Source organism: Rhizobium sp. PP-F2F-G48, from assembly GCF_004342335.1.
Taxonomy (GTDB): domain Bacteria; phylum Pseudomonadota; class Alphaproteobacteria; order Rhizobiales; family Rhizobiaceae; genus Ferranicluibacter.
Window position 1 is genome coordinate 112,595 of sequence record NZ_SLVH01000003.1, and the last position, 223,136, is coordinate 335,730.

At 65.2% G+C, this 223,136-nt stretch carries 214 protein-coding genes, 1 tRNA gene, 1 pseudogene and 1 riboswitch (1 of these 217 cut by a window edge); of the genes and pseudogenes, 104 read left to right on the forward strand and 112 right to left on the reverse strand.

Features of this window, described 5'->3' with window-relative positions; genetic code table 11:
* On the reverse strand, positions 1 to 31 hold the start of the coding sequence (locus tag C8J36_RS08445; RefSeq protein WP_062594652.1) for a DUF721 domain-containing protein. The gene continues 479 nt to the left of window position 1, outside the view; only the first 31 of its 510 coding nucleotides appear in the window; the start codon lies at positions 29 to 31; the stop codon falls past the left edge of the window.
* Between the two features lie 213 nt (positions 32 to 244).
* On the opposite strand from C8J36_RS08445, the gene mutY reads away from it, so the two are divergent.
* The 3 genes from mutY to C8J36_RS08460 all read left to right on the forward strand — a co-directional run bounded on the left by mutY (position 245) and on the right by C8J36_RS08460 (position 3,154).
* Positions 245 to 1,348 (forward strand): A/G-specific adenine glycosylase, encoded by a 1,104-nt coding sequence (mutY, locus tag C8J36_RS08450; protein WP_132534908.1) that lies wholly within the window; start codon positions 245 to 247, stop codon positions 1,346 to 1,348.
* Positions 1,345 to 1,968 (forward strand): HAD family phosphatase, encoded by a 624-nt coding sequence (locus tag C8J36_RS08455; protein WP_062594651.1) that lies wholly within the window; start codon positions 1,345 to 1,347, stop codon positions 1,966 to 1,968. The genes mutY and C8J36_RS08455 overlap by 4 nt, the downstream gene beginning before the upstream one ends.
* A gap of 154 nt (positions 1,969 to 2,122) precedes the next feature.
* Positions 2,123 to 3,154 carry a calcium-binding protein gene (locus tag C8J36_RS08460; protein ID WP_132534127.1) on the forward strand — a complete coding sequence of 344 codons (1,032 nt, stop codon included), beginning with the start codon at positions 2,123 to 2,125 and terminating at the stop codon, positions 3,152 to 3,154.
* Positions 3,155 to 3,732: 578 nt separating this feature from the next.
* Here the strand turns inward: C8J36_RS08460 and C8J36_RS08465 are convergent.
* Positions 3,733 to 4,884, reverse strand: coding sequence for a site-specific DNA-methyltransferase (locus C8J36_RS08465; RefSeq protein ID WP_062594647.1), 1,152 nt, complete (start codon positions 4,882 to 4,884; stop codon positions 3,733 to 3,735).
* A 145-nt stretch (positions 4,885 to 5,029) separates the two neighbouring features.
* Here C8J36_RS08465 and C8J36_RS08470 point away from each other — a divergent pair, with 145 nt between their 5' ends.
* On the forward strand, positions 5,030 to 5,374 hold the full coding sequence (locus tag C8J36_RS08470; RefSeq protein ID WP_132534129.1) for a nucleotidyltransferase domain-containing protein: 345 nt from the start codon (positions 5,030 to 5,032) through the stop codon (positions 5,372 to 5,374).
* Between the two features lie 300 nt (positions 5,375 to 5,674).
* Complete coding sequence (locus C8J36_RS08475) at positions 5,675 to 6,370, forward strand: HAD family hydrolase (RefSeq protein WP_132534131.1); 696 nt, start codon at positions 5,675 to 5,677, stop codon at positions 6,368 to 6,370.
* A 93-nt stretch (positions 6,371 to 6,463) separates the two neighbouring features.
* Here C8J36_RS08475 and C8J36_RS08480 read toward each other — a convergent pair whose 3' ends face one another.
* Together C8J36_RS08480 and C8J36_RS08485 are read right to left on the reverse strand one after the other, a co-directional pair.
* Positions 6,464 to 7,750 carry a calcium-binding protein gene (locus C8J36_RS08480; RefSeq protein ID WP_132534133.1) on the reverse strand — a complete coding sequence of 429 codons (1,287 nt, stop codon included), beginning with the start codon at positions 7,748 to 7,750 and terminating at the stop codon, positions 6,464 to 6,466.
* Positions 7,751 to 7,916: 166 nt separating this feature from the next.
* The gene (locus C8J36_RS08485) at positions 7,917 to 8,474 is read right to left on the reverse strand and encodes a hypothetical protein (RefSeq protein WP_062594643.1); all 558 of its coding nucleotides are present in this window, start codon (positions 8,472 to 8,474) and stop codon (positions 7,917 to 7,919) included.
* A 255-nt stretch (positions 8,475 to 8,729) separates the two neighbouring features.
* On the opposite strand from C8J36_RS08485, the gene thrC reads away from it, so the two are divergent.
* From thrC to C8J36_RS08505, 4 genes are all read left to right on the forward strand, one after another.
* Positions 8,730 to 10,136 carry a threonine synthase gene (gene thrC, locus C8J36_RS08490; protein ID WP_132534135.1) on the forward strand — a complete coding sequence of 469 codons (1,407 nt, stop codon included), beginning with the start codon at positions 8,730 to 8,732 and terminating at the stop codon, positions 10,134 to 10,136.
* A gap of 15 nt (positions 10,137 to 10,151) precedes the next feature.
* Positions 10,152 to 11,453 carry a pitrilysin family protein gene (locus C8J36_RS08495; protein WP_132534137.1) on the forward strand — a complete coding sequence of 434 codons (1,302 nt, stop codon included), beginning with the start codon at positions 10,152 to 10,154 and terminating at the stop codon, positions 11,451 to 11,453.
* Between the two features lie 137 nt (positions 11,454 to 11,590).
* On the forward strand, positions 11,591 to 12,202 hold the full coding sequence (locus C8J36_RS08500) for a GNAT family protein (protein ID WP_062594641.1): 612 nt from the start codon (positions 11,591 to 11,593) through the stop codon (positions 12,200 to 12,202).
* Positions 12,203 to 12,255: 53 nt separating this feature from the next.
* On the forward strand, positions 12,256 to 15,117 hold the full coding sequence (locus C8J36_RS08505) for an EAL domain-containing protein (protein WP_062594924.1): 2,862 nt from the start codon (positions 12,256 to 12,258) through the stop codon (positions 15,115 to 15,117).
* Positions 15,118 to 15,326: 209 nt separating this feature from the next.
* Here C8J36_RS08505 and C8J36_RS08510 read toward each other — a convergent pair whose 3' ends face one another.
* The 3 genes from C8J36_RS08510 to C8J36_RS08520 form a co-directional block, all read right to left on the reverse strand.
* Entirely contained in the window at positions 15,327 to 16,442 is a 1,116-nt protein-coding gene (locus C8J36_RS08510) for a putative zinc-binding metallopeptidase (protein WP_132534139.1), read from the reverse strand.
* A 296-nt stretch (positions 16,443 to 16,738) separates the two neighbouring features.
* A complete protein-coding gene (locus C8J36_RS08515) occupies positions 16,739 to 16,930 on the reverse strand; it encodes a CsbD family protein (RefSeq protein WP_062594923.1) in 192 nt (63 codons plus the stop codon).
* Between the two features lie 176 nt (positions 16,931 to 17,106).
* On the reverse strand, positions 17,107 to 17,706 hold the full coding sequence (locus C8J36_RS08520) for a YqgE/AlgH family protein (protein ID WP_132534910.1): 600 nt from the start codon (positions 17,704 to 17,706) through the stop codon (positions 17,107 to 17,109).
* Between the two features lie 220 nt (positions 17,707 to 17,926).
* Here C8J36_RS08520 and C8J36_RS08525 point away from each other — a divergent pair, with 220 nt between their 5' ends.
* Positions 17,927 to 18,886: a protein-disulfide reductase DsbD domain-containing protein gene (locus C8J36_RS08525; protein ID WP_132534141.1), complete on the forward strand. Its 960-nt coding sequence runs from the start codon at positions 17,927 to 17,929 to the stop codon at positions 18,884 to 18,886.
* Between the two features lie 112 nt (positions 18,887 to 18,998).
* The gene (locus C8J36_RS08530; RefSeq protein ID WP_062594638.1) at positions 18,999 to 19,484 is read left to right on the forward strand and encodes a peroxiredoxin; all 486 of its coding nucleotides are present in this window, start codon (positions 18,999 to 19,001) and stop codon (positions 19,482 to 19,484) included.
* Positions 19,485 to 19,721: 237 nt separating this feature from the next.
* Here C8J36_RS08530 and rnhA read toward each other — a convergent pair whose 3' ends face one another.
* The 11 genes from rnhA to coxB all read right to left on the reverse strand — a co-directional run bounded on the left by rnhA (position 19,722) and on the right by coxB (position 29,689).
* The gene (gene rnhA / locus C8J36_RS08535; protein WP_062594637.1) at positions 19,722 to 20,180 is read right to left on the reverse strand and encodes a ribonuclease HI; all 459 of its coding nucleotides are present in this window, start codon (positions 20,178 to 20,180) and stop codon (positions 19,722 to 19,724) included.
* Complete coding sequence (locus C8J36_RS08540; protein WP_062594636.1) at positions 20,177 to 21,157, reverse strand: homoserine kinase; 981 nt, start codon at positions 21,155 to 21,157, stop codon at positions 20,177 to 20,179. Before C8J36_RS08540 ends, rnhA begins: the two co-directional genes overlap by 4 nt.
* A gap of 99 nt (positions 21,158 to 21,256) precedes the next feature.
* Positions 21,257 to 22,297 (reverse strand): 4-hydroxy-3-methylbut-2-enyl diphosphate reductase, encoded by a 1,041-nt coding sequence (gene ispH / locus C8J36_RS08545; RefSeq protein WP_132534143.1) that lies wholly within the window; start codon positions 22,295 to 22,297, stop codon positions 21,257 to 21,259.
* Between the two features lie 136 nt (positions 22,298 to 22,433).
* Positions 22,434 to 23,279, reverse strand: a complete 846-nt coding sequence (locus C8J36_RS08550; RefSeq protein ID WP_132534144.1) for an SURF1 family protein — start codon at positions 23,277 to 23,279, stop codon at positions 22,434 to 22,436.
* Positions 23,248 to 23,646, reverse strand: coding sequence for a DUF983 domain-containing protein (locus C8J36_RS08555; protein ID WP_062594633.1), 399 nt, complete (start codon positions 23,644 to 23,646; stop codon positions 23,248 to 23,250). The genes C8J36_RS08550 and C8J36_RS08555 overlap by 32 nt, the downstream gene beginning before the upstream one ends.
* Before the next feature lie 357 nt (positions 23,647 to 24,003).
* Positions 24,004 to 24,879: a cytochrome c oxidase subunit 3 gene (locus C8J36_RS08560; RefSeq protein WP_062594632.1), complete on the reverse strand. Its 876-nt coding sequence runs from the start codon at positions 24,877 to 24,879 to the stop codon at positions 24,004 to 24,006.
* Positions 24,880 to 25,064: 185 nt separating this feature from the next.
* Complete coding sequence (locus C8J36_RS08565) at positions 25,065 to 25,688, reverse strand: cytochrome c oxidase assembly protein (protein WP_245506503.1); 624 nt, start codon at positions 25,686 to 25,688, stop codon at positions 25,065 to 25,067.
* 12 nt (positions 25,689 to 25,700) lie between these two features.
* Entirely contained in the window at positions 25,701 to 25,841 is a 141-nt protein-coding gene (locus C8J36_RS24845; RefSeq protein ID WP_062594630.1) for a hypothetical protein, read from the reverse strand.
* A complete protein-coding gene (locus tag C8J36_RS08570) occupies positions 25,841 to 26,794 on the reverse strand; it encodes a heme o synthase (protein WP_132534145.1) in 954 nt (317 codons plus the stop codon). The genes C8J36_RS24845 and C8J36_RS08570 overlap by 1 nt, the downstream gene beginning before the upstream one ends.
* A 291-nt stretch (positions 26,795 to 27,085) precedes the next feature.
* Positions 27,086 to 28,777 carry a cytochrome c oxidase subunit I gene (ctaD, locus tag C8J36_RS08575; protein WP_062594628.1) on the reverse strand — a complete coding sequence of 564 codons (1,692 nt, stop codon included), beginning with the start codon at positions 28,775 to 28,777 and terminating at the stop codon, positions 27,086 to 27,088.
* 18 nt (positions 28,778 to 28,795) lie between these two features.
* Positions 28,796 to 29,689 carry a cytochrome c oxidase subunit II gene (gene coxB, locus C8J36_RS08580; protein ID WP_132534912.1) on the reverse strand — a complete coding sequence of 298 codons (894 nt, stop codon included), beginning with the start codon at positions 29,687 to 29,689 and terminating at the stop codon, positions 28,796 to 28,798.
* A 598-nt stretch (positions 29,690 to 30,287) separates the two neighbouring features.
* Between coxB and C8J36_RS08585 the strand changes: the two genes are divergently transcribed.
* From C8J36_RS08585 to C8J36_RS08605, 4 genes are all read left to right on the forward strand, one after another.
* Positions 30,288 to 30,827: an invasion associated locus B family protein gene (locus C8J36_RS08585; protein ID WP_062594626.1), complete on the forward strand. Its 540-nt coding sequence runs from the start codon at positions 30,288 to 30,290 to the stop codon at positions 30,825 to 30,827.
* Positions 30,828 to 30,966: 139 nt separating this feature from the next.
* Positions 30,967 to 32,382, forward strand: a complete 1,416-nt coding sequence (gene tldD, locus C8J36_RS08590; protein ID WP_132534146.1) for a metalloprotease TldD — start codon at positions 30,967 to 30,969, stop codon at positions 32,380 to 32,382.
* 282 nt (positions 32,383 to 32,664) lie between these two features.
* Positions 32,665 to 33,576 (forward strand): hypothetical protein, encoded by a 912-nt coding sequence (locus C8J36_RS08600; RefSeq protein ID WP_132534149.1) that lies wholly within the window; start codon positions 32,665 to 32,667, stop codon positions 33,574 to 33,576.
* Between the two features lie 129 nt (positions 33,577 to 33,705).
* Positions 33,706 to 34,743, forward strand: a complete 1,038-nt coding sequence (locus C8J36_RS08605) for a polysaccharide deacetylase family protein (protein ID WP_165915006.1) — start codon at positions 33,706 to 33,708, stop codon at positions 34,741 to 34,743.
* A 4-nt stretch (positions 34,744 to 34,747) separates the two neighbouring features.
* Here the strand turns inward: C8J36_RS08605 and pdxH are convergent, their stop codons facing one another.
* Positions 34,748 to 35,368: a pyridoxamine 5'-phosphate oxidase gene (gene pdxH, locus C8J36_RS08610; protein WP_132534151.1), complete on the reverse strand. Its 621-nt coding sequence runs from the start codon at positions 35,366 to 35,368 to the stop codon at positions 34,748 to 34,750.
* A gap of 103 nt (positions 35,369 to 35,471) precedes the next feature.
* On the opposite strand from pdxH, the gene C8J36_RS24850 reads away from it, so the two are divergent.
* From C8J36_RS24850 to C8J36_RS08630, 4 genes are all read left to right on the forward strand, one after another.
* Positions 35,472 to 35,942: an RT0821/Lpp0805 family surface protein gene (locus C8J36_RS24850; protein ID WP_245506504.1), complete on the forward strand. Its 471-nt coding sequence runs from the start codon at positions 35,472 to 35,474 to the stop codon at positions 35,940 to 35,942.
* A gap of 149 nt (positions 35,943 to 36,091) precedes the next feature.
* Positions 36,092 to 37,246: a DnaJ C-terminal domain-containing protein gene (locus C8J36_RS08620; RefSeq protein ID WP_165915030.1), complete on the forward strand. Its 1,155-nt coding sequence runs from the start codon at positions 36,092 to 36,094 to the stop codon at positions 37,244 to 37,246.
* A 320-nt stretch (positions 37,247 to 37,566) separates the two neighbouring features.
* Positions 37,567 to 38,385, forward strand: a complete 819-nt coding sequence (gene fabI / locus C8J36_RS08625) for an enoyl-ACP reductase FabI (RefSeq protein ID WP_062469489.1) — start codon at positions 37,567 to 37,569, stop codon at positions 38,383 to 38,385.
* A gap of 94 nt (positions 38,386 to 38,479) precedes the next feature.
* Positions 38,480 to 39,064, forward strand: coding sequence for a histidine phosphatase family protein (locus C8J36_RS08630; protein ID WP_132534155.1), 585 nt, complete (start codon positions 38,480 to 38,482; stop codon positions 39,062 to 39,064).
* Positions 39,065 to 39,073: 9 nt separating this feature from the next.
* On the opposite strand, the gene C8J36_RS08635 is transcribed toward C8J36_RS08630, so the two are convergent.
* A complete protein-coding gene (locus tag C8J36_RS08635) occupies positions 39,074 to 39,334 on the reverse strand; it encodes a DUF1344 domain-containing protein (RefSeq protein WP_062594618.1) in 261 nt (86 codons plus the stop codon).
* A 259-nt stretch (positions 39,335 to 39,593) separates the two neighbouring features.
* Between C8J36_RS08635 and C8J36_RS08640 the strand changes: the two genes are divergently transcribed.
* The 3 genes from C8J36_RS08640 (at position 39,594) to ribB (ending at position 44,666) form a co-directional block, all read left to right on the forward strand.
* Complete coding sequence (locus tag C8J36_RS08640) at positions 39,594 to 42,323, forward strand: EAL domain-containing protein (RefSeq protein ID WP_132534157.1); 2,730 nt, start codon at positions 39,594 to 39,596, stop codon at positions 42,321 to 42,323.
* Positions 42,324 to 42,454: 131 nt separating this feature from the next.
* Positions 42,455 to 43,552 carry a chorismate synthase gene (aroC, locus tag C8J36_RS08645; RefSeq protein WP_132534159.1) on the forward strand — a complete coding sequence of 366 codons (1,098 nt, stop codon included), beginning with the start codon at positions 42,455 to 42,457 and terminating at the stop codon, positions 43,550 to 43,552.
* 13 nt (positions 43,553 to 43,565) lie between these two features.
* Positions 43,566 to 44,666: a 3,4-dihydroxy-2-butanone-4-phosphate synthase gene (ribB, locus tag C8J36_RS08650; protein ID WP_132534161.1), complete on the forward strand. Its 1,101-nt coding sequence runs from the start codon at positions 43,566 to 43,568 to the stop codon at positions 44,664 to 44,666.
* Between the two features lie 30 nt (positions 44,667 to 44,696).
* On the opposite strand, the gene C8J36_RS08655 is transcribed toward ribB, so the two are convergent.
* The 3 genes from C8J36_RS08655 to C8J36_RS08665 all read right to left on the reverse strand — a co-directional run bounded on the left by C8J36_RS08655 (position 44,697) and on the right by C8J36_RS08665 (position 46,621).
* Positions 44,697 to 45,068 (reverse strand): HepT-like ribonuclease domain-containing protein, encoded by a 372-nt coding sequence (locus C8J36_RS08655; RefSeq protein WP_132534163.1) that lies wholly within the window; start codon positions 45,066 to 45,068, stop codon positions 44,697 to 44,699.
* Positions 45,065 to 45,355: a nucleotidyltransferase gene (locus C8J36_RS08660; protein ID WP_132534165.1), complete on the reverse strand. Its 291-nt coding sequence runs from the start codon at positions 45,353 to 45,355 to the stop codon at positions 45,065 to 45,067. The genes C8J36_RS08655 and C8J36_RS08660 overlap by 4 nt, the downstream gene beginning before the upstream one ends.
* Positions 45,356 to 45,430: 75 nt before the next feature.
* Complete coding sequence (locus tag C8J36_RS08665; RefSeq protein WP_132534167.1) at positions 45,431 to 46,621, reverse strand: winged helix-turn-helix domain-containing protein; 1,191 nt, start codon at positions 46,619 to 46,621, stop codon at positions 45,431 to 45,433.
* Between the two features lie 161 nt (positions 46,622 to 46,782).
* Between C8J36_RS08665 and C8J36_RS08670 the strand changes: the two genes are divergently transcribed.
* From C8J36_RS08670 to C8J36_RS08690, 5 genes are all read left to right on the forward strand, one after another.
* Complete coding sequence (locus C8J36_RS08670) at positions 46,783 to 47,463, forward strand: ABC transporter ATP-binding protein (protein WP_132534169.1); 681 nt, start codon at positions 46,783 to 46,785, stop codon at positions 47,461 to 47,463.
* Positions 47,457 to 48,062 (forward strand): energy-coupling factor transporter transmembrane protein EcfT, encoded by a 606-nt coding sequence (locus C8J36_RS08675; protein ID WP_132534171.1) that lies wholly within the window; start codon positions 47,457 to 47,459, stop codon positions 48,060 to 48,062. The genes C8J36_RS08670 and C8J36_RS08675 overlap by 7 nt, the downstream gene beginning before the upstream one ends.
* A gap of 35 nt (positions 48,063 to 48,097) precedes the next feature.
* The gene (locus C8J36_RS08680; RefSeq protein WP_132534173.1) at positions 48,098 to 48,661 is read left to right on the forward strand and encodes a biotin transporter BioY; all 564 of its coding nucleotides are present in this window, start codon (positions 48,098 to 48,100) and stop codon (positions 48,659 to 48,661) included.
* A 139-nt stretch (positions 48,662 to 48,800) separates the two neighbouring features.
* Positions 48,801 to 49,730, forward strand: a complete 930-nt coding sequence (locus C8J36_RS08685; RefSeq protein WP_132534175.1) for a histone deacetylase family protein — start codon at positions 48,801 to 48,803, stop codon at positions 49,728 to 49,730.
* A 5-nt stretch (positions 49,731 to 49,735) separates the two neighbouring features.
* Positions 49,736 to 50,038 (forward strand): exodeoxyribonuclease VII small subunit, encoded by a 303-nt coding sequence (locus tag C8J36_RS08690; protein ID WP_062594918.1) that lies wholly within the window; start codon positions 49,736 to 49,738, stop codon positions 50,036 to 50,038.
* A 6-nt stretch (positions 50,039 to 50,044) separates the two neighbouring features.
* Here the strand turns inward: C8J36_RS08690 and C8J36_RS08695 are convergent, their stop codons facing one another.
* Entirely contained in the window at positions 50,045 to 51,217 is a 1,173-nt protein-coding gene (locus C8J36_RS08695) for a thioesterase domain-containing protein (protein ID WP_132534177.1), read from the reverse strand.
* A 267-nt stretch (positions 51,218 to 51,484) separates the two neighbouring features.
* On the opposite strand from C8J36_RS08695, the gene C8J36_RS08700 reads away from it, so the two are divergent.
* The 4 genes from C8J36_RS08700 to C8J36_RS08715 all read left to right on the forward strand — a co-directional run bounded on the left by C8J36_RS08700 (position 51,485) and on the right by C8J36_RS08715 (position 57,212).
* Positions 51,485 to 52,843 (forward strand): amino acid permease, encoded by a 1,359-nt coding sequence (locus C8J36_RS08700; RefSeq protein ID WP_132534179.1) that lies wholly within the window; start codon positions 51,485 to 51,487, stop codon positions 52,841 to 52,843.
* A 293-nt stretch (positions 52,844 to 53,136) separates the two neighbouring features.
* Entirely contained in the window at positions 53,137 to 55,065 is a 1,929-nt protein-coding gene (dxs, locus tag C8J36_RS08705; protein WP_062594609.1) for a 1-deoxy-D-xylulose-5-phosphate synthase, read from the forward strand.
* 78 nt (positions 55,066 to 55,143) lie between these two features.
* Positions 55,144 to 55,965, forward strand: a complete 822-nt coding sequence (locus tag C8J36_RS08710; protein WP_132534181.1) for a TlyA family RNA methyltransferase — start codon at positions 55,144 to 55,146, stop codon at positions 55,963 to 55,965.
* Positions 55,962 to 57,212, forward strand: coding sequence for a class I SAM-dependent RNA methyltransferase (locus C8J36_RS08715; RefSeq protein ID WP_132534183.1), 1,251 nt, complete (start codon positions 55,962 to 55,964; stop codon positions 57,210 to 57,212). Before C8J36_RS08710 ends, C8J36_RS08715 begins: the two co-directional genes overlap by 4 nt.
* Positions 57,213 to 58,304: 1,092 nt before the next feature.
* On the opposite strand, the gene C8J36_RS08720 is transcribed toward C8J36_RS08715, so the two are convergent.
* Together C8J36_RS08720 and C8J36_RS08725 are read right to left on the reverse strand one after the other, a co-directional pair.
* A complete protein-coding gene (locus C8J36_RS08720) occupies positions 58,305 to 59,057 on the reverse strand; it encodes a crotonase/enoyl-CoA hydratase family protein (RefSeq protein ID WP_132534185.1) in 753 nt (250 codons plus the stop codon).
* 9 nt (positions 59,058 to 59,066) lie between these two features.
* The gene (locus C8J36_RS08725; RefSeq protein WP_132534187.1) at positions 59,067 to 60,836 is read right to left on the reverse strand and encodes an acyl-CoA dehydrogenase; all 1,770 of its coding nucleotides are present in this window, start codon (positions 60,834 to 60,836) and stop codon (positions 59,067 to 59,069) included.
* A gap of 235 nt (positions 60,837 to 61,071) precedes the next feature.
* On the opposite strand from C8J36_RS08725, the gene C8J36_RS08730 reads away from it, so the two are divergent.
* Positions 61,072 to 62,064, forward strand: a complete 993-nt coding sequence (locus C8J36_RS08730) for a transporter (RefSeq protein WP_132534189.1) — start codon at positions 61,072 to 61,074, stop codon at positions 62,062 to 62,064.
* Between the two features lie 110 nt (positions 62,065 to 62,174).
* Here C8J36_RS08730 and C8J36_RS08735 read toward each other — a convergent pair whose 3' ends face one another.
* Positions 62,175 to 62,630 carry a BA14K family protein gene (locus C8J36_RS08735; RefSeq protein WP_132534191.1) on the reverse strand — a complete coding sequence of 152 codons (456 nt, stop codon included), beginning with the start codon at positions 62,628 to 62,630 and terminating at the stop codon, positions 62,175 to 62,177.
* A 293-nt stretch (positions 62,631 to 62,923) separates the two neighbouring features.
* Between C8J36_RS08735 and C8J36_RS08740 the strand changes: the two genes are divergently transcribed.
* Complete coding sequence (locus tag C8J36_RS08740; RefSeq protein WP_245506527.1) at positions 62,924 to 63,946, forward strand: GH25 family lysozyme; 1,023 nt, start codon at positions 62,924 to 62,926, stop codon at positions 63,944 to 63,946.
* Positions 63,947 to 64,014: 68 nt separating this feature from the next.
* On the opposite strand, the gene C8J36_RS08745 is transcribed toward C8J36_RS08740, so the two are convergent.
* Positions 64,015 to 65,145, reverse strand: a complete 1,131-nt coding sequence (locus tag C8J36_RS08745) for a hybrid-cluster NAD(P)-dependent oxidoreductase (protein WP_132534195.1) — start codon at positions 65,143 to 65,145, stop codon at positions 64,015 to 64,017.
* A gap of 37 nt (positions 65,146 to 65,182) precedes the next feature.
* Positions 65,183 to 66,427 (reverse strand): aromatic ring-hydroxylating dioxygenase subunit alpha, encoded by a 1,245-nt coding sequence (locus C8J36_RS08750; protein WP_062594601.1) that lies wholly within the window; start codon positions 66,425 to 66,427, stop codon positions 65,183 to 65,185.
* Positions 66,428 to 66,593: 166 nt separating this feature from the next.
* Positions 66,594 to 66,786, reverse strand: a riboswitch (cobalamin riboswitch).
* A 323-nt stretch (positions 66,787 to 67,109) separates the two neighbouring features.
* On the opposite strand from C8J36_RS08750, the gene C8J36_RS08755 reads away from it, so the two are divergent.
* The 3 genes from C8J36_RS08755 (at position 67,110) to C8J36_RS08765 (ending at position 70,329) form a co-directional block, all read left to right on the forward strand.
* Complete coding sequence (locus tag C8J36_RS08755; protein ID WP_132534918.1) at positions 67,110 to 67,706, forward strand: DUF6656 family protein; 597 nt, start codon at positions 67,110 to 67,112, stop codon at positions 67,704 to 67,706.
* Between the two features lie 141 nt (positions 67,707 to 67,847).
* Positions 67,848 to 68,840, forward strand: a complete 993-nt coding sequence (locus tag C8J36_RS08760; RefSeq protein ID WP_062594600.1) for an L-threonylcarbamoyladenylate synthase — start codon at positions 67,848 to 67,850, stop codon at positions 68,838 to 68,840.
* Between the two features lie 43 nt (positions 68,841 to 68,883).
* Positions 68,884 to 70,329, forward strand: coding sequence for an FAD-binding oxidoreductase (locus C8J36_RS08765; RefSeq protein ID WP_207897481.1), 1,446 nt, complete (start codon positions 68,884 to 68,886; stop codon positions 70,327 to 70,329).
* Positions 70,330 to 70,362: 33 nt separating this feature from the next.
* Here C8J36_RS08765 and C8J36_RS08770 read toward each other — a convergent pair whose 3' ends face one another.
* Positions 70,363 to 72,822: a DUF1217 domain-containing protein gene (locus C8J36_RS08770; protein ID WP_132534197.1), complete on the reverse strand. Its 2,460-nt coding sequence runs from the start codon at positions 72,820 to 72,822 to the stop codon at positions 70,363 to 70,365.
* A gap of 323 nt (positions 72,823 to 73,145) precedes the next feature.
* Between C8J36_RS08770 and C8J36_RS08775 the strand changes: the two genes are divergently transcribed.
* Both C8J36_RS08775 and C8J36_RS24855 read left to right on the forward strand, forming a co-directional pair.
* Positions 73,146 to 73,712, forward strand: a complete 567-nt coding sequence (locus C8J36_RS08775) for a DUF6101 family protein (protein ID WP_082477128.1) — start codon at positions 73,146 to 73,148, stop codon at positions 73,710 to 73,712.
* Positions 73,713 to 73,873: 161 nt separating this feature from the next.
* The gene (locus C8J36_RS24855; protein ID WP_165915008.1) at positions 73,874 to 74,035 is read left to right on the forward strand and encodes a hypothetical protein; all 162 of its coding nucleotides are present in this window, start codon (positions 73,874 to 73,876) and stop codon (positions 74,033 to 74,035) included.
* A 67-nt stretch (positions 74,036 to 74,102) separates the two neighbouring features.
* Here C8J36_RS24855 and ubiA read toward each other — a convergent pair whose 3' ends face one another.
* Together ubiA and C8J36_RS08785 are read right to left on the reverse strand one after the other, a co-directional pair.
* Positions 74,103 to 75,062, reverse strand: a complete 960-nt coding sequence (gene ubiA / locus C8J36_RS08780; protein WP_132534199.1) for a 4-hydroxybenzoate octaprenyltransferase — start codon at positions 75,060 to 75,062, stop codon at positions 74,103 to 74,105.
* A 99-nt stretch (positions 75,063 to 75,161) separates the two neighbouring features.
* Entirely contained in the window at positions 75,162 to 75,590 is a 429-nt protein-coding gene (locus tag C8J36_RS08785; RefSeq protein WP_132534201.1) for a CopD family protein, read from the reverse strand.
* 341 nt (positions 75,591 to 75,931) lie between these two features.
* Between C8J36_RS08785 and C8J36_RS08790 the strand changes: the two genes are divergently transcribed.
* The 4 genes from C8J36_RS08790 to C8J36_RS08805 all read left to right on the forward strand — a co-directional run bounded on the left by C8J36_RS08790 (position 75,932) and on the right by C8J36_RS08805 (position 81,510).
* Positions 75,932 to 76,975 carry a spermidine/putrescine ABC transporter substrate-binding protein gene (locus C8J36_RS08790; protein WP_132534203.1) on the forward strand — a complete coding sequence of 348 codons (1,044 nt, stop codon included), beginning with the start codon at positions 75,932 to 75,934 and terminating at the stop codon, positions 76,973 to 76,975.
* Positions 76,972 to 79,374, forward strand: a complete 2,403-nt coding sequence (locus tag C8J36_RS08795; RefSeq protein WP_132534205.1) for a bifunctional diguanylate cyclase/phosphodiesterase — start codon at positions 76,972 to 76,974, stop codon at positions 79,372 to 79,374. The genes C8J36_RS08790 and C8J36_RS08795 overlap by 4 nt, the downstream gene beginning before the upstream one ends.
* 136 nt (positions 79,375 to 79,510) lie before the next feature.
* Positions 79,511 to 80,779, forward strand: a complete 1,269-nt coding sequence (gene purD, locus C8J36_RS08800) for a phosphoribosylamine--glycine ligase (protein ID WP_062594594.1) — start codon at positions 79,511 to 79,513, stop codon at positions 80,777 to 80,779.
* Positions 80,780 to 80,895: 116 nt separating this feature from the next.
* Entirely contained in the window at positions 80,896 to 81,510 is a 615-nt protein-coding gene (locus C8J36_RS08805; protein ID WP_132534207.1) for a plant virulence effector HPE1-like domain-containing protein, read from the forward strand.
* A 172-nt stretch (positions 81,511 to 81,682) separates the two neighbouring features.
* Here the strand turns inward: C8J36_RS08805 and C8J36_RS08810 are convergent, their stop codons facing one another.
* The 5 genes from C8J36_RS08810 to C8J36_RS08830 form a co-directional block, all read right to left on the reverse strand.
* Positions 81,683 to 82,186, reverse strand: coding sequence for a DUF523 domain-containing protein (locus C8J36_RS08810; protein WP_281029230.1), 504 nt, complete (start codon positions 82,184 to 82,186; stop codon positions 81,683 to 81,685).
* 8 nt (positions 82,187 to 82,194) lie between these two features.
* On the reverse strand, positions 82,195 to 84,513 hold the full coding sequence (glyS, locus tag C8J36_RS08815; protein WP_132534209.1) for a glycine--tRNA ligase subunit beta: 2,319 nt from the start codon (positions 84,511 to 84,513) through the stop codon (positions 82,195 to 82,197).
* Positions 84,514 to 84,642: 129 nt separating this feature from the next.
* Positions 84,643 to 86,637 carry a DUF2207 domain-containing protein gene (locus C8J36_RS08820; RefSeq protein WP_132534924.1) on the reverse strand — a complete coding sequence of 665 codons (1,995 nt, stop codon included), beginning with the start codon at positions 86,635 to 86,637 and terminating at the stop codon, positions 84,643 to 84,645.
* Between the two features lie 49 nt (positions 86,638 to 86,686).
* Positions 86,687 to 87,964, reverse strand: a complete 1,278-nt coding sequence (gene aroA, locus C8J36_RS08825; protein ID WP_132534926.1) for a 3-phosphoshikimate 1-carboxyvinyltransferase — start codon at positions 87,962 to 87,964, stop codon at positions 86,687 to 86,689.
* A gap of 151 nt (positions 87,965 to 88,115) precedes the next feature.
* Complete coding sequence (locus tag C8J36_RS08830; RefSeq protein ID WP_062594591.1) at positions 88,116 to 88,667, reverse strand: LemA family protein; 552 nt, start codon at positions 88,665 to 88,667, stop codon at positions 88,116 to 88,118.
* A gap of 426 nt (positions 88,668 to 89,093) precedes the next feature.
* Here C8J36_RS08830 and C8J36_RS24860 point away from each other — a divergent pair, with 426 nt between their 5' ends.
* A complete protein-coding gene (locus C8J36_RS24860; RefSeq protein WP_156468077.1) occupies positions 89,094 to 89,252 on the forward strand; it encodes a hypothetical protein in 159 nt (52 codons plus the stop codon).
* A gap of 84 nt (positions 89,253 to 89,336) precedes the next feature.
* On the opposite strand, the gene C8J36_RS08835 is transcribed toward C8J36_RS24860, so the two are convergent.
* Positions 89,337 to 90,323, reverse strand: a complete 987-nt coding sequence (locus tag C8J36_RS08835; protein WP_132534211.1) for a glycine--tRNA ligase subunit alpha — start codon at positions 90,321 to 90,323, stop codon at positions 89,337 to 89,339.
* 109 nt (positions 90,324 to 90,432) lie between these two features.
* Between C8J36_RS08835 and C8J36_RS08840 the strand changes: the two genes are divergently transcribed.
* Together C8J36_RS08840 and C8J36_RS08845 are read left to right on the forward strand one after the other, a co-directional pair.
* Complete coding sequence (locus tag C8J36_RS08840) at positions 90,433 to 90,714, forward strand: hypothetical protein (protein WP_132534213.1); 282 nt, start codon at positions 90,433 to 90,435, stop codon at positions 90,712 to 90,714.
* On the forward strand, positions 90,711 to 91,034 hold the full coding sequence (locus tag C8J36_RS08845; RefSeq protein WP_132534215.1) for a type II toxin-antitoxin system RelE/ParE family toxin: 324 nt from the start codon (positions 90,711 to 90,713) through the stop codon (positions 91,032 to 91,034). Before C8J36_RS08840 ends, C8J36_RS08845 begins: the two co-directional genes overlap by 4 nt.
* A gap of 25 nt (positions 91,035 to 91,059) precedes the next feature.
* On the opposite strand, the gene C8J36_RS08850 is transcribed toward C8J36_RS08845, so the two are convergent.
* The 4 genes from C8J36_RS08850 to C8J36_RS08865 form a co-directional block, all read right to left on the reverse strand.
* Positions 91,060 to 91,245: a hypothetical protein gene (locus C8J36_RS08850; RefSeq protein ID WP_062594588.1), complete on the reverse strand. Its 186-nt coding sequence runs from the start codon at positions 91,243 to 91,245 to the stop codon at positions 91,060 to 91,062.
* Between the two features lie 36 nt (positions 91,246 to 91,281).
* Complete coding sequence (locus C8J36_RS08855) at positions 91,282 to 92,157, reverse strand: S49 family peptidase (protein ID WP_132534217.1); 876 nt, start codon at positions 92,155 to 92,157, stop codon at positions 91,282 to 91,284.
* An 89-nt stretch (positions 92,158 to 92,246) separates the two neighbouring features.
* Positions 92,247 to 93,095 carry a methyltransferase gene (locus C8J36_RS08860; protein ID WP_132534219.1) on the reverse strand — a complete coding sequence of 283 codons (849 nt, stop codon included), beginning with the start codon at positions 93,093 to 93,095 and terminating at the stop codon, positions 92,247 to 92,249.
* A gap of 15 nt (positions 93,096 to 93,110) precedes the next feature.
* A complete protein-coding gene (locus tag C8J36_RS08865) occupies positions 93,111 to 93,335 on the reverse strand; it encodes a DUF2007 domain-containing protein (RefSeq protein WP_132534221.1) in 225 nt (74 codons plus the stop codon).
* 109 nt (positions 93,336 to 93,444) lie between these two features.
* On the opposite strand from C8J36_RS08865, the gene C8J36_RS08870 reads away from it, so the two are divergent.
* The 4 genes from C8J36_RS08870 (at position 93,445) to moaB (ending at position 98,113) form a co-directional block, all read left to right on the forward strand.
* On the forward strand, positions 93,445 to 94,461 hold the full coding sequence (locus C8J36_RS08870) for a polyprenyl synthetase family protein (protein WP_062594585.1): 1,017 nt from the start codon (positions 93,445 to 93,447) through the stop codon (positions 94,459 to 94,461).
* 239 nt (positions 94,462 to 94,700) lie between these two features.
* A complete protein-coding gene (locus C8J36_RS08875) occupies positions 94,701 to 96,530 on the forward strand; it encodes a tetratricopeptide repeat protein (RefSeq protein WP_062594584.1) in 1,830 nt (609 codons plus the stop codon).
* A gap of 9 nt (positions 96,531 to 96,539) precedes the next feature.
* Positions 96,540 to 97,580, forward strand: a complete 1,041-nt coding sequence (locus C8J36_RS08880; protein WP_245506505.1) for a 4-(cytidine 5'-diphospho)-2-C-methyl-D-erythritol kinase — start codon at positions 96,540 to 96,542, stop codon at positions 97,578 to 97,580.
* Positions 97,577 to 98,113: a molybdenum cofactor biosynthesis protein B gene (moaB, locus tag C8J36_RS08885; protein WP_132534223.1), complete on the forward strand. Its 537-nt coding sequence runs from the start codon at positions 97,577 to 97,579 to the stop codon at positions 98,111 to 98,113. Before C8J36_RS08880 ends, moaB begins: the two co-directional genes overlap by 4 nt.
* A 16-nt stretch (positions 98,114 to 98,129) precedes the next feature.
* Here the strand turns inward: moaB and C8J36_RS08890 are convergent, their stop codons facing one another.
* On the reverse strand, positions 98,130 to 98,642 hold the full coding sequence (locus C8J36_RS08890; protein ID WP_132534225.1) for a glycosyl transferase: 513 nt from the start codon (positions 98,640 to 98,642) through the stop codon (positions 98,130 to 98,132).
* Between the two features lie 233 nt (positions 98,643 to 98,875).
* Here C8J36_RS08890 and C8J36_RS08895 point away from each other — a divergent pair, with 233 nt between their 5' ends.
* From C8J36_RS08895 to C8J36_RS08905, 3 genes are all read left to right on the forward strand, one after another.
* On the forward strand, positions 98,876 to 100,033 hold the full coding sequence (locus C8J36_RS08895) for a PA0069 family radical SAM protein (protein ID WP_132534227.1): 1,158 nt from the start codon (positions 98,876 to 98,878) through the stop codon (positions 100,031 to 100,033).
* Between the two features lie 177 nt (positions 100,034 to 100,210).
* A complete protein-coding gene (locus C8J36_RS08900) occupies positions 100,211 to 100,900 on the forward strand; it encodes a ribonuclease HII (RefSeq protein ID WP_062594907.1) in 690 nt (229 codons plus the stop codon).
* 264 nt (positions 100,901 to 101,164) lie between these two features.
* Complete coding sequence (locus tag C8J36_RS08905) at positions 101,165 to 101,779, forward strand: LysE family translocator (RefSeq protein WP_132534229.1); 615 nt, start codon at positions 101,165 to 101,167, stop codon at positions 101,777 to 101,779.
* Positions 101,780 to 102,195: 416 nt separating this feature from the next.
* Here the strand turns inward: C8J36_RS08905 and C8J36_RS08910 are convergent, their stop codons facing one another.
* The 12 genes from C8J36_RS08910 to C8J36_RS08965 all read right to left on the reverse strand — a co-directional run bounded on the left by C8J36_RS08910 (position 102,196) and on the right by C8J36_RS08965 (position 114,627).
* Positions 102,196 to 102,681, reverse strand: coding sequence for a F0F1 ATP synthase subunit B (locus tag C8J36_RS08910; RefSeq protein ID WP_207897492.1), 486 nt, complete (start codon positions 102,679 to 102,681; stop codon positions 102,196 to 102,198).
* A gap of 18 nt (positions 102,682 to 102,699) precedes the next feature.
* Positions 102,700 to 103,308 carry a F0F1 ATP synthase subunit B gene (locus tag C8J36_RS08915; protein WP_062594578.1) on the reverse strand — a complete coding sequence of 203 codons (609 nt, stop codon included), beginning with the start codon at positions 103,306 to 103,308 and terminating at the stop codon, positions 102,700 to 102,702.
* A 161-nt stretch (positions 103,309 to 103,469) separates the two neighbouring features.
* A complete protein-coding gene (locus tag C8J36_RS08920) occupies positions 103,470 to 103,697 on the reverse strand; it encodes a F0F1 ATP synthase subunit C (RefSeq protein ID WP_056332699.1) in 228 nt (75 codons plus the stop codon).
* Between the two features lie 79 nt (positions 103,698 to 103,776).
* On the reverse strand, positions 103,777 to 104,538 hold the full coding sequence (locus tag C8J36_RS08925; RefSeq protein WP_277995960.1) for a F0F1 ATP synthase subunit A: 762 nt from the start codon (positions 104,536 to 104,538) through the stop codon (positions 103,777 to 103,779).
* Positions 104,539 to 104,593: 55 nt separating this feature from the next.
* Positions 104,594 to 104,977, reverse strand: coding sequence for an AtpZ/AtpI family protein (locus C8J36_RS08930; RefSeq protein WP_132534233.1), 384 nt, complete (start codon positions 104,975 to 104,977; stop codon positions 104,594 to 104,596).
* Positions 104,978 to 105,337: 360 nt separating this feature from the next.
* Positions 105,338 to 106,534 carry a cell wall hydrolase gene (locus C8J36_RS08935; RefSeq protein WP_132534930.1) on the reverse strand — a complete coding sequence of 399 codons (1,197 nt, stop codon included), beginning with the start codon at positions 106,532 to 106,534 and terminating at the stop codon, positions 105,338 to 105,340.
* Positions 106,535 to 106,816: 282 nt separating this feature from the next.
* Positions 106,817 to 108,817 (reverse strand): potassium transporter Kup, encoded by a 2,001-nt coding sequence (locus C8J36_RS08940; RefSeq protein ID WP_132534235.1) that lies wholly within the window; start codon positions 108,815 to 108,817, stop codon positions 106,817 to 106,819.
* An 18-nt stretch (positions 108,818 to 108,835) separates the two neighbouring features.
* Positions 108,836 to 109,813, reverse strand: coding sequence for a magnesium transporter CorA family protein (locus C8J36_RS08945; protein WP_132534237.1), 978 nt, complete (start codon positions 109,811 to 109,813; stop codon positions 108,836 to 108,838).
* A gap of 379 nt (positions 109,814 to 110,192) precedes the next feature.
* Positions 110,193 to 111,419: an Mrp/NBP35 family ATP-binding protein gene (locus tag C8J36_RS08950; RefSeq protein ID WP_132534239.1), complete on the reverse strand. Its 1,227-nt coding sequence runs from the start codon at positions 111,417 to 111,419 to the stop codon at positions 110,193 to 110,195.
* 415 nt (positions 111,420 to 111,834) lie between these two features.
* The gene (locus tag C8J36_RS08955; protein WP_132534241.1) at positions 111,835 to 112,608 is read right to left on the reverse strand and encodes a LuxR family transcriptional regulator; all 774 of its coding nucleotides are present in this window, start codon (positions 112,606 to 112,608) and stop codon (positions 111,835 to 111,837) included.
* Between the two features lie 183 nt (positions 112,609 to 112,791).
* Complete coding sequence (locus C8J36_RS08960; protein ID WP_062594572.1) at positions 112,792 to 113,526, reverse strand: autoinducer binding domain-containing protein; 735 nt, start codon at positions 113,524 to 113,526, stop codon at positions 112,792 to 112,794.
* 198 nt (positions 113,527 to 113,724) lie between these two features.
* Positions 113,725 to 114,627, reverse strand: a complete 903-nt coding sequence (locus C8J36_RS08965) for an IclR family transcriptional regulator (protein WP_132534243.1) — start codon at positions 114,625 to 114,627, stop codon at positions 113,725 to 113,727.
* 193 nt (positions 114,628 to 114,820) lie between these two features.
* Here C8J36_RS08965 and C8J36_RS08970 point away from each other — a divergent pair, with 193 nt between their 5' ends.
* The 6 genes from C8J36_RS08970 (at position 114,821) to C8J36_RS08995 (ending at position 120,783) form a co-directional block, all read left to right on the forward strand.
* Positions 114,821 to 115,591: an SDR family oxidoreductase gene (locus C8J36_RS08970; protein WP_132534932.1), complete on the forward strand. Its 771-nt coding sequence runs from the start codon at positions 114,821 to 114,823 to the stop codon at positions 115,589 to 115,591.
* Positions 115,588 to 116,520 (forward strand): 2-dehydro-3-deoxygalactonokinase, encoded by a 933-nt coding sequence (locus C8J36_RS08975; RefSeq protein WP_132534245.1) that lies wholly within the window; start codon positions 115,588 to 115,590, stop codon positions 116,518 to 116,520. Before C8J36_RS08970 ends, C8J36_RS08975 begins: the two co-directional genes overlap by 4 nt.
* A gap of 58 nt (positions 116,521 to 116,578) precedes the next feature.
* The gene (locus tag C8J36_RS08980; RefSeq protein ID WP_132534247.1) at positions 116,579 to 117,232 is read left to right on the forward strand and encodes a 2-dehydro-3-deoxy-6-phosphogalactonate aldolase; all 654 of its coding nucleotides are present in this window, start codon (positions 116,579 to 116,581) and stop codon (positions 117,230 to 117,232) included.
* Positions 117,229 to 118,101: an SMP-30/gluconolactonase/LRE family protein gene (locus C8J36_RS08985; protein ID WP_132534249.1), complete on the forward strand. Its 873-nt coding sequence runs from the start codon at positions 117,229 to 117,231 to the stop codon at positions 118,099 to 118,101. The genes C8J36_RS08980 and C8J36_RS08985 overlap by 4 nt, the downstream gene beginning before the upstream one ends.
* A gap of 118 nt (positions 118,102 to 118,219) precedes the next feature.
* Positions 118,220 to 119,947 (forward strand): IlvD/Edd family dehydratase, encoded by a 1,728-nt coding sequence (locus C8J36_RS08990; RefSeq protein ID WP_062594568.1) that lies wholly within the window; start codon positions 118,220 to 118,222, stop codon positions 119,945 to 119,947.
* Positions 119,948 to 120,162: 215 nt separating this feature from the next.
* Positions 120,163 to 120,783, forward strand: a complete 621-nt coding sequence (locus tag C8J36_RS08995) for a PRC-barrel domain-containing protein (protein WP_082477071.1) — start codon at positions 120,163 to 120,165, stop codon at positions 120,781 to 120,783.
* Positions 120,784 to 120,861: 78 nt separating this feature from the next.
* Here C8J36_RS08995 and C8J36_RS09000 read toward each other — a convergent pair whose 3' ends face one another.
* Both C8J36_RS09000 and C8J36_RS09005 read right to left on the reverse strand, forming a co-directional pair.
* The gene (locus tag C8J36_RS09000) at positions 120,862 to 122,217 is read right to left on the reverse strand and encodes an EAL domain-containing protein (protein ID WP_062594902.1); all 1,356 of its coding nucleotides are present in this window, start codon (positions 122,215 to 122,217) and stop codon (positions 120,862 to 120,864) included.
* Between the two features lie 306 nt (positions 122,218 to 122,523).
* Complete coding sequence (locus C8J36_RS09005; protein WP_132534251.1) at positions 122,524 to 124,332, reverse strand: response regulator; 1,809 nt, start codon at positions 124,330 to 124,332, stop codon at positions 122,524 to 122,526.
* 408 nt (positions 124,333 to 124,740) lie between these two features.
* Here C8J36_RS09005 and mutL point away from each other — a divergent pair, with 408 nt between their 5' ends.
* Both mutL and C8J36_RS09015 read left to right on the forward strand, forming a co-directional pair.
* Positions 124,741 to 126,612, forward strand: a complete 1,872-nt coding sequence (gene mutL, locus C8J36_RS09010) for a DNA mismatch repair endonuclease MutL (protein WP_132534253.1) — start codon at positions 124,741 to 124,743, stop codon at positions 126,610 to 126,612.
* Between the two features lie 118 nt (positions 126,613 to 126,730).
* The gene (locus C8J36_RS09015) at positions 126,731 to 126,985 is read left to right on the forward strand and encodes a DUF2093 domain-containing protein (RefSeq protein WP_062594565.1); all 255 of its coding nucleotides are present in this window, start codon (positions 126,731 to 126,733) and stop codon (positions 126,983 to 126,985) included.
* 28 nt (positions 126,986 to 127,013) lie between these two features.
* Here C8J36_RS09015 and lpxK read toward each other — a convergent pair whose 3' ends face one another.
* From lpxK to C8J36_RS09045, 6 genes are all read right to left on the reverse strand, one after another.
* Complete coding sequence (gene lpxK, locus C8J36_RS09020; protein WP_132534255.1) at positions 127,014 to 128,084, reverse strand: tetraacyldisaccharide 4'-kinase; 1,071 nt, start codon at positions 128,082 to 128,084, stop codon at positions 127,014 to 127,016.
* Positions 128,084 to 128,854, reverse strand: a complete 771-nt coding sequence (locus C8J36_RS09025; RefSeq protein ID WP_132534257.1) for an HAD family hydrolase — start codon at positions 128,852 to 128,854, stop codon at positions 128,084 to 128,086. The genes lpxK and C8J36_RS09025 overlap by 1 nt, the downstream gene beginning before the upstream one ends.
* A gap of 66 nt (positions 128,855 to 128,920) precedes the next feature.
* A complete protein-coding gene (gene waaA / locus C8J36_RS09030; protein WP_132534259.1) occupies positions 128,921 to 130,234 on the reverse strand; it encodes a lipid IV(A) 3-deoxy-D-manno-octulosonic acid transferase in 1,314 nt (437 codons plus the stop codon).
* Between the two features lie 154 nt (positions 130,235 to 130,388).
* The gene (locus tag C8J36_RS09035) at positions 130,389 to 130,616 is read right to left on the reverse strand and encodes a DUF4170 domain-containing protein (protein WP_062594561.1); all 228 of its coding nucleotides are present in this window, start codon (positions 130,614 to 130,616) and stop codon (positions 130,389 to 130,391) included.
* A 77-nt stretch (positions 130,617 to 130,693) separates the two neighbouring features.
* Entirely contained in the window at positions 130,694 to 131,509 is an 816-nt protein-coding gene (locus C8J36_RS09040) for a 3'(2'),5'-bisphosphate nucleotidase CysQ (RefSeq protein ID WP_132534261.1), read from the reverse strand.
* 133 nt (positions 131,510 to 131,642) lie between these two features.
* The gene (locus C8J36_RS09045; protein ID WP_062594559.1) at positions 131,643 to 132,989 is read right to left on the reverse strand and encodes a TldD/PmbA family protein; all 1,347 of its coding nucleotides are present in this window, start codon (positions 132,987 to 132,989) and stop codon (positions 131,643 to 131,645) included.
* 200 nt (positions 132,990 to 133,189) lie between these two features.
* Between C8J36_RS09045 and C8J36_RS09050 the strand changes: the two genes are divergently transcribed.
* Positions 133,190 to 135,022, forward strand: coding sequence for a monovalent cation:proton antiporter-2 (CPA2) family protein (locus C8J36_RS09050; protein WP_132534263.1), 1,833 nt, complete (start codon positions 133,190 to 133,192; stop codon positions 135,020 to 135,022).
* Positions 135,023 to 135,037: 15 nt separating this feature from the next.
* Here C8J36_RS09050 and C8J36_RS09055 read toward each other — a convergent pair whose 3' ends face one another.
* From C8J36_RS09055 to C8J36_RS09065, 3 genes are read right to left on the reverse strand one after another with little or no spacing between them, the layout of a single operon-like run.
* A complete protein-coding gene (locus C8J36_RS09055) occupies positions 135,038 to 135,892 on the reverse strand; it encodes a patatin-like phospholipase family protein (protein WP_132534265.1) in 855 nt (284 codons plus the stop codon).
* A 7-nt stretch (positions 135,893 to 135,899) separates the two neighbouring features.
* Complete coding sequence (gene rsmD, locus C8J36_RS09060) at positions 135,900 to 136,463, reverse strand: 16S rRNA (guanine(966)-N(2))-methyltransferase RsmD (protein ID WP_132534267.1); 564 nt, start codon at positions 136,461 to 136,463, stop codon at positions 135,900 to 135,902.
* Between the two features lie 6 nt (positions 136,464 to 136,469).
* Positions 136,470 to 138,668 carry a pseudouridine synthase gene (locus C8J36_RS09065; RefSeq protein WP_165915009.1) on the reverse strand — a complete coding sequence of 733 codons (2,199 nt, stop codon included), beginning with the start codon at positions 138,666 to 138,668 and terminating at the stop codon, positions 136,470 to 136,472.
* Between the two features lie 70 nt (positions 138,669 to 138,738).
* On the opposite strand from C8J36_RS09065, the gene C8J36_RS09070 reads away from it, so the two are divergent.
* Entirely contained in the window at positions 138,739 to 139,188 is a 450-nt protein-coding gene (locus C8J36_RS09070) for a nucleoside deaminase (protein WP_132534936.1), read from the forward strand.
* 195 nt (positions 139,189 to 139,383) lie between these two features.
* On the opposite strand, the gene C8J36_RS09075 is transcribed toward C8J36_RS09070, so the two are convergent.
* The 3 genes from C8J36_RS09075 to ileS all read right to left on the reverse strand — a co-directional run bounded on the left by C8J36_RS09075 (position 139,384) and on the right by ileS (position 143,665).
* Positions 139,384 to 139,863 (reverse strand): GNAT family N-acetyltransferase, encoded by a 480-nt coding sequence (locus C8J36_RS09075; protein WP_132534269.1) that lies wholly within the window; start codon positions 139,861 to 139,863, stop codon positions 139,384 to 139,386.
* Between the two features lie 7 nt (positions 139,864 to 139,870).
* Complete coding sequence (locus C8J36_RS09080) at positions 139,871 to 140,488, reverse strand: hypothetical protein (protein ID WP_062594553.1); 618 nt, start codon at positions 140,486 to 140,488, stop codon at positions 139,871 to 139,873.
* Between the two features lie 189 nt (positions 140,489 to 140,677).
* Positions 140,678 to 143,665, reverse strand: a complete 2,988-nt coding sequence (gene ileS / locus C8J36_RS09085) for an isoleucine--tRNA ligase (protein ID WP_132534271.1) — start codon at positions 143,663 to 143,665, stop codon at positions 140,678 to 140,680.
* 295 nt (positions 143,666 to 143,960) lie between these two features.
* Between ileS and C8J36_RS09090 the strand changes: the two genes are divergently transcribed.
* The 3 genes from C8J36_RS09090 to C8J36_RS09100 all read left to right on the forward strand — a co-directional run bounded on the left by C8J36_RS09090 (position 143,961) and on the right by C8J36_RS09100 (position 145,064).
* Positions 143,961 to 144,236: a type II toxin-antitoxin system Phd/YefM family antitoxin gene (locus C8J36_RS09090; RefSeq protein ID WP_132534273.1), complete on the forward strand. Its 276-nt coding sequence runs from the start codon at positions 143,961 to 143,963 to the stop codon at positions 144,234 to 144,236.
* On the forward strand, positions 144,233 to 144,691 hold the full coding sequence (locus tag C8J36_RS09095) for a type II toxin-antitoxin system VapC family toxin (RefSeq protein WP_132534275.1): 459 nt from the start codon (positions 144,233 to 144,235) through the stop codon (positions 144,689 to 144,691). Before C8J36_RS09090 ends, C8J36_RS09095 begins: the two co-directional genes overlap by 4 nt.
* A 124-nt stretch (positions 144,692 to 144,815) precedes the next feature.
* Entirely contained in the window at positions 144,816 to 145,064 is a 249-nt protein-coding gene (locus C8J36_RS09100; protein WP_245506506.1) for a DUF1902 domain-containing protein, read from the forward strand.
* Between the two features lie 48 nt (positions 145,065 to 145,112).
* On the opposite strand, the gene C8J36_RS09105 is transcribed toward C8J36_RS09100, so the two are convergent.
* The 3 genes from C8J36_RS09105 to chrA all read right to left on the reverse strand — a co-directional run bounded on the left by C8J36_RS09105 (position 145,113) and on the right by chrA (position 148,360).
* The gene (locus C8J36_RS09105; protein ID WP_132534277.1) at positions 145,113 to 146,093 is read right to left on the reverse strand and encodes a bifunctional riboflavin kinase/FAD synthetase; all 981 of its coding nucleotides are present in this window, start codon (positions 146,091 to 146,093) and stop codon (positions 145,113 to 145,115) included.
* Between the two features lies 1 nt (position 146,094).
* A complete protein-coding gene (locus C8J36_RS09110) occupies positions 146,095 to 146,943 on the reverse strand; it encodes a TIGR01459 family HAD-type hydrolase (protein ID WP_062594547.1) in 849 nt (282 codons plus the stop codon).
* A gap of 124 nt (positions 146,944 to 147,067) precedes the next feature.
* A complete protein-coding gene (gene chrA, locus C8J36_RS09115; RefSeq protein WP_245506507.1) occupies positions 147,068 to 148,360 on the reverse strand; it encodes a chromate efflux transporter in 1,293 nt (430 codons plus the stop codon).
* Between the two features lie 327 nt (positions 148,361 to 148,687).
* Between chrA and groES the strand changes: the two genes are divergently transcribed.
* The 4 genes from groES to C8J36_RS09135 all read left to right on the forward strand — a co-directional run bounded on the left by groES (position 148,688) and on the right by C8J36_RS09135 (position 151,712).
* Positions 148,688 to 148,984 carry a co-chaperone GroES gene (groES, locus tag C8J36_RS09120; protein ID WP_062469756.1) on the forward strand — a complete coding sequence of 99 codons (297 nt, stop codon included), beginning with the start codon at positions 148,688 to 148,690 and terminating at the stop codon, positions 148,982 to 148,984.
* Positions 148,985 to 149,063: 79 nt separating this feature from the next.
* On the forward strand, positions 149,064 to 150,701 hold the full coding sequence (gene groL / locus C8J36_RS09125) for a chaperonin GroEL (protein ID WP_062594545.1): 1,638 nt from the start codon (positions 149,064 to 149,066) through the stop codon (positions 150,699 to 150,701).
* 137 nt (positions 150,702 to 150,838) lie between these two features.
* A complete protein-coding gene (locus tag C8J36_RS09130) occupies positions 150,839 to 151,423 on the forward strand; it encodes a hypothetical protein (RefSeq protein WP_132534281.1) in 585 nt (194 codons plus the stop codon).
* 67 nt (positions 151,424 to 151,490) lie between these two features.
* Positions 151,491 to 151,712: a DUF3072 domain-containing protein gene (locus tag C8J36_RS09135; protein ID WP_132534283.1), complete on the forward strand. Its 222-nt coding sequence runs from the start codon at positions 151,491 to 151,493 to the stop codon at positions 151,710 to 151,712.
* A 7-nt stretch (positions 151,713 to 151,719) separates the two neighbouring features.
* Here C8J36_RS09135 and C8J36_RS09140 read toward each other — a convergent pair whose 3' ends face one another.
* The 6 genes from C8J36_RS09140 to hisS all read right to left on the reverse strand — a co-directional run bounded on the left by C8J36_RS09140 (position 151,720) and on the right by hisS (position 158,211).
* Entirely contained in the window at positions 151,720 to 152,970 is a 1,251-nt protein-coding gene (locus C8J36_RS09140) for an FAD-dependent oxidoreductase (protein ID WP_245506508.1), read from the reverse strand.
* An 83-nt stretch (positions 152,971 to 153,053) separates the two neighbouring features.
* A complete protein-coding gene (locus C8J36_RS09145; RefSeq protein WP_132534286.1) occupies positions 153,054 to 153,761 on the reverse strand; it encodes a glutathione binding-like protein in 708 nt (235 codons plus the stop codon).
* 133 nt (positions 153,762 to 153,894) lie between these two features.
* Positions 153,895 to 154,410: a deaminase gene (locus C8J36_RS09150; RefSeq protein WP_132534288.1), complete on the reverse strand. Its 516-nt coding sequence runs from the start codon at positions 154,408 to 154,410 to the stop codon at positions 153,895 to 153,897.
* A 21-nt stretch (positions 154,411 to 154,431) separates the two neighbouring features.
* Positions 154,432 to 155,133, reverse strand: a complete 702-nt coding sequence (gene hisG / locus C8J36_RS09155; protein WP_132534290.1) for an ATP phosphoribosyltransferase — start codon at positions 155,131 to 155,133, stop codon at positions 154,432 to 154,434.
* Entirely contained in the window at positions 155,130 to 156,263 is a 1,134-nt protein-coding gene (locus tag C8J36_RS09160; RefSeq protein ID WP_132534292.1) for an ATP phosphoribosyltransferase regulatory subunit, read from the reverse strand. The genes hisG and C8J36_RS09160 overlap by 4 nt, the downstream gene beginning before the upstream one ends.
* 313 nt (positions 156,264 to 156,576) lie before the next feature.
* A complete protein-coding gene (hisS, locus tag C8J36_RS09165; RefSeq protein WP_132534294.1) occupies positions 156,577 to 158,211 on the reverse strand; it encodes a histidine--tRNA ligase in 1,635 nt (544 codons plus the stop codon).
* A gap of 165 nt (positions 158,212 to 158,376) precedes the next feature.
* On the opposite strand from hisS, the gene C8J36_RS09170 reads away from it, so the two are divergent.
* From C8J36_RS09170 to C8J36_RS09180, 3 genes are all read left to right on the forward strand, one after another.
* The gene (locus C8J36_RS09170) at positions 158,377 to 158,733 is read left to right on the forward strand and encodes a hypothetical protein (protein ID WP_132534296.1); all 357 of its coding nucleotides are present in this window, start codon (positions 158,377 to 158,379) and stop codon (positions 158,731 to 158,733) included.
* A gap of 122 nt (positions 158,734 to 158,855) precedes the next feature.
* Positions 158,856 to 159,176 (forward strand): DUF305 domain-containing protein, encoded by a 321-nt coding sequence (locus C8J36_RS09175; RefSeq protein ID WP_245506528.1) that lies wholly within the window; start codon positions 158,856 to 158,858, stop codon positions 159,174 to 159,176.
* Between the two features lie 90 nt (positions 159,177 to 159,266).
* Positions 159,267 to 159,455: a hypothetical protein gene (locus C8J36_RS09180; RefSeq protein ID WP_062594535.1), complete on the forward strand. Its 189-nt coding sequence runs from the start codon at positions 159,267 to 159,269 to the stop codon at positions 159,453 to 159,455.
* A 6-nt stretch (positions 159,456 to 159,461) separates the two neighbouring features.
* Here the strand turns inward: C8J36_RS09180 and C8J36_RS09185 are convergent, their stop codons facing one another.
* A complete protein-coding gene (locus C8J36_RS09185; protein WP_132534300.1) occupies positions 159,462 to 160,103 on the reverse strand; it encodes a DNA-3-methyladenine glycosylase I in 642 nt (213 codons plus the stop codon).
* Positions 160,104 to 160,322: 219 nt separating this feature from the next.
* Here C8J36_RS09185 and C8J36_RS09190 point away from each other — a divergent pair, with 219 nt between their 5' ends.
* From C8J36_RS09190 to C8J36_RS09225, 8 genes are all read left to right on the forward strand, one after another.
* The gene (locus tag C8J36_RS09190) at positions 160,323 to 161,141 is read left to right on the forward strand and encodes a L,D-transpeptidase (protein ID WP_132534302.1); all 819 of its coding nucleotides are present in this window, start codon (positions 160,323 to 160,325) and stop codon (positions 161,139 to 161,141) included.
* 237 nt (positions 161,142 to 161,378) lie between these two features.
* Entirely contained in the window at positions 161,379 to 162,077 is a 699-nt protein-coding gene (locus tag C8J36_RS09195; protein WP_132534304.1) for a L,D-transpeptidase, read from the forward strand.
* 128 nt (positions 162,078 to 162,205) lie between these two features.
* Entirely contained in the window at positions 162,206 to 162,991 is a 786-nt protein-coding gene (locus C8J36_RS09200) for a FadR/GntR family transcriptional regulator (RefSeq protein ID WP_245506509.1), read from the forward strand.
* A 335-nt stretch (positions 162,992 to 163,326) separates the two neighbouring features.
* Positions 163,327 to 163,803 (forward strand): NUDIX hydrolase, encoded by a 477-nt coding sequence (locus tag C8J36_RS09205; protein WP_062594899.1) that lies wholly within the window; start codon positions 163,327 to 163,329, stop codon positions 163,801 to 163,803.
* Between the two features lie 224 nt (positions 163,804 to 164,027).
* Positions 164,028 to 165,533 carry an inorganic phosphate transporter gene (locus C8J36_RS09210; RefSeq protein WP_132534940.1) on the forward strand — a complete coding sequence of 502 codons (1,506 nt, stop codon included), beginning with the start codon at positions 164,028 to 164,030 and terminating at the stop codon, positions 165,531 to 165,533.
* A gap of 9 nt (positions 165,534 to 165,542) precedes the next feature.
* Complete coding sequence (locus C8J36_RS09215; RefSeq protein WP_132534308.1) at positions 165,543 to 166,280, forward strand: 16S rRNA (uracil(1498)-N(3))-methyltransferase; 738 nt, start codon at positions 165,543 to 165,545, stop codon at positions 166,278 to 166,280.
* 145 nt (positions 166,281 to 166,425) lie between these two features.
* Positions 166,426 to 167,799, forward strand: a complete 1,374-nt coding sequence (locus tag C8J36_RS09220; protein WP_132534309.1) for a glutamate--cysteine ligase — start codon at positions 166,426 to 166,428, stop codon at positions 167,797 to 167,799.
* A 115-nt stretch (positions 167,800 to 167,914) separates the two neighbouring features.
* Entirely contained in the window at positions 167,915 to 168,736 is an 822-nt protein-coding gene (locus C8J36_RS09225) for a DUF937 domain-containing protein (protein WP_062594527.1), read from the forward strand.
* A 217-nt stretch (positions 168,737 to 168,953) separates the two neighbouring features.
* On the opposite strand, the gene C8J36_RS09230 is transcribed toward C8J36_RS09225, so the two are convergent.
* Positions 168,954 to 169,244 (reverse strand): DUF1127 domain-containing protein, encoded by a 291-nt coding sequence (locus C8J36_RS09230; RefSeq protein ID WP_062594526.1) that lies wholly within the window; start codon positions 169,242 to 169,244, stop codon positions 168,954 to 168,956.
* 194 nt (positions 169,245 to 169,438) lie between these two features.
* On the opposite strand from C8J36_RS09230, the gene C8J36_RS09235 reads away from it, so the two are divergent.
* Positions 169,439 to 170,389 (forward strand): LysR substrate-binding domain-containing protein, encoded by a 951-nt coding sequence (locus tag C8J36_RS09235; RefSeq protein ID WP_062594525.1) that lies wholly within the window; start codon positions 169,439 to 169,441, stop codon positions 170,387 to 170,389.
* Positions 170,390 to 170,584: 195 nt separating this feature from the next.
* Here C8J36_RS09235 and katA read toward each other — a convergent pair whose 3' ends face one another.
* Entirely contained in the window at positions 170,585 to 172,081 is a 1,497-nt protein-coding gene (gene katA / locus C8J36_RS09240) for a catalase KatA (protein WP_132534311.1), read from the reverse strand.
* Positions 172,082 to 172,380: 299 nt separating this feature from the next.
* On the opposite strand from katA, the gene C8J36_RS09245 reads away from it, so the two are divergent.
* Positions 172,381 to 173,319, forward strand: coding sequence for a hydrogen peroxide-inducible genes activator (locus C8J36_RS09245; protein WP_132534313.1), 939 nt, complete (start codon positions 172,381 to 172,383; stop codon positions 173,317 to 173,319).
* On the opposite strand, the gene C8J36_RS09250 is transcribed toward C8J36_RS09245, so the two are convergent.
* From C8J36_RS09250 to guaB, 3 genes are all read right to left on the reverse strand, one after another.
* Positions 173,294 to 174,076 carry a 3-hydroxybutyrate dehydrogenase gene (locus tag C8J36_RS09250; RefSeq protein WP_132534314.1) on the reverse strand — a complete coding sequence of 261 codons (783 nt, stop codon included), beginning with the start codon at positions 174,074 to 174,076 and terminating at the stop codon, positions 173,294 to 173,296. The two genes, C8J36_RS09245 and C8J36_RS09250, sit on opposite strands and share 26 nt — an antisense overlap.
* A gap of 145 nt (positions 174,077 to 174,221) precedes the next feature.
* The gene (locus C8J36_RS09255; RefSeq protein ID WP_132534316.1) at positions 174,222 to 174,632 is read right to left on the reverse strand and encodes an MAPEG family protein; all 411 of its coding nucleotides are present in this window, start codon (positions 174,630 to 174,632) and stop codon (positions 174,222 to 174,224) included.
* A gap of 88 nt (positions 174,633 to 174,720) precedes the next feature.
* Positions 174,721 to 176,217, reverse strand: a complete 1,497-nt coding sequence (gene guaB, locus C8J36_RS09260; protein WP_062594521.1) for an IMP dehydrogenase — start codon at positions 176,215 to 176,217, stop codon at positions 174,721 to 174,723.
* Positions 176,218 to 176,549: 332 nt separating this feature from the next.
* Between guaB and C8J36_RS09265 the strand changes: the two genes are divergently transcribed.
* On the forward strand, positions 176,550 to 176,858 hold the full coding sequence (locus C8J36_RS09265) for an ATPase inhibitor subunit zeta (RefSeq protein ID WP_132534318.1): 309 nt from the start codon (positions 176,550 to 176,552) through the stop codon (positions 176,856 to 176,858).
* 40 nt (positions 176,859 to 176,898) lie between these two features.
* On the opposite strand, the gene C8J36_RS09270 is transcribed toward C8J36_RS09265, so the two are convergent.
* Positions 176,899 to 177,900 (reverse strand): MBL fold metallo-hydrolase, encoded by a 1,002-nt coding sequence (locus C8J36_RS09270; RefSeq protein ID WP_132534320.1) that lies wholly within the window; start codon positions 177,898 to 177,900, stop codon positions 176,899 to 176,901.
* 335 nt (positions 177,901 to 178,235) lie between these two features.
* Here C8J36_RS09270 and C8J36_RS09275 point away from each other — a divergent pair, with 335 nt between their 5' ends.
* Positions 178,236 to 179,660 (forward strand): MFS transporter, encoded by a 1,425-nt coding sequence (locus tag C8J36_RS09275; RefSeq protein WP_062594518.1) that lies wholly within the window; start codon positions 178,236 to 178,238, stop codon positions 179,658 to 179,660.
* Between the two features lie 333 nt (positions 179,661 to 179,993).
* Here the strand turns inward: C8J36_RS09275 and C8J36_RS09280 are convergent, their stop codons facing one another.
* The 3 genes from C8J36_RS09280 to C8J36_RS25305 are packed head-to-tail and all read right to left on the reverse strand — an operon-like array spanning position 179,994 to position 183,299.
* Positions 179,994 to 180,374: a VOC family protein gene (locus C8J36_RS09280; protein ID WP_132534322.1), complete on the reverse strand. Its 381-nt coding sequence runs from the start codon at positions 180,372 to 180,374 to the stop codon at positions 179,994 to 179,996.
* A 4-nt stretch (positions 180,375 to 180,378) separates the two neighbouring features.
* Positions 180,379 to 181,161, reverse strand: coding sequence for an RlmE family RNA methyltransferase (locus tag C8J36_RS09285; RefSeq protein ID WP_062594516.1), 783 nt, complete (start codon positions 181,159 to 181,161; stop codon positions 180,379 to 180,381).
* Positions 181,158 to 183,299, reverse strand: coding sequence for a Ppx/GppA phosphatase family protein (locus C8J36_RS25305; protein ID WP_245506510.1), 2,142 nt, complete (start codon positions 183,297 to 183,299; stop codon positions 181,158 to 181,160). The genes C8J36_RS09285 and C8J36_RS25305 overlap by 4 nt, the downstream gene beginning before the upstream one ends.
* Before the next feature lie 538 nt (positions 183,300 to 183,837).
* Here C8J36_RS25305 and C8J36_RS09295 point away from each other — a divergent pair.
* Positions 183,838 to 183,911: transfer RNA gene (locus tag C8J36_RS09295), tRNA-Gln, on the forward strand.
* Between the two features lie 359 nt (positions 183,912 to 184,270).
* Here the strand turns inward: C8J36_RS09295 and C8J36_RS09305 are convergent.
* From C8J36_RS09305 to C8J36_RS09315, 3 genes are all read right to left on the reverse strand, one after another.
* Positions 184,271 to 184,690 (reverse strand): hypothetical protein, encoded by a 420-nt coding sequence (locus tag C8J36_RS09305; protein ID WP_132534326.1) that lies wholly within the window; start codon positions 184,688 to 184,690, stop codon positions 184,271 to 184,273.
* A 622-nt stretch (positions 184,691 to 185,312) separates the two neighbouring features.
* Positions 185,313 to 185,858, reverse strand: a complete 546-nt coding sequence (locus C8J36_RS09310) for a hypothetical protein (RefSeq protein ID WP_132534328.1) — start codon at positions 185,856 to 185,858, stop codon at positions 185,313 to 185,315.
* Positions 185,859 to 186,296: 438 nt separating this feature from the next.
* A complete protein-coding gene (locus tag C8J36_RS09315) occupies positions 186,297 to 187,046 on the reverse strand; it encodes a hypothetical protein (protein ID WP_132534330.1) in 750 nt (249 codons plus the stop codon).
* Between the two features lie 197 nt (positions 187,047 to 187,243).
* On the opposite strand from C8J36_RS09315, the gene C8J36_RS09320 reads away from it, so the two are divergent.
* From C8J36_RS09320 to C8J36_RS09340, 5 genes are all read left to right on the forward strand, one after another.
* Entirely contained in the window at positions 187,244 to 187,501 is a 258-nt protein-coding gene (locus C8J36_RS09320; RefSeq protein WP_132534332.1) for a hypothetical protein, read from the forward strand.
* A gap of 196 nt (positions 187,502 to 187,697) precedes the next feature.
* Positions 187,698 to 188,219, forward strand: coding sequence for a hypothetical protein (locus C8J36_RS25135; RefSeq protein WP_132534333.1), 522 nt, complete (start codon positions 187,698 to 187,700; stop codon positions 188,217 to 188,219).
* A 202-nt stretch (positions 188,220 to 188,421) separates the two neighbouring features.
* Positions 188,422 to 188,907 (forward strand): BON domain-containing protein, encoded by a 486-nt coding sequence (locus C8J36_RS09330; RefSeq protein WP_132534335.1) that lies wholly within the window; start codon positions 188,422 to 188,424, stop codon positions 188,905 to 188,907.
* 184 nt (positions 188,908 to 189,091) lie between these two features.
* Entirely contained in the window at positions 189,092 to 189,943 is an 852-nt protein-coding gene (locus C8J36_RS09335; RefSeq protein ID WP_132534336.1) for a TIGR02587 family membrane protein, read from the forward strand.
* Between the two features lie 8 nt (positions 189,944 to 189,951).
* Positions 189,952 to 190,359 (forward strand): TIGR02588 family protein, encoded by a 408-nt coding sequence (locus C8J36_RS09340; protein WP_132534338.1) that lies wholly within the window; start codon positions 189,952 to 189,954, stop codon positions 190,357 to 190,359.
* Positions 190,360 to 190,389: 30 nt separating this feature from the next.
* Here the strand turns inward: C8J36_RS09340 and C8J36_RS09345 are convergent, their stop codons facing one another.
* From C8J36_RS09345 to C8J36_RS09355, 3 genes are all read right to left on the reverse strand, one after another.
* On the reverse strand, positions 190,390 to 190,590 hold the full coding sequence (locus C8J36_RS09345) for a hypothetical protein (RefSeq protein WP_062595019.1): 201 nt from the start codon (positions 190,588 to 190,590) through the stop codon (positions 190,390 to 190,392).
* A 175-nt stretch (positions 190,591 to 190,765) separates the two neighbouring features.
* Positions 190,766 to 192,022: an FAD-binding oxidoreductase gene (locus tag C8J36_RS09350; protein ID WP_132534340.1), complete on the reverse strand. Its 1,257-nt coding sequence runs from the start codon at positions 192,020 to 192,022 to the stop codon at positions 190,766 to 190,768.
* Positions 192,023 to 192,204: 182 nt separating this feature from the next.
* Positions 192,205 to 192,372 carry a DUF1328 domain-containing protein gene (locus C8J36_RS09355; protein WP_082477167.1) on the reverse strand — a complete coding sequence of 56 codons (168 nt, stop codon included), beginning with the start codon at positions 192,370 to 192,372 and terminating at the stop codon, positions 192,205 to 192,207.
* A gap of 250 nt (positions 192,373 to 192,622) precedes the next feature.
* On the opposite strand from C8J36_RS09355, the gene C8J36_RS09360 reads away from it, so the two are divergent.
* Positions 192,623 to 192,823, forward strand: a complete 201-nt coding sequence (locus C8J36_RS09360) for a hypothetical protein (RefSeq protein WP_062595020.1) — start codon at positions 192,623 to 192,625, stop codon at positions 192,821 to 192,823.
* A gap of 115 nt (positions 192,824 to 192,938) precedes the next feature.
* On the opposite strand, the gene C8J36_RS09365 is transcribed toward C8J36_RS09360, so the two are convergent.
* On the reverse strand, positions 192,939 to 193,949 hold the full coding sequence (locus C8J36_RS09365) for a PRC-barrel domain-containing protein (protein WP_132534342.1): 1,011 nt from the start codon (positions 193,947 to 193,949) through the stop codon (positions 192,939 to 192,941).
* Positions 193,950 to 194,506: 557 nt separating this feature from the next.
* Here C8J36_RS09365 and C8J36_RS09370 point away from each other — a divergent pair.
* Both C8J36_RS09370 and C8J36_RS09375 read left to right on the forward strand, forming a co-directional pair.
* Positions 194,507 to 194,662: a DUF3309 family protein gene (locus C8J36_RS09370; protein WP_082477169.1), complete on the forward strand. Its 156-nt coding sequence runs from the start codon at positions 194,507 to 194,509 to the stop codon at positions 194,660 to 194,662.
* A 59-nt stretch (positions 194,663 to 194,721) separates the two neighbouring features.
* Complete coding sequence (locus C8J36_RS09375) at positions 194,722 to 194,970, forward strand: glycine zipper domain-containing protein (protein ID WP_062595022.1); 249 nt, start codon at positions 194,722 to 194,724, stop codon at positions 194,968 to 194,970.
* Between the two features lie 73 nt (positions 194,971 to 195,043).
* Here C8J36_RS09375 and C8J36_RS09380 read toward each other — a convergent pair whose 3' ends face one another.
* The gene (locus tag C8J36_RS09380; protein ID WP_245506511.1) at positions 195,044 to 195,244 is read right to left on the reverse strand and encodes a NepR family anti-sigma factor; all 201 of its coding nucleotides are present in this window, start codon (positions 195,242 to 195,244) and stop codon (positions 195,044 to 195,046) included.
* A gap of 213 nt (positions 195,245 to 195,457) precedes the next feature.
* Between C8J36_RS09380 and C8J36_RS09385 the strand changes: the two genes are divergently transcribed.
* On the forward strand, positions 195,458 to 196,261 hold the full coding sequence (locus C8J36_RS09385) for a response regulator (RefSeq protein WP_062595023.1): 804 nt from the start codon (positions 195,458 to 195,460) through the stop codon (positions 196,259 to 196,261).
* Positions 196,262 to 196,283: 22 nt separating this feature from the next.
* Here C8J36_RS09385 and C8J36_RS09390 read toward each other — a convergent pair whose 3' ends face one another.
* Both C8J36_RS09390 and C8J36_RS24870 read right to left on the reverse strand, forming a co-directional pair.
* Positions 196,284 to 197,411, reverse strand: a complete 1,128-nt coding sequence (locus C8J36_RS09390; RefSeq protein ID WP_132534344.1) for an AI-2E family transporter — start codon at positions 197,409 to 197,411, stop codon at positions 196,284 to 196,286.
* Positions 197,412 to 197,631: 220 nt separating this feature from the next.
* Positions 197,632 to 197,802, reverse strand: coding sequence for a hypothetical protein (locus tag C8J36_RS24870; RefSeq protein ID WP_092932282.1), 171 nt, complete (start codon positions 197,800 to 197,802; stop codon positions 197,632 to 197,634).
* Positions 197,803 to 197,970: 168 nt separating this feature from the next.
* Here C8J36_RS24870 and C8J36_RS09395 point away from each other — a divergent pair, with 168 nt between their 5' ends.
* Positions 197,971 to 198,372 carry a hypothetical protein gene (locus C8J36_RS09395; RefSeq protein WP_132534346.1) on the forward strand — a complete coding sequence of 134 codons (402 nt, stop codon included), beginning with the start codon at positions 197,971 to 197,973 and terminating at the stop codon, positions 198,370 to 198,372.
* A gap of 86 nt (positions 198,373 to 198,458) precedes the next feature.
* Here the strand turns inward: C8J36_RS09395 and C8J36_RS09400 are convergent, their stop codons facing one another.
* From C8J36_RS09400 to C8J36_RS09440, 9 genes are all read right to left on the reverse strand, one after another.
* A complete protein-coding gene (locus C8J36_RS09400; protein ID WP_132534348.1) occupies positions 198,459 to 198,803 on the reverse strand; it encodes a RidA family protein in 345 nt (114 codons plus the stop codon).
* A gap of 127 nt (positions 198,804 to 198,930) precedes the next feature.
* Complete coding sequence (locus C8J36_RS09405) at positions 198,931 to 200,298, reverse strand: HAMP domain-containing sensor histidine kinase (RefSeq protein ID WP_062595026.1); 1,368 nt, start codon at positions 200,296 to 200,298, stop codon at positions 198,931 to 198,933.
* The gene (locus C8J36_RS09410) at positions 200,295 to 200,969 is read right to left on the reverse strand and encodes a response regulator transcription factor (RefSeq protein ID WP_062595027.1); all 675 of its coding nucleotides are present in this window, start codon (positions 200,967 to 200,969) and stop codon (positions 200,295 to 200,297) included. Before C8J36_RS09410 ends, C8J36_RS09405 begins: the two co-directional genes overlap by 4 nt.
* 81 nt (positions 200,970 to 201,050) lie before the next feature.
* Entirely contained in the window at positions 201,051 to 201,350 is a 300-nt protein-coding gene (locus C8J36_RS09415) for a PepSY domain-containing protein (protein ID WP_207897484.1), read from the reverse strand.
* A gap of 102 nt (positions 201,351 to 201,452) precedes the next feature.
* On the reverse strand, positions 201,453 to 202,481 hold the full coding sequence (locus C8J36_RS09420) for a peptide ABC transporter ATP-binding protein (protein WP_132534352.1): 1,029 nt from the start codon (positions 202,479 to 202,481) through the stop codon (positions 201,453 to 201,455).
* The gene (locus C8J36_RS09425) at positions 202,478 to 203,494 is read right to left on the reverse strand and encodes an ABC transporter ATP-binding protein (RefSeq protein WP_132534354.1); all 1,017 of its coding nucleotides are present in this window, start codon (positions 203,492 to 203,494) and stop codon (positions 202,478 to 202,480) included. Before C8J36_RS09425 ends, C8J36_RS09420 begins: the two co-directional genes overlap by 4 nt.
* Positions 203,494 to 204,417 carry an ABC transporter permease subunit gene (locus C8J36_RS09430; RefSeq protein ID WP_132534356.1) on the reverse strand — a complete coding sequence of 308 codons (924 nt, stop codon included), beginning with the start codon at positions 204,415 to 204,417 and terminating at the stop codon, positions 203,494 to 203,496. The genes C8J36_RS09425 and C8J36_RS09430 overlap by 1 nt, the downstream gene beginning before the upstream one ends.
* Positions 204,418 to 204,429: 12 nt before the next feature.
* Entirely contained in the window at positions 204,430 to 205,434 is a 1,005-nt protein-coding gene (locus C8J36_RS09435; RefSeq protein ID WP_062470068.1) for an ABC transporter permease subunit, read from the reverse strand.
* A gap of 83 nt (positions 205,435 to 205,517) precedes the next feature.
* The gene (locus C8J36_RS09440) at positions 205,518 to 207,113 is read right to left on the reverse strand and encodes an ABC transporter substrate-binding protein (RefSeq protein WP_132534358.1); all 1,596 of its coding nucleotides are present in this window, start codon (positions 207,111 to 207,113) and stop codon (positions 205,518 to 205,520) included.
* A gap of 432 nt (positions 207,114 to 207,545) precedes the next feature.
* On the opposite strand from C8J36_RS09440, the gene C8J36_RS09445 reads away from it, so the two are divergent.
* Both C8J36_RS09445 and C8J36_RS09450 read left to right on the forward strand, forming a co-directional pair.
* Positions 207,546 to 208,256, forward strand: a complete 711-nt coding sequence (locus tag C8J36_RS09445; RefSeq protein WP_062595033.1) for a helix-turn-helix transcriptional regulator — start codon at positions 207,546 to 207,548, stop codon at positions 208,254 to 208,256.
* A 146-nt stretch (positions 208,257 to 208,402) separates the two neighbouring features.
* Positions 208,403 to 208,723 (forward strand): response regulator, encoded by a 321-nt coding sequence (locus C8J36_RS09450; RefSeq protein WP_132534360.1) that lies wholly within the window; start codon positions 208,403 to 208,405, stop codon positions 208,721 to 208,723.
* Positions 208,724 to 208,793: 70 nt separating this feature from the next.
* Here C8J36_RS09450 and rirA read toward each other — a convergent pair whose 3' ends face one another.
* Together rirA and C8J36_RS09460 are read right to left on the reverse strand one after the other, a co-directional pair.
* On the reverse strand, positions 208,794 to 209,273 hold the full coding sequence (gene rirA, locus C8J36_RS09455) for an iron-responsive transcriptional regulator RirA (RefSeq protein WP_062595035.1): 480 nt from the start codon (positions 209,271 to 209,273) through the stop codon (positions 208,794 to 208,796).
* Positions 209,274 to 209,556: 283 nt separating this feature from the next.
* Complete coding sequence (locus C8J36_RS09460; protein ID WP_062595036.1) at positions 209,557 to 211,053, reverse strand: CoA-acylating methylmalonate-semialdehyde dehydrogenase; 1,497 nt, start codon at positions 211,051 to 211,053, stop codon at positions 209,557 to 209,559.
* A gap of 119 nt (positions 211,054 to 211,172) precedes the next feature.
* Between C8J36_RS09460 and C8J36_RS09465 the strand changes: the two genes are divergently transcribed.
* Positions 211,173 to 212,054: a LysR family transcriptional regulator gene (locus C8J36_RS09465; RefSeq protein WP_132534362.1), complete on the forward strand. Its 882-nt coding sequence runs from the start codon at positions 211,173 to 211,175 to the stop codon at positions 212,052 to 212,054.
* 258 nt (positions 212,055 to 212,312) lie between these two features.
* Here C8J36_RS09465 and C8J36_RS09470 read toward each other — a convergent pair whose 3' ends face one another.
* Positions 212,313 to 213,755, reverse strand: coding sequence for a formimidoylglutamate deiminase (locus tag C8J36_RS09470; RefSeq protein ID WP_132534944.1), 1,443 nt, complete (start codon positions 213,753 to 213,755; stop codon positions 212,313 to 212,315).
* A gap of 129 nt (positions 213,756 to 213,884) precedes the next feature.
* Here C8J36_RS09470 and hutI point away from each other — a divergent pair, with 129 nt between their 5' ends.
* The 5 genes and pseudogenes from hutI (at position 213,885) to C8J36_RS09495 (ending at position 219,539) form a co-directional block, all read left to right on the forward strand.
* Positions 213,885 to 215,126 (forward strand): imidazolonepropionase, encoded by a 1,242-nt coding sequence (hutI, locus tag C8J36_RS09475; RefSeq protein WP_132534364.1) that lies wholly within the window; start codon positions 213,885 to 213,887, stop codon positions 215,124 to 215,126.
* 40 nt (positions 215,127 to 215,166) lie between these two features.
* A pseudogene (gene hutH, locus C8J36_RS09480) lies at positions 215,167 to 216,464 on the forward strand (histidine ammonia-lyase).
* A gap of 1 nt (position 216,465) precedes the next feature.
* The gene (gene hutG, locus C8J36_RS09485; protein WP_132534366.1) at positions 216,466 to 217,269 is read left to right on the forward strand and encodes an N-formylglutamate deformylase; all 804 of its coding nucleotides are present in this window, start codon (positions 216,466 to 216,468) and stop codon (positions 217,267 to 217,269) included.
* 13 nt (positions 217,270 to 217,282) lie between these two features.
* The gene (gene hutU, locus C8J36_RS09490; RefSeq protein ID WP_132534368.1) at positions 217,283 to 218,956 is read left to right on the forward strand and encodes a urocanate hydratase; all 1,674 of its coding nucleotides are present in this window, start codon (positions 217,283 to 217,285) and stop codon (positions 218,954 to 218,956) included.
* Between the two features lie 19 nt (positions 218,957 to 218,975).
* A complete protein-coding gene (locus C8J36_RS09495; protein WP_132534370.1) occupies positions 218,976 to 219,539 on the forward strand; it encodes a HutD family protein in 564 nt (187 codons plus the stop codon).
* Positions 219,540 to 219,691: 152 nt separating this feature from the next.
* Here the strand turns inward: C8J36_RS09495 and solA are convergent, their stop codons facing one another.
* Together solA and C8J36_RS09505 are read right to left on the reverse strand one after the other, a co-directional pair.
* Positions 219,692 to 220,876 (reverse strand): N-methyl-L-tryptophan oxidase, encoded by a 1,185-nt coding sequence (solA, locus tag C8J36_RS09500; protein ID WP_132534372.1) that lies wholly within the window; start codon positions 220,874 to 220,876, stop codon positions 219,692 to 219,694.
* 154 nt (positions 220,877 to 221,030) lie between these two features.
* A complete protein-coding gene (locus C8J36_RS09505) occupies positions 221,031 to 222,275 on the reverse strand; it encodes a hypothetical protein (RefSeq protein ID WP_132534374.1) in 1,245 nt (414 codons plus the stop codon).
* Positions 222,276 to 222,666: 391 nt separating this feature from the next.
* On the opposite strand from C8J36_RS09505, the gene C8J36_RS24875 reads away from it, so the two are divergent.
* Entirely contained in the window at positions 222,667 to 223,059 is a 393-nt protein-coding gene (locus tag C8J36_RS24875) for a hypothetical protein (RefSeq protein WP_165915012.1), read from the forward strand.
* Positions 223,060 to 223,136: the final 77 nt, after the last annotated feature.

A 223,136-nucleotide genomic window follows, 5' to 3' on the forward strand; every position in this document is an offset into this window, starting at 1 on the left:
CTTTGGGGGTATAGGGCTTGGAAGGCGCCATGCGGTGGTTCCCGTCGGTGGTGAATGCTGTCGCAGCCCTTACCCGCCGATGCCGTTTCGGCTATGACGCTCGGGGCGGCATGGCGCGCGGCAAGACGGCCCGGCTCGGCTGCTTGGCGATGATCTATAGGGCAAGTCGGCCGCAAGGACCATGATGCAACGTTTTCCGTCCACCGCAGAGGCCCTGCCCTTCGACACCTCCCGGCCGGCGCCGATGCCGCAGGCGGGCTCCCCCACCGCGCTGCTGCTCGACTGGTACGACCGCAGCCACCGCGTGCTGCCCTGGCGCATCACGCCGGCGATGGCGGCGGACGGGCTGCGGCCCGACCCCTATCATATCTGGCTGTCGGAAGTGATGCTGCAGCAGACGACGGTGCAGGCGGTCAAAGCCTATTTCGAGAAGTTCCGGGCGCTGTGGCCGACGGTGACCGATCTTGCCGCGGCCGACACCGAGGACGTGATGAAGGCCTGGGCGGGGCTTGGCTACTACGCCCGCGCGCGCAACCTCAAGGCCTGCGCCGAACAGGTCGCAAGCCGGCATGGCGGGCGCTTTCCCGATACCGAAGAGGGTTTGAAGGCGCTTCCGGGCATCGGCGACTATACCGCCGCCGCGATTGCCGCCATCGCCTTCGGCCGGCAGAGCGCGGTGCTCGACGGCAATGTCGAGCGGGTGATCTCGCGGCTCTACCGCGTGGAAACACCGGTGCCGGCGGCGCGGCCCGACATGCGCCGGCTGGTCGCGGCCATGACGCCCGCCGGGCGGCCGGGCGATTTCGCGCAGGCCATGATGGATCTCGGCGCGACCCTCTGCACGCCGCGCCGGCCGGTCTGCGCGCTCTGTCCGATCAACGCGGATTGCCGCGCCTTCAAGGCCGGCGACCCCGAGCGCTTTCCGGTGAAGCTGGCGAAGAAGGCAAAGCCGGTGCGCTATGGCACGGCCTATGTCGCGACCGACGCGACCGGCGCCGTCTATCTCAGCAAGCGCGGCGACAAAGGCCTGCTGGGCGGCATGACCGAGGTTCCCGGCACCGACTGGACGACCGACGGGACGGCCGCGCCGGCGCCGCCTTTTGCTGCCGCCCGCGAAATCGCCTGGCGCGACTGCGGCAGCATCGTGCATGTCTTCACCCATTTCGAGTTGCGGCTCGGCGTTCTCAAGGCCGAGGTCGAGCGGGCGGCGATTGCGGCCAATGGCTGGTGGGAACCGCGCGCCTCGCTCGCCGAGCAGGCCCTGCCGACGGTGATGAAGAAGGCGATCGAAAAAGCCCTGCCCGGAAGTTTTAAACCCAAGGATCTCAAGAAGGAGAAACGCCCATGACCGACGCGACGACGCCCATCCGCCATATCGTTTTCGACATCGGCAAGGTGCTGATCCATTACGATCCGAATATTCCGTTCAGCCGCCTCATTCCCGACGAGGCCGAGCGCACCGCTTTCTTTGCGACCGTGTGCACGCATGAATGGAACCTGGAACAGGACCGCGGCCGCAGCTGGAGCGATGCGGAGGCGCATCTGATCGCGCAGTTTCCCGAGCAGGAGGCGCATATCCGCGCCTTCCGCCTGCATTGGGGCGAGATGGTGCCGCATGCCTATGAGGAAAGCGTCGCAATCCTCGAAAGCCTTGTCGAGAAGGGCTACGACGTGACGATGCTGACCAATTTCGCGGCCGACACCTTTGCCGAGGCACGGGCCCGCTTCGCCTTTCTCAACCTGCCGCGCGGCGTGACGGTTTCCGGCGAAAAGCGCCAGATCAAGCCCGACCGCGAGATCTACGAGACGCACCAGGCGGCCTTCGACCTCGAGCCCGCAGCCACCCTGTTCATCGACGACAGCCTCGCCAATGTCGAGGGCGCACGGGCAGCCGGCTGGCAGGCGGTGCAGTTCATCGACGGGCCCCGGCTGAAGGCCGATCTCGCACGGCTCGGGCTGCCCGTGTAGCATCTCGATCGTTCGGCGGGCCCGGCGCGCGAGACCATGACCGGGCCTGCCTTTTTCATATCACTGAAAAGCCATGTTTGGTTCAGCCGACGTTCACTTGATCGGTGTAGTCTCGGCCCGTCATCTTGACCGATCATTCTGCGAGGACGCTTTCATGGCGAAATATTACGGCACCAACGGCAACGACATCCTGACCCAGAACAACCTGTCCGAAGTGTCGATCTACGGTTACGGCGGGAACGACACGATCTATCTCAACCGCACCGACAGCCGGGGCGGCTTCAACTTTGTGGATGCGGGCTCCGGCAGCGACCGGGTCGTCAACTATTACGAAGGCGGCAACGACATTTTCCTCGGCACCGGCAACGACCTCTACGTCGCCGACATTCGCGCCGGCGATTCGAAGGCCTATGACATCGTCTCGGGCGGCGACGGCAACGACCGCTTCGAGGTCAATTCCGAATCCAGCGTCTACAAGGGCGATGCCGGCAACGACACCTTCGTGTCGGTCGGCTACAACAACAGCTTCAATGGCGGCTCGGGCGTCGACACGATCAGCTACGCCATGCAGGACAACTACGCCTCGCAGCGCGGCAAGGGCGTCGATATCGATCTCGGCAAGGGCACGGCGATCATCGACAACGATCAGGCCGAAGATCTCATCAGCATCGAAAACGCCATCGGCACGAATGCGGCCGACGACATCACCGGTTCCTCGGTTCGCAACGTGATCAAGGGCCAGGGCGGTGCCGACGACATTTACGGCCTCGGCGGCAATGACAGCCTCTATGGCGGCAGCGGCAACGACTACCTCTATGGCGGCGCGGGCGCAGACGACATCACCGGCGGCACCGGCACCGACTATCTGAACGGCGGCTCGGGCGCGGATATCTTCTTCTTCGACAGCGTCAGCGAGAGCCGGGTCGGCAGCGGCCGCGACCTCATCGCCGATTTCCGCCCGGGTGAAGGCGACCTCATCGACCTCGGCACGATCGATGCGAATTCGCGCTCCGGCGGCAATCAGTCGTTCGACTATATCGGCAGCCACGGCTTCACCCAGCATGCCGGCGAACTGCGCTTCTCGAACGGCATCCTGTCGGGCGACGTCAACGGCGACGGCCGCGCCGACTTCGAAATCCGCGTCAACGGCGTCACCAAGATGTATGCCGACGATTTCATTCTCTAAAGGGCTTTTCAGGCTCTAAAGGGCTTTTCAGGCTTCAGGAGCGCCGTGCTTCGATCGTGACGTGCGGCGCTTGCTTGAAAAACGCTCCCTGAAAAACGCTGCATGAAAAACAGCAACGCCCGGCGGCTTTTTCAAGCGGCCGGGCGTTTCTGATTCCTCCGGGACTGAAGGTACGAAACCGGAGGAAAGACGACTGTCGGCGGGCTTTCCCGTCGATAGATCGCACTCCCGCTTCGTCTTGGGACGGAGCCCCGGCAATCGCCGGAACCCTGTCCGCATCGCGGTCTGCCGGTGGTTGATCAACGGCGGTATCGCAGATGCGAGACTAGCGGCGGAGAGGTTAAATTCTCTTAAACAATGCGGAGAGAATCTGGCGGAGATGGCGAGATTTGGACGTGAGGGATCATCGACCGCGCGGCGTGCGGCTGTTCCCGATCCCTCGACTCTGCGAATGCCCTCACCGTTTCGATGCGTGGCCTCCCTCACCCTGGCCCTCTCCCCGCCTGTGGGGCGAGGGGAAATGGTGGCGGTGGCCGGATGAAGGGCTGACGCGGGCGATGACCCCTTGGCCTACAGCATCACCCCAGCCGTGCCATATCGGCCCGGATGACGCTGCGCAGGTCGTCGATCGGCTTCAGCACGCCGCCATCCTCGTAGTGCCAGAAGGTCCAGCCGTTGCAGGCGTCGAAGCCCTGCACCTTGGCGCCGAGGCGGTGGATGGAGCCGGCCTCGCCGCCGCTGGCGAGCGTGCCGTCGGCGCGCACGATGGCGCTGTGACGGCGGCGCGCGTCGGTGAGGATGGCGCCGGGCTTGATGAGGCCGCTTTCCACCAGCACGTTGAAGGCGACGCGGGGTTCGGCGCGCTTGCCGGTCATCACCGACAATGTGGCACCGCCGAGCGGCTCGACCGCTTCGATGCGGGCACGGGCCGCGTCGATATAGGTCTGTTCGCGCTCGACGCCGACATAATGCCGGCCGAGGCGCTTGGCGACGGCGCCGGTGGTGCCCGAGCCGAAGAACGGATCCAGCACGACATCGCCCGGCCGGGTGGAGGCCATCATGACGCGGGCGAGCAGGGCTTCCGGCTTCTGGGTCGGGTGGACCTTGTCGCCGTTCTCGTCCTTCAGGCGCTCTCCGCCCGAGCAGATCGGGAAGACCCAGTCGGACCGCATCTGCACGTCGTCGTTTGCCGCCTTCAGGGCGTCGTAGTTGAAGGTGTAGCCCTTGCCCTTGGCGCTCGGGCTCGCCCAGATCAGCGTTTCATGCGCGTTCTGGAACCGGCGTCCCTTGAAATTGGGCATCGGATTGGTCTTGCGCCAGACGATGTCGTTGAGGATCCAGAAATTCAGGTCCTGCAGGATGGCGCCGACGCGAAAGATGTTGTGGTAGGAGCCGATGACCCAGAGCGTGCCGGTGGGCTTCAGCACGCGGCGGCAGGCCAGAAGCCAGGCGCGGGTGAAGGCATCATAGGCTTCGAACGAGGCGAACTGGTCCCAAGCGTCGTCGACAGCATCGACCAGCGACTGGTCCGGCCGGTGCAGGGCGCCGCCGAGCTGCAGGTTGTAGGGCGGATCGGCGAAGACGACATCGACCGAATTGTCGGGCAGCTTCTCGAGGGCGGAGACGCAATCGCCCTTGATGATGGTGTCGAGCCACCCGGATTCCCGGGCGGAACCGGCGGCGGGGGAGGTTTCAGCAGACAAAACGACGGAAGACTTCAGGGACACCATGACTACTCGCTGATACACTGACTCTGGGACACATATTCTGCTGCTATGGTTACCGAGTTTGGTTACCAAAGGCTGAAGAGCCGCAAAACTTGCGCGAAAAACCGACGAATGGATCGATTGCGTGTTTTGCGCTAAGCTCGATCGCATGACAGCGCCCCTCGATCGAAGCCAGGTCATCGAGCGTCTCCGTGGCCAGGCGGAGGCGGTGCGCTCCTGTGGCGCGACATCGCTCTCCGTCTACGGTTCGGTGGCGCGCGACGAAGCCGGGGTAACGAGCGACATCGACCTCTTCATCGACGACGATCCTGCCAGCCGCTTCAATGCTTTCGATCTCATCGGCATCAAGCTGATGCTGGAAGAGCGCCTGGAGTCGACCGTCGATATCACAACCCGGGATGGGCTCCACCCCATGCTGACGGCGGATATCGAAGCCTCGGCCCTGCAGGTTTTCTCGTGGCACGCGATTTCCGACATGCGCTTTCAGACATGAACGACGCGGCCCGAGGTCCCATGGCAACGCGTGCGAACGATCGGAACATCATCCGGCACGCATATCACGGGCTCTCCGACACGATCCTCCGGGGCGTCATCGTCGACGAAATCCCCGCTCTCGAACGCGCGGTTGCCGGGCTGCCGGCGCAGCATCCCCCAGCATAGGCATGGGCGCGTCCCTGCCGTCGTCCTGACATGGAAATTCGCTTTCCGTCGTTCGCGCATTGTCCCGCGCCCTCCCCTCGTGTAAAGCGCGGGGCATCCCCCATTCCTCCCCCATGCATCAGAGATTTTTCCCATGTCCGGTATCGACCTCATCATCTTCGATTGCGACGGCGTGCTCGTCGATAGCGAGATCATCGCCTCCGAAGTCGAGGCGGCGCTCTTGACGGAGGCGGGCTATCCGATCTCCACCGAGGAGATGGCCGAGCGCTATGCCGGCATGACCTGGCAGAACACGCTGCTGGCCGTCGAACGCGAGGCGACCATCCCCCTCTCGGCGCGCCTGTTGTCGCGCCACAGCGAGATCCTCGAACAGCGGCTGAAGGACGATGTGCAGATCATCGACGGGGTCAAGGCGGCGCTGTCGCAGATCCGACTGAAGACGTGCGTCTGCTCCAACTCCACCTCCGAGCGGCTGGCGATGATGCTCGGCAAGGTCGGGCTGAAGGACCTGTTCGGCCGCAACATCTTTTCCGCCCGCGACCTCGGGGAGGACCGCGTGAAGCCGAAGCCCGACATCTTCCTGCATGGCGCGGCGCAGATGGGCATCGACCCGTCGCGGGTGATCGTGGTGGAGGACTCGGTGCACGGCGTCCACGGCGCCCGCTCGGCCGGCATGCGCGTCATCGGCTTCACCGGGGCCTCGCACAGCTACCCCTCGCATGCCGACGCCCTGACCGAAGCCGGCGCCGAAACCGTCATCTCCCGTATGACCGCCCTGCCCGCCACCATCGAGGCGCTGGCCGAATGGTCGGAGGAGCTGGGAGCCTGATCGGACCGTCGGAGGAGACGACACGAAAAACGCGGCGACCGTTGGAACAGCCGCCGCGCGAATTCGGTCTGACGATGGCGAGACGATCGGGCCTTACACGATCAGGAAATCGGCCGCCGTCATCTTGAGATTGGCCGAGACCGTGGCAAACAGCACCGCAGCGGTGCCGTTCGCGCCGTCGGCATCGTAATAGATGTTGCCGGAGCTTGCCTGGTAGATGATGTGATCGTTGCTGTCGACGGCCTTGCCGGACGCGTTGATGACGAATTCTCCCGCGGCGAGAACCCCCGTCTTGGTGAACACCTTGAAGACGGCGTTTTCAAGCCGGATCGTATCGTCGGCGACGATGAAATCCTGGATGACATCGCGATTGGAGCCGCCGTTCGGTGCGACATCGAACAGGAAGCTGTCCCTGCCGGCGCCGCCGAGCAACGTGTCGTTGCCGCCGCGTCCGGAGAGGAGATCGTTGCCCTCGTCGCCGCGCAGGAAATTGTCGCCCGCGCTGCCCAGAAGCGTGTCCGCCAATTCGGAGCCGCGCGCGCCTTCGATGCTGGTCAGCTTGTCGGTCTTGCCGAAGCCGTCGATCGCCGTGCCCTTGGTCAGGTCCACGGTCACGCCGCTTTCAGCACCACGGCGCACGTCGCGGTGATAGGTCACCATGTCGAAGCCGCCCTTGCCGTCGATCGTGTCCTTGCCGCCGAGCCCCATGAAGGTCTCGTCCCGCGAGGAGCCTGTCATCACGTCGGCGAAAATGGTGCCTCGGAACCCCTCGATGTTCTTGAAGGTTTCCTTGTTGCCGTACTGGTCGGTCACGGTGCCGGCGGCCGCGTCGAGCACGATACCGCGGAGACTGTCGCGATTGTAGTAGCTGTCCTGGAAGCTGATCGTGTCCCAGCCGGTGCCGCCGTCATAGCTGTCCTTGCCGCTCCCGCCTTCCATGTAGTCGTCGCCGGCGCCGCCCTGCATGACGTCGTTGCCGTTGAAGCCGTACATGTCATCGCCGCCGGCCGAACCGGTGATCGTGTCGTTGCCCTTCGTCAACCATTCCTGGAAGCCCCAGCTGTCATAGGCCTGCGTCGCATCGCTCAGGTCGGCAAACGACAGGTTGAGGCCCGAAATCGTCTGGAAAACCGTGCCGCTCTTGGTTTGCAGCTGAAGGCTCGTGACCGTGCCGGAGATCGGATCCTTCTGGCTGTCGAAGGAGAAGCCAGAGCCCAGAACCTTCACTTGAAGGCCGTTGTCGAGATCGTAGATCGCCTGTTTCGTCGTGCTCGAATTGTAAGTCACGCCGGTTTCGCCGATGTAGTCGGCCAAGGAAAGATTGTAGTCGCCATTGAGCGGCGACTGATTTTTCGGAAAGAAATACGTCCAGACTGCCATGGTTGAAGCCCCCTTAACCCTTGCTTAAGGAAGTCTTAACATGCCTTGAAAAAAGGAAAAGCCCTATGATGAAAGCTTGGTTACCGGCCCCGAGAAAAAGCGAGTCACCCGCGCGTTCGCAGACGCGCCGGCAGCCGGGCTGCCGGCGAACGCCATGGTCCGAACCCTACTTTTTTCTCTTGGCGGCAGGCTTGGCCGGGGCCGTGTCGAAGCCGACATAGACCTTGGCGAAGTCGCCGGCGCCGCCGTTGATGGGGGCGGATTTGGTGAAGATGAACTGCTGGGCGCCGGCGCCGGCTGCCACCGTGACCGGAAGCTGCGTCACCTCGGAGAACAGCGTGTTGTCGGCGTCGCTGGCGGTGACGCGGATGGGCAGGTTGATCGTGCCGGGGCCGCCGGCGGGACCGGTGGTAACGCGGCCCTGCACCACGACGGTGACGGTGAGCGTCGTATCGCTCTGCACGCACTGGCGGGTCGAATCGGCGAGCGAGGCCTGGTAGACGATCTGCGTCGGATCGTCCTTGGCGCCCTTGGCATAGGTGCGGTAGACCGAGGTCGCATCGCGCATCACGATCTGCGGGCACTTGGCCTGAATGACGGCGGGCGTGGCCGATGCCGCGCTGCCGCCGGCCTCGATCGCGCCGCCCGTATCCGGCGTGTTGCAACCACCGAGCGCCAAGAGACCGACACATGCCGCGATGCGGCTGACTGTTTGACCCACCATTCGAACTCGACCCCCTGTCGCTGCCCGCGCTCTCACGGCGCGTGTCTGTCGCTGTCCGCAGAGCCGGTCCCGTCTGCCGAAAGGCAGGCTTTCCAGTGCTGCGGCGATGGTCTATAGCAGCGGCGCGCCGGAAAATCGATTGGACAAGCGCGCCTTCCGGTCGATTTTTGCAAGGCCTGCCTCCGCCCCCGGCGTCCCGTCTTGGGGCTGGCGCCCGGGTTCTTCGGCAGCGTCGCCGGCCGGCACGAGACGAGGATGACGACCGTGAAGTATGTTTCGACCCGGGGCGAGGCCCCTGCGCTCGGTTTCAGCGATGCCCTGATGGCGGGCCTTGCCCGCGACGGCGGGCTCTATGTTCCGGAGACGTGGCCGACCCTGTCGAAGCGCGAGATCCGGGCGTTGCGCGGTCTCTCCTATCAGGACGTCGCCTTCCGCATCCTGCAGCTGTTCGTGGATGGCGAGATCGAGGATGCGACGCTGCGCGGCATGATCGACGAGGCCTATGCGACGTTTCGGCATCCGGCCGTGGTGCCGATCGTGCAGACCGGGCCGAACGCCTTCGTCATGGAGCTCTTCCACGGCTCGACACTCGCCTTCAAGGACGTGGCGATGCAGCTGCTCGCGCGGCTGATGGACCATGTTCTGGCCACCCGCAACACGCGGGCCACCATCGTCGGCGCGACCTCGGGCGATACGGGCGGTGCCGCGATCGACGCCTTTGCCGGGCGCGACCGCACCGATATCTTCATCCTGTTTCCGCACGGCAAGGTCTCGCCGGTGCAGCAGCACCAGATGACGACGTCGAAGGCGTCAAACGTCCATGCGATCGCGATCCGCGGCAATTTCGACGATTGCCAGACGCTGGTCAAAGACATGTTCAACGACACGGCGTTCCGCGACCGCGTGCACCTGTCGGGCGTCAATTCGATCAACTGGGCGCGCATCATGTCCCAGATCGTCTATTACTTCACGACGGCGGTGGCGCTGGGCGGGCCCGATCGCAAGATCGCCTTCACCGTTCCCACCGGCAATTTCGGCGACATCTTCGCGGGTTACGTGGCGATGAAGATGGGGCTGCCGATCGCGCGCCTCGTGGTCGCGACCAACGAGAACGACATTCTCGCCCGCACGCTGAAGACCGGGCGCTACGAGATGCGCGACGTGCGCGCGACCACCTCGCCCTCGATGGACATCCAGATCTCCTCCAATTTCGAACGGCTGCTGTTCGAGGCCTTCGACCGGGACGCGGGCAAGGTGCGCGCGGCCATGGGCGGGTTGAAGCAGTCGGGCGCCTTCGAGATCGAGGAGAAGGCGCTGAAGCGGATCCGCGGCCTGTTCCGCGCCGGGCGGGCGACCGAGAAACAGGTCGCCGACACCATCGCGAAGACGCTCGAAGAGACCGGCTATCTGTTCGATCCGCACAGCGCCATCGGCGCCTTCGTTGCCGCCAAGCATATGAAACCCAACGCACCTATGGTGACGCTGGCCACCGCGCATCCGGCCAAATTCCCCGCCGCAGTAAAATCGGCCAGCGGTATTGACCCGGCGCTTCCGACGTGGCTTGCTGACCTGATGGACAGGGAGGAGCGCTTCGACATTCTGGATCCCGAGCTGAAAGCCGTCGAGGCCTATATCGGCGAGCACGCGCGTATCCGGAATTAGTGCGCAGAAAGACCGATGATGAAAGTTGAGTGCACCCGGCTTGCCTCCGGGCTGACGGTCGTTACCGAAACCATGCCGCACCTGGAAAGCGTCGCGCTCGGCACGTGGATCAAGTCCGGCTCCCGCGACGAGACCATGTCGGAGCATGGCATCGCCCATCTGCTGGAGCACATGGCCTTCAAGGGAACGGCCTCGCGCTCGGCGCGCGACATCGCCGAGCAGATCGAGAATGTCGGCGGCGAGGTGAACGCGGCGACCTCGACCGAGACGACCTCCTATTACGCCCGGGTGCTGAAGGACGACACGACGCTCGCCATCGACATCCTCGCCGACATCCTGACCGAGTCGTCCTTCGACGAGGACGAGCTGGAACGCGAGAAGAACGTCATCCTGCAGGAAATCGGCGCGGCGAACGACATGCCCGACGACGTGGTGTTCGACCGTTTCGCCGAAACCGCCTTTGCCGACCAGATCGTCGGCCGGCCGATCCTCGGCACGCCGGATACGGTGATGTCGTTTTCCTCCGACCAGATCCGCAGCTATCTCGGCCGCAACTACACGACCGACCGCATGTTCGTGGTGGGCGCCGGCGCCGTCGATCACGATGCCTTCGTGGCGCAGGTCGAGGCGCGCTTCGCCGCCCTGCCGCAGCAGCCGGCGGAGGCGCCGATCCTCGAAAAGGCCCGCTATACCGGCGGCGACACGCGCGAGGATCGCGACCTGATGGACGCGCAGGTGCTGCTCGGCTTCGAGGGCAAGGCCTATCATGCGCGCGACTTCTACTGTTCGCAGATCCTCGCCAATATTCTCGGCGGCGGCATGTCCTCACGGCTCTTCCAGGAAGTGCGCGAGCATCGCGGCCTCTGCTATTCGGTCTATGCGTTCCACTGGGGCTTTTCCGACACCGGCATCTTCGGCGTCCACGCCGCGACCGGCGGCGAGAACCTGCCGGAACTGATGCCGGTCATCATCGAGGAGCTGCGCAAGTCGGCCGACCGCATCGAGCAGCAGGAGATCGACCGCGCCCGCGCGCAGATCCGCGCCCAGCTGCTGATGGGCCAGGAGAGCCCGGCCGCCCGCGCCGGCCAGATCGCCCGGCAGATGATGCTCTATGGCCGGCCCATTCCCAACGAGGAACTGATGGAGCGGCTGTCCGGCATCACCGTTGAGCGGCTGACCGACCTTGCCGGCCGGCTGTTCTTCGAGACCGTGCCGACGCTGTCGGCCATCGGCCCCGTCGACAAGCTGGCGCCCATGGCGGACATTCTCGGCGGACTGACCAAGGCCCCGGCCCTGCCGCGCGCGGCCAACGGCTGAACCTGGTCCGGCGCCCGGCGCCGGCCCCTTCGCTTTCCCCATCCCGGCGCACCCGCGCCGGGCCCTTCGCCTTCACCATCCCGGCGCGCCCGCGCCGGCCCCTTCCCTTTCCTCATTCCGGCCGTGCGGAGGCGTTCATGACACGATCGGTGTTTCGGTTCCTGTCACGACAGCCGGACCCGGTCAGGATCGAGAGCGACGCCCATCTGTTGCGCCTGCCGCGCGGCTCCGACTATCGACAATGGTTCGCGCTGCGCCGGGAGAGCCGGCCGTTTCTGGAGCCCTGGGAGCCGACCTGGCGGGCGGAGGAGATGACCGAGAGCGCCTTTCGCGCCCGGGCCGTGCGCAGCGAGCAGGAATTCCAGTCCGGCCAGGCCGTGCCCCTGTTCGTCTTCGCGCGCGAGACCGACACGCTGCTCGGCGGCCTCACGATCGGCTATATAAGGCGCGGCGCGGCGCAGTGCTGCATGATCGGCTACTGGATGGGCGAGCGTTTCGCCGGCCAGGGACATATGTCCGCGGCGGTCAGGCTCTCCATCCCCTACATCTTTTCGACCCTTCAGTTGCACCGTATCGAGGCAGCCTGTATTCCGGAAAACGACAGGAGCATCCGGCTCCTTGAAAAGGCCGGCTTTCATCGCGAAGGCTATCTGCGTGAGTATCTCAAGATCAATGGGCAGTGGCGCGACCACCTGATCTTCTCCCTTCTTTCGCGTGACATCGCGCCCAACAGGACTGCTAGCGAGTGACCTACCCCTTCCGTCCGACGCGTCTGCCGTCGATCCGCAGGCTGCCCGGGCTGATGCTGGCCCTGGTGCTGGCGATGACGTGGCTCGGTGCGGGTCTGGCCCATGCCATCGAGCCCGTGAAGATCTCGCGCGAGGACACAGCGCTCGATCTTACCGCGACCACCGAGATCTATACCGGCCGCGGCGAGGCCTTTCAGGTATCGACCGCGCCCGGCACGGACGGCATCGTGCGGCGCATCGAGGTGCGCTCCAGCGCCGAGAACCACCAGGGCGACTGGGCGGTGTTCGCGCTTGCCAACGTGTCCGAAGAGCAGCTCGACCGGGTGATCGTCGCGCCGCATTTCCGGCTGGTGAACTCGAAGATCTTCTGGCCGGACCTCGGCTCGAAGCGCATCCTCTCCATCACCCCGTCGGAAGGCTTCGCGCTCGACCGGCAGCCGAGCGAGGAAGCCGACGTCTTCCGCATCACGCTCAATCCGGGCTCGGTCATCACCTTCGTCGCGGAACTGGCGACGCCCGACCTGCCGCAGATGTATCTCTGGGAGCCGGACGCCTACAAGGACACGGTCAACGCCTTCACGCTCTATCGCGGCATCGTGCTCGGCATTGCCGGCCTGCTCGCCGTGTTCCTGACCATTCTCTTCGTCGTCAAGGGCACCTCCATGCTGCCAGCGACGGCCGCGCTGGCCTGGGCGGTGCTCGCCTATATCTGCGTCGATTTCGGCTTCCTGTCGAAGCTGATCGCGATCACGGCCGGGGACGAGCGCATCTGGCGGGCGGGCACCGAAGTGTTTCTCGCCGCGGGGCTCGTGATCTTCCTCTTCACCTATCTGAACCTCAACCGCTGGCACCAGCATCTGTCCTATGCGACGCTCGCCTGGGTCCTCGGTCTCGGCCTGCTCTTCGGCGTGGCGATCTACGATCCGGCGATCGCGGCGGGCATCGCGCGCATCTCTTTTGCGCTGACCGGCACGGCCGGCATCTTCCTCATCGCCTATCTCGGGCTCAACCGCTACGACCGCGCCATCCTGCTCGTCCCCGCCTGGCTGCTGACGCTGGTCTGGCTGTTCGGCGCATGGCTGACGGTCACCGGGCGGCTTTCCAACGACATCGTCCAGCCGGCGCTCGGCGGCGGGCTCGTGCTGATCGTGCTGCTCATCGGCTTCACCGTCATGCAGCACGCCTTTGCCGGCGGCGCCTACAGCCAGGGGCTGTTCTCGGACCTCGAACGCCAGTCGCTGGCCCTGACGGGCTCGGGCGATACCGTGTGGGACTGGGACGTGGCGCGCGACCGGGTGGTGACCATTCCCGACGTGTCGCAGCAGCTCGGCCTGACCCCCGGCGCCATGCACGGCCCTGCCCGCAACTGGCTGCCGCGGCTGCACCCCGACGATCGCGACCGCTTCCGCGCCACGCTCGACATCCTGCTCGAGCACCGCCGCGGCCGCCTCAACCACGATTTCCGCATTCGCGCCGAAGACGGGCATTACCACTGGCTGTCGATCCGCGCGCGGCCGGTGCTGGGCGCCAACGGCGAGATCATCCGCTGCGTCGGCACACTGGTGGATATCACCGAGCAGCGCAATTCGCTCGACCGCCTGCTGCACGATGCGCTGCACGACAACCTGACCGGCCTGCCCAACCGCCAGATCTTCCTCGACCGGCTGCAATCGATTCTGGCGCTGGCGCCGGGCTCCAACGGCGTGCGCCCGACTGTGATCGCCATCGACATCGACCGCTACAAGCAGAACGTCAACGACGTGCTGGGGATCGCCGCCGGCGACAACATCCTGATCGCGCTGACGCGGCGGCTGCGGCGGCTTTTGAAGCCGCAGGACACGCTGGCGCGGCTCGGCGGCGACCAGTTCGGCCTGATCCTCATTTCGGAGCGCGACCCGGCCAAGGTGGCGGATTTCGCCGAGGCGATCAGTCGCGCGATCATGGTGCCGATCAGCTTCGGCAATCGCGAGATCAGCCTGACCGCCTCCGTCGGCCTCGTCTCCTGGGTGGATCAGAGCCAGAGCGCCGCCGGCCTGCTGGACGATGCGGAGCTGGCCATGTTCCGCGCCAAGAAGGCGGGCGGCAATCGCGTCGAGCCCTATCGGCCGGCCTTCCGCACCTCGGGCACGGACCGGCTGCAGCTCGAAACCGACCTGCGCCGCGCCATCGAGCGCAACGAGCTTTCCCTCGTCTACCAGCCGATCGTGCGGCTGAACGATGCGGAGATCGCCGGCTTCGAGGCGCTGATGCGCTGGGACCACCCGAAGCGCGGCAGCATTCCGCCGTCCGAATTCATTCCGATCGCCGAGAGTTCCGAGGTCATCAACCAGCTCGGCCTTTTCGCCTTCGAGCGGGCGACGAGCGATCTCGGCGAATGGCAGATCCAGACGGGGCAACTGCCGATCTTCGTCTCGGTCAACCTGTCGAGCGGCCAGCTGCTCAACAACGACCTGCACGACGACATCCGCGCGATCCTGCACAAGAACCGCTGCGATCCCGCGCAGATTATGGTCGAGCTGACCGAATCGCTGATGATGGAAAACCCGGAACAGGCGCGCCTCGTGCTGCAGAAGCTGCGCGACAGCGGGCTGAAGCTGGCGCTGGACGATTTCGGCACGGGCCACTCGTCGCTCGCCTATCTCACGCGCTTCCCGTTCGACACGATCAAGATGGACAAGGCGCTGGTGAAGGACGAGAGCGACAAGCGCACCATCCTGCTGCGCTCGGTCATCAACATGGCGCGCGAGCTGGACATGCAGGTGGTGGCCGAAGGCATCGAATCCGAGGAGGACGCGATCCAGCTCGGACAGATGGGCTGCCACTTCGGCCAAAGCTTCCTCTTCGGCCCGCCGATCGCCTCGGACCTGATCCAGCGGTTGCTGAAGGAGCGGTTTCCGTTGATGAAAAGGGCATGAGGGGTGAGTAGTGAGTAGTAAGTAGTGAGTAGTGAGTAGTGAGTAGTGAGTAGTGAGTAGTGAGTAGTGAGTAGTGAGGCAGCATCGCAGATGACAACTCACAATATGATATTTACGACTTACCGATCACTGCTCACTACTTACTAATTCTGCTCACTACTCACCAATTCTGATCACGGCTTACTACTCACTGATCACCGATCACCACCTTACGCTGCTTCCGGCGCCTGCACCGGCGGGGCGGACATGGCGATGTTTCCCTGGCCGGCCTTGTGGATCAGGCGGTTGAGGAATTCGAGTTTCTGGACGACCGGGATCGAGAGGACGAAGGGGTAGCTGTCGGTCTGGCCCATCGAGCGCTGGATGCTGTTGAGCGCGACGCTCAAGGGGACCCAGGCATCGACCAGCGTCTGCGCGTCGCGGACGTTGTAAGGGTCGAAATCGACTTCGGCCGCCATTTCCTCGTGGCGGCGCGGGTCGGTGGAGAGACCGAAAGCGCGGGCGGTTTCGAGCGTGTCCACGATATGGAAGAAGTGCGCCCAGCACTCGGCGAAATCTTCCGACGGGTGGCAGCTGGCATAGGTGGAGATGAAGCGGTTCTGCCAGTCGATCGGCGGTCCCTGTTCGTAATTGCGCTGAAGCGCTGCGGCGTAGTCCTCGCGTTCATCGCCGAACAGGGCGCGGGCTTCGGCCAGCGTTTCTTCGTCGCGGCAGAGCTGGGCGAAATAGAAATGGCCGATCTCGTGGCGGAAATGGCCGAGCAGCGTGCGATAGGGCTCGCCCATGGAGACGCGGATGCTTTCGCGCGTGGCATCGTCGGCTTCCGCGGCGCGCAGGCTGATCAGGCCATCCTCATGGCCGGTCATCGCGGCCTGGATGATGTTGCCGTTGGCATCGACCTCGTCGGCGAGGAAATCGAACACCAGTCCGCCCTGCGGATCGGCATCGCGGCCGGGACGCGGCAGGTTCCAGCGCAGGATCGAATAGAACAGGTGCCGCTGCGCCTGGCCGATCTTCTGCCAGCGCTGCACGCCTTCCGGATTGTCGGTGACGGGAACGATGTGGTTGTAGCTGCAGGCGACGCAATAGGTGTTCTGGCTACCGGCGGGGACGAGCCAGTTGCAGATGTCGTTCATGGCATTGGCGCAGAAGCGTACGGCCGTGTCGGTGTTGCCGATGACGCTCCACTGGTCGCCGCCGGCCGGGGCCAGCGCCCGCATGCTCAGCGTCCCGCTGTCGAAGCCGAGGCGCGATCCGCAATTCACACAGGTTCGATTGTCGAAATGGACGGAATTTCCGCAATTGCTGCACGTAAAGAGCTTCATGGTGGTTTCGTCCCTGCGCCGTCCCTCAAAGGATGGCCCTTGTTTGATGTGGCTTAGCAGCGCGGCCTTTTGCATGCCCCGTCTTCGCTGCTCTCTCTATAGTGTCTGCTGAAATAATGTCGGTGGATGCCGTGGCGAAAGAGCCATCGGCTGATGAAGACGACCGCCTGACGAGGAAATGCCCGCCGGCGCGAAGCACAGCGGGCATTCGGCGCACGTCGCCATCCAGTTGAACCCGTCAGGACGGCGACGGTTGCGCACCTCGGTGCTACGGGATCGACCGTAGCGAAACTTTGTTACAGGCGATCGACGGCACCCTTGACGGTGTCCTTGGCCTTGCCGGATGCCTGCTGGACTTCGCCCTTGACTTCCTGTGCCTTGCCTTCGGCCTGCAGACGCTCATTGTCGGTCATCTTGCCGACGCCCTGCTTGATGTTGCCTGCTGCCTCGTTGGCGAGACCGGATACCTTGTCGGACATGCTACCCATGTGCGTAACTCCCTGTCTTGGCGGCGCCGCTTGATTGCTGTGCCGCTTGCCCTGAAAACGGGGCGTCGGACAAAATGTTCCGCGATTAGTTCATGAGGAAGTCGGAAAGTCTTCGCTTTCACAGAGAGGTGATGGGCATGTGACGAGACCGCGCCCACGCGCGTCCCGACACGCCGTCAGGCGTGGCCGGCGGTCATGGAGAGCATGGCGGGGGCGACGCCCATGGCGGCGAGCGTGCGGTCGTATTTGTCGCCGAGGTCGCGATCGAAGATCAGGTCCTCATTGGCCGGGCACGTCAGCCAGCCATTGTTGGCGATCTCGGCTTCCAGCTGCCCCGCGCCCCAGCCGGCATAGCCGAGCATCATCATGGCGCGGGCGGGGCCGGCGCCGCGGGAGATCGCGCGCACGATGTCGAGCGTCGCCGTCAGGCAGATGTCGTCATTGACCGGGATGCTCGATTCGCTGAGATAATCGTCGGAGTGGAGGACGAAGCCGCGGCCGGTCTCGACCGGGCCGCCGGTCTGGATCTGGAAGTCGCGCGTGCGTTCCGGCAGGCGGATCGCCTGCAGGCGATCGACGATTTCGAGATGCAGGAGCACGTCGGGGAAGGTCAGTTGCTGCGGGCGGTTGAGAATGAAGCCCATCGCGCCATCGTCGGAATGCGCGCAGACGAAGATCACCGTGCGCGCGAAATTGGTGTCGGCCATGCCGGGCATGGCAATCAGGAATTGCCCATCCAACATGCCCCGTTCGCGGTTCTTCTGGAATGTCGCCATCATGGTTCCCGTACCCTTGTTCCCGGTTGAGATCTGTCCCGCCTTCTCGCTGCCGACTGTTACCTGTTTCCTGCTTCTCTGTTCGCCGTCCCGCCCATGCCCCGGCGGCGGACCGTCCTCGCCTTTGACGAATCCGGTTTCCCGACCTTCGTTCCGCGTCTCTTTTCCCGAAAGCGAGAAAAAGCAGTGATGCCGCCCTCGCGTCTTCAAGAAAAAGTGCGTGACTTTGCCGTGGTCCCGCACGCTGCCGATCTTCTCCGAACCCGGCAAAAGCGCTATGGCTCTGTCGATGATCGCACGCCGTATCGCGCAGAGTTTGACGGATTCAGCCCGTGTGGCAACCCTTTCCGCCGTCTTTTTTTTCACCTGTGCGGCCTTCGCCGGCACGGCCTTTGCAGCGCGCAGCGCCTGGGTGGAAACGGTCGGCGGCGGCATCCGGCTGGTGACCGGCGCCCGCCTTGACGACGGCACGCTGCCGGCCATGCTGGAGATCCGGCTGGAGCCGGGCTGGCGCACCTATTGGAGCGATCCGGGTTCGAGCGGCATTCCCCCGGAGGTGACGATCACGGCGACGGGACCGGGCTCTAAAAGCTTCGTCTCGTCCGGCCTGCGGCTTCCCGCGCCCAAGCGCTTTGCGGAAGGCGATCTCGACTATGCCGGCTACGACCAGCCGGTCGCCTTTCCGCTGCTCCTGAAGACCGCGCCTGGCGCGCCCGAGGCGCTGACGCTGGAGGCGTCTGTGTTCCTCGGCATCTGCAAGAGCATCTGCATTCCCGTGCAGGCGACGCTCGATGTGCGCCTTTCAGGCGATGCGTCCGACAATCCGCTCGACACAGCGCGCGTGCGCTCGGCCTTCGCCGCCCTGCCCGCCGCGCCGAGGCCGGATTTCAACGTGGCCGAGGCGCGGTTCGATGCAGCGGGCGGCGAGATCGCGCTGGCGCTGACGCTGCCGCACGGGGCGACGCTGTCGGATGTTTTCCTGGCCGCGCCGTCGGGCTATGTCTTCAGGCAGGCGACGAGCCGGGTCGATGCGGCGGGGCTGACGCAGGTGCGGATCGCCGCCAAGCGGCCGGCCAAGGCCTCGGGCCTCCCGGCCGAAGGCGCGATCCGCGCGACGATCAGCGTGAAGGGGCCGAGCGGGATGAGCGCCATCGAAACGCCGCTTGTCTTCAAGCCCTGACAATCTATATCCTCGCTCGGCGCCCGTCCGGCGCACGGATTTTCCACGGAGCCCGACCGCGCTCCGCGCCGTCATTCGAGCCCCTTCCCCAGACACAAGCGAGGACCTGCCTTTGACCATTTCGATCGGCGACAAGATTCCATCCGCGACCTTCAAGGAAAAGACCGTCGACGGCCCGGTGGAGGTGACCACCGATGCGCTGTTTTCCGGCAAACGCGTCGTGATCTTCGGCGTCCCCGGCGCCTTCACGCCGACCTGCTCGCTCAACCATCTGCCCGGCTATCTTGAAAACCGCGACGCGATCCTCGCCCGCGGGATCGACGACATCGCCGTCGTCGCCGTCAACGACATCCACGTGATGGGCGCCTGGGCCACCGCTTCGGGCGGCATGGACAAGATCCACTTCCTCTCCGACTGGGACGCAGGCTTCACCAAGGCGCTCGGCCTCGACATCGACCTGTCGGCCGGCACGCTCGGCCTGCGCTCCAAGCGCTATTCGATGCTGGTGGACGATGGCGTGGTGAAGACGCTGAACATCGAGGAGAGCCCGGGACAGGCGACCGTATCCTCGGCAGCGACCATGCTGGAGCAGATCTGAGGGTTTGCGACAATCGGCAGCGGCAGCCCCTCATCCGGCTGCCGCCACCTTCTCCCCGCTTGGCGGGGAGAAGGGACGTGTGGCGAGCGATCGGCTCTATCTTGAAGGCCGACTGTTGACGCCGATGAGAGAGCCGGAGACGGCGCTCCGGATCCCTTCTCCCCGCATGCGGGGAGAAGGTCGCGGCAGCGGGATGAGGGGCGGGCCGCGCGTTCGACGGCCGCCACACCCGACATTTTACCCCAGCTTGACCGCCCGCTTCGTCTTGAACGGCTCCATGCCCTTGCGGGCCAGTTCGTCGGCGCGTTCGTTTTCCGGGTGGCCGGCGTGGCCCTTGACCCAGTGCCAGGTGACTTTGTGGGTGCGGTTGGCGGCGTCGAGCGCCTGCCAGAGTTCGCCGTTCTTCACCGGCTTGCGGTCGGCGGTCTTCCAGCCGTTCTTCTTCCAGCCGTGGATCCATTTCATGATCCCGTCCATGACATATTTGCTGTCGGTGTGCAGGTCCACCTCGCAGGGCTCCTTCAGCGAGGTGAGCGCGGTGATGGCGGCCAGCAGTTCCATGCGGTTGTTGGTGGTTTCCGCCTCGCCGCCGCACAGGTCCTTTTCGGTCTCGCCATAGCGCAGCACGGCGCCCCAGCCGCCCGGACCCGGATTGCCCGAGCAGGCGCCGTCGGTGAAGATGTCGATGTGTTTCATGCGTCGGGTTCCGAAATCGTCAGGCCATATTCGAGCGCCGAGGTCACCGAGCGGTGAAACTGCAGCTTGCGGAGATATTCGAGCGGATCCTTCTTGACCACCAGCGCGCCGGCCGGCGTCGTCAGCCAGTCGTAGAGCCGCGTCAGGAAGAAGCGCAGGGCCGAGCCGCGGGCCAGCAGCGGCAAGGCCGCGATCTCGCCGGGCGTCAGCGGGCGCACCGACTGGTAGCCGGACAGCAGCGCCATGCCCTTGGTCATGTTGAAGGACCCGTCCTTTTCGAAGCACCAGGCATTGAGGCAGATCGAGACGTCGTAGGCGAGAAGATCGTTGCAGGCGAAGTAGAAGTCGATCAGGCCCGAGAGGTTCTCGCCGAGGAAGAAGACGTTGTCGGGGAAGAGGTCCGCATGGATGACGCCGGCCGGCAGATCGGACGGCCAGTTCGCTTCGAGATGGTCGAGTTCGGCAGCGATCTCGGTGGCGATGCCGGTCTGCACCGCGTCGGCGCGGTCCCGGGCCTTGTCCCAGAGCGGCCGCCATCCCGAGACGGACAACGCATTTTTTCGCGACAGGGCAAAGCCCTCGCCCGCGACATGCATCTCGGCCAGCGCCCGGCCGACCTCGCGGCAATGGGCCGCTTCCGGCTTGCGCAGCCACATGCCCTCGAGGAAGGTGATCATGGCGGCGGGGCGGCCCGACAGCGTGCCGAGCAGGGCGCCGTCGCCACGCGCCAGCGGCAGCGGGCAGTTCAGCCCGCGATCGGCAAGGTGCTGCATCAGGCCGAGGAAGAAGGGGAGATCGCCGGCATCGACGCGCTTCTCGTAGAGCGTGAGAATATAGGCGCCGGTGGTGGTGTGCAGCAGGAAGTTGCTGTTCTCGACGCCCTCGGCGATACCCTTGTAGGAGGTGAGTTCGCCCACCGCATAGGGTCCGAGAAACTGCTTGAGGTCGTCCTCGGAGATATCGGTATAGACGGCCATGTCGGGGAGCCTTCAGGAATGGAGGGTGGGACGGAAGGCCCTCTCTGCCCTGCCGGGAGAGGACGCGCGGAGCGACCGCCGGATTTCAGTCGCCGGATTTTAGTCGCCGTTGACGAAGGCCATGTCGGCCTGGGTCAGCGGCACATGACGCAGCTCGCGGTTGACGAGAAAATTCTCGGTTTCCTCGACCGTATCGGCCAGCTCCACCACCGCATCGTAGCGCGCGCGAAAGGCCTCGATGATCTCGTTGACGATGACCTCCGGCGCGGAGGCCCCGGCCGAAAGCCCGACCGTGCGGATGTCGCCGAGCGTGTCCCAGTCGATCTCCGCCGCGCGCTGCACCAGCACCGACTGGCGGGCGCCGGAGCGCAGCGCGACCTCGACCAGCCGCTTGGAATTGGAAGAATTGGGCGCGCCGACGATGAGGAACAGGTCGCAGCCGGGGGCCGCCTGCTTGACGGCCTCCTGCCGGTTGGTGGTGGCGTAGCAGATGCTGTCGGCGGCGGGTGCTGTGAGATGGGGGAAGCGCTCGTGCAGGCGCTTGATGACGCCGGCGGTGTCGTCGACGGACAGCGTCGTCTGGGTGACGAAGCCGAGATTGTCGGGATCGGGCGGCGTGTAGGTATCGACGTCGTCGATGGTTTCGACCAGCGAAACGCTGCCCTCGGGCAGCTGCCCCATGGTGCCGATGACCTCCGGGTGGCCGGCATGGCCGATGAGCACGACATGGCGGCCCATGCGGTTGTGGCGCATGGCCTGCTTGTGCACCTTGGAAACCAGCGGGCAGGTCGCATCGAGATAGAAGAGATTGCGCTGGTCGGCATCGGCGGGCACGGATTTGGGCACCCCGTGCGCCGAGAAGACCACCGGCTGCTTGCGGTGCTCCGGCGGGATCTCGTCCAGCTCTTCCACGAAGATCGCGCCCTTGGCCTCGAGCCCTTCCACGACATAGCGATTGTGGACGATCTCGTGCCGGACATAGACCGGGGCGCCGAATTCCTTGAGCGCCAGCACGACGATCTGGATGGCGCGATCGACCCCGGCGCAGAAGCCGCGCGGGCCGCAGAGACGGATGGTCAGCGCGGACTTTGGAGGTGCGGGCGCCTGCGAAGCGGGCGTTTCAGCGGGACGAAATTCCATGGGATCAGGCGCCAAGGCTGTGAACGGGAGTGCGAGCGTCGCCGGACCGCCCGGCACCCGACAGGATGCGCGCATGGACCGGCCACGGTTCTATATAGCGGCGATGACAGCGCACACAAGAAAGAACAGCCGGAGATCAGCGGATGTCGGGCGGCACCCCTGCCCGGGCCTTCCGCTCCTCGGCGCGCCTGCGGACGACGAACAGGCCGCTGACGACCACCAGCGCTGCGGCAAGGCCATACCAGGTCAGGGCATATTGGAGGTGGCTGTTCGGCAGGTCGAACTGCGTGACGCCGCCGATCGGCAACCGGGGTGCATTCGCGCCGCCGGGATGGGGCGTCGCATCGGCATCGATGAAGAAGGGCAGCGTGCGCTCCGGAGACAGGCCCGACGCCGCCACCATGGCGCTCCAGTCCTTCCAGTAGAAAATATTCTTGGCGAGATCATTGTCCGGCACGACCCAGGAGGGTTTCGCATCCAGCCGGGCGCGGGCAAGGCCGGTGATGGTGACGGGACCCTCGGGCTGGCTCTCCGGCCGGGTGGCGGGCTCCTTCTGGTCATAGGGCACGAAGCCGCGATTGACGAGGACGGCGCGACCATCCCCGAGCATCAGCGGCGTGTAGACGTAAAAGCCGGTCTGCCCGTCATAGGTCGCGAAGAAATGGCGTTCGCCGTCCTTGTCGAAAATGCCGGAGACGCGGACCGTGCGATATTCGATATCGGTGCCGGATGCGGCCATCGCGGCGATGGCATCGATCTCGACCGGCGGGGCATGGCGGCGCTCAGCGATGGCCGCGAGCAGGCCCTCCTTCCACTGGAGGCGGTGCATCTGCCAGGTGCCGAGCGAAACCAGCGCCGCAAACAGACCGAGCAGAAGCACGGCCGAGAGGACGCGGGCGACGGGCCCGCCCCGGCGACGGCTGGTGCCCCGCGATGCCAGGGGCAAGGGCTCAGCCACGGTCGATTTCGCCGGGCCGGGCATTGTTGCGATACTGCAGATCGATCAGCACGCCCTTCAGCATGCGCGTCAGCGCCAGCGAGAGCACGATGGCAAGCGGGATCCAGAGCAGGAAATGCAGCCAGAGGGGCGGGCTGTAATTGACCTCGGCCCAGAGCGCGGCGCCGACCGTGATGAAGCCGATGATGAGAATGACGAAGACCACGGGACCATCGCCCGCATCGGCGAAATCGTAGTCCAGCCCGCAGGCCGCACAGCGGGGGCGTAGCGCCAGATAACCGGCAAACAGCTTGCCCTCGCCGCAGCGCGGGCACCGGCCGCGCAGGCCCGCCTTGATCGGATCGACCGGCGGATAATGGGCGGTGTCGTGACGGTCCGGTTCTACGCTCATGCCTCGCCCCTCTCGGCTTTTCGTGTGAAAGCCGGTTTACAACGGCCGGCCGGCCGGGGATATCCCCTCGAGCGATGGACGGGTCGAAGACATGCGCGATCGTTTAGAAAAGCGTTGATCAGGGCTGTCACGGGATCAGTCCGCCCGCGATTGCGGACGCCATTATCGCAATCGGGACGTCAGCGTCTCGCGATCGTCAAGACACAAGGCGCTTTGCGGGTCTTCTCGATGACCCATGCGGCACGGGTTCCGCGCCAAGCGCATTCCGGGTTCCACCCTGCATCGGCGGCATCGCCGCGCTTTCGCCGGGTCGCGTCGATGGTTCGGCGCGCCGTTTCCGACGCGCCGACGTGGTGCTTAACCGGCGAGCGGCGCGCCCCAGCCACCCCAGATGTAGATGGAGAAGAACAGGAAGAGCCAGACGACGTCCACGAAGTGCCAGTACCAGGCGGCGGCCTCGAAACCGAAATGCTGCTGGGGCGTGAAGTCGCCCTTCAGCGCCCGGATGAGGCAGACCGCGAGGAAGATGGTGCCGACGAGAACGTGGAAGCCGTGGAAGCCGGTCGCCATGAAGAATGTGGCGCCGTAGATCGAGTCCTTGAAGGCGAAGGGGGCGTGGGCGTACTCGTAGCCCTGCACGAAGGAGAACAGCACGCCGAGGACGACGGTGAGCGTCAGGCCGCTGATGAGGCCCTTGCGGTCGCCGTGCAGCAGCGCATGGTGCGCCCAGGTGACGGTGGTGCCCGACAGCAGCAGGATGACCGTGTTGTAGAGCGGCAGGTGCCAGGGATCGAGAACCTCGATGCCCTTCGGCGGCCACTGGCCACCGGTGAAGGCCGTGCGGGTCGCCTGGATGGCCTCGCCCGGAAACAGGCTGGCATCGAAATAGGCCCAGAACCAGGCGACGAAGAACATCACTTCCGACGCGATGAACATGATCATGCCGTAGCGCAGATGCAGCGAGACGACGCGGGTGTGGTGGCCTTCATGGGCCTCCTTCACCGTATCCGCCCACCAGGCATACATGGTGTAGAGCACGATCGCGAGACCGATGAAGAGGATCCAGGGATTGGCCCATTCGAGCCCGAACATCTTGAACGAGCCGCCGGAGAGATAGCGCATATAGGCGACGCCGCCGAAGGCCATGACGAAAGCGCCGATGGAGGCGAGCAGCGGCCAGGGGCTGGGATCAATGATGTGATAGTCGTGGTTCTTCTGATGCGTGTCGGCCATGTCGTTCTCCCCGTCGTCCCCTCGCCTGAAGCGGTGCGGTCTTGCCGCACCACTCTTCCCGAACGCCCGCAAGATTACAAGTCTGCGTCCGGTCTCATGATCTGTTGCCGACCCGCCGTCGGCGGGTCTTTCGGTTTCCTGCCAGCGGCAGGTTCGGCCTGGCACCCGTCTGGGGCGCCGGCCGCTTAAAGCTTCCGGTCCGCCGTCGCGCCGTCCTGCGGCTTCAAGGCTGCGACCGGCTTTGACGGCTGGCGCGCATAGAAGGTGTAGGACAGGGTCAGCGTTCCGATGTCTTTCGTTTCCGCCGCCTTGACGATCTCGGGATCGACGAAGAAGACGACGGGCATTTCCAGTTCCTCGCCCGGCTGCAGCGTCGTCTCGGTGAAGCAGAAGCACTGGACCTTGTTGAAATAGGCGCCGCCCTGCATGGGCGTGACATTGAAGACGGCCTGTCCGGTCGTGGGGACATCGGCGATGTTCTTCGCCTTGAACTCGACCTGCACCGTCTCGCCGATCTTCGGCGAGATCTCGCGCACGACCGGCGTGAACCGCCAGGGCAGATCGCCCGAGACATTGGCATCGAAGGTGACGCGGATGGTCTTGTCGAGAATGGTGTCGGAGGCCTGATCGACGCGCTTCGTCGTGCCGTTATAGCCGGTGACCTTGCAGAACATGTCGTAGAGCGGCACCGCGGCATAGGCCATGCCGACCATGCCCACCACGAAAGCGACGCAGGCGCCGACGATCACGCCGTTGCGACGTTCGGGCTGGCCTGTCTTTGCCATCGGTGCTGCCGGTTGCCGTGTCATGGGCACCCTCTCCTACTGCGCGAGGCCGTTGGAAAATTTCACGAGCGTGACGACGTAGAACAGCGCCACCAGGCCGAAAAGCACGAGGCCGAGCGCGATGTTGCGGCCGCGGCGGGCGCGCTTCTGGGCGGGCGTGAGCGTGACGAGATCCATCAGAAGCCCTTTCCGAAGGCGGCGAGCAGCGCGACAACCGCGCGGTCGGCGAGCAGCGCCGAGAAGATCGCAAAAAGATAGACGAGCGAGAAGGCAAACAGCTTCTTGGCCGGCAGCATCTTCTCGTCCGTCTCGGGCATGGACTGCACCTTGATCGCATACCAGACGAAGCCGAGGCCGAGCGCCAGCGCGACGGCGCCATAGCCGAGGCTCGCAAAGCCGAGCAGGGTCGGACAGATTCCGGCAACCGCGGTCAGCACGGCATAGACGAGGATGTGCACCTTGGTGGTGGGGATGCCGCGGACGTTCGGCAGCATCGGCACGCCGACCGCGCCGTATTCGCCCATCTTGAACAGCGCCAGCGCCCAGAAATGCGCCGGCGTCCAGAGGAAGATGATGAGGAACAGGACGACGCTCTCGATGGAAACGCCGCCGGTGACGCAGGCCCAGCCGATCATCGGCGGAAAGGCGCCGGCCGCACCGCCGATGACGATGTTCTGCGGCGTCGCCCGCTTCAGCCACATCGTATAGACGACGGCATAGAAGAAGATGGTGAAGGCCAGAAAGCCGGCGGCGAACCAGCCGACGACGAGGCCGAGGATGCAGACCGAAAAGGCCGAGAGCGTGAGGCCGAAGCCGAGCGCTTCCTGGCCGGTGATGCGGCCCGACGGAATGGGGCGCGTCGCCGTGCGCTTCATCACGGCATCGATATCGGCATCGTACCACATGTTGAGCGCACCGGAGGCGCCGGCACCGACCGCGATGCAGAGGATGGCGACGAAGCCGATGAACGGATTGATCGCGCCCGGCGCGAGCACCATGCCGGCAAAGGCCGTAAACACCACGAGCGACATCACGCGGGGTTTCAGGAGCGCCCAGAAATCGCGCGCCGAGGCCTCCGACAGGCTGAGATCGCCGTGGTCGAGGTTTCCGGTGGTGTCGATGACGGTCATTCCGGTTTCTTTCTTCCAGCGTTTTCGGGTGGGGCTTTTGGCCCCTGCCCCGGTGAGGAATGCGGCCTGTGACGGCCCCTCACCTTACGTCCGGTGAGGTTTCGCGTTGTGGCCGCCCCTCACCTTAAGCCCTCTCCCCGCTTGCGGGGCGAGGGGACGTGCCTCAAGCGGACGACCCCATGCTGAGGTAAGACCCGAGCGGTTGCCGCATGCCCCTTCGCCCCGCGCGCGGGGAGAAGGTGCCGGCTAAGCGGATGAGGGGCAAGCCACAACCGCCCCTCCCCCAAAACCCTACCGAATGCGGGGCAGCTGCTCCCACTGGTGGAACGGCGGCGGCGAGGAGAGCTGCCATTCGAGTGTGTTGGCGCCCTCGCCCCACGGATTGTCGCCGGCGAGGCGCTTCTTGGCGAAGGCTTCCCAGACGCCGTAGAGGAAGATCAGCACGCCGAAGGCCGAGATGTAGGAGCCGATCGACGAGACGTAGTTCCAGCCCGCGAACGCATCGGGATAGTCGATATAGCGGCGCGGCATGCCGGCGAGGCCGAGGAAATGCTGCGGGAAGAACACAAGGTTCACCCCGATGAACATGACCCAGAAGTGCAGCTTGCCGATGAACTCGTTGTACATGTAGCCGCTCATCTTCGGGAACCAGTAGTACCAGCCGGCGAAGATGGCGAAGACGGCGCCCAGCGAGAGGACGTAGTGGAAGTGGGCGACGACGTAATAGGTGTCGTGCAGGGCGCGGTCGAGACCGGCATTCGCCAGCTGGACGCCGGTGACGCCGCCGACCGTGAACAGGAAGATGAAGCCGATCGCCCAGACCATCGGCGTCGCGAAGCGGATGGACCCGCCCCACATCGTCGCGATCCAGGAGAAGATCTTCACGCCCGTGGGAATGGCGATGACCATGGTGGCGAACACGAAGTAGCGCTGCGTGTCGAGCGACATGCCGACCGTGTACATGTGGTGCGCCCAGACGATGAAGCCGACGGCGCCGATCGCCACCATCGCATAGGCCATGCCGAGATAGCCGAAGATCGGCTTGCGCGAGAAGGTCGAGACGATGTGGCTGACGATGCCGAAGCCGGGCAGGATCAGAATATAGACTTCCGGGTGACCGAAGAACCAGAACAGGTGCTGGAACAGGATCGGATCGCCGCCGCCTTCGGGTGCGAAGAAGGACGTGCCGAAATTGCGGTCGGTGAGCAGCATGGTGATGCCGCCGGCGAGAACGGGCAGCGACAGGAGCAGCAGGAAGGCGGTGATCAGCACCGACCAGGCAAACAGCGGCATCTTGTGCAGCGTCATGCCCGGTGCGCGCATGTTGAGGATGGTGGTGATGAAGTTGATCGCGCCGAGGATCGACGAGGCGCCGGCGATGTGCAGGCCGAGGATCACGAGATCCATGGCGGGCCCCGGTTGTCCCGATGTCGAGAACGGCGGATAGATCGTCCAGCCCCCGCCCGCGCCATAGCCGCCGGCCGGACCTTCCACGAACATGGAGAGAAGGACGAGCAGGAAGGCCGGGATGATCAGCCAGAAGGAGATGTTGTTCATGCGCGGGAAGGCCATGTCCGGCGCGCCGATCATGATCGGCACCATCCAGTTGGCGAAACCGCCGATCATCGCCGGCATGACCATGAAGAAGATCATGATCAGCGCGTGCGCGGTCGTGAACACGTTGTACATGTGCTTGCCGCCGTCGATGGCGGCATCGCCTTCGAAGCCGTAGACCATGGAGGCCAGACCGTGGAAGATCTGGATGCCCGGCTCCTGCAGCTCGGCGCGCATGAACACCGACAGCGTGCCGCCGATGATGCCCGCGAAGATCGCGAAGATCAGGTAGAGCGTGCCGATGTCCTTGTGGTTGGTGGACAGGAACCAGCGCTGGAAGAAGGTCAGCGGCTTGTGGGCGTGGTCATCATGCGCGTGGTCGAGCGAATGATCGTGAAGGTGATCGGTATGCGCGGTTGTTCCGGCCATTGTTTCCAGCTCCCCGAATTACTGTGCTGCGGCGGCGGCGACGTCGGTCGTCTTCACCGCATCGACGGAGGCCATCAGGGCCTTGTTGGCGTCGCCGATATTGGCGGCAGCGGCGGTCAGCCAGGTGTCGTATTGCTGCTGGCTGACGACGCGGATGGCGATCGGCATGAAGGCGTGGTCCTTGCCGCAGAGCTCGGAACACTGGCCGTAATAGAGACCCTCGCGATCGGCCTTGAACCAGGTCTCGTTGAGACGGCCGGGCACGGCATCGATCTTGACGCCGAAGGCCGGCATGGCGAAGGCGTGGATGACGTCGGCGGCGGTCACGAGCACGCGCACCGTCTTGCCGACGGGCACGACGACCTCGTTGTCGACGGCCAGCAGACGCGGATAGGCGTCCTTGTCTTCCTTGCCGAGCGCCGCGCGGTCCTCTTCCTTCATCAGCAGGCTGTCGAAGGAGAGCGGGGTTTGCCCGACTTCATATTCGTAGGACCAGTACCACTGGTTGCCCGTCGCCTTGAGCGTCAGGTCCGGATTGGCCGGCGGAGTCAGCTGCGCGGTCAGGAGCTGGAAGGAGGGAATGGCCAGGAACAGCAGGACCACGACGGGGCCGACGGTCCAGGCGATCTCGATCGCCGTGTTGTGGCTGGTGCGCGAGGGAACCGGGTTCACCTTCTCGCGGAACTTCACGACCACGACGACCAGCAGCGCCAGCACGAACAGCGTGATCGGGATGATGAACCACAGCGTGTAATGCTCGAACCAGGTGACCTCTTCCATGATGCCGGTCGCGGCCGCCTGGAAGTTGGTCTGCCATGCAACCGGCTTGTCCGCGAGCGCCGTGCCCGCGGAAAGCAGACAGCTTGCCGCCGTCACACATGCCGCGAGACCCGCAAAAGCCTTGTTTCTCACCATTCGTAATTCCCCTCTCCATCCCGCTTTCGCCGGATCGAACGATCTCCGCCCTTTACAGCGCTTCAAACCACAGTTTGACCAGAGCCGCAACATCTGTCCATGCACCGCGGGCAACGGTCTCGTCCTCGTGCGCAGAATGCCACAGAACGACCGCTGCCGCCACCGGGAGACGCGGCTTGTCCATGCGGCATTTTGCGCAGGGCTCCGGGCTGGCACGCGATCCGGGCCGGGGACCCTCGAGCGATTCGGGCCGGCACGGCGGCAGAGGTGGACAGGGCGTGCCCCTGCGGGATAGAAGACGGGAGAGATAGCGGAACAGAGGATGCCGGAGACGTGATGTGGGGGCGGGTGCCTCGTGAAAACGCGGGTCGTATTTCCGCCACACCGCCCTCTGATAGAACGTCGCCTGGAACGTCATTTGAACCTATCGGACCACCGACGCCTTTTCTCGTGTCTTCGACGGGACAGGGAAGACGTCGGACGGCACGAGACGCGCCTCGCCCCCACAGGGGTTTCATTCGGCCCCTCCGGGGGTTTTCATTTCCGGGCCGGCCCTTCAAGAATAGCCGGACTGATTCGGTATTTTGAGGTTTTCATGGGCCTGTCCCCGCTTTTTCGCCCGTCGATCATCGGAGCTGCCCTCGCTCTGGCGTTGCCTCTGGTCTTCCTGCCCGTGAGCGCCATGGCGCAGCAGACGCCGGCCGCCCCCGGCACGGTCAAGTCGAACCACGGCGCCTGGTCGATCGTCTGCGACCAGCCGGCCGGCGCGTCTGCCGAACAATGCGCGCTGATGCAGAACGTGATCGCCGAGGACCGGCCGGAAGTCGGCCTGTCGGTGGTGGTGCTGAAGACGGCCGACCGCAAGGCGAAGATCCTGCGCGTGCTCGCGCCGCTCGGCGTGCTGCTGCCGAACGGTCTCGGTCTGAACGTCGACGGCAAGGATATCGGCCGCGCCTATTTCGTCCGTTGCTTCTCCGATGGCTGCTATGCCGAGGTGGTGCTGGAGGAAGAGCTGCTGAAGACCTTCCGGTCCGGCGCGACCGCGACCTTCATCGTCTTCCAGTCGCCCGAGGAAGGCATCGGCATTCCCGTCGATCTCAAGGGCTTCGGCGAAGGCTACGACGCGCTGCCGTAAGAGGCGCGCCCTGCCCGCTCCACTTGGGCCCCTCCGCTCGCCCCCCTCCGCTTGGCCCCCTCCGCTCGGCGCCTCCGCCTTGCCTCTCCCCCGGCGCGTGCCTACATAGCGGCTTCACACTGTCTGACGGAGATGCTCCATGAACACCGATCTCATCACCCTGTTCGATGGCGACGAGGCGGCGGTGCGGCGCATTCTGGCCGAGACGCTGCAGGGCGCCGACGACGGCGAACTGTTTCTGGAGCACATCCAGTCCGAATCGCTTTCCTTCGACAATGGCCGCCTGAAGGGCGGCAGCTTCAACACCGACCAGGGTTTTGGCCTGCGCGCGGTGGCGGGCGAGGCGGTCGGATATGCGCATTCCGGCGATCTCTCCGTGGCGGCGCTGAAGCGCGCCTCGGATGCCGTCTCCGCCGTCACGCGCGGCTATAGCGGCACCTATGCCGCCGCACCGCAGAAGACCAACCGCAAGCTTTATGGCGACGAGAACCCGATCGGCGAGCCGAGCTTCGAGGCGAAGGTCGCGCTTCTCTCGGAGATCGACGCCTATGTCAGGGCGAAAGACCCGAAGGTGCGGCAGGTCACCGCCTCGATCGCCGCCAGCTGGCAGGTGGTCGATATCCTGCGCGCCGATGGCGAGCATGTTCAGGACATCCGGCCAATGACGCGGGTCAACGTCTCCGTCGTCGTCGGCGACGGCGACAAGCAGGAGGCCGGCTCCTACGGCTTTGGCGGGCGGCGTGGTTTCGGCGATCTGATCGCCGGCGAGACCTGGCGCTATGGGGCCGACGAGGCGCTGCGGCAGGCGCTGGTCAATCTCGAGGCGATCGACACGCCGGCCGGCACCATGGACGTGGTGCTGTCGTCGGGCTGGCCGGGCGTCATGCTGCACGAGGCGGTCGGCCATGGGCTCGAAGGCGATTTCAACCGCAAGAAGACCTCCGCCTTTGCCGGCCTGATCGGCGAGCAGGTGGCGGCCAAGGGCGTGACCGTGGTGGACGACGGCACCATCGAATCCCGCCGGGGATCCCTCACCGTGGACGACGAAGGCACGCCTTCCGCCTACAACGTGCTGATCGACGACGGAAAACTGGTCGGCTACATGCAGGACCGGCAGAATGCCCGCCTGATGGGCATGCAGGCCACCGGCAACGGCCGGCGCGAATCCTATTCCCACGTGCCGATGCCGCGCATGACCAACACCTATATGCTGGCCGGCGACAAGACGCCGGAAGAGATCATCGCCTCGGTGAAGAAGGGCATCTATGCCGTGTCCTTCGGCGGCGGTCAGGTGGACATCACCTCCGGCAAGTTCGTGTTCGGCTGCACCGAGGCCTATCTGATCGAGAACGGCAAGGTCGGCGCGCCGGTCAAGGGCGCCATGCTGATCGGCAACGGGCCGGATGCGATGAAGCGCATCACCATGATCGGCAACGACATGCAGCTCGACACCGGCATGGGCAATTGCGGCAAGGGCGGACAATGGGTGCCCGTCGGCGTCGGCCAGCCGCATCTGCGCATGAACGACATGACCGTCGGTGGCACGCAGGCCTGATCGGCTTCGCGCTTCCGGCGTCAGTCCTCTGGCCTCTGGCCTCTGGCATGCTCCCGCTAAAAAAGCGTTTTATTTCAGGCGGAAGGCATGACGCTTCCGCCTGATGTCTCTCCTCCGCCACGGAACTTTCCCGCGTCCTTTCAGTTGACGATGGTCAAATCCGGACAGTGCGTCCGGACAGCAAGGAGAGACATCATGGGACGCGGCATTCTGCTCTGGCTTCTGGGGATTCCGATCCCGATCATCATCCTGATCATGCTGTTCGTGCGCTAGGAGGCGGAGATGGCAAAGCCTCTCACCGCCGTCCTTCCCGCGGCGGCCGCTTCCGTGTCGTCGGCGGAATCCGCCAAGTCCGCCGTCAGCTGGGGCGCTATCTTCGCAGGCGCCGTCGCGGCGTCGGCCCTGACCCTGCTTCTCACTCTGCTCGGCTCCGGCCTCGGCCTCAGCGTCGCCTCCCCGTTCGGCAATGACGGCCCGTCGGTCACGACCTTCGCCGTCTCCGCCGCCGTCTGGATCGTCATCGTGCAATGGCTGTCCTCGGCCTTCGGCGGCTACATGACCGGACGCCTGCGCACCAAATGGAGCGGCATCCACAATGACGAGGCGTTCTTCCGCGACACCGCGCATGGCATTCTCGCCTGGGCGATCGCGACGCTGGTCGCCGCCGGCCTGCTCGGCTCGGTCGTGTCCTCCACCATCGGCACCGGCGTTCAGGCTGCGGCCTCGCTGACGGGCACCGCGGCCGCGACCACGGTGGGTGCTGCGGCAACCTCCGACAGCGCCGGCAATGCGACGTCCTATTTCGTGGACACGCTGCTGCGCCCGGCCGATCCGCGCACGGTCCAGGGTGGCCCGAACGGAACCGACGCGACGTCCGAAGTCTCCCGCATCCTGATGAACGGCGCGACGACCGGCACGATCCCGGAAGGTGACCGCACCTATCTGGCGCAGCTGATCGCCGCACGCACCGGCCTTTCGGAAGCCGATGCCAATAGCCGCGTCGACAGCGTGCTGAAGAGCATCGAGGATGCAAAGACGGCGGCGGCGGACGCGGCGGAAACCGCCCGCAAGGCCAGCGCCACCACCGCCCTCATCGGCGCCGTGTCGCTCTTGATCGGCGCCATCTGCGCCGGCATCGGGGCTGCTCTCGGCGGTCGCCAGCGCGATGATGACAATCTCTATATCCGTCGTTAACCCTCTGGAGTAAAACGACGACCAGGCGGGCCGCGACAGCGGCCCGTTTGCGTATCCGGCATTCGCCGCCCCGCCGTTCAGGGAGCCTTTACCCCATCGGCCCTACACTCGCCGGCGTCACCAGCGGGAGTGTCGGCGGTCGTGAAGCGGTTGATCAAAAGAGGCGTCATTGCCGGCGGGCTGGCGGTTGCGCGCGGGCTTTCGGCAGGGGGGCTGATGCGCGGTGCGCGCGGGCGGGGGGCGATCTTTACGCTGCATCATGTGCGGCCGTTCGTTCCCGCGGTGTTTTCACCCAATGCGCATCTCGAGATCACGCCGCAATCGCTCGACGCGGCCCTCTCGCGGCTGAAACGGGACGGCTACAGGTTCATCGCGCTCGCCGATCTTCCCGCGCATCTCGCGAGCGACGACCGGAGGCCGGTTGCCGTCTTCACGCTCGACGATGCCTATCGCGACAATCTGGAACATGCCGCCCCGGTCTTCGTCCATCATGGCGTGCCCTTTACGGTGTTTGCGACGGAGGGCTTCGTCAAACGCACGCACAGCCTCTGGTGGGAGACGCTGGCGGCATTGCTGCAGGAAAAGCCCTGGCTGATCTTCGAATTCGAGGACTGGCCGGAGCGCATCCATCTCCAGACGCCGCAGCAGATGCAGGCGGCGTTCGCGCGCTTTGCCGATTTCGTGCAGTCCGGCGACGAGGCGGCGGCCGTTGCCGAGATCGACCGCGTCGCCCGCGCGGAAGGGCTCGATCCGCTGGCGCTGACCGACCGGCTGACGCTGGATGCGGCGGGGCTGGCGACGCTCGCCCGCCTGCCGGGCGCCTCCATCGGGGCGCATACGGTCAGCCACACGGCGCTGGCGCGCCTGTCCGACGCGGATGCCGAGGCCGAGATCGCGCGGTCGGTCGAGGCTGTCGCGGCCATCACGGGCGTTCGCCCATCGAGCTTCGCCTATCCCTATGGCGACAGGCGGGCGGTGTCGGCGCGCGACATGCGGCTGGCCGGCGGCCATGGGCTCGTCGCGGTCACGACCCGGCCCGGCACGCTTGCGACCGATGCCGACCTGGCCGCCCTCCCCCGCATCTCGATCAACGGCCATTTCCAGGCGCCGGGCGATGTCGCGGCGCTTGCCTCGGGCATTCCGTTTCGCCTGATGAAAGGTCGCTGACGCCTCAAGGGTACATGCGCACCTTGGACCAGTCGCCGGCCGTCTCGGGGCGGCGGAATTCGATGCGGTCGTGGAGGCGGAAGGCGCCGTCCTTCCAGAACTCTATGGAGACCGGGCGGATGCGGAACCCGGACCAGTAGGCCGGGCGCTCGATCTCGCCGATCGGGTGGCGCGCGGTGAACTCGGCAACCGCCTTTTCCAGCGCGAACCGGCTTTCGAGCGGGCGCGACTGTTTCGACGCCCAGGCGCCGATGCGGCTGCCGCGGGCGCGCGACTGAAAGTAAGCGTCCGCTTCCTCATCACCGACGATCTCGACCGTGCCGCGCAGGCGCACCTGCCGGCGCAGGCTCTTCCAGTGAAAACACATGGCGGCCTTGCGGGTCGCCAGGATCTCGCGGCCCTTCTGGCTTTCGAAATTGGTGTAGAAGACGAAGCCGTCGGCGTCGAAATCCTTCAAAAGCACCATGCGCACGTTGGGAAGACCGTCCGGATCGACGGTGGCGAGCGCGACCGCGTTGGGATCGTTCACCTCGCTCTTCTTCGCCTCCTCCAGCCAGCTGCCAAAGAGCGTAAATGGTTCATTTTCCTCGGTGAAGTCACCAGTTGTTAACCGGGTTTCCGTCATAATTCAGTTTCCAATGCAGGCTGCCGATGCTGACTTCGAACGTAAGCCCCGGACATGCCGTTTCGAGCGACACCGCATTCATTTCGAGTTCGACAGGGTGACCGTGAAAGACATAGCAAAACGCGTCTGCGACACCAAGCTCTTCTCCCGATCCGCCGGCGCGCTTTTTGGCCGCATCGCCGGGGCGGCAACGCTTGGCGTCTGCGTCGTCGGGCTTTCCGGCTGCATGGGCAACGGCATCGGGCTCGGTGACGCGGCGGGCGTCGACAGTGTGCGCACGGGCTCCGTCCCCGCACCGGCCAGCCCGGCCATGGTCGATGCGGCCGCCGTGCAGACGGCGGTCTCGACCGCCGACGTGACCGAGGTCACCCAGAACCCCATTCCCTGGGCCAATGCGCAATCCGGCAGCGCCGGCGTGATTTCCAGCATCGAGGAACAGACCGTCGGGGCGATGGTGTGCCGCCGCTTCACGACGACGCGCCACTCCTATCAGGGCATCGCCAAGTTCGACGGCAATACCTGCCGGACGGGCGACGGCGACTGGACGCTGACCAGCTTCGGGCCGCGGAGCTGAATCACCGAACTTCGCTTCCTCCGCAAACGCTTTCTTAACCCTGTGCGGATGTAACCGCCCGCGTTTCCAAGGGATAAACCTGTCCTTAAGGGCCTTCTTTTCATGATCGCTGCCGGCAATGGCGAACCCGCCGTCGCTGGAGGATCATGATGAAAATGTCGATGCAGGACCCCTATACCGTCCTCGGCGTCCGCCGCAATGCAGGCCCCGACGAGATCAAGGCCGCCTGGCGCGCCGTGGCCAAGGCCGTTCATCCCGACCAGAATCGCGAAGATCCGCACGCCACCGCCCGCTTTGCCGAGGCCGGCCGTGCCTATGAGGTCCTGAAGGACCCGCAGATGCGCAATCGCTACGACCAGGCGCGCCGCGACGCCGATCTGCGCCGCATGGAAGACATGAAGCGCCGCGCCGACCGTTCGCGCGCGCCCGAACAGCCCGTGGGTCCGGAGACGGCCGAAGAGGCCGTCTCGCGCATCTTCGGCACCGAGGACGGCAAGCCCGAGGCGGCCCGCGCCCAGCCACCGCGGCCGGCCGCCCCCCGCCCGGCCGCGCCGCCGCGCAGCGACGCCCCGGCAACCGAGGCGAAGGCTGCGGACGAGGCGGCGACGCCCGCCGAGACGACGGCGGATGCCGCTGCACCCGCCGCGCCCGCCGGTCCCGGCATTCTCGCCCGCGCGGCGGCGCCGGCCGCCGAGATCGTCTCCAGCCTCTTCCGCCGGATTCTGCCGCTCACCGGCGAAACCGTCGAGAAGGCCGGGGAAAGAACAAGCGAAAAGAGCGCCGAAAAGCCGGCCGCCGATCGCGTGCCCGATCTCGTCTGCGAGGCCGTCGCGACCATCGAGGACATTCTGCACCGCAAGCGCGTGACCGCCACGCTGCCCGACGGGCAGGTGCTGAAGGTGGCGCTGCCGCCCGGCACCACCGATGGCAGCCTGATCCGCCTGCGCGAACAGGGCTACCGCCAGGGCGCGGCCCGCGGCGACGCGCTGGTCGGCATCCGCATCGCGCGGCACGAGCGGTTCCGCGTCGAGGGCACGGACCTGCGCACCACGCTGTTCCTGTCGCTGCACGATGCCGTGCTCGGCTGCACCGCGACGGTGGCGACCGCGACGGGACAGGCGCCTGTCGTCGTTCCCCCCTGGTCCGGCCCCGACAGCCCCATCCGCATCGCCGGCCAGGGCCTTCCGACCGCCGACGGCCGACGCGGCGACCTGATCGTCGAGCTCAGCCTGACGCTCGGCAAGCGTCCCGACCGGCAACTGATGGACCTGATGCGCAGCCAGCGCGACGGGCTGGTGCTCTGATCCGGTTTCTTCCCGATCAGACCGGATCCCGTCGGACATCCGCCCAACGGCACTGTCGGAGGCGTTCGGCGGAGATCTCGCGCGCTGTGTGACAGATGTGTGAGATTCGCGGTGGACACTGACCGTTTGTTACCGCTCCTAACAGTTCCTGATCCTCCCCAAGCTTGAACGCCTTGTAAGCCTATGCCATAGCGAGGCCTCGCAAACCGGACCGACCCTCGCTTACGAGCGGGTGCGGACGCGTTCCGGCACTGTATTTTCAAGCAAGATTTCGACTGGCGCCTGCCGGTCCGATCCAGAGGCATTCGGGGGCAGACACGATGGCGCAGACATCCGGTTTGATGAGTGGAAAGCGCGGCGTGATCATGGGCGTCGCCAACAACAGGTCGATCGCCTGGGGCATCGCCAAGGCGATCCATGCGCAGGGTGCCGAGATCGCCTTCACCTATCAGGGCGATGCGCTGAAGAAGCGCGTCGAGCCGCTCGCGGCCGAACTCGGCGGCATTCTCGCCGGCCATTGCGACGTGTCGGACGAATCGACCATCGACGCCGTGTTCGACCATATCGAGAAGACCTGGGGCAAGATCGACTTCGTCGTCCACGCCATCGGCTTTTCCGACAAGGACGAGCTGACCGGCCGTTACGTCGATACCTCGGCCGACAATTTCGCCAAGACCATGCAGATCTCCGTCTATTCCTTCACCTCGGTCGCGCGCCGCGCGGAAAAGCTGATGACGGACGGCGGCTCGATGCTGACCATGACCTATTACGGCGCCGAGAAGGTCATGCCGAACTACAACGTCATGGGCGTCGCCAAGGCAGCGCTGGAAGCCAGCGTGAAGTATCTCGCGGTCGATCTCGGCCCGAAGAACATCCGCGTCAACGCCATCTCGGCCGGCCCGATCAAGACGCTGGCCGCATCCGGCATCGGCGACTTCCGCTACATCCTCAAGTGGAACGAATACAATGCGCCGCTGCGCCGCACCGTGACGATCGAAGAGGTCGGCGATGTCGGCCTCTACATGCTGTCCGACCTGTCGCGCTCGGTGACCGGCGAAGTGCATCACGCCGATAGCGGCTATCATGTCGTCGGCATGAAGGCGGTGGACGCGCCGGATATCGCCGTCGTCAAGGACTGACGTTTTCTCCCGATCGGGCAGATCCTGAAGGGCGCCGGCAGGTCCGGCCCTTTCTTACGCCCGATCCGCCCTCCCCTGCAGCAGGCATTTCCCGATGTTGATCTACATGATCCGCCACGGCCAGACGGATTGGAACGCGGAAATCCGCCTCCAGGGCCAGAAGGACATTCCGCTGAACGAGACCGGCCGCGCGCAGGCGCGCGGCAATGGCCGGGCGCTGGCCGCGATCCTCGGCACCGAGGCGACCGCCTTCGACTATGTGGCAAGCCCGCTCGGGCGGACGCGCGAGACGATGGAACTGCTGCGCGGCGCGATGGGCCTCGACCCGCGTACCTACCGGACCGACGAGCGCCTGAAGGAGGTTTCCTTCGGCGACTGGGAGGGGTTTACGCTGGAGGAGCTGGAAGCGAGCGTGCCGGAGAAGGTCGCCGAGCGCGAGGCCTCGAAATGGGACTTCATCCCGCCGGGCAGCGATGCCGAGAGCTACGAGATCCTGTCCTGGCGCATCGCCTCCTGGATGAAGGACGTTGCGGTGCCCACCGTCTGCGTCAGCCATGGCGGCGTCATCCGCAGCGTGTTCAAGCTTCTGGGCGCGCTGGCGCCGGAAGAGGCCTCGATGGGCGCGATCCCGCAGGACCGTATCTTAAAGATCGAGAACGGGACGGTCGGGTGGGTCTAGACGGCGGTCCTACTGGACGACTTCGAGATCGTTGATCACGCGCTTGCCATCGACTTCCGTGTAGAACACCACCACCTTGACGCCGGCCTTCAGGCCTTCGAAGTTGAATTCTTCCGGCGCCTGATAGCTCTTTCCGTCATCCAGCGAGAGGCTCAGCCGATCCGTATCGATGCTCGTGATCGTGGCCTCGATATCGGCGCTGTCGGCAAAAGCTGCCAGAGGGGCGAAGAAACTGGCGGTCGCCATCAATGTCGCAACGACGAAACGCATCTGTGTCTCCCTCTTGGCGGTGTGATTCACTGTTCGAATATGATGCAGTTTTTGGGCGTCGATTGTGGCAAAAATTCACCAACCTTGTGACAATCCGATGAGCATGTGACGGCGGAGCCGGTTCTCGAAAACATGGTTAACGAAGGGTTGACGCGATCCGCCCGCCGAACCGGCGCCCGCTTGTGGACATCCTGCTTTCATAAGAAGTTTTTAATCTTCGAGCACTACCCTTGGGCGAGTTCAAAGGGAAGCTGTCTGCATGACGTGGTTTGGGGACAGTGTTCGCGCCAAGGCGGCGATCGCAGGGCGTTTCACGCGCTCCTCGATCGTCCCGTCTCTGTTCGCGATCTTCGCCCTGCTCGCCATCGGCTATGTCTACCAGACGCAGAACAGCGCCAATTTTCGCCAAGCCCTGAAGAGCGACGTGGAAAGCACGCTGAGCCTCGTCGCGGCCCAGATCCAGGCGAACATCGAAAGCAATACCGCCGCCCTCTCCGGTCTCGCCAACGACGTTTCCCTCGACGGCAGCATCTCGCCGGCGCGGTTCGAGGCGATCGCCACGCGGATCATGCGGCGCAATCCCGGCATCCGGCGGATCGGCCTGGCGCCGGGCGGGGTGCTCACCCGGGTCATGCCGGCCCGGGAACAGGCGCGGATCGTCGGCACGCGGCTCGACACGTTCTACTCGCAGCGCACGGCATCGCGCAGGGCGCAGACCCATGGCCGCGCCGCGCTCGGCAGCCGGATCATTCTTCCCGACGGCACCGCCGGCTTCGATGTCTATCTCCCCGTCTTCTCGGGTCGCGGCGGCTCGTCCGGCCTCTGGGGGTTCGTCGAGGCGGTGATCGACGAGGAGGCCATCCAGCTCGGCACGACGCTGACGGCGCTGAGCCAGCGCGGTAACGCCGCCAGCCCCGTTTCTGCCGGCCCCGTTTCTGCCGGCCGCAACACGCCGATCATGCTCGCGATCCGCGACATTTCCGACCCCGACAATATCGGCGACGCCTTTATCGGGCAGAATGCGACGTTCCAGGCCGAACCGGTGCTGCAGGACGTCGCCCTGCCCGGCGGCACGTGGCAGATCGCCGGCGTGCCCGTCGGCGGCTTCGACCAGACGCCCGACAACGCGCACCGGATCGGCCTGATCCTTCTTCTCTGCGGCATCGTCGTGATCGTGCCGATCGTGCTGACCTTCGGCCTGATGGGGGAGCGCCGGCGGGCGGTCGCCGCGCTCGACCGCCGCAACCGCGAATTCGTCGCCATGTCGCAACGGCTCAATCTGGCGCTGGAATGCTCCCGCTTCGGCGTGTGGGAAATCGATCTCGCGACGCGGCAGCGGAGCTGGGACGACCGGATGTACCATCTTCACGGCCTTGCCACGGGCGGTGGCGCGCCCGGCGCCGACGGCTGGAAGATCCATGTCCATCCCGACGACCTCGACGAGGCCGAAGACGCGCTGACCGAGACGGTGATGTTTCTCGGCCGCTACCAGAGCGACTATCGCGTCGTGCTGCCAACGGGCATCCGTCATATCCGCCATATCGGCGCCGTCAATCTCGGGCCGGATCACCGCAAGACCGTGACGGGCATCAGCTGGGACATCACCGAGGACGTGCACCTGACGGCGGCGCTGCGGGAGGCGAAGGCGCTTGCCGAGGCGCGGACGGCGGAGCTTGCCGCGGCCAAGGACCGGATCGAGCACAATGCGCTGCACGACCCGCTGACCGGGCTCGGCAACCGGCGCATGCTCGACGCTGCCCTCGCCGCCCTGTCCGAGCGCGACACCAACGCGGCGACCGACGTGGCGCTGCTGCATCTCGATCTCGACCGCTTCAAGCAGATCAACGACACGCTCGGCCATGCCGCGGGCGACGCCATGCTGGTGCATGCCTCGCAGGTGCTGCAGAGCGAGGCCGGCGAAGGCGATCTGGTCGCCCGCATCGGCGGCGACGAGTTCATCGTGCTGGTCGAAAATCCCGCATCCGGGGAGCTCGAGGCCCTGTCCGAGCGGATCATCGCGCGGATGCGGCAGCCGGTCGATTTCGAGGGCTTTGCCTGCCGCTTCGGCGTCAGCATCGGCATCGCCGTCAGCGACGGGGCGGACGCCGATCTCCGCCGCCTGCTCGTCAATGCCGATATCGCGCTCTACCGCGCCAAGGAAAAGGGCCGCAACCGCTTCGAATTCTTCAGCGAGGCGCTGCAATGCGAGATCGTCAACAACAAGCGCATCGCCGACGAGATTCTCGAGGGCATCGAGAACGACGAGTTCACCGCCTGGTACCAGCCGCAGTTCGATGCGGAAACGCTGACGCTCTGCGGGGTCGAGGCGCTGATCCGCTGGAACCACCCGCGCGAGGGCGTCCTGACGCCGGACAGGTTCCTGTCGATCGCGGAGGACCTGAACGTGGTGGCGACGCTCGACAGGATCGTCATGGAGCGCGCCCTGATCGACCTGATGACGTGGACCGCCGCCGGCATTTCCATGCCCCGGATCTCGGTCAACGTCTCGGCGCGACGGCTGAGCGACGAAACGCTGCTCGCCACCCTTGCCGGCCTCTCGTTCCGGCCGGGGCAGCTCTGCTTCGAGCTGGTGGAGGCGATTTTCCTCGATGGCGACGACGAGATGATCACGGCGAACATCGCCGGCATCCTCGCCCTCGGCATCGATATCGAACTGGACGATTTCGGCACCGGCCACACCTCGATCGTCAGCCTGCTGAAGATCAAGCCGAAGCGCCTGAAGATCGACCGGCAGCTCGTCTCGCCCATCATCGGCTCGCCGCGCGAACAGGCGCTGGTGCGCGCCATCATCGATATCGGCCGGTCGCTCGGCATCGGCATCGTGGCGGAGGGCGTGGAGACGCTGGCGCATGCGGAAATGCTGGCCGTGCTCGGCTGCGATATCCTGCAGGGCTATGCCTTCTCCAAGCCCGTGACGGCCGAGGACCTGAAGCGCGCCGCGGTCCTGCAATGGGAGCTTGCCTCGTGAAAAGCCGGCCTGGGCGGCCGTGTTTTTCTGCGCAAAGCGTTTCCGCCCGGCAACTTATGCAGTAAGAGTGTCGGCCGAAGAACGGGTGCCGCCAGTTTCGGCCGCCCGCAGCAGACAATGGTTGCCGCAGCATGTCGCATAATACGTTCGGTCATCTCTTTCGCGTCACCACCTGGGGCGAAAGCCACGGCATGGCGCTCGGCTGCGTCGTGGACGGCTGCCCTCCGGGCATCCGCTTCACGCTGCCCGAACTGCAGGCCTGGATGGACAAGCGCAAGCCCGGCCAGTCGCGCTTCGTGACCCAGCGGCGCGAGGACGATCTGGTGCGCGTGCTCTCCGGCGTGATGCCGGATGCCGACGGCGAAACGCTGATCACCACGGGCACGCCGATCTCCATGCTGATCGAGAACACCGACCAGCGCTCCAAGGACTATGGCGAGATCGCGCGGCGCTACCGCCCGGGCCATGCGGACTACACCTACGACGTGAAATACGGCATTCGCGACTATCGCGGCGGCGGGCGCTCGTCCGCCCGCGAAACGGCGGCGCGCGTGGCGGCCGGCGGGCTCGCACGGCGCGTGGTGCCGGGCCTCACCGTGCGCGCGGCGCTCGTGCAGATCGGCCGGCACAAGATCGACCGGGCGAACTGGGACTGGTCGGAGGTCGGCAACAACCCGTTCTTTGCGCCGGACCCGGCCATCGTCCCGGTCTGGGAAGAATATCTCGACGGCATCCGCAAGGCGGGCTCCTCGGTCGGCGCGATCATCGAGGTCGTGGCCGAGGGCGTGCCCGCCGGCATCGGCGCGCCGATCTATGCCAAGCTCGACCAGGACATCGCCTCCAACCTGATGTCGATCAACGCCGTGAAGGGCGTCGAGATCGGCAACGGCTTCGAGGCGGCCGGCATCACCGGCGAGGAAAACGCCGACGAGATGCGGATCGGGCCGGACGGCCAGCCGGTGTTCCTCTCCAATCACGCCGGCGGCATTCTCGGCGGCATTTCCACGGGACAGCCGGTCGTCGCCCGTTTCGCCATCAAACCGACCTCCTCCATTCTCACCGAGCGCCGCTCGATCGATGCGGACGGCCAGGAGGTGGACGTGCGCACCAAGGGCCGCCACGACCCCTGCGTCGGCATCCGTGCCGTGCCGATCGGCGAGGCCATGGTCGCCTGCGCGATCGCCGATCACTATTTGCGGGACCGCGGCCAGACCGGCCGCCTGAAGTAAGAGGATCTCACTCATGTCCTTCGACCAGAAGCGCGTCGTCGATGCGATCCGGGCCTTCGAGGCCGGCGAAATCGTCGTCGTCACCGACGATGACGGCCGCGAGAACGAGGGCGACCTGATCGTTGCCGCCGTCCACTGCACGGCCGAGAAGATGGCCTTCATCGTGCGCCACACCTCCGGCATCGTCTGCGCCCCCATGCCCAAGGAAGAGGCCAAGCGGCTGAACCTCAACGCGATGGTGGCCGACAATGACAGCGCCCACACCACGGCCTTCACCGTCAGCGTCGATTTCAAGCACGGCACGACGACCGGCATCTCGGCCGACGACCGGACGCTGACCGTGCGCAACCTCGCCAACCCCAATGCGGGCGCGACCGATTTTCTCCGGCCGGGCCATATCTTCCCGCTGGTCTCGCGCGAGGGCGGCGTGCTGATGCGCTCCGGCCATACGGAGGCGGCCGTCGATCTTTGCCGGCTCGCCAGCCTGCCGCTGATCGGCGTCATCTCCGAACTCGTCAACGACAACGGCACCGTGATGCGCGGTCCCGAGGTCTCGGCCTTTGCCGAGGTTCATGGCCTGAAGCAGCTGTCCGTCGCCGATCTCATCGCCTATCGCCAGCGCAAGGAAACGCTGATCCACCGCGGCGACGTCTTCGACATCGAGACGGGCTTCGGCATGGCCAAGGGCCACGCCTTCTCGCTGCCCTGGGATCCGATGCAGCACCTCGCGGTCGTCTTCGGCGATATCCGCGACGGCGTCGATATTCCGGTGCGGCTGCATCTGGAAAATGTCGGGGCGGACGTCTTCGGCCAGGCGCGCCAGCTCGACCGCATCCTGCAGCGCATGTCGGACTATGGCCGCGGCGTCGTCGTCTACCTGCGCGAAGGCTCCGTCGGCGTCGGCGCGTCGCAGACCGCGCGCAAGGGCATGCAGGACCGCGAAGGCCACAGCGAAGCCCAGGCCCGCGACAGCGAATGGCTCGAAATCGGCCTCGGCGCCCAGATTTTGAAGGACCTCGGCATCTCCTCGATCAAACTCCTTTCCACCCGCGAGCGACATTATGTCGGACTGGAAGGGTTCGGGATCGAGATTTCGGAGACGGTGATTTTGTGAGTGAGTGATGGGGCGGGGTGAGGCAGGGTTTCAGCCCTTAGCCTCTTCCTGCCGGGCGGCATCGAGAAGGGTCGGGAGCGTCTCGATCAGTGTCGGAATGCTCTGTTCGAGGGTCGCCCAGATGGTCGCGAGGTTCAGCGTCGTATGGGCATGCGCGATGCGATTGCGCATCCCCATCATGTTGCGCCAGGGAATGTCGGGAAAGCGGCTTGTGAAGGAAGGGCTGCTTTTCAGAATGCGCGACGAGGATTCGCCGACGATCATCAGGTTGAAGAGCACGGCCTGATGGGTCTTCTTGTCGGCGAGGAAGGCGGCATGGTCGATGCCGATACAACATTCCAGCGCCTGCAGGCCGGCCTCCTGCATGGCAAGAAGATGGCCGACGGCACTGAATGCTCTCATACCGGGCGCGCCTCGGTGAGGACCTTCTCTCTGCGATACTCGGGCACATCGCCGGGCGTCAGTACATAGACCTGCGTCCCGAACAATTCCTCCAGTTCGACTTGCAGGCCGCCCAAATCGAGGAGAGTCGTACCAGGGCGGTCATCGACCAGGAATTCGAGCTCGTCGCTCTCGGCCTCGCTGTTCTCTCCCGCAGCGCCGACAAGACGAGGATTGGACAGGTGGAAGCGGCGCACGAGCGCGTGAATGGCTTCGCGGTGTTTCTCGACGGCGGCGGACGGCTTCATCTTCGATCCTCGGCTTGGAACCATCATACGCGCTCCTCGATATCGGACAACAGAGGCCGCTAACAGAAAGCGGCCCTACCCTCTCGCCCCCTCCAGCCACACGACCTGCTCCACGCCGGCGAAGCGGGCGATGCGGATGAGCTCGGCGTCGAGGCGCGCGTCGCGGCCGGACGAGGCGCGGATGCCCGGTTCCCACCACAGGCGCTTGACCTCCAGCAGGCCCGCCTTGCGGTTGGCCTTCATGTCGATGCGGCCGACGAGGCGGTCGCCTTCGAGCAGCGGAAAAACGTAGTAGCCGTATTGGCGCTTCGGCTCCGGCACGAAGATCTCGATGCGATAGGAAAAGCCGAACAGGCGCTCGGTGCGGGCGCGATCCCGCAGCAGCGGATCGAACGGGCTGAGGACGCGCAGGCGCGCCGGCGGGTCTTCCAGTTCGCCGAGCGTGCCGGGAAAGCCGGCCAGCGCATGGGCGGCGCGCGGGCGGCTGCCGTCGGCGGGCTCGATGACCACGGATTGCAGGTCGTGCGCATGGGCGAGCACCCATTGCCGCGCGTCTTCCGGCGAGATCAGCGCGAAGAAGGCGGCGAGCTCGCCATGGGTGGCAAAGCCGAGACGCTCGAGCGCTGCCCGGCAGCACCAGTCGATGAAGGCCTCGCGGTCCACCTCGGCCGCGCGATAGGCCTCGGGGATGACGCGTTCGGTGAGGTCGTAGATCTTCTGGAAACTGTCGCGGCCGGCGATCGCCAGCGTGCCGGTGCGCCAGAGATATTCGAGCGCGGTCTTGGAGGGATGCCAGTTCCACCAGCCGCCGGAGGTGCGGTCCTCGTATTTGAAGTCACGCGCGAGCACGCGCCCGGTCTCGGTGATCTGCCGCAGCGTCTCGTCGAAGACATCCTCGAACCCCGCCTCCCGCCATTTGCGCCAGCGCTCGACCAGCGTCTCCCGTTCGCGGGCGAAGCGGTGCTTCCAGTAGACGAAGAAAGCGCTCGGGATGATCGAGGCGTCGTGGGTCCAGTGCTCGAACAGCGCGCCGTCCGTTTCCAGAAGCGCGGTCAGATGCTCCGGCCTGTAGGTCTGGTTGCGGGCGTGGAGGATCATGTGGTGGGCGCGCTCCACCGTGGAGATGCTGTCGACCTGCACGAAGCCGATCCTGGTGACGAGATCGAGCAGGCCGGCCTTGGTCAGCGCCCGGTTCGGCGCCGAGGCCAAGCCCTGGCGGTTGAGAAAGATGCGGCGGGCATCGCGGTTGGATACGAGAATCGTCATGGGTTTGATCATGCTTTGTTCTGACAAATAATCAACTGCCGGCTGCGACGATGCGTCGTTTCCGCACACGCCGTCTTGCCGTGCTGCCGCGTCGCACGCTTGCCTTTCCCCCGGGTTCGCCTATGAACCGGCCATCCGCTGTCAGATCCGAGGAGACGGGATTGGAGATCCGCTTTGCCGATTGCAGTGTCCGCTATGGCGAGACCGTCGCGCTGCAGCCGCTCGACCTGACGCTGACCGAGCGGCGGATCGGGGTGATCGGGCTCAACGGGTCGGGCAAGACGAGCTTTGCGCGGGCGATCAACGGGCTGGTGAAGCCGAGCCAGGGCCGCGTCACCGTGAACGGGCTCGACACCGTCGCGGATGGCCCGGCCGTGCTCGGCACCGTCGGCTTCATCTTCCAGAACCCGCAGAACCAGCTGATCCTGCCGATCGTCGCCGACGATATCGCGCTCGGGCTGAAGAGCCGCGGCGTCGGAAAGGCCGAGGTGGCCGACCGGGTCGCGGCCATTCTCGCGCGCTTCGGCATCGCGCATCTGGCGCGGCGGCGGGTGCATGCGCTGTCGGGCGGCGAGACCCAGCTGGTCGCGATGGCCAGCGTGCTCGTGAGCGCACCCGACATCCTGATCCTCGACGAGCCGACCAACCAGCTGGACCTGAAGAACCGCAAGCGGGTGATCGACACGCTGGAAGGTCTTGAGGAAGCCGCCATCGTCGTCAGCCACGACCTGTCGCTGATCGAGCGTTTCGGCCGCGTGCTCCTCTTCCACGAGGGTCGCTTGATCGCCGACGGGGCGCCGGGCGATGTGGTCAAGACCTATGAGGCGGTGGCGCTGTGCTGAGGAGCCTGCATATCGACGGCGCGACGCCGCTTCACCGGCTGTCCGTGCGCATCAAGCTCGCCGGCCTGTTTCTCGCGAGCCTTGCGATCTTCCTGACCGGCAGTCCGCTGCTTCTCGGCGGCGCCACCGTGCTGTCGGCGCTGGTCCTTGCCAGCGTCGGGATGTCGTTCTCCGAGGCGGGGTCGCGGCTTTTCTGGCCGCTCGTCTCTATCGCGATCGTGGCCGTCGCCACGGGCGTCTTCGAAACGCCGCTTCAGGGCCTCGTCGTGCTCCTGCGCTTCGCCACGCTCATTCTGCTCGCCGCGGCCGTCACCGCCTCGACGGAGGTGGGGGATTTCATGGAGGAGATCACCGTCCTGATGCTGCCGTTCGAGCGGCTGGGCCTCGTGAATGCCGCCGATATCGGGCTGGCGCTCGGCCTCGTGCTGCGCTTCGTGCCGGAGATCGCGACGCGCTACGAGAGCCTGCGGGACGCGCATGCGGCGCGCGGCCTGCCCGTGCGGCCCTTGAAGATGCTGGCGCCCTTGATCATCCTGACGCTGAAAGATGCGGACATGATCGCCATGGCCATTGACGCGCGCGGCCTGCGCCGTCAGTAATTCGCGTCCATCAGCAATTCGTGAAAGGAGGGACGATGTCCACACGCGATCTGGTTCTCACTGCCCTGTTTACCGCCATCGTCATCGTCCTCGGCGTCATTCCGCCGATCACGCTCGGCTTCATCCCGGTGCCGATCACCGCGCAGTCGATGGGCGTCATGCTGGCCGGCTGCATCATCGGCGCCAAGCGCGGCGCGCTCGCCTATCTCCTCCTCATCCTCATGGTCGCGGTCGGCCTGCCGGTCCTTTCGGGCGGACGCGGCGGTCTTGCCATTCTCGCCGGCCCGACGGCCGGCTACATCGCGGGCTGGGTCGTCGGCACGTTCGTCACCGGCCTCATCGCCGAGCGAATGGTTCGCGAAAGCCAGAGCGGCGGGCGGCAGATCGCCGGCTTCCTGCTTGCCTCGGTCGTGGGCGGCATCGGCGTCGTCTATCTCATGGGCACGATCTGGCTTTCCATCAACACCGGCATGGGCTTCTTCGCCGCGCTGACGGGCAATGCGGTCTTCCTTCCCGGCGACGCCCTGAAGGCGGGCATCGCGGCACTTGCCGCCCGCGCCGTGCTGGTCGGCTACCCGCTGCTGCCGCAGCGGACGTGAAGGCGCAAGGCGGAACAGGCGGCGGGCGCGCACCGCTGCCGCCTGCCCGCCGGACGTCATGCTAACCCGCTCAATACGCTTGTCTATTTTATCCTGAAACCGGTTCCGGTTCGCAGCGTTTTGCGGTAGCTTGCCGCGCATGACAACGATCCTCTTCGAACATCCCATCTTCCTCGAGCATCAGGTGCCCGAGGGTCATCCCGAGCGGCCGGACCGGCTGCGGGCGCTCAATCTGGCGCTGGAGCACGATCGCTTCTCCGACCTCGTCCGCAGACAAGCACCGCAGGGCAACGAGGATCTCGTCCTGCTCGCCCATCCGGAGGAGCATCTGCGCGCCGTGATGTCGGTGATCCCCGAAGAGGGCATCAACAGCTTCGAGGCCGATACGCATGCAAGCCCCGCCAGCCTGCAGGCGGCCCTGACCGGGATCGGCGGCGCGGTGGCGGCGGTGGATGCCGTCTTCACCGGCAAGGCCGACAATGTCTTCGTCGCCTCGCGGCCGCCCGGCCACCATGCCGAGACGAAGAAGGCCATGGGCTTCTGCTTCTTCAACAATGCCGCCATCGCCGCGCGCCACGCCCAGCGCGTGCACGGCGCCGAGCGCGTGGCGATCGTCGATTGGGACGTGCACCACGGCAACGGCACGCAGGACATCTTCTATGACGATGCCTCCGTGCTCTTCTGCTCGACCCACCAGATGCCGCTCTATCCCGGCACCGGGGCGAAGGACGAGACGGGCACGCACAACACGATCGTCAACGCGCCGCTGTCGCCCGATACGGGCAGCGATCATTTCCGCGAGGCGTTCAAGTCGCGCGTGCTGCCGGCGCTCGAGCGTTTCCGGCCGGATCTCGTCATCATCTCGGCCGGCTTCGACGCCCATCACCGCGATCCGCTGGCGCAGATCAATCTGGTCGGCGACGATTTCGACTGGGCGACCGGGCGGCTGCTCGATATCGCCGGCAAGCATGCCGGCAACCGCATCGTCAGCCTGCTCGAAGGCGGCTATGACCTCGTGGGGCTCGCCGAATCGGCCGGCCTGCATATCCAGCGCCTGATGAGGGGATGACCGACATGGCAAACGACGCACGCACGCAATCGCCGGCCGGCGGATCGGCCAATCCCGCCGCTGCCGCCGCGCCTGCCGATGTGGCCGCCCTCTCTTTCGAGCGGGCGGTGGAGGAGCTGGAATCGATCGTCTCGGCGCTGGAGCGCGGCGATGTCGCGCTCGACCGGTCGATCGAATTCTACGAGCGCGGGGAAGCGTTGAAGAAGCATTGCGAGGCCCTGCTCAACGCGGCGGAAAACCGCATCGAGAAGATCCGTCTCGACCGCACCGGCAAGCCGCAGGGCGTGGAACCGCTCGACGGCGACTGACGCCGGTCAGGCGGCGGCACTTTCCTCACCCGAAGACGGCCGACGGTCGGGCTGAACCTGCGTCGGGGCAGCCGCATCGCGCAGAGACCGGTCCATCAGGGCGGCGAGGTTTTTTCCGTTCCTGGCGACGATCATGCTGAGGTGATTGCCCGAGACGGTGATCCATTCGGCCTGCGGCAGATAGGGCTTCCAGATGCGCGGGGCATCGCAATCGATCGGCGAGCCGGATGTCGAGCCGAAGAAGACGAGCGGCCCGTCATAGAGGCTCGGACGATAGAGACCCTTCATCTGCAGCAGCTGGCGCGCGCGGGCATCGTAGGCGGGCGTGTAGCCGCCTGCCCATTGCGGCGCCTTCAGCGGATAGTCTGGCCGGCGTGGGCTCAGGAAGCGGAAGACGAGCTGATGGCCCCGCCGTGGCGGACTGTGACGGAAGGCGGTCGCCGCAAGATCGTCGCGCAGGGACTGGCCGTCGTTTTCGCCCGGGGCACGCCCCGACCGTCTGTCGCGACGGCGTGTCCGGCCCGCCAGCTTGCCCAGCACCGATTTCGCCTGGCGGGTCACGGTCCTGCGCATCAGCCGGGCCCAGAGGGGCAGTGGCCAGCTGTGATCGTTCTGCGGCGGATCGAGCAGCATCAGCGCCGCGATCGCATCCCCCTCCGCCCTTGCCCGCCGCGCAAGCTCCAGCGCCAGCAGGCCTCCGAAGGAGTAGCCCGCGATCCGGTACGGCCCGGTCGGCTGGATGTCCTTGATGGCGCGATAGGCAAGCGCGATCTCGTCCGCGACCGCGGGCGGATCGTTCGCCGGCCGGCCGAAATCGGTGAGGGTAATGCCGTAGATCGCCCCGTCGTAGCTCATCGCACCCACGAGATCCTGCGTTTCGAGGAAACAATTGACGCCGCCGGCAAAGAGGAAGAGCGGGCGGGCGTGGTCGCCATCGCGCAACAGCAGGATCTTCTCGCCCGGCTGCACGCGATTGTCCGCGATCGCCTGGACGATGGCGCGCGGCGTGCGGGCGCGGTAGAAGAGGTTGACGTCGAGTTCGATGCCGGTGCGCATCCAGAACAGCTTGATCAAAGCCAGCGCCCTGTTGGCGTTCAGCCCCTTTGCCACCAGATCGTCATCCTCGGCAATGGCGCTTCGCATCGTCTGCCCGCAGAGCGCCGTCAGCGTCGTGAGCATCCCGTTTCGCTCCCCGTTCGAACACCGGACATCCGGCCAATATGCGCGCCTGTCGCCGCGTCACGCGCGCAAATTACCCGAAAAGACCTACCAAAGCCTTGAGCGAAGACGTCAGGATGCGTGTGGTTCCGGCACAGCGGGGCCGGCAACATGTGACAACCCGTGCTGGAAATCGTGCCGTTGCGCGGCGCGGCGGATGCATCTTTCCTTCATCGTCTGCTGAACTATGTCTTTTGGAAGACGATCCGTGGGAGAAGGGGATTTCCGATGACGGTTGAGGACAGACAGGCGACGCAACCCGAGCTGAAGCGCGTGATGGGGCCGGCGCTGCTGCTGCTCTTCATCATCGGCGACATTCTCGGCACCGGGATCTATGCGCTGACCGGACAGGTCGCGGGCAAGGTCGGCGGTGTCGTCTGGCTTCCCTTCCTCATCGCCTTTGCCGTCGCGCTGCTCACCGCCTTCAGCTATCTCGAGCTGGTGACGAAATATCCGAAGGCGGCCGGTGCGGCGCTCTATACCCACAAGGCCTTCGGCGTTCATTTCCTCACCTTCATCGTCGCCTTCGCGGTGATGTCGTCGGGCATCACCTCGGCCTCCACGGCCGCGCGGGCCTTTTCCGCCAATTTCACCGCGGCGCTCGGGCTCGAGGTCGGCAATGCGATGGTCGTGCTGATCGCGATCCTGTTTCTCGGGCTCGTGGCCGCCATCAACTTTCGCGGCGTCGGGGAGAGCGTGAAGCTCAATGTCGGGCTGACGATGATCGAACTCACCGGCCTGCTGATCATCATCGGCATCGGCTTCTGGGCGATCTTCCACGGCCAGGGCGACGTGTCGCGCATCACGACGTTCACGCCGGCCGGCGACAGCGGCGTGTTCTGGTCGGTCATCGCCGCAACCACGCTCGCCTTCTTTGCCATGGTGGGGTTCGAGGATTCGGTCAACATGGCCGAGGAATGCAAGGATCCGAGCCGGATCTTTCCAAAGGTTCTGCTGACCGGCCTGCTCATCACCGGCGTCATCTACGTGCTCGTCTCCATCGCCGCCATCACACTGGTGCCCGCCGCCGAACTCAGCGAAGGCGAGACGCCGCTCCTGAAGGTCATCCAGGCCGGGGCGCCCGGATTTCCGATCAGCATCTTCGGCGTGATCACCATGCTCGCGGTCGCCAATTCCGCCCTGATCAACATGATGATGGCAAGCCGGCTGCTCTACGGCATGGCGCGGGAAGACGTCATTCCCGCCGTTCTCGGCCGCGTGCATCCCGGGCGCCAAACGCCCTACATCGCCATCGGCTTCACGACGCTGCTGGCCGTTGGCCTCCTCGTCTTCGCCGGGGGCGTTCCCCAGCTCGGCGGCACGACGGCGCTGCTGCTGCTCGGCGTCTTCGCCATCGTCAACATCGCCGTGCTCGTGCTGCGCAAGGATACGGTGGAGCATCAGCACTTCCGCATTCCCACGGTGTTTCCGGTGCTGGGCGCGCTGACCTGCACCTTTCTGGCCGGCCCCTGGACCGGGCGCGACCCGGTTCAGTATCTCATCGCCGGCGTGCTTCTCGCCATCGGCGTCGTGCTCTGGTTTGCAACCGTCGGCATCATGCGCCGGACGCAGGCGGCCAGGGCATAAGGGGTGGGGCGTAAGGCGTGGGGCAGGATGCGTGAGGTGCCGAACTTTCGGGGCCGAAGTTTGTTGTAGGATCGAGACGGGGGTTCCGGTATCCTGCCCGGCACCCCTTAAGCAGATTCGGAGCGGGGCCGATCCGGTCTGCCGCACGGGTTTTGCGACGATGGTCTGACAGGGCTCCAACGTGGGGATGTCGCTGCGACGGGCTTTTGCAATTTCCGCAAATTGCGATTAAGAGGCCTTTTTGCGAATGATTTCGATCGCGGCCCATCGATGACCGCGGGTATGAGGACAGCGTGACCCAACCGATTTCCCAGCCGTCGACGCCGCTTCTGGACAAGGTCAACCTGCCCCGGGATCTCAAGGCCATCGACGACAAGGACCTGCCGCAGCTGGCCGGAGAACTGCGCGCCGAGATGATCGATGCCGTCTCGCGCACCGGCGGCCACCTCGGCGCCGGCCTCGGCGTGGTTGAGCTGACGATCGCCATCCACAAGGTGTTCGACACGCCGCACGACCGGCTGATCTTCGACGTCGGCCACCAGTGCTATCCCCACAAGATCCTGACCGGACGCCGCGACCGCATCCGCACGCTGCGCCAGGAAAACGGCCTGTCCGGATTTACCCGCCGGGCGGAGAGCGAATATGATCCCTTCGGCGCCGCGCATTCCTCCACCTCCATTTCCGCCGGTCTCGGCATGGCGGTCGCCTCCGAACTGCAGGGCGTGAAGCGCAACGTCATCTCCGTCATCGGCGACGGCGCCATGTCGGCCGGCATGGCCTACGAGGCGCTGAACAATGCCGGCGCGCTGGACGCCCGGCTGATCGTCATTCTCAACGACAACGACATGTCGATCGCGCCGCCGACCGGCGCCATGAGCGCCTATCTGGCGCGGCTCGCCTCCGGCCGGACCTATATGGGCTTCCGCGAGCTCGGCAAGAAGCTGACCGCCTATCTCGGCAAGTCCGTCGACCGCGCCATCACCCGTGCGGTGGAGCACGCCCGCGGCTACGTGACCGGCGGCACGCTGTTCGAGGAGATGGGTTTCTACCATATCGGGCCGATCGACGGGCACGCGTTCGAGCATCTGCTGCCGGTGCTGCGCAATGTGCGCGACAATGCGCACGGCCCGGTGCTGATCCACGTGGTGACGCAGAAGGGCAAGGGCTACGCCCCGGCGGAAGCCGCAGCCGACAAGTATCACGGCGTCAACACCTTCGACGTCATCACCGGCGCGCAGGCGAAGGCCAAGCCGAATGCGCCCTCCTACACGGCCGTCTTTGCCGAAGCGCTGGTGCAGGAGGCGAACGAGGACGAGCGGATCGTCGCGGTGACCGCCGCCATGCCGAACGGCACCGGGCTCGACAAGTTCGCGCTGGCGCATCCCTCCCGCATCTTCGATGTGGGGATTGCCGAGCAGCACGCCGTGACCTTTGCGGCCGGACTGGCGACCGAAGGGCTGAAGCCGTTTGCCGCACTCTATTCCACCTTTCTCCAGCGCGGCTACGACCAGGTGGTCCACGACGTGGCGATCCAGGGCCTGCCGGTGCGCTTCCCGATCGATCGCGCCGGGTTCGTCGGCGCCGACGGCCCGACGCATGCGGGCTCCTTCGACACGACCTATCTTGCCGCCCTGCCCGGCTTCGTGGTGATGGCCGCGGCCGACGAGGCGGAGCTGAAGCATATGGTGCGCACGGCTGCGGCCTATGACGAAGGTCCGATTTCCTTCCGCTACCCGCGCGGCGAAGGCGTGGGCATCGACATGCCGGTGCGGGGCGAGATTCTGGAGATCGGCCGGGGCCGCATCGTCAAGGAAGGCACCAAGGTCGCGCTGCTCTCCTTCGGGACGCGGCTTGCCGATTGTCTGCTGGCCGCCGAGGATCTCGATGCCGCCGGGCTTTCCACGACGGTGGCGGACGCGCGTTTTGCCAAGCCGCTCGACCACGACCTCATCCGCCGGCTTGCCCGCGAGCACGAGGTTCTGATCACCATCGAGGAAGGGTCGGTCGGCGGCTTCGGCAGCCATGTCCTGCAGTTCCTCGCACTCGAAGGCCTGATGGATTCCGGGCTGAAGGTGCGCCCGATGGTGCTGCCGGATCTCTGGATGGAACAGAGCAAGCAGGAGGCCATGTATGCCCAGGCGGGTCTCGACCGCGCCGGCATCGTTTCCACCGTGTTCCGCGCTCTGGGACAAAAGCGCGTCGGCCGCGGCGCGGCGAGCTGACCGCCGAGGGACAGGCATAAGCCCGCATATCGCGCAAAAGGCTTGTCAGCCGGGCCTCGACACGCCATGACAGGCGCCATGTCAAACGAACCGAAAACCACCGTCCGCCTCGACCAGCTCGTTCTCAACCTCGGGCTCGTCGCCAGCCGGTCTCGCGCACGCGATGCCGTGCAGCGGGGAACCGTGCGGGTCAACGGCCGCGTCGTCACCAAGCCGAGCTCCACCTTTCCCGAGGATGTGACGATCGAGATCGACGATCCGGTCCAGGCCTATGTCTCGCGCGCGGCGCTGAAGCTGAAAGCCGGGCTCGACCATTTCGCGCTGTCGCCCGAGGGGCTGGACTGTCTGGATATCGGCGCCTCCACCGGCGGCTTTACCGAAGTGCTGCTGCATGCGGGCGCCGCCCATGTCATTTCCGTCGATGTCGGCCACGGCCAGTTCCACCCCCGGCTCGAAGCCGATCCGCGCGTCACCAACATCGAGGGGCTGAACGCCCGCGTGCTCGACGAGGCGCATCTGGAAGACCGCGAGATCGGCATGGTCGTCTCCGACGTGTCCTTCATCTCGCTGAAGCTCGCTCTGCCCCCGGCGCTCGACCTCGCGGTGCCCGGCGCGCTCTGCATCCTGCTGGTCAAGCCGCAGTTCGAGGCCGGCCGCGATTTCGTCAGCAAGGCGGGGCTGTTGAAAGATCCCTCGACCGCACCCGAGGTGGCGGCCGAACTGGAGCGCTGGCTCGTGGAGGAGATGGGCTGGGAAAGCCTCGGAATGATCCCCTCCCCGATTGCCGGCGGCGACGGAAACGAGGAGTTCCTGCTCGCCGGCCGCAAGCCTCTCGATGACGATGCCGAGGCGGACGAGGAACCCGATGCCGGGGCAGACGCGGGCGAGGAAACAGCATGAGCGCGGAGACCGCGACGATCGAACGGCTGGGCCTGCAGGGCGACGGCATCGTCACCTCCGACGCCGGGCCCATCTTCGTGCCCTTCACGCTTCCCGGCGAACGGGTGACGCTCGCCGTCAACAAGCAGCAGGGCACGGTGATGTCGCTGCTTGCGCCTTCGCCCGACCGCGTCGCGCCCGCCTGCCGGCATTTCGGGCCGGAGGGCGAGAACGGCACCTGCGGCGGCTGCACGCTGCAGCATGCCGGCGACGACCTCTACCACGCGTTCAAACGGCAGATCGTGATCGATGCCCTGCGCGCGCGCGGCATCGAGACGGAGGTGGCACCGCTCGTCATCGCCCGCCCCGGCGAACGCCGGCGAACGGTCTTCACCGCGCGGCGCACCGAAAAGGAGCTGCTGCTCGGCTATAACCAGGCGGAAAGCCATCATATCGTTTCCATTACGGAATGTCCGATCGCGAGCCCCGGCATCGTGTCCCGGCTCGCCGCCATCCGTATCGTCGCGGCGGCGCTTGCCGCCAGTGCCGAGCCGTTTCGCATCACCGTTCTGGAGACCTCGGCCGGGCTCGATCTCGCCGCCGAAGGCATCAAGGCGCTGTCGGACCGGCACCGGCAACAGGCGATCGAGGCCGTGCTGACGCTGCGCGGCATCGCCCGGCTCGCGGTCAATGGCGAGACGATCGTCGAGCCGATGAAGCCGCTCATCACCTTCGACGGCATCGCCGTCTCGCCGCCGCCCGGCGGCTTCGCGCAGGCGAGCGCGGTTGCCGAAGCGGCGATGGCGGAGCTGGTCCTCGCGCATCTGGGCAAGGCCAAGCGGATCGCCGATCTCTTTGCGGGGACCGGCACCTTCGCGCTGCGCATGGCGCGAAAAGGCCGCGTGCATGCGGTGGAGAGCGAGGAGAAGGCGCTGAAGGCACTCGACCTCGCCGCCCGCAACACGCAAGGGCTGAAGCCCGTCACCATCGAAAAGCGCGACCTCTTCCGCCGGCCGATGATGACCTCCGAGCTGAAGGTGTTCGACGCCGTCGTCTTCGATCCGCCCCGCGCCGGCGCCGAGGCGCAATGCCGCGAGCTGGCCCGCTCGACGGTCAAGACCATCGTCGCCGTGTCCTGCAACCCGCAGACCCTCGCGCGCGATCTTTCGATCCTCATCGAAGGCGGCTACCGCGTCACCACGGTCACCCCCGTCGACCAGTTCCTCTGGTCGTCCCACGTCGAAGCTGTGGCAACACTGGCACGCTGACATCATATCTGAATTTTCTAATATTCCGAGATCGCCCGTGCTACGCTCATGCCGTTCGCGGCAGAAGCAGAAAGCGCTGTGCCAGCCAGCGCGTCGGGGACGATGAGCCTTCCCGACCTCGGCAAAGGGCTTTGCTGTCGAACAGGAGTGACGCGAATGGGATATCTACCCGTGAGCATCACGCTTGAGATAAGGAAAACCCGCACGAGCTGGCTAGTCACCGTGCGGGTCATATTCCTAGTCTGAGCGACAGGCAGCCGGAGTTCACGCTCCGGCTGCCTGTCGCTAATATACATCGTCGCTCGTCCGGTGCAAGATATACCAAGCCGCTCCGCAGGCCACCGCATGTATATCATAAAAATCTTATATTCCGGATTTCGGTCTGCTACGCTCGCTCCGTTCGCAGCAGAAGCAGAAAGCGCTGTGCCAGCCAGTGCGTCGGGGACGATGAGCCTCCCCGACCTCGGCAAAGGGCTTTGCTGTCGAACAGGAGTGACGCGAATGGGATATCTACCCGTGAGCATCACGCTTGAGATAAGGAAAACCCGCACGGGCTGGCAAATGCGCGTGCGGGTCATATTGCTTATCTAAGCGAAACAGCAGTCGGAGTTACCGCTCCGGCTGCTACTCCGCTAATATACAGCGTTGTCTGCCGTGTGCAAGACAAGGGAACAGACAACGCCCTACAAAACCGACATCTGCAGGCAAGCCTGATCGCCTGCAGGGGAGCGCGACACGCTCCCGAGAAGGTCTTAAAAAAGAAAATCCTTATATTCCCGGACCGGTCTGCTACGCTCGCTCCGTTCGCGGCAGAAGCAGAAAGCGCTGAGCCAGCCAGCGCGTCGGGGATGATGAGCCTCCCCGACCTCGGCAAAGGGCTTTGCTGTCGAACAGGAGTGAGGCGAATGGGATATCTACCCGTGAGCATCACGCTTGAGATAAGGAAAACCCGCACGGGCTGGCAACTCCACGTGCGGGTAACATTCCTCGTCTAAGCGAAACGACAGCCGGAGTTAGCGCTTCGGCTGTCACTCCGCTAATATACAACGATGCGGTTTCCGCTGCAAGACGTGGTGGAAAGCGTGGTGCGCGTCAGCGCCTGGAGAGGAAGGCCGTGAAGGCGGCCTGGGCTTCGGTGCTTTTCAGGCGGGTGGCGAAATGCTCCGCTTCGATGTCGATGCGGGCGAGGATGTCCGCGGTGTCGCCGCGCAGGAGTTGACGGGCGATGCGCAGTGCCTGGGGCGGCTTGGCGGCGAGCATGGCGGCGGCGGCAAGGGTTTCCTGTTCCAGCACCTCCGGGGCGACGACCTTCCAGACGAGGCCGGCGGCCACCGCCTCGTCGGCTGCGATCGGCAGGCCGGCGGCGAGCAGCGCAAAGGCGCGCTGGTGGCCGATGATGCGGGGGACGATGAGGCTGGAGGCGGCTTCGGGCACCAGAGCGAGATCCACGAAGGGCGTCCGCAACTGGGTGCGGGTCGAGATGAGGGTGAGGTCGCAATGCAGGTTGAGCGTCGTGCCGATGCCGATCGCGAGACCGTCGACGCCGGACACGAGCGGCTTGGTGACGGTCGCCAGAGCGTGCAGGAAGCCGAAAACTTCCGTTCCCAGGGTTTCGCCTATGGCCATTCGCGCGAAGTCCGCCATGTCGTTGCCGGCGGAAAAACAGCCGGGCGATCCAAGAAAGACCACGACGCGAACGTCGTCGTCCGCCTCGGCCGCTGCGAGCGCCGCGGTCATCGCCTGATACATGGCCCCGGTGATGGCGTTCTTCTTTTGCGGACGGTTGAAGCGAATGACGCGGATGGCGGCATCCGGGCCTTCGATGAGGATGGTCTCTTCGGTCATATCGGGATCTCAGTTCAGCGCGATGCGCGCAGCCTCGAGGCTGGCTGCGCCGTGGAGAATGGCGTCGGCAAGGGACGCGGTTTCGCCGATGAGGTTTTCGGCAAAGAAGCGTGCCAGCGCGACGCGTTGCGCCTGTCGCCCATCGTCGGCCTCGCTTGCCGCCCCCTTGGCGAGAAGCGCACCGGAGAGGACGAGACCGAAGAGGCGTTGATAGGCGGTGGCACCGGCCAGCGCCGTGGCCAGCCTGCCGGCCGCGACTTCGGACTGGAGCCATTCGGTGGCCGTGGACAAGGCGCCGATGGCATCCTCAAGACGCGAAGCGGTCGTGCCCCAGGCGTCGGCATCCGGTCCCGCAACGGTCTTAGCGATGGCGAGCAGGTCCGCAATCAGGCCGCGGACATGGGCACCGTCGCCGAGCGGCAGCTTGCGGGTGACGAGATCGATCGCCTGGATGCCGTTGGTGCCTTCGTAGATCGGGGCGATGCGCGCATCGCGCAACAGGCGCGCGGCACCGGTCTCCTCGACGAACCCCATGCCGCCATGGACCTGGATGCCGAGCGAGGCAACCTCGACACCGACATCGGTCGGAAAGGATTTGGCGATCGGGGTCAGGAGCGCCGCGCGATCCTGCCAGTGGCGTTTCTCGTCGCCCTCCGCCTCGTGGGCGCGATCGACCGCTTCGGCGCAAAGATAGGTGATCGCGCGCGCGCCCTGCGTCAGCGCCTTCATGGTCAGCAGCGTGCGGGCGATATCGGGATGGTCGATGATCGGGCTCGATGTCGCGGCGCCCGCATTTTTACCGGGTGCCTTGCCCTGACGCCGTTCGCGCGCATAGGCGAGCGCGCCCTGCGTTGCGGCCTCCGCCATGGCGACACCCTGGACACCCACCGCAAGGCGGGCATTGTTCATCATGGTGAACATGCAGGCAAGCCCGCGGTTTTCCTCGCCGATCAGATAGCCGACGGCGCCGGCCTCCGCACCGAAGCGGCCGTCGCCATAGATCATGGTGCAGGTCGGCGAGGCATGAATACCGAGCTTCTCCTCGATCGAGTGGCAGAAGAGATCGTTGTGCGCGCCGAGGCTCTCATCGTCGTTGACGAGAAATTTCGGCACCAGGAACAGCGAGATGCCGCGCGTACCCTCGGGCGCGTCAGCGAGACGCGCCAGAACGAGATGGACGATGTTGTCGGTGAGGTCGTGCTCGCCCCAGGTGATGTAGATCTTCTGACCGAAAATCCGGTAGGTGCCGTCATCGCGGCGTTCGGCCCGCGTGCGCAGCGTCGAGAGGTCCGAGCCGGCATGGGGTTCGGTAAGGTTCATCGTGCCGGTCCACGCGCCGGACACCATCTTTGGCAGGAACCGAGCCTTCAGCGCGTCCGAACCGTGCGCGGCCAGCGCCTCGGCGGCACCGCCCGTCAGCATCGGCGCGAGCGCGAAGGCCATCGAGCCGCCGTTCCAGATTTCCATGGCGGCGATCTGCAGCCGGTGCGGCAGGCCCTGCCCGCCGACATCCATCGGCGCGGCGAGACCGTTCCAGCCGGCCACCGCCCAGGCGCGGTAGATCTCGGGCCAGCCGGACGGCGAGCGGACCTCGCCATTGGCAAGCCGGGAGCCCTCCTTGTCGCCGCGTGCCGCAGCCGGCGCGATCGTCGCGTCGCAGAAACGGCCCGCCTCCGAAATCACGGCATCCACGATATCGGTATCGACCGAGGCGTCGTTGTCGAGCCCGGCGATATGCTTGAGCGTGAACAGAATGTCGTCCACGGGCGATGTGTACATGAGGTCCTCCTGCCTTTGGCGGCGCCCATCCGTCTTTCCCGCGCCGTCGCTTAAATTATTGATTTTGACGTAAACGTCAACTGCCGATCTCCGACCGCTACGTGGGCGCCGTTCGCCCTTGCAACGGCGTCTGGCCTCGCAACCAAAATCTGGGCCTCGAAACGAAGTCTTGCCTTGCAACGAAACTGTCATAGAAGATCGATACAGCACGATCCCGGCCGCCGGATATTCCGTCATGAACCTTGTTTCGCCTGAAATTCCCGGCCTCGTCTGGGCCTATCGCTTTCCTCCGGGCCAGAGCCGTGGCGAGCGCATTTCCGCCGATGCGCCGCTTGCGGCCTTGAGCGAGGGCGATGGTTGGCTCTGGCTGCACCTGGCGCTGAGCGATGCGCGCACGCCGGCGCTGATCCAGAAGATCTGCGACCTGCCGCCGGATGCGCTGGCCACCCTGTCGAGCCACGACACGCAGGCCGCGATCACCACCGACGAGGCCATGGTGCACGGCACGCTGGTCGATTTCGAACGTACGTTCGACGAGATGACGAAGACGATCGGCTGGCTGCATTTCGTCGTCACGGACAAGGTGATCGTGACGACGCGGCTGCACCCCTTGCGCAGCATCGACCGGGTCAAGACAGCGATCGAGAAGAATCCGCGCTGCCTGCGTCCGATCGACCTGTTCGAGATGATGGTGATCGAGTTCCAGCGCACGCTGATCGGCCTTGTGCTCGAGCTGACGGAAGAGCTGAACGTCATCGAGGACGAGGTCTATGGCGAGGCCGGGCACAACGACCAGCCGCGGCTGGCGCCGCTGCGGCGAACCGCCGTGCGGCTGCACCGGCATCTGCGCACGCTGCTTGCGCTTCTGCGCCGTGCGGCGGCATCCGACGACGACGAGGTTCCCACCGGTTTCATCGATGTTGCCGAACGCCTGACCGACAGGTTGGAGACGGTGGACCGCGACGTGTTCGCGCTGCAGGAGCGGGCGCGGCTGCTGCATGAGGAGATCGACAGCAAGCTCTCCTCGGAGACCAATCGCCATCTCTACATCCTGTCGCTGATGACGGCCTTTTTGCTGCCGCCGACGCTCGTCACCGGCTTTTTCGGCATGAACACCAGCGACCTGCCGCTCTCCGGCGGCATCCATGGCACGCTGTTTGCCGGCGTCTTCATCGTCATGTCCATGGCGTTCGCCTGGACGATCCTGAAGCGCATCGGCATTCTCTGAGACCTCGCTGAACTGCGACGCCCCACCGTGATGCCCCACCGTGATGCCCCAATGCGAAAAGGCACCGGTCAACCGGTGCCTTTTCGTCAATCATATATCAACTCAGCAGATCAATAGGGCGAGTTGCACTGGCGGCGCGGGCCGTTGTTCGGCTGATAGGTGTTGTCGTAGGCGCGATACGAACGGTAGCGGTTCTGGCACCAGGCGACATGGCTGCCGCCGACGCGGACCGGCCGGTCATTGTTGACGGCACCGCCGATGATGGCGCCTGTCGCGAAGGCTGCGAGCGGGAACCACATGCCGTTATATTCGCGGTAGCCACGACGGCGTTCGCGATAACCGCGGTGGCCGTTGTAGTAATAGGCATTGTTGCGGCGGTGATAGCCGCGGCGGCGCCAGTCTTCGCGATCGCGATTGCGGTACTGCACGGGCTCGGCTGCATTCACCGTCTGGACCGGCTTCTGGACCGGGATCGGCACCATGGCCTGGACCGGCACGAACGAGGTGATGAAAAGCGCTGCGGAAAGGCCGGCGGCCGACAGGAGCTTGGCGTTGAAGAGACCCATTGTTTCCTCCGAGAATTTTTATTGTAATTCTGATCGAACGACCGGGCGGGGGCACGGTATCCGCTGGTCTGACAACGGGCGACGGACCTGTTGGTTCCCCCGGCCGGCACGCGGCGCGCGCCATTTTGCGCGGGTTAACGGCGCGTTAACCATGTGAGCGCAGCATTGCGCCCATGTCCACCACCGCCAGAATCATTGCCGGCGCGTTACAGCCTTCGCCAGGAGGGCCCATCGGCGTGGTCGTCAGGCCCCTCGTCGCTCTCGTCGCGGGCCTCGCTTTCTCGCTCGGCAGCCTGTTTCTGCCGCAGACGGCGCGCGCGGTCGATCAGGAACCGTGGAAGAAGCCGGAACCGGCGCTGGTTATCGACGCCTACGAGCTCAACATCGTCGACTGGCAGGAGATGCTGAAGAACAAGCGCATCGCCGGCTTCGTTTCCAAGGCCTCGGACGGAATGCCGGAGAGTTTTTCCTGCACAGGCGACCACAAGGGCGACAGTTTTGCGCACTGCAAGACGATGTGGCGGAAGTATGCGGTCAGCCGGGAGCTCTATCAGACCCGCCGCATGGTGGCGCGAGCGAGCGGCTTGCTCTGGGGCGCCTATCATCTGGCGCGGCCGGGCAACCCGATCGAGCAGGCCAACCACTTTCTCGACTATGCCGAGCCCGCGGCCGACGAGCTGATGGTGCTCGACATCGAGGGCATCGATCCGGAAAACTTCATGTCGCTCGCCGACGGCGAGATCTTCGCGCAGCACATCAAGACCCGCACCGGGCGCTATCCGATGCTCTACACCAACCACACGACCGCCCGCCATATCGCCGAAAACCGGGCGCTCTACCCGATCCTCTCGCGCCTGCCGCTCTGGTATGCGCGCTACAAGCCGGGCATTCGCGATGTCTTTCCGATGGGCAACTGGGACAGCTACGCGCTGTGGCAGTTCTCCTCCGGCGCCAATTGCAACAAGCGCCGCTGCCCCTATCGCATCGGCGGAACCCTGCCGGACATCGACGTCAACGTCGCCCCGATGGATGCGGCACGGCTGAAGGTGGAATGGGCCAAGGGCGCGCTGCTGCCGGAGAAACCTTTGCCTTCGGACCCTGCACCAGCTCAGCCGGTGCCCGCCATACCGACGCTCGACCCGCCCGTGGTGACGCTGGTTGCCGCCAACGGCGCACGCCCCGTCTGCATCGGCACGCAGGCAGCGCTTGGCCAGCCAGCGCTCAGCCAGGCAACGCTTGGCCAGGCAGAGCTGGGCGTGGACGGCATGACGACCTCCTCGATCGCCACGCGCGGCCCGCGGATCGCCTCGCGATAGGCGCATTTGCGGCCTCTGGCAGATGGGCGGGCTCGGCCCCGTCCCTATCCCTGCCCCTGTCCGGCCCCTCAAGCCTCGATCTGCACGTCCGTCAGGGGGCGGGAGCAGCAGGCGAGGATATAGCCTTCCTCGACTTCCTCATCGAGAATGCCGCCATTGTGGTTCATCTCCACCTCGCCGGAAATCTTCATGACGCGGCAGGTGCCGCAGAGGCCGCCTTCGCAGGCGGCACCGATGCGAACGCCGGCGGCGCGGGCGGTCTGGAGCACCGTCTGGCCGGGAACGCATTTGGCTTCCTTGCCGGCCATGGTGAAGGTCACGATGGGCGCGACGACCGGCTGGTCGCCGTCCGTCTCGCCGGCCCCCTCGCCCGCACCGGCGCGAACGGCGAGTTCATCGACATTGGGTGCCGCGGCGGGCTGGAAGCTTTCCTCGTGATAGCGCGCCATGTCGAAGCCGGACGCCTGCAGCATCTCGCGCACGCCGCGCATGAACGGCTCCGGGCCGCAGCAGAACACGGTGCGGCTCAGGAAATCGGGCGCGAGCAGCGCCACCTTGGCCGCATCGATGCGGCCGCGCAGGCCGTGCCAGCCATGGCGGGGCTCGTGGCCTTCCACGACGAAGCCGAGCGACAGGTTCGGCATGCCGGGGCTGAGCGTTTCCAGTTCGCGCCGGAAGAGCAGATCGTCCGGGCGGCGGGCGCAGGAGATGAACGCGACGTCGGTCTGCGGCGCGCAATCGGAAAACCAGCGCGTCATCGACATCATCGGCGTGATGCCGGAGCCGGCCGAGACGAAGAGGTATTTTTCGCCGGGATAGCGCACGAAGGAGAAATCGCCGAGCGGGCCGAAGGCTTTCAGCGTCATGCCCGGGCGCAGGTTTTCGAACATCCAGCGCGTGCCGATCGAGGTCGCCTGTGCCTTGACGGTGACGGCGATCGAGAACGGGCGCGACGGGGTCGAGGACAGCGTATAGGTCCGCATCACCGGATCGTCCGCCGTCACCGGGATTTCGAGCGTGACGAACTGGCCCGGCAGATAGCGGAACCAGCCATCGCGATCGGACTTGAACACGAAGGTCATGACATCCGGCGCTTCCGTCGTCACGGCGATGCATTCGAGCAGGTGCTGGCGGTCGTTCCAGGGCTGAAGCTCGTCGAAATGGCGGAATGGCGATGCGGAGGTCCTGCCCTGATCCATGCTCGTCCCCGTCGCTTGACCCTGCTTGTCGCTCATCTCAGGCCACGCGCACGAGCGGCGCGTGGACGCCGTTCAGGCGGTTCTGCATGAACTGGGTGTACCATTCGACGAACTGCATGACGCCGCCTTCGTGCTCGGGCGAGTACGGGCCCGGCTCATAGGCCGGCGAGCGGATGCCGAAGGCGTTTTCCTCGACGATCCGGCGATCCTGGTCGTTGGTCTCGGTCCAGACATGCGTCAGTTCTTCGAGATTGTAGTCGACGCCTTCGACCGCATCCTTGTGCACCAGCCATTTGGTGGTGACCTGCGTCAGCTCCGGCCCGAGCGGCAGCACGCGGAACGTAATGGCGTGGTCGGCCAGCACGTGGTTCCAGGTGCTCGGATAATGGAACATCAAAAGCGTGCCGATATGGCTCTGGGTGACGTCGTCGGAGAGGCGGCGCTTGACGGCGCGGGCGCCGGACATGGTGTAGCTCTCGGCATCCTCGATGAGCGGCATGCGGGCGACGCGGAACTGGCCGGTCGGATCGATGCGGAATTCGCTCGGCAGGCCGGAGGCTTCGCAGCGGCTCCAGTGCTCGGAAATGACCGGATCGTCCTTGGCGCCCTGCACGCCGGTGGCCGAGGGGGCTTCCGGATAGGTGCGGCAAAGCTCCGGGTGATTGCTGGCGCAGTGGTAGCACTCGCGGTTGTTTTCCCAGACGAGCTTCCAGTTGCCCTTTTCCACGATCGTGCTTTCGAATGCGACCTTCGTGTCCTTGAGATTGTGCGGCGCGATGTAGGAGGTGACCATGTCGCGCACGGGCGCAAAGTCCAGCGGCTCGGCGGCCAGGCTGATGAAGATGTAGCCGCCGATGGTTTCGCAGGCGACCGGCTTCAGGCCGTGGGCCGACTTGTCGAAATCCTCGCCCATCTGGCGGGCGAACATCAGCTTGCCGTCCAGCTCATAGGTCCAGTTGTGATAGGGACAGACGAGCTTGGCCGAGGCGCCCTTGGCCTGCGTGCAGACGCGCGAGCCGCGGTGGCGGCAGGCATTGTGCAGCGCATGGATCGCGCCCTGGCGGTCGCGGGTGACGACGACGGGGTAATCGCCGACCTGAACGGTGAAATAGTTGCCGGCCTTGGGGATCTCGCAGTCATGGCCGATGAAGAGCCAGTCCTTGTACCAGATCTCTTCCAGATCGATCTTGTAGAGATCGGGATCCGTATAAAACGCCTGCTCGAGGCTGTGGGTCTCGCGCCGGTTCCGGAGCGTGCGGAGCACTTCGCTGCGAAAATCCATCTTCCCGTTCCTTTAAACGACGGACCCCGCGGCGGGGCCGTATTCAGGGCTGGTCCGCTCGGGCGAGCTTTTCGTGCTCGACCCTCAAGACCCCGCCGCACCAAGACATTCCACATCATCGATCGTCACAGTATGGGCAGTCGCAGTATAAACCGTCTCAGGAGAACAGTCATACTGGCACCAAGACGGGTGTCCGGGCTCAGGGGCCTTGGCCGTGCCGATCTGCCGAGGGGTGCACCCTCAAGACGGATCTGCCGGCTCATGCTCCACCACCGTTGCGGGCGCAGCGCCGGGTTTCGACCGGCTTCCCAGATTGTCCGGATCCTTTGGGAACCGGCGCCTTGAGCCTCTCTATCTAACGCCGCGTCGCCCGATTTCAGAGGCCAAGAAGCGACACGCGATTTGAGAAAGACGACACGCGCAATCGCCGGCTTTTTCCAGGTCTTTGAAAGCCGATCCGTGAAGATAAACAAGGCGATGCGCGAAAACCCGCCAGATGTCGATTGTCCGGTCGTTCGGCAGGCAGCGCGCTGGATGCCCGTTTGCGACATGAACGGGTTCAGGCGTGACATTCCGGACCCGTGCCGCCCCCAAGACGGCATATCAGCGATCACGCAAGCCTCGCGCCATGGCGGGACCGTAAAAGCGATGAAAAGGAAGATCACCGATGCTGGACCAGACCATGGCCAAACTGCGCTACTTCGATGATACCAAGACGCCGCCCGCGGACCAGCGCGGGGGCATCTACACCGATTACCTTCGCACCGGGCGCATCAATCGCGGGACGACGGAGGCGCGCACGGCCAAGCGCTACCTGACGCACCAGCAGGTGGCCGAACGCACGGGGCGCAAGCTGGAAACCGCCGGCACGCTCGCCTACGACCGCATCAACGGCTTCCACGCCTCCATCCGCTTTCCCAAGATGATCTTCCACCGCACGCTCGACGACAGCCCGCACCTCGGCTACTGCCACGTAACGGCGGCGCGGTCCAAGTTCGCGGACTATGACGATGTCCGCTGGTCGTTCTACATGGCCAATTTCTTCTGCGAGATCGGCAAGGACGAGCATTTCTTCGACGACGTCCGCCGGGGATATTCACGCATGTACTTCGCCGTCGCGATGGACCTCGACCGCGAGCAGGGCAAGCTGGTGATCAACCGGACCGTCCGCGATGGCGGCCTTCTCTTCCGCACGCAGGACCCGAAGACGGCGCTGAAGAACGTGCTGATGCTGGGTGCCCGCAACGACGCGCTGCGGACGATCATCCGCGCGCTCTGAGGTTCGACGTCTTTCCGCCTTTTCGGCTTTGCGCTTTTTCGCCCTTGCGCTTTTTCGCCTGTCGTTTCCGCAAAAGCGCTGCACAGTTTGCGCGACATGCTTTAAGACGTCCCCCTCATCGGACGGAAGCGTGAAAGCGGCATGGCAGAGATCATCGACACGACCCTGGACCCGGCGCGGGCGCTGGACCGCGCGGTGGCGGTGCTCGGCCAAGGCCGGCCGATCGCCCTGCCGACCGAGACCGTCTACGGGCTTGCGGCCGATGCGACGCGGGCCGATGCGATCGCCTCGATCTACGAGGTCAAGGGTCGCCCGCGCTTCAACCCGCTGATTTCCCACGTGTCCGACATGGCGATGGCCGAGCGCCATGGCGCGTTCGATCCCGTCTCCCGCCGGCTGGCCGAGGCCTTCTGGCCGGGACCGCTGACGCTGGTCGTCGCGCGGGCGCCCGGCAGTGCCGTGCATGCGCTGGCGACGGCCGGGCTCGATACGCTGGGGCTGCGCATGCCGGCCGGCTTTGCGCGCGAGGTCATCGCAGCCTTCGGCCAGCCACTGGCGGCGCCGAGCGCCAACACGTCGGGGCGCATCAGCCCGACGACGGCCGCACATGTGGCCGACGATCTCGGCGGTGCCATCGACCTCATCCTCGACGCCGGGCCGGCGGGCATCGGGCTCGAATCGACCATCGTCAAGATGGAGAACGGGCAGCTTCGCCTGTTGCGGCCCGGCGGGCTCGAGGCCGACGAGATCGAGGCCGTGGCCGGGCAGCGGCTGCTGCGGCCGGCGGCGGCGGGGGCAGCGATGACGGCGGCAGGGGCCGCCCTGGAAGCGCCCGGCATGCTCGCCTCGCATTATGCGCCCGCAGCCTCGGTTCGGCTGGACGCGACCGAGGTGCGGCCGGGCGAGGCCCTGATCCGCTTCGGCGGCAGGGCGCTTCCGGGCGAAGACAGGGCCGCGCTCGTGCTCGACCTCAGCCCGTCGGGAAGCCTCAGGGAAGCCGCCGCCCATCTCTTTTCCTATATGAAGCAGGCGGACGCGACCGGTGCCCGGACGATCGCCTTTTCCGCCATGCCCGCGGACGGCCTCGGCGAGGCGATTCGCGACCGGCTGGAACGGGCGGCAGCGCCCCGCTGAGACCGAGACCGCGACCGAAACGGACACAATGAAAGCGCCCGACATGACGAACGACCTGACGAACACCGTTCCCTCGCCCGACCTCGTCCAGCGCTTCGTCGATCTCGTCGGCGGCCATGCCGAGGTGGGCGCCGATGTCGAGGATCGCTATCTCGTGGAGACGCGCGGGCTCTATCGCGGCACGACGCCGGCGGTGCTGAAGCCCGGCAGCGTGGCGGAGGTTTCGGCGATCCTGACGCTTGCCAGCGAAACCGGCGTCGCCATCGTGCCGCAGGCGGGCAATACCGGCCATGTCGCCGGGCAGATCCCCCGCACCGGTGCGGCCGACATGCTGCTGTCGCTGGAGCGGATGAACCGCATCCGCGACGTCGATCCGGTCGGCAATGTGATCGTGGCGGATGCCGGCTGCATTCTCGCGGACATCCAGGCGGCGGCCGACCGGGTGGACCGGCTGTTTCCGCTGTCGCTCGGCTCGGAGGGCTCCTGCCGGATCGGCGGCAATCTCTCGACCAATGCCGGGGGAACGGCCGTGCTGGCCTATGGCAACATGCGCCAGCTCTGCCTCGGGCTGGAGGTGGTGCTGCCGACCGGGGAGATCTGGGACGGGCTGCGCCGCTTGAAGAAGGACAATACGGGCTACGACCTGCGCGACCTGTTCATCGGCGCGGAAGGCACGCTCGGCGTCATCACCGGGGCGGTGCTGCGGCTATTTCCAAAGCCGCTCGGGCACGAAGTGGCGCTTGTGGGCCTGCGCACCGTCGAGGCTGCGCTGGCGCTGTTCGAGCGGGCGTCCACGCTCTGCGGGCAGACGCTGACCGGATTCGAGCTGATGCCGCGCATCGGCATCGCGTTTTCGATGCGCAACATTCCGGGCGTCACCGATCCGATGGCGACGGTCCATCCCTGGTACGTGCTGATCGATATCTCGAGCGCCGACAGCGCCGAGAGCGCGCAGCGGACCATGGAAACGTTGTTATCGGGGGCGCTTGAGGACGGTCTTGCGGACGACGCGATCGTCGCCTCCAGCGAGGCGCAGCGCAAGGCGCTCTGGCACATGCGCGAAAGCCTGTCGCTCGCCCAGCGTCCCGAGGGCGGCTCGATCAAGCATGACGTGTCGGTGCCGATCGCCAGCATCCCCGCTTTCATGGCCGAGGCCGACGCCGCGGTGATGGCGGCGATCCCCGGCGCGCGGATCTGCTCCTTCGGCCATATGGGCGACGGCAATATCCACTACAACATCTCCCAGCCGGTCGGCGCGGACAAGCAGGCATTCCTCGGGCGCTGGCGGGAGATGAACGCCATCGTGCATGGCATCGTGCTCGCGCATTCCGGCTCGATTTCCGCCGAGCACGGCATCGGCCAGCTGAAGCGCGACGAGCTGGCGGAGGTCAGGCACGGCATCGAGATCGAGCTGATGCAGCGGATCAAGCATGCCTTCGACCCCGCCGGCATCATGAACCCCGGCAAGGTGCTGCAGATCAGACCCTGAGGCGATTGCCTCGCTCAGCCTGAAGACGGCGCGTCAGCCGCCCCGGCGCAATTGCGCGATGGCGAGCAGCGAGTCGCCGCTGATCCCCGCACTCCCGGCCGAGGAATTGAAGATCGCCAGCGCCGGAGAGGTGTCCGTGTCGTTTTCCAGATCGTAGAGCGCGGTAAACCGCTTCATCAGCTTTTCGAGCTTTTCCGGATCGTGAAGATCCTTCACGTCGAGAACGCGCTTGATGTAGTCGGCCTGAACGTCGACATCGGCGCTGCTCATCTCCTCCGGAATGCTGAAGGTGGTGCGCACCACCTGCATCAGCGGGGTATCGGCGAGGATATCGTAGACGGAGCCGATGCCGGAGGCCATGCGGCGGAAATAGAGCGCGAGGCGCACGCCTTCATTGTCCGCGCCCGTCTGCTCTTCCAGCGTCTGGTTGAAATAGAGGTCCTCCGTTTCCAGAAGCCCGCGGCGGGTCTGGATCTGGTTTTCCTGCGGACGCACCGTCTTGCCGGTCGCATCGAAATTGAAGGAGGCGACGAGTTCGCGGTAGCGCGGGTCGGCCTCCGTGTTGATCAGGCTCTCCGGGTCGGAGAGATCGGAGGTGAAGACCGTCTTCAGATAGTCCTTCGGCACGGTTTTCGGATCGATGCCGGTGGCGACCAGGATGAAATCCGTCATGCGCGTGTTCTTCAGGAGATCCTCGAGCGTACCGATCTTCTCCATCTCGGCGGCATAATATTTCGCCTCGGTCGTGGCGTCCGTCTTGTCCTTCTCGGTGCCGAACTGGCTCTTGGTCAGCACATAGGCCTTGGAGATCTGCAGGATTTCCGATTGCGACTGCGCGAGCTTCGGCGCGCCGATCTTGCCGTCGGTCTTGAAGTTGAAGGCATTGGTCAGCTTGACGTAGCGGTCGTCCTTCAGCGAATTCACGTAGCTCTTCGGGTCGTTGACGTCGCTGGTCAGGATCAGGCGCAGTTCGCGCACGGTCTTGCCCTCGTTCTCCACGCCGAAGGCCGAGAGCGCGAGCTTCAGCGCCTGCGGATTGGACAGGAATGTATCGACCGTGTCGACCTTGCCGATCAGCGCCTTGTAGGACGAGATCAGGGTTTCGTCGGCCGCATCCGCCACGTCGTTGTAGCGGTTCATGTAGTTTGACGAAGCTTCCGCCGTCTGGGACGCGGTCTGGGCCGTCTCGCCTGAGGCCAGCGTTCCATCCGGCAGGAAGTTGAAGCCGGCGGCGAGCGTCTTGTAGGCGGCGTTGTTTTCGGCGCCGGTCGTGTTGGCATAGCTTGCGGGATCGTTGAGATCGCTGGTGATGATGGCCTTGAGCACCGTGGAAGACGTCGCGCGCGGGATGCCGTAGGCCGTGACGATGAAGGCGCGCATGCGGCTGTCGGCGAGCAGGTCGGTCGCGGTCGCGAAATCGTTGACGTGCGCCTCGAAGTAATCCTTGTTGATCAGCGCCCCGGTGCCGGTCAGACGCGGCGCGGAGGCAAAATGGAGCTCGCGCATCGACGCCTTGTCGCTGTCGCCGACGAGCGGACCCGAGGCCGGCGCCGTGCCGTCGGTGTTGAATTTGAAGGCCGTCGCCATCGCCTTCAGATTGGTGGCAAGCGAGGCTGTGTAGTCCAGCTGCGCATATTCGCTCGACAGCGCCGACACATTGGCGGCTGTCTGCGATTCCGGCGGGAGTTCGGCATTGCGAGCGTCGTAGATTGCCTGCTGCTCGCTGATCCTTGCCTGGATGGCCGGCTGGTCGGCGCCGGGCTGCGACAGGCTCGCGGTCAGAGACGTGATCTGTGCTGCGGCCGAGGAACGCTCGTCGTATTTCGCGACCAGTGCCTCGATCTCGGCACCGCGACCGGTGAGAGAACTTCCCGCGCTCTGCTGCAGCGTGTTGATATAGCTTGCGGGGTCATTGAGATCGCTCGTCAGGGCATCGCGGACCTGCGTGAAATTGTAACTGTCCGGATTGAGGTTGAAGAGCGGGAAGGCATAATCGCGCAGCCGGTCGTTCTGGAGGAACTGGTCGACCGTCTTGATATTGCCGTCCTTGGTCATTGCGTCGAAATAGTTCACCTCGGTGTTCATCGCGCTGTCGGCATTGGCGATGTTGGTGTTGTAGAGACCGATCACCGCATCTTCCTGCGCGGTGGTCTGTGCCACGGTTGCGGACTTGTCGAAGCTGAAGGCCATCGCGAAATTGCGATAGCGATCGTCCGATAGCTGGTTGGCGTAGCTCTTCTCGTCGGTGAGGTCGCTTTCCAGCACCTTCTTCATGAAGGCCTTGGCGTAGGTCATGTCCTCGAGGCCATGCGCCTTCATGGCATAGGAATAGAGACGGTAGTCGTCGAGGAAGGCCTCGACCGTCGTGACCTTGCCGATGTTGTCCTTGTAATACTGGGTATCGCGCTCGACGACCTTCTGCTGGGAGACGCGGTTGATGCTCTCCCGCATGTCCCGAACGATGAGATTATAGTCGAGATAGGTCGATGCCATCTGCCGCCCTGTCGCTGCCGAATCCGCAGGCGCAGCGCGCGCCGCAAGGCACGCCCCGGCACGCTGCGGCCATGTCGCGCCACCATGACGTCTGCTGCTTGCGCGAGGCTTTTTTTCGGAAAATGCGCGGGACCGCGTTGACGTCTTTTAAACCGTAAAGGCTCGACTTTTGCTAACCATCGGAGAATGCAAAGTTTTTTAACCGCGAATTTTAAGCGCTCTCAAACAGCCGCCGCCTATGTTGAGGTCATAGAAGACGAAAACGTCTCACTGAGAAAAGACCGGAAACCGGCTCTCATCGGTAAAACAAGGGCGAAATGACCATGCTGAAAACCGTTTCTCAACCTGCCTGGGTCGACACTGCACTGCGGCTCGACCCGAAGCGTTTCCCGCAACATGCAAGCTATGCACTGCCGGGCACACGGAGCAATGTGACGATCAGCCTCGACGAACGCGGCGCCGTCATGCGCAAGGTTCTGCCGTCGAGCGGCCTGCCGCTCTCCATCGCGCTGCCGGCGCGGGCCTTCAAGGGCGTTGCCGCCCGCGCCATCGATCATGGCGACGGCGACGTCACGGTCACGCTCGAACTGCACCATGACGATCCGGACCTGTGCGTTCCCCTGCTCGTTGCCCACGACCTTTCCGATATCGCCGCCGACTGGCGCGCCTGGTCGGAAGCCTATCGCATTCCCATGCTGATGGTGGAAGCCGACGGGGTTGCCCGGCCGCTCGACAATCATCTCGGCGAGGTGAAGACCCATGCGATCGTGCCGCGTCGTCGCCATTCGCTGCACGCCAAGCGCCGTCCGCGTTTCCTGATGCGCCGGACCACCGGCAGCCTCGGCGTGGTCATGAAGATCGACGGATCCGAGATCATCGCGCGCAGCTGATCTCTCCCGACCGGTTCTCCGGTCTTCCCTTCTCCAGTGCAGAAAGTCGGCCGTTCCCTGCGGCCGGCTTTTTGTTTGTGGAGAGAGGCCGTTCCGCCTTCCCGTTTCGGAACAATCCGGTCCTCGTTCCTGTTGGTCGTCGTGATAACGAGGATCCTCCGATGACAGACGACAAGCAGACACCCGACACCGCTCCGAGCAAGCCGAAGACCGACGCCGAACGCGAAGAGCTCCTGAAGGAGGCCGACCAGAACCGGGTCGACAGCGACGATGGCGAAGACGCGGTCGTGCCCGATCCGGCCAATGACTGGCCGGCCGCCTGAGGCCGATCGGAAGGTTCGTTTTTGCCGCAGTCTCCGCGCCGAAGCGACGCCGCTTCGGCTGGCGGATCTAGATCAGCCGCACCAGGAAGGCGGCCATGAGGCCTGCGAAGATGATCAGCCCGACCATGCCGTTGAAGCGGAAGAGGGTCAGGCACTGCCCCGCATCGTGGATGTCGAGGACGAGGATCTGGTAGACCAGCATGACGGCGGCGGCCGCGAGCGCGAGATAGGCGAGCGCGCCGGCACCGGCGAGCGCGAAGGATAGCGCGAGCAAAACGACGGTGAGGCCGTAGAGCGCCACCAGCCAGGGTTTTGGCCGTTCGCCGAAGCGGCGCGCGGTCGAGCGGACGCCGACCAGCGCGTCGTCCTCCCGGTCCTGATAGGCATAGATGGTATCGTAGCCGATCGTCCAGGCGATGGCGGCGAGGTAGAGCACCACGGGCGCGGCCGAGAGCTGGCCGAATTCCGCCGCCCAGCCCATGACCGCGCCCCAGGAAAAGGCCATGCCGAGGAAGAATTGCGGCCAGTCGGTGAAGCGCTTGGCAAAGGGATAGATGGCGACGAAGCCGAGCGACAAAATGCCGAGCACGATGGCAAAGGCATTGAACTGCAGGAGGACGACGAGGCCGACCAGCGCCTGCAGCGCCATGAAGATCTTCGCATTGCGGCGCGACACCCGGCCGGACGGCAGCGGGCGCGAGCGCGTCCGGGCGACCGCGCCGTCGATCGTCTCGTCGACGATGTCGTTATAGGTGCATCCCGCCCCGCGCATCGCGATCGATCCGATCAGAAACAGCACGAGATGCCAGAAGAGGCGCCCGACGGCCACCGTTCCCGGAAGCATGGCCGCGTTTGCGGCGAGCGCGACCGACCAGAAGCACGGCCACATCAGAAGCTGCCAGCCGATCGGCCGGTCCCACCGGGCAAGCTGGGCATAGGGCCAGAGCGCGCGCGGCAGGATGCGATAGACCCAGTTGGTCGATGGCGCATCGAAGACGCGGCCGCTGTCGGAAGGCAGAGTGTTCATGCCCTCCTGTTTGCCGTCTTGCCCCGGCCCGGTCAACCCGCCTCGACGTCCGTTCAGAACGGCTTGAAGGGTCCGTTCAAGCCGGCTTGAACGGTCCGATCAAAACGGCTTGACGATGACCAGGAGCACGATGAGCAGCATGACCACGAGCACGATCGCGCCGGCATGGCGGGCATAGGCCGGCGGGCTGCGGTTCGGGTCGGCCGCGGTGCGGCGCAGGGCGCCCGACAGCATGCCATGCAGCGCCGAGAGGGCGACGACCAGCAGCAGCTTGGTATGGAGCCAGGGCGCGGAGAACCAATCGCCCTGCCAGGCGGCGATGATGCCGAACAGCCAGGTCAGACCCATGGCCGGCGATGTGACGCGCCCGTCCCAGCGCTTGACCGAGGCGATGACCGCGGTCTCGCGCTCGGTGCGCGGACATTGCGCCCGCGCCAGCCAGAGATGGATCGCCGACAGGAGAACCATGCCGCCCATCCAGGCGACCATGCTGGCCACGTGAAGGGATTTGATCAGAAGATAACTCAAGGCGATGTCTCCTCGCTGACGCCGCCGAGACCCGGATCGGTTCGACGGCTTGAATGATGGTTTCGACACGTCCAGGCAAGCGCCCGGCCGTTTGTCGTCCCGCAGGTTCTACAGAAAAAACCGCTGCGGTCGAACAGGCATTCGATGTCGCGCCCTTTGCAATGGCGCCCAGCCGACCCGGTCGAGACCGGCCCGGTGCCCGACAGGGCCGCGATGGTCTTTGCCTTGCGGACGCAAACACTTGACGTTGCTTGCCTCTTTCCCGCTGAAGGGTGTGGCAGCGTAAAGTTTCGGCAAGCTTTAGCGTCTATTATCGCTTACGACCATGGAAAGGACGCCGGATGCGACAGGGACTTGCAGCGACAACGCTTTTGCTCGGCCTTTTCGGCTGCACGACGCTGGCGCGGGCGGAAACGCTGAACCTTCTCATCTGGGAGGCCTATATCGATCAGGCCATTCTCGACGCCTGGACCGCCTCGACCGGCATTGCGGTGCGGCAGATCTACTTCGACAGCGGCGATGCGCGCGACGAGATCCTCGCCGATCCCAACAGCAATATCGACCTCAGCGTCGTCGGCGAGAACGGCAGCGCCCTCTTCGGCAAGCGCGGCATCCTCGCGCCGATCGGCGAGGACAGCGTGCCGTCGCTGAAAGATTACAAGACGCAATGGACGGCGCGCTGCGGCGGATACGGGGCGCCCTACCTCTGGGGCACGATGGGAATCGTCTATCGGTCCGACAAGGTCACGACGACGCCCACCTCCTGGAAGGACCTGATGCAGCCGGCGCCGGCGCTGAAGAAGCACATCGCCATGTATGACGATCACAACGAGGCTTTCATCGCGCCCCTGATCCTGCTCGGCAAGTCGATCAATGCCAATGACAGCGAGACGCTGAAGCTGGCCTTCGAACTGATGAAGGCGCAGGCACCGTCGGTTCTGACCTACGACTACGTCATCACCTCCATCGACAATCCCGATTACGGGCGCGAGATCTACATGGCGCTCGCCTATAGCGGCGACCAGAAGGTGCTGAACGAGAAGATGGGGACGGCCGACGTCTGGCGCTATGCCGTGCCGCAGGAGGGCACGCTCTCCTGGCTCGACTGCCTGGCCGTCACCGCCTCCTCGCCCCGCAAGGCGCAGGCGATGAAGCTGCTCGACTATATCCTTTCCGCCAAGAGCGCCGCCCTGAACGCGCAGACGCTCGGCATGCCCGCGTCCAGCACCGCAGCGCTCGCGCTCATTCCCGATACGATCAAGGCCGACCCGGCGATCTACACGCCCGAGGCGATCCTCAAGAGAAGCCAGTACCAGACGGAGCTTTCGGTTTCCTCGATCCAGACCCGACGCCGGATCATCAGCGCCATGGCCAACTTCCAGTGACACTCGGCAAGCGCGCAGTCTTCCTGATTTTTCCGATCGTTCTCGCCGGATATCTCCTGGCGGCAAGCCTCGTCTATGTCGTCGAGAGCAAGGCGCTGCTGTCGCTCGAAAAGGCGCGCCTCTCCCAGCAGCTCGACCATGCCGAGGCGCTGTTCCGCACCGACGCGAACCAGAGCCGCAGCTTTCTCTATTCGCTGCTGGAGGGAAATGCCGTTCGCCTGTTCGTGTCCGAGCCGGACGACAGCTATCGCAACAATGCGCTGTCTCTGCGCATCCAGGCGTCGATCCGGTCGCTGTCGGACGATCCGCGCGCCTATGTCTCCTTCTCGATTTTGCAGCCGGACCTCTCGATCGGCTACTATTTCGAGAACAGCGACGATCCGTTCGCCGAGGTCAGCCCGGCACAGATGCAGCTGGCGCAGGCGCTGGCAAAGAGCGAGGTTCTGCGCAACTGGACGTTCCTCGACGGGGGCGCGGGGGAAAAGCGGCCGCTGCTCGTCTATTCCGAATATATCGACCCCACGACCTTCAGCCGGGCACTGCCGAGCAACCGGACCCGGGCGCTTCTCGTCCAGGTCGCCATTCAGCCGGACCAGTTCCTGGCGATGCTGCAATCGCTGAAAGCCGAATACGGCGCCGAGCCGCTGCTGACGACGCAGGCTCTGACCGAGACGGATGCGGATGCACTTTCCGCCTCGGTCGAGCTGATCCCGCAATTGCACCTGACGCTGCGCATTTCCGACGCCTATGCCTCGAGCGCGATGTGGCAGCTGAAGCTGGTGCTGGGGATCGGCACCATCGGCATGAGCCTTCTTTCCATCGGCCTGATGATCGCGCTGATCCGCCGCTTCATCACCGATCCGATCGCCGCGCTCGACCAGCAGGTGACGGCGGTAATGGACGAGAGGACCGAGCAGATCGTCGATGTCGGCGGCGACGGCGAGATCGGCCGGTTGACCGGCAATATCAAGAAGCTGCACGACCAGTCGTCGAGCGCGCTGCGCCGCGTGCAGGAGGCCTCCTGGACGGACCCGCTGACGGGCATGCTGAACCGCAGCCGCTTCAACATGCTCGCCGGCCGCATCGTGCAGCACGCGGTCGATGGCCATGGCAGTGCCGCCCTCCTCTTCATCGACATCGACCACTTCAAGTTCGTCAACGACAAGTACGGCCACGAGGTCGGCGACGCGCTGCTGCGCATTTTCGCGGTGCGGGTGCGCGACGCCATCGCACCGATCATGACGCGTCGCGGGCTGCCGGGCGCTATCCTGGCCCGCCTGTCGGGCGACGAGTTCGCCGTTCTCATCCAGGCGGAGCCCGGCACCGGCGCGATCCGCGAGACCTGCGACGCGATCCTTTCCCTGTTTGCCCAAGGCTTCGAGGTGCAGGACAAGGTGCATCCCGTCACCGCCAGCATCGGCGTCGCCATCTGCCCGCTGGATGCGGAAAGCGTGGCCGAACTGATCTCCAATGCCGATGCGGCGATGTACCAGGCCAAGACCAGCGGCAAGAACCGCTCGTCGCGCTTCTCCCGCGCGCTGCAGGACAAGCGCGACCGGGTGCGCCAGATCCAGGACGAGCTGCGCGTGCTCGATCCGGACGAACAGTTCCACCTCGTCTATATGCCGATCGTGGACCAGAGGGGCACCGTCACCGGCTGCGAGGCGCTGCTGCGCTGGACCTCGCCGACGCTCGGCCGCGTGACGCCTGACGAATTCGTGCCGATCGCGGAAAGCTCCGGCCAGTTCACCAAGATCGACTGGTGGGTGGTCTCCCGCGCCATGGCCGATTACGACAAGATTTGCGCCATGTTCGGGCCGCAGGCGGTGCTGGCGATCAACATCTCCTCGGCCGAGCTGCATTCGCGCAGCATCGGCGACCATTTTACCCGCGAAGCCGCCCGGCATGGCATCGCGCCCGACCGGATCGAGATCGAGCTAACGGAGACCTTCGCCGTCAAGCTCGGCGACCAGCTGCATCGCAACATCGAGGCGCTGCGCAGCCGCGGCTTCCGCATTTCGATCGACGATTTCGGCGCGGGCTACACCTCCGTGCAGCAGATCATCGAATACACCGCCGACACGATCAAGCTCGACCGGGCGATCGTCGAGACCATGGCGACGGCAGACCTCTCCCCCGCCCTGACGGCGCTGATCGCGCTTTGCCATGCGCGCGGCATGTCGGTCATCGGCGAGGGCGTCGACAGCGTCGAGAAGGTCGATTTCCTCACCCGTGCCGGCTGCGACCACTTCCAGGGCTACCTCATCTCCAAGCCGCTGGCGCTGGACGAGCTCGGCATCTGGGCGCTGCAGCAGGTGCGCGAGACAGGGATGGGGCTGCCGGACGAGCGTCCGCTGACCTACGTCCCACGCGCCCGCGGCACGCTGCGTCTCCTCTAGTTCCAGACGCACCGCGACAAGCCTGAGCGGGTGCAGAAACCATTTTTCCTTGACCCGGCGGGAGCGCCGCTCTAACCGCAACAGCAAGGTTTGCTTCCCCGGTTGCTTCCCGCGTTTGGTTTAAGGACGAGATACGATGAAGGTATTGCTGATCGGTTCGGGCGGGCGCGAACATGCCCTGGCTTGGAAGCTTGCCCAGTCGCCCCGCCTCACCCAGCTTTTCGCCGCCCCCGGAAATCCGGGCATTGCCGATGTGGCGACGCTGATCGAGATCGACGTGGAGAACCACGAGGCGGTTCTCTCCTTCTGCCTCAGCGCCGGGATCGAGTTCGTCGTGGTCGGCCCCGAGGCGCCGCTGGTCGCCGGCCTTGCCGACATGCTGCGGGCGGAAAACATCCTCGTCTTCGGCCCCTCGCAGGCGGCAGCCCAGCTCGAGGGCTCCAAGGGGTTCACCAAGGATATCTGCGCCCGCTACGACATTCCGACCGGCGCCTATCGCCGGTTTACGGAGGCCGCCCCGGCCATCGCCTATATTCATGAACAGGGTGCGCCGATCGTCATCAAGGCGGACGGGCTTGCGGCCGGCAAGGGCGTCACGGTCGCCATGACCGTCGCGGAGGCCGTCGATGCGGTCGAGGCCTGCTTCTCCGGCTCGTTCGGGGCGGCCGGTGCCGAGGTCGTGGTCGAGGCTTTTCTGGACGGCGAGGAGGCGAGCTTCTTCTGCCTCTGCGACGGCAAGACCGCGCTGCCGCTCGGCTCCGCGCAGGACCACAAGCGCGTCGGCGAAGGCGATACGGGGCCGAACACCGGCGGCATGGGCGCCTACTCCCCCGCCCCGGTGATGAGCGACGACATGGTCGAGCGCACGATGCGCGAGATCATCGCGCCGACGCTCGCCGGCATGGCCGAGAGCGGGCATCCGTTCGAAGGCGTGCTGTTTGCCGGGCTGATGATCACCGAAAAGGGTCCGGAACTGATCGAGTACAATGTGCGCTTCGGAGATCCGGAATGCCAGGTGCTGATGATGCGGCTGAAGAGCGACCTGCTGCCGCTGCTGCTCGCATCCGCGACCGGCGGGCTGGCCGGCCTTGAGGCGGACTGGCGCGAGGAGACGGCGCTGACCGTGGTGATGGCCTCCAAGGGCTATCCCGCAGCCTATGACAAGGGCACGCCCATCGCCGCGCTGCCGCCGGAAGAGGCGGCGATGAAGGTGTTTCACGCGGGCACGGCGCTGAAGGACGGGGCGCTGGTCGCGACCGGCGGACGCGTGCTCAACGTGACCGCCATCGGCGACACGGTGGAAGCGGCGCGGGATGCGGCCTATGCCGCCGTCGACAAGGTTTCCTGGGACAACGGCTTCTGCCGGCGCGACATCGGCTGGCGCGCGATCGGCCGCACCGCCTGAACGCGGTTTCCGTCGAGGGCCGCATTTTCGCGCCGTTCATTCAAATTTTACCAATTCTCCTGACGGGACCGTAACCGCGGACCTTTATCGTGCTCCCAGATATGTGGGAGACACTGATGCGCGGATTTCTGCTGGCGAGCATCGCCTTTGCCTCGGCCATCCCGGCCCTGACCGCTTTTTCGGCCACGGCCTCGTCGCTCGAATACCTGCACGCGCCGCCGACCTCGACGCCGAGCGTGACGGTGATGCCGTGCACCGCGTGTCCGGCCCTCAAGCCCGATGCGCGCGAGGTGACTTATGTCGTGCCCGCGCTCGAGCCCGGCACGGATCGAAGCGAACTCAAGGAAATCAACGGCGAAATGAAGATCGTCCGGGCGGAAGCCTGGCTCGGCGGCTCGCCCGTGACCTTCGTCAGCAAGGCATCGGACGCGGATATCAAGCTTGCGCGCGGCGAGCCGGCTCAGCCTGCCCTTGCAATCCAGGCCGTGGCGATCAGTGCGACAGCGATCAGTGCGGTCGGCGGCAGCGCGGCGGCGGAAACCGGCATGAACGTCGCGGTGGACACGGCGATGACCACGGCGTCGCTCAGCCCGACGACGGCGATCTCGATCGCTTCGGCCTCGGTGGCCGCGTCCCCAGGCGTTTCCGCGGCGCCCAGCAGCCCTCCGCCGGCCGCCGAATCATCTTCACACGATTTTGATGGGCAAAGCCTTCAGCTTCGGTTAAACTGATCGCGACTTCCAGTCCCTGCCCTCGCCGGCCTCCAGGCCTCACGGGCAAGCGCCTTGTCAAAAGGCAGAAAATTGCGTCCCTGAGAGAAGCAGGGGCGCAATTTTTTTTTGTGGGCTATGGCCGTTCCCGATCGAAGCTATCGATCTCGGCCGCCATCAATCTCCGCCGCCATCAATCTCGGCCGCCATCAATCTCTTCAACAAGGGCGTCGATCTCGTGATCGGCAAAGACCCGGATGCCGTTGCGGCGCAGAAGCGCCGCGGCCACGCCCTCGCCGGCCTGCTTTCGCCCAGTAAAGCCGCCATCGTAAATGCTGCGCGACCCGCAGGACGGGCTGCCGTCGATCAGCAGCGCGTGGGTGCAGCCGGTCGCAAGCGCCAGGGCCAGCGCGTTTTCCGCCGCCTGCCGGAAGCCGTCGGTGATATCGCGCCCCGTCGCCTCGATGACGCGGGCCTCGCCCGCGAGCACATCCGCGCCGCTGCGGCCATCCGCGATTTCGGCGGGCGGGCGCGGCACGGGCATGCCGGCCGACATTTCCGGACAGATCGTCACCAGACGGCCCTCGGCCTGCCAGCGATCGAGCGCGGCATGGCGCAGCGGCTTCGCCTTGCCGTCATAGCGGACGGCCTGGCCCATGAGGCAGGCGCTGACGAGAATCTTTGACCCCGCGCCCACCGCTCCGCTTAGCCTGCAATGCGCGAGAAATCCGCAACCGTGCCGGTGGCGGCGCGGATGCGGCCGAGCAGTGCGAGGCGGTTCGCCCGGATCGCGGGGTTCTCGTCATTGACGAGGACATCGGCGAAGAACCGGTCGATCGGCGCCCGCAGCGTCGAGAGCGCTTCCATGGCGGCGCGGAAATCCTCGCGCGCGACCGCTTCGGCGGCGGTCGATGTCGCGGTGCCGACCGCGGCATAAAGCTCGCCTTCCGCCGGCAAAGCGAACAGAGCGGGATCGACCGTGTCCGTGATCACGGCGCCCTTCTTCTCTTCGGCCGCCAGAAGCTGCGTCGCGCGCTTGGTGCCGGCGAGCAGGTTCAGCCCCTCCTCCGACGTCACGAACGCCGTCAGCGCCTCGACCCGGCGGGCGACCATCAGAAGGTCGTCGTTGGCGGATGCGGCCTGCCCCTCATCCGCCCTCCGGGCACCTTCTCCCCGCAGGCGGGGAGAAGGGGAGGATAACGCAGAGGCTGCCGCTTCCTTCTCCCCGCCTGCGGGGAGACGGTGGCCCGAAGGGACGGATGAGGGGCCAGCCGCAAGCACGGCATCGATCAGGTCATGCCGCGCGCCGAGATCGCGGAGGTAGACTTTCAGGCGGTCGTGGAAGAAGGACAGGAGGTCGGCGGCCTGTTCGTCACCGAAGGTGCTGGCATCTCCGGCCTTGATATCGGCGACGACGCGGGGTCCATGCGCCTTGAAGACCGACGTGAGCGCGGCGCGGATCTTGCGCTCCAGCAGGACCCTGTTGACGCCCAAAGCCGCCCGCCGCAATGCGAACGGGTCCTTGGACCCCGTCGGCTTCTCGTCGATCGCCCAGAACCCCACCAGCGTATCGAGCTTGTCGGCCAGCGCGACCGTCAGCGAGACCGCGTCCGTCGGTACGACATCCGTCGGGCCCTGGGGCTTGCGGTGTTCGGCGATTGCGGTGGCCACGGTTTCGGTCTCGCCCTGCAGCAGCGCATATTTGCGGCCCATGATGCCCTGGAGCTCGGGGAACTCGCCGACGGCTTCGGTGCGCAGGTCGGCTTTCGAGAGCACCACGGCGCGATCGACCAGCGCCGGGTCCGCGCCGGTGACGGCGCAGAGATCGGCGGCGAGCGCGCGGATGCGCTGCACCCGTTCGCCCTCCGTGCCGAGCTTGGCGTGGAACGTCACGTTCAGCGCGTCGAGCTTGGCCATCCGCTGGTCGAGCGGTTTTGAAAGGTCGAGGTCGAATTTTTCGGCCGAGGGGCGCAGGGTTTCGAGGTCCGGCAGGTCGCCCTGGTCGCGGGTCCAGAAATGGCGGGCGTCGGAGAGGCGGGCGCGGACGACCTTGCCGTTGCCGTGGACGATCTCTTTGCCGCCATCCTTCGCCTCGATGTTGGAGACGAGGATGAAGTGGTTGGAGAGGGTCTCCTCGCCTGGACGGCGGGTGACGAAGCACTTCTGGTTGGTCTTGATGGTGAGCCGGATGATCTCGGAGGGGATCGACAGGTCGCCTTCGTCGAAGGTGCCCATCAGCACGACCGGCCATTCGACCAGACCCGAGACCTCTTCGAGCAGGCCTGCGTCCTCGACCAGTTCCAGGCCGCTTGCGAAAGCCAGATTGCCGGCGTCGGCGGCGATGATCTCCTTGCGGCGCTCGGCATCGAGCACGACCTTGGCTTTTTCGAGCTTCTCGACATAATCGGAGAAGCGGCGCACCGTGATCGCATCCGGCGCGTGGAAGCGGTGGCCATAGGTGACGTTGCCGGCGACCAGACCGTCGACCTCGAAGGCGATGACCTGGGTCTCCTCGTTTTCAGGGCCGAAGGTGCAGACGATCGACTGCAGCGGGCGCACCCAGCGCAGCGCGCCGGGACGGGTGGAGGCGACGCCCGAGCGCATGGAGCGCGGCCAGGGGAAATTGCGGATGATGCCGGGCATGACGTCGGCGACGATCGCCTCGGCGGCACGGCCGGGCTTCACCAGATGCGCGACGTAGAAATCGCCCTTCTTCGGATCGGAATGCACATGCGCCTCCGCGATCGAGCCGAGGCCTGCGGCGCGCAGAAAGCCTTCGATGGCCTTTTCGTTGGCGTCGGTGCGCGGGCCCTTCTTCTCCTCCCGCACATCGGCCGAGCGGGCGGTGACGCCGCGAATGTCGAGCGTCAGGCGGCGGGGCGTCCAGTATTCGCGGGCGCCCTCATAGGTCAGCCCGGCCTCGACCATGGCGTCCGTCAAGAGCTTCTTCAGGTCGCCGGCAGCCTTGCGCTGCATGCCGGCAGGGATTTCCTCGGAGCGAAGTTCAAGCAGAAGATCGGGCATGGCACTCAGACTTTTCGATGAAGCGAACGGATGCCCGTCGCCTTAGCAATCCCGGCCGGAAAAGTCACCAGAATAGGCGCGGTTTGGCCACCTTGTTTGCCAGCCCCGTTTGCCCGGGATCACGACCGCCTACCAGCCGCCGCCCCCGCCGCCGCCGCCACCGCCGCCGGAAAAGCCGCCGCCGGAGGAAAAGCCCGAACTGGAACTTTTCGGCGGCGGGGGAAGCGAGGACTGCATGGCGCCGGCCATCGAGCCGGCAAAGCCGCCCATGCGATCGCCGAAGCCGCCATAGCCGCCCTGGCCGGAATACCAGACGGGCGTGTAGGCGGCGGCACCGGCCGCGGCGGTCGCGAGCCAGGCGTCGAAGGTCTTCGACCAGGGTTTTTCCACCCCCAGCGCCACGGCATAGGGCAACAGGGTTTCATAATGCTTCGGCGACATGGTGGGCGCGCCGGCCATGTTCATGCGCTCCTGCTCGGCCAGCGTCAGATATTGCCGCAGGCCGGCGATATGGGCCGACAGGCGGGCGCCGACCGGCGTCGGGGCGCCCATGAGAAACAGGAAGACGAGATTGACGAGCACGATGCCGCCGATGCCGGCGAGCAGCGGGAGCTGGTGCGTCTCCACCGCATCGAAGGCGATGGAGGCGACGAGGCCGCCGAAGACGGTCACCCCGACGAAGCCGATGACCGTCAGCACGACGATGCCGGCGATGCGCCCGGCAAAGCTCGATGTGCGGCGGATGGACCGGCCGAAGACGGCAATGAAGATGGCGACGAAGACCGCAATGATCACGGGCACGATGACGATGGCCGCACCGGCATCGTCGAGCGTTCCGAGCACGAGGATCGCCAGGATGAAGACGATGGAAAGCGCGATGCCGGCAATGATCGTGCCGATATTCGCCTTGTAATATCTGCCGCGATGCTCGCTTTCCATCGCCTTGCGGAAGGCGTCTCCGGCTTTCTGCACGGCGGGGCCGTTCTCCCGGTCGATGACCAGCCGGCCGCCGGCCGCATCCACGGCCCGCATCAGGGCGGCCTCGCCGGTCGGCAGCGTGTCGGTTGCCGCTTTTCCCGTGGGCGTCTTGCCGGTGGCGGCGATGACGAGCGCGCTCTTCAGATCCTCCAGAACCACGCGGCCGGTGACGGCGAGGTTGAGGGCTTCGGCCGAGATCGCGGTCCAGCCGCCATCGGCAAAGCCGCGATTGTCGATGTAGTTGACCAGCGCCGGCGAGGCGTTTTCGGGCGGGTCCCAGCGCGGCACGACGACGCCGCCATCCGGATCGCGCCCGGCCCGCCGCCAGATCCAGCCGTAATAGACCGCGACGACCAGAAGACCGACGCCGGCCAGGATCGCGGCCATGTTTTCCTGCCACCAGGCCGCGCGCAGCTGCGCCTCGCTCGGCGGTGCGATCACGCCCTTCTTGAGGCGCATGACGATGGTCAGGCCCTCGTTCGGACCGAGCGGCTGCGTGGTGCGAAACGTCGCGCCATTGCCGGCCGGAGACCCGCGCGCGTTCTTTTCCTTGGAGCCATAGGCGCCGGTAAAGACATTCAGCGCCTGCGGCCGCGCGCCGCCCGGCAGCAGCACGGTGGCGCTCGCCTCGTCGATCGGAAAGGCCCAGCCGGTGCCCGTGACGTTCCAGAAAAGCTCGTCGTGATCCTCGAAATAGCGGATCTGGCGGTCGGTGGTGTAGGTCAGCGCGAAGGTATGGACGCCCTGCTCCAGAAAGACATCCTTGTCGCCGGTGTAGATGCGGATGCCGCCGTCGATGTTTTCGGTGCGCGAGGGTTCGGATTGCCCGTCGCGCTCGACCGAGACGAGGTTGAAGCCGACGCGGTGCGTGCGGCCATCGTCGGTCGTGTAGGTCAGCGGGAAATCGCGGTAGATGCCGCGCTTGATCAGGTTGCCGTCGGCGATCGCGCGGATGGTCTCGGTAACGGTGAGCGTGCCGTCGCGGGCGACCTCGATCTGCGCGTCGTAGGAGAGGATGCGCTCTTCGGCCGCGGCCGGACCCGCGGTGAGACCCGCGAGCAGGAGAAGGGCGAGCAGGAGAAGGGCGACGCCAAGCCCTGCGACGAAGCGCGACAGGCGCGATGCCGTCTCCCGCGCCTGCGCCATGCGTGCCACCAACCCCGTCCGGACCGTGTCTCCCGCGTGCCGCATCGGATCAGGCCGACCGCAGGGTCATGTCGACGCCGAGCGAGGCGAGCGCGTCCCAATAATCCGGATAGGTCTTGCCGACGCAATCCGGATCGAGAATGGCGATGCCGCCGATCTTCAAGCCCGCCAGCGCGAAGCTCATGGCGATGCGGTGATCGGCGAAGGTGTCGATCTCGGCCGGCAGGGTCTGTCCGGCAAGGCCCGGATCGGAGGCGACCAGCAGGTCGTCGCCCTCTTCGGTCGCCAAGCCCGCGCGGATGTTCGACAGGCCGAGCGACAGCGCGCGCACGCGGTCGCATTCCTTGACGCGCAGATTGGCGATGCCGGTGAAGCGCACCGGGGTTTCGTTGAAGGCGGCGAGCACGGCGAGCGTCGGCACCGCATCCTGCATCTGCGACCCGTCGATGACGGCAGGGAGATGGGGGAACCGGGCGATGACATCATGCGCGCGGGCATCCGGCTGCGAGAACTCCGCCGTGGGCACGCCGAGATCGATGCGGCCGCCGGTGAGCTTTTCCATCGCCCAGAGATAGGTGGCGGCCGAGGCGTCGGGCTCGATGCGGAAATCGGCTGCGGTGTAGCCCGTGGGCCAGACGCGCCAGACGGAGGACGAGGCCTGCTCGACGCGGGCGCCGAAAGCCCGCATGGCGGCAAGCGTCAGGTCGATATAGCCCCGCGCGCCGATCTCGTCGCCAGCGAGCACGATTTCGAGCGGCTCTCCGGTGTCGCCCGATGCCGCCGCGCCGGCTGCGGCCATCAGCAGGGCGGAGACGTACTGGCTCGACAGGCCGGCATCGATTTCGACGCGGCGGCCGGGGATGCGGCCCTTGCCGGTGACGGTGACGGGCGGGCAGCCGGTCTCGGCCGAGATCTCGACGCCGAGCGAGCGCAGCGCATCGACCAGAGGCGCGATCGGCCGCTTGCGCATGTGCGGGTCGCCATCCACGATCACGGTGCCATCGACCAGGGCGGCGGCGGCTGTGAGAAATCGGGTCGCCGTGCCGGCATTGCCGAGGAAGAGCGGTGCGGACGGCGCGGCAAGGCGGCCGGTGCCGGTGACGACGAAGGTGGTGGGATCGGGCTCGCGGACCTCGACGCCCATGGCGCGCAGGGCCTCGGCCATATAGCGCGTATCGTCGCTGCGCAGGGCCCCCGTCAGCCGGCTCGTGCCATTTGCAAGGCCGGCCAGCAGCAGCGCGCGATTGGTGATCGATTTTGAACCGGGCGGGCTGACGGCACCGACCAGCGGATGGGTCGGCGGCGTGATGGTCAGGGCTTTCTGCATCGCGGTCTTGAGCGCCGGCTTCTGGGCTGTCGTCTGGGCTGTCGTCTGGGATATGGGAGCATTGCTCATGCGGACGGTCTCTTGTGATCTTTCTGCGCGCCGGGCCTTTCAAGCACGGCCCGGCATCGATGGAACTCCGGGATCGGGCGGGTCAGAACTTGATCGTCGGCACGGCGCGATCGGTCTCGTTGGTGATCTCGAAATAGGGTGCCTTGGAAAAGCCGAGCGGGCCGGCCACGAGGTTGGACGGGAAGCTCTCGACCTTGACGTTCAGGTCGCGCGCGGCGCCGTTATAGTAGCGGCGCGACATCTGGATCTCGTCTTCGGTGCCTTCGATCGAGGCCTGCAGCTCGGAGAAATTCTGGTTGGCCTTGAGGTCGGGATAGGCTTCGGCGAGGGCAAACAGCTTGCCGAGCGCCTGGCCGAGCAGGCCTTCCGCCTGCGCCCGCCCCGCGACATCGCCGGCCGGCACGGCCTGGGCGCGATTGCGCAGGTTGACGATCTCCTCCAGCGTGCCGCGTTCGTGGGCGGCATAGCCCTTGACCGTTTCGAGCAGGTTGGGGATCAGGTCGGCGCGGCGCTTTAGCTGCACGTCGATGCCCGACCAGGCCTCTTCCTTGACGTTCCGCGCCTTGACCAGCCCGTTATAGACGAGGACGAGATAGCCGGCGACGACGACCAGAATGACGAGACCTGCAATCATTTTCTCTCTCCCCCGATGCCCCTGCGGGCTGCCCGCATCTCCATAGCGCGCTTTTACCCCGCTGCCCACCGTCTTGCAGTCCTGGCGCACGCTTCGACGGCGTCCTTTCACTGGAAATGAGTCACGATTTGTCGGGATTGGCGTCAGCCTCGATCCGGCTTACGCTGTCATAATCGAATTCACGATGACGACGCACCGGCGCACTTCAGGACGCGCGACATCCCCTGATTTCCGATGGTGGACATGGCGGCACCTCTCTGCGCGAGACACCGCCGGTCCCGGACGACGACCGACGTCGCAGCGGTGTTCGCGCTGCCGGGTGTCATGGATGCATCGCCTGGTGCATCGGCACCGTCCCGTCGGCAATGACGGCCTGACAACCTTATTCGGAAGCCGTGGCTTCCCCCAGATTAGGAGACCGTGAACATGACGCTTCTTGCCATCATCGCCCTGTCTGCCGTGATGCTCACCGGCATCAGCCATCTCGTCGCGCTGCGCGGCGAACGCCATCGCTTCACGCCGCCGATGCTCGACAGCGCGCCGGTCAACATTCACCGCCCCGTCCAGCGCTCCTGGCACAGCTGAGCCGCCAGGTCGCTTTGTTTGCGTTTGTCTTGTCGGGAAAACCGGTTCTAACCGTTCCCGGACAAACGCTCGGCGGCCCAGCCTTCAGGCCGCCGCAGCCGCCGAAAGATTGACGCCGCCGGCGTCCGTCATCAGGAAGGCTTCGCCGCAGGCCTTGGCGAGCGTGCGCACCCGCAGAATATAGCTCTGGCGCTCCGTTACGGAGATGACGCCGCGGGCATCGAGCAGGTTGAAGACGTGGCTTGCCTTGATGCACTGGTCATAGGCCGGGAACACGCATTTGTGCAGAGCGCGGTTGGCGCTGTCCCCCGGCGCGCCAGCTTTCAGCAAAGCCATGCATTCGCCTTCCGCATCGATGAAGTGCTGGTGCAGCATCGCCGTATTGGCATATTCGAAATTGTGCCGCGAATATTCCTGCTCGGCCTGCAGAAAGACATCGCCGTAGCTGATCTTTTCCGCGCCTTCGCGGCCGTTGAAGTTGAGGTCGTAGACATTGTCGACGCCCTGGACATACATGGCCAGCCGCTCCAGGCCATAGGTCAGTTCACCGGAGACCGGCGAGCACTCGATGCCGCAGACCTGCTGGAAGTAGGTGAACTGCGAGACCTCCATGCCGTCGCACCAGCACTCCCAGCCGAGACCCCAGGCGCCCAGCGTCGGGCTTTCCCAGTCGTCCTCGACGAAGCGGATATCGTGCAGCAGCGGATCGAGGCCGATGGCGGCGAGCGAGCCGAGATAGAGCTCCTGCAGGTTCGACGGGTTCGGCTTCAGGATGACCTGATACTGGTAGTAATGCTGTAGCCGGTTGGGGTTTTCGCCATAGCGCCCGTCGGTCGGTCGGCGCGAGGGCTGCACATAGGCGGCCCGCCAGGGTTTGGGACCCAGCGCCCGCAAGGTGGTCGCCGGATGGAACGTGCCCGCGCCCACTTCCATGTCGTAAGGCTGCAGCACCGCGCAGCCCTTGTCGGCCCAATAGGCGTGCAGGGTCAGGATCAGCGCCTGAAACGAGCGCTTCGGGTTCATATGGTCGGGCAGGTCGGGCAAATCGGGCAAGGCAGACAGGGCAGACATGGCAGATCAATCGCTGGTGACGGAAAGACGAGACCGGACGAGTGCCACGGGCGGCGACAGGGGTCAATGTTTAAGCTATCCTGGGCGCAGATTTGCGATGGAGACGCCGATGAATGTCAAGACGACCGTCACCTTGCCGGAAGATCTGATGCGATATGCGGAGAAGATGGTCGAAGACGGACAGTTCCCATCCGTCGATACGGTGCTTGCTGCGAGCCTCGAAAATATGATGATCCGCCAGGATCAGGCGGCTGTCGATGAGGTCCTCCACCTCAATTCGGAAGAGTTGCGTCGGCGGTTGGACACGCCTATCGAAGAGACAATCGCGATGGATGAAGACGACCTCTTCGACCGCGTTCGCGCGCGCATCGCTGCCCGCGAAAGGCAATGAGCACACGCTACCGGGTGCGCTATCATCGGGAGGCCGAGCAGGATCTCGTCGAGATCTACGACCTCGTTGCAAACTACGCCGGAAAACAGGCCGCCCAACGAATATTGCGCGACATCGAATCCGTGGTGAGAGCCTTGGCTGCTTTTCCCTATCGCGGCTCGATCCGCGCCGACTTCCCCGACAATTTTCGCGTCGTACCGGCAGCCGAGAAGGCGGTTATCTGCATCACCGTTCACGAAGATATCAAGACCGTCGTCGTGCGCCACGTCGGTTATGCGGGCTCAGACTGGATGGTCTCCGTGCAAGGGCGCCTGACATAATTGGCGCGACCTCGTTCCGCTGCGATCAATCCTGCTTCACCCGATATTCACCCGTGGCGGGGTCCTGCACAAGCGTGCCTTGCGACCCCGTCTGCTGCTGCTTGCGCACGCGTTCGCGCTGGCGGGCGAGGCGTTCGGCGTCGAGCACGAATTTGCGGTAGCCGAACCAGGCGATGGCGGCGACGATCAGGAGGAGGATGAGTTGCGGCATCTTGGGTTCCAGAGGGAGACGGGGTGCGGCCTGTCCCTAGAGACCGAACCGGCCCCATAATGCCTTTTCTTCTGCCGCTTCGGCAAGACCGGCGACGGCGGAAAGCGCAAGCGCGCTTGCGCCCGTCGCAAGCCCGCTTGCGACAGCGACACCCGGCTGGCGGCGTCCGAGCAGGCCGCGCGAGGCGCTGACCAGCCGCAGTTCCGTCTTTTCGCCGTAGCGGCGCTTGAGTTCGCCGCGCATGTCGCCGAGACCGTCGATCAGGCCGAGGGCGCGAGCGCGCTCGCCGGTCCAGAACAGGCCGGAGAAGATTTCGCCGTCGTCGGTGAGGAGGTGACCGCGTCGTGCCTTCACCATGCCGGTGAAGACGCCGTGGATCTCCTGCTGCAGGCTTTTCAGATAGGCGACGTCCTTTTCCTTTTCCGGCTGGAAGGGATCGAGCATCACCTTGTTTTCGCCAGCCGTGTAGATGCGGCGTTCGATGCCGACCTTGTCGAGCAGCTCGGTGAAGCCGAAGCCGCCGGAGACGACGCCGATGGAGCCGACGATGGAGGTGGGATCGGCGATGATCTCGTCACCGGCGAGCGCGATCATGTAGCCGCCAGACGCCGCGACGTCCTCCACGAAGACGAGGACGCGCTTGTTCTTTTCCACCGCGAGATCGCGGATGCGCTGGTAGATCAGCCGGGACTGGACCGGCGAGCCGCCCGGCGAATTGATGGCGATGGCGACGGCCGGCGCGTCCTTGTCGGCAAAGGCGCGTTCGAGAAGCGGCGCGACGGCTGCAATGTTGAGCATTGGCCGGAAGGCGCTGCCGCCGGCCATGATCGCCCCGTGCAGGCGAACGACCGGGATCGTCACACCCTGCCTGCGAAAGCGCTTCGGCAGCAACCTCTTGATGAAACCGGCCAAATCCGTCTCCTTTTCCGCATGTCATCTCTTCCGGATGTAGGCACTGGCCCGGCCGGCGCAATGGCACGGCCCACGGGATCACGGGAAATTCAGCGGCGGGCGTAGAAGGCGCGCCCATTGTTGAGATCGTCCACCTCGGCCAGGAAGGCATGGGAGCCCTCGCCATGCATGACGAGCGGCGCGCGCAGAGAGAGGCGCGCGCGGGACTGCTTGATGCCGGTGACGAGGATGCGCACCGCGTTTTCGCCGGCCCGCGGCAGGAGCGGCGTGATCTCCAGGCCACCGAAGCGGCGTCCGCAGGCGGCCACGATCTCGCCGATCGATTCCGGCCGCGCGATCAGCGACACCTGCCCGCCGGGACGCAGGATCGCGCCGGCCGTGCGGAGCCAGGCGTCGAACAGCCCGTCGTTCATCGCGTGGGCCGCAGCCTTCAGGGCGTCCGGCGTCCGGCGGTCGGCGCCATTGTTGAAGGGCGGGTTCATGACGACATGGTCGAAGACATCGCTCGGCAGACCGGCCTCGACCCGCGCACGCCCGGACAGGGCCACATCGGCCTCCAGCACGTCGAGACGGTCGGCGAAGGCGGCATTTCCCGGAAGGGCGAGGCTGCGGCGGGCGAAGGTGGCCATCTCGGCCGCCCGCTCCACGAGGAGCACCTGCGCCGAGGCCACCCGGACGGCCACCGCCATGCCGGCCGCACCCGCGCCGGCCCCGAGATCGGCGACCTTGATCGGCGTCGAACCCGGATCGGGCACGAGGGCTGCGAGCAGCATCGCATCCATGCCGGCACGATGGCCGCGGCCGAGCGGCTGGACCAGGTGAAACCGACCGCGGTGAAAGCTGTCCACCGTCTCCCCGGCCGCAACGGCCGGCTCGGCCGTCAGGGCCGTTTCTGTGGGATCAACGGACGTGCGATCGGGAGATTTCTCAAGCGTCATGAGCGGCCCCGCGCCTCATCGATCCCGGAGTTCTGCGGCGAGGCCCGCATCCGAGAGGATGGTCCTTGCCTCGTCGGCGCGCTCGCCCTGAACCATCAGGCGGCGCGGCAGCAGGCCGAGCGAACCGTCGAGAATGCTCATGCCCTGATCGGCGATGAAGCAGATGATGCCCGCGTCGCGCATCAGGCTTTCGGCGAAGGAGAGGACGACGGCGTCGTTGGTACGGATCAATTCTTTCATCTGGCTCGCTTTTTTCCCATTCGTCGGTGCCCTGGGGCAAATCGCCACTTGCCGCGAAAGCCCCCCCTTTCTATTCTCAGAAGAATAGCTTGAACAGGAGTGCTTCGCCTTGGGCGTCGTGATACCGCTGGAAGACGGCAAGAACAAACAGGCCTCGGTGCAGCCGCTGGTCAATCTGACCAAAGCCGACATGGAGCGGGTCAACCAGCTGATCCTGGCCAAGGCGGGTTCGGATGTCGAGATGATTCCCGAGGTTGCCAACCACCTGATCTCGTCGGGCGGCAAGCGGCTTCGTCCCATGCTGACGCTGGCCTCCGCCGCCATGTTCGACTTCAAGGGCGATGCGCATGTCAAGCTCGCGACCAGCGTCGAGTTCATGCACACGGCAACCCTGCTGCACGACGACGTGGTGGACGAGAGCGACCTGCGGCGCGGCAAGTCCACGGCACGGATGATCTGGGGCAACCAGGCCAGCGTGCTCGTCGGCGACTTCCTGCTCGGCCAGGCGTTCCGGATGATGGTCGAGGTCGGCTCGCTCGATGCGCTCGACGTTCTCTCGACGGCCGCCTCGGTGATCGCCGAAGGCGAAGTGCTGCAGCTCTCCGTCGCCAAGAACATGGAAACGACGGAGGACGACTATCTCGCCGTCATTCGCGCCAAGACCGCCGCGCTCTTTGCCGCCGCCGCCGAAGTCGGCCCGATCGTCGCCAAGACCGACCGCTCGGCGCGCAACGCGCTGAAATCCTATGGCATGAACCTCGGCCTTGCCTTCCAGCTGGTCGATGACGTTCTCGATTACGGCGGCAAATCGGTCGATCTCGGCAAGAATGTCGGCGACGATTTTCGCGAGGGGAAGATCACCCTGCCGGTCATCCTCTCCTACCGGCGCGGAACGGCGGAGGAGCGTGCGTTCTGGAAGGACGCGATCGAGGGCGGCAATGCCAGTGACGCGAACCTAGAACACGCCATGGGGCTGATCACGCGCTATGGCGGGCTGACCGACACGATCGCAAGGGCCAAGCACTACGGCATGATTGCGCGCGATGCGCTCGCCCCCCTTCCCGCCTCGCCGTGGAAGGATGCGCTGCTGGAGGTCATCGACTTCTGCATCGACCGGGTGAACTGACGCTGGTGATGCAGGTCGAGCAGGATGGGCGATTTCTGGCGGCGTGCGCCAAAAAAGCCATTCTGTCTTGCCAAGCCTGCCGCAACCAAGGGTGATGCTCTCGAAGGGAGCCGACCCCGGCTGGACGCAATTTCGGTTCTGCGCCGGGCGCAATTCCGGTTCTGCGCGGACTGCGTTATCACTACAGAACTGATTCCGGTTAGGCGCTTGCGCGGCGCATCCGAAACGAAAGGCTTGTCATGCGGCAAAAACATATTCTTCGGATGCTCACCAGCGTGGCGTTTCTGACGCTTGCCGGCTTCGTCTCCGGCCCGGCGCTCGCGGAAGAGGCGAAGGCCCCGGCGACGGAAGCCGCCGCCAAGCCCTTCGACGTGAACTCCGTCAACAGCTTTTCCGGATCGTTCCTCGCGGCCCGCACGGCCGACGTCGATCACGATCTGGACACCGCGACCAAGCTCTACCGGACGGCGCTGGAATTCGAGCCCGACAATGTCGAGGTGAAGCAGCGGCTGATGATCACCTCGCTGATGAACGGCAACTTCGCCGAAGGCGTGAAGATCGCGAACGAGCTGAAGACCGATGACTCGGTCGAGCGGATCACCACCGTCGTGCGCGGCGTCGATGCGATCAGCCGACGGGAATTCCGCAACGCGGAGAAGATCCTGAAATATTCCGGGCCGAACGATCTCGACCGGATGATGAACGGGCTGCTTCTGGCCTGGGCGAAGGCCGGACAGGGCAAGCCCAAGGACGCCATCGCCATGATCCAGGACATGAAGGGCCCGGACTGGTTCGCCATCTTCAAGAACTACCAGCAGGGCGCGATCGCGCTGGCGGCCGGCGACAAGCAGACCGCGCGCACCAAGTTCAACGAGGCCGTGACCGACCGCAATGGCGGCGGTGCGGCGCCGGACACGTTCATCCGCTCGATCATCGCGCTCGCACGGCTGGAAGCGACCGACGGCAACAAGCAGAAGGCGCTCGACACGATCTCGCTCGGGCAGAACTTCGTCAACAATTACGCTCCGCTCGATGCGCTGCGCAAAAGCATCGAGGACGGCAAGCCGCAGGAACAGCAGGTCCGCAACGCCAGCCAGGGCGCCGCCGCCGTGCTGTTCTCCGTCGGTGCCGCGCTCAATCGCGAAGGGGCGGAAGACATCGTCTCGCTCTACCTGCAGACGGCGCGCGCGCTCGATCCCGACAGTGCCGACATCCTCGTGATGCTCGGCGGCATCGCCGAGACGCTGAAAAAGCCGGAGCGGGCCATCGCGCTCTATCAGCAGGTGCCGCAGGGCTCGCCGATGCGCCGCCTGTCGGAAATGCAGCTGGGTCTGGCGCTTGCCGAAGTCGGCAAGGTGGACGATGCCAAGAAGCATCTGCGCGAACTGATCGACCTCGATCCGAAGGACATCCGCAGCTACGTCGCCTATGGCAGCGTGCTTTCGGACGCCAAGGACTACAAGGAGATGGCCGTCACCTACGACAAGGCCGTCGAGATCGTCGGCCCGGTGCCCAAGCGCAGCGACTGGTCGATCTATTTTCAGCGCGGCATCGCCTATGAGCGCCTGAAGGAATGGGAAAAGGCCGAGCCGAGCTTCAAGAAGGCGCTGGAGCTGAACCCCGACCAGCCGCAGGTGCTGAACTATCTCGGCTATTCCTGGGTGGACAAGAACATCAACCTCGAAGAGGGGCTGAACATGATCCGCCGCGCCGTCGACCTGAAGCCGGATGACGGCTACATCGTCGATTCGCTCGGCTGGGCCTATTTCCGCCTGGGGCAGTTCGACGAGGCCGTGGCCGAGCTGGAGCGCGCCGCCGAGCTGATGGCCGGCGACCCCACCATCAACGACCATCTGGGCGATGCCTACTGGCGCGTCGGCCGCAAGCTGGAAGCCGTGTTCCAGTGGAACCAGACGCTGGAGCTGAAGCCGGAAGACGACGAGATCGCCAAGATCAAGGCGAAGATCGAGAATGGCCTGCCGCCGGTGGAGGCCAAGGTTCCCGCAGCCGCCGAGGCCGAGGGCAAGCCGAAGCCGCCGGAAGTGACGGTTCCCGGCAAGAAGTCCTGATACCGGCCCGTGGCTGACACGCCTCGCATGCCGGCCGCTTCCGATGCGTCGGCCATCCTTGCGTCCGCGACCCACGTCTTTGCCGCGGAACGGGGCGCCCGCGTGCCGCTGGTGCTTGCGGCGCCGGCAAAGATCAATCTCGCGCTGCATGTCGTCGGCCAGCGTGCCGACGGCCATCACCTGCTCGAAAGCCTGGTGACCTTTACGGATGCCGGCGACCGCCTGTCTCTGGCCGCAGTAGAGGCCGACAGCTTCACCGTTTCCGGCCCGTTTGCCGGCCATGTGCCGGTGGAGGCCGAGGGCCAAAGCGGCAATCTCGTGCTGAAGGCGCGCGACCTTCTGCGCATCCGGCTGGCCGCGCTCGCCCTGCCCTGCGGGCCGGTCGCGCTGCATCTCGAAAAGAACCTTCCGGTCGCGTCGGGCATCGGCGGCGGCTCGGCGGATGCGGCGGCCGCGCTGACCGGGCTCCGGCGGATCTGGGGACAGGCGCCGGAGAGCGATCCGGATTCTGCTGCACGGGATCTGGCCTCACTGGATCTGGCCGCGCTGGGGCTGTCGCTCGGGGCCGACCTGCCCATGTGCCTGACCGGCCGGCCGCTGATCGCGCGGGGGATCGGCGAGGCGATCACGCCCGTTTCCGGCCTGCCCGAATTTCCGGCTCTGCTGGTCAATCCGGGTGTCGCGGTCTCCACGCCTGCCGTCTTCCGCGCGCTGACCGAAAAGACCCATCCGCCGCTGGCGCTGCCCGACCGTCTCGCCACGCCCGCGGACTGGATTTCGGCGCTTGCGAAAACGCGCAACGATCTGGAGCCGCCGGCCCTGTCTCTGGTGCCGGTGATCGGGCGCGCGCGGGCGGCACTTTGGGACGCGGGCGCAGCCCTTGCCCGCATGTCCGGCTCCGGCGCCACCTGTTTCGGGCTGTTTCTCGACAGGGAAACGCGCGATCTCGCCGCGGAGCGCATCCGCAACGCCCATCCGGACTGGTATCTCCTGTCCTGCACCACGCGGGGCTCGGACCCGGCCGCCGCCGAGAGGACCACGACACCATGACGATCGACACCGCCCGCAGCTTCGTGCCCGTTTCCATTGCGGTCCTCACCGTGTCCGACACGCGGACGCCGGACACCGACACATCCGGCGATACGCTGGTCGCGCGCCTGACCGAGGCCGGCCACACGCTTGCCGCCCGCGGCATCGTGCCGGACGACCGCGATGCCATCGCCGGCCAGGTGACCGCCTGGAGCCTCGATCCCGGCATCGACGTCGTGATCACCACCGGCGGCACCGGCTTTACCGGCCGCGACGTGACGCCGGAGGCGCTGGAGCCGCTGTTCGACAAGAGGATGGACGGCTTCTCCGCCATCTTCCATCGCATTTCCTATGAAAAGATCGGCACGTCGACCATCCAGTCGCGGGCGACCGGCGGCGTGCTGAACGCCACCTTCGTCTTCGTGCTGCCGGGTTCGCCCGGGGCCTGCCGGGACGCGTGGGACGGAATTCTCAGCCAACAGCTCGACCTGCGCCACCGCCCCTGTAATTTCGTGGAGATCATGCCGCGGCTGGACGAACACCTGAAGCGGTGACGGCGCGCGCCGCTTTCTAACGACCCGAGGCCCAGGCGGGCATGAGTTCGCTCGACAGACGATGGACGCCGCGGCGGGTGACGAAATCGGCAATCGTCATGCCGGGTCTCGCCATGCCGGCCGCCTGCACGCGTTTGATGAGAAAGCCCTGCTCGAGCGGCGGGCGGCGCGACGCCAACCGCGCCAGAAGCGGCCGCCGATGCCGGCGGGAGGCGGAAAAGCGTGCGGGGCCGCGGCCGATCGCCATATGCTCGGCGATCTCGTCCACCCAACGGCCGAGCGGCCAGGCGCCCGGCTCGATCAGCAGCAGCCACTCGCCGCGCGCCGAGCCGATCACGTCCGCCATGTCCCACTCGGTCAGAAAGCGCGCGCCGGCGGCATCGGCAACCCGCTGCGAGGCATCGCGCGAGCCGTGATCGAGGATGATGACGTCGCTGACGAGACCTTCCACCGCACCGGCCACCAGCGCGGCCAGGGACTGGGCCAGCCTCGTCTCGCTATCGTGGGTTTCCATCAGGATCGTGAGCATCGCCGTTCCTACCGCATTGCACACAGGATTGCCATGAAAGCGGAGGATCGACCGGCAGATTCCCTCCGTTCATCATGAATCGGCGGGCGGCAGGCGGCTGCCACGAGAGCCGAGAGCGGCGTCCTCTCGGATTTGTTCTTGCATTGTTCTCATTTTGGCGATAGCAATAAGACCAGAGAGAACGACATGGCGATTTGGCGAAAGTCGGGTCGCCCATGTCCCCGGAGTGTCCCATGAACGATCTGTCCCATGTAAGGCAGGGCGCCTTTGCGCCCGGCAATCGGGCCGATGTGGCCGACGCACTGATGGTCGAGAGCGGCCTTCGCATCGACGTGGATCGTCGCCGCGGGCGTGGCGCGGGCGTGAACGCCTCCGGCCGTTTCGAGCCGGTGAGCCGCAGCACCGAGGATGACGGCTGGAACTCGCTCGAGGATCTGCCCCCGTTCAAGACCGAGGTGCAGGTGGAAAAGCCGCGCACGATCATTTCGCGCAACGAGTCGCCGGATATCCCGTTCGACCGCTCGGTCAATCCCTATCGCGGCTGCGAGCATGGCTGCATCTACTGCTTTGCCCGGCCGACCCATGCCTATATGGGCCTGTCGGCCGGCATCGATTTCGAGGCGCGGCTGTTTGCCAAGCCCGATGCGGCGAAACTGCTGGAGCGGGAACTCGCCAAGCCCGGCTACAAGGTGAAGCCGATCGCCATCGGCACGAATACCGACCCTTATCAGCCGATCGAGAAGGAATGGCGGATCATGCGCCAGATCCTGGAGGTGCTGAAGGCGGCGGATCACCCGGTGATGATCGTCACGAAGTCGGCGATGGTGTTGCGCGACCTCGATATCCTCGCGCCGATGGCGGAGAAGGGTCTCGCCCGCGTCGGCCTGTCGGTGACGACGCTCGACCGCAAGCTCGCCCGGCTGATGGAGCCCCGCGCCTCGACGCCGGAAAAGCGGCTGGATGCGATCCGCAAGCTGTCGGAGGCGGGGATTCCGGCCAGCGTGCTGATGGCGCCGGTCATTCCCGCGCTCAACGATCACGAGATCGAGCGGGTGCTCGATTCCGCCAAGGCGGCGGGTGCCACCGAGGCGAGCTATGTTCTCCTGCGCCTGCCGCTGGAGGTGAGTCCGCTCTTCCGCGACTGGCTTCTGCAGCATTATCCGGATCGCTACCGCCATGTCATGTCGCTGGTGCGCTCGATGCGCGACGGCAAGGATTACGACGCCGACTTCACCAAGCGGATGAAGGGTGCCGGCCCCTATGCCTGGCAGATCGGCCGGCGCTTCGACCTCGCGGCCAAGCGGCTGGAGCTGAACACCAACCGGCGGGCGCTGAACTGCGACATCTTCGTGCCGCCGCTCGGAACGGGCGTGCAGCTCTCGCTGCTCTGACGACCCGTCCTCCTCGTCCGGTACGCGCCGGATGCTGAATGGGACCGCATGTCCCTCGTACCATGCGGTCACTCGAGACCGGCGGCGTCCGCAACGTTGCCGGTCTTCCGCCCCCAGGCGCCGCCGCATCTCCTGGGGGCCTTGCGGGGAATCGGCCTCTCGTGCGACCCTGCCGCCATGGCACGCCGCACCACCACGACCGATTCCCCGCTTCTCTTCGACATCCGCCTCACGCCGGATTTCAGCCTGGAGACGGCCGCGAAGCGGGAAGGCCTGTGGCCGGTCGCCGGCACGGACGAGGCCGGGCGGGGGCCGCTTGCCGGCCCCGTGGTCGCCGCCGCCGTCATCCTCGACCCGAAACGCATTCCGGACGGGCTGAACGACAGCAAGCAATTGACCGCGCAGCGGCGCGAAGTCCTGTTTGCGGAAATCCTTGCGACCTCCACCGTCTCCATCGCCTCCTCGGGTGCGGCCCGCATCGACGGCACCGACATCCGCAAGGCGAGCCTCGACGCCATGCGGCGCGCGGTCTGCGGCCTGCATCGGCGGCCGGCCCTGGTTCTTGCCGATGGGCGCGACGTGCCGCCGGGGCTGGCCTGCGAAGGCCGCGCCGTCGTCAAGGGCGATGCCCGGTCGCTCTCCATCGCCGCGGCTTCGATCGTCGCCAAGGTCGCGCGCGACCGGATGATGACCCGAGCCGACGGTGTGTTTCCCGGCTATGGCTTCGCCCTGCATGCCGGCTATGCCACCGCGCGTCATCGCAGCGCCATCACGCTGCACGGCCCCTGCCGCCTGCATCGCATGACCTTTCGGCCGCTGCGACCCGACGACAGCGCTGCGGAGATCGTGCTGGTCGAACTGCCATAGCCCGGAAGACGATGCGTCGCAGGTTTTGGATCGGGCGAATGAGCGGGCGCGCGGCGTGCAGCCAATCCCTACCCACGCGTGCGTCTCGGCTTTCGCATGAGCGCCGTTTGGCCGGCGGAGACGGCCGACGCGGCCATCCTGTCGCCATTTTGCCGGGCTTTGGCTTCGTCATGACCGCAGAGCGTCTGCATCTTCTCATTGCAGGAAAGGCTCTTTCTGCCTAGCCTCGGTCCCGCGGCAGTCCCGCCGCCCGAGGAGATCGACATGGATGCCGTCACGCTTTCCGCTTTCGCCCTGACCTTCTTCGTTTTCGCGGCCAGCCCCGGGCCGGACAATATGACGATCGTGCTGCGGACGATCTCCCACGGTCCCGCCTCGGGCCTTGCCTATGGCGCGGGCACCGTCGCGGGCATCCTCGTCTTCCTGTCGCTGGCCGGCTTCGGGCTCTCGGTGCTCGCAGCCGAGATGGGCACACTGATGACGGTGCTGCGGTTTGCAGGCGCCGCCTATCTCGTCTGGATGGGTCTCCGGCTCTGGACCGCGCCGCCGCAGCTCCCGCAGATGCAGGCGGTCTCCGATCGCGGCAGCCTCGCCGCCGTCTTCTGCACAGGCATTGCCCTCAACCTCGGCAATCCGAAGATGCCGCTGTTCTATCTCGCACTGCTGCCGAACGTGGTGGGGACGACGTTCACGGCGGCGACGCTGCTCGAACTCGCGGCGATCATCCTTGCGGTCGAAGCGGTCGTCATCGGCGGCCATGTGCTGCTCGCCACACGGGCGCGCCGTCTCTTGCGCACCCCGAAGGTCATCCGCCGGGTCAACCGCACCGCCGGCGGGCTGATGATCGGTACGGGCCTCGGGATCGTCGCCGCACGGTGAGGTTTTTGGTTGGGAGACGGGCTGGCGCTTCGGTGTGTGGCCCGCCCCTCATCCGGCTGCCGCCACCTTCTCCCCGCAAGCGGGGAGAAGGGACTTGGGGCATCGCTTCCGCTCCCCCCTCGAACCGTCAAGCGGGCCACGTCCCCTCTCCCCGCCCGCGGGGAGAGGGTTAGGGTGAGGGGCAGCCTCGGAACAGGGCCTTGATGGTCGGCCACCACTCTTCTCTGCCTCGACCAAGCCCGTGGCGATCCCTCTCGAATACCCGTCGGTTAAATCTGCCAGGGCGTACCAACCCGGCCCAAACGAAAAAAGGCCGGCACATGGCCAGCCTTTCGTTCATGTCGGGGGCTTTCGCAGAGGCCGTCCCGTCCATCGGACAGGCAAGCCTCGACGCCCGCCCCGGCGCCGGAGTGAGCCTAGTTCAGCCGGGCCTTCACGTCGCCGATGGCGTTGGCGAACAGGGACTGCTGGGTCGCGGCGTCGGCCTTGGCGGTGATGACGCGTTCGGCGGCGGCGATGGCGATATCGACGGCCGTGGCGCGCACGGCGTTGATCGCGTCGGCTTCGGCCTGGCGGATCTTCTGCTCGGACAGCGCGGTGCGGCGGGTGACGAATTCTTCCGTCTTCAGCTTGGCATCGGCGGTCAGGGCTTCGGCTTCGCGCTCCGCGGCGGCCACGATGTTGGCGGCTTCCGCTTCGGCTTCCTTGCGCTTCCTCTGGTATTCCACCAGCAGAGCCTGGGCTTCCTCGCGCAGGCGCATGGCTTCGTCAAGCTCGTTGCGAATGCGCGCGGCGCGTTCGTCCAGCTGCTTGCCCATCATGCCGGGTACCTTGAGGTACACGATGAGAGCGAGGAAGAGCACCAGGCCGACGGTGGCCCAGAATGTGGCCAGAGAGGTCAAATCCATCTGTCTTCTCCCTTACTCTGCCGCAGCCTTGACGGCGGATGCGATTTCGGTGCGCGGCACCTCGCGGCCGAGCAGCTGCTCGACGACGGCGGATGCGGTTTCCTCGGCGATCGCGCCGACATCGGCCAGCGCGCTGGCCTTGATCTCGGCGATGCGGCTTTCGGCGGCCGCGATCTTGTCGTTGAGAGCGGCTTCGACGGCGGCGCGGTCGGCGGCGGCCTTCACCTTGGCGGCCTCGCGGGCGCTGGCGGCGATGGCATTGCCCTTGGCGCGGGCGGCGGCCAGTTCCTGCTCGTAGGATGCGATGGCGGCATCGGCTTCGGCCTTGGAACGCGCTGCGGCGTCGAGATCGCGGGCGATGGCATCATGGCGGGTCGCGAGGATGGTCGCGATCCGCGGCATGATCACCTTCTGCATCAGCAGATAGAACAGGCCGAACGTGATCGCCAGCCACACGAGCTGCGATGCGAATGTTGATTGGTCGAAAGGCGGAAACACGCCGGAGCCGTGGCCGCCTTCAGATGCGACACCGGTCTCGGTGTGCACGTCGCCAGGCGCGGCATGGGGTGTCTCGCCCTCGGGAGGTGTGGTTGACTGGGCATAGGCCGCGGTCACGAACATGCTCATCTCCAGGGGCAACTCAAAAGGCCACGCTCATGTCCCTCTCGAAAGCCGAGACGGAATGGCGGCACTGTAAAAGGATGACGGGCCGCGACGGAATCGCGGACCTGTCAAAATCGAACGGGCCGCGACGGAATCGCGGCCCGGCAAGCTCGACCGTCTTAGACGGCGAACAGGAGGAGCAGGGCTACGAGCAGCGAGAAGATGCCCAGAGCTTCCGTAACGGCGAAGCCGAATACGAGGCGGCCGAACTGGCTGTCGGCTGCCGACGGGTTGCGAAGCGCGCCCGAGAGGTAGCTGCCGAAGATGTTGCCGAGGCCGAGAGCCGTGCCGGCCATGCCGAGGCATGCCAGACCCGCGCCGATGTACTTTGCTGCTTCCGCTTCCATGTTGATCTCCTTGAGAAGGGTTGTTGCGGCTTTTCTTGGCAGGCGCGGCGATGGTCTGCCGGCCTGCGTGACTTATTCCTCAGTGACCGCCCGGATGGACCGCGTCGTTCAGGTACATGCAGGTGAGTACCGCGAAGACATAGGCCTGAAGGAAGGCGACGAGGAATTCGAGACCCGTGAGCGCCACGGTCATGATGAGAGGCAGGATGGCGCCGCCGATGCCCAGCGCACCCATGGTGCCGAGCGATGCGACGAAGCCTGCAAAGACCTTCAGCGTGATGTGGCCGGCCAGCATGTTGGCGAAGAGACGGACCGAAAGGCTGATGGGGCGCGACAGGAACGAGATGATTTCGATGGTCACGACGAGCGGCAGCAGGATGCCGGGAACGCCGGAGGGCACGAAGACCTTCAGGAAGCCGAAGCCGTGCTTGTAGAAACCATAGACCAGGACCGTGCCGATGACGAACAGCGCCAGCGCGAAGGTGACGATGATCTGGCTGGTGATGGTGAAGAAGTAGGGCACCATGCCGAGCAGGTTCGCCGTCAGGATGAACATGAACAGCGAGAAGACCATCGGGAAGAAGTGCATGCCGTGGCTGCCGGCGCCTTCGCGCAGCATCGAGGCGATGAATTCGTAGGAGAGTTCCGACACCGACTGCATGCGACCGGGAACGACCGCGCGCGACGTGGTGGTGAAATAGAGGAAGCCGATGGCCAGGACCAGCGTCGCGACCATGAACAGGGAGGCATTGGTGAAAGAGAGATTCAAGCCGCCGATGTGAATCGGGACGATCTCGTTGATCATAAACTGGTGGGTCGGATCTACCTTATCGCCTGCCACTGTCGTTCTCTTTCGCTCTCAGCCGCGCGAAGCGGTTGTTTCCCGTTGCCGCACCTTATCGGGCGCCGCCATCCTTGTTGTCGTCGCCGACGTCACCCTGCCGCTCTCCGACCCGATCGGCCGGATGGGGCGATGCCACCATGCCTGCAGACCGCATGACGTTCAGCACGCCGGCGCAGAAGCCGAGGAGGAGAAGGACGATCATCCCCCAGGGCCCTGTACCCGCAAAAGTATCCAGAAGATAGCCCAGAAGCGCCCCGACAATGACGGCCGCCACGAATTCGCTCGAAAGCTTGATCGCGACTTGATAGCCCTTGCGGTTGCCGGCCGCCCTCGCCTCGTCCGCCGCGTCGCGGCTTTCGTTGCCGCGCCGTTCCGACAGCTGGGCATCGAGGCGCCGGCGCCGTTCCTCCAGACCTTCGTTCTGGTTGTCCGTCATGTGGCCCCTCCCCTGCGTCTCCGTCCCCGTGATAAACCATGGGAGCGGCCTCACAAAGGCCTGATTTGAAGCCACTCTCGGCCCGTTTGAAGTCGGCCGCACCATAGTTTTGGCGTCGCGCATAGTCAAGGCGAAGCCATGCCTTGGCGAGCGACAATATTCGACTGACAAATCAACGTGTTGTGATCGAAAAGTGCGGGCTCGGCGGAATCTGTCCCCAGCTGTTGCGGGCAAAGCGCGGCGACCCTTGCGCGCTGCGGGTGCGTGGGCACGCGGGAAGGCCCCCCGGACCGGTGATGGACGGGAGGGCCTCGGGACATCTGGTGAGACCTGTGGGGTGATTCCCGCCGGGACCGTTGCTCAGCTCCAGCCGCCGCCATAGGTGCGGTAGAAGATGTGTTTGCCGATCTGCGTCAGCCGCTTCATGGTCGGGCCCCAGTCGGGGCGGACATAGGTCGCGTGATAATGGGTGGCCGAACCGACTTCGGGCAGCCAGATCTTGCCGGCGGTGACCGCGAGCGCGATCTCCTTGGCGGTCTGCCAGTGCGACGGCGACCAGACGATGTCGGGGATGCGGTCGCAGGCGAACGAGAACTGGCAGCGGTTGTAGAGCGCCTTGTTCTGGTAGACGACGCCGCAGATCGAGCCGGGATAGGTGGGATTGCGCACGCGGTTGAGAATGACCTGCGCGACGGCCGCCTGGCCCTTCGCCGATTCTCCGCGCGATTCGAAATAGATGCCCGCCGTCAGGCATTTCTGCTCGGCCTCGCTGAAGGCATCGGCCGGCAGCGGATTGGCGGCCCAGGCGTGATCCTCGGGCGAGATGTCCGGAATGAAGCGGCCGGCGGCGGCGTCATCCTTGAGGATCGAGTCGAAGGGCGATTCGCGGGCATAGTCGGGTGCTGCAGGCGCATAGGCGGTCGCCAGGATATCGGCGCGCTGGTTGGTGACGAGGCTCGCGATCATCGGCGACATCGCTTCGTCGCGCTTCGGCGCCAGTTTTTTATAGAAGGCCGTGGCGATCTCGATTTCCTGGCCGCGGATCTTCGGGCGGGCGAAGACCATGCGTTCCTGCGTGTCGAACAGCGGTATGGTCAGCCCGCTGGTGCGCTGGAGGATGGAGCCGGCGGAAAAATCCTTCGGCGGCGTGACCGGGGCGACGGTGACGATGCGGCCCTTCTTCTCCCGGCGGTTGACGCGCTCCTCGTCGGTGCGCGGGTCCGACTGCTTGTCGGCGGAGGCGAGCGAGACCTTGCCGCCATCCGGCAGCGTCATGCCGGCGCCGTCGCCGATCGCCGCCGTGGTGATCGGATCGTTGAAGACCATCTCGGCCTCGTGCAGCGAGCCGGCCGGCGACGTCGTCATGTGCATGCGCCAGCGCTCGCCGCCGCGATTGATGCCGGAGAGGAAGGTGGCGAGATCGGCATGGGCCGAGACGCTGGGAAAACCGACGAAGAGGCCGAGGGCGATCAGGAGCGGCGCGGACCAGCGCCGTGACGGGGGGATGGGAGACGCGGATGCCGACGACCGGCGCTTCGAACGAACTCTCTGACGCATAATCTGACGCACAGGCAACTCCACGCCCACTTGGGGAAGGCACACGCGCAGGAGCCCTCGCCCGGCCGAGCGGATCGGCCGGAACGCGTTTTCCGCGAACATCCAACGAAAATGCAGGTCCGGCCCGATCATCCGAAGCGCCGCCAGGGGCCTGCTCTTGGCACGACAATGAAGCATTAACCTTAATGCGGGGTAAATGCGGGATGACGGACGGGGACACGAAGGCGGGCGCTTCCCGCCCCCTCGTTCAGCCCCTTTGAGCCCTCTTTCAGCCTTGGGGCCTCAGATGATCACGTGCGATCCCAGTTCCACCACCCGGTTGGTCGGCAGGCGGAAATAGTCGGAGGGGTCGATGGCGGCGTTGGCCATGGCGATGAAGAGGCGGTCCTGCCATTCCGGCATGCCGGATTGCGCGTCCGGCACCAGTTTGCGCCGGCCGAGATAGAAGGAGGTCGACATGATGTCGAACTTCAGGCCGGTCTTGCGGAACAGGCCGAGCGTCTGCGAGACGTTCTGGGTTTCCATGAAGCCGAAGCGCATTTCGAGCAGGCTGAACCGGTCGGAGAGCTTCGTCGCGCTGACGCGGTGCTGCTTGGGCACCACCGGCGTGTTCGTCGTGCGGATGGTCAGGATGAAGTTCTGCGCATGCAGGACGTGGTTGTGCTTGATGTTGTGCAGCAAGGCGGCGGGGGCGGAGTCCGGGTCGCTGGTCAGGAAGATCGCGGTGCCGGGAACCTCGACCGGCGCGTGCTCGCTCTTGCGCTCGATGGACTTGATGAAGGCGGCAAGCGGGATATTGGTGTGGTGCGTCTTGTCCTGCAGGATCTTGGTGCCGCGTCGCCAGGTCCACATCACCAGCACGAAGCTGGCGGCGATCAGCACGGGCACGTAGCCGCCATCGTGGATCTTCAGCAGGTTCGCGCCGAGGAAGATCGATTCCAGGGCGAGCAACGGCATCAAGAGGCCGATGGCGAGCGCCAGCGGCCAGCGCCAGCGCATGCGCACGAACTGGAAGGCGAGCAGCGTATCCACCACCATGGCGCCGGTGACCGAGATGCCATAGGCGGTGGCGAGCGATTCCGACGAGCCGAAGATGAAGACCAGTGCCATGACGCCGAACATCAGGATGATGTTGACGTTCGGCACGTAGATCTGCCCGGTATTGGTTTCCGAGGTGTGCAGGATCGCCATGCGCGGCAGGAAGCCGAGATTGATGGCCTGCCGGGTCAGCGAAAAGGCGCCGGTGATGACCGCCTGGGCGGCGATGATGGTGGCGGCGGTCGCCAGGATGACGATCGGCAGCAGCGCCCATTCCGGAAACATCAGGTAGAACGGGTCCGACATCGCCTCCGGGTTTTTCAGCACCATGGCGCCCTGACCCAGATAGTTCAGCGCCAGGGCAGGGAAGACGAGACACATCCACGCACCCTGGATCGGGCGACGGCCGAAATGGCCGAGATCGGCATAGAGCGCCTCGGCCCCGGTGACGGTGAGGAAGACGGCGCCGAGCACGACGATGCCGACGAAGCCCGCATGGATGAGGAAGCGCACCGCGTGGTAGGGATTGAAGGCGGCGAGGATGCCGTAATCGTCCTGGATGTGGCTGAAGCCGATGACGGCGAGCACGACGAACCAGACCACCATGATCGGCCCGAAGAACTTCGACACCGCCTCCGTGCCGCGCGACTGGACCGCGAAGAGCGCGAGCAGGATGACGACCGAGATCGGCACGACATAATCGCTGAAGGAGGGCGCGACGAGCTTCAGGCCTTCGACGGCCGAGAGGACGGAAAGCGCCGGCGCGATGATCGCATCGCCCATGAACAGCGCGGCGCCGGCAATGCCCATGAAGAACAGATAGGCCGAATGCCCGCGCGTGAACTTCATCAGCAGCGCCAGCAGCGACAGGGTGCCGCCCTCGCCGTTATTGTCGGCGCGCAGCAGGAAGATGACGTATTTCAGCGTGACGATGATCGTCAGCGTCCAGATCATCAGCGACACGAGGCCGATGATCTCGCCACGCGTCACGCCGTCGGCCGCCACGGGGCGCAGCGCCTCGCGGAAGGCATAGAGCGGGCTCGTGCCGATATCGCCATAGACGACGCCGATCGAACCGATGGCGAGGCCGAGATAGCCGTGCTTGCCGCCATGATCCCCATGGGCGTCATCGCCACCATGGCCCTGGGCCGGTCCATGACCCGACCCGTGGGTCGGCTCTTTGGCTTGCCCGGCATCGACCGCCGTTCCCAAGCTCTCGGGAGCCTTGATATCCTTGTGCGCCATGCGAGATGATCCGGCTCGTCAGAGCCAGCCTTTCCAGCGGAAGATATAGAACGGGACGATGGCCGAGACCACCATGGCGACGAGGGCCATCGGATAGCCGTAGGTCCAGTGCAGTTCCGGCATGACCTCGAAGTTCATGCCGTAGAGCGAGGCGACCAGGGTCGGCGGCAGGAAGACCACGGAGGCGATGGAAAAGATCTTGATGATCGCGTTCTGCTCCACGCTGATGAGGCCGAGCGAGGCATCGAGCAGAAAGGTGATGTTGCCGAAGATGAAGGAGGCATGCTCCGTCAGCGACTGCACGTCGCGGGTCACGGTGCGGCACAGCTCCTTGGCTTCGCGCGTCTCCTGCAGAGCCGGCACGGTGTAGAGGAAGGTCAGCACGCGCGACAGCGAGGCGAGGCTGTCGCGGGTCTTGGCCACCAGCCGGTGATGCGAGGCGACGTCGAGCAGGCGCGCCTCCAGATAATGCGGCGGGCGGCGCTTGCTCTGGGTGCGATCGCCGAAGACCTGCTGCGACAGCTTGTCGAGGCTGGCGACGGCCTGTTCCAGAATTTCGGCGGTCCGGTCGGAAATCGTCTCGAACAGGCGGGCGAGCATCAAGGCGCCATTGGAGCAGCCGCCGACGATGCGCGGCAGGCCGGCACGAAAGAGGTCGAAGGCCTTCGGTTCGTCGTAGCGCACGGTGATCAGCTTGCCACGCGAGAGCACGAAGGCGACATCGGTGATATCGGGATGGCCGCTATCGGCGCGACAGACGAGCGACGCCGTCATGAACACGGCATCCGGCGTCGTGTACATGCGGCTCGACGGCTCGATGTCCTTCAGGTCCTCGCGGGTGGGGATCTCGATCTGCAGATAGCGCTCGATCATGTGATCCTCGGCCCGGTCCGGACGCAGCATGTCGATCCAGACGATATCCTCGGGAATCGTTGCCGGCGCCGAGGCGGCATCGATGACCATCGCCTCGCCGCGGGCGTCGTAGACAGTGATCATGCTGTGAACCTCGTGCCGCGGGCCGTGGTGACCGAAAGTCACGACAGCGTGCGGATATATCCCTGGGAGTGACCGGCGAAAGGCAGTGCGGAACGTTGGACCCTGACGAGCGGATGTGGAACGGGCGGACGTGTGACGAGCAGACGTGTGACGGGCGGACACGAGACCCTGCCATTGCGGCTGGCGACCGCGTCCTGCGCGCGACCGATCCGCAACGGGATCGCGACCGACCGGCGTGCGGAGAGGCATATGACGCATGGCCCTTGCAAAATCAACCGTCATCCGGTCCCCGCGCCATCCTTTAGCCACAGGACTTAACGGCCGTCGGCGCGGTAAAGTCAACCGGGATGTTAAAGACCGGCAGGCCGGGCGCCCCGGTCTATTCGAAGACGATCGACGGCATGTCGCGCGAGGTGTCGGCCTTGGCGGCGGAGACCTGTTCCCAGACCTTCGTGGCGATCTCGCGGTAGACGGCGGCGACCGGACCGTCCGGTTCCAGCGCCACCAGCGGCGTTCCCGCGTCCGACGTCTCGCGGATGGCGATGGTCAGCGGGACTTCGCCGAGGAAGGGCACGCCGATGCGCTCCGCCTCGTTGCGGGCGCCGCCATGGCCGAAGATGTCGTAGCGGGCGCCGGTATCGGGCGCGATGAAATAGCTCATGTTCTCGACGATCCCCAGCACGGGGACCTCGACCTTGCGGAACATGGCGAGCCCCTTGCGCGCATCGATCAGGGCCAGATCCTGCGGCGTCGAGACGATAACGGCGCCGGCCAGCGGCACCTGCTGCGCCATCGTCAGCTGGGCATCGCCGGTGCCGGGCGGCATGTCGACCACGAGCACGTCGAGCTCGCCCCAGGCGACTTCGCGCAGCATCTGCAGCAGGGCCGACTGGATCATCGGGCCGCGCCAGATCATCGCCACCTCCTCGTCCACGAGAAAGCCCATCGACATGACCTTGAGGCCGTAATTCTCCATCGGCTTGATGGTCTTGCCGCCGATCTGCTCCGGCCGGCCGGAGATCTTCAGGAGACGCGGCATGGAGGGACCGTAGATGTCGGCATCGAGAATGCCGACCCGCAGGCCGTTGGCATGCAGCGCCAGCGCCAGGTTGGCCGAGGTGGTGGACTTGCCGACGCCGCCCTTGCCGGAGGCGACCGCGATGATGGCGCCGACGCCGGGAATGCCGGCCTTGACCGGCCCGCGCGGCGCGGCATTGGCACTGGAATTAAAATTGGGATGGGGATGGGGGTGCGAATGGGCGCCGGCCGCCGGCGGGCGACCGGGTGCCGTGCCTGAAGCCGGGGCGCCGGGCGCGGGCGCGCGGGGTGCGGGGGCGCCGGCCTTGCGGTCGGCGGTCAGCGCGACCATGGCCCCCTTGACGCCGGGAATGTCCTTAACGACGCGTTCGGCGGCGGCGCGCAGCGGATCGAGTTCGCGGGCGCGTTCGGCCGGCACCGTGATCGAAAAATAGACCTTGGCATCCGAGATGAAGACGTCGGAGACGAGGCCGAGATCGACGATATTGCCTTCGAGCTCCGGCCCGCGCACGGCCCTCAGGGCGTCGAGGACCTTGTCCTTGCTCAGCTCGGCATTGTCTGCGGCCATTCTCGTCTTCCTTGCGCGACGACGCGCGAGAAGCGCATCTCCTGCCGGTTAGATAATCGAGCCGGGCCGCTTCGCCAATGGATCGGCTTGGGAAAAGACGGAATGAAGGGGCGGGATGTGGCAGGCCGCCTCCGAGGCGCTGACATGACAAAGGCCGCCTTTTGCATCCGTGTCCGTTCATCCGGGATCACGCCAGCGAAAGACGGCCTTGTTCGCGACCTTCTGGGGCGCAGTTCTTATCGTGTGGTCCCCTCTGGACCTTGCTGAAGGTGATGCAGGAAGCGTGCCAGTTTTTAAACAGGCGGCTTTCACGGCGTAAACGCTGAAATCCTTTGGCATTTGCTCGATTCGAGAGCAAATTTTCATGCGCCTGCATCTTATTCAGACGCTCATGCCGATGCGGGCGCTGCGGCGCTCAGCTGATCAGGCCGAGGCGCATGGCCTTGACCACCGCCTGGATGCGGTTCACGGCCTCGAGCTTCTTGGCGACATGGTTGAGGTAGTGATTGACGGTGTGTTCGGAGAGGCCGAGAATCTCGGCGATTTCCGAGCTGGTCTTGCCGGCCGCCGTCCAGTTCAGGCACTGGATCTCGCGGTCCGACAGGTCGATCTTCTGCCGTTCCTTCATCGTGCCGCGAATGTTGACCATGCGATTGTAGACATGCAGGCAGATCATGTGCAGGTCGGTCATGACCTCGACGGCCAGATCGGTCTGGCCGCTCAGAAGGATAAAGACGGCGCGTCCGCCGGCGGCATCGTGCACCGGGAAAAAGAAGGCTTCGCGAAAGCCCATTTCCTCGATCACCGCCTCGCGTTCGGGATGGGACACGCCATTGATCATCGTGGCACATTCGCTCGGCACCATCCGGAAGGGCGTGGTAGTGGTTCGCAAGGTGAGGAAGGCCTGGTCCTCGAGAAGCGAGGCGGTCGAGTCGTATCGCCGCAAGATATCTTCGGGGATGTTGGAGAGAATGGTGATGTGCGCGAAATTCGTCTGGTCGATCGTCGGAAGCGTGCAGAGGAGATAGAAGGGAAAGCCGCGCTCTGCGGTCATGCGCGTCATGAAGGCGACGATGTCGTCGCGCGTTTCCAGCCGGGCGATCTCCGCAAGGTGGCTTCCAGCCACGCCGCCCTGCTTTACCGCAGCCGAGATCTCGGGATCGGGGATCGTACCGCTCACGTCAGCCATGAAGTGCCCCTACCCTTCCTCCATAGGTCACATCCCCATGGCGGGTCACATCCTCCATAGGGGTCGTATCGTCCATAAGGGCCCTGTTCCCCATGCGGGCATGGTCTCCATGGCTCAGGCGCTCGGGCAACACGGCAGACCGAGCCGCGCGCGTCCCTCCTCCAGCCTGCAGATGCACCGCATTCACGCGATCAACCCGGCCCTTAGAGCCTTGGCGATGGTCTGGACGCGGTTGACGCTGTCGAGCTTCCGGGTCGCCCGGTTGAGGTAATGATTGACGGTGTATTCCGAAAGGCTCAGCAAACGGGCCATTTCCACGGTGGTCTTGCCGCCGGCCGCCAGCCGGAGGCATTCGATCTCCCGACGCGACAGGGAGCCCGGCGCGCGGCGGGAGGCCGACCAGATCTCGCTCAGGCGATTGAACGCGTGGCCGGCCACGAAGGTCACGGCATTGAGTTCCTGCTGGCTCAGTTCCGGCCGGTCGCCGCCGAAGGCCACCGCGCTGCGACGCCCGTCGGCATCATGCACCGGGATGAACACCATGCGGCCGAAACCGGACCGCGCGAACAGGCCTCTGGCGCTCTGAACCGCTATTCTGGCGAAGGCCAGCGGCGAGCTGTTGTCGACCGTGAACGGCACGGTGCTGACCCGAAGCTGCTCGAAAACCGGGCTCGTCTTCAGAAGGCCGAGATCGTCATACTGCCTGACGATCTCCATCGACCAGTTCGTCATCATCACGAGTTTGCGGAGCATCGGGACCGACCGTGACGGCAGGGCAATCACGGCGAAGCCCTGGAACGCGTAATGCGCGCAGATGCTCTCGAATACGCGGCGGACGTCGCTCTCCTCCTCCAGATTGCCGATCGTCCAGCTGTTGCCGGCCACGACAATCTCGGGCGAGACAAATCTCGAACCCATGAAAATTCCTCTGAATGCTTTCGCTAAAGACCGCCACCAATTACAGAATGAGCCCCGAGTTCCATCATCTGCAACGATACCGGTATACTTTTTCGCACCTTGCGGCGGTTGTCCTAGTATAATTGAAGTCTGTCAGACGTCTACCGTCACGTCCCAATTTGTCTGATAAATACACAAGGTTGATCACAAAAATTTTTCTTACATATCCCCGATTGAAACCGGGCCTAAGCCAACAGCCGCATCGTGTGCGATGGCGTTCGCAACGTCCTTGACAAGCCCCGACCAGGCCTCCAATTGCCCCAGCGTGACACGGTAAGCGGGTCCCGTGACAGAGATGCCGCCGATTACGCCTCTCTGATACGCCCTGTTCCCTGTCGCGGCGCTGTCGCCGCCGTCTCCCGTGGTGACAGGTGCGGCCACGCAGCGGATTTCCACCTCATGTTCTTCCGCGTCTATGGCATAGCCTTTCTCACGGATCCGGTCCAGATCGGCAACCAGAGAGCCCTTCGACCGGTGCGTGTTCGCCGTAAAAGGGTGATAAGACATCGCTGCAAGACTGGCTTCGAGGCGGGCCGGCGACAGCGCCGACAGGGCGGCCTTCCCCAGGCCCGTGCAGTAGGCCGGCGAAACGCGGCCGATCTGGCTCTCCATCCGAACGGTCTGGCGGCTCTCCACCTTGTCCAGATAGATAATCTCCGTCTTACGAAGGACGCCCAGATGGACCGTTTCGCCGGTTTCCGCATGCAACCGATCGAGATGCGGGCGGGCGATCCGTCTCAGATCGTTGCGCGACCAGGCCCGATGCGCGAAGGCGAGAAGGCGCAGGCCCGGCTCGTAGGCAAGATCGGCGCGCTGGAACAAAAGGCCTTCCTGAACCAGATGCGAGAGATGGCGATGCAGGGTGCCGCGCGGCTGGCGCGAGAGCGCATGAATGTCGGTGAAGCGAAGCGGCACATCGGCATTGACGACCAGATCGAGCACGGCCAGGGCCTTGCCCAGCGTTCCCGTATCCTGCGGCGCCGCGCGGCTATCGCCGCTTTCGCCCTTTTCGACCCTGGCACCCCTGTCGCTTCCACCGCCGATGTCGCCGATCGCTGTCATTCGGACTCCCGTCTTCCAGCCCCTCTTTTCAAGCTGCGCAGAAGCGTGCTTCGCGCGGGGAAGCCTGCGTGCGCCGCAGCTTTCCGCCTTGACACTCGCAGGTGAACTGGCCGATATTCCACATAGTAAACGCTTGTTCCGAATATTGGAACTCCTATTTGCAATGGCTGCCTGGAGGGAGGGCGTCGACAGCATGCCCGGCCCCTCTGCAGTGTTTTCGGATCTGGTCGATCGCGGCATTCTCGTCACCGGCGGAGCCTCGGGTATCGGTGCGGCCCTGGTCGAGGGCTTCCTGCGTCAGGGCGCAAGAGTCGCTTATATCGACAATGACGCAGATACGGGACGGGAAGTTTCACGGCAGCTAAAGAATGTCGGGCCGCACGCGCCGCTGTTCATCGAGGCCGATCTTCGCGACATCGCCGCCATCCCGGCGCTCGTCGAGCGCGCAGCCGCGGCGCTGGGCGGTCTCAAGGTTCTCGTCAACAATGCCGCCCGCGACGACCGCCAGCGCTTCGGCGCCATCACTGAGGCCGACTGGGATGGCAATCTCGCCATCAACCTGAAGCCGTTCTTCTTCATGAGCCAGGCCGCCGCACCGCATCTTGCGGCCGGCGGCGGTGGCGCCATCGTCAATTTCTCCTCGATTGCCTATCTCCTCAATATGGGCGAGGTTCCCGCCTATGCGACCGCCAAGGCCGGGATCGTCGGCCTGACGAAATCGCTCGCCGGCGCGCTCGGCCCCTCGGGCGTCCGGGTCAACGCGCTGCTGCCGGGCATGGTGGTGACCGAGCGGCAGAAGGCGCTGTGGCTGACGGAGGAGACGATCGAGGCGATGCGCCGGCGACAGTGCATTCCCGAAACGCTTGAAGCCGACGACCTCGTCGGCCCCTGCCTGTTCCTCGCCTCCGACTGTTCGGCGCGGATGACGGCCCAGACGATGATCATCGACGGAGGTGTCTTGTGACGACAACGGCAAGCTATGCGGCGGCAGACTGGGGAACGTCGAGTTTCCGGATCTGGCTGATCGGCGAGAAGGGGGAGGCCCTGTCCGAGCGCCGCAGTGCCGAGGGCATGACGTCGGCCGCAAAGACCGGCTTTTCCGCCGTGCTGGAACAGCATCTGGAGGCGATGGGCGCCAGCCGAAACCTGCCGGTAGTGATCTGCGGCATGGCCGGGGCGCGGCAGGGCTGGGTGGAGGCAGGCTATCTCGACACGCCGGCCGCCCTGTCCGAGATCGTCCGGCATGCGGTCGTGGTGCCCGATGCGGCGCGCGACATCCGTATCTTGCCGGGGCTCGCGCAGCGCGATGCCGCCATGCCCGATGTGATGCGCGGCGAGGAGACGCAGCTGCTCGGCAGCGTCGGCGCGCTCGCCGGCACGCGGCTCGTCTGCATGCCGGGCACGCACAGCAAATGGGTGCGCGTGGCCGACGGCACGGTCGAGCGGTTCTCGACCTTCATGAGCGGCGAACTGTTCGAGGTCGTGTCGCGACAGTCGATCCTCAGCCATGCGGTCGCGGAGGCCGGCGCCTTCGACGGCACGCATCCGGCCTTCGTGGCGGCGGTTGCCGAGGCCATGGCCAATCCCGGCATGGCGACGAACCTGCTCTTCACCGTTCGCTCCGGCCAGTTGCTGCACGGGCACGGCCCGACGGAGGCAAAGGCGCGGCTGTCGGGCCTGATGATCGGCCTGGAGATCGCCGGCGCGACGACGCTCGCGGCCGATGCGCAAGGGGCGATCAGGGCGCCGGTCAGCCTCGTCGCCTCCGGCCCGCTCGCCGGCCTCTATACGCAGGCGCTGACGGCCGCCGGCCTCTCGAGCGAGCTGATCGACGCCGACGAGGCCGTCCGCGACGGGCTGGCGGCGGCGGCACGCGCGCTGTGGCCGGCGTGACCGGCCCCCGCCCCTGCTGTTTCAAGCCATTTCGAGATCTTTCCAGAAAGACGACATCATGACACGCGTTCCCTTTCCCACCATGAAGTATCCGCTGATCGCCATCCTGCGCGGGCTGAAGCCCGAGGAAACGGAAGCCGCGATTGCGGCCCTCGTCGAGGCCGAGTTCACGGCCATCGAGATCCCGCTGAACTCACCGGACCCGTTCCGCTCGATCGAGATCGCCGTGAAGACGGCGCCGGCCCACTGCCTCATCGGTGCCGGTACCGTGCTGACGAAGGATCAGGTCGAGCAACTGGAGCAGGCCGGCGGCCGGCTGTTCGTCAGCCCGAACGTCGATGTGGACGTCATCGCGCATGCGGCCTCCAAGGGCATGGTGACCATGCCCGGCGTGTTCACGCCGACGGAAGCGCTGGCGGCGGCGGGCGCCGGTGCGACGGGGCTCAAATTCTTCCCGGCCAGCGTGCTCGGCGCGTCCGGCATTTCGGCCATCCGCGCGGTGCTGCCGACCGATCTGGAAATCGCGGCCGTCGGCGGCGTGTCGGAGACGAATTTCGCGGAATATGCCAAGATCGGCATCAAGAGTTTTGGCCTCGGGTCGAGCATCTACAAGGTCGGCATGAGTGCCGCGGAGATCGGCGCCCGCGCCCGCATCACCACCAAGGCCTACGACGCCGTCTATGGAACATCGGGCTATGGAGCATCCGCATGAGCGCCTCTGCAAAGATCGTCAGCGACAATCCGTCGGAACTGGGCGAAGGACCGGTCTACGACCCCTCCACCGGCACGGTCTGGTGGTTCAACATCGTCGGGCGCGAGCTGCACGGGCTGCATCTCGACAGCGGCGCGAAGAGCGTCCAGCCGCTGAATTTCCTTGCCAGCGTCATGGCGCTGGTCGATGGCGAGCGCCAGCTGATCGCCAGCGATCAGGGCCTGTTCCTGCGCGATGCCGAGACGGGCGCATTCGAGACATATGCCGACATCGAGGACAAGCCCGGCAACCGGTCCAATGACGGCCGCGTGCATGCCTCGGGCGCGCTGTGGATCAGCACGATGGGCCGGAACGCCGAAAAGAACGCCGGCGCGATCTATCATGTCGCCAAGGGCACCGTGACGCGCATCGTGGGCGACGTCACCATCCCGAACGGCATCTGCTTTTCGCCGGACGGCCGCACCGGCTATTACTCCGACACAGGCCTCAACCGTTTCATGCGCGTCGCGCTCGATCCGGCAACCGGCCTGCCAATGAGCGCGCCCGTGCTGATGGCCGAGGAGCCGGAAAGCGAAGGCGGGTTCGACGGCGCCGTGTGCGACGCCGAAGGCCTGATCTGGGTCGCGCGCTGGGGCGCCTCCGCCATCGACGTCTATTCGCCCGAGGGCAAGCGCGTGGCGCGGCACAGCGTGCCCGTGAGGCAGCCGAGCTGCCCGGCCTTCGTCGGGCGCAGCGCCGACCGCGTGCTCTTCACCTCGGCGTGGCAGGGAATGGACGCTGCGGCCCGCTCCACGGATGCGGATGCCGGCAAGACCTTCCTGCTCGACGTCGCGGTCAAGGGCCGGTTCGAGCCCGTCTACAAGCTCTGACCGCTTCCGGCATGCGCGCCTCTCGACAGAGAGCGCGTCATCGCCGATTTACAGTCGAGACGACAAAAAGTAGGACAATTTGGGAACGGCCGAAGCGCCGCACCAAAGGGAGGCTTCCATGAGCGACGAGAAGAAACGGGAACTGAGAAGCCGCCACTGGTATGGCGGCACCGACAAGGACGGGTTCATCCACCGCTCCTGGATGAAAAACCAGGGCTTTCCGGACCATGCTTTCGACGGACGTCCGATCATCGGCATCTGCAACACCTGGTCGGAACTGACGCCCTGCAACAGCCATCTACGGATTCTCGCCGAAGGCGTGAAGCGCGGCGTCTGGGAGGCCGGCGGCTTCCCGGTCGAATTCCCGGTCTCCTCGCTCGGCGAAACCCAGATGCGGCCGACGGCCATGCTGTTCCGCAACCTGCTGGCCATGGACGTGGAAGAGGCGATCCGCGCCTATGGCATCGACGGCGTCGTGCTGCTCGGCGGCTGCGACAAGACCACGCCCGGCCAGCTGATGGGCGCCGCCTCGGTCGATCTGCCGACCATCGTCGTCTCCTCCGGCCCCATGCTGAACGGCAAATGGCGCGGCAAGGATATCGGCTCCGGCACCGACGTCTGGAAATTCTCCGAGGATGTGCGCGCCGGCAAGATGAGTCTGGCGGAGTTCATGGCGGCGGAAAGCGGCATGTCGCGTTCGCCCGGCGTCTGCATGACGATGGGCACGGCCACGACCATGGCCTCGGTGGTGGAGGCCATGGGCCTGTCGCTGCCGCTGAACGCGGCGCTGCCCGCCGTCGACGCGCGCCGCATGGCGCTCAGCCACATGACCGGCAAGCGGATCGTCGACATGGTGCACGAAGACCTGCGCCTGTCGAAGATCCTCACCAAGAAGAATTTCGAGAACGGCATCGTCGCCAATGCGGCCGTCGGCGGCTCGACCAATGCGGTCGTGCATCTGCTGGCGATCGCCGGACGCGCCGGCGTCGATCTGACGCTCGACGATTTCGACCGCGTCGGCGCGCAGGTTCCCTGCATCGTCAACTGCATGCCGTCCGGCCAGTACCTGATCGAGGATCTGGCCTATGCCGGCGGCCTGCCCGCCGTGATGAACCGCATCCAGGACATGCTGCATGCCGATGCGCCGACCGTCTACGGCTGTCCCATCTCGGATTATTACAAGGATGCCGAAGTCTTCAACGACGACGTCATCCGGCCGCTCGACAATCCGCTCCGCAAGGCCGGCGGCATCCGCATCCTGCGCGGCAACCTGTCGCCCAACGGCGCCGTCATCAAGCCGTCGGCCGCCAGCGAGCACCTGCTGGTGCACGAGGGCCCGGCGCATGTGTTCGAGACCATCGAGGACATGAAGGCGCAGATCGACGATCCCGACCTCGACGTCACCGAAGACACGATCCTCGTGCTGAAGGGCTGCGGCCCGAAGGGCTATCCCGGCATGGCGGAGGTCGGCAACATGCCGATCCCGCGACGGCTGGTGGAAAAGGGCGTGCGCGACATGGTGCGCATCTCAGACGCCCGCATGTCCGGCACGGCATTCGGCACCGTTGTGCTGCATGTCAGTCCGGAAGCCCATGCGGGCGGGCCGCTCGCCATCGTCAAGACCGGCGACCGCATCCGTCTCGACACGCTGAAGGGCGAATTGAACCTGATGATCCCGGACGAGGAATTCGCCGCGCGCATGGCCGCCTGGGTGGCGCCCGAGCCGAAATGGACGCGCGGCTACTACAAGCTCTACCAGGATACGGTTCTGCAGGCCGACAAGGGCGCGGATCTCGATTTCCTCGTCGGCGGCAGCGGCAGCGAGGTGTTCCGCGAGAGCCACTGATTGATCGCTTGAGGGCGCTTGAGGGCGCTGGACGACCGGCCACAGGTTTTGGCCGGTCGATATTGACGAGATGGTCTGCCGAAAGTTCCGCTTTCCGCAGGCCATTTTTTTTCGGAACCACTTTCCGGGACGAGCCGTTCTCTGAGCATCACCGGTGCGGCGTGTTTGAACCCCGCGCCACGATCCGAGAAGAAACCGAATAGGAAGGTTACATCATGACCAACAAGCTCGTTACTTCCGTCGCCGCCGGCGCCCTCTTTGCCGGCATCGTCGCCTTCGCACCGTTCGCCTCCGCGCAGGATGCCGCACAGCCGGCACCGGCCGCACCGATGGCAACTGACAAGGCACCGGCCGCAGCCGCCCCGATGGGCACGCAGGCCTCGTCCGGTGACTACATCACCGAACAGGGTGCAGACCAGATCGCTGCCAGCACCTATCTCGGTCAGTCGGTCTACAACTCCTCGGATGAAAGCATCGGCGAAATCAACGATGTGATCTTCTCCAAGGATGGCTCAGTCGAAGCAGCCGTGATCGGCGTTGGCGGCTTCCTCGGCATCGGCGAAAAGAACGTCGCCGTACCGCTTGATAAGGTAACGGTCGCCGAAGTTCCGAACTCCGACGATCTGAAGCTGACCACGACCGAAACGGCCGACACGCTGAAGTCCGCACCGGAGTTCAAGACGAAGGCCGCCCAGGTGGCCGAGCAGAATTCGGCAACCCCGGTCGACGGCTCCACCACCTCGTCGACGACGCCGATGGCGCCGGCCGGCAACAACACGATGGCGCCTGCCGGTGGCGCTGCCCCTGCCGGCCAGCCGGCCACGACGAATCCGTAATCCGCTTCACTCGGATTATCGAGCGGCGGTGCGAAAGCACCGCCGTTTTCGTTTGTTCGGATGAGAGACGAGACGCGTTCAGATCGCGATGGGACGCTTGGCGTCCGTGGGAAGATAGCGCTCGCGCAGATAGCGCAGCGTCGCCGTGGCATCGGCCGGCTTGCCGTAGAAATAGCCCTGCCCCATGCCGCAGCCGAGACCCTTGAGCTTCAGCGCCTCGGCGAAATCCTCGATGCCTTCCGCCACGACCTCAAGGCCGAGACCGTCGCACATGGTGACGATCGCCTTGATGATGTGTTCGGAAGCCCGATCGTTGACGATGCGGCAGACGAAGGACCGGTCGATCTTCACCTTGTCGAAGGTGAAGTCGCGCAGCCGCCCGAGGCTCGACTGACCGGTGCCGAAATCATCCAGCGAGATGCGCACGCCGGCGTCCCGCAGTTCCTTGACGATCTTCTGCGCCATATCGGCATCGCTCATCATCGCCGTCTCGGTGATCTCGAGTTCCAGGCGACGCGGATCGAGGCCGACGCGATGGATGATGGCGAGCACGGTGCTGCTGGTCGACAGGTCCATCAGCTGCGCGGAGGAGAGGTTGAAGGAGAGGAACAGCTCCTTCGGCCAGAGCAGTGCGGCTTCTGCCGCCTTGCGCAGCAGGGTTTCCGAGAGGGCATCGATGAAGCCGCGCTCTTCGGCCAGCGGCACGAACACGGCGGGCGAGACATAGCCGAGGTCCCTGTCGCACCAGCGCGCCAAGGCTTCGAACCCGACCACCATGTCCGTATCGAGGCTGACGATCGGCTGGAAATGCACGTCGATCTCGTCGGCGATGATGGCGTTGCGCAGGGCCTGCTCCAGCTGCGTCGCGCGCCGCATCTCCTGGGCGATTTCCTGGGAATAGACGGTGATCTGCCCGCGCCCGCGGCGCTTCGACCGATAGAGGGCGGTATCGGCGCTTTTCAGCAGATCGTCATAGGCCTCGCCGGCAAAGGGGTAGACCGCAAAGCCGAAGGAGGCGGAGAGACGGACGGTGCGCTCGGCCAGATCGAAGGGCGCCTGCAGCACCTCCTTCAGCATATGGCCGATCCGCTCGGCGCCCTTGCGCTCGAAGACGAGCGGCAGCACGAAGGCGAATTCGTCATTGCCCATGCGGATGACCGTCGAGCCGTCCGGCATGCAGGCTTCCAGGCGCCGGGCGACCTGGCAGAGGATCTCGTTGCCGGCATCGTGACCGAAGAGATCGTTGAGCGGCTTGAAGCCGTCGAGATTGGCAAGGCCGATGGTAAAGGGTGCGGGATCGGCGGCGCGTTCCGTCGCGATCTCGCGCACCGTCTCGCGCAGGCGGTTGGCATTGCCGAGCCCCGTCAGCGGATCGACGAAGGCCAGGGCATGAAGATCGGTGGGATAGCGTGATCGCGCGGCGGGGTCGTGCATGGCGGACGGATGGTACTCGGCCGGCACGTCGCCGGCGCGCGGGGACATGGCCGCATAGACCACCGGCCGGCTCTGCGGGGCAACCCGTGACCGCTCCTTCTGGCGCGAAGTCTTTTCGTCCTGATCCATCGCGGAGGTCCTGCACATCTCAGTCGGCACGCTGACCGCTTGGACCATGGTGGCAGACCATTAAGAAATTGCAACAGCCGGGATCCCTAATTCTCGTGAGACTTGCATAAAGGCAAATAAATCCGGAGACTAAGTACTTGTGGGTGCAGTATATCTTCAACTATCGTGAAAAGCGCATCAGCGCTGCTGGCGATAGTCAGCGCCGTTTTTCAAATACTGGTTGCGGACGCGCTCGATCATGTCGGGGCTGATCGGCTTGACGATGTGATCGTCCATGCCGGCGGCACGTGCCTGTTCCAGATCGATATCGAGCGCCTGCGTCGTCACCGCGACGATCGGCGTGCGGACGGAGAGGCGCGCTTCGGCCGCCCGGATCGTGCGGGCCGCATCGAAACCGTTCATGACCGGCATCGAGACATCCATGAGGATGAGCTGCGGGTGATACTGCTGCCAGAACCGTACGGCCTCTTCGCCGTTGGCGGCGATCCGGTAGGACAGGCCGAGCCCTTCGAGGATCTGCGAGAAGACGAACTGGTTGATGTCGTTATCCTCGGCAACGAGGACATCGATGTCGGAGGTCGAGCGTCCGGCTTCCGGCAGGACGATTTCCCAGTCGGCGGGCGACTGCAGCAGGTCGGCGGGATCGTTGTTTTCGATCGCGCGTGCCGCTTGTGCCGGACCGGCCTGCAGGGCCTGAAGGACAGCCTCTTCCAGCGCCTCGTCGGTCCAGGCCGGATCGAGAACGAGAGCCGACGGGCCTGAAGCGGCGCCGGTGCCCTTGCCGGGCGCGACCAAATCGGCAAGCGCCGCGAAGGCGGGATGGAGGAGCACGAGATCGAGGCCGAGTTTCTCCGTGCGGATTTCATCGAGAAAGGCCGTGACTTCGAACGCGGACCGCAGGGCGCAGACCTCGTGGCCGAGACCCGAGAGAAGCACGACGAGATGCGCCTCGCGGAAGACGTCCGGGGTCACCACGAGAATGCGACCGCAGGCCTCCGCGCTTGCGGCCTTCGGCGGCTCGGCTGGCAGTGCGAGCGTTTCAGGCACGGCCCGCGCCGGATGGGCGAGGACGTGCAGGTCGAGCGCCCGGTAGGGATCATGACAGTTCTGCGCCGGTTCGAAGGCGCCGTAATGCTTGACGGCGAGGCTCCGTGCCAGCTCCGACGAAATCGCGCCGTCTTCGAAACCGACGACGACGTCGGTGACGTCGTTCATGCAGGTGACGAGCAGGCCGCGCTGCGCGTCGCCGACGCGGTATTTGTGCGTGACCACCCAGCAATCGTCGCCGTTCGCGCGAACGATCTGCTCCGGCAGGCTGTAGTCGCGGCCGGTCTCCAGCACCATGCGATCGGATTTCTCGAACTTTTCGGCCAGATCCGGCTCGATGAAATCCCAGACGGAACGCCCGAGAATCTGATCGGCGGTCATGCCGTGGAGGTCGCAGAAGGCCTTGTTGACGCCGATATATTTCAGGCTGCGGTCTTTCACGCAGATCGGATTGGGCAGGCCGTCGAGAATGCCCTCCGTCATTTCCGCCCGTTCCAGATCGAGCGCGAGCCGCTCCTCCTTCTTCTTCAGTTCGGAAACATCGGTCATCGAGACGACGCAGAGGCCGCTTGCCAGCCGGCGCTTGCGCACGCTGATCCAGCGCTGCTGGGCGATGCGCTCGACCACGTCGTAGCGCTCGCGCCAGTGCAGGGAGACGCGTTCGGAAATCCACTCCTCGCGATTGACGCGTCGGCGGCTGCTCTGCGTCACCGTGCCGGCGCGGACGCCGAGATCGAAGACGGCACCGAGAAAGTCGCGCAGCCGCGTGCCGCGGGCGAGAAGCCTGTCCTCGACGGGGTAGAACTGCTGTATCGGCTTGCTGGCAAAGATCAATTCATCGTTGCGGTCGCAGATGAAGATCGCCAGGCCCAGCGCATCCGTGACCGCTTCCAGCAGAGCGTGCTGGACAGGTGCGCCAGATGACGCGACATCATTCATTCACGGCCTCACAGTCCTTGACGGGCATTGACGGGAACATGCCGACGTCACGACCCTGACCGGGCGTGGCGTTTGTTCCGGATGCGCGCGGTCAGCATCGCGATCGCTCCGGCGCAGCGACGGCCGACGAGCGGGCGGGGCTGCGACATCTTTTCGTCCAGTGCGTCAGGTCCGTGTTCGCCGGCAGTGCCGGTGCGGCAAGTCCCCTTCGACATCGGCACCCCGCGCCCCCTGATTCGACGGTGCGGCTGCCATGATCCGACACAGAATGTCATAGCCGGCTTAATGCACCCTTAACCCTCCATAATAGGAAGCCGTGAAGGCACGGTCGCGGATCGCGCGGGGGATATCGTTGCGACGCGGGCATCCGGTCCTTGGCGGGACGCTGCGAATGACGGAGAATGCGCCATGGCCATTACCCTTCTGTCCGAAACGCTCATCAACCAGATCGCTGCCGGCGAAGTCATCGAGCGGCCGGCGAGCGCCGCCAAGGAGCTGATCGAGAATGCGCTCGATGCCGGGGCGACCCGCCTCGAGATCGCCACCGCCGGCGGCGGCAAGACGCTGTTGCGCGTCGTCGACAATGGCTGCGGCATGGGCGCGGACGATCTGGCGCTCGCCGTGCGCCGGCACTGCACCTCCAAGCTCGGCGGCGGCCTGTTCGACATCCGCACGCTCGGCTTTCGCGGCGAGGCGCTGCCCTCGATCGGGTCCGTCGCGCGGCTGACGATCGCAAGCCGCCCGAGCGGCAGCGACCACGGCGCCGAAATCGCCGTGCATGGCGGCGTGGTGCAGGCCGTGCGGCCGACGCCGGCAAACCACGGCACGGTGGTGGAGGTGCGCGACCTGTTCTTCGCGACCCCTGCCCGGCTCAAATTCATGAAGACGGAGCGCGCCGAGGCGGCGGCGATTTCCGAGGTGGTCCGGCGCATGGCGATCGCCTTTCCGGGCGTGCGCTTCCTGCTGTCGGGCCCGGACCGCACGACGCTCGAATTTCCCGCGACCGGCGACGATCGGCTGGAGCGCATCGCCCAGGTGCTCGGCCGGGATTTCCGCGACAACGCCATCGAGATCGATGCGGAGCGCGACGAGGTGCGCCTGACCGGGTTTGCCGGCGTGCCCACCTTCAACCGGGGCAATTCGCTGCAGCAATATGTGTTCGTCAACGGCCGGCCGGTGCAGGACAAGCTGATCTTCTCGGCTTTGCGCGGCGCCTATGCCGAGACCATTCCGCAAGGGCGCTATCCGATCGCCGTCCTGTCGATCGCGATCGATCCGGCGCTGGTGGACGTCAACGTGCATCCGGCGAAGTCGGACGTCCGCTTCCGCGACCCCGGTCTCGTGCGCGGCCTCATCGTCGGGGCCATCCGCCAGGCGCTCGCGGCGGAGGGTGACCGGTCCTCGACGCTCGGGGCGCGCGGCCTGGTGAACGCCTTCCGTCCGGAGGGGGCCGGCGGCATGGGATTTACATCCGGCGCCGGGCGCGGTTTCCCCGGCCATGGTGGCCAAAGTGGATATGGCAACGCCCCCGCCGCGCCATGGGCCGCGGAGCGCTCGCCGTATCGCCCGCTGGAGACGGACCGCCGCGGCTTCGGCGAGGCGGCACAGGCGGCCTTCACCGCGTTCGCGCCGTCCGCGCGGATGGCATCGGAGCCGGTGGAGCCAGAGACGGGCGGCACGGAGAACCCTTCGGCCCGCCATCCGCTGGGCGCGGCGCGGGCGCAGCTGCACGAGAACTACATCGTCGCGCAGACGGACGACGGGCTCGTCATCGTCGATCAGCATGCCGCCCATGAACGGCTGGTCTACGAGAACCTGCGCAAGGGTCTTTCGACCAAGGCGCTTCCGGCGCAGGCGCTGCTGATCCCCGATATCGTCGATCTCGCGGAGGACGATTGCGACCGGCTGATGGTGCATGCGCAGGAACTGTCGCGGCTGGGTCTGACCATCGAGCGCTTCGGCCCGGGTGCCGTCGCGGTGCGGGAAACCCCCGCCATGCTCGGAGAAATCGATGCTGCGGGGCTCATCCGGCAATTGGCCGACGAGCTGGCGGAATGGGACACGGCCAATGGTCTCGCCGGCCGGCTGGAGGCGCTTGCGGCCACCATGGCCTGCCACGGCTCGGTGCGCTCCGGTCGTCGCCTGCGGCCCGAGGAGATGAATGCGCTGCTGCGCCAGATGGAGGCGACGCCCGGCTCCGGCCAGTGCAATCACGGGCGCCCCACCTATATCGAGATCAAGCTCGCCGATATCGAGCGCCTGTTCGGGCGCAGCGGATGAGATCGACGGACAAGGGCCGGCCGGTGCAAGACCGCTGGCAAAACGGTTGGCGAAGGTTTACAGCGGCGCATTGCGGGTTGGACCACCCCAGGATGCAGCGAGCAAGGGATCAGAAACGATGAACCGGTATGAAGGCAGCGGCAACAGGCTCGCAAAGATCCGATATCTGGATGGCGACTTCAACGTCATCCTGCCGGGCTCCTTCGTCATCTGCGCCATCACCGGGCGGGAGATCCCGGTCGAGGAACTGCGTTACTGGAGCGTGGCGCGGCAGGAACCCTATATCGATGCGCAGGCGGCCTTCGATGCCGACAAGCGCGCGGGCATCCTCCCCGGCCAGACGGCCGGCGCACAGGTGTCCGTTACACCCTGACCGATCCGTTCGAAAAGGACGCCCGGCTTCAGCCGCCGCTGCGGCGGAGCAGTCGCTTGCGGGCAGCGGCCAGGGCGGCGTCGATCATCTTGTCGGGGGCTGCGGGATCGTCGAAGACGATCTCGACGTCGATGACGCGGACCGCGCGCGCGAGGTCGCCGACGCGGCTTGCCGGATGGCCGGCACCATGGCCCGCGTCCAGACGGCCCGTGTCCAGACGCACCCGGTCCTTGGCCGTCGTCACCAGAGTGAGCCCGGCGGCTTCGGCCTCGTCCAGCAGGGCTGCGATTTCGTCTTCGTCCAGATGATGATGATCCGGGAAATCCCGGCTCGTCACGATCTCCGCCCCGGTCGCGCGGACCGTGCGGTAGAATTTCTGGGGATCGGCGATGCCGGCGAAGGCAAGCACGCGCCGGCCGTTCAGCGATCCGTCGTCCTCGTGCGCGATATCGGCCACGAACACCGCCTTGCCGGCCCGCGCCGCGGTTCGCACCACCGGGTCGGCGGCCGCGTCCCGGCCGATCTTCAGGAGCGCGGACGCATGACGCAGCTGGTGGCCGAGCGGCGCGCGCACCGGCCCTGCCGGCACGAGGCGGCCATTGCCGATGCCGCGCCGGCTGTCGATGACGAGCAGCGCATAATCGAACACGAGGCGCGCGCTCTGGAAGCCGTCATCCATGATGATGAGATCGACGCCGGCCGCCGCCAGCCGCTGCGCGCCCTCGACGCGCTTGCGCGAGATCACGGTGGGCGCGGCGCGGGCGAGCAGCAGCGGCTCGTCGCCCACCTCCTGCGCCCGGTGATGATCGGGATCGACCAGCGTCGTCACATCCAGCGATCCGCCATAGCCGCGGCTGAGGAAGCCGGGCCTGAGGCCGCGGGCGATGGCGGCCCGGGCGATCGCGATCGCGGTCGGCGTCTTGCCGGCGCCGCCGACGGTGAAGTTTCCGACGCAGAGGACGGGAACGGGCGCGGCCCAGCGGCGGGCGCGGTCCATGCGGCGGCCCGCGATGCGGCCATAGACCCAGCCGACGGGGCTCAGCGCCCGCGCGGCCCAGCCGGGCTTTTCCCACCAGAAGGGCGGCGCCTCCGAGACCATCAGACTGCGGCTTCGTTCAACGGCTCGCCTTCGCCCGCGCCGGCAGGCGGATGCCGGTCGAGGAGCGCGAGAAGCTCGGTGATATCGGCAAGGCAATGGTCGCTGGCCGCAGCGAGCGACTGGCGCGAGCCGGTGCCGGTGAGGACCGCGACGGTGAGGCCGGCGCCCGCGCTTCGCCCCATATGCATATCGTGATTGTTGTCGCCGACGACGACGACCTCGTCGGGAATGAGCCCGGTGGCGGCGCAGAAGCCGTAGACCATGCCGGGTTCCGGCTTGATGCCATAGCCGCTGTCATAGCCCGCGACATAATCGAGGCAGTCCGCGAAGCCGAAACGCTCGGCCGTGCGGCGGATGGAGGCCTCGTTGTCGCTGGAGGCGACGCCGAGCTTGTAGCCGCGCACGCGCAGCGTCGCAAACAGCGCGGCGAGATCGGTGACCGGCACGGCATAGGCGGCGGAGCGGGAGAAAAGCTCGTCGAGGGCCGAGGTCAGGGCCTCGCGCGTCCAGGCCGCGCCAGCCTCCACCATGCCCTCGGCGATCTCGACGGTATTGCCCGCGGCAAGCAGGCTGTCGGCGGTGACGACGCCGGTCTCCGGGTCCATGCCGGTGGCGCGCAGCAGCGTCGCGCCGAGGTCCGCGTCATCCCGCGAGGCGATGCGGGCGATCTCATAGTTCACCGGCACCCAGCTCTTGGCATAGTCGAGCAGCGTCCCGTCCTTGTCGAAGAGGATGCCGGCGATGGGTATCGGATGCGGTGCCTTGATCATCTCGGCGGTCTTCCCCAGGATTTGAAACGCGCAGGCTTCGAAACGCGGATGACGGCAACGTCCGGGCTAGACATCGTCGCGCGGCAACAGGCGCGCCTTCACCGTCAGCGGGTTGATGTAGGGCTCCAGCCCGCGGATGGTTGCCGACAGCGCGCCGCGCATTTCGTGCACGGCCTCCTGGCCGGCCTCGATCATCTTGCGGCGGACCTCGTCATTGGTCAGAAGATAGTGCACGCCCTTGGCCAGCATCTCGGGATCGCGGACGATCTTGGCGCTGCCGTTCTTGGCCAGCGCCTGGTAGGTCTCGCGGAAATTCTGGACATTGCCGCCCGACAGGATGGCGCAGCCGAGCATGGCCGGCTCGATCGGGTTCTGTCCGCCCTCGCCGAACAGCGACCGGCCGACGAAGGCGACATCGGTGAGGCGGAGATAGAGACCCATTTCGCCGACGGTATCGCCGAGCAGAACGTCGGTTTCCGCCGTCACCGGATCGTTGCGGGTGCGGCGCGCGACGGTCAGCCCCTTGCCCACCAGCATGGCCTCGATCGCATCGCAGCGCTCGGGATGGCGGGGCACGATGATCGTCAGAAGCGCGTTGCGCTCCTTCAGCGCCAGATGCACGGAGCCGGCCGCAGCCTCCTCGCCCTCGAAGGTGGAGATCGCCGCCCAGGTCTTGCGGCCCTCGATCTGCTGGCGATACTGGCGCAGCACGGCCGTGTCGACCGGCGGCGCATCGGTGTCGACCTTGAGGTTGCCGGAGACCATGACGGGCAAGGCGCCGAGCGTGCTGAACCGCTCGGCATCGGCCTCGGACTGGGCGATCACGAGCGCGAGGTTCTCGAAGATGGCGTCGGCAAGGTTCGGCCGCTTCTTCCAGCGCGCGAAGCTGCGATCGGACAGGCGGCCATTGACGAGAATCTGCGGAATGTGGCGCTTGCCGAGTTCCATGATGGTCATCGGCCAGATCTCGCTTTCGGCGATGATGGCGAGGTCCGGCTCCCAGTAGTCGAGAAAGCGGGAGACGGACGGCTTGAAATCGAGCGGCACATATTGGTGGATGGCGATATCGCCCAGCCGCTCGGTCACGACGCGGGCCGAGGTGGTGGTGCCGCTCGTCAGCACGACGGCGATGCCGCGACGGTGGATTTCCTTGATCAACGGCACGACGGAAACGGTTTCGCCGACGCTTGCCGCATGAAACCAGACGAGCGGGCCTTGCGGCCGGGCCGCGCTGGGAAAGCCGTAGCGCTCCTGACGGCGCGCCCGGTCTTCCTTGCCGCGCGCGGCGCGCAGAGCGAGATACGACCAGACGAGCGGATAGACGGCCGTTCCGACCCAGCGATAGCCCGAGAGAGCCATGCGCGCGAAGACGCGCGTCATGGGGCGCAATCCACAGGGAACCAGGCCATCATATGATCGTCATGCCCGGCCGGACTGGCGGCGCGGTTTCTGGCGGCGCGGTTTCTGCCGGCCGGAACCCGACGGGCGGGACGCGACGGCCCGGACACGCGCATGCCGCGTCCGCCCGAAACCATCAGAGCTGGCCTGGGTCGAGCAGGCGGTGCATGTGGACGATGAAGTAGCGCATATGCGCGTTGTCGACCGTCGCCTGTGCCTTGCCGCGCCAGGCAAGCAGTGCGCTCTCGTAGTTCGGGAAGATGCCGACCACGTCGAGCTTGTCGAGATCGCGGAACTCCACGTCCTTGAGCGTCTTTAGCTCGCCACCGAAAACCAGGTGCAACAGCTGCTTCTTGTCCGTCATGTTTGCCTCTTTGTGTCTAAGTCTTCGTCTTGTCGCGCGCTCATCGACTGGTGATGTGCGGCATCCCGCCGGAAAGGTCAATGCCCGTGCAGACCGGCCGAGGCCTCCAGAAGGGCCGGCAGAGCGGGCAGCGCCGCGGCGCAGAGAACCTCGTGGCGCACGCTCGGACGGTTGTAGGTCAGAGGCTGGCCATCGAGGCCCGCAAGCACGCCGCCGGCCTGTTGCAGGATCAGGTCGGCTGCGGCAAGATCCCAGTCGTGGGCGTTCTTCTTGACCACCGTCCCGTCGATCCGGCCGTCGGCGATCATCGCGATGCGATAGGCCAGCGAAGGAACGTGGGACACCCGCGCGACATCCTTGCCATAGCCGGCCTTGAGCTTGGGCAGCAGGTCCTCGGCGATGGCGAAGCGCAGCGGCTGGCCGGCAACCGGCTTGGAAACCCGGATCGCGACGCCGTTGCGGCGGGCCTCCACGCCGTCCCTTGCCTGATAGAGCTCGATGAGGGCCGGCGCATAGAGGACGCCCGCGACCGGCCGGCCCTTGTGGACGACGGCGACGCTGACGCACCAGACGTCCTTGCCCGCGATGAACCCGCGCGTCCCGTCGATCGGATCGACCACGAACACCGTGTCGCAGCCGAGCCGCGCCTCGTCGTCGTCCGTCTCCTCCGACAGCCAGCCGTAATTGGGCCGGGCCGAGAGCAGGCGTTCCTTCAGGATGTCGTTTGCCGCGTAATCCGCCTCGCTTACCGGCGAGCGGTCCTCGTTCTTGTAGCGAACGTCGGGATTCTTGCGGAAATAGGTCAGGGCCTTCTCGCCGGCGGCCATCGCTGCCGTTGTGATCAGGTCCAGATCCCTGGTCCACTGATCCGGCGGGTGATGGTCGGCGTTCATGGGCGTCCTTTCGGTGTGGTTTTGCTGCGCGTCAGACAGCCCGCGTCAGACAGGCGAAGTGCGGCCAAAACATGGTGGCCGCACGGTCATCCCGCGCTTTCGGTTTTCGCCGTCGGCTGTCGCCGGGACGTCCCTATTTTCCGGCGAGCGTCATGCCTTCCACGGCGATCGTCGGAGCGGCGACCGAGTAGGTGCGGTCGATGTCGTCTGCCAGCGTCAGGGCCATGAACATCTGCTTGAGGTTCGAGGCGATGGTGACCTCGGAGACGGGGAAGGCGATCTCGCCGTTCTCGATCCAGTAGCCCGAGGCGCCGCGGGAATATTCGCCCGTCAGCATGTTGACGCCGTGGCCGATGAGTTCGGTGACGTAGAAACCGGTGCCGACGCTGCGGATCAGCTCCTCGCGCGAGATGTCGCCCGGCTCCAGCGCGAAATTGGTGGACGACGGGTTGACCGCCGTGCCGCTGCGCGCGCCGCGGCCGTTCGTCTCCAGCCCGAGTTCGCGGGCCGTGGCGGTGGAGAGGAACCAGTTTCTGAGGACCCCGTCCTCGATCATCGTCATCTTCTGCCCGGTCACGCCTTCGCCGTCGAAGGGCCGCGAGCCGGAGCCGCGCACGATCAGCGGATCGTCGGTGAGGTTGATGCCGGGCTTCAGAATGCGCTCGCCCATCTTGTCCCGCAGGAAGGTGGTCTTGCGCGCGACCGAGGCGCCGTTGATGGCACCGGCGATATGGCCGGCAAAGCCGCGGGACACGCGCGGATCGAAGACGACGGTGACGTTCTTCTGCGTCTCGACCTGGCGCGGATTGACGCGGGCCGCAGCCCGTTCCCCGGCATGACGGCCGATATCGGCGGCGCCCCGCAGGTCTGCGAGGAACAGGGCGCTGTCGAAGTCGTAGTCGCGCTCCATCTTCGTGCCCTCGCCGGCAATGGCGCTGACCGACAGGCTGAAGCGGGTGCCCATATAGGCGCCGGAAAAGCCGTTGGAGGTGACGAGCACGAGGCCGCCCATGCCGGTGGAGCCGCCGGCCCCACTGGTCTTGGTGACGCCGGGCACGGCAAGGGCTGCAGCTTCCGCCTCGAGCGCCCGTTCGGTCAGCTCTTCCGTGGAGATCTCGCTCGGGTCGAACAGGTCGAGATCGGGATAATCGCGGGCGATGCGGGCATCGTCGGCGAGCGTGGCAAAGGGATCTTCCGGCGAGGCCTTGGCCATGGCGACGGCGCGCTCGGCCAGAACCTTCAGGTCGAAGCCGGGATTGGCGGAAACGCTGGCGACGCGGCGGCCGACGAAGACGCGCAGCGAGAAATCGTCGCTCTCGGAACTGTCGGTGGCTTCCACCTTGCCGAGGCGCACCGAAACGGAGCGCGAGCGCCCGCGCAGCACGACGGCGTCGGCCTGATCGGCTCCCGCCTTTCTCGCAAGGTCCACGAGCTCGGCGGCTCGCGTTTCGAGTGCGGCGGAATCAATCGTCTGGGGCATGAATTGGCCTTTCCTTCCCGTCCCATTTATTGTGCACTGGCCCGGGCATCAAGGGCGTGGCACGATTCTCACGGCAAGCACGCCTTATTTCCGTCTCGCCGGCCGGGAAGAAAGCCTTTCTGCAGAACGCCTTCGATCGAAGGTGGCCCGGATCCGCTGCGCCCGCGCGGAAAACGGCCAAGGTTGAGGATACCGTGCCGATGTCGACAACGCCTGTCCTGACCTCCCAGGCGCTCCTGCTGCTCGGCGGCGCCGTGGTGGCGGCCCCCATCTTCAAGAAGCTCGGGCTCGGGACCGTGCTCGGCTATCTCGCCGCCGGCGTCATCATCGGCCCGGTGTTTCACCAGATCACCGACGGGGAAGAAATCCTCGGCTTTGCCGAACTCGGCGTCGTCTTCCTCCTGTTCGTGATCGGGCTGGAGCTGAAGATGTCGCGGCTGTGGGCCATGCGCCGGGACATCTTCGGGCTGGGCTCCGCGCAGGTGCTGGTGACGGGCGGGCTGCTGTTCCTCATCATCTACGAACTCGGCCTGCTCGACGCCTCCGGCAGCCTCATCGCCGGCTTCGGGCTGGCCCTGTCCTCGACCGCCTTCGCGCTGCAGATCCTCGACGAGAAGGGCGACACCAATACGCGCACCGGCCAGCGCGCCTTTTCGATCCTCCTGCTTCAGGATCTCGCGATCGTGCCGCTGCTGGCGCTGATCCCGCTGCTCGCGCTGCAGGCGCCGGAGGACACCACGCCGCCGATCGAGGATTTCTCGGTGGCGCTGGGCGCGATCCTCGTGATGGTGCTGGCAGGGCGGTATCTGATCAACCCGTTCTTCCGCATCCTTGCGCGCACCGGCGCGCGCGAGATCATGATCGCCGCGGCGCTGCTGATCGTGCTCGGTGCGGCGACGCTGATGCAGATGGCGCAGCTGTCCATGGCGATGGGTGCCTTTCTCGCCGGCGTGCTGCTCGCGGAATCGACCTACCGGCATGAGCTGGAAGCCGACATCGAGCCGTTTCGCGGCCTGCTGCTGGCGCTGTTCTTCATGGCGGTCGGCCTGTCGCTGCAGATCGACGTGATCTTCTCCAACTGGCTCACGGTGCTGATCGCCGTTCCCCTGCTGGTCGTCATCAAGGCGGTCAGCCTCTATGCCGTCTGCCGGCTGTTCGGCTCGGGCCACAACGAGGCGGTGCGCATCGCGCTTCTGTTGCCGCAGGGCGGCGAGTTCGGCTTCGTGCTCTTCAGCGCGGCGGCGGCGGCCGGCGTGTTTGCGGACGCGACCGGGTCGCTGCTCGTGGTCATCGTCACGCTCTCCATGGCGCTCACGCCGGTGGCCTCCGCCCTGTCGCGCGCTCTCGTGCGGGACGAGGAGGAAGAGGCCGAGGACGAAATGGAGGAGGATTTCGAGGGCGCCGGTGCCGACGTGCTGATGATCGGCTTCTCGCGCTTCGGGCAGATCGCCGCGCAGATCCTGCTGGCCGGCGGCCGCGACGTCACCATCATCGATCATTCCGCCGCCCGCGTGGAACAGGCCTCGACCTTCGGCTTCCGCATCTATTTCGGCGACGGCATGCGGCTCGACGTGTTGCGGGCCGCGGGCATCGAACGGGCGAAGATCGTCGCGATCTGCACGCATCGCAAGGATATCACCGACCGGATCGTCGATCTCGTCCAGTCGGAGTTTCCCAATGCCCGCATTTTTGCACGCTCCTACGACCGGCAGCATACGCTGCAGCTGCGGGCGCGCGGCGTCGATTACGAAGTGCGCGAAACGCTCGAGTCCGGCCTGCTGTTCGGCCAGCGCACGCTGGAGGGCCTCGGCGTGCCGGATGCGCAGGCGATCGCGATCACCACGGACATCCGCCGGCGCGACGAGGCGCGGCTGGAGGTGCAAGCCGTGGATGGGCTGACCGCCGGCCGCGACATGCTGCACTTCCGCCCGGTCAAGCCCGAGCCGCTGATGAAGCCGAAGCGCGAACCGGCGGCGTCGCTCGGACCGGACGAGGAAATCGCCGCGGCGGACCGGGCGCAGGTGGCGAAGTAGAAACGATCGACAGACTTACACCGAGAGAAGACGGTCGAGCTGTGCCTTGACCTCGTCCTTGACGCCGGCGCTCATGGCGAGCACCTCTTGCGCGCGCAGGAAATCCATGACGCGGGTGCGGCCGACAGCGGGGCGCACGAGAAGATCCGGCGCACGCGCCTTTATCTTCATGGCGGTGATGGTCTGCATCATCAGCTGGCTCGCGCCGAACATCGCATCCATCCGCGTCGGCAGCGTGGTGCCGTCGCCCTCCGGGCCGCCGACGACATCGACGGCGAGAACGATATCGGCCAGACCGTGGAGATGATCGAAGGGGACCGGATTGACGAAGCCGCCATCGATCATGACCCGCCCGCCGAGCCGAACCGGCTGGAACATGCCGGGAAGCGCGGCGGAGGCGGCGATGGCCGCGCGCAGGTCCCCGGTTTCCAGCACCGTCTCGCCCTGTGCGTAGTAGTCGGTGGCGATGACCTTGAGGGGAATGGACAGCGCCTCGAACGCCGCGGGAATGGCTTCCGGCAGGAAAGCGGACAGCACGCGTTCGAGATTGAACGGGCCGAAGCGCAGGCTCCCGCCGATCGCCTGCAGGGTCGAGGGCCGCAGCCGCCAGAGGCGATTGGCGATCTCCTTGCGCTGCCCGACCGTGGACAGGGCGAAATCGCGGATATCGCTGCCGCGCATGCCCGCCGCCATGCCGGCGCCCATGATGGCGCCGATGGAGGTGCCGGCGATCACCCGCGGGCGGATCCCGAGTTCGTCCAGCGCCTCGATGACATGGATATGGGCAAGACCGCGCGCCCCGCCGCCGCCAAGCGCCAAAGCGACCGAAGGGCCGCTCGATCCGGTGTGCGTGGAGAGCATCTCCGACATCGCCGGGTCAGCCGCGTTTGCGGAAGCGGTAAAAATGCATGCGGGTATCGCCGAACTGGCGGATATCGAGCGGCTCGAAATCGGGACCGGGCATCGGCGTCACATCGGCGCGTTCTTCGAGGATGACGAGCGCATCGGGCAGGATCCAGCCACCGTTCGACGCCGCATCCATGGCCCGCTCGCCGAGGCCCTTGCCATAGGGCGGATCGGCAAAGACGAGATGAAAGGGCTCGACGGTGCCGACGGGGCCGAGATCGGTGGCGTCGCGCCGAAAAATCTTGGCGCGACCTGTCAGCCCCAGCGTCTCGATATTGGTGCGCAGCAGGCCCCTGCCCTCCGCGCTGTTTTCGACGAACAGCGCCTGCCGGCAACCGCGCGACAGCGCCTCAAGCCCGACGGCACCGGTTCCGGCGAAGAGATCGAGGATGCGGGTCTCCGCCAGCTTGTCCGGATAGGCATGGGCGAGAATATTGAACAGGCTTTCGCGCGTCCTGTCGGAGGTCGGCCTGATATCGGCCGTTGCCGGGCTCGCCAGAGCCCGGCCGCGAAACTCTCCACCGACGATGCGCACCGGGCGTTACTTCCCGCCGCGCGGCTTGGAACCGCCCGGTTTGCCGCCAGCCGGACGACCGCCCGAAGGCTTGCCGCCGAAAGAGGGCTTGCCACCGAACTTCGCACCGGCGGGCTTGGCGAAGGATTTGCCCGCCGGACGATCGCCGCCAAAACTCTTCTTTTCGCCGAAGCTTTTGGCGCCGAAGCTCTTGCCGTCACGGGGTGCACGATCGCCACGATCCCCACCGTCGCGCGCTTTGAAGCCGCCGCGTTCCTCGCGGACCGGGGGTTCGCTCGCCTTGATCCAGTCGCGATCGTCCTTGTCGCGCTCGACGATGACGCGCGGTCCGGTATCGGGCCTTGAAAAGCCTGCGCCCGCGCTCTTGCGATCGGGGTCGAAGCGCTGCTTGCCGGCGATCGCCTGCCCGTCCTTGGTCCGGCCGTAGCGCTTGACCTTGGGCGCGCCTTCCGGACGCTCGCGACGCACCGGCTTTTCGGCAGCCGCCGCCTCGGGTCCGGTCTTCTTCTCGGCGATGGGACGGGCGCCGGGCGCCATCCAGACATTGGCCTTGCGGGGCCGGCCGACCTGCTCGCGCTTCGGACGATCGTCGCTGCGCGCGGCCGGCGCGCCGTCGCGGCCGCCCCGCTTGGCGTTGTCGGCCGGGCGCGTATCGAGACGACCGCGCAGGCGCTCGTTGCGGTCTGCGGCCTTTTCGCGGAAGGCCGGCTTTTCGTAGGCAGCCTGCCCACGTTCACCCGCGCGATCGTGGCTGCGTTCCGCGCCGCGCTCGGTGGAGACCAGCGGCCCCTCGTCGTCGGCATCCGGATTATTGAACAGCGGCGCGTCGAAATTGGCTTTCGCATCCTCGATGAGGCGCGGGCCGAGCTGGTCGCGCAGCGTGCGGCCGCGAATTTCCTGGGCCGCACCCTCCGGCAGTTCGCCGAGCTGGAACGGGCCGTAGGAGATGCGGATCAGGCGGTTCACGTCAAGGCCGAGCGCGCCGAGCACGTTCTTGATCTCGCGGTTCTTGCCTTCGCGCAGGCCCATGGTGATCCAGACATTGGCGCCCTGAACCTTGTCGAGTGTCGCATCGATCGCGCCATAGAGCACGCCGTCGACGGCGATGCCGTCCTTCAGCTTGTCGAGATCGGCCTGTTCGATCTTGCCATGCGCGCGAACGCGGTAGCGCCGCAGCCAGCCGGTGGCCGGCAGTTCCAGCACGCGGGCAAGACCGCCGTCATTGGTGAGGAGCAGCAGGCCTTCGGTGTTGATGTCGAGGCGGCCGATGGAAAGCACGCGCGGCAGATCCTCCGGCAGGCGGTCGAACACGGTCGGCCGGCCTTCCGGATCGTTGTTCGTGGTCACCAGGCCCGTCGGCTTGTGGTAGAGCCAAAGGCGCGTGCGCTCGATGCCGCGGATCGGCTGGCCATCGACCTCGATCTTGTCGGACAGCGTGACGTTGACGACCGGCGTCTCCAGCTTGGTGCCGTTGACACTGACCCGGCCTTCCATGATCATCCGCTCGATATCGCGACGCGAGGCGATGCCGGCGCGTGCGAGGATCTTCGAGATGCGCTGGGGGGCCTCGTCGGAGACCGCGGTGGCCGTGACGGCGCGTGCGCGGGCCGGACGATCCTCGGTGGAGCGACCCTCCTGGCGATCACCGCGGGGCTTGTCGAATTTCGGTTTGTCGAACTTGGGCTTGTCGAATCTGGGCTTGTCGGAACGCGCCGTTTCGGCACCGGACGTCTCGAAGCGTGGCTTCTCCGAACGCGGCCTGTCCGAGCGCGGTTTGTCCGAACGCGGTTTGTCGAACCGGGGTTGTTCGCCCCAGGGCTTGTCGGAGCGCTTGTCGGCGCGTGCCTGATCGCTGCGGGGCTTGTCGAAGGCGGGGCGCTCGGTCGCGCGCGTTTCGCCGGGCGTGCCGTCGTCGCGCTTGGCGAAGGCGGGCTTGGCGAAGGCGGGCTTGCCGCGCGGCGGGCCGCTGGTCTTTCCGAAGGCAGGCTTGCCGAAGGCTGGCTTTCCGAACGCGGGTTTGCCGAACGCGGGTTTGCCGCCGTCCCTCTTCTCGAAGGGCTTCTTGTCGCCAGCCTTGGTATCGAACGGCTTCTTGCCGAATTTCGGCTTGCCGTCGGCTGCCGCTCCGCGCGGCGCCCGGTCGGTCGTCTTGCCGCCGCTTGCGGGCTTGCCGCGCGGCCGCTGGGGCTTGTCATTGGATGTCATTTGTGTTGCCTGCCTTTTCAGGCTCTCCTATCAGGTCGGAGCCGATGGGTTAAGAGAAATAATGACGCGAATGGCCGCATCACCGGGCTTCATGGATCTGGCACTGGCCGAGGCACGGGCCGCGGAGGCCCGCGGCGAGGTGCCGATCGGCGCCGTGGTCGTGCTTGAGGGCACCGTCATCGGCACCGGCGGCAACCGGACGCGCGAGCGCCGCGATGTGACGGCCCATGCCGAGATCGAGGCGATCCGCGACGCATCCCGATTCCTGGACGCCGAACGCCTCACCGGCGCCGACCTCTATGTGACGCTCGAACCCTGCGCCATGTGCGCCGCCGCCATCTCGTTTGCCCGCATCCGCCGGCTCTATTACGGCGCCGCCGACCCGAAGGGCGGCGGGGTGGAGCATGGCGGACGTTTTTACGCCCAACCGACCTGCCACCACGCCCCCGACGTCTATCCGGGGCTCGGGGAAACGGAAGCGGCGAACCTGCTGCGCACCTTCTTCGAGGCGCGGCGGTAGGGGCACCAGCCTCCAGCGACCGGACGTCTGTCGGGTCAGGGGCGTTTTGTCACGTCACGGACGTGAGATGGAAAAAATTCCGGGTCAAGCCCGGAATGACGGGGAGATGGAGGGGCCGCGACTGACATCGTGCGCCTGCGCGCGTCTGCGGAAGCCGCGTTCGCCGACCCGGAAAGCTCATAACCGGCGAAACCGTCAGCCGGCGGCGAAATCCTGCAGGGCGTCGCCGGTGAGGCGGTAGCGGGTCCAGCCGGCCATGGGTTCGGCGCCGATGGCGCGATAGGCGCGGATAGCGGGTTCGTTCCAGTCGAGGACGCTCCATTCGAAGCGGCCGCAGTTCGCCGCAACCGCGATCCGGGCCAGGTGGCGCAGAAGGCTGCGGCCGGCGCCGGTGCCGCGGGCGTCCGGGGTGACGTAGAGATCTTCGAGGTAGAGGCCGTTGCGGGCCTGCCAGGTGGAATAGATCAGGAACCAGACGGCAAAGCCGATGGGGGCGCCGTCGCGCTCGCAGATGACCGCTTTGGAGACGCTTTGCGGGCCGAACAGGGCCTGCGCGGTGGTGTCCACCGTCGCTTCGACTTCGTGTTCCAGCTTCTCATAGGCCGCCAGTTCGCGCACGAAGCGCAGGATGATGGCGGCATCCTCGATGTTTGCCTCGCGGATCGTGACGGTCATGACCGGCTCAGAACACCTGCCACCACTTCTTGCCGGTGCCCTGCACCTGCGCTTCCTTCTTGCGGCGACGTTCCTTGACGCTTTCCTCCTCGCCCAGATCGGTCAGCGATGCCTCGGGCGCCCGGCGATATTCGAGCGGCGGATCGCTGAGCGTGCGGCGCTTGTCGGAATAGGCGCCCATCTGCATCCGACGGGCTTCGCGGTAGGCTTCCTGCTGTTCTTTTGCGGTCAGCTTGCGGCCGTTCGCAGATGCCTTGGCGAGCGGCGAGACATAGCCCGGCCGGTCGGCATTCTCGTCGGCTTCCTCGCGCAGGCGCTGGCGCGTTTCCTCGGGGCTTTCGACCCAGGCCGGATTGTCCTTGTTGGCCAGCGAAGCCTGCGGCTGGACCAAAGCGGTGCGTTCGCCGGTCGGCGGCAGCACGAGGCCCGGGCGCGGCTGATACTTGACGTTGGCGGCCTTGTCGCCGCCCATGCTGACCGCGCTGCCGAGGTCATCCATCAGGTGCTCGCCGGCGGTCTTGTCCGTCCCGTAGGTCGGGCCGCCGATGCAACCGGTGAGCACGAGGCTTGCGGCCATGATCGAGAGCACGCCGGCGCTCGCACCATACTGTCGCGTCATTGTCATTCAAACCCTTCCAGCGCGTGCGGCCTGCCCCGCGGCCCTCCGGCGCTCCCGGACCCCCCGGAGGCGCTTCGGCCGATCTGCCCGCCAATTCCTGCCCCATGACGGATGAATCCGCCCATTTTCAGGCAGGGTTCTACCGGATGAACCGCGCAAGCGCAATTCACCCGGTGGTCACGACGTAACGACCCGTCAGAGAGAAACGCCGAGCTCCCGCAGGGCCGCCGCATCGCGGGCGGTGACATCGGGATAATCGGCGTCGGAGCCGACATCCGTCGTGACCTTCCACGAGCGGGCGCATTTGCGGCCCTTGGCCAGCTGCGGCTCGACGGAGATGCGGCTCTCGCCGTCCAGGCGGAACGCGTTTTCCGGCCCCTTGCCGACGACGATCTCGATGGCCGAGGTGATGCAGATCTCGGCGAAATCCTCGTCGCTCAGCGCGTCCGCCGTTGCGGCATCGGCGATGTGGACGACGGGGGCGGCCTCCAGCGAGGATCCGATGCGCTTTTCGCGGCGCTCGACCTCCAGCGCGCCGGTGACGACGCGGCGGATATCGCGGATCAGGCGCCACTTCTCGGCAACGGCCTCGTCGCGCCACTCGGCCGGAAGTTCCGGAAACTGCTCCAGATGGATCGAGACCGCATCGGGCTTCAGCGACAACCAGGCCTCCTCGGTGGTGAAGGGCAGCATGGGCGCCAGCCAGGTGACGAGGCACTCGAAGATGCGGCGGATGACGCAGAGGCTGGCGCGGCGGCGCAGGCTCGACGGCGCGTCGCAATAGAGCGCGTCCTTGCGGATGTCGAAGTAGAAAGCCGACAGCTCGACATTGGAGAAATCGATCAGCGCGCGCGTCACCCGCTTGAAGTCGAACGCGTCGTAGCCGCTGCGCACGACCTCGTCGAGCTCGCTCAGCCGGTGCAGCATCAGCCGCTCCAGCGACGGCATGTCGGCCAGCGCGACGTCTTCGCCGGTGTCGTGCGCCAGCGTGCCCAGCATCCAGCGGATGGTGTTGCGCAGCTTGCGATAGGCATCGATATTGGTCTGGATGATCGCCTTGCCGACGCGCAGGTCGTCGGCATAATCGGACGTCATGACCCAGAGGCGCAGGATATCGGCGCCCGCATCCTTCATCACTTCCTGGGGGGCGGTGACGTTGCCCTTCGACTTCGACATCTTCTCCCCCTTCTCATCCATGATGAAGCCGTGGGTGACGACGGTGTCGTAAGGCGCGCGGCCGCGCGTCGCCGCACTTTCGAGCAGCGACGAATGGAACCAGCCGCGATGCTGGTCGGAGCCTTCGAGGTAGACGTCGGCCGGCCATTTGAGATCCGGCCGGTCTTCCAGCGTGAAGACGTGGGTGGAGCCGCTGTCGAACCAGACGTCGAGGATGTCCATGACCTGGTGCCATTCGGCCGGGTCGTTATCGTTGCCGAGGAAGCGCTCCTTGGCGCCGGCCGCAAACCAGGCGTCCGCCCCCTCGGCCTCGAAGGCTTCGAGGATGCGGGCATTGACGGCCTCGTCGTTCAGAATCGTGCCGTCTTCGCGGGCGAAGACGCAGATGGGCACGCCCCAGGCGCGCTGGCGCGACAGAACCCAGTCCGGACGGCCTTCGATCATGGCGCGCAGACGATTCTGGCCGGCCGCCGGCACGAAGCGCGTGTCGTCGATGGCGGTGAGCGCGCGGGTGCGCAGCGTCGTGCCGTCGGCAAGGTCCTTGTCCATATAGACGAACCATTGCGGCGTGTTGCGGAAGATGACCGGCTTCTTGGAGCGCCAGGAATGCGGATAGGAGTGCTTCAAGCGGCCGCGGGCAAAGAGCGTGTTCGTCGCGATCAGCGCCTTGATGACGCGCTCGTTGGCATCGCCCTTCTTGCCGTTGTCGTCCATGACGCGCGCGGCGCCACCCTCGGCCTCCGGGCCGAAGCCCGGCGCATCCTTGGTGTAGTAGCCGGCATCGTCCACCGGGAACGGGATGGCGGTATCGATGCCACGGGCGTCCAGCGCGCGCACGTTTTCCATCCAGACGTCGAAGTCTTCGCGGCCGTGGCTGGGCGCGGTGTGCACGAAGCCCGTGCCCGCCTCGTCGGTGACGTGGTCGCCGGCGATCAGAGGGACATCGAAGGTGTAGCCGAGATCGGCCAGCGGGTGGGCGCAGGTAATGGCGGCGAGTTCGTCGGAGGCGACGTCGCGCAGACGCTTGAATTGCAGCTTGGCCTTGGCGAAGGATTCCTCGGCGAGTTTGTCGGCAAAGATCAGGCGCTCGCCGGGACGGGGACCGAAATCGTTGGCGGCTTCGGTGACCTCATAGAGGCCGTAGGCGACGCGGTTCGAGAAGGCGATGGCCCGGTTGCCGGGGATCGTCCAGGGAGTGGTCGTCCAGATGACAACGAAGGCACCGCGCAAGTCCGTCATATTTCCATTATGGACAGGCGCCGGGGCGCCATCTTGATCAATCCGGATCACGTCGTTGGATACCGGGAACTTCACCCAGATCATATCGCTGTCGACGTCGTGGTACTCCACCTCGGCTTCGGCCAGCGCCGTGCGTTCCACCACCGACCACATGATCGGCTTCGAGCCGCGATAGAGCTGGCCGCTCTTCGCGATCTTCAGGAGTTCGCCGGCGATGCGGGCTTCGGCGTGAAAGTTCATCGTCAGATAGGGATTGTCGAAATCGCCGGTGATGCCGAGGCGCTTGAACTCGTCGGCCTGCACCTTGATCCACTTTTCGGCATAGGCGCGGCATTCGCGGCGGAACTCGATCATGGCGTCGGGTTCGGAGAGGTCCGGCTTGCCCTTGCCCTTGGCGCGATAGTTCTCCTCCTCGATCTTCCACTCGATCGGCAGGCCGTGGCAATCCCAGCCGGGCACGTAGTTGCTGTCGAAGCCGCGCATCTGGAACGAGCGGGTGATGACGTCCTTCAGGATCTTGTTGAGCGCATGGCCGATATGGATATTGCCGTTGGCATAGGGCGGGCCGTCATGCAGCACGAACTTGGTGCGGCCGGCGGCGGAAGCGCGCAATTGTCTGTAGAGGTCCATCTGCTGCCAGCGGGCCACCATCTCCGGCTCCTTCTGCGGCAGGCCGGCGCGCATGGGGAATTCGGTTTCGGGCAGATAGAGGGTCTTGGAATAGTCGAACGCTGCTGGCGTATCGGAAGGCTGGGTGGTTTCGGTCATATCGGCCATCATTCTCTGGCGCGCTCGAAGCGCGATGTCGGGGCAGGAAACAGACGCGCGGGGCTGCAAGCCCCGCGGCGGCGCAAATGCTTGAAACCCGGACCTTCCGGCCGTTTAGCGCGCGCGGAAGGCCGGGCCGATAATTCGCAGGAAAGATGCAAGCCGCCTCGGTGTCATGATGGCCCGTTGTCTAAGGGGTTTTGCAGCGGAATGGAAGGGGGCGCACGCATGCGGCGAATGGACTTTCCGGGTCGGCGCGACTATCCTGACCATCTGACCAGATGGGAGGTTTTCCATGCCCAACAATCTCGCGAAACCCCGGACCTGGAAACTTGAGGACGCAAAAGCGCGCTTCAGCGAAGTCGTCCGGCGGGCACGAAGCGAAGGTCCGCAACGCGTGACCGTGCGGGGGCGCGACAGCGTCGTCATCATCAGCGTCGAGGAGCACGAGCGGCTGACGGGATCTCAACCACGGCAAAGCTTCGTGGAATTCATGGAAGGACTTGGTCTTCACGGGTTTGACCTCGATCTTGAGCGGGAAGACGACCGGGGACGGGACGTCGAGCTGTGATCGGCTGGCTTCTGGATACCAACGTCATCGCCTCTCTCCTCAGCCCCAACGGCGCTCTCTCCGTCCAGACCTGGGCCGACACACAGAAAGAGGACTTCTTCTATATCAGCATCCTGACGCTTGCCGAATACGACAAAGGCATCGAAAACCTCCGTGACGACAATTTGAACCGGCATCGTTATACTGCTGCCCGCAACGAATTGGAGATGCGCTTTTCAGGCAGAGTTCTTTCGCTTGATGATGCAACCATACGCCGCTGGGGAGCCATCTCGGGGCGCGTAAAACAGATAACCGGCCATACCCCACCGGTCATCGACACAATGCTTGCAGCCCAGGCTCAAGAGAAAAATCTCTATCTCGTGACACGCAATGTCAGGGATGTCGAAAGAAGCGGTGCGGCGGTCTTCAACCCCTGGAAGGATGACGTCGCGCAATTTCCTCTCCGCAGCCGCTGAGGCTCGATCAAAAACACAGCCCCCGATCGATCGGCGTGATGCCCGAGAGGGTGGGCGCTTGCGCCTTTAACGGGCAGTCGTTTGGATGTAGACAAGAGATCGCGCTGCAATGAGGATCATCGGCATGAAACGTACGTTCTTCGTGAGAGCCGTCTGGGATGCGGAGGCCGGGGTTTTCGTGTCCGAGAGCGACATCGAGGGCCTGCATATCGAAGCGGACGATCTCGACGCCTTTCAGGCCATCACGGCGGACACCGCGATCGAGTTGATCGTCAACAACCACATGTCCCTGCCCGAACTGGCGACGACGCCGCTGAAGGACCTGATCCCCGCGATCGTCTGGCAGGCACCGGTCCTGCCGGTCGCGGCCTGATGCCGGCTACGACGGCAAACTCTGATCGTCCGTTTGGCTGATCGCCCCCTAGAAACACAGCCCCAGATCGATCGGCCCGAGCGGCGTGACGCCCGAGAGGAGGGCGCGGGCTTCGGCGTCGTCCTGTTTCATCTGGACGATCAGCGGGTCGAGGCCGTCGAATTTCAGCTCGTCGCGCAGGTGGCCGAAGAAGGAGACCGAGGCCACTTCGCCGTAGAGATCGCCGGAGAAATCGAACAGGAAGGTTTCGAGCAGCGCTTCGCCGTCGCTGGTGACCGTGGGGCGCCGGCCGAAGCTTGCGACGGCGTCGTGTAGGGAACCGTCGGCGCGGCGGAAACGGACGGCGTAGATGCCGTTCTTCAGGCAGACGCCGGGGTCGAGACGCATGTTGGCCGTGGGATAGCCGAGCGTGCGGCCGAGCCGCTTGCCGCCGATGACCTCGGCCTCCACCGTGTAGCGATAGCCCAGCAGGGCGGCGGCCTGCGCCACGTCGCCTTCGACGAGAAGGCTGCGCACGCGGCTCGACGAGACGACGTCGGCGTTTTCGTCGCGGAAGGCATCGACCAGGGTCACGCCAAAGCCGTTGTCGGCGCCGGCCTTCATCAGGAAGGCGGGTCCGCCTTCCCGTCCCTTGCCGAAATGGAAATCGAAGCCGGTGACGACATGGCCGGCTTTCAGCCAGTCCATCAGCACGTCGCGAATGAAATCATGGGCCGACATCTGCGAAAAGCTGCGATCGAACGGATATTCGATGACGGCGGCAAAGCCCATGCCTTCGAGGATGCGCGCCTTGAGCGGCGCCGGCGTCAGGCGGAAGACGGGCTCGTCCGGCCGGAACACGGCGCGAGGGTGCGGCTCGAAGGTCAGAACGAGCGCGGGCACGCCGAGCGTGCGGGCCTCGGCCAGCGCGCGATCGAGCACCGACTGGTGACCGCGATGGACGCCGTCGAAATTTCCAATGGCGATGACGCCGCCGTGGAGAGTGGCAGGGAGAGGATTCCTGGTCTCGTTGCGGTGAAAGACTGTCATGTCACGCGAGCCGCGGCATCCACCATTTCGGCGTCGCGCCCTCCTTTTTCAGGAAGGCGGCGAGCTTCGCTTCATCGGTCTTTTCGCCGGTCATGTATTCGGCATTGTGGATGCCGGCGCCGATATAGAGCACGTCGATGCCGCTGTCCTGCGCGCCGCGAACGTCGGTCGGCATGCCGTCGCCGATGGCGATGACGCGGGCGCCGTCGAGCGCGCCGCGCACGGCCCTGGCTTCGCCGAGCGCGGCGCGATAGATCGGCTTGTGCGGCTTGCCGGCGATCCGCGCCTCGCCGCCCAGTTCCTCGTAAAGCTTGGCGATGGCGCCGGCGCAGGGGATCAGCCGCTCGCCGCGCTCGACCACGAGGTCCGGATTGGCGCAGATGAAGGGCAGGTTGCGCTTGACGAGGGCCGAGAGCGTGGCGCGGTAATCGTCGGGCGTCTCGGTCTCGTCGTCGAAGAAGCCGGCGCAGACGATGATCTCGGCATCTTCGGAGGCGACGATATCGACGCCCAGGCCCGCCAGCAGCGGAAAGTCGCGGTCGGAGCCGATGAAGTAGATCTTTTTCGGGCCGGCCGCGATCAGCGCGCGGGTGACGTCGCCGGAGGTGACGATGCGGTCATAGGCGGCATCGGGCACGCCAAGGCCGCGGATCTGGACAATGACGCCGGGATGAGGGCGCGGCGAATTGGTGACGAGCACCACGGTCAGGCCGCGACTGCGGGCGTCCGTCAGGGCTTCGCAGGCCGAGCGAAAGGCCGCGACGCCATTGTGGAGCACGCCCCAGACGTCGCATAGCACCACGTCATAGCGGTTTGCGATGTCGCGAAAGCTGTTGATGCGAACGGCCATGCAGGCTTCCCATTGAGACTTCTGTCGGCTGACATCGCAAGGACGTCACCAAAAGACAAGCCTAAACGCGGCAATCGCCTCTCTTATCCGCCGCATTCCTGCGGAAATACCCTCTTCTGCCGCCTCACAGCAGCGAGACGAGCAAGCCACCGGCAGCGCAGACGCTCAGCGTGGCGACCACGCCCAGGCGCGCGACGAACAGCAGGCCGGCCGCCAGAAGTGCGAGAAGGGCCGCCCGGGGATCGAAGGAGGCAAGGTCGGGCACGGACAGGACCAGGGGTCCGAGCCGGACCGGCTGCACGCGCGCAAACAGCACATGCAAAGCGAACCAGACCGCGAGGTTGAGGATGACGCCCACCACGGCCGCCGAGATCGCCGCCATGGCCGCGACCGCCATCCGGTTGCCGCGCAGCCGCTCGACCGAGGGGGCGCCGAGAAAGATGAGGGCAAAGCAGGGCACGAAGGTGACCCAGGTGGCGACCAGTCCGCCGATGAGACCGGAGACCACGGGATCGAGGCCTATGGGCGGCACGCGGAAGGCGGCCATGAAACCGACGAAGGTGAGCACCAGCACCAGCGGCCCCGGCGTGGTTTCCGCCAGCGCCAGGCCGTCCAGCATTTCGCCCGGACGCAGCCAGTGATGCGTTTCCACCGCCTGCTGGGCGACATAGGCAAGCACCGCATAGGCCCCGCCGAAGGTGACGACGGCCATTTTGGAAAAGAAGATGTGGAGGGCGGCAAAGACGCTGTCTTCACCCCAGAGAAGAACGATGAGACCGAGCGGCGCGACCCAGAGCCCGGCCCAGACGGCGACGAGCGCCAGCGTCTGCGGCCAGGTGCGGGCCGGGCCTGCCACGTCTCCCATTGATGCATTCGCCGCCTGGCGACCGGCCGTGAGGAGACCGAACAGGCCGGCCGCGAGAATGACCAGCGGGAACGGCACGGAGAAGACGAACAGACAGACGAAGGCGAGCGTCGCGATCACGCGCGCCACGGTCGTCTTCAGTGCCCTTCGGGCCAGACGCAGCAGGGCTTCGACAACGATCGCGAGGACCGCGGCTTTCAGGCCGAAGAAGACGGCCGAGAGCATGCCCGTCTGGTGGTAGAGCGCGTAGAGCGTCGAAAGGCCGAGGAGAACGCAAAGGCCGGGCAGCACGAAGAAGAGGCCGGCCACGAGGCCGCCGCGCGTGCCGTGCAGCAGCCAGCCGATATAGATGGCGAGCTGCTGCGCCTCCGGGCCCGGCAGCAGCATGCAATAGTTCAGGGCATGCAGGAAACGGTCCTCATCCACCCAGCGCCGGGTCTCCACCACCTCGCGGTGCATCAGGGCAATCTGCCCGGCGGGGCCGCCGAAACTGAGGAAGCCGATGCGCGCCCAGACACGCGCGGCTTCTGCGAAAGCGGGGCGAATGGCCACCTCCCGCTCTGTGGAAACATCGTTTTGACCATCCCGGGACGGGCCGAACTTCCGGGCTGTCGCATTCGTGCCGTGTTGATCGTTCATGTTGCCCCAGCGATTCCCGATCCGCGCGCCGACCGTTGCGTGCGACGCGCATCCGGCCCCATGTCGCGCACCGTCCCTACGACGGTCTCATGACAGGCTGCCGACAGAAACGACGGCCTCAACCTTGACTCCGGCAGAAACCACCCTTATCTCAGCCTTGCTAGCACTCGACATACCGGAGTGCTAACAGATCGATGGATCCCGAGAGATCCCAGCGTCATTTGATCGAGGGAAAAGACAATGACAAGCACTACATTCCGCCCCCTGCACGACCGCGTCGTCGTCCGTCGCGTCGAATCCGAAGCCAAGACCAAGGGCGGCATCATCATTCCCGACACCGCCAAGGAAAAGCCGCAGGAAGGCGAAATCGTCGCCGTCGGCTCCGGCGCGCGTGACGATAGCGGCAAGGTCGTTCCTTTGGACGTCAAGGCCGGCGACCGCATCCTGTTCGGCAAGTGGTCGGGCACGGAAGTCAAGCTTAACGGCGAAGACCTGCTGATCATGAAGGAATCCGACATCATGGGCGTTATCGCCTGATATCGGCCCTGCCTCCGGCAGTTTCTTCGTACAATCCGACGACACTTAAAATTTGGGCTTTTGCCCGGGAGTTTTCAAAATGGCAGCTAAAGAAGTAAAATTCGGCCGCACCGCGCGCGAAAAGATGCTGCGCGGCGTCGATGTCCTCGCTGATGCCGTCAAGGTCACGCTGGGCCCCAAGGGCCGCAACGTCGTCATCGACAAGTCCTTCGGCGCACCGCGCATCACCAAGGACGGCGTTTCCGTCGCCAAGGAAATCGAACTGGAAGACAAGTTCGAGAACATGGGCGCACAGCTCGTTCGCGAAGTCGCATCCAAGACCAACGACATCGCCGGTGACGGCACCACGACCGCAACCGTTCTGGCCCAGGCGATCGTTCGCGAAGGCAACAAGGCCGTTGCAGCCGGCATGAACCCGATGGACCTGAAGCGCGGCATCGACCTCGCCGTTCTCGCCGTCGTCAAGGACCTGCAGGCCAAGGCAAAGCCGATCTCCACGTCGGAAGAAGTCGCACAGGTCGGCACGATCTCGGCAAACGGCGACAAGCAGGTCGGCGCCGATATCGCCGAAGCCATGCAGAAGGTCGGCAACGAGGGTGTCATCACCGTCGAGGAAGCCAAAACCGCGGAAACCGAACTCGAAGTCGTCGAAGGCATGCAGTTCGACCGCGGCTACCTCAGCCCCTACTTCGTGACCAACCCGGAAAAGATGCTGGCCGAGCTTGAGGACGTCTACGTTCTCCTGCACGAAAAGAAGCTTTCGAACCTGCAGGCCATGCTTCCGGTTCTCGAAGCCGTCGTCCAGACCGGCAAGCCGCTCCTGATCATCGCTGAAGACGTCGAAGGCGAAGCTCTTGCAACGCTCGTCGTCAACAAGCTGCGTGGCGGCCTCAAGATCGCTGCCGTCAAGGCTCCGGGCTTCGGCGACCGCCGCAAGGCCATGCTGGAAGACATCGCCGTCCTGACGGGTGGCACGGTCATCTCCGAAGACATCGGCATCAAGCTCGAGAACGTCACGCTCGAAATGCTCGGCCGTACCAAGAAGGTCTCGATCTCCAAGGAGAACACGACCATCGTCGACGGTGCCGGCGCCAAGAACGAGATCGAAGGCCGCGTTGCCCAGATCAAGGCGCAGATCGAAGAGACCTCTTCGGATTACGACCGCGAAAAGCTTCAGGAACGTCTGGCCAAGCTCGCCGGTGGCGTTGCCGTCATCCGCGTCGGCGGCTCGACGGAAATCGAAGTCAAGGAACGCAAGGACCGCATCGACGACGCGCTGAACGCAACGCGTGCAGCCGTTCAGGAAGGCATCGTCCCCGGCGGCGGCGTCGCCCTGCTGCGTTGCTCGGCTGTTCTCAACGTCAAGGGCGAGAATGCCGACCAGGACGCCGGCGTTGCCATCGTTCGTCGCGCGCTCCAGTCGCTCGTTCGCCAGATCGCCGACAATGCCGGTGACGAAGCCTCGATCGTGGTCGGCAAGATCCTCGAGAAGAACGACGACAACTACGGCTACAACGCCCAGACGTCCGAATATGGCGACATGATCGCCATGGGCATCGTCGACCCGGTCAAGGTCGTGCGCACGGCGCTGCAGAACGCAGCCTCGGTCGCCTCGCTCCTGATCACCACCGAAGCCATGATCGCCGAGCTCCCCAAGAAGGACGCCCAGATGGGCGGCGGCATGCCCGACATGGGCGGCATGGGCGGCATGATGTAATCCATCCGGAAACGGATCGATGGAATGAGGGGCGGTCCGCGAGGGCCGCCCTTTTTTCGTCGATGGGTATTCGGCTTTCGCTTCTTTTGCTAATATTCGCTACCCCATCGACCCGCGCGCGCCATCGAAAGGTTGCCATGATGCCGATGCCATCCGGACTGTTCATCGCCGGCACGTCTCATGTCGGAAAGTCGTCTCTCGCGGCGCGGCTCGGGGGCAGCCTCGGCTGGACGGTCATCTCGACCGACGATCTCGGGCGTCACCCCGGGCGACCCTGGCCGGAGGTGAAGCCTCAGGTCGCGGAGTTCTACACCGGTCTCTCGCCCGAGACCGCCCACTGGTTCCTGAAGGTCCATCACGAGAACATGTGGCCGCGCCTGCTTCAGGCCATCGAATGGCAGGAGACCCTGGAGGAGCCTTTCATCCTGGAAGGTGCCGCCCTTCGGCCGGACTATCTCTCGACGCTCGACCTTGCCCGGTACAGGATCGTCTTCCTGCAGGCGCCCGATGCCGTCTTGCGACAGCGTGTGGAAACCGCCTCCGATTACGACCACGCAACGTCCGAACGCAAGCACCTCATCGATCGCTTCATCGAACGATCGATTCTGGACAATCATGCCTTGAGCGCCGGTTTCGACGCACTCGGCGTGCCGGCGACGGACGCGGACGCATCGACCATCGACGCCCTGGCAGCCGACATAACCGCGCGTCTCCGGCAATAGCTGTCGCCCGGCGGAACCTCCTCCCCGCGTGAACGTTTAGCGAACAGAACGTTCACAGGAGCAGTCCATGTCCGACAAGACCATTGCCAACGACACATCTTCCAACACTGAGAAAAACCCCGACGATTGGGTCAGCGGCGACGAGCCGATGACGGGAGCGCAGCGGTCCTATCTGCAGACGCTGTCGGAGCAGGCACACCAGCCGGACCAGTTTGCCGAGGACATCACCAAGGCGGAGGCGTCCAAGCGGATCGACGCGCTGCGCGGCAAGCTCGATCTCGGCGAATAAGACAGGATCAGGCGACGAGAAGTGCCTTGAGGTCGGTGGCGGGGTTTTCGATGGCGGCCTTGTCCGGCGTCGCCCCCATCTCGATCAGTTTCTTCCCCACGACATACGCTTTGGCATCGTTGATCGCATCCACCGCGATCAGCCTGCCCTGGCGGTAATACCACACGGAAGCGCTGCCCGGCCTTTGCCCGGCGCGCGTGATCGTTTCGTCATGCCCGAGGCCGAAGCCGGCGATCTGCAGCTTGACGTCGTATTGATCCGACCAGAACCAGGGCTTTGGATGATACGGCGTCGGCGTGCCCCCGATGGTCGCGGCAATCGCTTCCGCCTGATCCACCGCGTTCTGCACCGATTCCAGGCGGATCAGCATGTCGGCAAAGGGCAACACGGCGCAATCGCCCATCGCGAAGACCGAGGGGTCGCTCGAGCGGCCGTGGATATCCACGATAACGCCGTTTGCCGTCTCGATACCGGCGTCGTGGGCGATGCGATCGTTGGCGGACACGCCGATGCCGACGATGACGAGATCGACGTCGATGGTCGTGCCGTCCGAAAGTTCGGCACCGACGACGCGGCCGTCTTTTTCCACGAGATGCGTCAGACCGGTGCCCTCCCGCAGATCCACGCCGCGAGAGAGGTGCAGCGCGCGCAAAATGTCCGACGTTGCCGAGGCCGCGACGCGCTGGACGATGCGGTCGGCCATTTCGATCAGCGTGACCTCGAGCCCCAGCGTGCGGGCGACGGCCGCCGCCTCCAGCCCGATATAGCCGCCGCCGATGATCAGCACGCGACGGCCGGGGCGCATCGCCTCGGCCAGCCGGTCGGCATCGCCGAAATCGCGCAGGGTGAAGACGCCATCAAGCGCGCCGCCGACGCTGTCGGCCAGATGCCGTGGCGTGGCGCCGGTCGCAAGCGCCAGCGTGTGGTAGGAAAGCCTCGTGCCGTCGCTCAGGATCACGGATTTCGCCGCGCGGTCGATGGCGGTCACGCGGGTGGCGAGCCGGAGGTCGATCGCCTGCTCGGCATACCAGCTTTCCGGCCGATATTGCAGGCGGTCGAGCGTCATCTCACGAAGCAGATATTTCTTCGACAGCGGCGGGCGCTGATAGGGCAGGCTCGGCTCGTCCGAAATCAGCGTGATCGGACGGCTATCCTTCAGCGCCCGAAGCCGCGCGATCAGCGCGAAGGCCGCCTGCCCGCCGCCGACCACGACGAGCCGGTCGTCCTGCACTCCGATCCCGCCTAGCTCTTCCGCCACGCCGTCCTCCCTTCGCATCGTTCCGCCCGTGACCTATCCCGTCACGAGCGGGAGCGTCAATGCAGGAGAGAAAGCGCTTCTGATCAATCCCGCTTGGGGATCTCCATGCCCTTCTGGACGGCCGGGCGCTGCAGCGCGCGATCGACCCAGGCGACAACGTTCGGGAAGCTCGCATAGTCGAGCACCTGATCGCCGCCATAGAATTTGCGGGCGCCGTCGATCCAGGGGAAGGTCGAGATATCGGCAATGGTGTAGTCATCGCCCATCAGCCATTGGCGGCCTTCGAGGCGCGCTTCGAGCACCGACAGCAACCGCTTGGATTCGTCGCGGTAGCGCTCCATCGGATAGGAATTGTTGGCGACCTTGTCGGCGGCGAACTTGTAGAAATGACCGAACTGGCCGAACATCGGTCCGACGCCGCCCATCTGGAACATGACCCAGGCCAGCGTCTCGTAACGCCCGGCAGCAGACGTCGGGAAAAGTTTTCCGGTCTTCTCGGCGAGATAGATGAGGACGGCACCCGACTCGAACAGGCCGATCGGCTTTCCCTCGGGACCGTTCGGATCGATGATCGCGGGGATGCGGCCGTTCGGGTTCAGCGACAGGAATTCCGACGACTTCTGGTCGTTGGTGCCGAAGGAAACGAGGTGCGGCTCATAGTCCAGCCCGAGTTCTTCGAGCGCGATCGAGACCTTCACGCCATTCGGCGTCGGCAGCGAATAGAGCTGGATGGCGTCTGGACGGGTGGCGGGCCAGCGGGTGGTGATGGGGAAGGAAGAGAGATCGGCCATATGAAACGGGTTCCTTGGAAAGGGTTGCGGTTTCACATAGGTGTGATGGGGCGGGATGTCAGCGGGCGATCCGGAATATACCGCCGAGATCGATCGCGAGCCTATCCGCAGATGCCGATTTCGAGCGGACGTCTCAGCCGTGCATCGACCGCACGGCAGCCTGGAATTCCGGCGCGCCGCCCTTTTTCCAGAAGTTTTCGGACGTCGTGTCCAGAAAGGCGCGGAAGAGGCTGCGGGCATCCTCCCGGCAGGTTCCGCCGACGATCTCGATCGTGCGGGCGGCATGTCGAGATGGAGATGGATCAAGGCGAACGGCGGCGCATCCGCCATAGGCATCCTCCATGGCGAAGACCAGCCGGGAAATGGGCAGATGCAGCAATGTGCCAAAGCACATGATGCAGGGCTCGAGCGTGGTATAGAGCGCCAAACCGTCCGTTCGCGCGAAACTGCGACTGCCATCGAAGACGCGGTGGAAGAGGTTCATCTCCGCATGATGGAGCTCGCTCGACTGCATCGACTTATGCGCACGGCCGACAATCTCTTCCCCGACGCACAAGACCGCACCGACCGGAAAGATACCGATGTCCAAAGCCGCTCGCGCTTCGGCAAGCGCCTCTGCCATCATTCGCTCTTCCAGCGTCCGCATCATGACACGCTCCCCTCGCCCCGTTTAACCCCGCAAAGCCGCCTGCACCCGCTCCACGATCTCCCTGATCCGCGCGTCCCCATCATGCTCCGGCTTGCGGGCGCGGACGAGGCAGGCTTGGGAGGGCAGGATGATGCCGTCGGAGAGGATTTTGAGGTGGTTGGCCTTCAAGGTCGAGCCGGTGGAGGTGATGTCGACGATGATATCGGCGGAGCCGGAGGCCGGCGCGCCTTCTGTGGCGCCGAGGCTTTCGACGATGCGATAAAGCTGGATGCCGTGGCTGCCGGAAAAGTGCTGCTGGGTCAGGCGCCAGTATTTGGTGGCGATGGCAAGCCGGCGGCCGTGGCGGCTGCGGAACTCCGCCGCGACATCGCCGAGATCGGCCATGGTGTCGACGTCGAGCCAGATATCCGGCACGGCGACGACGACATCGGCATGGCCGAAGCCGAGGCGGGCGCAGAAGTCGACGCGCTCGTCGGCATCCGCAAGGCCCTCGCGCACGAGGTCTTCGCCCGTCACGCCGAAATCCACGGCGCCAGCGCCGATCTCGCGGGAGATCTCCGACGCCGACAGGAAAGCGATCTCGACATCGTCCATGCCCTCGACGCGACCGCGATAGGAGCGGTCGTTGCCGACGGTGGATATTTTTAGCCCGGCGCGCTCGAAGATGGCGGAGGCCTCGTCCTTCATGCGGCCCTTGGAGGGGAGCCCGATGGTGATGGTCATGCCGGCTCTCCCGATCTGCGCGTGCGCAGCGTGTCGATGCGATCGAGCCACAGCGAGAAGCCGACGGCCGGGATGTGGCTCTCGGCGCCCAGCAACGTCATCAGCCGGTCGAAGCGCCCGCCGCCGGCAAGCACCTCGCCGCCGGCGGCAGTTATTTCGAAGACCATGCCGGTGTAGTAATCGAGCGGGCGGCCGAAGGCGGCGCGGTAGGTCATGGCGGAGAGATCGGCACCGGCATTGGAGAGCGCGGCGAGACGCGCGTCGAAAGCGGCGATCGCCGGGCCGAGTTTCAGATCCGCGGCATCGGCAAAGCCGGCGAGTGCGGCGGACGCCTCGGCGAGCGGCAGGCGCAGCGTCAGGAATTCGCGCAGCAGCAGCAGGGCCGAACCGTCGAGCCGCGTCTCGGCCAGCGCGCGCTTTTCCTTCAGCCGCCGGGCGATCTCGGCCGGCGAGCGGCTGGCATTGGTGGAGTATCCGGTCTCCTCCATCCGGCTTTCGAGACGGGCGATCAGATCGTCCTCCCGGTCTGCCGACAGCAGGGCCTCGATCTCGGGATCGAGGCCGGCCACGGGCTGCGGGCGGGCCAGCCGGTCGAGCAGCGCTTCGAGATGCGCGGCGTCGCCAAAGGCGTGGATCAGCCGTTTCTGCCAGCCGACCGGCAGGCCGAGGGCGGCGACCACGGCCTCGAACACGGCCTGATCGCCGAGTGTCAGGGAAAGGTTTCGGCCTTTCAGAACGAGGCGCAGGATCTCCATTGCGTCGACAATGGCGCGCGCATCGGCACTGGCCACGTCCCGCTCCCCGAGATCCTCGATGCCGGCCTGATAGAACTCCTCCGCGCCGCCGCGGCGCTGGCGGAAGACCTCGCCGAGATAGGCATAGCGCTTCGGCGTGCCGGTGGCCGTGGCGATGTGGCGCAGGCAGACGGGAATGGTGAACTCCGGCCGTAGGCAGAGGCTCGTCCCGGTCTCGCTCGCGGTGAGAAAGATCCGCCGACGCAGGTCCTCGCCCGCCATGTCGAGAAAGGGATCGGCCGGCTGGATGACCGGCGTATGCACCCGCTCGGCCCGCCGGGCCGTGAAGGCTGCGAGAAGGTCCGGGGCGAAATCGGGCATGTCGGAGAGGGTCATGGATGTGCGGTTCCCGGGGGCGTGCGGGCGAGGTTGAAGGGCTGGAAGCGCGGTGCCGTCGTGGGGATGCTGCCCCTCATCCGCCTGCCGGCACCTTCTCCCCGCAAGCGGGGAGAAGGAAGGCCGGTGCGGGTTCCCCGCAGGCGGAGAGAAGATAGGGTGTGATAGGCGCCCTGCTTTCGAGGTGAAGAGCCGGTGTGGCTGAGCTCTTCGGCGATCATGGCGGGTGTGTGTGCCGCGTCCCCTCGCCCCGCTTGCGGGGAGAGGGTTAGGGTGAGGGGCTCTGCGGTCGAGGCGATCGGGGACACGCGGGTCAGCCTGCCGCCCGGTCGCGGTCCTGCTTCTGGGCCTCCAGCATCTCGCGGACTTTTTCGACAAGCTTGGCTTCCGGCACCGAGACCTGGGCGACGCGGGCCTCGCGCCAGGTGGCGTTGTCCTCGATCTCGCCGGAAAGGCGCTTGCCCTCGATCAGGTCCTTGATCACGACTTCCTCCTTCTCGAGCTCGTCGCCGCCCTGGATGATGGCCAGAGGCGCGCCGCGACGGTCGGCATATTTCAGCTGGTCGCCGAAATTCTTCTTGTTGCCCTGATACATTTCGGCGCGGATGCCGGCGTGACGCAGCGCCTGGGTGAAGCGCTGGTAGCGGCCGAGCGCTTCGATGTCGCGATCCATGACGCAGACGACGACCGGGGCGAGGATCTCGTCCTCCCCCAGCTTGCCGAGGTTCTTCAGCGCCGTCATCAGGCGGGAGACGCCGATGGAGAAGCCGGTGGCGGGCACGGGCTGGCCCATGAAGCGGGAGACGAGGCCATCATAACGACCGCCGCCGCCGACCGAGCCGAAGACGACGCTTTCGCCCTTTTCGTTGGGCACGGGGAAGGTCAGTTCAGCTTCGAAGACGGGACCGGTGTAGTATTCGAGGCCGCGGACCACGGAGGGGTCGATGCTAATCCTTTTTGTCCCATAGCCGCATGAATAGAAAATCTCCGCCATAGCTCGAAGTTCTTTGATTCCTTCAATCAACGTAGCGTTACGGCTATCTTGGTAGTACGGTTGCCTCGTTTCAATTTCTGCAGCCTCACTCCAGTCAGTCAACATTTGCAAGTTGCACCGAACATTATCCGTACTGTGAGCATCCAACATATCACCGGCAAGTTCTGGCGAAAAACTATCCTTCGGGGCAATACGATTGACGTTCGCAGTAGTGAACCACATTAGAGTCGATATCTGATTGACATCGAGCCCCACCCCCTTGGTAAAGTCCCCAGACTGATCCTTTCGCCCTTGCCCCAGCAAAAGTTCCACACCTTCTCGACCAAACTTATCCAGCTTGTCTAGAGCACGTAAGACGCTAAGTCGCCGATCAGCACTTTCATCATTGCCAAGACCAATAAGCTCAAGAACCCCATCGAGCACCTTTCGGTTATTGATCCGGATCTTGTATTTCTCGCGCGCAATGCCCAGCGCCTCCATCGTATCCGCCATCATCATGCACATCTCGGCATCCGCCTGGACGCCGGCGGCGCCCACCGTGTCGGCGTCGAACTGCATGAACTGGCGGAAGCGGCCGGGGCCGGGTTTTTCGTTGCGGAAGACCCAGCCGGCGCGGAAGGTGCGATAGGGCAGCTGGATCTCGTTGAAGTTCTCCGCGACATGGCGGGCGAGCGGCGCGGTGAGGTCGTAGCGCAGCGACATCCACTGGTCGTCGTCGTCCTTCAGCGAGAAGACGCCTTCGTTGGGGCGGTCGCTGTCGGGCAGGAACTTGCCGAGCGCATCGGTATATTCGAACAGCGGCGTTTCCACGGGATCGAAGCCGTAGCGCTCGTAGACCTCGCGGATTTTGGCGACCATGCCATCGACGGCGCGGATGTCGGCGGCGGAGCGATCGACGAAGCCGCGCGGCAGGCGGGCCTTGAGCTTCTGAGGCTTCTTCTTCTTGTCGTTCATGGCGTTTCGACCGTCTCGTTTGCGGTTGGAAAGTCCGTTCATTGGCTTGGCGCCTTCCCTAACCGATCACGGGCAGAGCGGCAAGGCTGGCCGGGCGGCCCGAAGACGGCGCGAAGGCAGACGAGGCGGGCTTCCCTTCGGGCAGATCCTGCTTATGTTGAGGCGATGCGCGCCTTCGTCCTCGCCCTTTCCGTGCTTTGCGCCATCCTGTCGGGATGGACCTCCGCCATGGCGCAGGCGCAGGGGCTCGCCCATGGGGACGGCATCGCCGGATCTCATGCCGTTCACGACGACGGCAACCGGCATTCGGGATCGCCCGATTGCCCGAGCGGCTGTCACGCCTCAACCAAGGGCACGCATCCCATGCTCTGTTCGGCCTGTTTCGCGCTGGAAGTCGAGGCCGGCGATATCGGCCGGCTTGCCCTGGCGCCGCAGCGCCTGCGCCCGGCCGTCGAGCTTCCGCTGATCGCCCTAACGCCGGAGCCCGCGGCGCCACCACCCAGATCCGCCCTTTCGACCTGATCGGCATATCCATCCTATCGAAAGGACAGACCATGTTTCAAAAGATGACCGTCGGCGCCGCCACGATCGCGCTTCTCTCGCTCGCGCCCGCCCTCGCCTTCGCGCAGGACGCGGCCAAACCCATGGATCACAGCCAGATGAACCATGAGGCCATGTCGGGCGACAAGACGACGCCCAAGGGCGACCAGGGGCCTTCGAGCCAGGCCTTTGCCAAGGCGAACGCCAGGATGCACGAGGGCATGGCCATCGCCTATACGGGCAAGGCCGATGTCGATTTTGCCAAGGGCATGATCGCGCATCACCAGGGCGCCATCGACATGGCGAAGGTGGAGCTGGAATTCGGCACCGATCCCGATCTTCGCGCGCTGGCGCAGGAGGTGATCGCGGCGCAGGAAACCGAGATCGCCCGGATGAAGACCTGGCTTGCCAAAAACGGCGGCTGAACGGGAACAGAGAGAGGCGTGGGGCCGGCAATGCCTGGCCCCACGCCGCGCAGCGCACCATGGGGGACGCCGCTTGAGGAGGAGACGGGAATGAAGCGTTTCAAGACGATCGCCGGCGTGCTCTGCCTGCTCGTGGGACTGATCTGGATTTTGCAGGGCGCCAATCTGATGGGTGGAAGCTTCATGACCGGCCAGACGCAGTGGCTGGTCATCGGCATCGTCGTCGCCCTTGTCGGCATCGTGCTTCTGGCAAGCGGGCGGCGGGGTCGCACGCTCTGACATCCGTTAGGGCCGGACGAAGCTGGCCCGCAGGTCCTCGATCGGCTGCCGGCAGATGCAGCCTTCGATATGGTCGTTGACGAGGCCCATGGCCTGCATGAAGGCATAGACGGTGGTCGGGCCGACGAAGGTCCAGCCGCGTTTCTTCAGGTCCTTGGAGATCCGCACCGACACCGGCGTTGTCGGGTTGGCGGCGATTTCGGCGTGGGTGACGTTTGAGGGCCGCTCGTGCAGGGCCGGCTCGAAACGCCAGAAATAGCGGGCGAGCGTGCCGAATTCGGCGCGCATGTCCTGTGCGCGGCGGGCATTGTTGATGGTCGAGACGATCTTGCCGCGATGGCGCACGATGCCGGCATCCGCGACGCAGCGGGCGATGTCCTCCTCGCCGAAATCGGCCACGGCATCGATGTCGAAGCCGGCAAAGGCGGCGCGGAAGGAGTCGCGCTTCCTGAGGATCGTCAGCCAGGACAGGCCGGACTGGAAGCCCTCAAGGCAGATCTTTTCGAACAGCCTGATATCCTCCGTCACCGGGCGGCCCCATTCCGCGTCGTGGTAGCGCAGATAATCCGGAAGATTGCCGTGCCAGGCGCAGCGGGTCTGTCCGTCCGGGCCGGCGATCAGGCCCTTGGGTGTCTCGATCTCGCTCATCGCATTCGCCCCTCTTCTGCCCGCAATCGGCACGCTTCACGCTTCGTCAACCATTTTTCGAAAGCACGCAATAACCCTACCGAAGACTTTCACAGGCGGGCCACCCGTTCTGCAATGTCCGTTTACGCTTCCTATCCCGCTCCGGTGTCAGGCTCTCCCCCACAAGCCGGATGGACCGGCCGAGCCTTCGCCGCGCGCCAGAACGAGAGCCACCCCGTCATGAAGACATTGCTGATCCTCACCACTCTCCTTTCCGTTGCCGTCACCGATATCGGCGCCGGCTTCGCGCAGGCCGCGGAGCGCTACGGCAACCGCCCGCCGGTCATCGTCAGCCCGGACCTGACGGCCCCCTGGCTGATGCAGCTCGGGGCCGCGCCCCGGACCGTGCTGGGCCGTGTGGACGAGCGGCGCGTTCTGCGCCAGCGCGCCGTCGGCGACCAGCCGCGCGTCGTCTACCGCGAACGCTCCGGGATCTTCGCGCCGCGCCAGCAGGTGATCTACCAGCGACCCGCCGTCCAGCGGGCCGCGCCGCTGGTGCGCTCCGCCGGCATGGTGGCGCCGCAGCGCCCCGTGCGGCCGATCGATCCGCAGTTCCTGCCGCAGACCGTCGCCTACGAGACCCGCGAGCGTCCCGGCACGATCGTCATCGATACCAACAGCCGCTTCCTCTATCTCGTCACCGGCAAGGGCGAGGCCCGGCGCTATGGCGTCGGCGTCGGCAAGCCGGGCTTCGAATGGGCGGGCGCGCACAAGGTGACGCGCAAGGCGGAATGGCCGACCTGGCGCCCGCCATCCGAAATGATCGCCCGCGAAGCTGCCAAGGGCCACTATCTCCCCGCCAGCATGGAGGGCGGCCCGGCAAATCCGCTCGGCGCGCGCGCCATGTATCTCGGCTCCACCCTCTACCGCATTCACGGCACCAACGCGCCCTGGACGATCGGCTATGCCGTGTCCTCCGGCTGCATCCGCATGCGCAACGAGGACGTGACCGACCTTTACGAGCGGGTCGACGTGGGAACGCGGGTCATCGTCCAGTAAGGCAGGCCAGATGCGGGGGGCCACGGGCGTAAGCCGGTTTCGACGCCGCATCGTGCTTTTTCAGCAACAATCGTCCTCGACATGACCTCGGGGACGATCACATTCGATCCATGTCGCACGGTCCGATCTTGCGGGATGCGTGCGATCGAATAGCGTTTCCCCGATGCGTTGCGCGTCTGCCGGCCCTTCGAGAGGGGTTGGCGGCGCGACCGGCGGGCTTGAGAGGGAGAGACATTCATGACGACGAAACGGGGACGTGCGGCAGGTGCGGCACTTGCGGCAGCGCTGCTCTTCGGCGGCGCGGGCGCGGCATCGGCAACGATGATCGAGCGGCCGGCGGCAACCATCGGGCAGAGCGACGTGACGACGGTCGCCGCGTCGCAGCGCAAGCCGGCGCGCGAATTCTGGCGCACCAAGGTGCGGCTGCGCACCGACGAGGCCCCCGGCACCATCATCGTCGATACCAACCACAAATATCTCTACTACGTCGAAGGCAACAACAAGGCGACCCGCTACGGCATCGGCGTCGGCCGCGAAGGCTTCGGCTGGTCGGGCGTGGTGAAGGTGCAGCGCAAGGCCGAATGGCCCGGCTGGACGCCGCCGGCGGAAATGATCGCCCGCGAGCGCAAGAACGGCCATATCCTGCCGGCCTTTATGGAAGGCGGCGTCAACAACCCGCTCGGCGCCCGCGCCCTCTATCTCTACAAGGGCCGGAACGACAGCGGCTTCCGCATTCACGGCACCAACCAGCCCTGGACCATCGGCCAGAACATGTCCTCCGGCTGTATCCGCATGATGAACCAGGACGTCGAGCATCTCTACGACCGCGCCTCGATCGGCGCCAAGGTGATCGTGGTCGGCCCCGGCAACAAGCAGGGCGAAGTCTCCTACGACGACCGCGGCATCGACCTGCTGCGCACCATTTTCGGCGGCTGATCGACCGACCGGACATCATCGGGACCGGCCGGCATGACGCCGGTCGGTTCCGTTTCGTTTTGTTCCGTCGCCGTGTCCGACGTTAAAACGGGACGTTTTGGCTGGACATGCTCGATGAGGAGAAACGCGTGGCGGACGAGCCGGTCGAAATGTTCTCCGCCATCCACCAGAGCCGGGCGGCCGATGAGATCGTCCAGCGCATCGAGACGCTGATCCTCGACGGCGTGCTGCGCGACGGCGACCGGCTGCCGGGCGAGCGCGACCTTGCCGCCCGCTTCGACGTCTCGCGACCGATTCTGCGGGAGGCCCTGAAGACGCTCGAGACGCGCGGCCTGCTCGTCAGTCGGCACGGCGGCGGCACCTTCGTCGCCGATATCATCGGCGAGATCTTTTCGCAGCCCATGCGCGCCCTGATCGTGCGCCATGAAAAGGCGGCGCGCGACTATCTCGACTACCGACGCGAAATCGAAGGCCTGACCGCCGAGCGCGCCGCGCGCCATGCGACGGAGGCCGACCGGGAGAGCCTGACCCGGATCGTGACGCGCATGCGGGCGGCACGCGATGCCGACGACCGCGACAGCGGCCTGCGCGCCGATATCGATTTTCACATGACGGTCGGCGAAAGCGCGCACAACGTCATTCTGCTACACACGCTCAGGTCGTGCTACCGACTTTTGGAGCAGGATATTTTCTTTAGTCGGACAACGGTTTTCCAGGCCCCCGGAGCCGCCGATCGGCTGCTGGAGCAGCATGAGGCGATCCATGCGGCCATTCTGGCGGCGGACCCTGCCGGCGCGCGCCGCGCTGCAGAGCAGCATATCGATTTCGTGATATCGGCAAGCCTGGATGCGCATCGTGCCGAGGATCGGGCGAGAATTTCAAGGCTGCGCCTGCTGGAAAGGCCTCGGGATTGAAATGCGCCATTTGACGTCGCATATGTGATAGTAGATGCCGGTGTGCGACCATGTCGGCGCAAGATTGCAGGCATAGTGTTCCTTATCGATTTGCACCAGTTTGCGATGGACTGTGACAACGTCCGCGTTCATTTGTATTTCTGACGTGCCGAGAAGGGTGCGAATCGAAATTTCCCCCTGCGTCCGGATCAATCTCCCCGCGTCAGGGTTAGACCGAGCGCCGGCAGGCCTCACATGCCGTTTTCGGCAAGCGCAATTCCTGACGAGACCGCTTCCGACGAAAGAGCTACAGATCATTGACCATACTCGATAGCATCGTTTCCGAAGTCCGCCTGATGTTCCGCCGACCCGAGCGCATACAGTTTGCTGCGCTGTGCTATCGGTTCCGGAAGAAAAGTGCTGTGCCGGAAATGCTGCTGATCACGAGCCGGGATACCGGCCGCTGGGTCATTCCGAAGGGCTGGCCGATGGAGGGCAAGGCGTCCCACGAGGTTGCGGCGCGCGAGGCCTGGGAAGAGGCCGGCGTGAAGGGCGAGCCGTCGGCCGACCCCGTCGGCAGCTTCACCTACGAGAAGGGCATGAGCAAAGGCCTGAAGATCCAGTGCCGCGTGCATGTCTATCCGGTCGTGGTGTTCGACATGGCGAAGCGTTTTCCCGAAAAAGGTTCGCGCACGCTGGAATGGGTGACCTTTACGGAGGCCGCCGGTCGCGTCGCGGAACCGGGCCTGCGCAAGCTCATCCTCGACTACCAGACCCAGCTTCTCGCCACCCTGCAGCCGCCGCTCGAAGCGGCCCGCAGCGCCGCGCAATAAGGCATCCCAGCGTGTCCGGCGTCGTTTCGGCGTCCCGGCCGTTGGCAAGCGTCGCGCGAGCCTTACTTTCTACGGATAGCGGAACGAAAGAGATGGCGCTTGCCACAGCGCGGCTTTCCTGCGTCGTCCCCGAGATCGGATTAGACTTCGGGACGAAACGATGATGCAGGTGGAAATGCTGGAGCGACGCGGGATCGGGCGGCGGCGGGCGATGAGGACTGATGATGGGGAAGACGGCACCGTCGCTTGAGAAATCGACACTCGACAAGGACCTCGACAAGCTGACGCTGAACGAGGAGGCGTCGCAATTCGTCCTGAAGGGCTCGGTCGGCCTCGGGCTCGGCTTCATCTTTCTCGTCTTCGTCATGATCGTCGCGGCGAGCGCGGTGTCGCAGGCGCCCGGTGCCATCATCGTCATCGCGGCGGCCGCCATTGCCGGCTACATGGCGATGAACATCGGCGCGAACGACGTGACGAACAATGTGGGTGCCGCCGTCGGCGCTCGGGCGATGACCATGACCGGCGCCCTGGTGATCGCCGCGATCTTCGAGATTGCCGGCGCGCTCTTTGCCGGCGGGCGGGTGGTCTCGACCATCGAGGGCGGGCTGGTCGATGCCGCAGCCTTTACCGACAGCCAGACGCTGGTCTGGGTCATGATGTCGGCGCTGATCTCCGCTGCGGTCTGGATCAACATCGCGACTTGGTGCAGCGCGCCGATTTCCACCACGCATGCCATCGTCGGCAGCATTCTGGGCGCCGGCGTTGCCGCCGTCGGATTTTCGTCGGTGCAATGGCTCTCGCTCGGCGGCATCACGCTCAGCTGGATGCTGTCGCCCTTTCTCGGCGGCGGCGTGGCAGCCGGCCTTCTGCTCTTCATCAAGACGTTCATCATCTACCGGGAAGACAAGATCGCCGGGGCGGTGTTCTGGATCCCGATCCTGCTGGCCTTCATGGGCGGCATCTTCACCGTCTATTTCGCGCTGATCGGCCTCGACCGGGTCTATGAGGTGACGCTCGTTGACGGCCTCGGCGCGGGCCTGGCCGCCGGCGTGCTCGTCTATCTCGTCACACGCCGCACGGTCGCGCGCCGGGCGGTGGGGCTCGAAAACCGCAACCAGTCGCTTCGGCCGCTGTTTCACCTGCCGCTTGTGGTCTCGGCCGCCCTGCTCTCCTTCGCGCACGGCTCCAACGACGTCTCCAACGCGGTCGGGCCGCTCTCGGCCATCGTCGCCAATGTCGGCAGGTCGGTGCCGGGGGAAACCGCGGCCGTCGCCTTCTGGGTGTTGCTGATCGGCGCGCTCGGCATTTCGGCCGGGCTGCTGCTCTATGGGCCGAAGCTCATCCGCGTGGTCGGCGAGGAAATCACCAAGCTCAATCCGGTGCGCGCCTTCTGCGTGGCGCTCGCCACCGCCATCACCGTCATCCTCGCCTCGACCCTCGGCCTGCCGGTCAGCACGACCCACATCGCCGTCGGCGCCGTGTTCGGCATCGGCTTCTTCCGCGAATGGTACACCCGCAATTCCAAGCTGCGGCTGGACTATGTCCGGCGGAAGACCGGCCAGTCGGACTTCCAGCTGCGGGCCGAGCATGGTGCGGACGAGACGCGGCGGCGGCAGCTCGTGCGGCGTTCGCATTTCCTGACGATCGTCGGCGCCTGGATCATCACGGTTCCCGCTTCCGCCCTGCTCTCCGCGCTCCTCTACATTCTCTTCTCCGCGATCTTTCTGTAGAAGCGTGTCATGAGAGCCAATTTTCGCATGCAGCGCCTGTTCGTCGCGCCGGATCTTGCACCCGGCATCGCGGTGGAGACGACCAAGGACCAGTTCAATTACCTCGCCAATGTGCTGCGCATGGAGGAGGGTCGCGACCTCCTGCTGTTCAACGGGCGCGACGGCGAATGGCGGGCGGAGATTGCCATGCCGACCCGCAAGCGAATGGCGCTGATCCCGCAGGAGCAGACCCGGCCGCAGTCCCCCCTGCCCGATCTCCATTATCTCTTTGCCCCGCTGAAGGTGGGCAGGCTCGACTATCTCGTGCAGAAGGCGGTGGAGATGGGCGCGGGGCTCTTGCAGCCGGTGATGACGCAGCATGTGCAGGGGCGCATCTCCAGCCTCGAGCGGCTGCAGGCCAATGTGATCGAGGCGGCCGAGCAATGCGGCGTGCTGGCGGTGCCCGAGGTGCGCGAGCCGGTGCGGCTGGAAGGCCTGCTGGACGCCTGGCCGGGCGACCGGCGCATCCTCTTCTGCGACGAGGGGGATGCGGGCGACAATCCGCTGCCCGTGCTGCAGGGGCTGACCGACGCCCGCTATGCGCTGCTGGTCGGGCCGGAGGGCGGTTTCTCGGACGCGGAGCGGGCTCGCCTGCGGGGTCTCGACATCGTGACGGCCATCCCGCTCGGGCCGCGCATCCTGCGCGCCGACACGGCCGCCGTCGCCGCCATGGCGATCATCCAGGCGACGCTGGGCGACTGGCGCTGAAAGGCCACAGCGGCCACGAAATTTTGGAACATAGGTTGAAATATTTTTGCTTGCACCGCATCTGAAAGCGGTTCAATCAGCCTCATATCAGCTGATCTCATGCCCTGCTCGACGGCCGGGTTTCTCCGTTATCGAGACGATGCCCATGGCCCGCGACACCACCGACCAGACCCCGGTGACTTCCGTTTCCGAGTTGACCGAATATCTGGCGGACGGCAACAAGCCGAAAGAGGCCTTCCGCATCGGCACGGAGCACGAAAAATTCGTGTTCTACACCGCCGACAACAGCCCCGTGCCCTATGCGGGCGATGCCGGAATCCTGAAACTTCTGGAAGGCATGCAGCAGAAGACCGGCTGGGAGCCGATCATCGATGCCGGGCATCTGATCGGCCTGGTCGAGCCCACGGGCCGCGGCGCGATTTCGCTCGAGCCGGGCGGGCAGTTCGAGCTGTCGGGCGCGCCGGTCGAGACGCTGCACGAGACCTGCAAGGAATCCAACACGCATCTGGCTGTGCTGCGCGACATCGCCGAGCCGCTCGGCATCCGTTTCCTCGGCATCGGCGGCAGCCCGAAATGGACGCTGGCCGAAACCCCCCGCATGCCGAAGTCGCGCTACGACATCATGACCCGCTACATGCCGAAGGTCGGCAGCCAGGGCCTCGACATGATGTACCGCACCTGCACGATCCAGGTGAACCTCGACTTTTCGTCGGAAGCCGACATGGCGGCGAAGATGCAGGTCTCGCTGAAGCTGCAGCCGCTGGCGACCGCGCTCTTTGCAAGCTCGCCGTTTACCGAGGGCAAGCCGAACGGGCTGCAGTCCTGGCGCGGCGAGATCTGGCGCGACACCGACAACCAGCGCGCCGGCGTGTTGCCCGAAGCGCTGACCGGCCATTTCCGCTTCGAGCAATATGTGGAATGGGCGCTGGATGCGCCGATGTATTTCGTGGTGCGCGACGGGCGCTACCACGACTGCACGCATGTGACCTTCCGCCAGTTCATGGGCGGCGCGCTGAAGGGCACGCTGGCTGACTGGGAGCCGAACATGGGCGACTGGACCAACCATCTCTCGACGCTGTTTCCCGATGTGCGGCTGAAGCGGTTTCTCGAAATGCGCGGCGCGGACGGTGGACCCTGGCGGCGCATCTGTGCCCTGCCGGCCTTCTGGGTCGGCCTGCTCTACGACGATGCCGCGCTGGCGAGCGCTGCCGAACTGGTGCGCGACTGGACCTATGAGGACGTGATCGCGCTGCGCGATGGGGTGCCGGCCGAAGGGCTGGATGCCACGGTTCGTGGCCGCAAGCTCGGCGAGGTCGCCCGCGACGTGCTCGCAATCTCGCGCGCCGGCCTGAAGGCGCGCAACCGGCTGAACGGCGACGGCGTCGACGAAAGCCACTTCCTTGCGCCGCTCGACGAGGTGGTTGCCCGCGGTACGACGCTGGCACAGGAAATGCTGTCGCTTTACAAGGGCCGCTGGAACGGCTCGGTCGAGCCGGTCTTCAAGGACTATGCCTATTGAGGCGTCCTCGTTCAGAGGTGCGTCTCCCCGGTGACACGCGCTAAAAAGCGATATGCCAACGTCTTTTTCCCGTTATAGTGCAGCCTGACGTGCTGTCTGCAACAAGGATAAGACGATGATGCCCCTATTCGACATGATGATGCAGGCACAGAACGGCCGCGCCATGGATGTGATGGCACAGCAGTTCGGGCTGGCGCAGGAGCAGATGGCGAAGGCCACGGCCGCCCTCATGCCGGCCTTTTCGGCCGGGCTGAAGACCAATGCGGCCAACCCTTACGATTTCGGCACGTTTCTCGCGTCGATGAGCAGCGGCGGCTATGCCAAATATTTCGAGGACATGACCAAGGCCTTCACCCCGCAGGGGCTCGCCGACGGTCAGGCGGCCCTCGGGCAGATCTTCGGGTCGCGCGACATGTCGGGCGCGGTGGCGGCGCAGGCCGCGCAGTTGACGGGGATCGGGCAGGACATCTACCGGCAGATGCTGCCGGTGGTGGCAAGCGCCATCATGGGCGGGCTGTTCAAGCAGGCGACCGGCCAGATGCACGCACCGCCGTCTTTTGCGGACAATCCGTTCGGCCCGGCGATGCAGACCTGGCTGGAAGCCGTCGGCCTTGCCCGCAAGAAGGAGCCGCCGGCCATGCCGAACCCCTTCGACAACCCGTTCACGCAGACCATGCAGGCCCTCTTCACCCCGCCGAAAACCCCGGAGAAGCCGCAGGCCGCACCGGACATGTTTGCCGGCAATCCCTTCATGAAGGCCTTTCAGGACATGATGGCCATGGGCTCGCCGCAAGCCAAGCCCGCCGAAGCCCCGCCGGCGCCGAAAGCGCCGGTCGTCGATATGTTCAACACCATGTTCGACAGCGGCATCGAGGCGCAGAAGGAATATCAGAAGGCCATCGACGGGCTTTTCGCACAGTTCCAGCCCAAGGGCTGAGAGGGCGCCCCCTCATAAAACGCAGAAAAAAGCCCGGCGCCGAACGAATCGGAGCGCCGGGCAAGCGGCAGGGTCGTTGGCTATGACCCTGCGGGGAACGCGGATGATGCGAGCGGTCGCACCATCCGGGCGTCGCAGGCCCGGGGAGAGCCTGGGAACGCCAAGGGAATTGCCCCGCTTTCCGAGATATCGAGGCGGAAAGCGGCGGCATCGGATGTCAGCGGCTGCGGGCATCCCGGTAATAGCGATTGGCGCGCTCGCGCGCGGCGCGCGTCAGGTGCCGGCTCGGATCCTCGAAGAAGGGCGACGTCGTGGCGTCGCGCACATCGGTGCGGCTGAGGCCGATATCGGCGAGCTGCCGGTCGTCCAGATCATGCAGATGGCCCGCGGCGCGACGGTTGTTCAGGAGGCGCCATACCATCACGAGACCCTGGACCCGCGCGATCAGGCGCAGTGCTGCCGGTTTGCCGGCGAAGGTGACATCAAGGGCGGTATCGGGCGTGCGCATGGGCTTAGCTCCTGAAAAGGCACGGGTCGGACATCCCACGCCCAGTGGGCGCAGGTTGGGCGGGGTTTGACCGAGGCATTGGCGCAGCGGAGGTTGGGAAGACGTTGTTTGCAGCCCGACAGTCGCAAATCGATATTGATCAGTCCAACGAATGTTTCTAATGGTATTGATCAAACAAACTTATAGGCACCCCGATGGCCTCTCCCCTCGACCTCGACCAGCTCCAGACTTTCGTCGCGATTGCCGATACGGGGAGCTTTACCCGTGCCGCCGAGCGGGTGTTCAAGACGCAATCGGCTGTGTCGATGCAGATGCGGCGGCTGGAGGAGCGAATCGGCAAGGCGCTGTTTGCCAAGGACGGTCGCGGCAACCGGCTGACGACCGAAGGCGAGAAGCTGCTCAACTATGCGCGCCGCATGATTCGCCTCAACAACGAGGCGGTCGCCGCCTTCGACGACAACCGGCTGGAGGGAACGCTGCGCATCGGCACGCCCGACGACTATGCCGACCGCTATATGCCGGAGATCATCGTCCGGTTTGCCAAGACCCATCCGAATGTCGAGCTGTTCATCGTCTGCGAACCCTCGGTGGACCTTGCGGAGAAGATGGCGCGCGGCGAACTCGATATCGCGCTCGTCACCCACAATCCGCGCGCGCGCGCCTCGGATGTCGTGCGGACGGAGCCGCTCTGCTGGGTCAGCTCCATCAACCATCCCCTGCCCGAGAATGCCCCCGTACCGCTCGCCGTCGGCAAGCGCGATTGCCAGTGGCGGCAGGCCGCCTGCTCGGCGCTAGATGCGACGGGCAAGGACTACAACATTCTTTTCACCAGCTGGTCCTCGACGGTGGTTGCGGCCGCCGTGCTCGCCGGCATGGCGGTGTCCGTGCTGCCGGAATCGGCGCTGCGCAGCGGCATGAAGGTGCTGACCCAGGCCGACGGCTTTCCCGCGCTCGCCCCCGTGCAGATCGGCATTATGAAGCGGCCGGGCCTTTCCCCCTCGCTCTCCACCGCCATCAGCAACCACATCACCGCCTGCCTCGACAACATCACGCCGCAGGTCGCGGGCGACGATATCGATGGCGACCTCAAGGGTCTCTCGCGCCTCGCGCGGCAGAGACAGGGGCAGTTGCTGGCGGGGTGGTAGGCTAACTTCGCTCGATCCCTCACCTTACGGGTTTGGGTGTCGCTGAACGCGTTTTTCGATCGCGTGAAGAGCGCGGCTGAGGGGCATTCCTGAGGAAGTCCGAGGTCCCGGCGAAAAAAGCACCCTCCCCCAGAGGCAAAAAAACCGGAAGCATCGCTGCTCCCGGTTTCTTCACATCTCGATGCCTGACGTCGATTATTCGGCGGCGGCGGGCTGGTCGGCGCTGATGGTGTCGGCCTGGTAGCCGTGCGCCTTGTTCAGCGCGGCGCGGACGCCGGCTTCGTAGTCGGGATGAACCAGCTTGAAGTGGGCAAGCTGGCGCTCGACGATCTCGCCGGGGACGCCGCCCATCGCGGCTGCGATGTTGGAGAACAGGCGCGCCTTCTGGTCGGCATCGAACAGGTTGAACAGCGCCGTCACCTGGACGTAGTCGTTGTTGCCGTCGCGATGGTTGAAGCGAGCCATGTCGCCATCGATCCGCAGCGGCGGCTCGAGGGCTGCGGGCTGCTCGACCGGGCCGTTGAACGAGTTGGGCTCGTAATAGGCATCCGGGTTACCGGTGCGAATGCCGCCGAACGTGTTCATCTGGCCATCGCGATGATAGTGATGGACCGGGTTCTTCGGCTGGTTGACCGGGATGTGTTCGTAATGCGTGCCGAGGCGATGACGGTGCGCATCGGCATAGGAGAACACGCGGGCCTGCAGCATCTTGTCCGGCGAGAACGCGATGCCGGGAACGATGTTCGACGGCGAGAACGCGGCGTTCTCGACTTCCGCGAAATAGTTTTCCGGATTGCGGTTCAGCTCCATCGTGCCGATCTCGATCGGCGGATATTCGCTATGCGGCCAGACCTTGGTGAGGTCGAACGGGTTGTAGGAGGTCTTCTCGGCATCCAGTTCCGGCATAATCTGCACCTGGACGGTCCAGCGCGGATAATTGCCTTCCTCGATCGAGCCGAACAGCGCTTCCTGGTAGGATTCGCGCGTCTTGCCGATGACCTGTTCGGACTCTTCGTTGGTGTAGAACTTGTGGCCGTGCTGGGTCTTGAAGTGGAATTTTACCCAGTAGCGCTCGCCGGCATCGTTCCAGAACGAGAAGGTGTGCGAGCCGTAGCCGTTCATGTGCAGCGGCGACGTCGGACAGCCGCGGTCGGACATCAGGATGGTGACCTGGTGCAGGCTTTCCGGCGAGAGCGACCAGAAGTCCCACATGGCGGTTGCCGACCGCAGGTTGGTCTTCGGGTGGCGCTTCTGCGTGTGGATGAAGTCCGGGAACTTGTAGGGGTCGCGGACGAAGAACACGGGCGTGTTGTTGCCGACGAGGTCCCAGTTGCCTTCGGAGGTGTAGAACTTCAGCGCGAAGCCGCGCACGTCGCGCTCGGCATCGGCTGCCCCCTGCTCACCGGCAACGGTGGAGAAGCGGGCGAGCATCGGCGTTTCCGCACCCGGCTGCAGAACGGCGGCCTTGGTGTATTTGGAAATGTCGCCGGTGATTTTCAGCGTGCCAAAAGCACCCCAGCCCTTGGCGTGGACGGCGCGTTCCGGGATGCGCTCGCGGTTCTGGTGGGCCAGCTTTTCGATCAGCTGGTAATCCTGCAGCATGATGCCGCCCTTGGGGCCGGCCGTCAGCGAGTTCTGGTTGTCCGGCACGGGCGCGCCGGCGGTCGTCGTCATTGTCGGGCGATCAGTCATTTCGTCCTCCTGTCTCACCTTGTCGGTTCCGGCCATGCCGGTCCGCTTGTTCATTGCCGGGCGCGCTTATGCGCTCCGGCACGTTCGGTGCGCATGTCTCTCCATCGAGATCCCGCCCACCCAATTCCGCTTGCAAGGCCGCAAGGGCCTATCCAGGCCTCGGGGCCTCCGCGCATCTTCCACGTCCATCATGCCGAAAATGCGACACAGGTGAAATACGCGCGTCCGACCTCTTTTCGCACTCCCCATCGATAATTTCCAATTGTATTTCTTGTGATGTTCGATAGGAAAAACCGATCATGCTCACCATTCGACAGATGCGCTATTTCGATGCCCTCGCCACCACGCGCCATTTCGGCCGGGCGGCGGAGATGGTCAAGGTCAGCCAGCCGGCGCTCTCCGCGCAGATCGCCGAAATGGAGAAGGATCTTGGCGTCGCCCTGTTCGAGCGCAATCGCGCCGGGGCGCTTCTGACGCGGCAGGGCGAGGCCCTGCTGCCGGAGGTGCGGGCGATCCTGCAGGCGGTCGATGCGCTCTACGATCGGGCCCGGCAGGTCACCGGCATTCTCGAGGGCCGGCTGCGGCTGGGCGTCATCCCCACGGTGGCGCCCTATCTGGTGCCGGTGCTCATTCCGATGCTGCGCGCGCGGTTTCCCAAGCTGGAGATCGAGCTGCGGGAGCTTCTGACCTCGGGCTGCGTCGAGGACGTGAAGGCCGGGCGGCTCGACTGCGCCATCGTGGCGCTGCCGCAGAGCGAGGAAACGCTGGAGGTTCTGCCGCTGTTTCAGGACCGATTCCTGATCGCGATGGCCGAGGACGAAAGCACCGTGCTGATGTCGCCGATGACGGAGGCGCAGGTGGATGTCGACCGGTTGCTGCTGCTCGAGGAGGGCCACTGCCTGCGCGATCAGGCGCTCGCCGTCTGCGGCGCGTCTGCCGGGCGCCGCGTCGCCAATTATGGCGCGACCTCCATGGCGACGCTTCTGCAGATGGTGAGCCACGGCATGGGCATCACGCTCATTCCCGAAATCGCCGTGAAGGAGGAGCGCGGCCGCAGCCGCATGCGAATCGTGCCTTTTGCCGATCCGCAGCCTTCGCGGCAGATCGGGCTCGTCTGGCGGGGACGGTCGCGCCGGACGGCGGATCACCGGGCGCTTGCCGAGGTCGTCATCGACGCCTCGGCAAAATTGCTCGCGGAAACCGATAGCGTGGCTACCGCATCGCCCATCCGTGGCTGACCATCAGCGACTGGCCGGTCAGGGCATTGGTCTCGAAGCCGGCGAGAAACAGCGCGACGTTCGCGACGTCCTCGATGGTGGTGAACTCGGTGTCGACCGTGCCGCCCAGCATGACGCGCTTGACCACCTCGTCCTCCGAAATGCCCAGCGCCTTTGCCTGTTCGGGGATCTGCTTTTCCACGAGCGGCGTCTTGACGAAGCCGGGGCAGATGACGTTGGAGCGCACGCCATGCGGGCCGCCTTCCTTGGCCGCGACGCGGGCAAGGCCGAGAAGGCCATGTTTGGCCGTGACGTAAGCGGATTTCAGCGGCGAGGCCTCGTGGGAGTGGACCGAGCCCATATAGATCAGCGCGCCGCCGCCCTGGCGTTTCATGTGCGGCATGCAGGCCTTGGTGGTGAGGAACGCGCCGTCGAGATGGATCGACAGCATCTTCTTCCAGTCCTCGAAGGGAAAGTCTTCGATCTTGTGGACGATCTGGACGCCGGCATTGGAGACGAGCACATCGACGCGGCCCCATTTTTCCACGACGGCTGCGACACCCGCATTGACCGCATCCTCGGAGGTCACGTCCATCGCAAGGCCGAGGGCTTCGCCGGGACCGGCGGCGGTGAGGTCCGCGGCCGTGGCTTGCGAGGCGTCCAGCTTGAGGTCGGCGATGGCGACGCGCGCGCCTTCGGCAACATAGCTAGCGGCAATCGCCCGGCCGATGCCGCTGGCAGCGCCGGTGACGAGGCAGACCTTGTCTTTCAGTTTCATGATGCTCTCCGTTGTGTCAGGCTGGCGGGTCTCAGGCTGGCGTGTCTTCGCCTGGCGTGTCTCGGGTCTTGGCGGCAACTGTGCGGACGATAACCGCTTCGCGTCCGCGGTAAAGCCGGCCGGCGTCGAAATCTTGGGCTGCCGATCAGAGAATATGGAGGGCGAGCAGCAGCCAGAGCAGCGCATTGATGAAGAAGCCGGCGACGAACAGCCGGTGACGCAGCATCAGCCGGTTGGAGGTCATATGCACGAAGGCATGACCATAGCGGGAGAGAACGAAGAGCCAGGCCGCAGAGACCGTCAGGATCGAGACGCCGTCGGTGACGGCCAGCAGCGTGCAGACCGTGTAGAAAAGGACGGGAAGCTCGAACTGGTTGGTCAGGTTGCGGGCTACGGTGGCGCTCGCCTCCGGTTCGACCGAGGGGATGAGAAAGTCGCGCGCGCGGGCCGTTCCCTGCCGCACGGCGCCGAACCGCCGTTTCCCCATCACGCCATAGACGATGGTGACGAGCAGGACCTGTGCGATCACGGGCCAGATGATGGCGGTCTGGGTCATGCGTCCTCACCAAAAGACAAGAGAGCCGCGCGGCGGATGGCGACTCTCTTGAACGCTTCGTTCCGATCGATTTTGGTCCGATCCGCGATCACGCCCCCGGGTAGTTCGGGCTTTCGCGCGTGATCGTGACGTCGTGGGCGTGGCTTTCGCGCAGGCCGGCACCGGAGATGCGCACGAAGGTGGCCCGCTCCTGGAAATCTTTCAGCGTCTTGCCGCCGACATAGCCCATGGAGGCTTTCAGACCGCCGGCCAGCTGGTGGAGGACGCCGGAGACCGGACCCTTGTACGGCACCTGACCCTCGATGCCTTCCGGCACGAGCTTCAGCGTGTCGCGCACTTCCGCCTGGAAGTAGCGATCCGCCGAGCCGCGCGCCATGGCGCCGACCGAGCCCATGCCGCGATAGGCCTTGAAGGAACGACCCTGATGCAGGAACACCTCGCCCGGGCTTTCGTCCGTGCCGGCGAGCAGCGAGCCGATCATGACGGCGGAGGCGCCGGCCGCGATGGCTTTCGCAAGGTCGCCCGAGAACTTGATGCCGCCATCGGCGATGACGGGGATATCGGCGGCGCGCGCGGCCTCGACGGCCGACATGATGGCCGCCAGCTGCGGCACGCCGACGCCGGCGACGATGCGCGTGGTGCAGATGGAGCCCGGACCGATACCGACCTTGACGGCATCGGCGCCCGCGTCGATCAGCGCCCTGGTGCCCTCGGCGGTCGCGACGTTGCCGGCCATGATGCGCACCGAATTCGACATGGTCTTGACGCGGGTGACGGCGTCGAGAACGCGCTGGGAGTGGCCATGCGCCGTGTCGATGACGATGAGGTCGATGCCCGCGTCGATCAGGCGCTCGGCACGCTCGATGCCGTCATCGCCGACCGAGATGGCGGCCGCGGCGCGCAGACGACCCTGCGCATCCTTGGAGGCATTGGGGTTCAGCTGCGACTTCTCGATGTCCTTGACCGTGATCAGGCCGACGCAGCGGCCGTCGCCATCCACCACCAGCAGCTTCTCGATGCGGTGCGTGTGCAGCAGGCGCTTGGCCTCCTGCTGATCGACGTTTTCCTTCACCGTGATCAGGTTTTCGCGCGTCATGAGTTCGTAGATGCGCTGGCTGGGATCGGAGGCGAAGCGGACGTCGCGGTTGGTGACGATGCCGACGAGGCGGCCGGGCGTCTTGCCGTTGCCGGCATTCTCGACCACCGGAATGCCCGAAATGCCATAGGTCTTCATAAGGCCGAGCGCATCGGCCAGCGTCGCGTCCGGACCGATCGTCACGGGGTTGACGACCATGCCGCTTTCGAACTTCTTGACCTGGCGGACCTGCTCGGCCTGTTCGACCGGGGAGAGATTGCGGTGGATGACGCCGATGCCGCCGGCCTGGGCCATGGCGATGGCGAGACGGCCTTCCGTGACCGTATCCATGGCAGACGAGAGGATCGGCAGGTTGAGCTCGATATCCTGGGCGATGCGGGTGGCGATGTTGGTCTGGCCCGGCATGACCTCGGAGTGACCGGGCTGCAGGAGGACGTCGTCGAAGGTCAGAGCCTCCAGACCGGTAGCCGTTTCGATAATGCGCGCCATGGGCCAATTCCTTTAAAAATGTGCAAGGCGCCCGGACGGACGGGGTTCCGGCGGGAGCGTCGCCTGCCGGACATCCTGGGAGGGGAATGGCGGCAAGTGTTTCATGGAAGTTGGCGAGGGCACGTAACACGGATGTGACGGGATGGGAACAGAAAAAGCCGGCCGACCGCAGCCGTCCCACGGGAACCGCGTGGGACCGCGTTTTTAGGTTTTATTAGGCGTTCCTTTTCGAACGGAATTAAGCGACGTCCGCTACAACCGCTTCTCACGGGGCTCCGGAAGAAGAGCGACCGGCGATACAGGCAGAAACCGAGAGAACAGGGACCGAAACCATGACCGCACTGCGCAAAAACGCCCAAGCCGAGGAAACGCGGTTCGTCCGCCAGGAGGAACTGACCTTTCGCGCGGAGGCGCGCCGCAATGCGCTGATCGGCCTCTGGGCCGCGGCCCTGATCGACCGGCCGGATGCCGAATCCTATGCGCGCGACATCGTGGATGCCGGCGTCACCCATCCGGACGGCGTGATCGACCGGCTGCACAGCGATTTCGAAGCCGCCGGCGTCATCTTTCTCGAAGACGACATTCGCGACCGCATGACGACCATGCTCCGCGCGCTGCGCGACGAGATGTACGCAGCCTGAGTGTCGCCCGCGCCATCCGGCGCAGGCAACACGATCCGTCTCAGAGATAGAGCTGATACGATGCCGGCACGAAGCGGTAGCCGGCATCCTGCTTCTCGACATAGCCGACGGCCGGAAACGGCATGTGGTAGCCGATGAAGGGCAGCCGTTCGGTGGCGATCATATCGAACACCTTCCGGCGCGACGCCGCGGCCTTTTCCTTGTCCATATCGAACTTCACCTGCCAATCCGGCTGCTGGAGGGAGAAGACATAGTGGTTGGCGGTATCGGCCGTGAGCATGAGATCCTTGCCCTGCGAGGAGATGCGGAACACCATGTGGCCGGGCGAATGACCGAATGCGGCCATCGCCATGATGCCGGACGCGACATCGGCCCCGTCGCCGATAAGCTTCGCTTTTTCGACCAGCGGCACGACGTTCTTCAGCACGGCCTTGTGGCCGCCCTCGGCGGGAGTTCCTATCCGTGCCGGATCCTTCCAGAAGGCGAGTTCCGTCTCGCCCATGACATAGCGCGCATTGGGGAAGGCCGGCTTGCCGCCTTCCATGAGGCCATTGATGTGATCGCCATGCATATGCGTGAGCACCACGAGCGTGATGCTTTCGGGCGGATAGCCTGCGGCCCGCAGGCCTTCGAGCAAATAGCCGGTGCCGGCCGGACGACCCGCCTCGCCATTGCCCGTATCGAACAGCACGACCTCCGACCCCGTATCGACGACGACCGGTGAAAAGCCATTGGCGAAACGATCGGTCGGCAGGAAGTTTTTCTCAAGGAGCGCTTTGACGGCCTCGGGCGGCTGGTCGGTCCCGAAGGTTTCGTTCGGCTTGTCGGCGATCCGCAGACCGTCGCTGACGACGGTGACGGTGACATCGCCGAGCTTGACGCTGGCGCTCTTGCCGCCGGTCGAGGCTTTGGGGGTTTCCTTCCCGGCCGCACCCGCTGCACCCTGCGCAAACGCGGCGCGCTTCATGATCAGGGGCGCTGCCAGCGCGCCAAGCGCTGTCGCGGCGAAGAGGGCGCGTCGGCCGAGAGTGAATCCGTGCATCGATCGTTTCCTTGTGTCTTGGTGTCTTCGAAGTATCTTCGAAACTGCAGCCCAGAGGCCCAGGGTCGCAAGCGGGAGCGCCGGCAAGAGGCCCTGAGGTAGCGCGAGATCGATGCCTTGACAGACGAGGCGCGCACCCTTCACAGGAAATTGACTGTTGCGTGAGACGGGACACGGGACTTTCGCCGCTGTGTGTCTATCTCCTGTTCAATAAACCAGGACCGACGGCTTGCCCTGCGCATCTGCCCGCGCACGGACATCCGCCTCCCACCTCAGCCGACCATCCCGGGCGTTTCCCCGGAGCCCAAGAGGCCGTCGAAAAGGCTTGCCTTCGCATGAACCGCATCGTTCCCCTGATCCTTGCCGTCGCGCTCTTCATGGAGCAGATGGACTCCACCGTCATCGCCACCTCGCTGCCTGCGATCGCCCGCGACCTCGGCGTCGGCCCGATCACGCTCAAGCTGGCGCTGACCTCCTACATGGTGTCGCTCGCCATCTTCATTCCCTTGAGCGGCTGGATGGCCGACCGGTTCGGTGCCAAGCGCATCTTCCGCTCGGCGATCCTCGTCTTCGTCGTCGGCTCGATCCTCTGCGCCATCTCCGGGGACCTCGTCTCCTTCGTCGGCGCCCGCTTCCTGCAGGGCATGGGCGGCGCCATGATGACGCCGGTGGCGCGGCTGGTGCTGGTGCGCAGCACGCAGCGCAGCGACCTCGTGAGCGCGATGGCCCTGCTCAGCATTCCCGCGCTGACCGGGCCTCTGGCCGGCCCGCCGCTCGGCGGCTTCATCACCACCTATTTTTCCTGGCACTGGATCTTCATCATCAACGTGCCTGTCGGCATCCTCGGCTATATCCTGTCCGGCATCTACCTGCCCGAGGTCATCAGCGACCGGCCGCCGCCGATCGACGTCACCGGCTTCTTTCTCAGCGCCATCGCCGCCTCCGGCACGATGTTCGGCCTGTCGGTGATGAGCCTGCCGGCTTTGCCGCCGAGCATCGGCGCGATCGCGGCCGGCATCGGCATTCTCTGCGGCATCCTCTATGTACGCCACGCCCGCCACCATCCGGCACCGCTGCTCGATCTCGCTTTGTTCAAGGACAGCGCCTTTCGCGCCGCGGCCGTCGGCGGCACGCTGTTCCGCATCTCGATCGGCGCCATCCCCTTCCTCATGCCGCTGATGCTGCAGGTCGGGTTCGGGCTTTCGCCCTTCCAGTCGGGCATGATCACCTTCGTCGGCGCCATCGGCGCGCTGACGACGAAATTCTTCGCCAAACGGGTGCTCGTTCTCGCCGGCTTCCGCACCACGCTGATCATCGCGGCGCTGATCGCCACCGTGCTGACCTTCGTCAACGGGCTTTTCACTCCGGCGACGCCCTACATCGTCATGTGCCTCGTGCTGCTGCTGGCCGGGTTCGCCCGCTCGTTCTTCTTCACCAGCATCAACGCCCTCTCCTTCGCCGATATTCCCGACGCGATGGCCAGCAAGGCGACCGCGATGAGCGCCGTGCTGCAGCAGATGAGCCTTGCGATGGGCGTCGCCGTGGCCGGTGCCATTCTCGAGGTGGAAAACCGCTGGACCGGCACGCAGCTCGAACTCGCCGACTTCCAGCTCGCCTTCATGCTGATCTCCGCCATCACCCTCGTCTCCGTCATCCCCTTCCTCGGCATGGCGAAAACCGCCGGCGCCGCGGTCTCGGGACACGGCGCCGCGCCGCGGGAGAAGGGCGAGGCGCAGCTGGAGCAGCTGGCAGGGAAGTGATGCCGGCCGAGCGCTGCCTGCAAAAAGCAGCACCGTCGACGTCTCTCTGCGGGGGGTGCGCTTCGGGCGGATGCGTTTTCGAAGGACGGGCTCCCCTCCGTCACTCCAGGCTTGATCCGGACTCCAACCAGCCCACGTCCCTGCGCCGAAGAAACGCATTGAGTCGAGAAACGGTCATTGACCTGACCGACGTCAGGTCGATCGATTCCGGGTCAAGCCCGGAATGACGGAGTTTGGGGGTGCTTCGCCCCGTCATCGAACGCGTCTCGAAATTCTGGCCGCCGCCCGGATATGGGCATCATGAAGCCGGCGGTATCGTACCCTGCAACGGGATCATGCGCGTTCGCAGACGGCGGCAATCTTGTTGCCATCGGGATCGCGCAGGAAGGCTGCGTAGAACGCGGCATGGAACGGTCGAAGGCCGGGTGCGCCCTCGCATGTCCCACCCATCCGGAGGCCTTCCGCGTGAAACGCGTCCACGGCGGCGCGGCTGGCAGCGTCCAGTGCGATCGTCACGCCGTTTCCGACGGTCGCCAGCCGCCCGTCGTAAGGCGCGACGACCCAGAAGCGGCAGCGGCTGTCATCGGGATGTGCATAGCCGATATCCGAGCCGCTTTCCTGCCGGCGGACGAGGCCGAGCAGCGCCAGCGCAGCATCGTAGAACGGGCCCGCGCGGGCCGGATCGTTCGAACCGACGGTGACGTAAAGCAGCATCCGCTCAATCTTCGTCGTGTTCGGTCACATCCTCGCGCTCGTCGCGGAAATCCTGGCCTTCCGCCCGGAGATCGGCGTGGTCCGAGATGCCGTCGCGCCGGCCCTTGAAGTCCTTGGCGAGCAGAAACATCTCGACCGATTCCGCACGCGACGACGCCGGCTTGATGTGCAGGACCTGGCGAAAATTCTGTTTCAGCAGGTTGAGAAGCTCGCGCTCCGTTCCGCCCTGGAAGGTCTTGGCCAGGAAGTGGCCGCCGGGGCCGAGAACGTCGATCGCGAAGTGCGCCGCGACCTCGCAGAGGTGCATGGTGCGGATGTGGTCCGTCTGGCGGTGGCCCGTGGTGGGGGCCGCCATGTCGGAGAGCACGAGATCCGGCGTGCCGCCGAGCGCATCCATCAGCGCGTCGGGCGCGGAGGGATCGAGGAAATCGAGCTTGAGGATGACGACGCCGGGCAGCGGATCGACATCGAGGAAATCGATCGCCACCACGCGCGGGTCCGTATCCGTCGAGCTGGTGACCTTGGCCGCGATCTGCGACCAGCTGCCGGGGGCGGCTCCCAGATCGATGATGCGCTTGGCGCCGGCCAGGATCTTGTGCTTTTCGTCGATCTCCAGGAGCTTGAAGGCCGCGCGGGCGCGATAGCCTTCCAGCTGGGCGCGCTGCACATAGGGGTCGTTGATGTGGCGCTCGATCCAGCGCCGCGAGGACGCCTTCAGCTTGCCCTTCTTCACCTTCTGTCCGAGCTTGCGTCCGGTCCGATTTCCGCCGATGGGAGGCTTGGTCATGAGCTTCGGCCCTCCTCGGAGCCGGTTTGCGGGCCGGACCGCGACGGGCGGCGGCCACGGCCGCGACGCCAGACGCCGTCATCGGCCATCATATCGGTCAAAAGACCTTCGCGCAGCCCGCGATCGGCGACCCGCATGCGGGTCGACGGCCAGCGGCGGCGGATGGCCTCCAGAATGGCGCAGCCGGCGAGAACGAGATCCGCCCGATCCGGCCCGATGCAGGGATTGGCCGCACGCGCGGCGAAATCCCAGGACAGAAGACGCGCCTGCATCGCGGACACCTCGTCATCCGACAGCCAGAGGCCATCCACCCGGCGGCGATCGTAACGCGGCAGATCGAGATGCACGCCGGCCAGCGTCGTGACCGTGCCGGAGGTGCCGATGAGGTGGAAATCCTCGGCCGCCCGAACCTCCTCGATATCCGGGCAATCGAAGCGATCGAGCATGCCGGAGACTTCGCGGATCATGCCCTCGAAGCTTTCCGGCGTGACATCGCGGCCGCCATGCCGCTCCGACAGGGTGACGACGCCGACCGGCAGCGAGGTCCAGTGGGTGATATGGTTGGCAAGCCGGCTCGACCTGTTGTCGCCGATGCGCAGAACGGCGATTTCCGACGAGCCGCCGCCGATATCGAACAGGACCACCGAGCGCGCCTCGCGCCCGACCAGCGACGCACAACCGGACACGGCGAGCCGCGCCTCGGTTTCCCGGTCGATGATCTCCAGTTCGAGGCCGGTTTCGGCCGACACGCGCTCCATGAAGACCACGCCGTTTTCGGCGGCGCGGGCCGCCTCGGTCGCGATCAGCCGGGCGCGCCGGATATTGCGATGCCCGAGCTTTGCGGCGCAGATCTTGAGCGCCTCGACCGAGCGGTTCATGGCATCCTCGGACAGGCGGCCGCTCGCCGCCAGGCCCTCGCCCAGCCGAACGATCCGCGAAAAGCCATCCACGACCCGGAACTGCCCTGGCCGCGTCGGCTGCGCGATCAGAAGCCGGCAATTGTTGGTGCCGAGATCGAGCGCCGCATAGAGCGGCATCGGACCGGCATCATCCCCCTCGAAGGCATCCGCACGTCGGCCGAAGCTCGAAGCGGCATAACCGGCATTGCTTCCAGCTGCACCGCGGGCGGCCGACCCCGCCTGCGGACCATAGCCATGGCCATGGCTTTGCGCGGGGTGTGAAGAATTCCCGGACGACCCGGACACCCGGCCGGCCGGACTGCCCGGTTGCGCGCCGCCCTGCTCGAAACGCTGATGTCCGGAATGGCCGCTCTGTTGCGATGCCGCCCGCCCGGAGGCTCCGCCGATCGGGGCAGCATGGGCCCCCGTCGGCAGACCCGCAGCCGAGGCGGATGCAGACGCGGATGCGCCGTGCGTGCCGGCGCCACGGCCCGGCCGCTGGCCCGCCGAGGGGCGTCCGCCGGCCGGCTCGTTTGCTCGCTTCGTCGGGCCGGCATTGGCTGGCTCTGCGCGGTCGCGCCCGGACCGGACGACATCCGTGCCCTGAAGCGGACGCGCCTGCGCCGACCGGCGATGACGATGCCGGTGGTTCCGGTGACCCTTGCCGGCCGGTTCTGCGGCATGCCCCTGTCCGCGGCCCTGTCCACCGCCCCGCCCGTCTCCCTTGGCGCGCCCGTGTCCACCACCCTGTGCCGGGCCCCCGGAACCCGTATCCCCCGGACCGGACGCATCGGCCCAACCATCGGCCCGACCATCGGAAGGGCCATTGCGACCCGAAAGGCCATGGCTGTCCGTCTCGTCCGCACCCTCACCCGCCGGCCGGCCGGATGGAGAGCTTGATGCCGCAGCACTTGCGCGCCCGTCAGGGGCCCCACCTTGAGCGGACCCGCTTTGCCAGACGGCACCGGGTAAGACTCCACTGGGCGAGACCGCGTCACGACGATCCCGTCCCGATCCGTCGCGAGACGTCAGGGCGCTGCCGCGCGAATCATAAGACGCGACATTCCGGCCCTTGCCATCGCGCGTCCTGCCGTCGCTGTGCTCGCGGTTGCCGGACACGCTGCCGTCGCCGCCAGACGCCGTGCCCTCCCCGCGCGCGGGATGGCCGCGCAACGGATCGGCATGCGCAGGTTCTGCGTCGGGATGGTCGTCGCGGGGATGGTCGTTTGGCGCGGACACACGGCCGTGCGGAAAGCCTGACGATGCAGACTTCGTACGGCGCCGCCGCTTGCGTTTGCGCACGGGTTCGCCATCCAGAATAGTCTGTCCGGAATGGCCTCCTCCAGATGCGGAGAGGTCTTGGGAGCTGGCATGCGCGGCGCCATTGCGCGCCGTCTTGCGACGCCTGCGCTTGGCTTTGCCGGACCCGGGGATAGCGTGCCCCTGGTTTCCTGCCGCTGCCGAAGCCCCGCTCTCATACGGCGTATCGCCGTGCTCGGGGTCTTTCACTGATCTTACCACCGCGTCGCGCGAAGCCTTGTCGGTCGCTCAAGACGCTCTTTCGATTTTCGTTGCCCCAACTCTACCAGCGCGCCCGCCTTTCGCCAACTGCTTTTTCCAGAACGACAATCCGTGCTTTGCACCCGCAAGCGCACCCCGCACACGCGCCCGGCCAGACACCCAACCCCGGCCTCGGCAAAGTTTTTCAAAAACCCCCTTTGCATCCCGCCCCGTTTTGTCTATAAGCCCGGCACACCGACGGGCACAGCCCGCGTGTTGGGGAATAGGTTAACGGTAGACCCACGGACTCTGACTCCGTTAGTCCTGGTTCGAATCCAGGTTCCCCAGCCAGCTCTCTAATTTTTCCCTGAAGTTCTTTTTTTTCGGCCTTTTTGGATCCTGTACTGGCATTAACTGCGACCTGATGCCCAGAACTGATGCTCAAAGGTGGTGTCCATCGCTTCGCGCGAGGGCAACACTGAGGGCCGTTCAAAGGGCTAGAGCCTCATGACGGTTCTGGCATACAACACCTCAGCTGTGAAAGTCGCCTTGGAAGGAACAGTGAAGTCATGCGAACGAGACACTTGGGACGAGTGCCTTTTAGCGTGGCGCAAGCGTTTTAGATGGGAATATGACTGACCTGCTTTGGGGTTATCCAGCCACCCCACCAAAAGGTGTTGGGGTGGGGAGATTGCAAATGCGCCAAACCGTTAAAGCTTACTTACGACTTTAGGTCCGCATGTTGCCTCAAAATCTGTTGATACAAACATAGGAGTGAATACCTCTCGCATGCCATCAACTTCCCAAAATTCAGCTGCAGACTCCGCATCTCCAAAAAAATTTTCTGGGTTGAACATATGTTTATACAGCAGTCTAACTATTTCCTCGTCCTCTCGCACAAGCTTCATCAGCGTGTAAAAGAGGACTTTATGCCGTTCATCCGCTTTGCTTACCACTGTTTTGAGAGCAGCTTCGCAAAGATCCTCAAGGTGGAATGTCAGTTGCGCTAAATAATTTGCCCGAGTCCAAACGTTTTTCACGAAGACGTTATCGTTCTGAAATACTAGCACGGCAGACTCTTTTGTCCACCGTTCGCCGTATAGCCCCTCCCCAACTCCGAAGTGGGCCATCGTCTTGTTCCGAAGCTTGACGACATCTTGGTGCCTTTGCCTCTGTTCCTTTGAGAATTGGCTGGTGACCCCCATTGGATGACGCCCAGACCCGTCCTCGATAGCCGCGCGGCAGTACATCATTACCGCGTGCAACATAAGGGGCTGTCCTAAGCGAGACCGGGAGTCGCCGTCCAAATCGTTGAGAGCAGTGAGGACTTGTAGCGAACGCTGCGCGCTTTCTAAGTCTAGCTGGAATGACCTAGCGCTCAAGAATAGCTTAATATTCTTATTAAGATCCTTATATTTCGGCAAATTCTTGAGGACCCCTTGCAGTGACACCAAGTCAAACGCTATGCGCAAATTCGCCTCCCGTGGTAATCGGTGGAAGCTAGGCGAACTATCAGCTTTTTGTAATAGCCTCCAAAGCCGCACCAAGCCTTTCAACTTCTCGTAGGTGGAATACACACAGATCGTCAGGAACCAGAGAATTTTGTAAGGCGAATTTATTAGAGATAGTCTCGCTCAGGTTTTCGTTGAACGTCGGATCAAAGTGCCTCGACCAGGCTCCAAGTGGTTCAATTGCCGCTAGTATTTCGATAGGGTCTAACATGAAACACAGCCTTAATGATGGGCTGGCAGCTTACGCTGACAGTAGCTCCGGTTCGATGCTCTTGGACGTCGATGTGACGACGGACGCGCCGGTTTCATCGCCGCCCACAAGCGAAACTGTGGGCACCAACGAGATATCGGAGCCGCCCCGCCAATCGGCCTCTGCAAGCGCGACTTGCCCGCCAACAATGCGCGCGGTTGCCTGTGGAGGAACGGCGCCTGCATGCGAGACGAGAGCGCCATTGGTGTAGCCTGTGCCGCCCACAATGTTCGTGTAGCCGGTGATCCTTTTGTTCGTAAGGACCGCCGTCGCGGATGCGCCTGAGCCCGCATTGTTGAGCGGCAGAATGGCAACGGTAGGCGGATAGTCGTAATCGATCCCGCCATCGCTGACCGGCGTGATGCCCGTCAAAGCGCCACCAGAAAAGACCGGCGTTGCGACCGGCACGCCGTGGCCGGAGAACACGACCTGCGGCGCGACGGTCCAGCCCGAGCCACCGACGACGGCCAGAGCCGAGACCGTGCCTCGGACCTTCGCATGGTAGACATCCGTCGGGTGGATGCCGTCTGCGGTCAAGCCACGGAAAACATTTGCCGTGCCCTATGCCATCGGCGCATGCTTCGTCGGGTCGGACTTGCTCTCAAGCTGTGCAGCGACGTCGAAGACGCCCGACAACGGATGGCCCGCCTGACCCGCGCGAACGGTTTCCGCAACATTCGAACCCGTCGCGACCGCTGCACCTGTGTTGATTGGCGCGCTGTCGCGAAGCCACCCGTTCATCAATGCTCGAACACCGCTTGGCGCAAATGCTGCGGAGAACGCCGTCTGGTTCGCTAGGGTGATCCACCCATCCGTTGTCGTCGTGTACACCGCATAACGTCGCGGCGGTGCTTTCGGCCATCCTCCTGACGGTCGTCTGCACGGGGGTCACCATCATGTCTCTTTCGAAAATCCGATTTCTGCGACCTTTCATCGCCTGAGATGGCACCGATGAACGTTCCGCACCATCATCGTTCAGCCGACGCTCTCGCCCTCGCCATCGCTTGTCCAGATGGATTGCCCGTTGGCAAAATCCTTTCTGATCCGGCGCTCGTCGCGCCAGTTGCGGCCGGTGTCTTCGATGACCGGGGTCAGGCGCGGCGAGTAGATATAGGTCCTGTATCGAGCGACGCGGGTCTGGAGGGCCCTGTTGGTGTTGGAGTAGAACTGCTTTTCGGGATCCAGGGCCGGATCGAGGAGACCTGCGGCGAGGCGGGCGAAATCACCGCGCAGGACGGAGGGCGAGGTCGAGAACAGGGGCTTCGTGCGGAGTCTGGGAAGCTTTACGCCGAAGAGCTTGAAGCTGCGCCTCTGATAGAGATGCCCTTTTCGCCGGATGTCCCAGTTCTGATTGATCGTGTGCAGCGAAACCTGCTGGATGGACGGATCTGCGAAGGGCGCCAGGATGGCCTGATCGAGGTCGGTCAGCGTGCGCCAGTCGTCCTCGAGGTGAAAGATGTAATCGGCCGAGGTGTTCGACCACAATCGCCTGACGGCCGCACAGAAATTCGGCGTCTCCGGTTGAAAGACGGTCGCTTGCGGAAAAAGACGATGAACGATGGACAGGCAGGCCGTCGCATCGTCTGCATCGCCGAAGATCGGATCGATATTGACGAGGCAGCGGGAGACGTCGAGGTGGCGGAAGCACCTCTCCTGAAAGTCGGTCAAGGTCGCTTCCAGCAGGTCCGGCCTGCGGCCGGCGACAACGCATATATCGATCGTCATGACGGACCTCTTCCTGCTTGCTCAACATCGAAATAGAGCAAAAGGAAAAGCTATTAAAGATTTTTCTAATTCTAAAATCGAATTCCTGAGAAAGAGCGGCCGCTCCTCGCACAGTTGAATCGACGCTGTTTCGATGCTCGACGCCCGGAACATTGGCCGGTGGCGGACGTTGATTTGCGAATTCAAGGAGAAGCGACATGGCCGACACCAAGACATCCGCACCGCGGGCCGAGACCGACGGGACCCTCGATATTCGTGACGAGGACGTGACGCCGATCGAGAGCGAGGCGGAGCTGAAGGGCAAGGATGCGGAGGAGGTGGAGCCGGACGACATGATGTCGGCTGCCGCGCGTCGTGAAGCCGCTCGTCTGAAGGGCGACGTCTTCCTGGTACGTTCCGATCTCGAAGACGCAGACCAGCGCGAGGCAACGCCCGGCATGCGCGAGCAGGACTGATTCTTCCTGCGCGAGCCGGGTTAGCCCGTTCGCCGAAAGGCGTTTGGCAGAAAGCGGATGGCGGGTGAGCCCCCATCCGCTTTTTCGCGTTCGGCGACTGTATGCGGGCCCAAGATGATCCCGGAACTTAAGGCCAAGCGGTGCGTTTGCTCTTCATGTGCCGATATTCGGCGAAACAAGAAGGAGGAAGCACACCATGAACCAGCGTTTTGATCCCAACGAAAATCGCCCCGCCAATTCCACGTCCTGGCCTGCAGACGATGCCGCGCGCGCCGAGCAGGCAGCCCGCACCGACCCGGCAACGATGCGGCCAACGGCCGGCATCGATCCGGTGACCGGGGCGCCGCTCGGGGATCCCCTGGCGCAGCGTCCTCTGGATCCGACAGCGCCGGTGGCGCGGACCCGCCGCAGCAACTGGCCTGTGCTGATCATTCTTCTTGCGGGCCTGGTTCTGGCGCTTCTGGTCTGGCTGCCCGCGGAAATGTCGAACGACGCGTCCGATACGGCAACGCAGCCGGCTCCGGCAAGCCAGACGGCAACGCCGCCGGCCGCCGAGGCTCCTGCCGCAACGGCGCCGTCCACCACCGCGCCTGCCGCAACGGCACCGGCTGAAACCGCTCCGGCCACCCCGGTAACACCGCCGGCTGCCACCGATACGGCTCCGACAACGACGGCTCCGGCAACGGGCGCCGCTCCGGCAACCGGCACGGCTCCGTAAGCTGATTTCGGCTGAAAGACCACGAGACGTTACTGAGAAAAGCGGGGCCAGATGGTCCCGCTTTTTTGTTGCCTTGTGGTTCCGTTCGCCTTGAATGACGATCGGTTCGAATGGTCCGGTCAGACATTATCGCCTGCCCGGTCGAACCAAAGCGCGGCTCAGCGGTTATCCCTTGTGAAACGACAAGATCGAGGATCAGACGATGATCGAGAAGACCACACGCCGCGAAGAAGACTACCGTGATTATGAAGACCGCGACCTGAAGGACGGATGGCCCTACGCCGATGACGTCTCGGGTTCGCCGACCGACGTCGCCAATCGCTCGTATGGCGAGACGGATGAAAGCTTCGACGAGTCCGGCAATCCCGGCTTCGAGACGTCGGACGAGACGGCGCGGGTCGGTCATGGTGGCCCAGATATTCTGCGCGACGATCCGGAGGCCGATACCGATGATGACGGCATGGAAGAAGCGCTGTCCAATGCACTCGAAGAGCATGAGATCGACACGTCATCCGTCGAGATCAAGGTCCTGCGGGGCGTGGCCGAACTCTCCGGGGAGGTCGAGACCGCAGCCGATCGACGGGCAATCGAGGAGCTCGCCTATCGCATTCCTGGCATCTCCAAGGTGCGCAACACGCTGACGACCATGGCGGTCGATGCGAACCTGCCGAGCGGCCTGAACGACTGAACCGTGGTCACGCGGCACAGGCGGTTTGTCGGAGAATGCGTCGTCCGTCCCGACCGCCGGTCGCGTTTCCAAAACGTCAGTCATCGGTTACAATATCTGCGCGGTCCACAAGGCTGCGCAGTTTCTGTTTTGTTTGCAGTTCCTGTTTTGCGCGCTGTTCCTATGTCAAATGTCTGGAGGGATCATGGGGGGATCTGGGGAGACACGCGCGGCGGCAGGTGAAACCGCGTTTCGCACGACGGATTTCGTCACGGGACTTGCGCGCGGCATCGCCGGCGCCCTGTTGTTTGCCCTGCCGATGCAGATGACGATGGAAATGTGGGATCTGGGCTTTGCCATGGATCGCTTTCGTCTCGCTCTGCTGCTCGTTCTCACCGTGCCGCTGCTGATCGGCATCGCCCATCGCATCGGCTTCGAGAAAACGGTGTCCTGGCGCGAGGATATCCGCGACGCGATGATCGCCTATGCGATCGGTATCCTCGCCAGCGCGATGATCCTGACGCTTTTCAAGCTTCTGACACCGGAAACGTCGGAGCAGGATTTTCTGGGCAAGATCGCGCTACAGGCCGTTCCCGCGGGGATCGGCGCGCTTCTCGGCCGCAGCCAGCTCGGCGCCGATCCGGATGATGCCGAGGACGATCCGCACAGCGGCTATGGTGCCGAACTTTTCATGATGGCCGTCGGCGCGCTGTTCCTCAATCTCAACATGGCGCCGACCGAGGAGATGATCCTGATCTCCTACAAGATGACGCCGTGGCACGCGCTGGCGACCATCGTCCTTTCCATTCTCGTCATGCACGCCTTCGTCTATGCCGTCTCGTTCAAGGGCGGGCACGAGCTGGAGGATACGCCGGGCTGGCATGCGCTGATCCGCTTCACCCTGCCGGGCTATGTGATCGCGCTGCTGGTCAGCCTCTATTGTCTCTGGAGTTTCGGCAGGCTCGACGGAGCCGGCTCCATGCCGGCGCTGATGTCCACCATCGTGCTCGGCTTCCCCGGTGCCATCGGCGCCGCCGCCGCCCGGCTCATCCTGTGAGGTGCTGAATGGCGTCGTCCCGCCGCAAGATCGTCCGCCGCCATCCGCACTGGATCGAGTGGACCACAGGTCTCCTCTCGACCGCTCTGATCGCCACAATGACCGGCATGATCCTCTATCACGGCTTTACGGCGACGGACGCCGCACCGGAGCTTGCCGTCACGGTGACGGCGCAGCGGCCGACGGCGCAAGGTTTCGAGGTGTCGTTCATCGTTTCCAATACGGGCAAGAAAACAGCGGCCGGGGTGCCCGTGACCGGGCGTCTTCTGAACGACGGGCAACAGCCGGTGGAAACCCGGGAAGTCACGATCGACTACGTTCCCGCCCAGTCCCAGGTGGAGGGTGCCCTGCTGTTTTCCGCCGATCCCGGCGCCTCCCGGCTGGATGTCCGGGCATCCGGCTATAGCGATCCCTGAGACGTCCTGCTCTCCGTGGCTTGCGGAGGCTTAATGCATCCGCTCCGCCATGGCCTTGCGGGTCGCCGCGATATGGTCGCAGACCGCCTGATGTGCGGTTGCGGGATCGGCATAGACTTCCCCGTCGAGCGGCCAGACATGGAACTTCACGGCCATGAAGCGCAGGCCGCGAGCGTGCGGCATCAGGGTGCCCACGGCTTCGCCTGATATCTCAACGATGTGTTTCTGCATGCATATCTCCTGCCGCCATCATCCGGCAGCCCTATCCCGTCGCAGGCACGCCATTGTGTCGTGTGCGGCGACGGGGAAACGGCAGGCGCGACCCATCGTTCCGTGTCCGAAATCAAACAAACTTGTCCGCATTCGCGGCAGGTTCGATCGGATCGCGTCCAGGTGTTTCGCCGCCTCAGGCGACGAAGCGTTCCGGACGGTAGGGGCCGAGATCCACGATGGTGGTTCGCTCGCCCGTCATCTTCTCGGCCAAAGCGCGGCCAGTCACCGGACCGAGCGTCATGCCGTGATGGGCATGACCGAAAGCGAACCACAGGCCCTCGTGTCGCGGCGCCTTGCCGATGATGGGCATCATGTCCGGCGTGCAGGGTCGCGCGCCCATCCAGGGCTCCTCGTCGCGACGTTCGGCCAGGGGAAAGAACTCCCGCGCCACGCGCTCGGCACGGGCAAGCTGCACCGGGGTCTTCGGCGCATCGCGCGTGGCAAATTCCGCCCCGGTCGTCAGCCGGATTCCGCGCAGCATGGGCGCGAGGAAATAGCCCTTCTCCGCGTCGAGCACCCAGTTGTTCAGCCGTTCGCCTTCCTGCGTGCCGTAATGCATGTGATAGCCCCGCTTGACCGCGAGCGGGAAGCGGTAGCCGAGCTTGCGAGTGACGGTATCCGCCCAGGGGCCGAGCGCCACGACCACCTCCGCGGCCTCGATCGGCCCATCGGGCGAGGCGATCCGCCAGCCCGGACCTTCCAGAACATGCTCCAGCGTTGCCGCATCGCCCGCGACCAGACGCCCGCCGAGCGACTGGAAGTAGGCGAGATAGGCCTTGTTGAGGCTGTGGGGATCGCGGATCGACCAGGGGTCCGTCCAGCGGAGACCGCCGGCGAGATCGATGCGGATGGAAGGTTCCAGCGCCTTGATGTCACTGGGCGACAGTTTCTGATGGTTGACGCCGAAGCCGGCCGACAGGCGCTCGGCCTCCTTGTAGGCGGCATCGCGGGCGGTATCGGTGCGGAACACCTTCATCCAGCCATCCCGCTGGATCAGGTTGTCCGCGCCGGACGCCTTGATGAGATCGGCATGTTCGGTGATCGAATTCTCGATCAGCGGCGCATAGAGCCGGGCGATGTGCTGGTGTTGGGTAAAACCGGAATTCCACCAGTAGCGCACCAGAAAGGGCACGAGACCCGGCAGGGCCTTCAGATGGTAATGGGCATCGATCGTGTTGTTGAGCGCATAGCGAAACAGGGCGCCGAAATCATGCGGGAAGCCATAGGGCACGACGCCTTCGCGCTGGATGAGCCCGGCATTGCCGAAGGACGTCTCTTCCCCTGCCCCGCGGCGATCGACGAGCAGGACCGATTTTCCGCGCCGCGCCAGATGAATGGCCGTGGAAAGGCCGACAATCCCCGCACCCAGAACCGCCACATCCGTCTTCATGCTGATCAACTCCTGCTCCCGGCGCGCTTTGCGTCTGTCTGCCACTGTCAGCATTTTCCCGGCGTTCCGCAACAGGTCGCGGTGCAAATCGACACCTTGAACGACGCCTTCGCACAACGAAAAAGGGAGCGGCGAACCGCTCCCTTCTGCAATGAATTCCTGTTCGTTGGTCCTCGCCGCGCTTAAGTGTGGCGACGCATGAAGCTTGCAACCAGCGAAATGACGAGGAAGGCCAGGAACAGGAAGAACAGGATCTGCGCGATACCGGCCGATGCGCCGGCAATACCGCCGAAGCCAAGGACACCTGCGATGATGGCCACGACGAGAAAGACAAGTGCGTAATAAAGCATAACACGCTCCTCCAATTAGAACATGCCGATTAACGCATGACGTGTCTTATTGTTCCGCCGGGGGTCCGGACGATGACGGTTCCGAAAAGGTCGATCACGCTTCAGCATCGCGTCCAAATAGCCGCCATTCAGTCTTCGTTTACCATACCGGCAACACTGGTTCATTTTGACACGCGCTCGCCACAGCAAATGCGGAACTTCACCGTGCAAGAGGCGTTGAGTTCACAATTGATTGAGGCGAGACATCATCATGACTGTATCGAACGCACATATCTGGAAGTCCGTTGCGGCCTCGGCGCGGCCTGCATCGCGATCGAACGAAAAGAACCTGCATATCGGGCAGACACTGAAGGACCTCTACTTCAACGGCAACATGCCGGCCACAGATGGACGGTTCGAGCAATTGCTGGAGCAGCTCGATTCCTCCGAAGGCGGCCGCGAGCGCCATTGATCGATCTCCATCGCATTGAGAAAAAGGCGGTCCATCGGGCCGCCTTTTTTGTTGTGTGTTCAGGTCGAGAGCGAGGCCGCCGAGAGACGGCGTGCCTCGCGCTTCTGTCCTGCCGTCACGGCTTTGGGTTCGACAGGACGATGCTGCCCGGATTGGCCTTGTAGGCGGCGGCATCATAGGCGGGCTGGGCTTCCAGCTGTTCCTTGGTGTAGGGCGAATAGATCGTCATCGCGCCCTTCGCGTCGGCCATCACCTGAATGTTGGCGGCGCTCATGGCGACCGGCTTCTGCGCGATGCCGAGGAAGCCGCCGACATCGATGATATAGGCTTCGAGCTTGCCCTCCTTGCCGAGGATCACATCGCCGACTTCGCCGATCTTGGTATCGTCGGCCACCTTGACCGGCGTGCCGATCAGCTTGTCGGCCGACAGCATGGCCGCATCGACGGGCTTCAGTTCTTCCGTCGGCTCGGCCGTGGTCGCGGCATCGGGTGCGAGATCCGGATCGGTCATCTGCGGCGTCGTCCCCGTCTGCGGCAGGGCCGGGTCGGCACCGGCGGCGTCCAGGGGGACCTCGGTGTTTTCAGGTGTCGCAAGCGGCGTCGCGGTGCCATCGGCCGGGGTCGCAGGCGTCGCGGCGGTCGAGGTCGAAGGTGCGGCAGGCGCGGCGGCGGCCGTGTCCTTGGTCACCGCACCATCCATCACCGCCTTGCGCTGGAAGGCCGGTGCTTTTTCGAGGTCCTGCTTGGTCATGGAGACGACGAGAATCTTCGTTCCGTCCCGATCCGACCAGGACGCCCTATCGAAATTGACGGCGACATCCTTTTCGCCGATGCCGAGAAAGCCACCGACGCCGATCACCAGCGCTTCCGTTGCGCCGGCCGCATTGATCACGACGTCCTTGACCTCGCCGATCGCCTCGCCCTCCTCATCGACGCCGGTATAGACGGTCTTGCCGATGACGTTGGAGGCCAGCATGTCGTCGCCGGGGGATGTCGCCGCAGCGCCGGCGGGCGCGGTTGCGCCTGAGGCTGCAGGGGCCTCAGGGGCTGCGGGCGTCTGCTGCGCCAAGGCCGTTCCGGCGAGCGTTGCGGCAAGAACGGTGCTTGCCAGAAGGGTCTTCAGCATCGGATTGCTCCTTACACAGGTGATTGGTTTAAGCGACGGGTCAAAAGGCAACGAAAGGCGTTAAGTTGCGAGACACCGCGACGCGACGGGATGGTGCGTTCGCCGGGCTATGTCACGCAGGAAGGGAAACATGTGGGAGGCGGAACAGCGTCTCAGGCGTGTTCCGGCGGCCATCATGGCCGACTTCATGTCGCGGGTCAGACCATCAGGCTTTCGCCGACGTCGGACATGTCGGCGGTCGCGAGCCGGTCAGCCACATCCTACTATCCTCACATCCACACAGCGCCATCAACGCGGTGGAGGCCGAAAATGTTCCGGCGTTCTCACGGATGTCTTTGCTGCCTTCCAGGCGCGACGCCCGCTCCGTAACCCGTCCGGCTGGGTCCTTAAGAAGAGCACTTCAGTCAGTTGAGAAGCAGGTAAGTGCGTGGGAGAGAGGACGCCACCGCAAGCGGCGATCAACAGACACCTCAAAATCGCGTGATCGCGATCTGGAACAATTTCGCAAACGGCACGTTTACGCTCCGCATTCCGAATGAACCCAAAGAGGAACCGCCATGCTCGGCACAATTCTCGTGATCGTCCTTGTTCTCCTGCTCATCGGCGCTCTGCCGACGTGGGGCCACAGCCGCAGCTGGGGTTATGGGCCGTCCGGTGGATTGGGCCTTGTGGTCGTTATCCTTCTTGTCTTGGTCCTCATGGGACGCATTTAAGTAAGACCAAAGGCTTTCCCAGAGGGCCATCAACACATCTTGAACCGGAGGATATCACCATGAAAAAAGCAATTCTCGCCGTCGCCCTGATCATGCCGCTCGCAGCGTGCACGCAGACCGAACGTGGCGCCGGCATCGGCGCAGCGTCGGGCGCCATCATCGGTGGCGTGGCAACCGGCAACGTCCGTGGTGCCGCTGTCGGCGCAGCCGTCGGTGGCGTTGCAGGCGCGCTGATCGGCCGTGCCAACGAGCCGGGCCGCTGCATCTATCGCGACCGCTATGGCCGCCGCTACACGGCTGCTTGCTGATCGGCCGATCGGTTACGAACGAAAACGGAAAAACGGGCCTCGGCCCGTTTTTTTGTGTCTCGGTTTCTGTGGGTCAGCCCTTGCGCGCCTTTTCGACGCTGTCGAGCTGCTGGAGCAGATCGAGAAAGGCGTCCGGCAACGGCTCTTCTTCCACGGCACTGTAGAGCGCGCGCAGTTTCGAGACGATCTGGCTGTTCCGGTCCAAGCTCTTGTGGTGCGTGGTCTTCGCAGGCTTGGGGGCCGCGCGGGGTTTGGGGTCTGTCATATCCGCCATGCGTTCAGGTCCGCTTAGTCCCAATTCCGGCGGCGGCCAGGCCAGTCCGCGCGTTCAGCATCCTCGAGGCGATCACATCGACCTCATGCTTTGCAATTCTTACCGATCAAACTTTCCACGCGGCGGGAAACATGGTCAAACGTCCCTGTCTCGACTCGTCGAACGATCACACTCTGTCCGGTTTCGGCGCCAATATATCGAAGGACGTCTTTCATGTCACTTTCCATGCGGATTGCCGCTCACCTTCCCTATGTGCGCCGCTTCTCCCGCGCCATCACGGGATCGCAGACATCGGGCGATGCCTATGTCGCGGCCGTTCTCGAAGCGCTGATCGCCAATATCGAGCTTTTCCCCAAGGCGTCCAGCGATCGGGTCAGCGTCTTCAAGCTCTATTGCTCCCAGTTCGACAAGGTCACCATCAAGATCGACGAAGATGCGGTCAATTCGCCCTATGCCTGGGAAAAGAAGGCTGCCGCAAACCTCGCACGCATCTCGCCCGACGCGCGCAAGGCCTTCCTGCTCGTTTCCGTCGAAGGGTTTTCGCAGGACGAGACCGCCGAAATCCTCGACGTGACGCCCGAGGCGGTTGCCGGGCTGATCCAGCAGGCCTCGCAGGATATCGCCCGCCAGGTCGTCACCGACATCCTGATCATCGAGGATGAACCGCTGATCGCCATGGATATCGAAGACATGGTGCGCAGCCTCGGCCATGGCGTCGCGGGCATCGCGCGCACGCATAGCGAGGCGGTCGATCTGTTCAAACGGACCTCGCCGAAAATGGTGCTGGCCGACATCCAGCTTGCGGACGGCAGCTCCGGCATCGACGCGGTGAACGAGATCCTGTCGACGGCGACGGTGCCGGTGATCTTCATCACGGCGTTCCCCGAGCGCCTGCTGACCGGCGAAAAGCCGGAGCCCGCCTTCCTTGTGACCAAGCCGTTCAATCCGGATATGGTCAAGGCCCTGATCAGCCAGGCGCTGTTCTTCGACGAGAACGCTCACGCCGGCGAGGCGTGAGGCTTCAGTTAAGACAATCGGTTCAGCCCGGCAACTGGCGTTCCGGCGGCCGGGTGCGCACCTCGTTGAAGATGGTGAGCCCGATCAGCGCGAGCGGCATGGCGAGCATCGCGCCGACTGCGCCCCACATCCATGTCCAGAAGATGATGGCGATGAAGATCAGGAACGGGTTGATCTCGAGGCGATGGCCGAGGATCGCCGGCGTCACCAGATTTTCCATGACGAGATGCAGCAGGAAGAAGCAGATCGCCGGCAGCAGCGCCATGATCATGCTGTCATGCGTCATCAGGCCGGCACAGGTGAGAGCGATCGTCATGGCGGTGACGCCGAGATAGGGAATGAAGCTCGACACGAAGGCGAAGAGGCCCCAGAGGATGGCGCCCGACAGGCCGCCGGCGAAGGCGATCAGCGCCGTGATCGTGCCGAGCGAGATGTAGATCAGGCTGGCGGTCGAGAAATAGAAGCCGACCGCGTTCTCGGTCGCGTTCATGACGCGGATGGCGGTGAGGCGGCGCTCGTGCGTGGCAAAGGCGAGGATGATGGTCTTGCGCAGATGCGCGCGCCCGATGAGAAAGAGCCCCAGCGCAGCCAGAAAGATCAATGTCTGGACGAAAGCGGGCGTCAGGCCCGTGGCGACGATGCCCAGCATGGCGCCGGCATTGGCCATGACCATGTCCGAGATCGCCTTCTCGTTGGCGCCGTTGATGGCTCTCTTGACCCACTCGAACCGCTCGAAAAACGGCAGAAACCGCTCTGTCGCCCCCTCGATCAGGGCCGGCGCCTTTTCGGTCAGCATCGAGACCGGCTCGATGAGCGCGTTGACGAGGAAGAAAACCAGCACGACGAAGACGAGTCCGAAGAACAGGCCACCGAGCACGGGCGGCAGGCCGAAGCGGGACAATCTGTCGGCGGCGACGCCCAGAACCATGCCGACAACGATCGCCAGCGTGACGGGCATCAGGATGGATTCAAGCGCATAGATCACGCCGGACATCAGAATGACGAAGGTCCCGACGATACTCCAGGCCACGACGAGATCGAGGCCGCTTTTCGGATCGACCAGTGCGGTCGCCTCCGAAACGGGCGGGTTCTCGATCTGCGCTTTCTTCTTCGCCTTGAACAAGGCTCGCTCCGGTATGGCAGCGTTCACGTCCGACCTCCACTCGCAATGAGCGCGGGCCAGAAGCTGCCGCGATGTCCTGCATGACGTCCCTCGATCTCACACCCTGCAGACATGTTTTTGCAGACTATGATGACCGGGACGCCGCTCAATCGATTTCGGGACGAAAAGTTCCCGTGAGCGGCAGGAAGCGCTTACGTTTCCACCAAAAATGGTGTTTTTCAGCGCCGGACGACGATGTCCGCGCGGATCAATACTTCTCGGGCGGGAAGATCCGCAGGGTCAGCGAGAACAGGCCGAGACCGAGAAGAACGACCAGAAGCGTGTTGGCGACGTCGTCGGATGTTGCGGAGACAACGCCCACGGCAAGTGCGGCGCAGACGAGCAGGATCAGGCCAAGCCTGGGCAGCCAGTAAAGCATGGTGGCGTCCTTCGATGTTCGGAAGTGTTAATTCTGGCCTAACAACGGCATGATTTGCCGATTTGTTCCCAAGCTTTCGCGAAGCTTGCGATATGCGATCAATGGACATGTGATCCGGCGCATTTCGCGCTCCGTACGTCTCTGCAAAAGCAACAGAGAACCCGCGCCATGACCAGATTTGCCTCCACGCGCCTCTTGCTGGCCATCGGCAGCGTCTTTCTTGTCTCCGCCAGCAGTGCGGCCCTTGCGGCCGGGATGACCGAGGCGGAGATTCGCGAAAAGATCATCGGGCGCACGATCTTTCTCGCGGCGCCGATGGGCGGCGAGTTTCCGCTGAACTACCGGACATCCGGCGTGGTCGATGGGGATGGCAAGGCGCTCGGGATCGGCAAGCTGATCCAGCCGAGCGATACCGGCAAATGGTGGATTGCCGACGACAAGCTCTGCCAGCAGTTCAACACCTGGTACAAGGGCGCGAAGATGTGCTTCGACCTGACGCCGACCGGCGCCGACAAGGTGAAATGGGTGCGCGACAATGGCGAGACCGGCGTCGCGCGGATTGGCAACTGACGTCCCGTCAGGGGTGTTTCGGCTGAACGGCTTCCGCTCTGAGAAATGCGACCGGGCGACGACATCGCCGCCCGGTGCTCGCGCCCTCAGAGGGCGGCGATGACGATGACTTCGACCAGATAGTCCGGGGTCGCGAGCTTGGCTTCGCCCGTGGCGCGCGCCGGCGTGTTGCCCTGCGGCGCCCACTTGTCCCAGACGGCGTTCATCTTCGGGAAGTCGACCATGTCGGCAAGCCAGATCGTGGCGTTCAGGATGCGCGTCTTGTCGGTGCCGGCCTGTTCCAGCAGGCGATCGACCGAGGCCAGCGCCTGGGCCGTCTGCGTGGCGACGTCGTCGCCGGCATTGCCGACCTGGCCGGCGAGATAGACGGTGCCGTTGTGAACGACGGCCTGGCTCATGCGCGGGCCGGTCTCGAAGCGTGTGATGTCCATCGTGAAGTTCCTCTTGCTCGGATAGGGTGGCGCCGAAGCGCAGACCACCGCGGGCTTACAGGAGAACGCTGCCGAGGAAAACCGCCGGCCTGAAAACTCCACCGTTCGAGACGTCATCACCGCCGTCTCAGGCCGCTTCCGGCAGTGGCGGGAATTCGAGGCGCACGCGCGTTCCCTCCCCGGGCTGCGAGTCCACGGTCAGCGCGGCATCGTGCAGTTCGGCGATGCGCTCCACGATCTTCAGGCCGACACCGAGCGCGTCCGAACTCTTGATCCGCCCGCCGTCGAGAATATGGCTCGGCGACCGGCCGAAGCCGGGGCCGTCATCGGCGACCTCGAGCAGGCCGGTTTCCGCCGTGCGGACGGAGATGCGCGTTCCCTTCGGCGTGTGCTTCACCGCGTTTTCGACGAGATTGCTGATGGTGTTTTCGACCAGCGCCGGCACGGCACGGATCTCGCCGCCGCCCTCCTCCACGAATTCGAGTGTCCGGCCGCTGTTGAAGACGAAGGGCGCGAGCTGGGCGACGACGTCGCTGGCCAGCCCTGCCAGCGAGACCGGCCTGAACGAGGCGGCATCCACCACGTCGAGCTTGGCAAGCGAGGTCAGCTGCTCCAGCATATGGGTCAGCGCCTCCAGATCCTTCTCGGCCTTGCGCGCGCGGGGATCGTCGATCCGCTCGAGCTCCATGCGCACGACGGCGACGGGCGTGCGGATCTCATGGGCGATCGAGGTGGAGAAGATCTTCTGCGCCTGGATGAGGTCGGCGACGCGAACCAGCAGCCGGTTGACCGCATTGGCGAAATTGGCGATCTCGCGCGGCATGCCCTCGGTCGAGAGCGGGCTGAAAGCCGCGCGCGGATCGATGGCATCCGCCGCCTTGCCGGCCTCGACCACGGGCTTCAAAGCGCGCCGGACGGAGAGGATCGTGGCGCCGGCAACGAGGCCGAACATCAGCGGCATGGGGATGATCAGATGGTCGCGCAGCTCGTGCAGAAGCACGCTGGTGACGAAACCATGGGGATCGCGCAGGACGGCAAGCTCGACGAACACCTCCTGCGTGCCGAAGCGGAAGGAGCGCCCGCCCGCGACGCTGAGCGGCTTGCCGGGCGCGATCTCGCGCTGCCAGAAGGTGGGCGGGTTGATCTCGATCGGCAGGAAATGGCGCTGGCAGAGCGCCTCGCAGTTGGAAAACAGCACCTCGCCCGTGGAGGTGCGAACCCGGACGAAGATGTCGCCATCGCGCTCGTCGTCGCGCATCGTATAGCGTTCGGCGAGCGCCGGCGGCATCTGGAAGGAGATGCGGTCTTTCGAAACGTGGATGCCTTCGGCCAGCGTCTCCGCCTCCTGCCCGATCAGGAAACCGCCGAGATCCGCATCGTTCGACCAGTATTCGGTGAGCACGATGCCGAATTCGAGCATCATGGCGAGCACCGTGAAGGTGACGATGCGCAGCGAGACGATGCCGATCAGCGAGCGATCCCGGGCGGCCTTCATGATGCGGCCTGCAGCATGTAGCCGACGCCCCGCACGGTGACGAGATCGGCGCCGGTTTCGAACGGCAGCAGCTTCTTGCGCAGGCGCGAGACGGCCAGCTCCAGCGCGTTGGCGGTCATCTCCTCGCCGAATTCCGACAGCGCCAGTTCGAGCTTGCGCTTCTGCACCACCCGGCCGGCGTCGCGCATCAGAAGCTCGGCCAAAGCGCGCTCGCGCGGCGGCAGCGCCACGATGCTGCCGTCGCAGGAGAGTTCCGCCGTGGCGGGATCGTAACGCAGGTGCCCGCATTCGAGCACCGGCTGCAGCGAGGTCGGGCTGCGCCGGAGCATGGCGCGACAGCGGGCGAGAAACTCGCGGTGATGGAACGGTTTGACGAGATAGTCGTCCGCGCCGGCATCCAGTCCCTCGATCCGCTCCTCGATCGACCCGCGGGCCGTGATGACGAGGACCGGCAGGTCCTTGTAGGTCTTGCGGATCTGCCGCAGGAGTTCGAGCCCGTTGCCATCCGGCAGACCGAGATCGAGAAGCACCAGATCATGCTCCCGCAGGGTCAGCGTCACCGTGGCATCGGCGATCGTCGTCACGACATCGAGCCGCCAGCCGGCCTCCCGGACGGTTTCGCCCAGAAGCTCGGCGAGCCGGGGACTGTCTTCAACCAGCAGCAGCCGCATGCATTTCGTCTCACACGTTGGAACGTCGGAACCGACGCGAAACTAGCAGGTTTCGCGCGGTGCGACAGCGCCTCTTCCCGATCATTCGGGATCGCTGCCCATGGAGGCCGCGACGACGTCGCCGGTGATCGGGTCCATGACGACATCGGCCCGCCGTCGGCGGGCGGTCAGTGCCTCGATCTCGTAGCAGGAGCCGATGATCACCACATGGCGGATATCCGGATAGCCCGCAGCCACCGCCTTCTGCGAAATGGCCGCGGGGCTCATCCAGCGCGCCTGCGGCTCCTGCGTGCAATCCGCCGTGCGATCGCCGGCGAAAACCAGGCCGGCCGGCAGTGCCAGCTGCGAGACGAGAACGACGAGACAGAACAGGCGGCGCATCAGCAATCTCCAGAGCCGGACCCTGGGCATATGCCGATCCCTAGCCGTCATATGGCTGTCGGACACTGCTCGAAGCGTTGCAAAATCGTCGGCTGCGGGACCTCAGTCCGCGGGTGCGGATGGCGCGGCGTCGTCGAGCGGATGATAGCAGGCGAACAGATGGTCCGCCGGACCGTCGAGCGCCGGCATCTTTTCGCGGCAGAGATCCGTCGCGCGCCAGCAGCGCGGGTTGAACGGACAGCCGCTCGGCGGCTTCAGCGGCGACGGCAGCTCGCCCTGGAGCTGGATGCGCTGGCGCTTGCCTTCCGGATTGGCAACCGGGGTCGCCGACAGGAGGGCCGCGGTATAGGGGTGCTGCGGATTGGTGAACACGCTTTCCGCCGTGCCGGTTTCCACCGGCCGGCCGAGATACATGACCATGATATCGTCGGCGATGTGCCGCACGACGGACAGGCCGTGCGAGATGAAGAGATAGGCGAGCCCCATCTCCTTCTGCAGGTCCATCAGGAGGTTCAGCACCTGCGCCTGGATCGACAGATCGAGCGCCGAGACCGGCTCGTCCAGCACCAGCACCTTCGGTCGCAGCATGAGGGCGCGGGCAATGGCGATGCGCTGGCGCTGGCCGCCGGAGAACATATGCGGGTAGCGGTCGTAATGCTCGGGCCGCAGGCCGACCTTGCGCATCATCTCCTCGACCTTGGTCCTCCGGGTCGCGGCATCGTCGGTGGTGTTGATCTTCAGCGGCTCTTCCAGCAGAGACCCGACCTTCTGGCGCGGGTTGAGCGAGCCATAGGGGTTCTGGAAGACGATCTGCACGAGGCTGCGCAACGAGGCGTCGCCGACGCGGGCCGGCTTGCCGTCGATCAGCAATTCGCCGCCGCTCGGATCCTCGATCATGGTGACGAGGCGGGCGAGCGTGGACTTGCCGCAGCCGCTTTCGCCGACCACGGCCAGCGTGCGGCCGGAGTGGAGCGAGAAGGACACGCCGTTCAGCGCGCGCACGGTGGCCGCCGGCTTGAACATGCCGCGTGAGACGGAATAGAAGCGCTGGAGGCCGTGGCCTTCGAGCACCGGTCGCGATGCGGGCGGCGCTTCCTTGTTCGAGGTTTCGCTGAGTGCGGTCTCGCTCATCGCGTGCCCTCTCCTGCAAGCTCGACGGTCATCGTCGGGTGGTTCTGGGGAATACCCTCGATCAGCGGGTAATTGCACAGCGCGCGGCCGAGCTCCGGCCCCTGGCGCACGACGGAGCGCGAACAGAGGTCGGTGGCAAAAGCGCAGCGCGGCGAGAACAGACAGCCTTGCGGCCGATCATGCTGCCCCGGCACGACGCCGAGGATCGACGGCAGACGCTCGCCGATCCGGGCGCGCTCCGGCAGGGATGCGAGCAGGGCCGCGGTGTAGGGATGATGCGGATCGCGGAAGAGCGCCTTGACCGGCTGTTCCTCGACCTTCTGGCCGGCATACTGCACCTGAACGCGCTCGGCGGTTTCCGCCACCACGCCCATATCATGGGTGATGAGCACCAGCGCCATGCCGTTTTCCTTCTGCAGGCGAACGAGCAGATCGAGGATCTGGGCCTGGATGGTGACGTCGAGCGCCGTCGTCGGCTCGTCGGCGATGAGGAGCTTCGGATTGCAGGACAGCGCCATGGCGATCATGACGCGCTGGCTCATGCCGCCGGACATCTGGTGCGGAAAGTTCGACAGCCGGTCTTCCGGCGAGGGAATGCCGACAAGCTGCAGGAGTTCGATCGAGCGGGCGCGACGGGCGGCACGGTCGAGGCCCATGTGGATGCGCAGGCTCTCGCCGAGCTGGAAGCCGACCGTGAAGCACGGGTTGAGGCTCGACATCGGCTCCTGGAAGATCATCGCCATGTCCTTGCCGATGATCTTGCGCCGGTTGCGGGGCGAGAGTTTCAGGAGGTCCTGGCCGTTGAAGGCCATGCGGTCGGCGGTGATCTTCGCCGTCCAGGGCAGAAGGCCCATGACGGCGAGCATGGAGACCGACTTGCCGGAGCCGCTTTCGCCGACGATCGACAGGATTTCGCCGGTGTCGCAGGTGAGCGAGACGCCATCGACCGCACGGAAGGTGCCGGTCGAGGTCTGGAACTCGACGGTGAGGTTCTGGATATCGAGAAGCGGCATCAGGACCTCTTCAGTTTGGGATCGAGCGCATCGCGCAGGCCGTCGCCCATCAGGTTGATGGCGAGCACGGTGATGAGAATGGCAAGGCCGGGGAAGGTGACGACCCACCAGGCGCGCTGGATGAATTCGCGCGCTTCGGCCAGCATCGTGCCCCATTCCGGCGTCGGCGGCTGGGCGCCCATGCCGAGGAAGCCGAGCGCCGCGGCATCGAGGATGGCCGCGGAGAAGGCAAGCGTCGCCTGCACGATCAGCGGCGCCAGACAGTTCGGCAGGATGGTGACGAACATGATGCGCAGCGTGCCGGCGCCGGCAACCTGGCTGCCGATGACATAGTCCTTGTTGCGCTCCGTCATGACGGAGGCGCGCGTCAGGCGCACGAAATGCGGCAGGTTGACGAGGGCGATGGCGATCATCGCATTGACGAGGCCCGGGCCGAGCACGGCGACGAGAACGAGCGCCAGAAGCAGCGACGGGAATGCGAGGATGATGTCCATCAGCCGCATGATGATCGTATCGACCGTGCCGCGGAAGAAGCCGGCGAGAAGGCCGATGAGCACGCCCGAAACGACGGACAGCGTGACGACGATGAGGCCGACGAACAGCGAGAAGCGTGCGCCGTACATCAGGCGGGTCAGGATATCGCGCCCGACCGGATCGGTGCCGAGCAGATATTCGGCGCGTCCGCCTTCGGCAAAGGCCGGCGGCAGCAGCAGCACGTCGCGATTCTGGATGATCGGATCATGCGCGGTGAGCAGCGGCGCGAAGATCGCCATCAGCAGGATGGCGACGAAGACCACGAGCCCGAGAACGGCGCCGCGATTGGCGGAAAAATAGAACCAGAATTCGGCAAAGCCGGACGGCGGCGCGGACGGGGTGGCGGCGGCTGCCGCGGGTGATACGGATTTGGTTTCGACAGATGACATCGGTCGCGTCTCCTATCGCCGGATGCGGGGGTTCGCCCAACCGTAGAGAAGGTCGACGATCAGATTGACGAACATGATCACGAGCGTGATCATCATGAGGCCGCCCTGGACGACGGCGTAATCGCGCTTGAAGACGCTATCGACCATCCACTTGCCGATGCCCGGCCAGGAGAAGATGCTTTCCGTGAGGATCGCGCCGCCGAGCAGCACGCCGATCTGCAGGCCGATCGTGGTGATGACCGGGATCATGGCATTGCGCAGCGCGTGGACGCCGATGATGCGGAAGGGCGACATGCCCTTGGAGCGGGCCGTGCGCACATAATCCTCGCTCAGCACCTCGAGCATGGCGGAGCGGGTCTGGCGGGCGATGACGGCGAGCGGAATGGTCGCCAGCACGATGGTCGGCAGGATCATATGGCTGACCGCCGAGGCGAAGGCACCCTTCTGGCCGGAGAGCAGGCTGTCGATCAGCATGAAGCCGGTCACGGGCGGGAAGAAATAGAGGAACGAGATGCGGCCGGAGACCGGCGTCCAGCCGAGCGTGCCCGAAAAGAAGATGATGAGCAGCAGGCCCCACCAGAAGATCGGCATGGAATAGCCGACGAGCGCCGTGCCCATGATGGTCTGGTCGAGCCAGGTGCCGCGCTTGACCGCCGCCACCACGCCAGCCGGGATCCCGAGACAGACCGCGAGGATGATGGCACAGATCGCAAGCTCCATGGTCGCCGGAAACAGCGTCATGAAATCATCGATGACCGGGCGCTTGGAGATGATGGAGCGTCCGAAATCGCCCTGCAGCAGACCGACAAGATAGTCGAAATACTGGACGTACATCGGCCGGTCGAGACCAAGCTCGGCCATGATCTGCGCATGCCGCTCCGGCGCCATGACGCGCTCGCCGGAGAGCAGCATGACGGGATCGCCGGGAAGCAGGCGGATGAAGGAGAAGGCGATGATGGAAACCCCGACGAAGGTCGGGATGAGGACGGCGAGCCGCCCGAAAATGAAGCGCAGCATGAGCGTTCCGTAAGATTGCAAAACCGGCGGCCCGAAACGATCGGACCGCCGGAGACACCGCGACAGCGGGAGAGGTGGCGATATTACTCGGCGATATCAACGCCGTCGAAGCGGTGGATGCCGAGCGGATCCTGCACGTAGCCCGAGACCTTCTTGCTCATCGGCATGAAGACCAGGGAATGGTCGATGGTGTTCCACGGCGCCTCTTTCTTGAAGACGAGCTGGGCCTGCTGGTAGAGCTTGGTGCGCTCCGCCTGGTCCGGCGTCAGCTTGGCCTTCTTGACGAGATCGTCGAACTCCTTGTTGCACCATTGCGCGCGGTTGTTGCCGCCGACCGCGGTGCAGCCGAGCAGCGTGTCGAGGAAGTTGTCCGGATCGCCATTGTCGCCGGTCCAGCCGAGGATGACCGCGCCGTCGCGGGCCTTGTCGGAGGAGAGCTTCAGGTATTCGGCCCATTCGTAGGAGACGATCTCGACCTCGACGCCGATCTTGGCCAGGTCGGCCTGCATGAGTTCGGCCGCGCGGCGGGCGTTCAGCATGTAGGGACGCGATACGGGCATGGCCCAGATCTTCATCTTGAGGTTGGAGACGCCGGCCGCTTCCAGCATCTTCTTGGCCGCGTCCGGATCGTACTTGTCGTCCTCGACGGCGTCGTTATAGGACCACATCGTCGGCGGGATCGGGTTCTTGGCGACGGTCGCCGCACCCTGGAAGACGGCATCGACGATCGCCTGCTTGTTGACGGCCATGTTCAGCGCCTTGCGCACTTCCGGCTTGTCGAACGGGGCAACCAGCGTGTTGTAGGCGAGGTAGGAGACGTTCAGGCCTTCTTCCTTGAGGACCGTGAGGTTCTCATCCTTCTGCAGCTCGGCGACGTCGGCCGCATTCGGATAGGGCATGATGTTGCATTCGCCGGCCTTCAGCTTCTGCGCCCGTACGGCCGCGTCGGTCGTGATGGCGAAGACGAGGTCGTCGACCTTCTGCTTGCCGCCCCAATAATCCGGGTTGGCCTTGTAGCGGATGGCAGCGTCGGCCTGGTAGGCGACGAAGGTGTAGGGACCGGTGCCGAGCGGCTGCTGGTTCATCATCTCCATCTTGCCGTCGGCCTGCAGCTTGTCGGCATATTCTTTCGAATAGATGGAGGCGAAGTCCATGCCGAGATTGGCGAGGAACGGCGCTTCGGACTTGTTGAGAACGAACTTGACGGTGAGGTCATCGACCTTCTCGATCGACTTGATCAGCTCGGGAAAGCCCATGCCGCTGAAATATTCGTAGCTCGCACCGGCGACATACTTGTTCCAGGGATTGTCGGCCTTGTACTGGCGCTCGAACGAGAAGATCACGTCGTCAGCGTTCAGCTCGCGGGTGGGCGTGAAGAAGTCGGTGGTCTGGAATTTGACGCCCGGACGCAGCTTGAACGTATATTGCGTGCCGTCAGCCGACATTTCCCAGCTCTCGGCCAGGCCCGGCTCGATTTCCGTGCTGCCTTTCTTGAATTCGACGAGGCGGTTGTAAACCGTGCGCGAGGAGGCATCGAACGTGGTGCCGGCCGTGTAGAGCGCGGAGTCGAAACCTTCGGGCGAGCCCTCGGAGCAATAAACCAGCGTCTTCGACCAGGCGCTGCCAGCCATCAGCGTTACGACAGCCGTCGCCGCGAGAAGAGTAGAGAGCTTTTTCATCACCGTTTTTCCCAGTTTTCTTGTGTTCTCTTGAAACATTCTTATCTGCAAATGATCCGGATCGCAGCCGCAACCGGTCAGACCGGAAAGGAACGACATTTGCTGCGGCATTGCAATAACCCGCTCCATTCTTTTGTCCAGTTGGAAAATTTATCCAATATATAAGACATTACAGCGATATCATTCCGGATTGCAGCTTTGAGAGAGCAACCGCCTGGCGCCGGCGCAGGCCGCTGACCGCAGCGAGACAGCCACCGCAGCGGCGCGGTCGTCGGCTGAAAGCGCCTGTTATCGAGGGCGCAGGATGCCCGCGGAAGGGCGGCGGTGCGCTGTTTCGGGCACGACTTACCTTTTTTAGGGGAGTTGCCAAGCCGCAAATGCCCGCTAAACTAGTATTCCGGCAGTCAGAGGGGCAACATCGACGTGGGAGCGTTGCTGGATACTTATAGACGCTACGATTTCCAGAAGGATCTCGAAAAAGCGCTGAACCGCGTCGATTTCTTCCGCGTTTTCCACATGCTGGCTCTGGGCGCCGGGTTCGATCACTTCGGCGTGTTGCAGCTCGGCCAGGAGGCGGAGCCCGCCCTGCTCTCCACGCGTCTGGTTCTGCACGACCTGCCGAGCGGGCTGACCGAGGAATATGACCGGCGATACCGGTTTTCCGATTGCCTGCTTCTCAAAAGCCTCCACGCCTCCACCGTGCCCTCCGTCTGGTCGGCCGCATCCGAGGATGCCGCGCCGTCAAAGGCGGGAACGGACTTTCTCGCACAGATCGGCTTCGACCTCGTGGCCTGCGTGCCGGTTCACAGCATCGTCGGTACGCGCTATGTCGTGCTCTATTTCGGGGACAATGACGACATCGACCGCACGAGCCATGTCGAGCTCTGCTACAATTCGATCACGGCGTTCGACTATTTCTACCGGTTCGTCCTGGCGACGCGGGTCGGCATGGGCCTGACGGCCCGCGAAACCGAGATTCTCAGATGGATCTCCCATGGGAAGACGGCCAGCGAGATTGCGCTGATCGTTTCGGTGTCGGAACACACGATCAACTCTCATACGGCGACGATCCTGAAAAAACTCGATGTCGTCAATCGAACGCAAATGGTCGCCAAGGCTATCAGGGAACAAATCATCCAATGAATGTCTTTGAAAGCCCGATCGCCTGAACCTCCACATCCGACCTTATACTAGGCATTTTAGAAACCGGAATATTTGAGCCGATGACGATATTGCATATCCTTTTGATCGATGACGAGCCTTCCGAACATGTTATCCTGCGGCGATTGATGACGAAGGTTCAGTCCTTCACCATCCAGCTGCATTACTCCGATACGATCGAAGCCGCGGTCGATGTCATCGGCTCCGGCACCCCGATTGCCATGGTGCTGGTGGACAATCGGCTGCCGCCGCATGGCGATTTCCGCGAGACGGTTCCCCTGATCCGCCAGAAGGGGTTTATCGGCCCCGTCGGCGTGATCTCCGGTTCGCTCGATGACGCCTATTTTCAGTCGTTCCAGGAATACGGCGTCGATTTCCGGCTCGACAAGGCCGAGCTGGACCCGACCGCCATCGAATTCCTGCTGCAGGAATATCTGGTCAAATCCTGACACGAAAACGACGCGTCTTTTCAGGCGCGTCGCTCGTCTTTCACGTATGTCGATCGTCTGGAGCGCAGGCTCAGGCAGCCGTCTGCGGCTGGGCCGGCGGCGCGACGTAGGGAAGCGGATCGAGGCCCAGCAGGAAGTTGATCTGCGGGCGGGACTTGACGAGATCGTCGATCGAATATTGCGAGAGCACGTCGAAGAAGGCGTTGAGCGCCTTGCGCAGCGCGGTGTTCAAGCCGCAGCTGTCGACCAGCGGGCAATCTACTTCGCCCGCATCGAAGCATTCGGCCATCGAGAAGCTGTCTTCCGTCACCTTGACGACATCGAACAGCGTGATCTGCGAGGCGGGCTTCGGCAGGCGGACGCCGCCATTGCGGCCGCGGACCGTTTCCACGAGACCCGCCTTGTTGAGCGGCTGGAGAATTTTGAACAGAAACAGTTCGGACACGCCATAGGCGCGCGCAATCTCGGGAATGCGGCTCAGACGGCCTTCGTTTGCGGCACAATACATCAGCATGCGAACGGCATAATTGGTCTGCTTGGTCAGGCGCATTCTTCACTCCGATGCTCGGACGCCGGCGAATCCATCGATCGCCACTCCCTGTCGCCGCTACATATAGAACGGCAGCCAGTTTGGAACAATTCCAAAACGACGGAATGTCGAGAAAGATGCTCATGAAAAAAAGGGCCCCTTGCGAGGCCCTTTTCTCGAAATTGCCTGAAGCGCGTCGCGATCTTTCAGATCTGCTCCTTGCGCTTCAGAGCCTTGGTCTTACGCCGTCGTTTTCGCAAAGCCGCTGCACTGGTCGGTGCGGCCCGCGTAAAAAGGCTTGCGTCTACTTCATCGTCGGCATGACGAACTCGGCACCGTCCTTGATGCCCGAGGGCCAGCGGCTGGTGATGGTCTTGGTGCGGGTCCAGAACCTGATCGAGTCCGTGCCGTGCTGGTTGAGATCGCCGAAGGACGAGGACTTCCAGCCGCCAAAGGAGTGGTAGGCGAGCGGAACGGGGATCGGAACGTTGACGCCGACCATGCCGATGTTGATGCGCGAGGCGAAGTCGCGGGCCGCATCGCCGTCGCGGGTGTAGATCGCGACGCCGTTGCCGTATTCGTGCTTCATCGGCAGGTCGAGCGCTTCCTCATAGGTCTTGGCGCGGACGACGGAGAGGACGGGGCCGAAGATTTCGGTCTTGTAGATGTCCATGTCCGGCGTGACATTGTCGAACAGGCAGCCGCCGACGAAATATCCGTCCTCATAGCCCTGCAGCTTGAAGCCGCGGCCATCGACCACGAGATCGGCGCCAGCCTCCACGCCCTTGTCGATCAGGCCGAGAATGCGGTCGCGCGCTTCCCGGGTGACGACGGGGCCGAGATCGGCCTTGTCGTCGGTATAGGGGCCAATGCGCAGGGATTCGACCATCGGCGTCAGCTTCTCGATCAGGCGGTTGGCGGTTTCCTCGCCGACGGGCACGGCCACCGAGATCGCCATGCAGCGCTCGCCGGCCGAGCCGTAGCCGGCGCCCATCAGGGCGTTGGCGGCCTGGTCGAGATCGGCATCCGGCATGATGATCATGTGGTTCTTGGCGCCGCCGAAGCACTGGGCGCGCTTGCCGTTCATCGCCGCGGTGCCATAGACATAGCGGGCGATCGGCGTGGAACCGACGAAGGAGACGGCGGAAATGTCGGGATGCGTCAGGATCGCATCGACCGCGCCCTTGTCGCCATTGACGACGTTGAGGATGCCGGCGGGCAGGCCCGCTTCGATCATCAGTTCGGCCAGGCGGATCGGCACGGACGGATCGCGCTCGGACGGCTTCAGGATGAAGGCATTGCCGCAGGCGATGGCCGGGGCGAACATCCACATCGGGATCATGCCCGGGAAGTTGAACGGCGTGATGCCGGCGCCGATGCCGACCGGCTGGCGGATCGAATACATGTCGATGTTCGGGCCGGCGCCTTCGGTGAACTCGCTCTTCGACAGATGCGGGATGCCGATGACGAATTCGCAGACTTCGAGACCGCGGACGATATCGCCCTTGGCGTCGTCGATGGTCTTGCCGTGCTCGCGCGAGAGCATTTCGGCGAGGTCGTCCATGTTGTCGTTGAGGAGCTGCACGAACTTCATGAAGACGCGGGCACGGCGCTGCGGATTGGTGGCCGCCCATTTCGGCTGTGCCGCCTTGGCGTTTTCGACCGCTGCTGCGAGTTCGGCGTCGCTGGCGAGCGCCACCTTGCCCTGGACTTCGCCCGTTGCCGGATTGAAGATGTTGCTCGTGCGGCCGCTGGTGCCGGCAACTTTCGCGCCGCCGATGAAATGACCGATCTCGTACATGGCTGTCTCCTCCAGATTGTCGTTGCTGTTGACGCGAAGATCGCACTACAGTCTGCACAAATCAACATGCGAAAACCCGGAACGGTTGTGCAGAAATCGACACAAAGAGGTCTCGTCGCGTGAATTGGGACGATGTGCGGATGTTTCTCGCGGTCGCGCGCACCGGGCAGATCCTGGCTGCGTCGAAGCGCGTCGGCGTCAACCATGCAACGCTCAGCCGGCGGGTGACGGCGCTGGAGGAGGCGCTGAAGACCCGGCTTCTGGTGCGGCGGACCAATGGCTGCGAGCTGACGGCGGAGGGCGAGGTGTTCTTTCACGCCGCCGAGCGGATGGAGACGGAGATGCTGGCGGCGCAGGCGCATGTCGGCCGGGTCGATACCGCCGTCGCCGGGACGGTGCGGATCGGGGCGCCGGACGGTTTCGGCGTCTCCTTTCTGGCACCGCGGCTCGGCCGGCTGACGGCTCGTTTTCCGGCCCTGCGCATCCAGCTCGTGCCGGTTCCCCGCTCCTTCTCGCTGTCGCAACGCGAGGCGGATATCGCCATCACGCTCGAGCGGCCCGAGCAGGGACGCCTCGTCTCCTCCAAGCTCACCGACTACACGCTCGGCATCTATGCTTCCGACGCCTATCTGCGCGAGCACGGCACGCCCGACAGCATCGAGGCGCTGAAGCGGCATCCGCGGATCGGCTATGTCGAGGATCTTCTCTGGACGGCCTCGCTCGATTTTACCGGCGAGGTGATGCGCAACTGGGATGCGGGCTTCGAGATTTCGAGCGCCACCGGGCAGACGGAGGCCGTACGGTCCGGTGCCGGCATCGGCATCCTGCACAATTACATCGCCCGCCAGCACGGCGAGCTGCGCCGCATCCTGCCCGAGGCGACCATCCGGCGCGCCTATTGGACGACCTATCACGAGAGCGCGCGGGACCTGCTGCGGGTGCGCACGGTCGTGGATTTTCTGCAGGAGCTGGTGACCGCGGAGACGGCGATCTTCGTTTGAGGAGAGAGGGTTGGGAGATCAGGGAAGACGGCGGTCTATCAGGCAATCCCGGCCTTGCCGGCCGGAATTGCCAGACCCGTTTTGCACGTCATGCACATCATCCACCATTGTTTTCGAGCTGCGCATCATGCGCCTCGGTTCTCCATCGAACAGCCGAAGTCTAGCCGGCAAGGCGTTAACGAGACCTTACAAATGCCCTTATCCGGCACGCGGTGCGGGCAGAAAGGTTAATACGCGGTAAAGCCGGCGCACTGATTTCTAGGTGGTTGCCGGCAAGACCTGGTCGTGTTGCGCCGCAAGAGCCCGCATCACCCGCGAAAAGCGATCGAGGATGCGGGCACGGGCATGATGCCGGCCGGCGGTCACCTGTCGTTTGCCGGCCACCCACACGCTGTCGGGCCGCGTCCCGTTGGCAAACAGCCAGGCATCGAGCACGGCGTCATGTCGCGCGCCGCTCTCGGGCATCATGAGGGCGACGAGATCGGCCGCAGCACCGACCGCAAGGCCTGAAGGTGCGGCCGGATCGGCACCGAGCGCGATGGCGCCGCCGGCCCGTGCAGCTTCGAAAAGCGCCCGCCCGGTCGACTGTCCGGCAGCGGCCATGACATTGCGCGAGCGATGCGCCAAGCGCTGCGAATATTCGAGCTGGCGGAGTTCGTCCGGCAGGCCGATCAGGATGTTGCTGTCCGAGCCGATGCCGAACCGCCCGCCGGCCTTCGTGAACAAAGTGGCGTTGAACGTTCCGTCTCCCAGATTGGCCTCGGTGATCGGGCAAAGGCCGGCGATTGCGCCGCTTGCGGCCATGCGCACCGTTTCGTCATCGGTCATGTGGGTCGCGTGGATGAGGCACCAGCGCGGATCGAGCCCGACATGATCGAGCAGCCATTCGACCGGGCGGGCGCCGGACCAAGCGATGCAGTCCTCGACCTCCTTCACCTGTTCGGCGACATGGATGTGGATTGGCCCCTGCCCGGCCATCGAGACGACGGCTGCGATCTCCTCCGGCGTCGCGGCGCGCAGGCTGTGCGGGGCAACGCCGACGCGGGCGGCCGGCAGGCCGGCCACGGCGGTGCGGCAGCCCTCCAGCAGGCGGGCAAAACCGTCGAGCGTGTTGATGAACCGCCTCTGGCCGTCGCTCGGTGCAGCACCACCGAAGGTGGAATGGGCGTAGAACACCGGCAGGAGCGTCAGGCCGATCCCGGTGTCAGAGGCGGCGGCAGCGATGCGGACGGCCATTTCCGCGCTGTCATCATAGGGGCGGCCGTTGATGGCGTGGTGGAGATAGTGGAATTCGCCGACGCGGGAAAAGCCCTGTTCGAGCATTTCCATGTAGAGCTGGGCCGCGACCGCCTCGACCTGGTCCGGCGTCATCGTCAGGGCGAAGCGGTACATGACGGTGCGCCAGCTCCAGAAACTGTCGGCGCCGGGGCCGCGCACCTCGGCAAGGCCCGCCATGCCGCGCTGGAAGGCATGGCTGTGGAGGTTCGGCATGCCGGGGACGAGGATGGCGTGGCGCTCCTCGCGAGCCTCCAACCTGGCATCGGCTTTTGCCTCGGTCTCGACGGAAACGATGCGGCCGTCGGCAAACGAGATCCTGACATTGTCATGCCAGCCATTCGGCAAAAGGGCGGATGCCGCGAAAACCGTGGTCGTCTCTCCTGCCGCCCCGTCTCTCGGCTGACCCGTTTCCTGCCGTCCCATTGCCTGGCTTCCCATCGTCCTGCTCCCGGTCCCGACCGCGCGGCAGCTCCAGAATGAGGCTTGCGCTCCGTGATCATTTGTATATACATAATGACGAGCAAAGGAAAGGCGGGAAAAGCGATGTCTTCCATGAAGTCCCCATCGGCAGCGTCGGGCGCCTCGGCCTGCGACACGCTCTGGCACAATGCCCAGCTCGCCACGCTCGACCCCACCTTGCCCGGCCTCGGCCTTGTCGAACAGGGCGCGATCGCCGTTTTAAACGGGCGGATCGTCTATGCCGGGCCGGAAGCGGACCTTCCTTTTGCACGTGAGGCCGCCGGCCGTCTCGTCGATTGCGGCGGGCGGTTGATCACGCCGGGGCTGATCGATTGCCATACGCATCTGGTGCATGCCGGCGACCGGGCGAACGAGTTCGAGATGCGGCTCGCCGGCGCAACGTACGAAGAGGTCGCGCGGGCCGGCGGCGGCATCGTCTCCTCCGTCCGGGCGCTCCGGGAGGCCAGCGAAGACGATCTCGTCGCGCAGTCCCTGCCCCGGCTCGACGCGCTGATGGCCGAGGGCGTGACCACCGTCGAGATCAAGTCGGGCTACGGGCTCGACCTTCCCCATGAACGCAAGACGCTGCGGGCCGCGCGCCGGCTCGGCGAACTTCGCGACGTCACCGTGCGCACGACTTTTCTCGGCGCGCATGCTCTGCCGCCGGAGTTCAAGGGCGACAGCACGGGCTATATCGCCAAAGTGTCCGACGAGATGCTGCCGGCGCTTGTCGCCGAGGGGCTCGCGGATGCGGTCGATGGGTTCTGCGAGGGGATCGCCTTCTCGCCCGCCGAGATGCGGCGCGTGTTCGATGCCGCCAAGGCCTTGGGGATCCCGGTCAAGCTGCATGCGGACCAGCTTTCCAACCTGCATGGCGCGGCCCTTGCCGCCTTCTATGGCGCGCTGTCGGCCGATCATCTGGAATATACCGATGCCGCCGGGGCGGAGGCCATGGCGGCGAGCGGCACCGTGGCCGTCATCCTTCCCGGCGCCTTCTACTTCATCCGCGAGACGAAAAAGCCGCCGATCGATCTCTTCCGGCAGGCGGGCGTCGCGATGTCGATCGCGACCGACAACAATCCGGGCACGTCGCCGCTGACCTCGCTTCTCCTCACCATGAACATGGCCGCAACGCTCTTCGGCATGACCGTGACGGAGTGCATCGCCGGGGTGACGCGCGAGGCGGCCCGGGCGCTGGGGCTCGTCGACGAGGTGGGAACGCTGGAGGTGGGCAAGCAGGCCGATCTCGCGATCTGGTCGGTGACCCGCCCCGCCGAACTCGTCTACCGCATGGGGTTCAACCCGCTCCATGCCCGCATCCGCAACGGACATTGATCGCGCGGGCCCCGCCTCGCCAGACCTTTAGGACTTCGCCATGACGCTTGTTCTGCAGCCGGGCTCCGTGCCCCTCTCCACCCTCGAAACGCTCTACTGGACCGGCGAGCCCGCCCGGCTCGACCCGTCGTTCAATGCCGGCATCGAAAAGGCTGCGGCGCGGATCGCCGAGATCGCCGGCGGCAATGCCCCGGTCTACGGCATCAATACCGGCTTCGGCAAACTGGCGAGCATCCGCATCGATGCGGCCGATGTCGCGACGCTGCAGCGCAATCTCATCCTGTCGCATTGCTGCGGCGTCGGCGAGCCGCTGGCCGACGCCATCGTGCGACTGATCATGGCGCTCAAGCTCGTCTCGCTCGGCCGCGGCGCCTCCGGCGTGCGGCTGGAACTCGTGCGGCTGATCGAGGCCATGCTGGAGCGGGGCGTCATTCCCGTCATCCCGGAAAAAGGCTCCGTCGGCGCATCCGGCGATCTCGCGCCGCTCGCGCATATGACCGCGGTCATGATGGGCGAAGGGGAGGCCTTCTTCGACGGCGCACGGCTCGATGGGCGCACGGCGCTGGAACGGGCGGGCCTTGCGCCCGTGGTGCTTGCCGCCAAAGCCATATCGAGGGCGACGAGCGCGTGCAGGACCCCTATTGCATCCGCTGCCAGCCGCAGGTGGACGGCGCCTGCCTCGACCTGCTGCGCTCCGTCGCCCGCACGCTGGAGATCGAGGCCAATGCGGTGACCGACAATCCGCTGGTACTCTCCGACAATTCGGTCGTTTCCGGCGGCAACTTCCATGCCGAGCCGGTGGCCTTTGCCGCCGACCAGATCGCTCTGGCGGTCTGCGAGATCGGGGCGATCGCCCAGCGGCGCATCGCGCTTCTGGTCGATCCCGCCCTCTCCTACGGCCTGCCGGCCTTTCTCGCGAAGACGCCGGGGTTGAATTCCGGGCTGATGATCGCCGAGGTGACATCGGCGGCGCTGATGAGCGAAAACAAGCAGATGTCGCACCCGGCCTCGGTGGATTCGACGCCGACCTCCGCCAATCAGGAAGACCACGTCTCCATGGCCTGCCACGGCGCGCGGCGGCTGTTGCAGATGACGGACAATCTGTTCTCCATCATCGGCATCGAGGCGCTGACGGCCGCACAGGGCATCGATTTCCGCGCGCCGCTGGTGTCCAGCCCCGAACTGTCGAACGTCATCGCCGCGATCCGCACCGTGGTGCCGACGCTCGAGACCGACCGCTACATGGCGACCGACCTCAAGGCCGCGCGCGACATCGTCGCCGACGGACGGCTGAACGCTGCCGTGTCCGATGGCCTGCTGCCGGCTCTGGAGGTCTGAGATGGCCGTTTTCGAGATCGACCGCGGCACCTCGCCCGTTATTCTCGCCTTTCCGCATACGGGAACGGACGTGCCGGCCGACATCGCCGCGCGGCTGAACGACAATGGCCGGATCCTTGCCGATACCGACTGGCATATCCACAAGCTCTACGACGGCTTGCTTGCCGACGTCACCACCGTGCGCGCGACCTTTCACCGCTACGTGATCGACGCCAATCGCGATCCGGACGGCGGCAGCCTCTATCCCGGACAGAACACGACGGGGCTGGTGCCGGACACGGACTTCGACGGCGCGCCGATCTGGCAGCAAGGTTCGGAGCCGACAACCGACGACATCGCGGCGCGCCTGCACGCCTTCCACCAGCCCTATCACGCGGCGCTTGCCGCCGAAATCGCGCGGGTGAAGGCGCTGCATGGCGTGGCGATCCTCTATGACTGCCACTCGATCCGATCGCATATCCCCTTCCTGTTTTCAGGCAAGCTGCCGGACTTCAACATCGGCACCGACAACGGCCGGACCTGCGCGCCGGAGATCGAGACGGCCACTGTCGAGATCGCCGAGGCGGCGACAGGCTATGACAGCGTGCTCAACGGCCGCTTCAAGGGCGGCTGGACGACGCGACATTACGGCCGGCCGACCGAAGGCATCCACGCGATCCAGATGGAGCTGGCGCAATCCACGCATCTGGCGACCGAAGTGCCACCCTTTGCCTATGACCCGCAAAAGGCCGAGCCGCTTCGCCGCCATTTGAAAGACATTCTCGAGCGCATCGCGCGCATCGCGCCCACGCTCGCACACTCATAAAAGGGGAAAACCGATGACGAACCCGCGCCACAATATCCGCGAGATCCGCGCTGCCCGCGGCACCGAGCTGACCGCGAAATCCTGGATGACCGAAGCGCCCCTGCGCATGCTGATGAACAATCTCGACCCCGATGTCGCCGAGAACCCGCACGAGCTGGTCGTCTATGGCGGCATCGGCCGGGCGGCGCGCACCTGGGCGGATTTCGACCAGATCGTCGCATCGCTGCGCGATCTGGAGGAAGACGAAACACTGATGGTGCAGTCCGGCAAGCCGGTCGGCATCTTCCGCACGCACAAGGACGCACCGCGCGTGCTGATCGCCAACTCCAATCTCGTGCCGCATTGGGCGACCTGGGATCATTTCAACGAGCTCGATAAGAAGGGCCTGGCCATGTACGGACAGATGACCGCGGGATCGTGGATCTATATCGGCAGCCAGGGCATCGTGCAGGGCACCTACGAGACCTTCGTGGAAGCCGGGCGGCAGCATTATGACGGCAATCTGACCGGGCGCTGGGTGCTGACCGGCGGGCTCGGCGGCATGGGCGGCGCGCAGCCGCTGGCGGCCGTCATGGCCGGCGCCTGCTGCTTGGCGGTGGAGTGCAACCCCGACAGCATCGATTTCCGCATTCGCACCCGCTATGTCGATGCCCGCGCCGAGACGCTGGACGAGGCGATGGAGATGATCGAGCGCTGGACGGCTGCCGGCGAGGCGAAATCCGTCGGCCTGCTCGGCAATGCGGCGGATATCTTCCCCGAGATGGTCCGTCGCGGCATCCGGCCCGACATGGTGACCGACCAGACCTCCGCCCACGATCCGATCAACGGCTACCTGCCGAAGGGCTGGACCATGGCGCAATGGCGCGAGACGCGCGAAAGCGATCCGAAAGCCGTGGAAAAGGCCGCCCGCGCCTCGATGCGCGACCATGTGGAAGCGATGATCGCGTTTCAGCAGAGGGGCATTCCGACCTTCGACTACGGCAACAATATCCGGCAGGTCGCCAAGGACGAAGGCCTCGAAAACGCCTTCGACTTCCCCGGTTTCGTACCGGCCTATATCCGTCCGCTGTTCTGCCGCGGCATCGGCCCGTTCCGCTGGGCGGCGCTCTCCGGCGATCCCGAGGATATCCGCAAGACCGACGCGAAGGTGAAGGAACTGCTGCCCGACAACAAGCATCTGCACAACTGGCTCGACATGGCCGGCGAGCGCATCGCCTTCCAGGGCCTGCCTGCGCGCATCTGCTGGGTGGGCCTTGGCGATCGCCACCGGCTGGGCCTCGCCTTCAACGAGATGGTGCGCACCGGCGAGCTTTCCGCCCCCATCGTCATCGGCCGCGACCATCTCGACAGCGGCTCCGTCGCCTCGCCCAACCGCGAGACCGAGGCGATGAAGGACGGCTCGGATGCCGTATCGGACTGGCCGCTCCTCAACGCGCTGCTCAACACCGCCTCGGGCGCGACCTGGGTGTCGCTGCATCACGGCGGCGGCGTCGGCATGGGCTTCAGCCAGCATTCCGGCGTCGTCATCTGCTGCGACGGCTCCGAGGATGCCGACCGCCGCATCGAGCGGGTGCTGTGGAACGACCCTGCGACCGGCGTCATGCGCCATGCGGATGCCGGATACGACATCGCGCTCGATTGCGCCCGCGACAAGGGCCTGCGCCTGCCGGGCATTCTCGGCAACTGATGACGGGACACGGTTCCACATGAAGGTCCTTCGCAACAGCGACCATCGCCGCATGCCGTGGAAGAACGGCGGCGGCGAGACCGTGGAGATCGCCGTCTTCCCGCCGAGCGCCTCGCTGGAGACGTTCGGCTGGCGGATCAGCATGGCTTCGGTGGCGACGGATGGGCCGTTCTCGATCTTTTCGGGTGTGGACCGGACCCTGTCGATCCTCGACGGGCGGGGCATGGTGCTGGAGATCGCGGGGCGCGAACCCGTAACACTGACGGTGCAGGATGCGCCGCTGGCCTTTCCCGCCGATGCCGCGACCGACGCGACGCTGGTGGATGGCGCGATCACCGATCTCAACGTGATGACACGGCGCGGGGCGTTCGGGCATACCGTCGAGCGGCGCATCATCGACGGAGCGACGACGGTGACGCGCCGGGGCGGGACGCTGATGCTGCTGTCGATGGGTGAGATCCGTGTGGGTTCGGTGCGGCTCGGTCGTCTCGATGCGATGCTGCTGGAGGGCGACGTCACCGTTGCGGCCGCTGAGCCGGTGGCGGTTTTTCTCGTGGGGATCGATCCGGCGGAGGGGGTATGACGGGTGGCCCCGTCCCTGTCATTTCCCGTGGGCTGTTTGATCCCGCGCGCTTCGGCGGTCGGGTTTAAGAATCTTTCCATCTCGAGGACGTGAGTTGGCTGGGTTCCGGATCGAATCCGAAAGACGGGACGAGAATGGATCCGTCTCGCCGCTCAAAGCGACGGATGTTCGAGGTCCGCTGGCGTGCCCTTTGCGGCGATGAAGCGGTTCATGGCTTCGAACGAAAACGCTTCGATGGGCAGGCGCGTGCCGCCGTCGAGGGCGAGGTCGGCGAGGATTTCGCCGACGACGCTGGTGAACTTGAAGCCGTGGCCGGAACAGGGGGACGCCACGACGATGCGCGGGTCGGACGGCAGGAGGTCGATCAGGAAGTCCTCGCTCGGCAGCATGGTGTAACGGCAGGTCGTCGCGCGGACGCGCAGGCCGGCCGCAACCGGCAGCCGGTGGCGGACGAACGCATCGAGCAGGTCCGTGTCGCGCGCATCGACCGGCGGATTGGGCGCATGCGGGTCGATTTCCTCCATGAAATGCGCGTGACGCCCGACCTTGATGCCATCGACGCCGATGGCCGGGAAGCCGAAATAGGAGCCCCCCTCGCCCTCGTCGCGAATGAAGGCGGGCATGCGCTGCGGGGTGGTGACGAAGCCGTCCTTCGGCTGGTACCAGGCGACGACCTGCTTGATCGGAACGGCCTTGCCGGCGAGATCCGGAACGAGGTCGGCGATCCACGATCCCGTGGCGACGATGACCTTGCCGGCGCTGATGCGCCCGGTGGCGGTTTCGATCGCGATGCCATCGGCTTCCGGGTGGATGGCGATGACCTTCTCTCCGAAATGCAGGGCCGCGCCATCGCTCGCGGCGAGCTTCACATAGCCCATGACGGCCGCTTCGGGCCGGAGATAGCCGCCCTGCGGATCGAGCACCGCGATCTCGTCGTCATCGATCGCAAAGGCGGGATGGCGCGCGCGCAGGGTCGCCGCGTCCAGCGTTTCGGCCGCCAGGCCGTAGATTTCGCTGCTCTTGCGCGTGCCGCTGACGATCTTGCTGTCGGGCAGGCCGATCTGCAGCACGCCGGTGATCGTCAAGATATCCTCGCGCAGCCGGCTCTCCATCGCCCGCCAATTGGCATAGGCGCGCTGCAGCAGCGGCACGTAGGAGGGATCTTCGAAATAGCCGAGGCGAATGAGGCGGCTATCGCCATGGGAGGAGCCGAGCCCATGGGCGGGATAAGAGGCATCGAACCCGATGACCGAAACGCCGCGGGCGGCCAGATGGGCCGCGGCCGCGCTGCCCATGGCACCGAGACCGACAATGGCGATATCGAAGCGGGCAGTCATGGGAAAATCCTTCCGGTCGTCGGCTTGCGCGTCATGGCGTGCCGGTCGTCAACGGCCCATCACACTCTGCAGAGAGGGATAAACCATATCGCGGCGCAGGGCGCGAGAGAGAAATTTTACAGCGATGATCGCGTCCGGTGGCCAGCGCTAGGCTTCAGGATGCGGGGCTCTCCACGGCGGGGATCGGCGGCAAGGTCGCCTGCGAAAACGTCGCGAAATCGAAGGCCGGCAGCGGGCCGGCCGTCATCAGGGTGAAATCGAACGAGGCTCTTCGGTCCGGGCCGAGCACGTATTGCCGGTGCACCCGCAGGAAATCGAGCTTGATGCGCTTGTAGCGCTCGGCCGTCAGGATGTGTTTCAGCCGGATCGTCACGATGCGCGCCGGCGGTGCATCGGGATGGCCGGAGGCTGCGACCACCTGCGCCTTGTAGAAATGGATCGAGTCCGTCAGGCATTGGACCTCCAGCCAGTCGAGCCCGGGGGCGCGCGCGAGAAGGCCGACACGGGCGCGCAGGCGGGTGGCCGGGCGAAGCAGCGCGCATTGCAGGATGGCGCCGCCGAGCGTGACGAAGGTGATGCGGTGCCCGCGCATCAAAGCCGGCTCGCGCTCCAGCAGAGCGCCGATGACATGGGCGGCGACGGTGGAGCCCATGCTGTGAGACGTGACCAGCACCTCGTCGCAGCCCGTGTCGCGTGCCTCGACAAGCACCGCGCGCGCGGACGCGATGGCTGTTTCCAGCCAGCGGTCGACATCCGGACGATCGAGCGACGCCATGGCGACGGCAAGCTCCCAATCGGCAAAGAGATGGAGCGTGTGCAGCCGCTCGGCGGGCGGCATGAGACCGTAGCGGAACAGCACGGCGGCGGCCGGCACGCTCCAGGCGAGGTTCCAGGCGGGGAAACCGAAGACCAGCGGAGCGAGTGCCGCGCCGAGGGCCGCGAGGACCGCCAGCGCGACCAGCAGGAACGGGAAGACGAAGAAGAGACCGAAGCGCCAGGCATGGCGGAAATAGCCGCTGAGCCCGCCCTGCCAGACCACCCGCGCCGCACTGGCATAACCTGCGAGCAGCCGCCGATGAAACGGCTTCTCCGCCAGCAGGGCGACCAGTCGGTGATGATCGAAGATGTGGACGCGGCTTTCCGTACCGGCCGTCCCCGTGGCGCCCGTCCCCGTGGCGTTCGTCCCCGTGGCGCCCGGCAATGCGCCGGTGACATCGAAGAAGGGGACATGTGCGCCGTCCACGAGAGGCCCGACGTCGAACGACAGGTCCCAGACGCGCGCGCTCTGGGCTGCGGCCCGGGCATAGCGCGCCCGATGCGCCTGCGCGTTCAGCGGCTCGAAGCCCGGGAAATGCAGGACGATCCGCCTGCGGACGATGGATGCGTCGCCTTGGATCATAAACCCACTCTCATCGTTCTTCCGGAAACCGGACTGCGCCCCCGCGGTTACCGAGCGGAATCTGGTGCGGCCAAAGCAGACCGCCGCTTCGTCACCGGACTTGCCTTTGACGCGGACTTGCCCTTGCCGCGGACGTGCCCTTGCCGCGGACTTGCCCTTCAGCCGGACTTGCTCTTTTTAAGGTGTGATGCATATCCGTCTTCAGACGCTCCATGCATCAGCCTGGAGGGTTTGGCAATCCTGCCCCGTCCTGACAAGGATGATGTTCGGCTGCCGTTCATATTCGAGGGCGCACACAGGACGACGACATCTCTCTGCCGAAGGCGGCAATATGGGTCGTTCCGTTTTGCGCTCGTTGTCTTGCCGATTGCCACCTTGAAAGGTTGATCCCATGCGTGCCGTGCTCTCTGTCCTTCTTCTCTCCTCCACCGCGCTTCTCGCCGGCTGCGTCGATGACGGCTCCGTCGGCAACGGCGTTCGCTATGATAGCGGCCCGCGCTATTCGTCGAGCGGCGTTTACATCCGCCAGTCGCGCTACGACACCTATCGCACGCCCGTCTATGTCGAGCGCGACCGCCGTCCCAACTATGACCGGTATGATCGCTCCGACCGATATGACCGTACACGGGACGACAACCGCGACCGCTACAGCAGCGACCGCCGCGTGCGCCGGGAAGCAGCAGACCGCGACGCCGGTGACAATGGCTACCGCCGCGACCGCGACGACGACCGCCGCGTGCCCCGCCGTCCCGTGGATATCTGCGAATATCCCTGCATCCGCTAATCTCCGCCGCCGATAACGGCAGGACGCGACGAAAACGAAACGGCGCCGCGCGCGCCGTTTCCTCGCGGCGCCGTTTT

What these genes read in the sequence shown, in the direction of transcription:
- mutY (WP_132534908.1), top strand. Translation starts at nt 245, where the DNA reads ATGCCGCAGGCGGGCTCCCCCACCGCGCTGCTGCTCGACTGGTACGAC.
- C8J36_RS08455 (WP_062594651.1), top strand. Translation starts at nt 1,345, where the DNA reads ATGACCGACGCGACGACGCCCATCCGCCATATCGTTTTCGACATCGGC.
- C8J36_RS08460 (WP_132534127.1), top strand. Translation starts at nt 2,123, where the DNA reads ATGGCGAAATATTACGGCACCAACGGCAACGACATCCTGACCCAGAAC.
- C8J36_RS08465 (WP_062594647.1), bottom strand. Translation starts at nt 4,884, where the DNA reads ATGGTGTCCCTGAAGTCTTCCGTCGTTTTGTCTGCTGAAACCTCCCCC.
- C8J36_RS08470 (WP_132534129.1), top strand. Translation starts at nt 5,030, where the DNA reads ATGACAGCGCCCCTCGATCGAAGCCAGGTCATCGAGCGTCTCCGTGGC.
- C8J36_RS08475 (WP_132534131.1), top strand. Translation starts at nt 5,675, where the DNA reads ATGTCCGGTATCGACCTCATCATCTTCGATTGCGACGGCGTGCTCGTC.
- C8J36_RS08480 (WP_132534133.1), bottom strand. Translation starts at nt 7,750, where the DNA reads ATGGCAGTCTGGACGTATTTCTTTCCGAAAAATCAGTCGCCGCTCAAT.
- C8J36_RS08485 (WP_062594643.1), bottom strand. Translation starts at nt 8,474, where the DNA reads ATGGTGGGTCAAACAGTCAGCCGCATCGCGGCATGTGTCGGTCTCTTG.
- thrC (WP_132534135.1), top strand. Translation starts at nt 8,730, where the DNA reads ATGACGACCGTGAAGTATGTTTCGACCCGGGGCGAGGCCCCTGCGCTC.
- C8J36_RS08495 (WP_132534137.1), top strand. Translation starts at nt 10,152, where the DNA reads ATGATGAAAGTTGAGTGCACCCGGCTTGCCTCCGGGCTGACGGTCGTT.
- C8J36_RS08500 (WP_062594641.1), top strand. Translation starts at nt 11,591, where the DNA reads ATGACACGATCGGTGTTTCGGTTCCTGTCACGACAGCCGGACCCGGTC.
- C8J36_RS08505 (WP_062594924.1), top strand. Translation starts at nt 12,256, where the DNA reads ATGCTGGCCCTGGTGCTGGCGATGACGTGGCTCGGTGCGGGTCTGGCC.
- C8J36_RS08510 (WP_132534139.1), bottom strand. Translation starts at nt 16,442, where the DNA reads ATGAAGCTCTTTACGTGCAGCAATTGCGGAAATTCCGTCCATTTCGAC.
- C8J36_RS08515 (WP_062594923.1), bottom strand. Translation starts at nt 16,930, where the DNA reads ATGGGTAGCATGTCCGACAAGGTATCCGGTCTCGCCAACGAGGCAGCA.
- C8J36_RS08520 (WP_132534910.1), bottom strand. Translation starts at nt 17,706, where the DNA reads ATGGCGACATTCCAGAAGAACCGCGAACGGGGCATGTTGGATGGGCAA.
- rnhA (WP_062594637.1), bottom strand. Translation starts at nt 20,180, where the DNA reads ATGAAACACATCGACATCTTCACCGACGGCGCCTGCTCGGGCAATCCG.
- C8J36_RS08540 (WP_062594636.1), bottom strand. Translation starts at nt 21,157, where the DNA reads ATGGCCGTCTATACCGATATCTCCGAGGACGACCTCAAGCAGTTTCTC.
- ispH (WP_132534143.1), bottom strand. Translation starts at nt 22,297, where the DNA reads ATGGAATTTCGTCCCGCTGAAACGCCCGCTTCGCAGGCGCCCGCACCT.
- C8J36_RS08550 (WP_132534144.1), bottom strand. Translation starts at nt 23,279, where the DNA reads ATGCCCGGCCCGGCGAAATCGACCGTGGCTGAGCCCTTGCCCCTGGCA.
- C8J36_RS08555 (WP_062594633.1), bottom strand. Translation starts at nt 23,646, where the DNA reads ATGAGCGTAGAACCGGACCGTCACGACACCGCCCATTATCCGCCGGTC.
- C8J36_RS08560 (WP_062594632.1), bottom strand. Translation starts at nt 24,879, where the DNA reads ATGGCCGACACGCATCAGAAGAACCACGACTATCACATCATTGATCCC.
- C8J36_RS08565 (WP_245506503.1), bottom strand. Translation starts at nt 25,688, where the DNA reads ATGACACGGCAACCGGCAGCACCGATGGCAAAGACAGGCCAGCCCGAA.
- C8J36_RS24845 (WP_062594630.1), bottom strand. Translation starts at nt 25,841, where the DNA reads ATGGATCTCGTCACGCTCACGCCCGCCCAGAAGCGCGCCCGCCGCGGC.
- C8J36_RS08570 (WP_132534145.1), bottom strand. Translation starts at nt 26,794, where the DNA reads ATGACCGTCATCGACACCACCGGAAACCTCGACCACGGCGATCTCAGC.
- ctaD (WP_062594628.1), bottom strand. Translation starts at nt 28,777, where the DNA reads ATGGCCGGAACAACCGCGCATACCGATCACCTTCACGATCATTCGCTC.
- C8J36_RS08585 (WP_062594626.1), top strand. Translation starts at nt 30,288, where the DNA reads ATGGGCCTGTCCCCGCTTTTTCGCCCGTCGATCATCGGAGCTGCCCTC.
- tldD (WP_132534146.1), top strand. Translation starts at nt 30,967, where the DNA reads ATGAACACCGATCTCATCACCCTGTTCGATGGCGACGAGGCGGCGGTG.
- C8J36_RS08600 (WP_132534149.1), top strand. Translation starts at nt 32,665, where the DNA reads ATGGCAAAGCCTCTCACCGCCGTCCTTCCCGCGGCGGCCGCTTCCGTG.
- pdxH (WP_132534151.1), bottom strand. Translation starts at nt 35,368, where the DNA reads ATGACGGAAACCCGGTTAACAACTGGTGACTTCACCGAGGAAAATGAA.
- C8J36_RS08620 (WP_165915030.1), top strand. Translation starts at nt 36,092, where the DNA reads ATGAAAATGTCGATGCAGGACCCCTATACCGTCCTCGGCGTCCGCCGC.
- fabI (WP_062469489.1), top strand. Translation starts at nt 37,567, where the DNA reads ATGGCGCAGACATCCGGTTTGATGAGTGGAAAGCGCGGCGTGATCATG.
- C8J36_RS08630 (WP_132534155.1), top strand. Translation starts at nt 38,480, where the DNA reads ATGTTGATCTACATGATCCGCCACGGCCAGACGGATTGGAACGCGGAA.
- C8J36_RS08635 (WP_062594618.1), bottom strand. Translation starts at nt 39,334, where the DNA reads ATGCGTTTCGTCGTTGCGACATTGATGGCGACCGCCAGTTTCTTCGCC.
- C8J36_RS08640 (WP_132534157.1), top strand. Translation starts at nt 39,594, where the DNA reads ATGACGTGGTTTGGGGACAGTGTTCGCGCCAAGGCGGCGATCGCAGGG.
- aroC (WP_132534159.1), top strand. Translation starts at nt 42,455, where the DNA reads ATGTCGCATAATACGTTCGGTCATCTCTTTCGCGTCACCACCTGGGGC.
- ribB (WP_132534161.1), top strand. Translation starts at nt 43,566, where the DNA reads ATGTCCTTCGACCAGAAGCGCGTCGTCGATGCGATCCGGGCCTTCGAG.
- C8J36_RS08655 (WP_132534163.1), bottom strand. Translation starts at nt 45,068, where the DNA reads ATGAGAGCATTCAGTGCCGTCGGCCATCTTCTTGCCATGCAGGAGGCC.
- C8J36_RS08660 (WP_132534165.1), bottom strand. Translation starts at nt 45,355, where the DNA reads ATGAAGCCGTCCGCCGCCGTCGAGAAACACCGCGAAGCCATTCACGCG.
- C8J36_RS08665 (WP_132534167.1), bottom strand. Translation starts at nt 46,621, where the DNA reads ATGACGATTCTCGTATCCAACCGCGATGCCCGCCGCATCTTTCTCAAC.
- C8J36_RS08680 (WP_132534173.1), top strand. Translation starts at nt 48,098, where the DNA reads ATGTCCACACGCGATCTGGTTCTCACTGCCCTGTTTACCGCCATCGTC.
- C8J36_RS08685 (WP_132534175.1), top strand. Translation starts at nt 48,801, where the DNA reads ATGACAACGATCCTCTTCGAACATCCCATCTTCCTCGAGCATCAGGTG.
- C8J36_RS08690 (WP_062594918.1), top strand. Translation starts at nt 49,736, where the DNA reads ATGGCAAACGACGCACGCACGCAATCGCCGGCCGGCGGATCGGCCAAT.
- C8J36_RS08695 (WP_132534177.1), bottom strand. Translation starts at nt 51,217, where the DNA reads ATGCTCACGACGCTGACGGCGCTCTGCGGGCAGACGATGCGAAGCGCC.
- C8J36_RS08700 (WP_132534179.1), top strand. Translation starts at nt 51,485, where the DNA reads ATGACGGTTGAGGACAGACAGGCGACGCAACCCGAGCTGAAGCGCGTG.
- C8J36_RS08710 (WP_132534181.1), top strand. Translation starts at nt 55,144, where the DNA reads ATGTCAAACGAACCGAAAACCACCGTCCGCCTCGACCAGCTCGTTCTC.
- C8J36_RS08715 (WP_132534183.1), top strand. Translation starts at nt 55,962, where the DNA reads ATGAGCGCGGAGACCGCGACGATCGAACGGCTGGGCCTGCAGGGCGAC.
- C8J36_RS08720 (WP_132534185.1), bottom strand. Translation starts at nt 59,057, where the DNA reads ATGACCGAAGAGACCATCCTCATCGAAGGCCCGGATGCCGCCATCCGC.
- C8J36_RS08725 (WP_132534187.1), bottom strand. Translation starts at nt 60,836, where the DNA reads ATGTACACATCGCCCGTGGACGACATTCTGTTCACGCTCAAGCATATC.
- C8J36_RS08730 (WP_132534189.1), top strand. Translation starts at nt 61,072, where the DNA reads ATGAACCTTGTTTCGCCTGAAATTCCCGGCCTCGTCTGGGCCTATCGC.
- C8J36_RS08735 (WP_132534191.1), bottom strand. Translation starts at nt 62,630, where the DNA reads ATGGGTCTCTTCAACGCCAAGCTCCTGTCGGCCGCCGGCCTTTCCGCA.
- C8J36_RS08745 (WP_132534195.1), bottom strand. Translation starts at nt 65,145, where the DNA reads ATGGATCAGGGCAGGACCTCCGCATCGCCATTCCGCCATTTCGACGAG.
- C8J36_RS08750 (WP_062594601.1), bottom strand. Translation starts at nt 66,427, where the DNA reads ATGGATTTTCGCAGCGAAGTGCTCCGCACGCTCCGGAACCGGCGCGAG.
- C8J36_RS08755 (WP_132534918.1), top strand. Translation starts at nt 67,110, where the DNA reads ATGGCCAAACTGCGCTACTTCGATGATACCAAGACGCCGCCCGCGGAC.
- C8J36_RS08760 (WP_062594600.1), top strand. Translation starts at nt 67,848, where the DNA reads ATGGCAGAGATCATCGACACGACCCTGGACCCGGCGCGGGCGCTGGAC.
- C8J36_RS08765 (WP_207897481.1), top strand. Translation starts at nt 68,884, where the DNA reads ATGACGAACGACCTGACGAACACCGTTCCCTCGCCCGACCTCGTCCAG.
- C8J36_RS08770 (WP_132534197.1), bottom strand. Translation starts at nt 72,822, where the DNA reads ATGGCATCGACCTATCTCGACTATAATCTCATCGTTCGGGACATGCGG.
- C8J36_RS08775 (WP_082477128.1), top strand. Translation starts at nt 73,146, where the DNA reads ATGCTGAAAACCGTTTCTCAACCTGCCTGGGTCGACACTGCACTGCGG.
- C8J36_RS24855 (WP_165915008.1), top strand. Translation starts at nt 73,874, where the DNA reads ATGACAGACGACAAGCAGACACCCGACACCGCTCCGAGCAAGCCGAAG.
- ubiA (WP_132534199.1), bottom strand. Translation starts at nt 75,062, where the DNA reads ATGAACACTCTGCCTTCCGACAGCGGCCGCGTCTTCGATGCGCCATCG.
- C8J36_RS08790 (WP_132534203.1), top strand. Translation starts at nt 75,932, where the DNA reads ATGCGACAGGGACTTGCAGCGACAACGCTTTTGCTCGGCCTTTTCGGC.
- purD (WP_062594594.1), top strand. Translation starts at nt 79,511, where the DNA reads ATGAAGGTATTGCTGATCGGTTCGGGCGGGCGCGAACATGCCCTGGCT.
- C8J36_RS08805 (WP_132534207.1), top strand. Translation starts at nt 80,896, where the DNA reads ATGCGCGGATTTCTGCTGGCGAGCATCGCCTTTGCCTCGGCCATCCCG.
- glyS (WP_132534209.1), bottom strand. Translation starts at nt 84,513, where the DNA reads ATGCCCGATCTTCTGCTTGAACTTCGCTCCGAGGAAATCCCTGCCGGC.
- C8J36_RS08820 (WP_132534924.1), bottom strand. Translation starts at nt 86,637, where the DNA reads ATGGCGCAGGCGCGGGAGACGGCATCGCGCCTGTCGCGCTTCGTCGCA.
- aroA (WP_132534926.1), bottom strand. Translation starts at nt 87,964, where the DNA reads ATGCAGAAAGCCCTGACCATCACGCCGCCGACCCATCCGCTGGTCGGT.
- C8J36_RS08830 (WP_062594591.1), bottom strand. Translation starts at nt 88,667, where the DNA reads ATGATTGCAGGTCTCGTCATTCTGGTCGTCGTCGCCGGCTATCTCGTC.
- C8J36_RS24860 (WP_156468077.1), top strand. Translation starts at nt 89,094, where the DNA reads ATGACGCTTCTTGCCATCATCGCCCTGTCTGCCGTGATGCTCACCGGC.
- C8J36_RS08835 (WP_132534211.1), bottom strand. Translation starts at nt 90,323, where the DNA reads ATGTCTGCCCTGTCTGCCTTGCCCGATTTGCCCGACCTGCCCGACCAT.
- C8J36_RS08840 (WP_132534213.1), top strand. Translation starts at nt 90,433, where the DNA reads ATGAATGTCAAGACGACCGTCACCTTGCCGGAAGATCTGATGCGATAT.
- C8J36_RS08845 (WP_132534215.1), top strand. Translation starts at nt 90,711, where the DNA reads ATGAGCACACGCTACCGGGTGCGCTATCATCGGGAGGCCGAGCAGGAT.
- C8J36_RS08850 (WP_062594588.1), bottom strand. Translation starts at nt 91,245, where the DNA reads ATGCCGCAACTCATCCTCCTCCTGATCGTCGCCGCCATCGCCTGGTTC.
- C8J36_RS08860 (WP_132534219.1), bottom strand. Translation starts at nt 93,095, where the DNA reads ATGACGCTTGAGAAATCTCCCGATCGCACGTCCGTTGATCCCACAGAA.
- C8J36_RS08865 (WP_132534221.1), bottom strand. Translation starts at nt 93,335, where the DNA reads ATGAAAGAATTGATCCGTACCAACGACGCCGTCGTCCTCTCCTTCGCC.
- C8J36_RS08875 (WP_062594584.1), top strand. Translation starts at nt 94,701, where the DNA reads ATGCGGCAAAAACATATTCTTCGGATGCTCACCAGCGTGGCGTTTCTG.
- moaB (WP_132534223.1), top strand. Translation starts at nt 97,577, where the DNA reads ATGACGATCGACACCGCCCGCAGCTTCGTGCCCGTTTCCATTGCGGTC.
- C8J36_RS08890 (WP_132534225.1), bottom strand. Translation starts at nt 98,642, where the DNA reads ATGCTCACGATCCTGATGGAAACCCACGATAGCGAGACGAGGCTGGCC.
- C8J36_RS08895 (WP_132534227.1), top strand. Translation starts at nt 98,876, where the DNA reads ATGAACGATCTGTCCCATGTAAGGCAGGGCGCCTTTGCGCCCGGCAAT.
- C8J36_RS08900 (WP_062594907.1), top strand. Translation starts at nt 100,211, where the DNA reads ATGGCACGCCGCACCACCACGACCGATTCCCCGCTTCTCTTCGACATC.
- C8J36_RS08905 (WP_132534229.1), top strand. Translation starts at nt 101,165, where the DNA reads ATGGATGCCGTCACGCTTTCCGCTTTCGCCCTGACCTTCTTCGTTTTC.
- C8J36_RS08915 (WP_062594578.1), bottom strand. Translation starts at nt 103,308, where the DNA reads ATGTTCGTGACCGCGGCCTATGCCCAGTCAACCACACCTCCCGAGGGC.
- C8J36_RS08920 (WP_056332699.1), bottom strand. Translation starts at nt 103,697, where the DNA reads ATGGAAGCGGAAGCAGCAAAGTACATCGGCGCGGGTCTGGCATGCCTC.
- C8J36_RS08930 (WP_132534233.1), bottom strand. Translation starts at nt 104,977, where the DNA reads ATGACGGACAACCAGAACGAAGGTCTGGAGGAACGGCGCCGGCGCCTC.
- C8J36_RS08935 (WP_132534930.1), bottom strand. Translation starts at nt 106,534, where the DNA reads ATGCGTCAGAGAGTTCGTTCGAAGCGCCGGTCGTCGGCATCCGCGTCT.
- C8J36_RS08940 (WP_132534235.1), bottom strand. Translation starts at nt 108,817, where the DNA reads ATGGCGCACAAGGATATCAAGGCTCCCGAGAGCTTGGGAACGGCGGTC.
- C8J36_RS08945 (WP_132534237.1), bottom strand. Translation starts at nt 109,813, where the DNA reads ATGATCACTGTCTACGACGCCCGCGGCGAGGCGATGGTCATCGATGCC.
- C8J36_RS08950 (WP_132534239.1), bottom strand. Translation starts at nt 111,419, where the DNA reads ATGGCCGCAGACAATGCCGAGCTGAGCAAGGACAAGGTCCTCGACGCC.
- C8J36_RS08955 (WP_132534241.1), bottom strand. Translation starts at nt 112,608, where the DNA reads ATGGCTGACGTGAGCGGTACGATCCCCGATCCCGAGATCTCGGCTGCG.
- C8J36_RS08960 (WP_062594572.1), bottom strand. Translation starts at nt 113,526, where the DNA reads ATGGGTTCGAGATTTGTCTCGCCCGAGATTGTCGTGGCCGGCAACAGC.
- C8J36_RS08965 (WP_132534243.1), bottom strand. Translation starts at nt 114,627, where the DNA reads ATGACAGCGATCGGCGACATCGGCGGTGGAAGCGACAGGGGTGCCAGG.
- C8J36_RS08970 (WP_132534932.1), top strand. Translation starts at nt 114,821, where the DNA reads ATGCCCGGCCCCTCTGCAGTGTTTTCGGATCTGGTCGATCGCGGCATT.
- C8J36_RS08980 (WP_132534247.1), top strand. Translation starts at nt 116,579, where the DNA reads ATGACACGCGTTCCCTTTCCCACCATGAAGTATCCGCTGATCGCCATC.
- C8J36_RS08985 (WP_132534249.1), top strand. Translation starts at nt 117,229, where the DNA reads ATGAGCGCCTCTGCAAAGATCGTCAGCGACAATCCGTCGGAACTGGGC.
- C8J36_RS08990 (WP_062594568.1), top strand. Translation starts at nt 118,220, where the DNA reads ATGAGCGACGAGAAGAAACGGGAACTGAGAAGCCGCCACTGGTATGGC.
- C8J36_RS08995 (WP_082477071.1), top strand. Translation starts at nt 120,163, where the DNA reads ATGACCAACAAGCTCGTTACTTCCGTCGCCGCCGGCGCCCTCTTTGCC.
- C8J36_RS09000 (WP_062594902.1), bottom strand. Translation starts at nt 122,217, where the DNA reads ATGCACGACCCCGCCGCGCGATCACGCTATCCCACCGATCTTCATGCC.
- C8J36_RS09005 (WP_132534251.1), bottom strand. Translation starts at nt 124,332, where the DNA reads ATGAATGATGTCGCGTCATCTGGCGCACCTGTCCAGCACGCTCTGCTG.
- mutL (WP_132534253.1), top strand. Translation starts at nt 124,741, where the DNA reads ATGGCCATTACCCTTCTGTCCGAAACGCTCATCAACCAGATCGCTGCC.
- C8J36_RS09015 (WP_062594565.1), top strand. Translation starts at nt 126,731, where the DNA reads ATGAACCGGTATGAAGGCAGCGGCAACAGGCTCGCAAAGATCCGATAT.
- lpxK (WP_132534255.1), bottom strand. Translation starts at nt 128,084, where the DNA reads ATGGTCTCGGAGGCGCCGCCCTTCTGGTGGGAAAAGCCCGGCTGGGCC.
- C8J36_RS09025 (WP_132534257.1), bottom strand. Translation starts at nt 128,854, where the DNA reads ATGATCAAGGCACCGCATCCGATACCCATCGCCGGCATCCTCTTCGAC.
- waaA (WP_132534259.1), bottom strand. Translation starts at nt 130,234, where the DNA reads ATGACGCGCGTCTTCGCGCGCATGGCTCTCTCGGGCTATCGCTGGGTC.
- C8J36_RS09035 (WP_062594561.1), bottom strand. Translation starts at nt 130,616, where the DNA reads ATGACGGACAAGAAGCAGCTGTTGCACCTGGTTTTCGGTGGCGAGCTA.
- C8J36_RS09040 (WP_132534261.1), bottom strand. Translation starts at nt 131,509, where the DNA reads ATGAACGCCGACCATCACCCGCCGGATCAGTGGACCAGGGATCTGGAC.
- C8J36_RS09045 (WP_062594559.1), bottom strand. Translation starts at nt 132,989, where the DNA reads ATGCCCCAGACGATTGATTCCGCCGCACTCGAAACGCGAGCCGCCGAG.
- C8J36_RS09050 (WP_132534263.1), top strand. Translation starts at nt 133,190, where the DNA reads ATGTCGACAACGCCTGTCCTGACCTCCCAGGCGCTCCTGCTGCTCGGC.
- C8J36_RS09055 (WP_132534265.1), bottom strand. Translation starts at nt 135,892, where the DNA reads ATGTCGGAGATGCTCTCCACGCACACCGGATCGAGCGGCCCTTCGGTC.
- C8J36_RS09065 (WP_165915009.1), bottom strand. Translation starts at nt 138,668, where the DNA reads ATGACATCCAATGACAAGCCCCAGCGGCCGCGCGGCAAGCCCGCAAGC.
- C8J36_RS09070 (WP_132534936.1), top strand. Translation starts at nt 138,739, where the DNA reads ATGGCCGCATCACCGGGCTTCATGGATCTGGCACTGGCCGAGGCACGG.
- C8J36_RS09075 (WP_132534269.1), bottom strand. Translation starts at nt 139,863, where the DNA reads ATGACCGTCACGATCCGCGAGGCAAACATCGAGGATGCCGCCATCATC.
- C8J36_RS09080 (WP_062594553.1), bottom strand. Translation starts at nt 140,488, where the DNA reads ATGACAATGACGCGACAGTATGGTGCGAGCGCCGGCGTGCTCTCGATC.
- ileS (WP_132534271.1), bottom strand. Translation starts at nt 143,665, where the DNA reads ATGACCGAAACCACCCAGCCTTCCGATACGCCAGCAGCGTTCGACTAT.
- C8J36_RS09090 (WP_132534273.1), top strand. Translation starts at nt 143,961, where the DNA reads ATGCCCAACAATCTCGCGAAACCCCGGACCTGGAAACTTGAGGACGCA.
- C8J36_RS09100 (WP_245506506.1), top strand. Translation starts at nt 144,816, where the DNA reads ATGAAACGTACGTTCTTCGTGAGAGCCGTCTGGGATGCGGAGGCCGGG.
- C8J36_RS09105 (WP_132534277.1), bottom strand. Translation starts at nt 146,093, where the DNA reads ATGACAGTCTTTCACCGCAACGAGACCAGGAATCCTCTCCCTGCCACT.
- C8J36_RS09110 (WP_062594547.1), bottom strand. Translation starts at nt 146,943, where the DNA reads ATGGCCGTTCGCATCAACAGCTTTCGCGACATCGCAAACCGCTATGAC.
- groES (WP_062469756.1), top strand. Translation starts at nt 148,688, where the DNA reads ATGACAAGCACTACATTCCGCCCCCTGCACGACCGCGTCGTCGTCCGT.
- groL (WP_062594545.1), top strand. Translation starts at nt 149,064, where the DNA reads ATGGCAGCTAAAGAAGTAAAATTCGGCCGCACCGCGCGCGAAAAGATG.
- C8J36_RS09130 (WP_132534281.1), top strand. Translation starts at nt 150,839, where the DNA reads ATGATGCCGATGCCATCCGGACTGTTCATCGCCGGCACGTCTCATGTC.
- C8J36_RS09135 (WP_132534283.1), top strand. Translation starts at nt 151,491, where the DNA reads ATGTCCGACAAGACCATTGCCAACGACACATCTTCCAACACTGAGAAA.
- C8J36_RS09145 (WP_132534286.1), bottom strand. Translation starts at nt 153,761, where the DNA reads ATGGCCGATCTCTCTTCCTTCCCCATCACCACCCGCTGGCCCGCCACC.
- C8J36_RS09150 (WP_132534288.1), bottom strand. Translation starts at nt 154,410, where the DNA reads ATGATGCGGACGCTGGAAGAGCGAATGATGGCAGAGGCGCTTGCCGAA.
- hisG (WP_132534290.1), bottom strand. Translation starts at nt 155,133, where the DNA reads ATGACCATCACCATCGGGCTCCCCTCCAAGGGCCGCATGAAGGACGAG.
- C8J36_RS09160 (WP_132534292.1), bottom strand. Translation starts at nt 156,263, where the DNA reads ATGACCCTCTCCGACATGCCCGATTTCGCCCCGGACCTTCTCGCAGCC.
- hisS (WP_132534294.1), bottom strand. Translation starts at nt 158,211, where the DNA reads ATGAACGACAAGAAGAAGAAGCCTCAGAAGCTCAAGGCCCGCCTGCCG.
- C8J36_RS09170 (WP_132534296.1), top strand. Translation starts at nt 158,377, where the DNA reads ATGCGCGCCTTCGTCCTCGCCCTTTCCGTGCTTTGCGCCATCCTGTCG.
- C8J36_RS09175 (WP_245506528.1), top strand. Translation starts at nt 158,856, where the DNA reads ATGGATCACAGCCAGATGAACCATGAGGCCATGTCGGGCGACAAGACG.
- C8J36_RS09180 (WP_062594535.1), top strand. Translation starts at nt 159,267, where the DNA reads ATGAAGCGTTTCAAGACGATCGCCGGCGTGCTCTGCCTGCTCGTGGGA.
- C8J36_RS09185 (WP_132534300.1), bottom strand. Translation starts at nt 160,103, where the DNA reads ATGAGCGAGATCGAGACACCCAAGGGCCTGATCGCCGGCCCGGACGGA.
- C8J36_RS09190 (WP_132534302.1), top strand. Translation starts at nt 160,323, where the DNA reads ATGAAGACATTGCTGATCCTCACCACTCTCCTTTCCGTTGCCGTCACC.
- C8J36_RS09195 (WP_132534304.1), top strand. Translation starts at nt 161,379, where the DNA reads ATGACGACGAAACGGGGACGTGCGGCAGGTGCGGCACTTGCGGCAGCG.
- C8J36_RS09205 (WP_062594899.1), top strand. Translation starts at nt 163,327, where the DNA reads ATGTTCCGCCGACCCGAGCGCATACAGTTTGCTGCGCTGTGCTATCGG.
- C8J36_RS09210 (WP_132534940.1), top strand. Translation starts at nt 164,028, where the DNA reads ATGGGGAAGACGGCACCGTCGCTTGAGAAATCGACACTCGACAAGGAC.
- C8J36_RS09215 (WP_132534308.1), top strand. Translation starts at nt 165,543, where the DNA reads ATGAGAGCCAATTTTCGCATGCAGCGCCTGTTCGTCGCGCCGGATCTT.
- C8J36_RS09220 (WP_132534309.1), top strand. Translation starts at nt 166,426, where the DNA reads ATGGCCCGCGACACCACCGACCAGACCCCGGTGACTTCCGTTTCCGAG.
- C8J36_RS09225 (WP_062594527.1), top strand. Translation starts at nt 167,915, where the DNA reads ATGATGCCCCTATTCGACATGATGATGCAGGCACAGAACGGCCGCGCC.
- C8J36_RS09230 (WP_062594526.1), bottom strand. Translation starts at nt 169,244, where the DNA reads ATGCGCACGCCCGATACCGCCCTTGATGTCACCTTCGCCGGCAAACCG.
- C8J36_RS09235 (WP_062594525.1), top strand. Translation starts at nt 169,439, where the DNA reads ATGGCCTCTCCCCTCGACCTCGACCAGCTCCAGACTTTCGTCGCGATT.
- katA (WP_132534311.1), bottom strand. Translation starts at nt 172,081, where the DNA reads ATGACTGATCGCCCGACAATGACGACGACCGCCGGCGCGCCCGTGCCG.
- C8J36_RS09245 (WP_132534313.1), top strand. Translation starts at nt 172,381, where the DNA reads ATGCTCACCATTCGACAGATGCGCTATTTCGATGCCCTCGCCACCACG.
- C8J36_RS09250 (WP_132534314.1), bottom strand. Translation starts at nt 174,076, where the DNA reads ATGAAACTGAAAGACAAGGTCTGCCTCGTCACCGGCGCTGCCAGCGGC.
- C8J36_RS09255 (WP_132534316.1), bottom strand. Translation starts at nt 174,632, where the DNA reads ATGACCCAGACCGCCATCATCTGGCCCGTGATCGCACAGGTCCTGCTC.
- guaB (WP_062594521.1), bottom strand. Translation starts at nt 176,217, where the DNA reads ATGGCGCGCATTATCGAAACGGCTACCGGTCTGGAGGCTCTGACCTTC.
- C8J36_RS09265 (WP_132534318.1), top strand. Translation starts at nt 176,550, where the DNA reads ATGACCGCACTGCGCAAAAACGCCCAAGCCGAGGAAACGCGGTTCGTC.
- C8J36_RS09270 (WP_132534320.1), bottom strand. Translation starts at nt 177,900, where the DNA reads ATGCACGGATTCACTCTCGGCCGACGCGCCCTCTTCGCCGCGACAGCG.
- C8J36_RS09275 (WP_062594518.1), top strand. Translation starts at nt 178,236, where the DNA reads ATGAACCGCATCGTTCCCCTGATCCTTGCCGTCGCGCTCTTCATGGAG.
- C8J36_RS09280 (WP_132534322.1), bottom strand. Translation starts at nt 180,374, where the DNA reads ATGCTGCTTTACGTCACCGTCGGTTCGAACGATCCGGCCCGCGCGGGC.
- C8J36_RS09285 (WP_062594516.1), bottom strand. Translation starts at nt 181,161, where the DNA reads ATGACCAAGCCTCCCATCGGCGGAAATCGGACCGGACGCAAGCTCGGA.
- C8J36_RS09305 (WP_132534326.1), bottom strand. Translation starts at nt 184,690, where the DNA reads ATGGCCCACTTCGGAGTTGGGGAGGGGCTATACGGCGAACGGTGGACA.
- C8J36_RS09315 (WP_132534330.1), bottom strand. Translation starts at nt 187,046, where the DNA reads ATGACGATCGATATATGCGTTGTCGCCGGCCGCAGGCCGGACCTGCTG.
- C8J36_RS09320 (WP_132534332.1), top strand. Translation starts at nt 187,244, where the DNA reads ATGGCCGACACCAAGACATCCGCACCGCGGGCCGAGACCGACGGGACC.
- C8J36_RS25135 (WP_132534333.1), top strand. Translation starts at nt 187,698, where the DNA reads ATGAACCAGCGTTTTGATCCCAACGAAAATCGCCCCGCCAATTCCACG.
- C8J36_RS09330 (WP_132534335.1), top strand. Translation starts at nt 188,422, where the DNA reads ATGATCGAGAAGACCACACGCCGCGAAGAAGACTACCGTGATTATGAA.
- C8J36_RS09335 (WP_132534336.1), top strand. Translation starts at nt 189,092, where the DNA reads ATGGGGGGATCTGGGGAGACACGCGCGGCGGCAGGTGAAACCGCGTTT.
- C8J36_RS09340 (WP_132534338.1), top strand. Translation starts at nt 189,952, where the DNA reads ATGGCGTCGTCCCGCCGCAAGATCGTCCGCCGCCATCCGCACTGGATC.
- C8J36_RS09345 (WP_062595019.1), bottom strand. Translation starts at nt 190,590, where the DNA reads ATGCAGAAACACATCGTTGAGATATCAGGCGAAGCCGTGGGCACCCTG.
- C8J36_RS09350 (WP_132534340.1), bottom strand. Translation starts at nt 192,022, where the DNA reads ATGAAGACGGATGTGGCGGTTCTGGGTGCGGGGATTGTCGGCCTTTCC.
- C8J36_RS09355 (WP_082477167.1), bottom strand. Translation starts at nt 192,372, where the DNA reads ATGCTTTATTACGCACTTGTCTTTCTCGTCGTGGCCATCATCGCAGGT.
- C8J36_RS09360 (WP_062595020.1), top strand. Translation starts at nt 192,623, where the DNA reads ATGACTGTATCGAACGCACATATCTGGAAGTCCGTTGCGGCCTCGGCG.
- C8J36_RS09365 (WP_132534342.1), bottom strand. Translation starts at nt 193,949, where the DNA reads ATGCTGAAGACCCTTCTGGCAAGCACCGTTCTTGCCGCAACGCTCGCC.
- C8J36_RS09370 (WP_082477169.1), top strand. Translation starts at nt 194,507, where the DNA reads ATGCTCGGCACAATTCTCGTGATCGTCCTTGTTCTCCTGCTCATCGGC.
- C8J36_RS09375 (WP_062595022.1), top strand. Translation starts at nt 194,722, where the DNA reads ATGAAAAAAGCAATTCTCGCCGTCGCCCTGATCATGCCGCTCGCAGCG.
- C8J36_RS09380 (WP_245506511.1), bottom strand. Translation starts at nt 195,244, where the DNA reads ATGGCGGATATGACAGACCCCAAACCCCGCGCGGCCCCCAAGCCTGCG.
- C8J36_RS09385 (WP_062595023.1), top strand. Translation starts at nt 195,458, where the DNA reads ATGTCACTTTCCATGCGGATTGCCGCTCACCTTCCCTATGTGCGCCGC.
- C8J36_RS24870 (WP_092932282.1), bottom strand. Translation starts at nt 197,802, where the DNA reads ATGCTTTACTGGCTGCCCAGGCTTGGCCTGATCCTGCTCGTCTGCGCC.
- C8J36_RS09395 (WP_132534346.1), top strand. Translation starts at nt 197,971, where the DNA reads ATGACCAGATTTGCCTCCACGCGCCTCTTGCTGGCCATCGGCAGCGTC.
- C8J36_RS09400 (WP_132534348.1), bottom strand. Translation starts at nt 198,803, where the DNA reads ATGGACATCACACGCTTCGAGACCGGCCCGCGCATGAGCCAGGCCGTC.
- C8J36_RS09405 (WP_062595026.1), bottom strand. Translation starts at nt 200,298, where the DNA reads ATGAAGGCCGCCCGGGATCGCTCGCTGATCGGCATCGTCTCGCTGCGC.
- C8J36_RS09410 (WP_062595027.1), bottom strand. Translation starts at nt 200,969, where the DNA reads ATGCGGCTGCTGCTGGTTGAAGACAGTCCCCGGCTCGCCGAGCTTCTG.
- C8J36_RS09415 (WP_207897484.1), bottom strand. Translation starts at nt 201,350, where the DNA reads ATGCGCCGCCTGTTCTGTCTCGTCGTTCTCGTCTCGCAGCTGGCACTG.
- C8J36_RS09420 (WP_132534352.1), bottom strand. Translation starts at nt 202,481, where the DNA reads ATGAGCGAGACCGCACTCAGCGAAACCTCGAACAAGGAAGCGCCGCCC.
- C8J36_RS09425 (WP_132534354.1), bottom strand. Translation starts at nt 203,494, where the DNA reads ATGCCGCTTCTCGATATCCAGAACCTCACCGTCGAGTTCCAGACCTCG.
- C8J36_RS09430 (WP_132534356.1), bottom strand. Translation starts at nt 204,417, where the DNA reads ATGTCATCTGTCGAAACCAAATCCGTATCACCCGCGGCAGCCGCCGCC.
- C8J36_RS09435 (WP_062470068.1), bottom strand. Translation starts at nt 205,434, where the DNA reads ATGCTGCGCTTCATTTTCGGGCGGCTCGCCGTCCTCATCCCGACCTTC.
- C8J36_RS09440 (WP_132534358.1), bottom strand. Translation starts at nt 207,113, where the DNA reads ATGAAAAAGCTCTCTACTCTTCTCGCGGCGACGGCTGTCGTAACGCTG.
- C8J36_RS09450 (WP_132534360.1), top strand. Translation starts at nt 208,403, where the DNA reads ATGACGAAGGTTCAGTCCTTCACCATCCAGCTGCATTACTCCGATACG.
- rirA (WP_062595035.1), bottom strand. Translation starts at nt 209,273, where the DNA reads ATGCGCCTGACCAAGCAGACCAATTATGCCGTTCGCATGCTGATGTAT.
- C8J36_RS09460 (WP_062595036.1), bottom strand. Translation starts at nt 211,053, where the DNA reads ATGTACGAGATCGGTCATTTCATCGGCGGCGCGAAAGTTGCCGGCACC.
- C8J36_RS09470 (WP_132534944.1), bottom strand. Translation starts at nt 213,755, where the DNA reads ATGGGACGGCAGGAAACGGGTCAGCCGAGAGACGGGGCGGCAGGAGAG.
- hutI (WP_132534364.1), top strand. Translation starts at nt 213,885, where the DNA reads ATGAAGTCCCCATCGGCAGCGTCGGGCGCCTCGGCCTGCGACACGCTC.
- hutG (WP_132534366.1), top strand. Translation starts at nt 216,466, where the DNA reads ATGGCCGTTTTCGAGATCGACCGCGGCACCTCGCCCGTTATTCTCGCC.
- hutU (WP_132534368.1), top strand. Translation starts at nt 217,283, where the DNA reads ATGACGAACCCGCGCCACAATATCCGCGAGATCCGCGCTGCCCGCGGC.
- C8J36_RS09495 (WP_132534370.1), top strand. Translation starts at nt 218,976, where the DNA reads ATGAAGGTCCTTCGCAACAGCGACCATCGCCGCATGCCGTGGAAGAAC.
- solA (WP_132534372.1), bottom strand. Translation starts at nt 220,876, where the DNA reads ATGACTGCCCGCTTCGATATCGCCATTGTCGGTCTCGGTGCCATGGGC.
- C8J36_RS09505 (WP_132534374.1), bottom strand. Translation starts at nt 222,275, where the DNA reads ATGATCCAAGGCGACGCATCCATCGTCCGCAGGCGGATCGTCCTGCAT.
- C8J36_RS24875 (WP_165915012.1), top strand. Translation starts at nt 222,667, where the DNA reads ATGCGTGCCGTGCTCTCTGTCCTTCTTCTCTCCTCCACCGCGCTTCTC.